This is a genomic window from Variovorax sp. GW821-FHT09A10, assembly GCF_059418385.1.
Window position 1 is genome coordinate 1 of record NZ_JBWKPT010000010.1, and the last position, 203,681, is coordinate 203,681.

General features: G+C 68.7%; 185 protein-coding genes and 1 other RNA gene. 79 read left to right on the forward strand and 107 right to left on the reverse strand.

Annotated features, from left to right (window positions below; translation table 11 throughout):
* The coding region (locus tag AC07Q9_RS26845; protein WP_495312400.1) for an Imm72 family immunity protein at positions 1-659 on the forward strand (659 nt) is incomplete at its 5' end.
* A gap of 131 nt (positions 660-790) precedes the next feature.
* On the opposite strand, the gene AC07Q9_RS26850 is transcribed toward AC07Q9_RS26845, so the two are convergent.
* On the reverse strand, positions 791-1,570 hold the full coding sequence (locus AC07Q9_RS26850) for an SDR family NAD(P)-dependent oxidoreductase (protein ID WP_495312401.1): 780 nt from the start codon (positions 1,568-1,570) through the stop codon (positions 791-793).
* 134 nt (positions 1,571-1,704) lie between these two features.
* Between AC07Q9_RS26850 and AC07Q9_RS26855 the strand changes: the two genes are divergently transcribed.
* Positions 1,705-2,649 (forward strand): SMP-30/gluconolactonase/LRE family protein, encoded by a 945-nt coding sequence (locus AC07Q9_RS26855; protein WP_495312402.1) that lies wholly within the window; start codon positions 1,705-1,707, stop codon positions 2,647-2,649.
* Here AC07Q9_RS26855 and AC07Q9_RS26860 read toward each other — a convergent pair.
* A complete protein-coding gene (locus AC07Q9_RS26860; RefSeq protein ID WP_139700859.1) occupies positions 2,646-3,551 on the reverse strand; it encodes a LysR family transcriptional regulator in 906 nt (301 codons plus the stop codon). The two genes, AC07Q9_RS26855 and AC07Q9_RS26860, sit on opposite strands and share 4 nt — an antisense overlap.
* 233 nt (positions 3,552-3,784) lie before the next feature.
* On the opposite strand from AC07Q9_RS26860, the gene AC07Q9_RS26865 reads away from it, so the two are divergent.
* On the forward strand, positions 3,785-4,030 hold the full coding sequence (locus tag AC07Q9_RS26865; RefSeq protein WP_070060049.1) for a DUF2798 domain-containing protein: 246 nt from the start codon (positions 3,785-3,787) through the stop codon (positions 4,028-4,030).
* A gap of 7 nt (positions 4,031-4,037) precedes the next feature.
* Here AC07Q9_RS26865 and AC07Q9_RS26870 read toward each other — a convergent pair whose 3' ends face one another.
* From AC07Q9_RS26870 to AC07Q9_RS26885, 4 genes are all read right to left on the reverse strand, one after another.
* Positions 4,038-5,084 (reverse strand): aldose epimerase family protein, encoded by a 1,047-nt coding sequence (locus AC07Q9_RS26870; RefSeq protein WP_495312403.1) that lies wholly within the window; start codon positions 5,082-5,084, stop codon positions 4,038-4,040.
* Complete coding sequence (locus AC07Q9_RS26875; protein WP_495312404.1) at positions 5,081-6,040, reverse strand: alpha/beta hydrolase family protein; 960 nt, start codon at positions 6,038-6,040, stop codon at positions 5,081-5,083. The genes AC07Q9_RS26870 and AC07Q9_RS26875 overlap by 4 nt, the downstream gene beginning before the upstream one ends.
* Positions 6,037-10,824, reverse strand: coding sequence for a CapA family protein (locus AC07Q9_RS26880; RefSeq protein ID WP_495312405.1), 4,788 nt, complete (start codon positions 10,822-10,824; stop codon positions 6,037-6,039). Before AC07Q9_RS26880 ends, AC07Q9_RS26875 begins: the two co-directional genes overlap by 4 nt.
* An 81-nt stretch (positions 10,825-10,905) precedes the next feature.
* A complete protein-coding gene (locus AC07Q9_RS26885) occupies positions 10,906-11,784 on the reverse strand; it encodes a LysR family transcriptional regulator (RefSeq protein ID WP_495312406.1) in 879 nt (292 codons plus the stop codon).
* A 143-nt stretch (positions 11,785-11,927) separates the two neighbouring features.
* Between AC07Q9_RS26885 and AC07Q9_RS26890 the strand changes: the two genes are divergently transcribed.
* Complete coding sequence (locus AC07Q9_RS26890; RefSeq protein WP_495312407.1) at positions 11,928-12,902, forward strand: DMT family transporter; 975 nt, start codon at positions 11,928-11,930, stop codon at positions 12,900-12,902.
* A 7-nt stretch (positions 12,903-12,909) separates the two neighbouring features.
* On the opposite strand, the gene AC07Q9_RS26895 is transcribed toward AC07Q9_RS26890, so the two are convergent.
* Genes AC07Q9_RS26895 through AC07Q9_RS26910 form a run of 4 tightly spaced genes read right to left on the reverse strand, consistent with a single transcriptional unit; the run spans position 12,910 to position 15,267 of the window.
* Positions 12,910-13,293 carry a PaaI family thioesterase gene (locus AC07Q9_RS26895; RefSeq protein WP_095743667.1) on the reverse strand — a complete coding sequence of 128 codons (384 nt, stop codon included), beginning with the start codon at positions 13,291-13,293 and terminating at the stop codon, positions 12,910-12,912.
* 44 nt (positions 13,294-13,337) lie between these two features.
* Positions 13,338-14,117: a class I SAM-dependent methyltransferase gene (locus AC07Q9_RS26900; RefSeq protein WP_495312408.1), complete on the reverse strand. Its 780-nt coding sequence runs from the start codon at positions 14,115-14,117 to the stop codon at positions 13,338-13,340.
* Positions 14,114-14,665 carry a GNAT family N-acetyltransferase gene (locus AC07Q9_RS26905; RefSeq protein ID WP_495312409.1) on the reverse strand — a complete coding sequence of 184 codons (552 nt, stop codon included), beginning with the start codon at positions 14,663-14,665 and terminating at the stop codon, positions 14,114-14,116. Before AC07Q9_RS26905 ends, AC07Q9_RS26900 begins: the two co-directional genes overlap by 4 nt.
* A complete protein-coding gene (locus tag AC07Q9_RS26910) occupies positions 14,662-15,267 on the reverse strand; it encodes a helix-turn-helix domain-containing protein (RefSeq protein WP_495312410.1) in 606 nt (201 codons plus the stop codon). Before AC07Q9_RS26910 ends, AC07Q9_RS26905 begins: the two co-directional genes overlap by 4 nt.
* Positions 15,268-15,426: 159 nt before the next feature.
* Between AC07Q9_RS26910 and putA the strand changes: the two genes are divergently transcribed.
* Complete coding sequence (putA, locus tag AC07Q9_RS26915) at positions 15,427-19,167, forward strand: trifunctional transcriptional regulator/proline dehydrogenase/L-glutamate gamma-semialdehyde dehydrogenase (protein WP_495312411.1); 3,741 nt, start codon at positions 15,427-15,429, stop codon at positions 19,165-19,167.
* Between the two features lie 6 nt (positions 19,168-19,173).
* On the opposite strand, the gene AC07Q9_RS26920 is transcribed toward putA, so the two are convergent.
* On the reverse strand, positions 19,174-19,566 hold the full coding sequence (locus AC07Q9_RS26920; RefSeq protein WP_062481171.1) for a carboxymuconolactone decarboxylase family protein: 393 nt from the start codon (positions 19,564-19,566) through the stop codon (positions 19,174-19,176).
* Positions 19,567-19,732: 166 nt separating this feature from the next.
* On the opposite strand from AC07Q9_RS26920, the gene AC07Q9_RS26925 reads away from it, so the two are divergent.
* From AC07Q9_RS26925 to AC07Q9_RS26940, 4 genes are all read left to right on the forward strand, one after another.
* Positions 19,733-21,202 (forward strand): YadA family autotransporter adhesin, encoded by a 1,470-nt coding sequence (locus AC07Q9_RS26925; protein WP_495312412.1) that lies wholly within the window; start codon positions 19,733-19,735, stop codon positions 21,200-21,202.
* Positions 21,203-21,255: 53 nt separating this feature from the next.
* The gene (locus AC07Q9_RS26930; protein WP_495312413.1) at positions 21,256-21,663 is read left to right on the forward strand and encodes an outer membrane protein assembly factor BamE; all 408 of its coding nucleotides are present in this window, start codon (positions 21,256-21,258) and stop codon (positions 21,661-21,663) included.
* Positions 21,664-21,880: 217 nt separating this feature from the next.
* Positions 21,881-23,020 carry a helix-turn-helix transcriptional regulator gene (locus AC07Q9_RS26935; RefSeq protein WP_495312414.1) on the forward strand — a complete coding sequence of 380 codons (1,140 nt, stop codon included), beginning with the start codon at positions 21,881-21,883 and terminating at the stop codon, positions 23,018-23,020.
* A gap of 8 nt (positions 23,021-23,028) precedes the next feature.
* A complete protein-coding gene (locus AC07Q9_RS26940) occupies positions 23,029-24,165 on the forward strand; it encodes a helix-turn-helix transcriptional regulator (protein ID WP_495312415.1) in 1,137 nt (378 codons plus the stop codon).
* A 23-nt stretch (positions 24,166-24,188) separates the two neighbouring features.
* Here AC07Q9_RS26940 and AC07Q9_RS26945 read toward each other — a convergent pair whose 3' ends face one another.
* Entirely contained in the window at positions 24,189-24,617 is a 429-nt protein-coding gene (locus tag AC07Q9_RS26945; protein ID WP_495312416.1) for a YbaN family protein, read from the reverse strand.
* A 118-nt stretch (positions 24,618-24,735) separates the two neighbouring features.
* On the opposite strand from AC07Q9_RS26945, the gene AC07Q9_RS26950 reads away from it, so the two are divergent.
* On the forward strand, positions 24,736-25,248 hold the full coding sequence (locus AC07Q9_RS26950) for a bacteriohemerythrin (protein ID WP_095743662.1): 513 nt from the start codon (positions 24,736-24,738) through the stop codon (positions 25,246-25,248).
* A gap of 9 nt (positions 25,249-25,257) precedes the next feature.
* Here AC07Q9_RS26950 and AC07Q9_RS26955 read toward each other — a convergent pair whose 3' ends face one another.
* The 4 genes from AC07Q9_RS26955 to AC07Q9_RS26970 all read right to left on the reverse strand — a co-directional run bounded on the left by AC07Q9_RS26955 (position 25,258) and on the right by AC07Q9_RS26970 (position 29,483).
* Positions 25,258-26,769 carry a tripartite tricarboxylate transporter permease gene (locus AC07Q9_RS26955; RefSeq protein WP_070060062.1) on the reverse strand — a complete coding sequence of 504 codons (1,512 nt, stop codon included), beginning with the start codon at positions 26,767-26,769 and terminating at the stop codon, positions 25,258-25,260.
* A 33-nt stretch (positions 26,770-26,802) separates the two neighbouring features.
* Complete coding sequence (locus AC07Q9_RS26960) at positions 26,803-27,291, reverse strand: tripartite tricarboxylate transporter TctB family protein (protein ID WP_139705330.1); 489 nt, start codon at positions 27,289-27,291, stop codon at positions 26,803-26,805.
* 138 nt (positions 27,292-27,429) lie between these two features.
* Entirely contained in the window at positions 27,430-28,803 is a 1,374-nt protein-coding gene (locus AC07Q9_RS26965) for a sensor histidine kinase (RefSeq protein WP_492679351.1), read from the reverse strand.
* Positions 28,800-29,483 carry a response regulator transcription factor gene (locus tag AC07Q9_RS26970; protein WP_495312511.1) on the reverse strand — a complete coding sequence of 228 codons (684 nt, stop codon included), beginning with the start codon at positions 29,481-29,483 and terminating at the stop codon, positions 28,800-28,802. The genes AC07Q9_RS26965 and AC07Q9_RS26970 overlap by 4 nt, the downstream gene beginning before the upstream one ends.
* A gap of 469 nt (positions 29,484-29,952) precedes the next feature.
* Between AC07Q9_RS26970 and AC07Q9_RS26975 the strand changes: the two genes are divergently transcribed.
* The 5 genes from AC07Q9_RS26975 to AC07Q9_RS26995 are packed head-to-tail and all read left to right on the forward strand — an operon-like array spanning position 29,953 to position 37,551.
* Positions 29,953-32,460 carry a type VI secretion system Vgr family protein gene (locus AC07Q9_RS26975; RefSeq protein WP_495312417.1) on the forward strand — a complete coding sequence of 836 codons (2,508 nt, stop codon included), beginning with the start codon at positions 29,953-29,955 and terminating at the stop codon, positions 32,458-32,460.
* A gap of 7 nt (positions 32,461-32,467) precedes the next feature.
* On the forward strand, positions 32,468-33,469 hold the full coding sequence (locus tag AC07Q9_RS26980; protein WP_495312418.1) for a DUF4123 domain-containing protein: 1,002 nt from the start codon (positions 32,468-32,470) through the stop codon (positions 33,467-33,469).
* A 6-nt stretch (positions 33,470-33,475) separates the two neighbouring features.
* A complete protein-coding gene (locus tag AC07Q9_RS26985; protein ID WP_495312419.1) occupies positions 33,476-36,262 on the forward strand; it encodes a T6SS effector BTH_I2691 family protein in 2,787 nt (928 codons plus the stop codon).
* A complete protein-coding gene (locus AC07Q9_RS26990; protein WP_489059219.1) occupies positions 36,259-36,996 on the forward strand; it encodes a putative type VI secretion system effector in 738 nt (245 codons plus the stop codon). Before AC07Q9_RS26985 ends, AC07Q9_RS26990 begins: the two co-directional genes overlap by 4 nt.
* Before the next feature lie 57 nt (positions 36,997-37,053).
* Positions 37,054-37,551: a pentapeptide repeat-containing protein gene (locus tag AC07Q9_RS26995; RefSeq protein WP_495312420.1), complete on the forward strand. Its 498-nt coding sequence runs from the start codon at positions 37,054-37,056 to the stop codon at positions 37,549-37,551.
* A 102-nt stretch (positions 37,552-37,653) separates the two neighbouring features.
* Here the strand turns inward: AC07Q9_RS26995 and AC07Q9_RS27000 are convergent, their stop codons facing one another.
* Positions 37,654-38,082 carry a hypothetical protein gene (locus AC07Q9_RS27000; protein ID WP_495312421.1) on the reverse strand — a complete coding sequence of 143 codons (429 nt, stop codon included), beginning with the start codon at positions 38,080-38,082 and terminating at the stop codon, positions 37,654-37,656.
* Positions 38,083-38,501: 419 nt separating this feature from the next.
* Here AC07Q9_RS27000 and AC07Q9_RS27005 point away from each other — a divergent pair, with 419 nt between their 5' ends.
* Both AC07Q9_RS27005 and AC07Q9_RS27010 read left to right on the forward strand, forming a co-directional pair.
* Positions 38,502-39,023: a hypothetical protein gene (locus AC07Q9_RS27005; RefSeq protein WP_489059222.1), complete on the forward strand. Its 522-nt coding sequence runs from the start codon at positions 38,502-38,504 to the stop codon at positions 39,021-39,023.
* Between the two features lie 3 nt (positions 39,024-39,026).
* On the forward strand, positions 39,027-39,833 hold the full coding sequence (locus AC07Q9_RS27010) for a DUF1266 domain-containing protein (RefSeq protein WP_495312422.1): 807 nt from the start codon (positions 39,027-39,029) through the stop codon (positions 39,831-39,833).
* Positions 39,834-40,078: 245 nt separating this feature from the next.
* Here AC07Q9_RS27010 and glmS read toward each other — a convergent pair whose 3' ends face one another.
* Positions 40,079-41,959 carry a glutamine--fructose-6-phosphate transaminase (isomerizing) gene (gene glmS, locus AC07Q9_RS27015; RefSeq protein ID WP_062481190.1) on the reverse strand — a complete coding sequence of 627 codons (1,881 nt, stop codon included), beginning with the start codon at positions 41,957-41,959 and terminating at the stop codon, positions 40,079-40,081.
* A 141-nt stretch (positions 41,960-42,100) separates the two neighbouring features.
* On the opposite strand from glmS, the gene AC07Q9_RS27020 reads away from it, so the two are divergent.
* Positions 42,101-42,583 (forward strand): Lrp/AsnC family transcriptional regulator, encoded by a 483-nt coding sequence (locus AC07Q9_RS27020; RefSeq protein ID WP_099795145.1) that lies wholly within the window; start codon positions 42,101-42,103, stop codon positions 42,581-42,583.
* Positions 42,584-42,601: 18 nt separating this feature from the next.
* Here the strand turns inward: AC07Q9_RS27020 and otsA are convergent, their stop codons facing one another.
* The 4 genes from otsA to AC07Q9_RS27040 all read right to left on the reverse strand — a co-directional run bounded on the left by otsA (position 42,602) and on the right by AC07Q9_RS27040 (position 48,037).
* Positions 42,602-43,987, reverse strand: a complete 1,386-nt coding sequence (gene otsA / locus AC07Q9_RS27025; RefSeq protein WP_489059228.1) for an alpha,alpha-trehalose-phosphate synthase (UDP-forming) — start codon at positions 43,985-43,987, stop codon at positions 42,602-42,604.
* Positions 43,984-45,906 carry a glycoside hydrolase family 15 protein gene (locus tag AC07Q9_RS27030; protein WP_495312423.1) on the reverse strand — a complete coding sequence of 641 codons (1,923 nt, stop codon included), beginning with the start codon at positions 45,904-45,906 and terminating at the stop codon, positions 43,984-43,986. The genes otsA and AC07Q9_RS27030 overlap by 4 nt, the downstream gene beginning before the upstream one ends.
* Positions 45,903-46,694: a trehalose-phosphatase gene (gene otsB / locus AC07Q9_RS27035; protein ID WP_495312424.1), complete on the reverse strand. Its 792-nt coding sequence runs from the start codon at positions 46,692-46,694 to the stop codon at positions 45,903-45,905. Before otsB ends, AC07Q9_RS27030 begins: the two co-directional genes overlap by 4 nt.
* Before the next feature lie 71 nt (positions 46,695-46,765).
* On the reverse strand, positions 46,766-48,037 hold the full coding sequence (locus AC07Q9_RS27040; RefSeq protein ID WP_495312425.1) for a multifunctional CCA addition/repair protein: 1,272 nt from the start codon (positions 48,035-48,037) through the stop codon (positions 46,766-46,768).
* A gap of 165 nt (positions 48,038-48,202) precedes the next feature.
* Between AC07Q9_RS27040 and AC07Q9_RS27045 the strand changes: the two genes are divergently transcribed.
* Positions 48,203-48,940, forward strand: a complete 738-nt coding sequence (locus tag AC07Q9_RS27045) for an OmpW/AlkL family protein (RefSeq protein WP_492679337.1) — start codon at positions 48,203-48,205, stop codon at positions 48,938-48,940.
* 16 nt (positions 48,941-48,956) lie between these two features.
* Here the strand turns inward: AC07Q9_RS27045 and AC07Q9_RS27050 are convergent, their stop codons facing one another.
* The 3 genes from AC07Q9_RS27050 to AC07Q9_RS27060 form a co-directional block, all read right to left on the reverse strand.
* Positions 48,957-49,643 carry a glutathione S-transferase family protein gene (locus tag AC07Q9_RS27050; RefSeq protein ID WP_495312426.1) on the reverse strand — a complete coding sequence of 229 codons (687 nt, stop codon included), beginning with the start codon at positions 49,641-49,643 and terminating at the stop codon, positions 48,957-48,959.
* Between the two features lie 109 nt (positions 49,644-49,752).
* Positions 49,753-50,310: an MgtC/SapB family protein gene (locus tag AC07Q9_RS27055; protein WP_495312427.1), complete on the reverse strand. Its 558-nt coding sequence runs from the start codon at positions 50,308-50,310 to the stop codon at positions 49,753-49,755.
* A 1-nt stretch (position 50,311) separates the two neighbouring features.
* Positions 50,312-52,342 carry a lytic transglycosylase domain-containing protein gene (locus tag AC07Q9_RS27060; protein ID WP_495312428.1) on the reverse strand — a complete coding sequence of 677 codons (2,031 nt, stop codon included), beginning with the start codon at positions 52,340-52,342 and terminating at the stop codon, positions 50,312-50,314.
* Positions 52,343-52,351: 9 nt separating this feature from the next.
* Here AC07Q9_RS27060 and AC07Q9_RS27065 point away from each other — a divergent pair, with 9 nt between their 5' ends.
* The gene (locus AC07Q9_RS27065; protein ID WP_095743648.1) at positions 52,352-52,969 is read left to right on the forward strand and encodes a 5-formyltetrahydrofolate cyclo-ligase; all 618 of its coding nucleotides are present in this window, start codon (positions 52,352-52,354) and stop codon (positions 52,967-52,969) included.
* Between the two features lie 6 nt (positions 52,970-52,975).
* On the opposite strand, the gene AC07Q9_RS27070 is transcribed toward AC07Q9_RS27065, so the two are convergent.
* Entirely contained in the window at positions 52,976-53,959 is a 984-nt protein-coding gene (locus AC07Q9_RS27070; RefSeq protein ID WP_062477933.1) for a LysR substrate-binding domain-containing protein, read from the reverse strand.
* A gap of 175 nt (positions 53,960-54,134) precedes the next feature.
* Here AC07Q9_RS27070 and AC07Q9_RS27075 point away from each other — a divergent pair, with 175 nt between their 5' ends.
* Positions 54,135-54,452, forward strand: coding sequence for a DUF2917 domain-containing protein (locus AC07Q9_RS27075; protein WP_495312429.1), 318 nt, complete (start codon positions 54,135-54,137; stop codon positions 54,450-54,452).
* Positions 54,453-54,550: 98 nt separating this feature from the next.
* Here the strand turns inward: AC07Q9_RS27075 and AC07Q9_RS27080 are convergent, their stop codons facing one another.
* Positions 54,551-54,967 (reverse strand): BLUF domain-containing protein, encoded by a 417-nt coding sequence (locus AC07Q9_RS27080; RefSeq protein WP_495312430.1) that lies wholly within the window; start codon positions 54,965-54,967, stop codon positions 54,551-54,553.
* 92 nt (positions 54,968-55,059) lie between these two features.
* Here AC07Q9_RS27080 and AC07Q9_RS27085 point away from each other — a divergent pair, with 92 nt between their 5' ends.
* On the forward strand, positions 55,060-55,830 hold the full coding sequence (locus tag AC07Q9_RS27085; RefSeq protein ID WP_492679327.1) for a Crp/Fnr family transcriptional regulator: 771 nt from the start codon (positions 55,060-55,062) through the stop codon (positions 55,828-55,830).
* A 12-nt stretch (positions 55,831-55,842) separates the two neighbouring features.
* Here the strand turns inward: AC07Q9_RS27085 and AC07Q9_RS27090 are convergent, their stop codons facing one another.
* Positions 55,843-56,691: a DUF6279 family lipoprotein gene (locus AC07Q9_RS27090; RefSeq protein ID WP_495312431.1), complete on the reverse strand. Its 849-nt coding sequence runs from the start codon at positions 56,689-56,691 to the stop codon at positions 55,843-55,845.
* Positions 56,692-56,740: 49 nt separating this feature from the next.
* Here AC07Q9_RS27090 and glmU point away from each other — a divergent pair, with 49 nt between their 5' ends.
* Entirely contained in the window at positions 56,741-58,171 is a 1,431-nt protein-coding gene (glmU, locus tag AC07Q9_RS27095) for a bifunctional UDP-N-acetylglucosamine diphosphorylase/glucosamine-1-phosphate N-acetyltransferase GlmU (RefSeq protein ID WP_139705299.1), read from the forward strand.
* A 46-nt stretch (positions 58,172-58,217) separates the two neighbouring features.
* Here glmU and AC07Q9_RS27100 read toward each other — a convergent pair whose 3' ends face one another.
* Complete coding sequence (locus AC07Q9_RS27100) at positions 58,218-58,556, reverse strand: hypothetical protein (RefSeq protein ID WP_495312432.1); 339 nt, start codon at positions 58,554-58,556, stop codon at positions 58,218-58,220.
* Between the two features lie 172 nt (positions 58,557-58,728).
* Between AC07Q9_RS27100 and AC07Q9_RS27105 the strand changes: the two genes are divergently transcribed.
* Positions 58,729-60,243 (forward strand): aminotransferase-like domain-containing protein, encoded by a 1,515-nt coding sequence (locus AC07Q9_RS27105; protein WP_495312433.1) that lies wholly within the window; start codon positions 58,729-58,731, stop codon positions 60,241-60,243.
* Here the strand turns inward: AC07Q9_RS27105 and AC07Q9_RS27110 are convergent.
* The 8 genes from AC07Q9_RS27110 to AC07Q9_RS27145 all read right to left on the reverse strand — a co-directional run bounded on the left by AC07Q9_RS27110 (position 60,216) and on the right by AC07Q9_RS27145 (position 67,553).
* A complete protein-coding gene (locus AC07Q9_RS27110; protein ID WP_062477915.1) occupies positions 60,216-61,142 on the reverse strand; it encodes an ROK family protein in 927 nt (308 codons plus the stop codon). The two genes, AC07Q9_RS27105 and AC07Q9_RS27110, sit on opposite strands and share 28 nt — an antisense overlap.
* A gap of 30 nt (positions 61,143-61,172) precedes the next feature.
* Entirely contained in the window at positions 61,173-61,367 is a 195-nt protein-coding gene (locus AC07Q9_RS27115; RefSeq protein WP_056575522.1) for a DUF2905 domain-containing protein, read from the reverse strand.
* Between the two features lie 9 nt (positions 61,368-61,376).
* A complete protein-coding gene (hisN, locus tag AC07Q9_RS27120) occupies positions 61,377-62,153 on the reverse strand; it encodes a histidinol-phosphatase (RefSeq protein ID WP_495312434.1) in 777 nt (258 codons plus the stop codon).
* A 99-nt stretch (positions 62,154-62,252) separates the two neighbouring features.
* Positions 62,253-63,122 (reverse strand): ABC transporter permease, encoded by an 870-nt coding sequence (locus AC07Q9_RS27125; RefSeq protein WP_495312435.1) that lies wholly within the window; start codon positions 63,120-63,122, stop codon positions 62,253-62,255.
* 121 nt (positions 63,123-63,243) lie between these two features.
* A complete protein-coding gene (locus AC07Q9_RS27130) occupies positions 63,244-64,143 on the reverse strand; it encodes an ABC transporter ATP-binding protein (RefSeq protein WP_495312436.1) in 900 nt (299 codons plus the stop codon).
* 4 nt (positions 64,144-64,147) lie between these two features.
* Positions 64,148-65,158, reverse strand: coding sequence for an ABC transporter substrate-binding protein (locus tag AC07Q9_RS27135; protein ID WP_070060080.1), 1,011 nt, complete (start codon positions 65,156-65,158; stop codon positions 64,148-64,150).
* A 26-nt stretch (positions 65,159-65,184) separates the two neighbouring features.
* A complete protein-coding gene (locus AC07Q9_RS27140; RefSeq protein WP_495312437.1) occupies positions 65,185-66,084 on the reverse strand; it encodes a TauD/TfdA dioxygenase family protein in 900 nt (299 codons plus the stop codon).
* A gap of 356 nt (positions 66,085-66,440) precedes the next feature.
* The gene (locus AC07Q9_RS27145) at positions 66,441-67,553 is read right to left on the reverse strand and encodes a class I SAM-dependent methyltransferase (protein WP_495312438.1); all 1,113 of its coding nucleotides are present in this window, start codon (positions 67,551-67,553) and stop codon (positions 66,441-66,443) included.
* Between the two features lie 42 nt (positions 67,554-67,595).
* Between AC07Q9_RS27145 and AC07Q9_RS27150 the strand changes: the two genes are divergently transcribed.
* The 6 genes from AC07Q9_RS27150 to AC07Q9_RS27175 all read left to right on the forward strand — a co-directional run bounded on the left by AC07Q9_RS27150 (position 67,596) and on the right by AC07Q9_RS27175 (position 71,833).
* Positions 67,596-68,378 carry an SDR family oxidoreductase gene (locus AC07Q9_RS27150; RefSeq protein ID WP_495312439.1) on the forward strand — a complete coding sequence of 261 codons (783 nt, stop codon included), beginning with the start codon at positions 67,596-67,598 and terminating at the stop codon, positions 68,376-68,378.
* Positions 68,379-68,392: 14 nt separating this feature from the next.
* On the forward strand, positions 68,393-68,770 hold the full coding sequence (locus AC07Q9_RS27155; protein WP_056576172.1) for a dihydroneopterin aldolase: 378 nt from the start codon (positions 68,393-68,395) through the stop codon (positions 68,768-68,770).
* Positions 68,771-68,822: 52 nt separating this feature from the next.
* Positions 68,823-69,752, forward strand: coding sequence for a tRNA 2-thiocytidine(32) synthetase TtcA (gene ttcA, locus AC07Q9_RS27160; RefSeq protein ID WP_062477895.1), 930 nt, complete (start codon positions 68,823-68,825; stop codon positions 69,750-69,752).
* Between the two features lie 73 nt (positions 69,753-69,825).
* The gene (locus tag AC07Q9_RS27165) at positions 69,826-70,422 is read left to right on the forward strand and encodes a DUF4136 domain-containing protein (protein ID WP_495312440.1); all 597 of its coding nucleotides are present in this window, start codon (positions 69,826-69,828) and stop codon (positions 70,420-70,422) included.
* A gap of 22 nt (positions 70,423-70,444) precedes the next feature.
* Positions 70,445-71,095, forward strand: a complete 651-nt coding sequence (locus AC07Q9_RS27170) for a histidine phosphatase family protein (protein WP_489059259.1) — start codon at positions 70,445-70,447, stop codon at positions 71,093-71,095.
* 45 nt (positions 71,096-71,140) lie between these two features.
* The gene (locus AC07Q9_RS27175) at positions 71,141-71,833 is read left to right on the forward strand and encodes a Crp/Fnr family transcriptional regulator (RefSeq protein WP_495312441.1); all 693 of its coding nucleotides are present in this window, start codon (positions 71,141-71,143) and stop codon (positions 71,831-71,833) included.
* A gap of 239 nt (positions 71,834-72,072) precedes the next feature.
* Here AC07Q9_RS27175 and AC07Q9_RS27180 read toward each other — a convergent pair whose 3' ends face one another.
* Both AC07Q9_RS27180 and AC07Q9_RS27185 read right to left on the reverse strand, forming a co-directional pair.
* A complete protein-coding gene (locus AC07Q9_RS27180; protein WP_495312442.1) occupies positions 72,073-75,240 on the reverse strand; it encodes an efflux RND transporter permease subunit in 3,168 nt (1,055 codons plus the stop codon).
* On the reverse strand, positions 75,237-76,391 hold the full coding sequence (locus tag AC07Q9_RS27185; RefSeq protein ID WP_495312512.1) for an efflux RND transporter periplasmic adaptor subunit: 1,155 nt from the start codon (positions 76,389-76,391) through the stop codon (positions 75,237-75,239). Before AC07Q9_RS27185 ends, AC07Q9_RS27180 begins: the two co-directional genes overlap by 4 nt.
* Before the next feature lie 252 nt (positions 76,392-76,643).
* Here AC07Q9_RS27185 and AC07Q9_RS27190 point away from each other — a divergent pair, with 252 nt between their 5' ends.
* From AC07Q9_RS27190 to AC07Q9_RS27225, 8 genes are all read left to right on the forward strand, one after another.
* Positions 76,644-77,102 (forward strand): hypothetical protein, encoded by a 459-nt coding sequence (locus AC07Q9_RS27190; protein WP_495312443.1) that lies wholly within the window; start codon positions 76,644-76,646, stop codon positions 77,100-77,102.
* An 89-nt stretch (positions 77,103-77,191) separates the two neighbouring features.
* Positions 77,192-78,553, forward strand: coding sequence for a tRNA (N6-isopentenyl adenosine(37)-C2)-methylthiotransferase MiaB (miaB, locus tag AC07Q9_RS27195; RefSeq protein WP_159273894.1), 1,362 nt, complete (start codon positions 77,192-77,194; stop codon positions 78,551-78,553).
* Positions 78,553-79,980, forward strand: coding sequence for a sensor histidine kinase (locus tag AC07Q9_RS27200; protein ID WP_489059267.1), 1,428 nt, complete (start codon positions 78,553-78,555; stop codon positions 79,978-79,980). Before miaB ends, AC07Q9_RS27200 begins: the two co-directional genes overlap by 1 nt.
* A gap of 85 nt (positions 79,981-80,065) precedes the next feature.
* Positions 80,066-80,674 (forward strand): hypothetical protein, encoded by a 609-nt coding sequence (locus AC07Q9_RS27205; RefSeq protein ID WP_495312444.1) that lies wholly within the window; start codon positions 80,066-80,068, stop codon positions 80,672-80,674.
* Entirely contained in the window at positions 80,671-82,059 is a 1,389-nt protein-coding gene (locus tag AC07Q9_RS27210; protein ID WP_070060101.1) for a sigma 54-interacting transcriptional regulator, read from the forward strand. Before AC07Q9_RS27205 ends, AC07Q9_RS27210 begins: the two co-directional genes overlap by 4 nt.
* Positions 82,060-82,461: 402 nt before the next feature.
* On the forward strand, positions 82,462-84,480 hold the full coding sequence (gene mdoH / locus AC07Q9_RS27215) for a glucans biosynthesis glucosyltransferase MdoH (protein ID WP_495312445.1): 2,019 nt from the start codon (positions 82,462-82,464) through the stop codon (positions 84,478-84,480).
* Positions 84,481-84,790: 310 nt separating this feature from the next.
* The gene (locus AC07Q9_RS27220; RefSeq protein ID WP_495312446.1) at positions 84,791-85,696 is read left to right on the forward strand and encodes an RNA ligase family protein; all 906 of its coding nucleotides are present in this window, start codon (positions 84,791-84,793) and stop codon (positions 85,694-85,696) included.
* Positions 85,693-86,832, forward strand: coding sequence for an AAA family ATPase (locus AC07Q9_RS27225; RefSeq protein ID WP_495312447.1), 1,140 nt, complete (start codon positions 85,693-85,695; stop codon positions 86,830-86,832). Before AC07Q9_RS27220 ends, AC07Q9_RS27225 begins: the two co-directional genes overlap by 4 nt.
* Positions 86,833-86,905: 73 nt before the next feature.
* On the opposite strand, the gene ffh is transcribed toward AC07Q9_RS27225, so the two are convergent.
* Complete coding sequence (gene ffh / locus AC07Q9_RS27230; protein ID WP_495312448.1) at positions 86,906-88,294, reverse strand: signal recognition particle protein; 1,389 nt, start codon at positions 88,292-88,294, stop codon at positions 86,906-86,908.
* A gap of 161 nt (positions 88,295-88,455) precedes the next feature.
* Between ffh and AC07Q9_RS27235 the strand changes: the two genes are divergently transcribed.
* The 8 genes from AC07Q9_RS27235 (at position 88,456) to AC07Q9_RS27270 (ending at position 98,800) form a co-directional block, all read left to right on the forward strand.
* On the forward strand, positions 88,456-89,268 hold the full coding sequence (locus tag AC07Q9_RS27235) for a cytochrome C assembly family protein (RefSeq protein ID WP_056575582.1): 813 nt from the start codon (positions 88,456-88,458) through the stop codon (positions 89,266-89,268).
* Complete coding sequence (locus tag AC07Q9_RS27240; protein WP_307695581.1) at positions 89,265-89,522, forward strand: PP0621 family protein; 258 nt, start codon at positions 89,265-89,267, stop codon at positions 89,520-89,522. The genes AC07Q9_RS27235 and AC07Q9_RS27240 overlap by 4 nt, the downstream gene beginning before the upstream one ends.
* A complete protein-coding gene (locus AC07Q9_RS27245; protein WP_495312449.1) occupies positions 89,519-91,216 on the forward strand; it encodes a two-component system sensor histidine kinase NtrB in 1,698 nt (565 codons plus the stop codon). Before AC07Q9_RS27240 ends, AC07Q9_RS27245 begins: the two co-directional genes overlap by 4 nt.
* Before the next feature lie 5 nt (positions 91,217-91,221).
* Entirely contained in the window at positions 91,222-92,772 is a 1,551-nt protein-coding gene (locus AC07Q9_RS27250) for a sigma-54-dependent transcriptional regulator (protein WP_495312450.1), read from the forward strand.
* Positions 92,759-93,376 (forward strand): 1,6-anhydro-N-acetylmuramyl-L-alanine amidase AmpD, encoded by a 618-nt coding sequence (gene ampD / locus AC07Q9_RS27255; RefSeq protein WP_495312451.1) that lies wholly within the window; start codon positions 92,759-92,761, stop codon positions 93,374-93,376. Before AC07Q9_RS27250 ends, ampD begins: the two co-directional genes overlap by 14 nt.
* Positions 93,377-93,724: 348 nt before the next feature.
* Complete coding sequence (locus AC07Q9_RS27260) at positions 93,725-96,637, forward strand: ribonucleoside-diphosphate reductase subunit alpha (protein WP_489059289.1); 2,913 nt, start codon at positions 93,725-93,727, stop codon at positions 96,635-96,637.
* A 212-nt stretch (positions 96,638-96,849) separates the two neighbouring features.
* Entirely contained in the window at positions 96,850-98,040 is a 1,191-nt protein-coding gene (locus AC07Q9_RS27265; protein WP_099795108.1) for a ribonucleotide-diphosphate reductase subunit beta, read from the forward strand.
* Between the two features lie 199 nt (positions 98,041-98,239).
* Positions 98,240-98,800, forward strand: a complete 561-nt coding sequence (locus tag AC07Q9_RS27270; RefSeq protein ID WP_492679275.1) for a histone H1-like DNA-binding protein — start codon at positions 98,240-98,242, stop codon at positions 98,798-98,800.
* Between the two features lie 114 nt (positions 98,801-98,914).
* Here AC07Q9_RS27270 and AC07Q9_RS27275 read toward each other — a convergent pair whose 3' ends face one another.
* From AC07Q9_RS27275 to AC07Q9_RS27305, 7 genes are all read right to left on the reverse strand, one after another.
* Positions 98,915-99,817: a carbohydrate kinase family protein gene (locus AC07Q9_RS27275; RefSeq protein ID WP_495312452.1), complete on the reverse strand. Its 903-nt coding sequence runs from the start codon at positions 99,815-99,817 to the stop codon at positions 98,915-98,917.
* Between the two features lie 58 nt (positions 99,818-99,875).
* Positions 99,876-101,261, reverse strand: a complete 1,386-nt coding sequence (locus AC07Q9_RS27280) for a zinc-ribbon and DUF3426 domain-containing protein (RefSeq protein ID WP_495312453.1) — start codon at positions 101,259-101,261, stop codon at positions 99,876-99,878.
* An 82-nt stretch (positions 101,262-101,343) separates the two neighbouring features.
* Positions 101,344-102,234 (reverse strand): 50S ribosomal protein L11 methyltransferase, encoded by an 891-nt coding sequence (prmA, locus tag AC07Q9_RS27285; RefSeq protein WP_495312454.1) that lies wholly within the window; start codon positions 102,232-102,234, stop codon positions 101,344-101,346.
* A gap of 20 nt (positions 102,235-102,254) precedes the next feature.
* Positions 102,255-103,604, reverse strand: a complete 1,350-nt coding sequence (gene accC, locus AC07Q9_RS27290; RefSeq protein ID WP_056575613.1) for an acetyl-CoA carboxylase biotin carboxylase subunit — start codon at positions 103,602-103,604, stop codon at positions 102,255-102,257.
* A 2-nt stretch (positions 103,605-103,606) separates the two neighbouring features.
* A complete protein-coding gene (accB, locus tag AC07Q9_RS27295; RefSeq protein WP_489059298.1) occupies positions 103,607-104,065 on the reverse strand; it encodes an acetyl-CoA carboxylase biotin carboxyl carrier protein in 459 nt (152 codons plus the stop codon).
* A 101-nt stretch (positions 104,066-104,166) separates the two neighbouring features.
* On the reverse strand, positions 104,167-104,727 hold the full coding sequence (locus AC07Q9_RS27300; protein WP_495312455.1) for a TlpA family protein disulfide reductase: 561 nt from the start codon (positions 104,725-104,727) through the stop codon (positions 104,167-104,169).
* Positions 104,728-105,324 (reverse strand): hypothetical protein, encoded by a 597-nt coding sequence (locus tag AC07Q9_RS27305; RefSeq protein WP_492733939.1) that lies wholly within the window; start codon positions 105,322-105,324, stop codon positions 104,728-104,730.
* Positions 105,325-105,425: 101 nt separating this feature from the next.
* On the opposite strand from AC07Q9_RS27305, the gene mpl reads away from it, so the two are divergent.
* Complete coding sequence (gene mpl, locus AC07Q9_RS27310; RefSeq protein ID WP_495312456.1) at positions 105,426-106,835, forward strand: UDP-N-acetylmuramate:L-alanyl-gamma-D-glutamyl-meso-diaminopimelate ligase; 1,410 nt, start codon at positions 105,426-105,428, stop codon at positions 106,833-106,835.
* On the forward strand, positions 106,835-107,344 hold the full coding sequence (locus AC07Q9_RS27315) for a cupin domain-containing protein (protein ID WP_495312457.1): 510 nt from the start codon (positions 106,835-106,837) through the stop codon (positions 107,342-107,344). Before mpl ends, AC07Q9_RS27315 begins: the two co-directional genes overlap by 1 nt.
* Before the next feature lie 22 nt (positions 107,345-107,366).
* Here AC07Q9_RS27315 and AC07Q9_RS27320 read toward each other — a convergent pair whose 3' ends face one another.
* From AC07Q9_RS27320 to AC07Q9_RS27345, 6 genes are all read right to left on the reverse strand, one after another.
* Positions 107,367-108,485: a 3-deoxy-7-phosphoheptulonate synthase gene (locus tag AC07Q9_RS27320; protein ID WP_495312458.1), complete on the reverse strand. Its 1,119-nt coding sequence runs from the start codon at positions 108,483-108,485 to the stop codon at positions 107,367-107,369.
* A gap of 235 nt (positions 108,486-108,720) precedes the next feature.
* Complete coding sequence (locus tag AC07Q9_RS27325; protein WP_159278550.1) at positions 108,721-109,260, reverse strand: hypothetical protein; 540 nt, start codon at positions 109,258-109,260, stop codon at positions 108,721-108,723.
* Between the two features lie 81 nt (positions 109,261-109,341).
* On the reverse strand, positions 109,342-110,802 hold the full coding sequence (gene tldD / locus AC07Q9_RS27330; protein WP_489059307.1) for a metalloprotease TldD: 1,461 nt from the start codon (positions 110,800-110,802) through the stop codon (positions 109,342-109,344).
* Between the two features lie 115 nt (positions 110,803-110,917).
* Positions 110,918-112,072 (reverse strand): rod shape-determining protein RodA, encoded by a 1,155-nt coding sequence (rodA, locus tag AC07Q9_RS27335; RefSeq protein ID WP_495312459.1) that lies wholly within the window; start codon positions 112,070-112,072, stop codon positions 110,918-110,920.
* Between the two features lie 35 nt (positions 112,073-112,107).
* Positions 112,108-113,943 carry a sensor histidine kinase gene (locus AC07Q9_RS27340; RefSeq protein WP_495312460.1) on the reverse strand — a complete coding sequence of 612 codons (1,836 nt, stop codon included), beginning with the start codon at positions 113,941-113,943 and terminating at the stop codon, positions 112,108-112,110.
* Positions 113,944-113,949: 6 nt separating this feature from the next.
* A complete protein-coding gene (locus tag AC07Q9_RS27345; protein WP_489059313.1) occupies positions 113,950-114,693 on the reverse strand; it encodes a response regulator in 744 nt (247 codons plus the stop codon).
* Positions 114,694-114,973: 280 nt separating this feature from the next.
* Here AC07Q9_RS27345 and AC07Q9_RS27350 point away from each other — a divergent pair, with 280 nt between their 5' ends.
* From AC07Q9_RS27350 to mtgA, 5 genes are read left to right on the forward strand one after another with little or no spacing between them, the layout of a single operon-like run.
* The gene (locus AC07Q9_RS27350; RefSeq protein WP_492679257.1) at positions 114,974-115,567 is read left to right on the forward strand and encodes a YqiA/YcfP family alpha/beta fold hydrolase; all 594 of its coding nucleotides are present in this window, start codon (positions 114,974-114,976) and stop codon (positions 115,565-115,567) included.
* 52 nt (positions 115,568-115,619) lie between these two features.
* Complete coding sequence (locus AC07Q9_RS27355) at positions 115,620-117,689, forward strand: ribonuclease catalytic domain-containing protein (RefSeq protein ID WP_495312461.1); 2,070 nt, start codon at positions 115,620-115,622, stop codon at positions 117,687-117,689.
* A 49-nt stretch (positions 117,690-117,738) separates the two neighbouring features.
* Positions 117,739-118,590 (forward strand): energy transducer TonB, encoded by an 852-nt coding sequence (locus AC07Q9_RS27360; RefSeq protein WP_495312462.1) that lies wholly within the window; start codon positions 117,739-117,741, stop codon positions 118,588-118,590.
* Between the two features lie 34 nt (positions 118,591-118,624).
* Positions 118,625-119,482 carry a shikimate dehydrogenase gene (gene aroE / locus AC07Q9_RS27365; RefSeq protein ID WP_495312463.1) on the forward strand — a complete coding sequence of 286 codons (858 nt, stop codon included), beginning with the start codon at positions 118,625-118,627 and terminating at the stop codon, positions 119,480-119,482.
* Entirely contained in the window at positions 119,479-120,222 is a 744-nt protein-coding gene (gene mtgA, locus AC07Q9_RS27370; protein WP_495312464.1) for a monofunctional biosynthetic peptidoglycan transglycosylase, read from the forward strand. Before aroE ends, mtgA begins: the two co-directional genes overlap by 4 nt.
* Here mtgA and AC07Q9_RS27375 read toward each other — a convergent pair.
* Entirely contained in the window at positions 120,167-120,604 is a 438-nt protein-coding gene (locus AC07Q9_RS27375) for a ribosomal maturation YjgA family protein (RefSeq protein WP_307583343.1), read from the reverse strand. The two genes, mtgA and AC07Q9_RS27375, sit on opposite strands and share 56 nt — an antisense overlap.
* A 9-nt stretch (positions 120,605-120,613) precedes the next feature.
* Between AC07Q9_RS27375 and AC07Q9_RS27380 the strand changes: the two genes are divergently transcribed.
* Together AC07Q9_RS27380 and AC07Q9_RS27385 are read left to right on the forward strand one after the other, a co-directional pair.
* Positions 120,614-121,483: a lysophospholipid acyltransferase family protein gene (locus AC07Q9_RS27380; protein ID WP_495312465.1), complete on the forward strand. Its 870-nt coding sequence runs from the start codon at positions 120,614-120,616 to the stop codon at positions 121,481-121,483.
* Between the two features lie 4 nt (positions 121,484-121,487).
* Positions 121,488-122,477 carry a phosphatidate cytidylyltransferase gene (locus AC07Q9_RS27385; RefSeq protein WP_492679247.1) on the forward strand — a complete coding sequence of 330 codons (990 nt, stop codon included), beginning with the start codon at positions 121,488-121,490 and terminating at the stop codon, positions 122,475-122,477.
* Positions 122,478-122,493: 16 nt separating this feature from the next.
* Here the strand turns inward: AC07Q9_RS27385 and AC07Q9_RS27390 are convergent, their stop codons facing one another.
* The gene (locus AC07Q9_RS27390) at positions 122,494-124,587 is read right to left on the reverse strand and encodes a tetratricopeptide repeat protein (RefSeq protein WP_495312466.1); all 2,094 of its coding nucleotides are present in this window, start codon (positions 124,585-124,587) and stop codon (positions 122,494-122,496) included.
* 148 nt (positions 124,588-124,735) lie between these two features.
* Between AC07Q9_RS27390 and ruvC the strand changes: the two genes are divergently transcribed.
* Entirely contained in the window at positions 124,736-125,284 is a 549-nt protein-coding gene (ruvC, locus tag AC07Q9_RS27395) for a crossover junction endodeoxyribonuclease RuvC (RefSeq protein WP_062474210.1), read from the forward strand.
* 7 nt (positions 125,285-125,291) lie between these two features.
* Here the strand turns inward: ruvC and AC07Q9_RS27400 are convergent, their stop codons facing one another.
* Positions 125,292-126,614 (reverse strand): alpha-methylserine aldolase, encoded by a 1,323-nt coding sequence (locus AC07Q9_RS27400; protein ID WP_495312467.1) that lies wholly within the window; start codon positions 126,612-126,614, stop codon positions 125,292-125,294.
* A gap of 114 nt (positions 126,615-126,728) precedes the next feature.
* Here AC07Q9_RS27400 and AC07Q9_RS27405 point away from each other — a divergent pair, with 114 nt between their 5' ends.
* Complete coding sequence (locus tag AC07Q9_RS27405; protein ID WP_495312468.1) at positions 126,729-127,676, forward strand: LysR family transcriptional regulator; 948 nt, start codon at positions 126,729-126,731, stop codon at positions 127,674-127,676.
* A gap of 10 nt (positions 127,677-127,686) precedes the next feature.
* Here the strand turns inward: AC07Q9_RS27405 and AC07Q9_RS27410 are convergent, their stop codons facing one another.
* The 21 genes from AC07Q9_RS27410 to dksA all read right to left on the reverse strand — a co-directional run bounded on the left by AC07Q9_RS27410 (position 127,687) and on the right by dksA (position 151,807).
* On the reverse strand, positions 127,687-127,863 hold the full coding sequence (locus AC07Q9_RS27410) for a hypothetical protein (protein WP_167394968.1): 177 nt from the start codon (positions 127,861-127,863) through the stop codon (positions 127,687-127,689).
* Positions 127,864-127,887: 24 nt separating this feature from the next.
* Complete coding sequence (lpxC, locus tag AC07Q9_RS27415; RefSeq protein WP_062474216.1) at positions 127,888-128,811, reverse strand: UDP-3-O-acyl-N-acetylglucosamine deacetylase; 924 nt, start codon at positions 128,809-128,811, stop codon at positions 127,888-127,890.
* A gap of 225 nt (positions 128,812-129,036) precedes the next feature.
* The gene (gene ftsZ / locus AC07Q9_RS27420) at positions 129,037-130,251 is read right to left on the reverse strand and encodes a cell division protein FtsZ (protein ID WP_099795080.1); all 1,215 of its coding nucleotides are present in this window, start codon (positions 130,249-130,251) and stop codon (positions 129,037-129,039) included.
* Positions 130,252-130,421: 170 nt separating this feature from the next.
* Positions 130,422-131,651 carry a cell division protein FtsA gene (ftsA, locus tag AC07Q9_RS27425; protein ID WP_056575685.1) on the reverse strand — a complete coding sequence of 410 codons (1,230 nt, stop codon included), beginning with the start codon at positions 131,649-131,651 and terminating at the stop codon, positions 130,422-130,424.
* A 20-nt stretch (positions 131,652-131,671) separates the two neighbouring features.
* Positions 131,672-132,460 (reverse strand): cell division protein FtsQ/DivIB, encoded by a 789-nt coding sequence (locus tag AC07Q9_RS27430; RefSeq protein ID WP_062474220.1) that lies wholly within the window; start codon positions 132,458-132,460, stop codon positions 131,672-131,674.
* A gap of 3 nt (positions 132,461-132,463) precedes the next feature.
* Positions 132,464-133,435, reverse strand: a complete 972-nt coding sequence (locus tag AC07Q9_RS27435) for a D-alanine--D-alanine ligase (protein WP_139703002.1) — start codon at positions 133,433-133,435, stop codon at positions 132,464-132,466.
* Complete coding sequence (gene murC / locus AC07Q9_RS27440; RefSeq protein WP_307695604.1) at positions 133,432-134,895, reverse strand: UDP-N-acetylmuramate--L-alanine ligase; 1,464 nt, start codon at positions 134,893-134,895, stop codon at positions 133,432-133,434. The genes AC07Q9_RS27435 and murC overlap by 4 nt, the downstream gene beginning before the upstream one ends.
* Entirely contained in the window at positions 134,892-135,953 is a 1,062-nt protein-coding gene (murG, locus tag AC07Q9_RS27445; protein ID WP_495312469.1) for an undecaprenyldiphospho-muramoylpentapeptide beta-N-acetylglucosaminyltransferase, read from the reverse strand. Before murG ends, murC begins: the two co-directional genes overlap by 4 nt.
* A complete protein-coding gene (gene ftsW / locus AC07Q9_RS27450) occupies positions 135,950-137,251 on the reverse strand; it encodes a putative lipid II flippase FtsW (RefSeq protein WP_495312470.1) in 1,302 nt (433 codons plus the stop codon). Before ftsW ends, murG begins: the two co-directional genes overlap by 4 nt.
* A complete protein-coding gene (murD, locus tag AC07Q9_RS27455) occupies positions 137,248-139,521 on the reverse strand; it encodes a UDP-N-acetylmuramoyl-L-alanine--D-glutamate ligase (RefSeq protein WP_495312471.1) in 2,274 nt (757 codons plus the stop codon). The genes ftsW and murD overlap by 4 nt, the downstream gene beginning before the upstream one ends.
* A gap of 10 nt (positions 139,522-139,531) precedes the next feature.
* The gene (gene mraY, locus AC07Q9_RS27460) at positions 139,532-140,710 is read right to left on the reverse strand and encodes a phospho-N-acetylmuramoyl-pentapeptide-transferase (protein WP_099795073.1); all 1,179 of its coding nucleotides are present in this window, start codon (positions 140,708-140,710) and stop codon (positions 139,532-139,534) included.
* A 15-nt stretch (positions 140,711-140,725) separates the two neighbouring features.
* Positions 140,726-142,177, reverse strand: coding sequence for a UDP-N-acetylmuramoyl-tripeptide--D-alanyl-D-alanine ligase (locus tag AC07Q9_RS27465; RefSeq protein WP_495312472.1), 1,452 nt, complete (start codon positions 142,175-142,177; stop codon positions 140,726-140,728).
* Positions 142,174-143,730, reverse strand: a complete 1,557-nt coding sequence (locus AC07Q9_RS27470; RefSeq protein WP_495312473.1) for a UDP-N-acetylmuramoyl-L-alanyl-D-glutamate--2,6-diaminopimelate ligase — start codon at positions 143,728-143,730, stop codon at positions 142,174-142,176. The genes AC07Q9_RS27465 and AC07Q9_RS27470 overlap by 4 nt, the downstream gene beginning before the upstream one ends.
* 1 nt (position 143,731) lies before the next feature.
* Positions 143,732-145,486 carry a peptidoglycan D,D-transpeptidase FtsI family protein gene (locus tag AC07Q9_RS27475; RefSeq protein WP_492679227.1) on the reverse strand — a complete coding sequence of 585 codons (1,755 nt, stop codon included), beginning with the start codon at positions 145,484-145,486 and terminating at the stop codon, positions 143,732-143,734.
* Positions 145,483-145,827 (reverse strand): cell division protein FtsL, encoded by a 345-nt coding sequence (ftsL, locus tag AC07Q9_RS27480; RefSeq protein ID WP_495312474.1) that lies wholly within the window; start codon positions 145,825-145,827, stop codon positions 145,483-145,485. Before ftsL ends, AC07Q9_RS27475 begins: the two co-directional genes overlap by 4 nt.
* Positions 145,828-145,829: 2 nt before the next feature.
* Positions 145,830-146,753, reverse strand: coding sequence for a 16S rRNA (cytosine(1402)-N(4))-methyltransferase RsmH (gene rsmH / locus AC07Q9_RS27485; protein ID WP_062474238.1), 924 nt, complete (start codon positions 146,751-146,753; stop codon positions 145,830-145,832).
* Positions 146,754-146,761: 8 nt separating this feature from the next.
* On the reverse strand, positions 146,762-147,190 hold the full coding sequence (gene mraZ, locus AC07Q9_RS27490) for a division/cell wall cluster transcriptional repressor MraZ (RefSeq protein ID WP_056576192.1): 429 nt from the start codon (positions 147,188-147,190) through the stop codon (positions 146,762-146,764).
* A gap of 273 nt (positions 147,191-147,463) precedes the next feature.
* Positions 147,464-148,792 carry an ATP-dependent protease ATPase subunit HslU gene (hslU, locus tag AC07Q9_RS27495; RefSeq protein WP_495312475.1) on the reverse strand — a complete coding sequence of 443 codons (1,329 nt, stop codon included), beginning with the start codon at positions 148,790-148,792 and terminating at the stop codon, positions 147,464-147,466.
* A gap of 2 nt (positions 148,793-148,794) precedes the next feature.
* Complete coding sequence (gene hslV / locus AC07Q9_RS27500) at positions 148,795-149,340, reverse strand: ATP-dependent protease subunit HslV (RefSeq protein WP_042578379.1); 546 nt, start codon at positions 149,338-149,340, stop codon at positions 148,795-148,797.
* Positions 149,341-149,444: 104 nt separating this feature from the next.
* The gene (locus AC07Q9_RS27505) at positions 149,445-151,094 is read right to left on the reverse strand and encodes an STAS domain-containing protein (RefSeq protein WP_495312476.1); all 1,650 of its coding nucleotides are present in this window, start codon (positions 151,092-151,094) and stop codon (positions 149,445-149,447) included.
* A 47-nt stretch (positions 151,095-151,141) separates the two neighbouring features.
* A complete protein-coding gene (dksA, locus tag AC07Q9_RS27510; protein ID WP_489059348.1) occupies positions 151,142-151,807 on the reverse strand; it encodes an RNA polymerase-binding protein DksA in 666 nt (221 codons plus the stop codon).
* Positions 151,808-152,479: 672 nt separating this feature from the next.
* Between dksA and AC07Q9_RS27515 the strand changes: the two genes are divergently transcribed.
* Entirely contained in the window at positions 152,480-154,009 is a 1,530-nt protein-coding gene (locus tag AC07Q9_RS27515; RefSeq protein WP_495312477.1) for a YdgA family protein, read from the forward strand.
* A gap of 72 nt (positions 154,010-154,081) precedes the next feature.
* On the opposite strand, the gene AC07Q9_RS27520 is transcribed toward AC07Q9_RS27515, so the two are convergent.
* The 12 genes from AC07Q9_RS27520 to AC07Q9_RS27575 all read right to left on the reverse strand — a co-directional run bounded on the left by AC07Q9_RS27520 (position 154,082) and on the right by AC07Q9_RS27575 (position 165,582).
* Positions 154,082-155,134: a CobW family GTP-binding protein gene (locus AC07Q9_RS27520; protein ID WP_070060136.1), complete on the reverse strand. Its 1,053-nt coding sequence runs from the start codon at positions 155,132-155,134 to the stop codon at positions 154,082-154,084.
* Between the two features lie 101 nt (positions 155,135-155,235).
* Positions 155,236-156,450: a class I SAM-dependent rRNA methyltransferase gene (locus AC07Q9_RS27525; RefSeq protein WP_495312478.1), complete on the reverse strand. Its 1,215-nt coding sequence runs from the start codon at positions 156,448-156,450 to the stop codon at positions 155,236-155,238.
* A gap of 61 nt (positions 156,451-156,511) precedes the next feature.
* Entirely contained in the window at positions 156,512-157,432 is a 921-nt protein-coding gene (locus tag AC07Q9_RS27530; protein WP_070060138.1) for a tyrosine recombinase XerC, read from the reverse strand.
* Between the two features lie 41 nt (positions 157,433-157,473).
* Entirely contained in the window at positions 157,474-158,118 is a 645-nt protein-coding gene (locus AC07Q9_RS27535) for a YdcF family protein (RefSeq protein WP_495312479.1), read from the reverse strand.
* Positions 158,115-158,810: a DUF484 family protein gene (locus tag AC07Q9_RS27540; protein WP_095948166.1), complete on the reverse strand. Its 696-nt coding sequence runs from the start codon at positions 158,808-158,810 to the stop codon at positions 158,115-158,117. The genes AC07Q9_RS27535 and AC07Q9_RS27540 overlap by 4 nt, the downstream gene beginning before the upstream one ends.
* Positions 158,807-159,691, reverse strand: a complete 885-nt coding sequence (gene dapF, locus AC07Q9_RS27545) for a diaminopimelate epimerase (RefSeq protein ID WP_495312480.1) — start codon at positions 159,689-159,691, stop codon at positions 158,807-158,809. The genes AC07Q9_RS27540 and dapF overlap by 4 nt, the downstream gene beginning before the upstream one ends.
* Before the next feature lie 76 nt (positions 159,692-159,767).
* Positions 159,768-160,589: an alpha/beta fold hydrolase gene (locus tag AC07Q9_RS27550; protein WP_095948164.1), complete on the reverse strand. Its 822-nt coding sequence runs from the start codon at positions 160,587-160,589 to the stop codon at positions 159,768-159,770.
* Between the two features lie 60 nt (positions 160,590-160,649).
* On the reverse strand, positions 160,650-162,233 hold the full coding sequence (locus AC07Q9_RS27555; RefSeq protein ID WP_495312481.1) for an MFS transporter: 1,584 nt from the start codon (positions 162,231-162,233) through the stop codon (positions 160,650-160,652).
* Positions 162,226-162,624 carry a DoxX family protein gene (locus AC07Q9_RS27560; protein WP_495312482.1) on the reverse strand — a complete coding sequence of 133 codons (399 nt, stop codon included), beginning with the start codon at positions 162,622-162,624 and terminating at the stop codon, positions 162,226-162,228. The genes AC07Q9_RS27555 and AC07Q9_RS27560 overlap by 8 nt, the downstream gene beginning before the upstream one ends.
* Before the next feature lie 8 nt (positions 162,625-162,632).
* A complete protein-coding gene (locus tag AC07Q9_RS27565; protein ID WP_495312513.1) occupies positions 162,633-164,525 on the reverse strand; it encodes an amidohydrolase in 1,893 nt (630 codons plus the stop codon).
* An 80-nt stretch (positions 164,526-164,605) separates the two neighbouring features.
* On the reverse strand, positions 164,606-164,899 hold the full coding sequence (locus AC07Q9_RS27570; protein WP_354345749.1) for a DUF1427 family protein: 294 nt from the start codon (positions 164,897-164,899) through the stop codon (positions 164,606-164,608).
* Between the two features lie 29 nt (positions 164,900-164,928).
* A complete protein-coding gene (locus tag AC07Q9_RS27575) occupies positions 164,929-165,582 on the reverse strand; it encodes a hydrolase (protein ID WP_062474264.1) in 654 nt (217 codons plus the stop codon).
* A gap of 180 nt (positions 165,583-165,762) precedes the next feature.
* Between AC07Q9_RS27575 and AC07Q9_RS27580 the strand changes: the two genes are divergently transcribed.
* Positions 165,763-166,674 (forward strand): LysR family transcriptional regulator, encoded by a 912-nt coding sequence (locus tag AC07Q9_RS27580; RefSeq protein WP_062474265.1) that lies wholly within the window; start codon positions 165,763-165,765, stop codon positions 166,672-166,674.
* Positions 166,675-166,694: 20 nt separating this feature from the next.
* Here AC07Q9_RS27580 and AC07Q9_RS27585 read toward each other — a convergent pair whose 3' ends face one another.
* Entirely contained in the window at positions 166,695-167,324 is a 630-nt protein-coding gene (locus AC07Q9_RS27585; RefSeq protein ID WP_495312483.1) for a 2-hydroxychromene-2-carboxylate isomerase, read from the reverse strand.
* Between the two features lie 164 nt (positions 167,325-167,488).
* On the opposite strand from AC07Q9_RS27585, the gene AC07Q9_RS27590 reads away from it, so the two are divergent.
* The 3 genes from AC07Q9_RS27590 (at position 167,489) to AC07Q9_RS27600 (ending at position 169,928) form a co-directional block, all read left to right on the forward strand.
* A complete protein-coding gene (locus AC07Q9_RS27590) occupies positions 167,489-168,334 on the forward strand; it encodes an alpha/beta hydrolase (RefSeq protein ID WP_495312484.1) in 846 nt (281 codons plus the stop codon).
* Positions 168,335-168,490: 156 nt separating this feature from the next.
* On the forward strand, positions 168,491-169,492 hold the full coding sequence (locus AC07Q9_RS27595) for a M35 family metalloendopeptidase (RefSeq protein ID WP_495312485.1): 1,002 nt from the start codon (positions 168,491-168,493) through the stop codon (positions 169,490-169,492).
* Positions 169,482-169,928, forward strand: a complete 447-nt coding sequence (locus tag AC07Q9_RS27600; protein ID WP_495312486.1) for a hypothetical protein — start codon at positions 169,482-169,484, stop codon at positions 169,926-169,928. The genes AC07Q9_RS27595 and AC07Q9_RS27600 overlap by 11 nt, the downstream gene beginning before the upstream one ends.
* Positions 169,929-170,315: 387 nt before the next feature.
* On the opposite strand, the gene AC07Q9_RS27605 is transcribed toward AC07Q9_RS27600, so the two are convergent.
* Positions 170,316-170,789, reverse strand: a complete 474-nt coding sequence (locus AC07Q9_RS27605; protein WP_495312487.1) for a hypothetical protein — start codon at positions 170,787-170,789, stop codon at positions 170,316-170,318.
* Between the two features lie 183 nt (positions 170,790-170,972).
* Positions 170,973-171,293, reverse strand: a complete 321-nt coding sequence (locus AC07Q9_RS27610; RefSeq protein WP_495312488.1) for a hypothetical protein — start codon at positions 171,291-171,293, stop codon at positions 170,973-170,975.
* 391 nt (positions 171,294-171,684) lie between these two features.
* Between AC07Q9_RS27610 and AC07Q9_RS27615 the strand changes: the two genes are divergently transcribed.
* From AC07Q9_RS27615 to AC07Q9_RS27635, 5 genes are all read left to right on the forward strand, one after another.
* Entirely contained in the window at positions 171,685-172,368 is a 684-nt protein-coding gene (locus AC07Q9_RS27615; RefSeq protein WP_495312489.1) for a DUF5343 domain-containing protein, read from the forward strand.
* Positions 172,365-172,931, forward strand: coding sequence for a Swt1 family HEPN domain-containing protein (locus tag AC07Q9_RS27620; protein ID WP_495312490.1), 567 nt, complete (start codon positions 172,365-172,367; stop codon positions 172,929-172,931). The genes AC07Q9_RS27615 and AC07Q9_RS27620 overlap by 4 nt, the downstream gene beginning before the upstream one ends.
* Before the next feature lie 116 nt (positions 172,932-173,047).
* Positions 173,048-174,250, forward strand: coding sequence for an MFS transporter (locus AC07Q9_RS27625; RefSeq protein ID WP_495312491.1), 1,203 nt, complete (start codon positions 173,048-173,050; stop codon positions 174,248-174,250).
* 57 nt (positions 174,251-174,307) lie between these two features.
* On the forward strand, positions 174,308-175,129 hold the full coding sequence (gene dkgB, locus AC07Q9_RS27630; RefSeq protein ID WP_495312492.1) for a 2,5-didehydrogluconate reductase DkgB: 822 nt from the start codon (positions 174,308-174,310) through the stop codon (positions 175,127-175,129).
* A gap of 100 nt (positions 175,130-175,229) precedes the next feature.
* Entirely contained in the window at positions 175,230-175,655 is a 426-nt protein-coding gene (locus AC07Q9_RS27635; protein ID WP_070060148.1) for a PaaI family thioesterase, read from the forward strand.
* Between the two features lie 25 nt (positions 175,656-175,680).
* Here AC07Q9_RS27635 and AC07Q9_RS27640 read toward each other — a convergent pair whose 3' ends face one another.
* Positions 175,681-176,064 carry a hypothetical protein gene (locus tag AC07Q9_RS27640; protein WP_495312493.1) on the reverse strand — a complete coding sequence of 128 codons (384 nt, stop codon included), beginning with the start codon at positions 176,062-176,064 and terminating at the stop codon, positions 175,681-175,683.
* Positions 176,065-176,195: 131 nt separating this feature from the next.
* On the opposite strand from AC07Q9_RS27640, the gene AC07Q9_RS27645 reads away from it, so the two are divergent.
* On the forward strand, positions 176,196-177,059 hold the full coding sequence (locus tag AC07Q9_RS27645; protein ID WP_495312494.1) for a DUF7822 domain-containing protein: 864 nt from the start codon (positions 176,196-176,198) through the stop codon (positions 177,057-177,059).
* Positions 177,060-177,063: 4 nt separating this feature from the next.
* Here AC07Q9_RS27645 and AC07Q9_RS27650 read toward each other — a convergent pair whose 3' ends face one another.
* From AC07Q9_RS27650 to AC07Q9_RS27670, 5 genes are read right to left on the reverse strand one after another with little or no spacing between them, the layout of a single operon-like run.
* On the reverse strand, positions 177,064-177,558 hold the full coding sequence (locus AC07Q9_RS27650; protein ID WP_062474282.1) for a nucleoside deaminase: 495 nt from the start codon (positions 177,556-177,558) through the stop codon (positions 177,064-177,066).
* A gap of 20 nt (positions 177,559-177,578) precedes the next feature.
* Positions 177,579-178,892, reverse strand: a complete 1,314-nt coding sequence (locus tag AC07Q9_RS27655; protein ID WP_495312495.1) for a cyanate transporter — start codon at positions 178,890-178,892, stop codon at positions 177,579-177,581.
* Complete coding sequence (locus tag AC07Q9_RS27660; protein WP_495312496.1) at positions 178,889-180,094, reverse strand: amidohydrolase family protein; 1,206 nt, start codon at positions 180,092-180,094, stop codon at positions 178,889-178,891. Before AC07Q9_RS27660 ends, AC07Q9_RS27655 begins: the two co-directional genes overlap by 4 nt.
* A gap of 41 nt (positions 180,095-180,135) precedes the next feature.
* Entirely contained in the window at positions 180,136-181,611 is a 1,476-nt protein-coding gene (locus AC07Q9_RS27665; RefSeq protein ID WP_062482049.1) for a sodium:solute symporter family protein, read from the reverse strand.
* Positions 181,608-181,826 (reverse strand): DUF3311 domain-containing protein, encoded by a 219-nt coding sequence (locus AC07Q9_RS27670; protein WP_095948148.1) that lies wholly within the window; start codon positions 181,824-181,826, stop codon positions 181,608-181,610. Before AC07Q9_RS27670 ends, AC07Q9_RS27665 begins: the two co-directional genes overlap by 4 nt.
* 167 nt (positions 181,827-181,993) lie before the next feature.
* On the opposite strand from AC07Q9_RS27670, the gene AC07Q9_RS27675 reads away from it, so the two are divergent.
* From AC07Q9_RS27675 to AC07Q9_RS27685, 3 genes are all read left to right on the forward strand, one after another.
* Positions 181,994-182,767 (forward strand): GntR family transcriptional regulator, encoded by a 774-nt coding sequence (locus AC07Q9_RS27675; RefSeq protein ID WP_495312497.1) that lies wholly within the window; start codon positions 181,994-181,996, stop codon positions 182,765-182,767.
* A 79-nt stretch (positions 182,768-182,846) separates the two neighbouring features.
* Complete coding sequence (locus AC07Q9_RS27680; RefSeq protein WP_495312498.1) at positions 182,847-183,794, forward strand: DMT family transporter; 948 nt, start codon at positions 182,847-182,849, stop codon at positions 183,792-183,794.
* Between the two features lie 50 nt (positions 183,795-183,844).
* The gene (locus tag AC07Q9_RS27685) at positions 183,845-184,675 is read left to right on the forward strand and encodes a TorF family putative porin (RefSeq protein ID WP_495312499.1); all 831 of its coding nucleotides are present in this window, start codon (positions 183,845-183,847) and stop codon (positions 184,673-184,675) included.
* Here the strand turns inward: AC07Q9_RS27685 and AC07Q9_RS27690 are convergent, their stop codons facing one another.
* Complete coding sequence (locus tag AC07Q9_RS27690; RefSeq protein WP_095743580.1) at positions 184,676-185,680, reverse strand: Bug family tripartite tricarboxylate transporter substrate binding protein; 1,005 nt, start codon at positions 185,678-185,680, stop codon at positions 184,676-184,678.
* A gap of 110 nt (positions 185,681-185,790) precedes the next feature.
* Here AC07Q9_RS27690 and AC07Q9_RS27695 point away from each other — a divergent pair, with 110 nt between their 5' ends.
* The 3 genes from AC07Q9_RS27695 (at position 185,791) to AC07Q9_RS27705 (ending at position 188,862) form a co-directional block, all read left to right on the forward strand.
* Positions 185,791-187,473 (forward strand): MBL fold metallo-hydrolase, encoded by a 1,683-nt coding sequence (locus AC07Q9_RS27695; protein ID WP_495312500.1) that lies wholly within the window; start codon positions 185,791-185,793, stop codon positions 187,471-187,473.
* Positions 187,470-188,198 (forward strand): RNA pseudouridine synthase, encoded by a 729-nt coding sequence (locus tag AC07Q9_RS27700; protein WP_495312501.1) that lies wholly within the window; start codon positions 187,470-187,472, stop codon positions 188,196-188,198. Before AC07Q9_RS27695 ends, AC07Q9_RS27700 begins: the two co-directional genes overlap by 4 nt.
* An 85-nt stretch (positions 188,199-188,283) precedes the next feature.
* On the forward strand, positions 188,284-188,862 hold the full coding sequence (locus AC07Q9_RS27705) for a hypothetical protein (protein WP_495301550.1): 579 nt from the start codon (positions 188,284-188,286) through the stop codon (positions 188,860-188,862).
* Here the strand turns inward: AC07Q9_RS27705 and AC07Q9_RS27710 are convergent.
* The 8 genes from AC07Q9_RS27710 to norR form a co-directional block, all read right to left on the reverse strand.
* Positions 188,852-190,066, reverse strand: a complete 1,215-nt coding sequence (locus AC07Q9_RS27710; protein WP_495312502.1) for a multidrug effflux MFS transporter — start codon at positions 190,064-190,066, stop codon at positions 188,852-188,854. The two genes, AC07Q9_RS27705 and AC07Q9_RS27710, sit on opposite strands and share 11 nt — an antisense overlap.
* Positions 190,063-191,553: an efflux transporter outer membrane subunit gene (locus tag AC07Q9_RS27715; protein ID WP_495312503.1), complete on the reverse strand. Its 1,491-nt coding sequence runs from the start codon at positions 191,551-191,553 to the stop codon at positions 190,063-190,065. The genes AC07Q9_RS27710 and AC07Q9_RS27715 overlap by 4 nt, the downstream gene beginning before the upstream one ends.
* Positions 191,550-192,473, reverse strand: coding sequence for an efflux RND transporter periplasmic adaptor subunit (locus AC07Q9_RS27720; RefSeq protein ID WP_495312504.1), 924 nt, complete (start codon positions 192,471-192,473; stop codon positions 191,550-191,552). The genes AC07Q9_RS27715 and AC07Q9_RS27720 overlap by 4 nt, the downstream gene beginning before the upstream one ends.
* 25 nt (positions 192,474-192,498) lie before the next feature.
* On the reverse strand, positions 192,499-192,705 hold the full coding sequence (locus AC07Q9_RS27725; RefSeq protein WP_099795029.1) for a DUF1656 domain-containing protein: 207 nt from the start codon (positions 192,703-192,705) through the stop codon (positions 192,499-192,501).
* Complete coding sequence (locus tag AC07Q9_RS27730; RefSeq protein WP_495312505.1) at positions 192,702-194,816, reverse strand: FUSC family protein; 2,115 nt, start codon at positions 194,814-194,816, stop codon at positions 192,702-192,704. Before AC07Q9_RS27730 ends, AC07Q9_RS27725 begins: the two co-directional genes overlap by 4 nt.
* Entirely contained in the window at positions 194,817-195,275 is a 459-nt protein-coding gene (locus AC07Q9_RS27735) for a MarR family winged helix-turn-helix transcriptional regulator (RefSeq protein ID WP_139701559.1), read from the reverse strand.
* Between the two features lie 159 nt (positions 195,276-195,434).
* Positions 195,435-195,803, reverse strand: an RNA gene (gene rnpB / locus AC07Q9_RS27740) — RNase P RNA component class A.
* A 59-nt stretch (positions 195,804-195,862) separates the two neighbouring features.
* Positions 195,863-197,449 carry a nitric oxide reductase transcriptional regulator NorR gene (norR, locus tag AC07Q9_RS27745; RefSeq protein WP_495312506.1) on the reverse strand — a complete coding sequence of 529 codons (1,587 nt, stop codon included), beginning with the start codon at positions 197,447-197,449 and terminating at the stop codon, positions 195,863-195,865.
* Between the two features lie 135 nt (positions 197,450-197,584).
* Here norR and hmpA point away from each other — a divergent pair, with 135 nt between their 5' ends.
* From hmpA to AC07Q9_RS27770, 5 genes are all read left to right on the forward strand, one after another.
* Positions 197,585-198,769, forward strand: a complete 1,185-nt coding sequence (gene hmpA / locus AC07Q9_RS27750) for an NO-inducible flavohemoprotein (RefSeq protein ID WP_495312507.1) — start codon at positions 197,585-197,587, stop codon at positions 198,767-198,769.
* 114 nt (positions 198,770-198,883) lie between these two features.
* Positions 198,884-199,804 (forward strand): cysteine synthase A, encoded by a 921-nt coding sequence (gene cysK, locus AC07Q9_RS27755; RefSeq protein ID WP_492741037.1) that lies wholly within the window; start codon positions 198,884-198,886, stop codon positions 199,802-199,804.
* Positions 199,805-199,956: 152 nt separating this feature from the next.
* Complete coding sequence (locus AC07Q9_RS27760; RefSeq protein ID WP_495312508.1) at positions 199,957-201,582, forward strand: NAD(P)/FAD-dependent oxidoreductase; 1,626 nt, start codon at positions 199,957-199,959, stop codon at positions 201,580-201,582.
* A gap of 2 nt (positions 201,583-201,584) precedes the next feature.
* Positions 201,585-202,133 carry a VUT family protein gene (locus tag AC07Q9_RS27765; RefSeq protein ID WP_495312509.1) on the forward strand — a complete coding sequence of 183 codons (549 nt, stop codon included), beginning with the start codon at positions 201,585-201,587 and terminating at the stop codon, positions 202,131-202,133.
* Between the two features lie 110 nt (positions 202,134-202,243).
* Positions 202,244-203,245: a ProQ/FinO family protein gene (locus tag AC07Q9_RS27770; RefSeq protein WP_495312510.1), complete on the forward strand. Its 1,002-nt coding sequence runs from the start codon at positions 202,244-202,246 to the stop codon at positions 203,243-203,245.
* The last annotated feature ends 436 nt before the right edge of the window (positions 203,246-203,681 follow it).

Genomic DNA, 203,681 nt, shown 5'->3' on the forward strand with positions numbered 1-203,681 from the left:
GAAGCCTTCAGGCTCACAAAGCGGGTGGGTCAGTATTCGACGGAAATCTAGGGTCAGAGATTGGCGGAATCCAACACAGACTGAATTTTGGGGTGCGTGCGGATGGAGGTGGTCGAGTCTTCACGCACTGGACCTACGAGTCTCTTTTTCAAGAATCACCTTCACCCGGCTGGTCCAACTGGCCTCTGGGCCGTTTCTTTCCAGCGGAATTGTCCCCTTGCCCACCCAAGAACGAGTCCAATGAAGGCCAGATCCTCAGTGGCATGGAAATCTTGTTGGATGGCATCTACGAACCCTGGTTCTTCACCGGCGGCGTCGGCTGCCCCAACTACTTCCTCAAAGGCCAAATGGCCCATCAATACCAGCCTGAAGGCACCAATGAACTCGTACCCGTCCGTTGGCGCCTAATATGGGAAGACCGTCGCTATCTCGACGGAACGGTGCCGGTAGAAGAAGCGCACTACACCATCGAGGCCTCTGCAGAGCAGCCCCCTGCTGCAGCGCTGGCAGCCTTCGCTAGTGACCCCTGCCCCCAAACGGGCAACTGGCAAGCCCCCCGCCTGAACAACCGCATCGAGCACGTCGAGCGCGGTCAGCCCATGCCCGGGCCGACGCGCACGGAGAGCGGCTCAGTGGTTTGGTATTTGCAGAAGGAGTGACGAGGCGGCCTACGGTAGGCAGGCACACACCTCATTCCCAAACACGCGATTCAGAGAAATGAACTTGGCATTCTTGGACCCCGAACAGCGGCATTCGAGGAATCAGGTACGCAGACAGTCCCGCACGCGAGTCACGTCCAACCCGCGTCGACGGTGAACTCCTGCGCGGTGCACATCTTCGCGTCGTCCGACGCGAGGAACAGCACCATGCGCGCGATGTCTTCCGGCATCAGCTTGTCGGGCAGGCACTGGTTGCGGTGCAGCGCCTTCTCGCCCTCCTCGTCGAGCCACAGCGCCACCTGCCGCTCGGTCATCACCCAGCCGGGCGACACGGTGTTGATGCGGATGCGATCCTTGCCCAGTTCCACCGCGAGCCCGCGCGTGAGGCCGTTCACCGACGACTTGGCGATCGCGTAGCAGGGGTAGCCCGAGCCCTTGGTCTGCCAGCCCGTGGAGCCGAGGTTGATCACCGAGCCGAAGCCCAGGCGCTTCATGCCCGGCACCACCGACTGGATCGCAAACAGCGCGGGCCGCTCGTTGATGGCCATGCGGTTGTCGTAGTAGTCGGGCGTGACCGATGCGAGCGTGTGGCGGTCGTCGCTGGCCACGTTGTTGACCAGCACCGCGAAGTCGCCGAGCTCTGAGGCCGCGTCGGCCATGGCCTGCTGCAGCGCGCCGATGTCGCGCACGTCGCAGGCGCGCCACCACGGCGCAGTATGGCCGGGGCCGGCCCCGGCGATCTGCGCGGCGAGCGCTGCGCTGGCGCCTTCCGCGATGTCGACAAAGGCCACGCGCGCGCCCTGCGCCGCGAACGCGGCGACGATGGCCGCGCCGATGCCGCTGCCGCCGCCGGTGACGAACACGGTGCGGCCCTTCAGGCTGGGATGGATGGAAAGCTGGGGGGAATTCAAGGACAAGGTCTCCAGGGGCATCTCATGACATTGCAAAATACATATCAATCGATGCAGCTATTTTCAATTTCTATTATCAATATGCCTTGATACGATCCGCCGCGTCAAGGCGACATGACATTCAGAAAGAACAAATGAACATGCAAGAGACAAGCGCCCCTTCTTCGCCGCTCGCAGCGCCCCGCGTGCTCGGCACGCCCGAATGCCTCTGGCCGGCCGCCGCCGACCTCGGCGAAGGCACGCTGTGGTCGGTGCGCGAGCAGGCGCTGTACTGGATCGACATCCTGCAGCCGCGCCTGTTCCGCTACGACCCGGCCACGGGCGCGCAGCGCACCTGGCACTTCGACGAAGAGATCACCGCCATCGCCGAGCGCGCGTCGGCGCCGGGCCTGTTCCTCACGCTGCGCCGCGGCTTCGCGCTGTTCGACACCACCGTGCCCGGCGACACCGCGAAGCCGCGCTACCTGCACCAGCCCGAACCCGAGCGCACCGGCAACCGCTTCAACGACGGCAAGTGCGACAGCCGCGGCCGCTTCTGGGCCGGCAGCATGGACTTCGACTGCAAGGCGCCCACCGGCGCGCTCTACCGCTTCGACGCCGACAGCCATTGCACCCGGCACGACGACGGCTTCGAGGTGACCAACGGGCCGACATGGTCGGGCGACGGCCGCACCATGTACTTCAACAACACGGTGATCAACAAGCTGTACGCCTACGACTTCGACAGGGACGCCGGCGCGGTGTCGAACAAGCGCGTGTGGCACCGCTTCCCGAAGGGCGACGGCCTGCCCGACGGCATGACCACCGACGCGGCCGGCCGCCTGTGGATCGCGCACTGGGACGGCGCCTGCGTCACCTGCCACGACCCGGTGAGCGCCACCGAGCTGTGCCGCATCGCGCTGCCCGCGAGCAACGTGACCGACTGCGCCTTCGGCGGTGCGGATATGCAGACGCTCTACATCACGACCGCGCGCAACGGCCGCACCGAAGATCAACTGAAGAGCGAGCCGCTGGCCGGTGGGCTCTTCTCGGTGCGCATCGACAGCCCGGGCGTGCCGGCGGCGCTGTTCGCCGGCTAGGCGCCCTCGCGCGGCTGCAGCGACGGCAGGTGCGCCGCCGCGAAATCGGCGAACAGCCGGGCCCGCGCAAAGCTGCCACGGGATGAGGGCCACACCGCGTGGACCGGAATCCTCGGCGACTCGAACTCGGTCAGCACCAGTTCGGCCTGCCCGCTGTCGAGCAGGTCGCGGATCTGCCACAGCGGCGTGAAGAACAGGCCCAGCCCGCTCAGCACGGCCGCATAGATCGCGGCCGTGTTGTCGGCCCGGAAGCGCCCAGCCACCTTGACGCGCTGCAGCGTGCCGTCGACCGTGAAGGGCCAGTGCGCGTCGCTGCCGTGCGTGGTGCGCACCACGCACTGGTGGTCGGCCAGGTCTTCGGGCCGCTGCGGCCGCCCGTGGCGCGCGAAGTACGCCGGCGAGCCGAACACCACCAGCCGCAGCTCGCCGAGCGGCTTGGCCGCCAGTTCGGAATCGGGCAGCTCCCCGATGCGGATGGCCAGGTCCAGCTCGCCTTCGATCAGGTCCACGAAACGGTCGGAGGCCGTGAGCTCGACCTCCATGTCCGGGTAGCGCTGCATGAACGCGCCGATCAGCGGCACCACGAAGGCCGGCGCGAACTGCACCGGCGCGGCCACGCGCAGCAGGCCCCGCGGCGAGGCGAGCTGGCTGCTGGCCTCGACGGCCGCCGCATCGAATTCCGCCAGCGCGGCCTGCACGCGGCGGTGGTAGGCCAGCCCCACTTCGGTGACCGACGACTGCCGCGTGGTGCGGCGAAGGAGCTGCACGCCGAGGCTGCGCTCGAGCACGCTCAGCGAGCGGCTGATCGACTGCACCGAGCGCCCCAGGTGCCGTGCCGCCGCGCTCTGGCTGCCGTGGTCGACGATGGCCACGAAGGCCCGGATGTCCTGAATCTGGTCCATGGATTCTCTCGGTCTGGATGAAGGTCTATGGCGGCGCGCGTGGCTTCCCGATGGCGCCTGCCATTCGTATCTTCGAGGCCTCGCGGTCGCAGGCCGCATGGCCACAAACGAAGGAATCATTCCATGAAACAACGACACAGACCCACCGAGCCGGTGATCGGCGCCGACGACTCAGAGGGGCTGCAACCCCGTCCGCGCACCTTGAACAACCACATCCAGGAGCTTGCCCAACCATGACCACAAGAAAACTGCCGGCCCGTTATGCGGGCATCGCCATGCCCTTCCTGCTGTCGATCTTCATGTCGTGCATCGTGGCGGGCATCTCCACGCTCAAGAGCGTGGGGCTGGCCTCGGGCCTCTTCCAGATGTGGATGGCCGCATGGGGTGTGTCGTGGCTGGCCGCGTTTCCCTCGCTGCTCGTGGTGCTGCCGGTCGTGCGCCGGATCGTCGCGGCGACGGTGCAGAGCCCGCAGCGCTGATCCGTGGTCAGCCGATGCCGAAGCGGTGCTCGGTCGTGCTGGCGAACACCTCGCCGGGGCGCAGCACGGTCGACGCAAATTCCTGCCGGTTCGGCGCATCGGGAAAGTGCTGCGTCTCCAGGCACAGGCCGTCGCCCTGGCGCAGGCTCGCGCCCGCGCTGCCGAGCAGGCTGCCGTCGAGGAAGTTGCCCGAATAGAACTGCACGCCGGGCTCGGTGGTGTGCACGTCCATCACGCGGCCCGAGGCTTCGTGGGCGAGGCGCGCCGCAAACGCCAGGCCCGTGCCGCTGCGGTCGAGCACCCAGTTGTGGTCGTAGCCGTGCGCGCGCAGCAGCTGCTCGTGGCCGTCGCGGATGCGCGCGCCGATGCGCGTCGGCGTGCGGAAATCGAAAGGCGTGCCGGCCACCTCGCCCAGCCCGAGCGGAATGAGCGTGGCATCGACCGGGCAGTAGCGGCTCGCGGGCAGCGTCAGCACATGGTCCATCACCGAACCGCTGCCGGCGAGGTTGAAGTAGTCGTGGTGGCTCAGGTTGAGCACCGTGGGGCGGTCGGTGGTGGCGCGGTAGTCGATGCGCCAGGTGTTGGCGGTGGCACTCAAGGTGTAGCGCACCGTCAGCTGCACCTCGCCGGGGTAGCCCTCTTCGCCGTCGGCGCTGGTGTAGCGCAGTTCGAGGGCGAGTTCATGAGGCACCGGCACGATCTCCCAGTAGCACTTGCCGAAGCCCGTGGCGCCGCCGTGCAGCGTGTTCACGCCGTCGTTCAGGCCCAGCTGGTGAGCGGTGCCATCGAGCGTGAAGCGGCCCGCCGCGATGCGGTTCGCGTAGCGGCCGACGATGGTGCCGAAGTGCGGGTGCGGCTTCAGGTAGTCGGCCAGCGACGGCAAGCCCAGCACCACATTCGCACTGCGCCCCTGCCGATCAGGCACGTGCAGCGCGGTGACGATGCCGCCGAGGTGGATGGCGCTCAGGCGCAGGCCGTGGCCATTGTCGAGCGTGTATTCGGTGACGGGCCGGCCGTCGGGCATGGCGCCAAAGGGGCGCGAGGTGAGGGTCATCGGGCTTCTTGCGACTGCAGCGCCTCGCGCGCGCACTGCGACGCGGTGCGCAGGCCGATGCGGTCTTTCAGGTCGTGGAAGGTCGGCGGCTCGGCCGCGTAGGTCATCACCTCGACGCGGTGGCCGGCCTTGCGCACCGCATCGGCAAAGCGCTGCTGCAGCGCGAACGGCGTGTTGCGGTCGTCGGGGTTGCCGATGAGCACGATGCGCCGCTGCGGGTCGCGCGGGATGCCGGCCACATGGTCCAGCGGGTCGTAGACCTGCGAACTGCCCGTGGTGTCGGTGCGCCCGTCCTTCGAGCGGCCGAGCAGCCGCGCGCGCTCCAGCAGGTCGAACGCGCCCGACGTGAGCACCGCGCAGGCCACGCGCGTGCGCCCGAGCGTGAGCAGCGCGGCGCCGGCCGTGGCGCCGCCGCTGTGGCCGAAGAGCACCACGCGCTGCAACCGGTGGCGCTGCATCAGCGCCTCCAGGGCCGCATCGAGCGCATGGAACTCCACCGCCTCGCGCCGCCGGCGGTGGTCGCCCGACGAACCGTAGGTGCCGGGGCGCGCCATGAAGATCCACGGCATGCCCGCGCGGTCGCCCGCGGCCTGCGCGTCGAGCGTGCGCAGCGGCTCGGTGTTGCCGGGAATGCGCGTGGGCGACTGGTTCATCACGCTGTCGCGGTCGCCCGAGAACTGCACGATGGCGATGCGCGCATCGTCGATGTCGCGGCTCGCGAAGTAGCGGATGCACGACGGCCCCTCGACCGCCTGCACCCAGAGGAAGCCCGGGCGGTCGGGGCAGTTGGCGCGCACGGCGGGCTGGTTCCAGTGCAGCAGCGCGCCCTCGGCCGACGCGGAGGCTGCCGGCTCGCGGGGTGTTGAAGTTCTTGGCGCATCGGCGCGCTGCGCGCAGGCCGTCTGCACGAGCGCGATCACGAGCAACAGGCAGGCCAGGCGCGTGCGCGGCTTCATAGCTTCTGCAGCAGTTCGGAAATGAGGCCGAAGTCCGACTGCTGGCGGTCGCCCTTCACCAGCACCAGGTCGCCGTCGCGCAGGAAGTCGACGAGGTAGCCGGTGAGCTGCGCCGCGTCCTCGAAGTGCGGGCCGAGCAGCTCGGCCGGCACCTCCTCGCGCAGCCAGCGCATCTCGGCACCGTGCGTCACGAGGTGCTGGATGCCCGAGGCCAGCAGCGGCGCAGCGAGGCTGCGGTGCATCGCTTCGGCTTCCTTGTCGAGGTTGATGATGCGCCCGAGCACGCCGATCTTGCGCGTCACCGGCCCGTACACCGCGCGCTGGTAGGTTCGCACGAACTCCATCGCGTTGCGCATCGACATGACCTCGGCGTTCCAGCTGTCGTCGATCAGCGTGGCCTGCACGCCGCCCGGCGTGCGCAGCGGGCGCACCTGCATCACCGAGGCCGGCAGGCGCACGAAAGGCATGCGCGCGCACGCGGCCTCAGCGTCGAAACCCATGGCCAGCAGCGCGGCGAAGGCCAGCGACGAATTGCGCACCAGCCCGGCGCTCGCGATCGGGAACAGGTACTCCACGGTGCGTCCCGGCAGCGCGATGCGCACGCGGCAGCCGCCGTCGGGCTCGGGCCGGGTGTCGACGATGCGGATGTTGGCGTCGGGCCCGCTGCCCACCACCCAGATCGCACCCGCCGTGCGCGCCGCGGCCCGCACCACCTGCGCCAGGCAGGCAATGTGGTCGGGCACGATGGCCACGCCGCCGGGCTCCAGCCCGAGGAAGATGCGCGACTTGAACTCGGCCGTCTGTTCGAGCGTGGCGGTCTGGCGGGTCTGCGACAGGCCGATCTCGGTGAGGATGGCCACGTGCGGGCGCGCCAGCAGCGAGATCGGGCCGCGGTCCATCCACAGCGAACTCTGCGCCATCTCGAGCACGCACACGTCGGCATCGGCCGCGAGGTTGGCCAGCATCGCCGGCACACCGACGCGCGAGTTGTAGTTGTCGATGGTGGTGTGCACGCGCGCCGCCTCGGGCAGCAGGTCGCGCACCATGGCGATGGTGGACGACTTGCCGACCGTGCCGGTCACGCCCACCACGCGGCCCTGGAAGCGCGCACGCGCGGCGATGCCCAGGTCGATCATGGCGCGGATCGGGTCGTCGACCTGCAGCAGCGGGAGCGACGGGTCGAGCCCGGCCACCGGGTGCGCGACGACGGCGCCCGCCAGCGCCTGCTGCAGCGCGGGCAGGTCGTCGTGGCGATCGGGGTTGTCGCTGCGCGGCTTGCTGTAGTTCTCGTGTTTGGCGAGCGTGCGGTAGTCCGACGCGATGAACAGCGCCGGCTTCGGCAGCCGCGCCATGTGCGCCGGTCCGCGCACCACCGCGTTGACGAACCAGCCCGGCGGCGGCGGCACCAGCCACTGCCCGCCGACCACGCGCTGCAGCTCGTCGGCGGTCCACACGGGCGACGCCTGCGGCGTTGCACCGGGGCGCAGCGCCGCGAGCACGGGCGCGGGGCGCTGGGGCAGCGGCGTCGGAAATTTCGGCACGCGCAGGCCGCACCACACGGGCAGCCGGCGCGCACCCGGCAGGTCGGACATGCTGCCGCGCACGCGCACCTCGATCTGCAGCACGTCGTTCTCGAGCAGGCCCAGGCGCGGCGCGCGCAGGCCGTAGCGGTCGCGGTAGATGCGTCCCGGCGTCCAGCGGCTGGTGGGCCACATCCAGTCGCAGGGGTCGTGGTCCATGGCCTCGCCCCAGGGCGGCATGGTGCTGCTGCGCATCGGCATCGCGCGGAACTGCACGCGCAGGTCGGCGCTCACAGGCGCATCGACGGTCCAGAACGACTCGACCCACAGCAACCGGCGCCCCACGATCTGCGTCGGCGCGCAGCGGATGCCCACGAGGCGCAGCGGGCCGATCTGGAGCGGGCGCATCTGCGCGTCGGCCGGCACCGCATCGACCGACCACTCGGGCCGGGGCGCGAGCACGGGGCCGACCAGTGCGGGCGGGCGCGAGGCCGACAGCGGCGCCAGCGGCGGGCGCCCCGCCGGCGCGGTGCGTTCGGGCGGCGACAGCTGCAGCGCGCAGCGCCCGTCGGGTCGCGCCGTCATCTCGGTGCCGAGCGCGCGGCACAGCTCAGCAAAGCGCGCACTTGCGGCCTGCGCCGCTTCGCCCGCGAGTTGCTGCGAGAAGCCGAAGCCCACGCCCACCGGCGTGAACATCACCTCTTCGACGCCATGCGGGCCCAGGCGCAGCGAGAACACCCCGGAGTCCGCGAGGTCGTTGCGGATGGCGTCGAACAGCAGGTCGCCCGCGTCGTGCAGGATCGGCCGGCCCTGGTAGACCTCGATGCCCTGCAGCACATGCGCCGAGGTGCCGAGCACCGCGTCGGCGCCGGCTTCGACGATGGCATGGCCGACGGCGATCTCGGCGCGCGAGGGCGCGGTCTCGAGGTTTTCGCCCCAGTGCACGGCCACCAGCACCACGTCGGCTTCATGGCGCGCGGCGGCGATGCGCGGCGCGAGCGTGGCGCGCCAGGCCGCGGGGTCGTCGAGCGACAGCCAGGCGGCGCCAGGAAGCTTCGCGGTGGCCGCAAAGCGCGGCTGCGTGGCGTCGAGCGAGAACAGCGCCACACGCAGCTCGCCAGCCTGGCGGAAGGCGGGGCTCAGCGCGGAATCGAGGTCGGGCCCGGTGCCGGCGAACGCGATGGCGGCGGCGTTCAGCAGCCCGTGCTGCTCCAGCAGCGCCTCGGGGCCGTAATCGCCGCTGTGGTTGTTGGCGGTGGCGACCATGTCGATGCCGGCTTCGGTCAGCACCGACAGCATCTCGGGCCGTGCACGGTAGTAATAAGGGCCGCCTTCATCCTTCTCGACGCCCTGCGCGCCCGTGGTGGCGACCACGCATTCGAGGTTCACGATGCGCAGGTCCGCCTCGCGCAGCGCGGGGATGTCGCCGAGCATGCGGGCGGGGCCGCCCAGCTCGTGCATGCGGTAGTGCTGGCGCCGGCCCAGGTTGACGTCGCCGCCCCACAGCACGGTGCCTTCGAGCCCGCGCGGTTCGGCCGGTTCGGCGGCGGCTTGCGAGAGCTGCGCGCTCTGTTGCTGCGCCTCGCGCGCTTCGAGCAGGCGGTGGTAGGCCACATAGCCCGACAGGTAGTGCTCCACGTCGTCGATGCGCACGCGGAAGCTGTGGTGCTTGATGAAGAACGCGCCCGCGATGCGGTCGGGGTGGCGGAAGAACATCGCCAGCTCGGGCCAGAAGTGGCCGTTGGCGAGGTAGCGCGCGCGGTGCTCCAGCGCGCGGTCGAACTTGTGGCGATCGAGCCCCGCGAGCAGCGGGCACAGGGCCGGGTCGGCTTCGAGCCGCAGCACCATCTCGCGCGCGGCCATCATCAGCTCGAGCAGCGTGGGGAAGGTGGTGATGCGCTCGAGCACGAAGTCCAGGTGGCCCGCCATGTTCTGCAGGCCGAACTGGTAGTAGCGCGTCTCGGGCTTGAAGCGCGTGAGTTCGTTGACGCAGTAGCTCAGCCAGTGGTCGTGCGCGCGCCAGTGGCCCGCCGCGATGAAATGCTCGAAGGCCTTCTCGACCACCGCGAGCCAGCGCGCGTCGCGCGTGAGGCCGTACAGCCGCATCAGCCCGAAGGCCGCCTCGCCGTCGTAATAGATGATGCGGTAGGGCTCCTTCACATCAAGCCCCGGGTGGTTGAGCACGTGCACGAAGCGGCCGGTCTCGGGGTCCTGCATGGAGCGGATGCCCAGCGCCAGCTGCTCCATCAGCGGCTGGTACTGCGCATCGCCGGTGAGCTCGGTGTACTTCACCAGCGCCAGCAGGCACACGGCGTTGCCGCCGAGCTTGATCTCGTTGCCGATGTCGACCAGGAACGCGGCCTGCGTGCCATCGGCCAGCGTGGCGCGGCGGATCAGCCGCTGGCTCAGGAAGGCCAGCGCGCGGTCGATCGCGGCTTTCTGCACGTCGCTGCGCGTGAGCTCCCAGCCTTCGAGCATGGCGTAGGTGGAGCTGGCGTGGCGCAGCGTGTTGTAGGTGGGAATCGCGCGGTCGAAGCAGGGGAACCAGCCGTAGTGGAACTCGCCCGTGGGCTTGACCTGCTCGGCCAGGTAGTCGCTCGCCGAATCGACCAGCGCGCGCACCTGCTTTGCGTTCCAGTCGGTGAGCGTGCGAAAGCCCGCGGCCTGCCCTTGCGCGGTGAGCGGCCAGGCGCCGTCGGCATCGACGTACACGGCGCGCGTGGTGAAGCACCACACGGGCGCGGCGTCGTCGGTGGGAAAGTCGCGCTCGTCGCCGAAGCGGCGCCTGGTGTGTGTGCGCAGGTTGCCGCTGTTGGGGTCGGCATGGTCCAGCGTGCCGTTGTAGAGCACGGCGCTGCCGTGCATCTCCTGCGCGAGCAACGCGGTCTCGAAGTGCGCGTCGAGTGCGATGCCTTCGTTGAAGTAGTTGCGCTTGGTCTGCGCCAGCCGCGCCTTGAGTTCGCCCCAGGTCATGGGCGTGGCGCGCTCGACGATCTCCGCGCGCAGCCGCTGCGCGGGCCGCTCGGCGCGCTGGGCCTTCACGGCCAGCGCCTCGGCGGCGGCCTGCCACGCAGCTTCGGTGTCGGGGCCGCGGCCCATGACGACGCGGGCGCGGCTTTCGCCCTCGCCCATCGCGAGGAACACCACACAGCCGGCCTCGTCGGTGGCGGGCGGGGCCGGGGGCAGCGCCCCGTCTGGGGTGGCCAGGGCCTGCCTGGCGCGGTTCAACAGATCGGCGAGGGGGACGGGAGCTTGGTGAGTCATGCGCCGCGAATGATGACAGGCCACGGCGCAGCCTGCCACTGCGGAAATCCGGGGCGGCGTCAGACCCGGGTCAGGCCCGGGTCACGCCCAGGCGTCGAACACCGCGCCGCGCACGGCCTCGACCGCCGCCGATCGCTGGCCGCCGGCCGGCGCGACCCAGCACAGCCACGTGTGTGAGCGCCAACCGTTCCAGACCACGAGCTCGCCCTGACGCTCGCCCTGCTCGGCCTGGTCCAGCCGCATCAGGCCCGCGCCCATGCCGCTGGCGACCATGCTGCGGATGGCGCTCTCGCCGTCGGCGGTGACGCCCTGGCGGTAGTCGCGCCCGGCCGAGGCGAACAGCTTTTCGAGGTGCGCGCGCAGGATGCACGAGGGCGGCGTGCCGACCCAGGTCAGGTCGGTGAGCTGCGCGAGCGTGAGCTCGGGGTGCGCCTGCGCCACGGCCAGCGGCAGGCCCACGGCCAGGTCGACCACGCCCAGGCGCCGCAGCTCGAAGCCTTCGAGCCGCTCGGCATCGCTGAGCACGTAGGCGCAGTCGAGTTCGCCGCGCTGCACGGCCGCCAGGGTTTCGTACGACAGCCCCTGCTTGAGCTGCAGCGTGACCTGCGGATGCTGCTGCGCCAGCGTGACCAGCACGCTGCCCAGGCGCAGCGCCACCGGATCGACCACCGTGCCGAAGCGCACCACGCCCTGCGCCGCGCCGCGCAGCTGGTCGGCGGCCGACTGCATGCGCATGGCCGAGGCCAGCGTGCGCTCGGCCTCCTCGAGCAGGCGACGGCCGGCCGCGGTGGGCGACATGCCGCGCGGCGTGCGCTCGAACAGGCGCACGCCGAGTTCGTCTTCGAGCGCCTTGAGCTGCGCGCTGGCGGCCGGGGCGCTGGTGAACACGCGTTCGGCCGCGCGGGTCAGGTTGCCCTCCTTCGCGATGGCGACGAAGGTCTTCAGTTGGTACAGCTCCATGACCGCGGATTGTGAGCGCGTGCGACGCCGTCGTCCGTTCGCTTTTTCGGAAGCCCCGGTCCAAAGAAACGAATGGCCTTCGCGGCGGCCCGTCCCCATCCTTCAGGCCACGCGCTCCCTCGTTTTTCTTGAAAGGCCTTCCCGTGTCCTCCCCTTCCTCACGCCTGCCGGGCATTGCGGCCCTGCTCTTCGCCACCGCCAGCTGGGGCAGCCTGTTCCTCGTCGGCAAGGGCGTGCTGCAGCACGTGGCGCCGGTGTGGCTCACGCTCATCCGCTACACGCTGTCGGCGCTGGTGTTCGCCGCGCTGCTGGGCCTGCGCGGCAGCGGCGGCTGGCACAAGCTGCGCCAGCACGCGGTGCCGCTGGCGCTGCACGGCTTTGCGGGCTTCGGCGTGTTCAGCATCCTGCTGTTCGTCGGGCTCTCGCACTCGGTGCCCTCGCACGGCGCGGTGCTGATCGCGACCACGCCGATCACCACGCAGCTGCTGCGCTGGTGGCTCGACGGCGTGCGCCCGACGCGCACGACGCTGCTGACCGCCGCGCTGGCGCTGGCCGGCGTGGCGACGGTGGCCGGGCTGCTGTCGCCCGGCGGTGCAGGCCTGTCGCACGACACGCTGCTGGGCGACGCCATCGCCTTCGTCGGCACGCTGGGCTGGGTCGTCTACACGCGCGGCGCCGCGCGCTTCCCGACGCTGGACACGGTGGACTACACCGCGCTCACGGTGCTGGCCTCATGGCCACTGCTGCTGGCCGTGGCGGTGGGCATGACCGTGCTGGGCGCATCGCCCGCGCCCGACGCGCAGGGGCTGCGCCTGTCGTGGCAGGTGCTGCTGTACGTGGGGCTGGTGCCGTCGGCGCTCGCGGTGCTGGCCTTCAACCACGGCGTGCGCGCGCTCGGCGCGGTCACGGGCACGGCCTTCCTGAACTTCGTGCCGGTGTCAGCGTTGCTGATGGGGGTGGCGCTGGGCAAGCCGCCCGCGACACACGAGATCGTCGGCGTGGCGATGGTGGTGGTGGCGCTGCTGCTGCATGTGGCGGCAGCGAAGCGGGCGGCAACGCCGGTGGCGCCGGTTCGCGTGTCGGCGCCAGGTCAGCGCACCTGCGGCGTCACGCCCTGAACAGCGGTCAGCCCTCGGCGCGGCTGCGCCGGAAGATCGCGTAGTTGCCGTTCGCCATCCCCACGAGCACCTCGCCCACGTACAGCCGCGACTCCAGGTTGGCGACGGTGCGCCCGCGGTTGAGCAGCGTGGTCCTGCAGACGACCTGGCCTTCGAACACGGGCTTGAAGTAGTTCATCTTGATCTCGATGGTGGCGCAGATCTCGCCCGCCTCGAGCGTGGGGTACAGCGCCGTGCCCATGCCCGTGTCGGCCAGCGCATACAGCACGGCGCCGTGCACCACCTCGTGCGGGTTCAGGTGCTGCGGCGCGACCACCAGCGTCATGGTGCTGGCGCCCGCGGTGGCTTGCTCGCAGTGCAGGTCGATCAGTTCGGCGAAGGGATGTTTCATGGCGACGGGAAATGAAAGGACCCGCCGACTGTAGACCGCACGGCTCAGGGCCGCACGGCCGTGAGCCAGAACAGCGTCTGCCGCACCTCGAGTGCCTCGCCCTGCGCGATGCGCGCATGCAGCCGTTGCAGCGCCGCGCGGCAGGCGTCGATGCGAAAGCCGGGGCACACATACGGCACCTGCAGCAGGTACCAGGCGAAGGCGCCGATGTCGGCAAAGCGCAGGCGCTCCGCGCCCTCCTCGCCGTGCACCATGCGCAGCCCGGCCCGCGTCAGTTGCGCGGTGGCGGTGTCGAGCTGCCAGCGCGGCGGCGCGGACCACGGCAGGTCGAGCAGCGCGTGGAAGCCCGCGTTGAAGTCCGACGCGACCTGCTGCGTGAGGAAGTGCCCGTCCGGCGCGAGGATGCGTTGCACTTCGCGCGCCGCGAAGGACTCGTGGCGGTTGACGACGAGGTGGAACGACGCATCGGCGAACGGCAGTGGCGCTGGCACGTCGTCGTCCGCCTGCAGCGCGTTGTCCTCGGCGCCCTCGACCTCGACCACCTCGATGCCCAGCGGCGCCAGCCGCTCGCGTGCGATGCCGACGTTCGGCGCCCAGCCCTCGGTGGCGACGGTGCGCGCGGGCCGGTGCGGCAGGCGGCTCAGCCACTCGCCGCCGCCGGTGCCCATGTCGAGCAGGTCGGGCGAGCGGCGGGCCAGCCGATCGACGGCCTCCTCGAAGTGCCAGGGCGCGGGCGTGGTGACGATGCGGCCGTCGCACGACAGGTCCCAGCCGGTCAGCGGGCGCTGCGCGGCGTCGTGCAGCAGCTCTTCGAATGCGCTCATGCCGCGGTGGCGTCGTCGAGTGCGCGGTAGAAGTAGGTGGTGCCGCACGGCGTGCCGTCAGGCAGCAGCGCGTAGCCGGGGATGGTGCCCACGCGCAGCCAGCCGCAGCGGGTGTACAGCCGCTCGGCCTCGGGGCTGGAGGTGTCGAGCACGAGCAGGGTCTTGCCGTGGTCCCGTGCGCGCTGTTCGGCGCCCTTCATCAGCAGCGCGCCGAGGCCGAGCCGGCGTGCGCGGCGGTGCACCAGCATCTTCGCGACCTCGCCGCGGTGCGGCTGGTTCTCGGGCTGCGCCAGCACCAGCTGCACGGTGCCGACGATGCCCGCGTCGTCCTCGGCCACGAGCAGCTCGCGCTCGCCGCGCGCCACGCCGTCGGCCACGTGGCGCCAGAAGGCCCGCGCGCGCTCGGGCGTGAGCGGCTGCATGAAGCTCACCGAGGCGCCGCCCTCGACGCAGTCGATGAGCACGTCGGCCAGCGCGTTCAGCTCGGCCTCGGTCACGGAAGAAAGGGCGCGCAGGCGCGGGGCGGTGATGGCAGCAGTCATGGTCATTTCCGGTTGGATGCGTGAGAAGGCGCGCTGGTGATGACGACCGCGTAGCGCGCCGTCTCGCGGGTGGGGTTGAAGTAGCTCGTCGGCTGGTCGAGCACGAGCGCGAGGCAGTCGCCGGCCTCGAGCCGGTGCTGGGCGTCGCCGACCGCGAGTTCGATGCAGCCCTCGAGCACCCACACCTGCTGGTGGATGCGCGGCTCGCGCGCGCCGGTTTCGTAGGCCACGCGCGCGCCGGGCGGAAACAGCACCTCGACGATCTGGATCGGCGAGGCGTCGCCGACGGCCGAGACGTTGCGGCGCAGGTAGCCCGAATGCGGATCGCGCCATTCGAGCTGGTCGGCGCGGCGCGACACCGGGCTGGCGGTGGGCGCGTCGGACTCGAACAGCGAGGCCAGCGGCACGCCCAGGCCGGTCGCGAGTTTTTCGAGCAGCACGGCCGTCGGGCTGCTCTCGCCGCGCTCGATCAGAGAGATCATGGAGCGGCTGACGCCGCAGTGCGTGGCCAGGGCGTCGAGCGAGAGATCGCGCGCGGCGCGCAGGGCGCGCACGCGCTGGGCGATGCGGTCGTTGAGGCTGGGGGATGACGCTGACTCTTCTTTCATATTGGATGAAATATCCAATGAAATAGAAATTCAGTCAACCCCGGGCTGGAAGCGGGCCGTCTAGTCCGCAGAGACTTGCTCGTCGAAGTGACTGTTCTTTGGAGAAATATTCATGCCGTTCGCTGAAATCATCCAACACATCACCACCACCGACGCACCATGAGCGCCAACGATCCCGCCCCTCTGCCCTCGACCTTCGTCACCTTCGCCGACGGCCCGGCCGCGCCGTCCGCGCTGCGCACCCGCATCACGGCCGCCTGCCGGCCGCCCGAATCCGAGGCGCTTCAGCCGCTGCTCGCGCAAGCCCGGCTGCCGGCCGACCAGGCCGCCGAAGCCCACGCCCTGGCCCATCGCATCGCCCACCAGCTGCGCCAGCGCAAAAACGGCGGCGGTCGCTCCGGCCTGGTGCAGGGCCTGCTGCAGGAGTACGCGCTGTCGTCGCAGGAAGGCGTGGCGCTGATGTGCCTGGCCGAGGCGCTGCTGCGCATCCCCGACGCCGACACGCGCGACGCGCTCATCCGCGACAAGATCGCGCAGGGCCAGTGGCAGGCGCACGCGGGGCACAGCCCCTCGGTGTTCGTCAACGCCGCGACCTGGGGCCTGCTGCTCACGGGCAGGCTGGTGGCCACGCACAGCGAGACGGGCCTGTCGGCCACGCTCACGCGGCTGATCGGCAAGGGCGGCGAGCCGCTGATCCGCAAGGGCGTGGACATGGCGATGCGCATGATGGGCGAGCAGTTCGTCACCGGCGAAACCATCGCCCAGGCGCTGGCGCATGCGCGCACGCGCGAGGCGCAGGGCTTTCGCTATTCGTACGACATGCTCGGCGAGGCCGCGCTCACGGCCGACGACGCGCGCCGCTACCGCGCGGCCTACGAAGACGCGATCCACGCCATCGGCCGCGCCTCGAACGGGCGCGGCGTGTACGGCGGGCCGGGCATCTCGATCAAGCTGTCGGCGCTGCACCCGCGCTACAGCCGCGCGCAGTACACGCGCGTGATGGCCGAGCTGTACCCGGTGCTGCGCGACCTGGCGCTGCTGGCGCTGCACTACGACATCGGCCTGAACATCGACGCCGAAGAAGCCGACCGGCTCGAGCTCTCGCTCGACCTGCTGGAGCGCCTGTGCTTCGAGCCCGCGCTGGCGGGCTGGCAGGGCATCGGCTTCGTGGTGCAGGGCTACCAGAAGCGCTGCCCCTTCGTGATCGACTGGGTGATCGACCTCGCGCGCCGCAGCGGCCACCGGCTCATGGTGCGCCTCGTGAAGGGCGCCTACTGGGACAGCGAGATCAAACGCGCGCAGCTCGACGGGCTCGCGGGCTACCCGGTCTACACGCGCAAGGCCTACACCGACGTGTCGTACCTCGCGTGCGCGCGCCGCCTGCTCGATGCGCCCGACGCGGTGTACCCGCAGTTCGCCACGCACAACGCCCACACGTTGGCCGCGATCTACACGATGGCCGACCCGTCGCGCTACACGCCGGGCCAGTACGAATTCCAGTGCCTGCACGGCATGGGCGAGCCGCTGTACGAGCAGGTGGTGGGCCCGCTCGGGCGGCCCTGCCGCATCTACGCGCCGGTGGGCACGCACGAGACGCTGCTGGCCTACCTGGTGAGGCGGCTGCTGGAGAACGGCGCCAACACCTCGTTCGTGAACCGCATCGCCGATGCGTCGATTCCGCTCGACACGCTGGTGGAAGACCCGGTCGCGACCGTCGAGCGCATGGCCGCGCAGGAAGGCGCGATGGGCCTGCCGCACGCGGCCATTCCGCTGCCGGCCGCGCTCTACGGCGCGCAGCGCACCAACTCGCAGGGCCTGGACCTCGCGAGCGAAGCCACGCTGCATGCGCTCGCCGCCACGCTGCAGGCCAGCGCGAGCGAGCCCTGGCGCGCGACGCCGATGCTCGCCGCGCCACGCGCCGAAGACGAAGCCCGTCGCACCTGGGCCGAGGTGCGCAACCCCGCCGACCGCCGCGACCTCGTCGGCCAGGTGCAGGACGCGGTGCCGGGCGACGTGGCCTCGGCCATTGCGCAGGCCGAAGCCGTCGCCACCGCGTGGGCCGCCACGCCGCCCGCCGAACGCGCCGCCGCGCTCGAGCGCGCTGCCGCATCGCTCGAAGCGCAGCAGCCGCGCCTGCTCGGCCTCTTGATGCGCGAGGCCGGCAAGAGCGGCGCCAACGCCATCGCCGAGGTGCGCGAGGCGGTCGACTTCCTGCGCTACTACGCGGCGCAGGCGCGCACCGACTTCACCAACGCCACGCACCGCCCGCTCGGGCCGGTGGTGTGCATCAGCCCATGGAACTTTCCGCTCGCGATCTTCACCGGCCAGGTGGCCGCCGCGCTCGCGGCCGGCAACCCCGTGCTGGCCAAGCCGGCCGAGCAGACGCCTCTGGTCGCCGCCGAAGCGGTGCGCGTGCTGTGGGAGGCCGGCGTACCGCGCGCGGCGGTGCAGCTGCTGCCGGGGCGCGGCGAGACCGTCGGCGCCGCGCTGGTCGGCGACGCGCGCGTGCAGGGCGTGATGTTCACGGGTTCGACCGAGGTCGCGCGCCTGCTGCAGAAGACGCTGTCGACGCGCCTCGGTGCGCACGGCGCGCCGGTGCCGCTGATCGCCGAGACCGGCGGGCAGAACGCGATGATCGTCGACTCGTCCGCGCTCGTGGAGCAGGTGGTGGCCGACGTGATGGCCTCGGCCTTCGACAGCGCGGGCCAGCGCTGCTCGGCGCTGCGCGTGCTGTGCGTGCAGGAAGAAGCGGCCGACCGCCTCGTGGCGATGCTGCAGGGCGCGATGGCCGAGAGCTGCATCGGCAACCCCGCGCGGCTCGCGGTGGACGTGGGCCCCGTCATCGACGACGAGGCGCGCGACGGCATCGAGCGCCACATCGCCGGCATGCGCGGGCGCGGCCGGCGCGTGTTCCGCCAGGGCCGCGAGTTCGGCCACGACACGCGCCACGGCACCTTCGTGCTGCCCACGCTGGTCGAACTGGAACACCTGGGCGAGCTGCAGCGCGAGGTGTTCGGCCCCGTGCTGCACCTGCTGCGCTACCGCCGCCGCGACCTGGGCGCGCTCATCGGCCAGATCAACGGCAGCGGCTACGGCCTCACGCTGGGCGTGCACACGCGCATCGACGAGACCATTGCGCAGGTGGTGGCGCAGGCGCAGGCCGGCAACGTCTACGTGAACCGCAACATGGTCGGCGCCGTGGTGGGCGTGCAGCCCTTCGGCGGCGAAGGGCTGTCGGGCACCGGGCCGAAGGCCGGCGGGCCGCTGTACATGGCGCGCCTGCTGTCGGCGCGGCCCGACGACGTGCTGGCGCGCGCCGTGGCGGACGACGCACCCGTCTCACCATCGGCCGGCCTCGCGGCGCTCGAAGGCTGGGCGCGCGACACGGGCCGCGACGCCCTGGCCGCGCAATGCCGCCGCTTCGCCGGCCTCGCGCACGTCGGCCGCGCGCGCACGCTGGCCGGCCCGACCGGCGAGCGCAACGTCTACACGCTGCAGCCGCGCGAGGCCGTGCTGTGCCTCGCCGACGCGGAAGCCGACCGGCTCGTGCAGCTGGCGGCTGTGCTGTCGGTCGGCAGCACCGCCATCTGGCCGGCCGATGCGCCCGGCGCGCACGCGCTGCTGGCCGCGCTGCCCGACGAGGCACGCCACGCGGTCGTACTCGCCAACGACTGGCGCGCGCCCACCGTGGTCTTCGATGCCGTGCTGCACCACGGCGACGCCGGCCACCTCGCCGGCGTGCTGCAGCAGGTGGCGGCGCGGCCCGGCCCCCTCGTCGGCGTGCGCGGCTTCGCGCCCGGCGACGCCGGCATTCCGCTCGAAAGCCTGGTGCTGGAGCGCGCGCTGAGCGTCAACACCGCCGCGGCCGGCGGCAATGCGAGCCTGATGACGATCGGGTGAGCAGGCTTACTTATCGAACGCGGGATCGATCGGCACGCGGTAGCCGTTGACCAGCCGGTTCGTCTCGTTCGCCATGCCGACCACGGCCATCAGCTCGGCGAACATGGCCGGCGTCATGCCGGCCTTTTCCGCGCCCGCGTGGTGGCTCGCGATGCAATAGCCGCAGTTGTTGGTGACGCTCACCGCGAGGTAGATCATTTCCTTGACCACCGGGTCGAGCGCGCCCGGCGCCATCACCTCCTTGAGGCTGGCCCAGGTGCGCTTGAGCGTGGCCGGGTCGTTGGCCAGGTACTTCCAGAAGTTGTTGACGTCGGGCACGTTGCGCGACGCCTTGATGTCGTCGAACACCGCGCGGACCTCGTCGGAGGCGGCGGCGTGCTCGATGGGCTGGGGTTTCATGCGGGCTCCTGAAGTGTGAATGCGCGATGGAAAGCAACAATTGCTTTCGGGTCGTTCACATTTATTGTGAATTAGGTCCTAGGTTCACGCGCCCTGCGGTTCATACAGTCGAAGCGTCACACATCAAGCGCGCCATCAGGCGCCATCTCAGGGAGCAGAGAGAACCATGGAACACGTCATCCAGCACGTGGGAGGCGGTGCGCGCGTCGCATTCGTCCACAAGAAGAAAACCAGAGGCATCGCGGGCGCCGTGCTCGCACTGGCCGCCGGCCTTGCCGGCCCGTCGGCCTGGGCCGACGTGAACCTGGGCGGCGCCAGCTACACCACCGGCTCGGGCGCGGTCTGCAGCTCGGGCGGCGCCGGTCCCACGTGGGCCTGCCAGGTGCCCAACGGCAGCGGCGGCTTCGCGCTCATCACCGGTGTGCCGACCGACCCCGTGAACGGCGGCCCCGATGCCGCGGCCTTGCAAGGGATGGTGAGCGGCAACCTCGGCGGCGACGCATTGCTGCTCGGCGGCACGGCTGCCAAGGCCACCGGCTTCGGCAGCGTGGCGGCGGGCTCCGACGCACGCGCCACCGAAACCTACGCCACCGCCATCGGCTCCACCACCGTGGCCGCGGGCGTCAGCAGCACGGCCGTGGGCAACGTGGCCCAGGCCTTCGGCACCAACGCCACGGCCATCGGCGCCAACAGCACGGCCGTGGCCACCAGCAGCGTCGCAGTGGGCGACCGCGCCACCGCGAGCGACATCAATTCGACCGCGCTCGGCGCCAACACGCAGGCGCGCAAGAAGAGCAGCCTGGCGGCCGGCGACAAGGCGATTGCCGACGGCATCAACGCCGCCGCGCTGGGCGCGAACACGCAGGCGCTGGCCGACAGCGCCGTGGCCGTGGGCGACCGCGCCACCGCGGGCGCCGAGTCGGCCGTGGCCGTGGGCCGCCAGAGCACCGCATCGGCCGCCTCGGCCGTCGCCATCGGCACGGGCGCGACAGCGAGCGCCGTCAACGGTGTGGCGTTGGGGGCCGGCGCCACCGCCGACCGCGCGGGCATGGGCGGCCAGCAGGAGCGCTTCTCGAACGTCGCCGTGGGCTCCACGCAGGGCGCGGTCTCGGTCGGCAGCGCGGGCGGCGAACGGCAGATCACCAACGTGGCGGGCGGCACGCAGGCCACCGACGCGGTCAACGTGCGCCAGCTGCAGGCCGTGCAGGCCGGCGCGGTCAACTACGTGACCAACGTGGACGGCAGCGTGAACCACAACCAGATCGTGCTGGGCAACGGACAGGCGCCCAACGGCACCACGGTGTCCAACGTGGCGCCCGGCGTGGCCGGCACGGATGCGGTCAACGTCAACCAGCTCAACGCCCAGGGCGCGCAGTGGCGCGACGCCATCCGCCTGAACCAGCGCGACGCCAACGCCGGCACCGCCGGTGCGATGGCCATGGCCGGCATGCCGCAGGCCTACATGCCGGGCAAGAACATGATCGCGGCCGGCATCGCCGGCTACGAGGGCCAGAGCGCGCTCGCGGTCGGCTTCTCGAGCATCTCGGACAACGGCAAGTGGGTGATGAAGTTCACCGGCTCGGCCAACTCGCGCGGCAACGTCGGCGTCTCGGCCGGTGCGGGCTTCCAGTGGTGAGCCGCATGAATCACCGCACTGCCATCGCTCCAGGCCACAGGGATTCTTCTTTCATGACACGCACCTTTTTTCTGCCCATCGCCGCGCTGCTGGCATTGCTCTCGATCACCGGCTGCACCTCCTACGTGAGCCGCGGCATCGACAGCGACGGCAAGGCCGCCGAACTCGTCTGGCCCGGCGCCGACCAGCAGCAGACCTGGCAGACCGAAGGCAGCTTTCCGAACCGCGAGAACCTGCGCGCCATCGGCCCCGGCGCCACCAAGGACCAGCTGTACGCGCTGATCGGCCGCCCCCACTTCGACGAAGGCATGGCGGCCGTGCGCGAGTGGGACTACGTCTTTCACTTCCGCTCGGGTGGCGGCGCCACGAGCTGCCGCTACAAGGTAATCTTCGACACCGACTACAAGGCACGCAGCTTCCACTGGAACCCGGCGGTCTGCGCGGAGCTGGCGAAGGGCTGAGCCCCCGGCGGCGCAAGCCCTAGCGGAGACCGCATCCCAGGCGCATCATTCGTTTGCATGATGCGCGGCGCGCCAGGCGCGCCGACCATGCCGCTGGCACTGCGCGACGCAGGCGCCCCGGAACGATCCGACGCAGATCGCACGTCCCGGGTTCATGGGATGACGGACCCGCGCCTTTCGGATTCCATCCCTTGCAGGCTTGCACAGGGAGGATGACGTGATCGATGCGCTGGTTTCCGAGATCTATGCCGCCGCGAGCGGACGGGCCCACTGGTCGACCACCCTGGCCCATGTGGCGCGCTACCTCGACCTGTGGACCATCCAGATCATGGGCGTGGACAAGCGGCAGGGCCACCTGATGTTCAGCGTGCACGGCGGCTGTTCCACGCCGCAGACCGCGCTGGACTACTTCCGGCAGTACAACGCCCTCGATCCGCGCGTCGGCATGGCGCTGGCCACGCCCCCCGGCCAATGGCTGCACTGCCACGAGCACTTCGACGACCGCTACGTGGCGCACGACCCGTTCTACCAGGACTTCCTCATTCCCCACGGCGGCCGGTACGCCTCGGGCACGGTGCTCATCGACAACGACGAGGTCGTGTTCCTGCTGGCCATGATGCGCGGCCACGGCAGCCACCCGCTGCACAGCGGCGAGATGAAGGTCTTCGAGCAGTTCCGCTTCCACTTCGCCGAGGCCATGCACAACCTCGTGCATGTGCGCGAGGCCTACGCCGAGCTCGGCATGGCGCGCGAGCTGTTGAACCAGTTCGGCTACCCCATGCTGCTGGTCGACGAAACGCGCGGCATCCGCCATCGCAACAGCGCGGCGGCCAAGCTGTTGCGCGAAGGCCGGGTGGTCGCGGAGCGCGGCGGCTTCCTGGCGGGCCTGGGCAAGGGGGAGAACGAGGCGCTGACCGAAGCGATCTACGCGCTGCAGCTGTCCGAAGCCGAAACACCGCCCTCGCTGCGGCGCGGCGTGGTGCCGTTGAAAGGCGCCTCGGGCGAACCGTGGCTGGCCTTCGTGAGCGCCGTGCGGCCCGACCAGGCGATGGGCGCCTTCGGCCTCGGCGCCCGCGCGCTGGTCATCCTGCACGGCCCCGCGCAACGCGCGCAGGGGCTCGACCCGTTCATCCTCGCGGAGTGCTTCAAGCTCACGCCCGCCGAATCGCGCGTGGCGGCGCAGCTCGCGGGCGGCAGCAACATCAAGGAGATCGCGCAGCGCAGCGGCAAGGCGCTGGCCACGGTGCGCACCCAGGTCGCGCAGGTGATGCTCAAGGCCGACGTGAACCGCCAGTCGGACCTGGTGCGCGTGCTGCTGTCGCTGCCGGCGCGCACCTTCGCGCACGGGTCGCCCTGAGGCGCCGCATGCTCTCCGACCCGCTCATCTCCGACCTGTATGCTGCGGCGGCCGGCCGGCTCGACTGGCAGCAGCCGCTGTCCAGCCTCGCCGCGCAGCTGGACCTGTGGGCGGTCCAGGTCATCGGCGTGGACAAGCGCAGCGGCGCGCTGATCTTCAGCGGCGAAGGCGGCCCCGCGACGCCGCAGGCGGCGCTGGACTACATCCGCTTCTTCCATTCGATCAACCCGCGCATGGCACCCACCCTGGCCACCCCGGTCGGCCGGTGGATGCACTGCCACGAGCACTTCGATGCGCGGTACGTGGCCGCGAGCCCCTTCTATCAGGACTTCCTGATCCCGCACGGCGGTCGCTACCTGTCGGCCACGAAGATCCTCGACAGCGACGATGCGCTCTACCTGCTGGGCATCATGCGCGGCCACGGCAGCGCGCCCATCGGGCCCGCCGACCTGCCGGTGATCGACCAGGTCCGGCATCACCTGGGCGAGGCGCTGCGGAACGTGCAGCACATCCGCGCGGCCTTCGTCGAGCTGGGCGTGGCGCGGCACCTGCTCGACCAGTTCGCGCACCCGATGCTCCTGGTGGACGAGGCCCGGCGCATCCGGCACGTCAACCCGTTGGCACAGGCCTGGCTGAACAGCCAGGATGTGGTGAGCGAGCGCCACGGCTTCCTGCATTGCCATCACCCCGAGAACCAGGAGCGGCTCGCGCACGGCATCGACGCGATGCAGCTCGGCGGCAACGGCGGTGAAGCCAGGCGAGAGGCGGTGGTCCTGCGCCGCAGGGACGGCGCCCGCATCCTGGCCTTCGTCACGCGCATGGACGCCACGCAGACGATGGGCATGTTCGGCCAGCAGTCGTGCGCGCTGATCCTGCTGCACGCCCCGCAGGCCTCGAAGGCGCCGCTGGACGCCTTCATCGTCGCCGAGTGCTTCGGCCTGACGCCGGCCGAGGCCAAGGTCGCGGTGCAGATCGCCTCGGGGTTCGCGCTCAAGGAAATCGCGCAGCGCAGCCGCATCGCGCTGCCGACCGTGCGATCGCACCTGCAACGGGCAATGGAGAAGACGGGCACCACGCGGCAGGCCGAACTGGTGAGTGCGCTGCTGACGTTGCCGCTGGCGCGCAGCGCCCCCGTCGGCCGATAGCGGCGCGCCGGATCAGCCCCGGATCAGCCCTGCGGCTCCGGCCGCCGCCACAGCCACGCCAGCACGACCGCCATCGAGCCGATGGCCACGCCCGCGAGCCACGGCTTGTGCGCGGTGAACCCGATGACGACCGCGCAGAACGCCATCGCCGCGGTGGCGCTCCACTTGGCGCGGCGGCTCACGGTGCGGCCGTTTTCCCAGTTGCGCAGCAGTGGACCGAAGAGCCGGTGGTTGAGCAGCCAGCGGTGCAGCCGCGGCGAGCTGCGCGCCGCAGCCCAGGCGGCCATCAGCACGAAGACCGTGGTCGGCATGCCCGGCGCGACCACACCGATGGCGGCCAGCACCAGGCACAGCACGGCAAAGACCATCAGCAGCCAGCGCACGACCACCGGCAACGGCCGGGGCTCCACGGCAGCGGGCGGGTTCTGTGGGGGATCTTCGGCGGGCGTCACGGGCCGATTGTCTTTCTTTCTCTTTCACCGCACCGACGCGCTTGATTCAGATCAACCGCGCGCCGCTTTCGGCTGCCGATACTGGACTTTTACATCCACCTGCAAAGTTCTGAAGACCATGGCCCACCTTGTATGGAAGACCGAGCTCAATACGGGGATCCATGAGATCGACACGCAGCACCAGCGCATCGTGCAGTACATCAATGCGCTGGACGACGCCCGGCGCACCAACGACCGCCAGGTCGTGGGCCGGATCATCGAGGAGACCATCGACTACACCGCCTCGCACTTCGCGTTCGAGGAGGCCATGATCGAGGACGCGGGCTACCCCTTCACCGGCCCGCACCGGAAGGTGCACGAGATCTTCGTGCGCCGCGTCACCGAATTCCGCACGCGCTTCGAGCACGGCGAAGAGGTGCTGGCCGAACTGCACGACATGCTCTCGCGCTGGCTGTTCAACCACATCCGCCATGAAGACGGCGCGTACGTGCCGACTGTGAAGGCGCACCTGCACACCACCGATTCATCGGCCGAAGTCCTCGTGCATGCGCAGGTGCGCAAGGCGGTGCAGCAAGGCGGCGCCGCGGGGCAGGTCAAGATGGGATGGATGCGGCGCCTGTTCGGCGGGTGACGCGCCGCGTCACTCCTCGACGAAAGCCTCTTCGCGCTTGGCCTTCACCGAAGGCAGCAGCACCACGATGAGCAGCAGCGCCGCGGCAGCCAGCAGCCCCGCCGACAGCGGGCGCATGACGAACACGCTCCAGTCGCCGCGCGACAGCAGCAGGGCGCGGCGCAGGTTCTCTTCCATCATCGGCCCGAGGATGAAGCCCAGCAGCAGCGGCGCGGGCTCGCACTTGAGCTTGAGGAACAGGTAGCCCACGATGCCGAAGATGGCGACCATCCACACGTCGAAGGTGTTGTTGTTCTCCGAGTACACGCCCACCGCGCAGAACAGCACGATCGACGGAAAGAGCCACTTGTAGGGAATGGTCAGCAGCTTGATCCAGATGCCGATCATCGGCAGGTTCAGCACGATGAGCATCAGGTTGCCGATCCACATCGAGGCGATCAGGCCCCAGAAGAGTTCGGGGTTGCTGGTCATCACCTGCGGACCCGGCTGGATGTTGTGGATGGTCATCGCGCCCACCATCAGCGCCATCACGGCGTTGGGCGGGATGCCCAGCGTCAGCAGCGGAATGAACGAGGTCTGCGCGCCGGCGTTGTTGGCCGACTCCGGTCCCGCCACGCCGCGGATGTTGCCCTTGCCGAAGGGCACCTCGCCCTGCTTGAGCTTGATGCGCTTCTCGATCGTGTAGGCCGCGAAGGCCGACAGCAGCGCGCCGCCGCCCGGCAGGATGCCCAGCGCCGAGCCCAGCGCCGTGCCGCGCAGCACGGCGGGCGTCATGCGCCGGAAGTCTTCCTTGGTGGGCCACAGGCCCTTGACCTTGGCGGTGAACACCTCGCGCTCATGTTCGGGCACGGCCAGGTTGGCGATGATCTCGCCGTAGCCGAACACGCCCATCGCGATCGCGATGAAGCCGATGCCGTCGGTGAGTTCAGGGATGTCGAAGCTGTAGCGCGCCACGCCCGAGTTGACGTCGGTGCCCACGAGGCCCAGCGCCAGACCGAGCAGGATCATCGTGATGGCCTTGAGCAGCGAGCCCGAGGCCAGCACCACGGCGCCGATCAGGCCCAGGATCATCAGCGAGAAGTATTCGGCCGGGCCGAACTTGAAGGCCAGCTCCGTCAGCGGCGGCGCGAAGGCCGCAAGGATCAGCGTGCCGACGCAGCCTGCGAAGAACGAGCCCAAGCCCGCCGCAGCGAGCGCTGGTCCGGCCCTCCCCTTGCGCGCCATCTGGTAGCCATCGATCACGGTCACCACCGACGACGATTCACCTGGCAGGTTGACCAGAATGGCGGTGGTCGAGCCGCCGTACTGCGCGCCGTAGTAGATGCCGGCCAGCATGATGAGCGCCGACACGGGCGGCAGCGCGTAGGTGGCGGGCAGCAGCATCGCGATGGTGGCGACGGGGCCGATGCCCGGCAGCACGCCGATCAGCGTGCCCAGCAGGCAGCCGACGAAGGCATAGACAAGGTTCTGCGCGGTGAAGGCCACGCCGAAGCCGATCGAGAGGTTGGTAATCAGGTCCATTGTTCTCTTGGATTTCTTGTTGTTCTGCGCGGGTCAGCCGGCGATGAAGGTGGGCCACACCTGGAACTGCAGCTTCAGCGCCACCACGAAGGCCAGGTAGCTGCCGAGCGCGAGCACGGTCGCCAGCAGGGTCACGCCCTTCCAGCCGAAGCTGTCGCCCGCCAGGCTCGCGATGAAGGTCAGCGCATAGATCGCGACGATGAGCCCCATCGACGGCAGGCCGATGCTCGGCAGGCCCCCGAGCAGCACGCCGAAGATCAGGTTGGCGCCGATGATGAACAGCAGCGGCTTCCATGCGATGCGGCCCACGGGCTCGCCGTCGTCGGTCTCGACCGTGAGGGCCTTGAACGTGATCAGCACGCCCATGAAGGCGATGAGGATGCCCACGATGAGCGGAAAGTAGCCGGGGCCCATGCGGGCGCCGGTGCCCACGTTGTAGGTCGTGGCGCCCCATGCGAAGGCCACGCCGAAGGCGCTGAAAAGCACGCCCGAGCAGAAGTCTCTCTGACTCTTGATTCTCACCGTTGATGTCTCCTGGAACTGCGTTGATCGGCACACGATGTGCGTCAGCGATCCTAGGAATTCAGCGCGGCGGTGTGTATGAACAAAGCATTGCCATTCGGCAATGTTCGAGGCGCGAGGAGACGAAGAAGGCGCCGCTCAGGCGTCCGCCGTCGGCAGGTCGATGCAGGCGCGCAGGCCCGGTCGGGCATCGCCGAACTGCAGGCGCCCGCCGTGCAGCGCCACCACCGCCTGCACGCTCGCGAGCCCCAGGCCGTGACCCGGCGTGCTGTGGTCCAGCCGATGGAAGCGCACGCCCAGTCGCTCGTACTCGGCGCTCGGAATGCCAGGACCGTCGTCCTGCACGAACAGCTGCGCACGCCCGTCGACCGTGTGCGTGCCGATGCGCACCGTGGCGCCGGCCCCGCCGTACTTCAGCGCGTTGTCGAGCAGGTTGGCCGCCGCGCCCGCGAGCAGGTCGCGGTCGCCCAGCGCGATGGCGCGGTCGGCCGGCTCGCGCAGCAGCGCGATGCCCCGCACCTCGGCCACCGCCTCGTACAGCTCCGCCACGTCGTCGGCGATGACGTGCAGCGCCACCGGCGCGAACTGCTGGCGCCGCGCACCGGCCTCGACCTCGGCGATCTGCAGCAGCTTCTCGAACATCACCGCCAGCTCCTCGAGTTCGCGGATGGCCGTGGCCACGGGCTCGCGCTGCGGATGGTGGGCGTCGCCGAGCCCCGCCTCCACCGCGCGCAGGCGCACCAGCACGCGCGTGAGCGGCGTGCGCAGGTCGTGCGCGATGGTGTTGGACACATGGCGCACGCCGTCCATCAGCGACTGGATGCGGTCGAGCATCGCGTTGATGTCGCCCTCCAGCAGCGCGAACTCGTCCTCCTGGCCCGAAGGCGCCACGCGCTCCTGCAGCTCGCCCGCCGCGATGCGCGCGGCCGTGCGCCGCACCGCGCCCACGCTGCGCTCCAGCTCCTGGCGGAAGACGAAGGTGCCGCCGATGAGCAGCAGCACCGCCACGATGCCCGCCGCCGCGCTGGCGCTCGCCACCAATGATTCGATCGACTCCTGGTCGCGCAGGTCGTGCCCCACCACGAGCATGCCGCCGTCGGGCAGCGGGCGCATCACGAGGTAGGCGATGACGGTCTGGCCCGCGCGCACCACGCGGCGGTGCACGCCGTCGCCCGCGTCGGGCGCCAGCGAGGGCATCTGGTCGAGGTTGCCCGCGCGCTTGTTTCCGTCGCGGTCGGTGAGCAGGTAGATCTCGTTGTCGGAGTTGCGGCCGTCGGAAAGCGCATGGGCGATCTCGCCCGCCACGCCCTCGGCGCCGCGCGCTTCGTAGCGCACCACCAGTTGCTGCACGCTGGCGGCCACCTGCCGCACCATGCGTTGCTGCAGCACGCCGACGGTCTGCATGTAGACGATGGCCAGCGCGGCCAGCATCGTGATGGCCACGAGCAGGCCGTAGTAGAAGGCGAGCCGGAAGCCGACCGAGCGCCACAGCTGGCGCAGGGCCCGGGTCATTGCGGCGCGGCCAGCGTGTAGCCCACGCCGCGCACGGTGTGGATCAGCGTCGGCGCGCCGCCCGCATCGAGCTTGCCGCGCAGGCGGCTCACCTGCACGTCGATCACGTTGGTCTGCGGGTCGAACTGGTAGTCCCACACGGCCTCGAGCAGCATGGTGCGCGTGACCACCTGGCCCGGATGCATCATGAGGTAGGCCAGCAGCCTGAACTCGCGCGGCTGCAGCGCGATGGGCCGGCCGCCGCGCTCCACGTGGCGGCGCGCCAGGTCGAGCGTGAGGTCGGCCAGCTGCAGCGTGCGGATCTCGGGCCCGCTGCGCGAGCGGCGCACCAGCGCTTCGGCGCGCGCCGCGAGTTCGGAGAAGGCAAAGGGCTTGGCCAGGTAGTCGTCGCCGCCGGCCTTGAGCCCGCGCACGCGCTCGTCGAGCGCGTTCAATGCGCTGAGCACCAGCACCGGCGTCTTCTTGCCGAGCGCGCGCATCGTGGTGAGGATCGACAGGCCGTCCACGTCGTTGGGCAGCATGCGGTCGAGGATGACGAGGTCCCACGTCTCGCCCGTGGCGCGCGCGAACGCATCCGCACCGTCGCGGCTGATCACCGCCACATGGCCGAGCGAGCGGAAGCCTTCGGCGATGTAGCGCGCGTTGTCGGCATCGTCCTCGACGATGAGGCAGTGCCAGATGACGGTGGGGCCGAGCACGTCAGTCGGTGCGGCCACGGCAAGAAATACCCATGGATGGCGGTGCGGTTGTGCTCACGTTGCGCCCCCTGGGATGCGGGGGCCTGCAACGCAAATGCTAGCCCAGGTGGAAGCGGGAAAGGCTTGCGCTTCATTACCGTTTGTCCATGAAGCGGCGCGTTGCGATGCAGCCCGGCACACCTTGCAATCTCGCGAAATCTTGCAGGCGATCAACACTTTTTCATTAGAAAAAGAAGCGCCATTGCAATGCCGGGAAATGTTTCGATACGACAGGTACACATCGCTTCAACAAGCGGCAATTGTGACCAATGTGCACGTGTACGATTGCATTTGTGCACGCAGATCCTGCGGCACGGGGAGGACATCACAAAGCCGCACGCCATTGCCTGGCAGGGCGGGAGCCTGATCGGGCCGAGGTTGTCCATGAACGTGATCAACGCCGGACAACACCATGGGCAGCGTCGCCAATGTCTTCTCGTCTCCGTACAGCCAGGGGCAACGTCTACTCAGGCTGAGCTTCCCCCACGACGATGTGCCGGGCGCCACCGATGCCTACGGCCGCAGCAGCACCCCCACGATCGTCATCGAGCGCCTGGAAGCCGAAGAGGGCCTGTCCCGCGACTTCAAGTACACGCTGACCCTTCTGGCCGACAGCGCGGGCATCGCCCTCAAGGACATGCTGGGCAAGCTGCTGGCCGTGTCGCTGGTGCGCCCCGATGGCTCGCTGCGCTGGTTCACCGGCCATGTCTTCGAGTTCGAACTGGCCGGCTCGGACGCCGGCGTTGCCACCTACCGGGCCGTGCTGCGCCCCTGGCTGTGGTTCACCACGCTGCGCATCAACAACCGGGTGTTTCGTGACCACAGCCTGCGGCAGATCACGGCCACGGTGCTCGAGGACCACAGCCCCCTGCCCCGCTGGGAATGGTGCGTGCGCGGCGACGATCCGCTCGTCACCATGGCCGTGCAAGGCGCCGGCTGGGGCGAGAGCGACCACAGTTACCTTCATCGCCGCTGGGAGCAGGCCGGCTACAGCTACCACTGGGAGCACGCCCGGGACGGCCACACCCTGGTCCTCACCGACGACACCACCACGCAGTGCAAGCCTGTCGACGCAAGCTCTCCCCGCGTGCGCTTCCAGGCGAAGGGCGGGCCGGCCGAGGAAGAAGGCATCCAGGCCTTCTCCCCCGTGCGCGAGATCGCCTCCGGCACGTTTTCGGCCAGCGCCTTCAACTTCAAGAGTCCCACGCCTCGCCACGCCCAGGTGCCCACGCTCAACCGCCAGGGAGAGGTCCCCAGCCTGGACGTGCACGCCTACGCCGGGGCCTACGGCTTCCGCAAGGAAAACACGGGTGGCGATGCCTTCGTGCGCCTGCGCATGGAAGAGATCGAGGCCGGGGCCAAGCGCCAGGAGGCCGAAGGCAACCACCACGGCATCCAGTCCGGGCGCTGGTTCGAGCTCACCGACCACTTCAGCTGCGAGGGCAGCCCGGTCGAAGACAACCAGTACCTGGTCGTCGAAGCCCGGCATGTGGCCGCCAACAACTACCTCCAGACGGACAGCAAGTCCGAGTACCGCAACAGCTTCGTGGCCAGCCGGCGCGCGGTCCCCTGGCGGCCCGGCCTGGGCTTGAACAGCCAGCCGCTGCGCGTGCTGGCCCCGCAGACCGCCACCGTGGTGGGCGACGGCGGCATGGGCGCGCTGGACATCGACGAGTACGGCCGCATCCTGATCCAGTACCACTGGGACCGCGAAGCCAGGTACAGCGCCCGGGTGCGGGTGTCCAGCGGTTGGGCCGGGGGCGAGACGGGCATGGTCTCCTGGCCCCGGGTGGGCTCGGAGGTCATCGTGCAGTGCCTGGACGGCAACGCGGACCATCCCCTGGTCACCGGCGTGGTCTACAACGAGGCCCACATGCCGCCGTGGACCGTGCCCAGCCAGAAGAGCCTGACGGGCATCCGCAGCCGCGAGCTGCAGGGCGACGGGGGCAATCAGCCGGGAGGCAGAAGCAATCACCTGATCCTGGACGACACCGACAAGCAGATCCAGGCCAAGCTGCGCAGCGACGAGCAAGCCAGCGAACTGAGCCTGGGGCATATCGTGCGCATCGACAGCACCCTGGGGCGCAAGCACCAGGGGGGACAAGGGGCGGAGCTGAGAACGGACGGACATGGCGCCATCCGGGCCGCCAGCGGTCTGCTCCTCACGACGGAGGCCCGGCCCAACGCGGACGCCCACCTGACGGACATGGGCGAGACCGTGGCCCGGCTCACGGCCGCCAGGGACCTGCACGAGGGCCTGAGCGAGGCGGCGATGCAGGCCAAGGCGCACGAGGGCGGGGACTCGGACGCGGTCACCAAGGAACTGAAGAAGCAGAACGACGAGGTCAAGGGCACCGGCCCGGGCAACAAGGCGCAAGGCCAGTTCCCGGAGTTCCAGGCTCCGCATCTGACGATCGCCAGCCCGGCGGGCATCGAGGCCACCACGGCGGGCTCCACGCACATCGCGGCCACCGAACACATCGCCACCACGAGCGCAGGCCACACGAGCGTCGCGGCAGGCAAGAGCCTGCTGGTGAGCGCCAAGGAGGCGGTACGCATCGCGGCCGTCGAACAGGGGATGCGGCTGATCGCCGCCAACGCGGACATCGACCTCCAGGCGCTGAAGGACAGCATCAACGTGCTGGCCAGGCTGAACATCAAGATGGAGGCCCAACGCATCACGATCACCGCCAAGGAAGAGATCGTGATCAATGGCGGGACCAGCTATACGCGTTGGAACGCCTCGGGCATCGTGAGCGGGACCAGCGGCGTGTGGCGTGAACATGCGGCAAGCCACTCGCTTGTCGGCCCCCACAGCGTGAATGCCGAGGGCCATCTTCCCGAGTCCAGGTACAAGGGGTGCGCCGTTGCAGCGCAAGGTGCGTCGGCCTCGCAGGCGGCCACCGTGATCCTGGGTTGAGGTGCCGATGACATCCAAGACGGCGACCTCGCCTGCCCACGCCGATGCCCTGGACCGGGCGTCGGTTCTGTCGACCCTGGGCGCGCAGGGATGCATGGTCCTGCTGGACCCCGCGCTGCGCCCCCCCGCCGAAGACCCATCCTGGCCGGCGGACGATGCGCAGGCGCCTGTCTCCATTGCCATGGCGCATCCGCGGATCGATCCCAGTGTCGTGCCGCAACTGCTGACGCTGCGCCCGAACGACGAATCGCATGCCCGGATGCTGGCGTACACGCTGGATGAGGCGCAGGCCGATTGCGACCGCGAGTCGCTGAGCCACGGCCGCGGACGACGGATCGGCGCCTGGCTGGTCACCCCGGCCCCTGCGTCGGAAGTGGGTGCCCATCTGGGGCGGGCCATGCTCCAGCGACACGCGCTCACCCACGCGCAGGTCTGGCTTCGGCTGCACGACCCTGCCGTGCTGTGGCTGCTCTGGCCCGAACTGTCCGCACAGCAGCAGACGGCGTTGCTGGGGCCGATCGAGGCGGCATACCTGCTGGACCCGCTCGGCCAGATCGAGATGATTCGCCGCCCTGCCGCGGCAGCCTCGGCCCACGGGCTCGAACTGACGCCGCAGCAATGGACCACCGTCGACGCGACCAGCGCGGCCAATCAGGCGTTGAGGGACTGGTCGTCCATGCCTGCCGACACCTCGATCCGCCTGCATGCGCAGGTGGCCGTGGCGGCGGTGAAGCGCGCCGCACTGCGGGGTTTCGACGACACGAACGACCAGGCGCTCTTTGCACGGCTCGCCTTGACGGTTCACCCCCGCTTCGACCGCCACCCGTGGGTGACCCAGCGGCTCGACGAGCGAGCGCCGGAAGACTATTTCAGCGGCCTGGTGGCCGACCTCGACGAAGCGCAGTGGCAGCAGATCGCGACCGATCTCCGCGTGAACGCGGTACCGGTCGGCGACGAGCCTGAACATCTGGCCGCAACGCCATGGCGGGCCCCCACTTCAACCCATTGATCACCCATGTCAGAAGTTGTCCCCGGCACCTGTGCCCAATGCAAGCCCTCCGGGCTGCCCATCCTGCCGGTGCGCTACACCGTCGTGCCCAAAGGCAAGGGCATCCAGCCCACCCTGCCCGGTTGGGCGGGAGGCGACCGAATCAAAAGCGTCGCCCTGGGCGATGACTTCGAGTACGCCTTGCGCACGGTGCGCAGCGGCTACATCTATCTCTTCTACGACCACCATGCGCGCGGGCGGAACTACTGGGAGTGCTACATGGTGCACGCCGATGGCGGCCTGTCGCTGCAGCCCAGCCCCAAGGCGGCACACACGCCGCCGCCCGAGCGCAAGGAGTGCAACCTCCAGAGCAACCCCGCCCACAAGCACTACTTCGTCATCGAGCAGACCCACAAGTGCGGCACGGCATGGATCGCTTTCAGCGAGCACAAGTGGAGCGACGAGACGCTCGAGGACTACACCGCCAGCAAGAAGCTGCGCGACAAGCGCATGCAGACGCTGCATCCCGCGGCGATGGTCGAAGGGGCCAAGCACAGCCACGGCGCCATCGCCACCCGGGCCTCGCTGGAGGACGTGCTGGAGTACTCCGGCCGCTTCAACACCGCCAGGCTGCCCTACAACACGGCCATCGAAAGCTTCACCAGGGAGGACGGCACTTTCGAGACGGCTTCGCTGGAGCAGATGAGCACGCGCTATCCGTGGGCGCTGCGCATGCAGATGGCGGACTCCACGGTCCAGCACATGCAGGGGCGCGCCAAGCTCGAGGGGGGCAAGCCCGGGCAGCCCCATGTCCTGGCGCTGTGGGACGCCATGGGCATCGCACACGAGCTCAGCGGCTACCGCAACGACGCGGCAGGCTGGATCAAGCGGTACGAAGCCGAACGGGCCCAGCAGATCTCGCTCACCTTCATCTACGCGGGGTTGCAGAAGTCCCTGGAAACCCGGGCGCAGACACAGGCCGAGGAACAGGTGCGCCGCGGGGTCGAGGGCGACAACGAAATCAAGGAGCAGATCCGGGCGCTGGAGAAGCGGCAGGAGCGCCTGCCTCCCACCTGGAGCGACGATGGCTCCATCTACGACAGCGAGCGCCAGAGCATCCAGAACCAGCTGGACTTCCTGCGCTCGGTGGACAAGCAGATCACGGCCGCGGCGCCCGCCGTGGGCCAGGCCCTGGGCAGGCGTGCCGCCGCAGAAGCCTGGCCGAAGTACGCTGAACGCATCGACTATCCGGCGCTCAACGCCTTCACGAAGAATCTCCAGAAATTCCAGAACGACTCGGTCGCACTGTGCGAAAGGCGGACCCGCCCACTCGTGCAATGGCTGGAGGCACCGCTCCTGGTCGACATGCTGAACGACTTCAGCTGCCAGAACATCGAGGACGGGCTCCTGTTCGATGCCGCCGTCAGCGAGGCGATCTTCGGCATGGGCGCTTGCCAGACGGGTGCCGACAAGATCAACGCGTGGATCAACGAAGGCAAGGCGACCACCGAGGAGAACCTGCTGTGGCGTGCCCTGGCGTTGAACCAGGAGGACGTTCGCAAGGAACTCGACGAGGTCCTTGTCGAGGTCAGGAAGCACAAGGACGAACAAACCCTGGCCTCGGCCCTGGCGTGGACCAACTACACCGCCAAGAGCCTCAAGGCCTTCGCGGACACCTACAAGAAGGCGCAGGGTGTCTTCGATGCCAACACGAAGGCCGGCGCGGCGCCGACCCCGACGAACCCCAAGGGGGGAAACCACGCCTTCGGCACCCGACTCCAGCCCGTCAGGATGCGGGGAACGGACCGGCTGGCCATCAGCGTCGGCGATGCCGTCTTCAAGGCCTTCCGGATCGACAAGCTGGCGGACTTCGTCTCCGAAAAGATCATCCAGCACATCTTCAGCATCCGGGCCTTCGTCAATCCGGCCGATTCGACCAACCTGATCATCAGCCAGGCGAAGAATGAGGCGCTCTTGCGAGGGCAGTTGCTCCAGCGTGTGCGAACGGCCCGCGCTTTCATGGCCGCAGGCACGCCCGAGATACGCAGCGCCCAGGCCGAGCACCTGAGGGCCGAATGGGGGCGATTCAGGGGCAGCGGCAGCGCGGAAAGCGTGAGTGCGATCAAGGATGCGCGGCTCGCGCTGGTGGTCGCGCTGATCGAGGGGGTCAACTTCGCCAAGCTGCTGGCGGAGTGCCAGACCAAAGGCGACACCAAGACCTACTGCACCCTGCTGGCGTCGGGCATGTCGATCACCAGCGCCATGTTCGACATCGCAGCGACAGTGGCCAAGAACCTGCCGAGCATGGGGAGCAGCAGCTGGAGCTACCAGCACCTGAAGCTGTGGGGCGGCGTGCTCAGCAGCGCCGCCGGCATCGTCACCGGCGCCTTCGATCTTGTCGATGGCAAGAAGAATGCGGATCGCGGGTATCGGATGCTTGCGTTCCTGTACCTGACCAAGGGCACCGCGGGCATTGCCTCGGGGGTTCTCACGCTCGCCGTGGCGTTCACGTACTCGGCGCCGCTGGTGAGCCGGCTGGCGGGCGAGGCTGCCGTGGGCGCGGCCGTGCGTGCAGTGGGCGCGCGCGCTGCGGCGTTCGTGGGCCTGCGCATCGTCGGCATGGCGCTGGGCGGCTGGATCACTGTGGGACTGTTCGCCATTCAGTTGGTAATCTGGTGGGTCACGCCCGATGCGCTGCAGGTGTGGCTCGACCATTCGGCGTTTGGAAAAGAGCGCCGGAACGAAGGCTACAAGAGCGCGGACGAGCAGGACAAGAAATTGCAAGAGGCCCTGGTGGAGATGGGATTCCAATGAGCGAAAGTACGGCGACACCGGTAGCCTCCGGCCTGGTGACACTGAACGGTGTCATTCGCAACTACCGCAGCACGCGGGCGGGCGCGAGCTTTGTCTTCGACGACAGCGACAAGTCCAAGCTGGGCGTGGTGGCCGTCGCGGCCGCGGCGGTCGGGCTCAGCGGTCAGGCGGTCTCCACGGCGGCGAGCGCAACAAGCCTGGAAGAGGACGCGGACCATGTCGAGTTCGAGCTCGACGGCCAGCAAGTCACAGGGTGGCTGTGGCGCAGCCCCTTCAAGGAAGGCGACGAGGTGCGGGTGGCGGCGCAGTGGACAGGTCAGCACTACGAGGCCATGGGGATGGCACGTCCATCGGACCGCACCATTGCGCTGTATCCGCACTGTTCCAGGAGCCGGCGCACGCACATCCGCAATGCGGCCAAGTGGTGGTTCATCGGCGTGACGCTGTGGCTTGCCGTCCTTGCGGGCGTGTGCCTCGCGGTCCTCGGACTGACCAGCGGCCTGGACATGATCGCTTTCGGGTTTCCCTACGGCGCACCGATTTCCTACGCCTTCTTCGGCTTGATGACCTTCAGCCTCACGCGCAAGTGGATGCCGTTCGCGCGCCTGACCGAGAAGGTCGGCCAGGCCCTGGGACTGCCGAACCCCGCGAACATCGACTTCGTGCGGTCGGCCAAGGCGCAGCGAAAGCCGGAGGATCCGGGTGAATATGGGACCTTCTATTTCCGGTACTGACCGGCAGGCCAGCCGGCCGGCAACGACGATGGTCGCTCGGCTTGCGCCTGCCTCCTCATGAGTTCACAACAGATCATCACCGACCACGACCTCTGGCGCCAAGGTGCCGGCGGCGCCCCTGCGGGGCTGGTCGGCCAGGCCGACAGCCTGGCCTATGCGGGCCTGGACCTGAACCTGGCCCAGTTCGCGAGCAGCAGTTTTTCCGGCACGCGCTTCTCGGACACCACCTTCCGGCAGGCCGGATGGACCGGCTGCACCTTCGTCGGATGCACCTTCACGCGCTGCGATTTCCAGTCCATCGCGATCAGCGGCTGCACCTTCTCCCACTGCAGCTTCAGCGCCAGCCGATTCGATCAGAGCAGCTTCATCGACACCCGGTTCACGCACTGCACGTGGGACGACCTGACCTTCCATGGCAGTCGCTGGGACAACGTGCAGGTGCTCGATGGCACGGGCACCTCCCTGCGCGGCGACGCGCTGACCGGCGAGCGCGTGGACTTCACCGGCAGCTGCTTCGAGCAGCTCGAGTTCACCAACGCCAGGATCAACAGCTGACACGATCGCCATCCACGCCAGCGAACTACCGCAACGCCGGATCGCACGGCCATCCAGTCAGACCCGGCAGCTCAGATCACGCGCGAATGAACGCGACGGGGCTCACTCTCCGTTCACCATAGACACCCCGTCCACTGGCTTGCGCATCCATGTCGCAATGTCCACGCCCAACCCGTGAATCACGGCGTCCATGGCGCTGCATTCGGTCGCCTCCGCCGTGATATCCGCGTAGGGGGTGTGCACCTGGCGCAGGGCCTTGAATTGCGCAGGGGGCAATCCCGGTCGTTCAAGCACCGCATGGATGACCACGATCGTGGGGCCGCCGGCGCTGATGGTCACGATGTCCATGATGTCGATCTTCAGCACAAGGGCGGCCACCCTGCCGGGACCCGGCACGGGGCGCACAACCTCATACCGCGCCTTCAACTGGTCTTGCACGGCCTGACGCAGCGGGCCCGGCACGCCGCACGCGTCATCGGCTTCAGACATCTGGCGGCCCTGGTCATGCCCGTACGCGATGGGCGGCAGCATCACTGTGGCGGGGGCAGCAGGCGCCGGTGGCATTCGCCCGGGCGGCTGGGAATCGTGTGAACCGCACGCAGCCAGAAGTGCGCTCACCGCCATCGCGATGCACGCAGTGCGCACGGATCGTCCCGCTGTCATCGATCAACCGAGGGGGCGTGAAGACTTCGACCACGGTCCAGCGCTGCGCGGACACGCGTTCTGGCAAAGGCCATGCGGCCAATGGATGGCTTTCTCATCGTGGGCGTTCCTGTCTCGCGTTCGACATGGGTGGGATGCGAAGCCTGTGCAGGCGCATTGAAGGTACAGCAGGCTGTCGGCGCCAAGACGCGATTTGTTACATTAGTCCGGGGGTTGGAGGAATTTTGCAGGACCGACTACCTATCGGGCGATCGCCCGGCCAAATCAACTATAAGGAAAAATGCTACATGCACACCATCAATTACAAGATGGAATACTCGATTCTCGAGTACGTTTTCGGCCTGATTGGCCCGGCAATCATCATTGCCGCCATTTTCTATCCGATTGCCGATCTGAAAATAGGAACCCTTCGGCTTCACCTGCCGACCGGTGTGGCCAATGGCATTCTCATGTTGATCGGGGCGTATGTCACGTACCTTACGGTGGGAACTCTTTTCAAGAAGCGCGCAGCCAACAGCCAGGGCGCCAGCATTGTTCTTGATGAAAAGGGCATGTCTTTCACGACCGTCAAGAAATTCTCGGGCGTACTGACCACCGTGGGCTATGACGCCATCAAGCAAGTCACCATCACGGACATTCCGGAAACCTCCACATCGAGTGCGGAGAAAACAATAGAAATCAGCACGCCGTCGATGGCACCCAAGAAGCACGAGTTCGATGCCATTCACATGGTGAAGGATTCAGATTTTGAAGTTCTCGTGAATGCGCTCAAGCACCGCGCCGTCAATGCCACCTTCAAGCAAATCTGACCCATGGGTTTCTTGAAGAAGTTATTCCAGATAGTTTCTGGCAAGAAATACAGAAATTGCCCCGATGGGGCGGCAGTGGGTCCGGTCGCGCAGCGCGCACTTCAAGCGGGGCTCATCAACTCCGAACAGATCATGGCGTATTGCGACAGCTACGCAACGGGGCTGTCTGACGAAACTCTCTCCGAGGGACTTGGCTCGCACTGGGGCATACGCTCGCCCCAGGAGGCTGCTGAAACCCTGGCGTCACTCGGTCGCCATGGCCATCGCTTTTTTTACGACATTGTTTTTCGTATTTACAGCGATGGTGCTTCAGGAGACGAGCGCCAGGAGGTTCTCGAGGCCTTGATCGCCAGTGGGCGGTACGGCTCCCCGGAAACGGTGCGCGAGCAGATTGCCGCGCAGGGGTCGAGCAAGGAAAAAGATCTCGTTTTCTCGGCTTTGGCGCAGGCGATGGAGATGCTGGAGAACCTGCGATCCGTTTTTCGTCTTCTCGAAGACAAAGTCAATGGCTCGTACCTTCCCAAGGATTACGGCGCCGGCATCCTTGCCTGGGATCTGGGTCGCCTCGTCACGGTTGCAAGAATGTCATTGGACTGCAAATACATCGAGCAGGCCGAATTCGATCACATTCTTTCGCATGCAGACAAAGAATTGCGCTCGAATTTTTCGTCCTGGCCGCAATTTGCAAAGAGCTACATCATTGGCCGGGCCAGCTGGGCAGGTCAGAATATGACGCTGGGCGGAATCATCGGTATTGCCGAAGATCTCATGACCGATGAGCGCAGCCCTTGGGTGCTTTCGCCTCTGTGAGTTGCATTCGACGACAGCGCTGGAAAAGATCCAGCTCGTCGGATCGCTCCCTATTGATTTCCGTGGACGTTTGATCCACCTGTCCGTCGCGAACTGACCGGCCGCAATTTTTTGCGGCCGTTGTTCGCATGGAGGAGTGGATTACTCGTAAACGGAAATCAACAAATTCAAAGTATTTACGACGCCATTTGCGCGTTCAAGACTTTATTTGGCGCGATCATCAGGATCGCGCCACCCACGCACGCTCACTCCACCGTCACGCTTTTCGCGAGGTTCCGCGGCTTGTCCACGTCGGTCCCGCGCGCGCACGCCGTGTGATACGCCAGCAGCTGCAGCGGCACCACATGCAGCAGCGGCGACAGCGCGCCGTAGTGCTCGGGCATGCGGATCACATGCAGGCCTTCGCCGCTGGCGATCTGCGTGTCGCCGTCGGCCAGCACGTAGAGCACGCCGCCGCGCGCGCGCACTTCCTGCAGGTTGCTTTTGAGCTTTTCGAGCAGGGCGTCGTTCGGCGCCACGGCCACCACGGGCATCTCGCTCGTGACGAGCGCGAGCGGGCCGTGCTTGAGTTCGCCGGCGGCGTAGGCCTCGGCGTGGATGTAGGTCACTTCCTTGAGCTTGAGCGCGCCTTCGAGCGCGATCGGGTAGTGCAGGCCGCGGCCCAGGAACAGGGCGTTGTCCTTGCGCGCGAAGTCTTCGGCCCAGCCGATGATCTGCGGCTCGAGCGCGAGCACCGACTGCAGCGCGACCGGCAGGTGGCGCATTTCCTTCAGGTAGCGCGCCTCGTCGAGCGCGCTCAGGCGGTTCTTGGACTGCGCGATGGCCAGCGTGAGCAGGAACAGGCCCGCGAGCTGGGTGGTGAAGGCCTTGGTCGAGGCCACGCCGATTTCGACGCCGGCGCGCGTGATGTAGGCCAGCTTGCACTCGCGCACCATGGCGCTGGTGGCGACGTTGCAGATGGTCAGGGTCTGCTCCATGCCCAGCGAGCGTGCGTGCTTGAGCGCGGCCAGCGTGTCGGCGGTTTCGCCCGACTGGCTGATGGTGACGACCAGCGTCTTGGGGTCGGGCACGGAGTCGCGGTAGCGGTACTCGCTGGCGATTTCGACCTGGGTGGAGATCTTCGCGATGCTCTCGAGCCAGTATTTGGCGGTGCAGCCGCTGTAGTAGCTGGTGCCGCAGGCCAGGATGAGGATCTTGTCGATGTCCTGGAACACGCGGTGCGCGCTCGCGCCGGTGGCGCCGTCCTGGCCGATGCCGTCGAACAGCTCGGGCACGATGCCCTCGACGCCTTCGAGCGTGTCGCCGATGGCGCGCGGCTGCTCGAAGATTTCCTTCTGCATGTAGTGGCGGTACGGGCCCAGCTCGGCCGCGCCGCTGTGGGCGTGCACGGTGCGCACGGTGCGCGTGACGGGCTTGTGGTTCTTGTCGACGATCCAGTACTTGCCGGGCTGCAGGTCGACCACGTCGCCTTCTTCGAGGTACACGATCTGGTCGGTCACGCCGGCCAGCGCCATCGCGTCGCTGGCCAGGAAGTTCTCGGTGCCGTCCTTGCCAGCGCCCAGGATCAGCGGCGAGCCGGCGCGCGCGCCGATCACGCGCTGCGGTTCGTCGCGGCAGATGACGGCGATGGCGTAGGCGCCGTGCAGCTGCAGCACGGCGGCCTTGACGGCCTCGAACAGGTCGCCGTTGTAGAGGCTGTCGACGAGGTGGGCGATGACCTCGGTGTCGGTCTGGCTCTCGAACACGTAGCCCTTGGCCTCGAGCGCGGCGCGCAGCGGCTCGTGGTTCTCGATGATGCCGTTGTGCACGAGCGCGATGCGGCCCGGGCGCGCGGCGGGCGCGTCGGCGCCGACGCCGTGGCTGAAGTGGGGGTGGGCGTTGTGCACGGCCGGTGCGCCGTGGGTGGCCCAGCGGGTGTGGGCGATGCCGGTGAGGCCTTCGACCTTGTCGTCGCGCACCTGCGTCAGCAGGTCGGCCACGCGCGAGGTGGTGCGTGCGCGGCTCAGGCCGCCGGCATGCACCGCGACGCCGCAGGAGTCATAGCCGCGGTATTCGAGCCGCTGAAGGCCCTGGACCAGGACCGGAACGATGTCGCGATGGGAGGCTGCGCCGACGATGCCGCACATGGGATGTACCTTGTCTTGAAGAACAGAAGGGTTCGATGGTAGGGAGACGGCCAAGAAATATGGCGTCTATATTTCCTCGATTTCGGACTTTTATTTCACCGAAACCCATAGATGGAGTTTTATTCCATAATTTCAACCGATATGGAATCAATCTCCCTCGACGCCATCGACCTCAAGCTGCTCGACGCGCTCCAGCACGACGCCTCGCAGACCAACCAGCGCCTGGCGGCCGAAGTGGGCATCTCGCCGCCCACCTGCTTGCGCCGCGTGCAGCGGCTGCGGCAGGAGGGGCTCATCGAGCGCCAGGTCGCCCTGCTCTCGCCCGACCGGCTCGCCACGGTGCTGGGTCACGGCCTGCAGGCGGTGGTGGAGATTTCGCTCGACCGGCAGGACGCCGCCGCGCTCGATGCCTTCGAGGCCCGCGTGATCGCGGACGACGCCGTGCAGCAGTGCTGGCGTGTGTCGCCGGGGCCCGATTTCGTGCTGGTGGTGGTCGCGCGCGACATGCCCGGCTACGGCGCGCTGACGCAGCGGCTGTTCACGGCCGACGCCAACGTTCGCAACGTGAAGGCGTTCTTCAGCCTGAAGCGCGCGAAGTTCGGGGCCCGCATTCCGCTGGGCTGACGCGGGCTCCCGACCCGATCAGCGCTCGCTCGCCGCCTCGCGCAGCGCTTCGAGGAAGGTGCGCCGCCACCAGTGGATGTCGTGCTCGCGAATGCGCGACAGCAGTTTCTGGTGCCGCTCGCGCCGCTCTTCCAGCGGCATCTGCAGCGCCTGCTGCACCGTCTCCGCGGTGCCGTGCGTGTCATACGGATTCACCAGCAGCGCTTCCTTCAGCTGCTCGGCCGCACCGGCAAAACGCGACAGCACCAGCACGCCCGGGTCGGCCGGGTCCTGCGCTGCGATGTACTCCTTGGCCACGAGGTTCATGCCGTCACGCAGCGGTGTCACCAGCCCCACGGCCGCCGCGCGGCACAGGCCGGGCACGCGGCGGCGCGCCACCATGCGGTGGATGTAGCGCACCGGCATCCAGTCGAGCTCGCCGTAGTCGCCGTTGATGGCGCCGCACAGCGATTCGAGTTCGCGGCGGATGTCGGCGTAGGCATCGACCGTCTCGCGCGTGGGCGAGGCGATCTGGATCAGCGTGGCGCTGCGGCGGTTCTCGGGGTAGTTGGCCAGCAGCTCGCGGAACGAGCGCACGCGCTGCGGGATGCCCTTCGAGTAGTCGAGCCGGTCGATGCCCAAGAGCAGCCGGCGGCTCGAGTACTCGCGCTTCATGGTCTCGTACATGTCGCGCGATTCCTTGGCGTGCGTGAGCGCCGCGAACTCGTCCACGTCGATGCCGATGGGGAAGGCGTTGCAGCGCACCGTCTGCCCGTAGGCGCGGTACATGTCGTTGCCCAGGTACTCGCCGTGGGCCTCGTTGCGCACGTAGTGCTCGAAGTGCTGCACGTCCTGCTGCGCCTGGAAGCCGATCAGGTCGTACGAGAACAGCGAGCGCATCAGCCATTCATGCTGCGGAATGGCCGCGATGATGATCTGCGGCGGCAGCGGAATGTGCAGGAAGAAGCCGATGCGCTGCCTGCATCCCATGGCGCGCAGCTCGGCGGCCAGCGGCATCAGGTGGTAGTCGTGGATCCAGATGATGTCGTCGTCCTTCAGCAGCGGCATCAGCTTGCGCGCGAACAGCTGGTTCACGCGCCGGTAGCCGCCGATGAAGCCGGCATCGAAATGCGCCAGGTCCAGGCGGTTGTGAAACACCGGCCACAGCACGTCGTTGCTGTAGCCCAGGTAGTAGCTGTCGTGGTCGTCGCGGCTCAGGTCGAGCGTGGCGAGCGTCACCTTGCCGGCCTGCTGCTTGTGCATCTCGCCTTCGCCCGTGGGCCCGCCCTCCACGATCTGCCCGCTCCAGCCGAACCACAGGCCGCCGCTTTGCTGCAGGCTTTCTCCGAGCGCCACGGCGAGGCCGCCGGCTGCCGGCTTGCGTGGGTCGGCCACTCGATTGGAAACAACGACAAGTCGACTCATATGCACGAATCCCAGGGGGCGGACAGGCGCACGGCCGCGTTGATGATGCCGACCATCGAATAGGTCTGCGGAAAGTTGCCCCACATCTCACCCGTGACCGGGTGCGTGTCTTCCGACAGCAGGCCCAGCGGATTGCGCGCGGCGAGCATGGTCTCGAAGATCTGTCGCGCCTCGGCCTTGCGGCCGATCTTGGCGAGCGCGTCGATGCGCCAGAAGGTGCAGATGTTGAAGGCGGTCTCGGGCTTTCCGAAGTCGTCGGCGGCTTCGTAGCGGCGCATGTAGGGGCCGTCGCACAGCGACTTTTCCATGGCGTCGACGGTGGAGATGAAGCGCGGGTCGCGCGCGTCGATGAGGCCCACCTCGACCATCAGCAGGATGCTCGCGTCGAGCTCGTTGCCGCCGAAGCTCTCGGCAAAGGCCTGGCGCTCTTCGCTCCACGACTTGGCCAGGATTTCTTCCTTCATGCGCGCCGCATGGCCGTGCCAGTAGGCCGCGCGTTCGGGCAGCTCCAGCGTGCGCGCGATCTTGGCGAGCCGGTCGCAAGCGGCCCAGCTCATCAGCGCCGAACTGGTGTGCACGCGGGCGCGCGTGCGCAGTTCCCACATGCCGGCGTCGGGCGTGCCATACACGCGCACCGCCTGTTCGCCCACGGCCTCCAGGTGCGGAAACTCCGCCACGCCCGCGCGGCTGAGCAGCCGGTGGTCATGAAACGCCTGCGCCGCGCCGAGCACGATGTTGCCGTACACGTCGTGCTGGAAGTGCTCCTGCGCCTGGTTGCCCACGCGCACCGGGCCCATGCCGCGGTAGCCGGGCAGGCCGTCGACAAAAGACTCGGGCAGCTCGCGCTCCAGCCCGATGCCGTACAGCGGCTGGATGTGCTCGCCGTGCGAGCCGATCACCACGTTGGCCAGCCAGCGCAGGTAGTCTTCCATCGTGCCCACCTCGCTCAGCGAGTTGAGCGCGCGCACCACGAAGAAGGCGTCGCGCAGCCAGCAGTAACGGTAGTCCCAGTTGCGCTGGCTGCCCGGCGCCTCGGGGATGCTGGTGGTCATGGCGGCGACGATGGCGCCGGTGTCCTCGTACAGCGAGAGCTTGAGCGTGATGGCCGCGCGGATCACCGCGTCCTGGTACTCGAAGGGAATGGCCAGGCGCTTGCTCCAGGTGCGCCAGTAGGCGATGGTTTCCTGCTCGAACTTGCGCGCGGTGTCGGCGATGCCTTCGAGCAGCGTCTCGTCCACGCCGAACATGAAGTTGTATTCGCGCGAGATCACGAAGGGCTGGCGCGACAGGATGTGCGAGATCGACGCATCGGTGTTCAACCGCAGGGTCACGTCGGGCCCGACGTAGCGGATGTGGTTGCTGCCGCGCGTGACCTCGATGGGTTCCGAGGCGCCCCACTGGAAGCGCGGGTCGAGCGCCACGCGGATGCGCGGCGTGCCGGCAATGGGGCGCACGCGGCGCACCATCATCAGCGGACGGAAATAGCGCGAGCGGCTGTGAAAGCGCGGCGCGAAATCGGTGATCTCGATGCCCTGCCCTGCGCTGTCGAACAGCTGCGTGCGCAGCACGGCGGTGTTGGGCTCGTACCACTGCTTGCTGGACGCGAAGTCCTCGATCTCGATGGCCCAGGCACCGGCTTCGTCGCCTGGGTGCAGCAGCGCGTTGAAGACCGGGTCGCCGTCGAAGCGCGGCAGGCAGCACCAGACGGCGCGGGCGCGCGCATCGATGAGCGCGCTGTAGGCACAGTTGCCGATCACGCCGACATTGAGCGACGGCTCGGCCGGCGGCGCAAAGCCGCGCGGCAAGGCTGCCGCCACTTTCGCGGCGTCGACGGGCGCCTGGTCGTCGGGGCCCGCCGCGCCGGCCAGGGCGTTGCCCGCGCGGTCCTCGGGGGCCACCGGCAGTTGTTGTTCGCTCATGCGGGGCTCCTCGGTGATGCTTTGTGGTGATCGGGGGCGGCCAGCAGGTCGCGTGCCTGCACCAGCCATTCGTAGACCGCGCGCGGCGATTCGAGCCGGTGCAGCGCCAGGCTCGGCCCGGTGCCGACCTTGATCGCGACGCCGCCGCGCGGCTGCACGACGGCGAAGCCGCTCTCGTCGGTGGTGTCGTCGCCCGCAAAAATCGGTGTGCGGCCCGCGAAGGGTGCCTCGTTCATGAAGGCTTCGATCGCGAGGCCCTTGTTCACGCCCGCGGGCTTGACCTCGAACACGAACTTGCCGTGCAGCAGCTCCAGCTGCGGATGGCCTTCGATGGCGCGCGTCATCGCGTCACGGCAGACGGCTTCGAGCTGCGGCGCGAGCCGGTAGTGCAGCGCGATGGCGGCGTGCTTGCGCTCCACCAGCAGGCCTTCGTGGATGCGCGCGAGTTCGTTGGCAATGCCGAGGATGGGCACGAGGTCGGGCGCGCGCTGCTCCTGCATGCCGCCCTTCGCGTCGCGCCGCTGCACGCCATGTTCACCGGCCGCGGGCAGCCGCAGCGGCGCGAGGAAGCGGTCGATGGCATCGATCTGGCGGCCCGACACCACGGCGAGCGCGCCACCGAGCAGGTCGCGCAGGTCGCTCAACAGAGGCACGAGGGCGGGCGGCACCTCGATGGCTTCCGGCGTGGCCGCGAGGCCGACCAGCGTGCCGTCGAAGTCGAGAAAAAGGGCGGCGTCCCGGCCCGGCGGAGGTGGCAACTGGGCGTTGCTGCTGGAGGACTTTGGCATTGCGAAAACCATAGCACGGCTCGCACGCGGCGCGTGTCGGCCAAAGTCCCGGCGTGCGCCGATGACCGGATTCAGTCGGCCGTGGCGGGCAAGGAGGCCTTCACCGCCGCGATGCGCGCACGGTGGATCGCCTCGCCGATGCGCGGCCCCGTGGCGCCGGCCTGCTGGGCCTCGCGCGCCACCACGTCGGTGGCCACGGCCTGGGCCGCCGCGAGCACCGCGAGCAGGCGCGGGCGCTGCGGGTAGGCCGTCTCCTCGAAGCCGAGCCGGCCGCGCGCGTCGCATTCGCAGGCCAGCAGCGCCTCGGCGAAGCGCGCCGGCTTGCGGAAGGCGTCGCAGCGCTCCAGCAGACGCACCAACGGCGTCGCGTCGAGCGCGCCGCTGCGGTGGATGTTGCCGTGCTCGCGCGCCACCACCTCGGCCAGCTCGCGCAGTTCCACCGGCACGCGCCAGCGTTCGCACACGGCCTGCAGCAGATCGACGCTGCGCAGCTCGTGGTTGATGTGGCGCGGCAGCATGTCGGCGGGCGTGGTGCCCTTGCCGAGGTCGTGCATGAGGCAGGCGAAGCGCACGGGCAGCGTGGCGCCCAGCCGCGCGCTGGTGTCGAGCACCATCATCAGGTGCGCGCCGGTGTCGATCTCGGGATGGTGCTGCGCCGGCTGCGGCACGCCCCACAGCCGGTCGACCTCGGGCAGCAGCACGGCGAGCGCGCCGCAGTCGCGCAGCACCTCGAACATGCGCGAGGGCCGCGTTTCCATCAGGCCGCGCGCGAGCTCCTGCCACACGCGCTCGGGCACCAGCGCATCGACCTCGCCGGCCGCGACCATCTCGCGCATGAGCGCCATGGTTTCGGGCGCGACCGTGAAGTCGTCGAAGCGCGCGGCAAAGCGCGCCACGCGCAGGATGCGCACCGGGTCTTCGCGGAAGGCGTCGGTCACATGGCGCAGCACCTTGTCGCGCAGGTCGCGCTGGCCGTGGAAGGGGTCGGCCAGCGTCTCGGGGCGCGCCTCGAAGCTGCCGTCGGCGCCCACGTGCTCGGCGGGCAGCGCGATGGCGTTGACGGTCAGGTCGCGCCGGGCCAGATCCTGCTCCAGCGTGACGTCGGGCGCCGCATGCACCACGAAGCCGCGGTAGCCCGGCGCGCTCTTGCGCTCGGTGCGGGCCAGCGCGTACTCCTCGCGCGTGCGCGGGTGCAGGAACACGGGGAAATCGCGCCCCACGGGCAGGTAGCCGCGCGCCACCATGGCCTCGGGCGTGGCGCCCACCACCAGCCAGTCATGGTCGGAGACGGGGCGGCCCAGCAACCGGTCGCGCAGTGCACCGCCGACGAGAAAAATGTTCATGAGTGCAGTGTAGGGATACTCGCTAGGCACAAAAAGAACGGTCGTTCGATAATCGACGAGCGATGCGAACGGTCGTTCGTAAATCCGCGTCGCGCGAAGCACCGGTCGCTGGCCGGCGCCCCCGTGCGCGGGGCTGTTTTCAATACCCAAGGAGCATTCACAGCTATGAAGAAACTCACAACAACAGCATCGTTGGCATTGGCGGCACTCGGGGTCCTGGCATCGGGCAGCGCCCTGGCGCAGAACGCGGGCGACTGGGTCGTCGGCACGGGCTGGTTCCATCTGTCGCCGCAGGATTCGAGCAAGCCGCTGACCGTGACCTCGCCCGTGCACAGCGTGCTGGCCGGCTCGGGCGCGAGCGTCACCGACTCGGACACGCTGGGCATGAACGTCGCCTATTTCATCGACCCCCACTGGGCCGTCGAGGGCGTGCTCGGCGTGCCGCCCAAGTTCAAGCTCAACGGCAGCGGCACACTGGCGCGCGTGGGCGAACTCGGCCAGGCCCGCCAGTGGAGCCCGACCGTGCTGGCCAAGTACTACTTCAACGAAGGCAACGACGCCTTCCGTCCGTTCGTGGGCCTGGGCGCTACCTACGTCTGGTACAGCGACGTGAAGCTCACGTCGAACCTGCAGGGCGCGCTGGCCAGCCAGTTCCACGTGTCACCGTATTCGGTGAACACCACCGCCAAGCTCGACAGCTCGTTCGCGCCCGTGCTCAACGCCGGCGTGGCCTACCAGTTCGACAAGCACTGGGGCGTGTCGTTCTCGGTGTCCTACATCCCGCTGAAGACCAAGGCCAAGCTCACCACGACCAGCATCACCGGCCTGCCGGTGGCGCGCAGCGAAGCGAGCCTGAAGCTGAACCCGATCGTCACCTACCTGGCGGCGACGTACCGGTTCTGACGAGGCCCGGCGGGCCTCAGTCGCGTGAAGTGCGATAGGGCTCGTCGAAAGCCACGAAGGTCTTCTCGGCCAGGGCGCCCGCGATCCACGCGGCGACGCCCGGCAGGGCCGCCACGCGCGCGATGTACGCGTCGATGGCCGGCGGCACCGGCAGGCCGTAGCCGCGGATGCGCATGCCCACCGGCGCGAAGAAGGCGTCGGCGATGGTGAAGGCGCCGAACAGCATCGGGCCGCCGTGCGTCTTGAGCAGCTCGCTCCACATCTGCACGATGCGGTCGAGGTCTTCCTGCACGCCGGGCTGCTCGGCCAAAAGCCGCGCCCCCACCTCGGGCAGCGAGGCCTCGATGTTCATCGGGCAGTTGCCGCGCAGCTCGGTGAAGCCCGAGTGCATCTCGGCGCAGATGCTGCGCGCGCGGGCCCGCTCGGCCACGCCCTGGGGCCACAGCTGCTTCTCGGGGAAGCGCTCGGCCAGGTACTCGGCGATGGCGAGGGTGTCCCAGACGGCCAGGTCGCCGTCGACCAGCACCGGCACCTTGGCCACCGGGTTGATGGCGCCGATCACGTGCTTGAACTGCGAGGTGGCGTCGAACGAGTCGAAGCGCACCATCACCTCCTCGAAGGGAATGCCGGCCTGGGTCATGAGCACCCAAGGGCGCATGGACCACGACGAGTAATTCTTGTTGCCGATGTAGAGCTTGGACATCTGTCAGGGTCTCCGGGTCAGTGCGGGAATGCGGGGCAAAGCCGTCGATGCTAGCCGGGCAGCGCGCTGCGATTGATGACGAAGGCGGCGCGAATTGATGCGGGCCGCTTCAACGTTCGCCGTCGCGACGAGATTCGGGCGGGACGATCACGCGCGGGCCGGCGGCGTCCGTGGATGGTTTCACGACGCGCTCGATCAGGCCCACGAGGCGCGGCACCAGCGACAGCACCGCGAGCGCCAGCAACGCGCTGAACACGGCCGTGACCTCGCGGCCGAGCCCGCAGGCCATGCCGATGGCGGCCGTCATCCACAGCCCGGCGGCGGTGGTGAGGCCCTGCACGTGGGATTCGTCCTTGCCCTGCTTGAGGATGGTGCCGGCGCACAGGAAACCGACGCCGGCCACCAGCCCCTGGATCACGCGGCTCATGTCGGCCGGCACAATGCCGGTCTGCTGCGGGATCAGCACGAAGAGCGCCGAGCCGATGGCCACCAGCATGTGCGTGCGCACGCCGGCCGCCTTGCCCTGCTGCTCGCGCTCGAAGCCCAGAAAAAAGCCCAGCACGGCCGCCAGCAGCAGCCGCACCGAGATGCGCGTGAGTTGCGCGACGTCGCCCACGTCCGAGAATTCGGACGCGACGGTGTCGAGCACCTCGTCGCGCCAGCTCATGTCAGGGGAGGTCCTTGTTCGGCTCGGGCTCGGCGGCGTTGCGCGGGCCCACGCGGCCCAGGCGCTCCTTCAGCGACTGCGGCCTGCCGCTGATGATGGCGGCGTAGTGGGTGGTGTTGGCCAGCACCTTCTTCACGTAGTCGCGCGTCTCGCTGAAGGGCACGTTCTCGGCCCAGATGGCGGCGTCGATCACCGGACCGTTGCGCCAGTTGCGCGGGCGGCCCGGGCCGGCGTTGTAGGCTGCGGCAGCCAGCGCCATCGAACCGTCGAAGTCGTCGAGTGCGAGCTTCAGGTAGTTGGTGCCGATGGTGATGTTGGTTTCGCGGTCGTTGATCTGGCCGGGCGTGAAGTCGGTCAGGCCGATCTTGCGGGCGGTCCAGCGCGCGGTGGCGGGCATGACCTGCATCAGGCCCGAGGCGCCGACGCCCGAGCGCGCGTCCATGATGAAGCGGCTTTCCTGGCGGATCAGGCCATACACGTAGGCGGGGTCCAGGCCGATGTCCTGGCTCTTGCGCAGCACCGTGTCGTGGAAGGGCATGGGGAAGCGCTGCTCGACGTCGATCACGCCCTTGGTGCGCTCGCTGGTGTTGATGCAGCGGTCCCACACCTCGCGCTGGCAGGCCAGGTCGGCGGCGGCCAGCAGGGCGCGGTCGTCCATGCCGCCCTTGTCGTGCAGGTTGGTGGCGTAGTTCCACTCGCGCGTGCCTTCGGAGCGCAGGCCCATGCCGATGGCCTGCAGGCCGCGCTGCAAGCCCGGGTTGGTGCGCGCGGCGTTCTTTTCTTCGGGCGTGAGCGGCGCGGGCCGCGTGGCGGCCACGACGCGCTGGCCCAGCTCTTCGAGCGCCAGCATTTCGTAGAAGCCGCGCGTGCCGGCGATGCTGGTGTACAGCTCGCGGGCCTGGGCGCGGCGCTCGTCGCCGCCGGCGCTGCTGAGTGCGCGGGCCTTCCAGTAGACCCAGGTCGGGTCCTGTTGGGCGGCGTCGCTCATGGCGTTGATGGCGGGTGCGACGTCTTTCCACTGGCTGGCGCGCAGTGCGGCGCGCACGCGCCAGCCGAGCATGTCGTCGGACAGGTCGCTGTTCTTCGTGACGTTGCCGAAGTAGCTCACGGCCATCGGCGAGAGCTTGTTCGCGGCTGCGCGGCCGATGGTGCCCCAGACCCAGTTGCGCTCTTCGGCGGAGAGCATCGGGCCCCACTTGCCGTCGAGCTGCGCAGCGCCCTGGTCGGGGTCGGCGACCGCGATCTTGATGAGCGCGAGCACCACCAGTTCCTTGCGCGACTTGGCGGCGACGAAGGCGCGGCCGGTAAGGAACTTGGCGGCGCTGGCGTTGACCTCTTCGAACAGCGGCAGCGCATCGGGGGCGGCGATGGTGACGGCGCCGCGTGCGGCGGCAGGCCGGTTGGCCTCGATGGCCAGGCGCGCCTTCTTCCAGGCGTCGTTGGTCGTCATCAGGCGGGCCGCGACCATGCGGTCGGCGGCGGTGAGGCAGCCGTCGTCGCTGTCCTTCTGCGCGAACCAGTTGCGGCGCACCTCGTCGGCCTGCGCCTGCGTGGCCGTGCCGGTGCGCAGCGTGTCGACCAGCACCGCGTAGCAGCGCACCTGGGCGTCGTCGCCCATGCGGAAGCCGGCGATGTTGGCGGCGAATCCGTCCCAGTCGCGGCGCTGGCCGAGCAGCAGCAGCCAGTCGTTGCGCAGGCGGTCTTCCTGGTAGGTGTTGGGGTAGCGCGCGTAGAAGTCCTGCACCTCGTTGGGCGCGGCTTCCTGCAGGCGGGCCTTGAGCTCCCAGTAGGCGGCCCAGGGTTCGAGCGCGTGGCCGCGGGCCTGCGGCAGCAAGGCCGTGAGGCGGGCCTTGTCGCCGCGCTGGAAGGCCTGCTTCATCTGGACCAGCACGTCGTCGTTGGTGTTGTTCTGCGCGGCGGCGGGCTGTTGCGACAGCAGCGCGGCGAGTGCGAGAACGGCGGAAAAAACCAGGGCGGGCGCGCCGCGGCGCTGACGAGCGCGCGCGGATGCCAAAATGCTTGGGAACTGCATCGGGGGATTATGGACAAGTCAAAGGATGCCGACACCTCGGCCACGGCGAGTTTTCTGAAGGGTCAACTGCGAAAGGCACTCATCGAGCAACGCCTGGCGCTGCCCGACCGCCTCGCGCGGGCCGACCTGTTGCAGCGGGTGATGCGGATCTGGCTGGTCGGCCGGCCCGACACCGTGATCGGCGCCTACTGGCCGATCAAGGGCGAGTTCGACCCGCTGCCCGCACTGCATCGCTGGAAGGAAGACGGCGAACTCATGGAAGAAACGCAGCGCCGCCGCATCGGACTGCCGGTGATCGACAAAGTTCACAAGACGCTCACCTTCCATGCCTGGTACCCGGGCTGCCAGATGGAAGAAGACGCCTACGGCATTCCCAAGCCCAAGGACACCGAGCTGATCGTGCCGACCCTGCTGTTCGTGCCCTGCGTGGGCTACAGCGCCGGCGGCTACCGGCTGGGCTACGGCGGCGGTTTCTACGACCGCACGCTGGCGGCGCTCGAGCCCCGGCCGTTCACGGTGGGGCTGGGCTTCACGAACGGCTTCCTGGAAGATTTCGAGCCCGAGGCGCACGACCTGCCCCTGGACGCCATCCTCAACGACAACGGCGTCGTCTGGCCGACCTCTTGAGCCGGCTCAGTCGAGGTTGTCGACGGTGTCCGGGTCGGGCACCTCGCCGATGGTCTGGCGCGTGGTCACGGCCTGCGCCTCGAGCCAGTCGGAAAAGGCCTTGATCTCCGGCCGCAGTGCATTGCGCGGCCCCGAGATGAGCCAGTAGGCCATCGGTGAATCCAGCCGGTGCTGCGGCAGCACCTCGATCAGGTCGCCGTTGGCCAGGCTTTCGGCAATGAGCGAGCTGCGCGCCAGCACCAGGCCCTGGCCCGTGAGCGCGGCCTGCACCATCTGGTACGCATAGTTGAAATAGAGCCAGCGCTTGGGCTGCGCGCGCTCCAGCCCGTTCACTTCGAACCAGCGCCGCCACGTGAGCCATTCCAGGTGCGTGCGGTGCGCGTCGCCCGCCTCGATCAGCGTGAAGCGGGCGATGTCGGCCGGCGTCTTGATCGGCGGGTTGCTTTTGATGAGCCACGGGCTCGCCACCGGCGTCAGCGTTTCGCCGAACAGACGCACGGCGCCGGGCGGCATGCCTTCGGGCGGGCCGTAGCGCAGCGCGATGTCCACGTCGGCCACGTCGAGGTCGACCGCGATGTCGCTGGCGTCGATGCGGATGTCGATCTCGGGGTTGTCGCGCTGGAAGGCCTCCAGCCGCGGAATCAGCCACATCGAGGCGAACGAGGCAAAGGTGGTGAGCGCCACGCTCTTGCGCCCCGCGCTCTGGCGGATCTGCCGCACGGCCATGTCGATGCGCGGCAGCGCCTGCTGCACCGACAGCAGCAGCTGCGCCCCGGCGCTGGTCAGCTCCACGGCCCGCGTGTGGCGCAGGAACAGCGACACGCCCACCTCTTCCTCGAGCGACTGGATCTGCCGACTCACGGCCGACTGGGTGAGCGCCATTTCCTCGGCCGCGGCGCGGAAATTGAGGTGCCGCGCGACCGCCTCGAAGGCCCGCAGGTGCCCCGCCGAAATGGGGCGGGAGCGCAGGTGGGTTTGCGAATGTTGCATGGGTATGACTTTGGTGTGCGTTCCCGGCGGCCGGCCGATTGATGCGGGAATCGCATCAGTAGGCTACCTCGTTTTCATTGGACCTCCAAGGCCGCAAAAACGATCATTCATTCCCGAACTGCGCCAACCTCTCTGTCTGTCAAAGGCGCTTCGGATCAGCCAAGGAGTCCTCATCATGTCCACCGCCGTCTGCACCAACGAATCGCTCGCTTCCCTGTCCCGTTCCACCCGCACCGCGGCCATTCCGCCGGCCGTGCGCCGTGGCGCCTGGCAGATTGCGCCCGGCGAGGCGGTGAGCCTGAAGGCGCGGTCGGCGAGCGTGCTGCGCGTCAAGCAGGGCCGCGTGTGGGTCACGCCCGACGCCACCGCCCACGGCCCCAGCGAAGACATCGTGCTGGCCCCGGGCGAATCGCTCACCGTGGCCGCCGGCCAGCGCATCGTCATGGAAGCCTGGGATGGCTACGGTGCCACCTACGTGTGGGACCCGGTCTGACCGACCGCCTGCACTCCCGGCTCTTCTGAACAAAGGCGGCTTCGGCCGCCTTTTTCTTTGCCCGGCGTTTTGGTGCCCCGCCGCCGGGGCCCCGGGGTTCAGCCGCTGATGTCGAAGCTGGCGCGCAGTGCCAGGAAGTGCGCCAGCGCGGCCTCTCCGCGCAGGGTCTGCAGCGCGGAGATCGGGTCGGGCCCCTCGCATTCAGCCAGGCCCATGGCGAAGCCCGTGTAGCGCCGCTCGGCCAGCGGGCCTTCGTGGACCACCACGAGCGCCATGTGGCGCGGATCACGCTGCAGCCGCGCCATCAGCCCCTGTACCGCCTCGCGCGGCCCCTCGAAATGCTGGCAGAAGCACTGGCCGTCGAACACCAGCAGGCCGGAAATGCCGTCCTCGGCGTTGCGCGCACGGGCCTGGGTGACGATCGCGCCCACGGTGGCGGGCGGCAGGTCGGGGGCGAGCAGGCTGCAATAGAGGAATTCGTGCAGCAGTTCTGCGGGTGCTTGTTCTTGTGTCATTCGGTGCGAAAGGGGAAGTCGCTTCGAGTCTAGAGGCCCGCCGCACGCCCCGAAATGTCAAAAGACATAGCAACGCGGGCCTATAGTGCGGCGTGAAATTCGAGGACTACCCCGTCGCCGCCTCCCCCCCGCAAGGCACGAACCCCTGCGAAAACTGCGCGCTGCGGCGCCTGGAGGCCTTCTTGCCCGTCACGGCGCAGCAGCTGCAGGCGATCCAGTCCTTTCGCACCGGCACCCGGCGCGTCGAGGCGGGCGGCACCATCGTCGACGAGCACCGCGCCAGCCCGCAGCTGTTCACGCTCTACGCGGGCTGGGCCTTCCGCTACAAGACCCTGAGCGACGGCCGGCGGCAGATCCTGGGTTTTCTGCTGCCCGGCGATTTCGTCGGCCTGCAGGACGAGTTTGCCGACGGCCAGACCCACGGCGTCGAGGCCGTGACCGACGCCACGCTCTGCGCCTTCGCGCGCGAGCGGCTGTGGGCGCTGTTCCAGACCCAGCCCCGGCTCGGCTACGACATCACCTGGCTGGCCGCGCGCGAGGAAAAACTGGTGGACGACCACCTCGTCAGCGCCGGGCGCCGCAATGCGGGCGAGCGCGTGGCCATGCTGCTCATGCACCTGTACCGCCGCGCCCAGCGCGTGGGCATGGTGCGCGACGGCTGGGTGGAGTTTCCGTTCAACCAGCAGCACATCGCCGACGCGCTGGGGCTGTCGCTGGTGCACACCAACAAGACGATGCGGCGCTTGCAGCGCCTGGGCCTGTACAAGCTCGACGGCGGCTGGCTGCGCATCCTGGAGCCGCATGCGCTCGAGACGCTGGGCGACTACTTCGAGCGCCCCCTGCGGCCGGTGCCGATGATCTGAGGGGTGGTCGCCTCAGCGCGCGGTCACCAGCTGCCGCAGGTCGCTCTGGTAGGCCTGCAGCCGCCGCACCGCCTGTTCGCGCTGCGTGGCGCTGGTGGTTTTGTGCAGCGCCGCCAGGTTGCGGCAACCTTCCTGCAACAGCGCCTGCTGCTGGTCGCGCCACGGGCCGGGCGGCGGATCGGCGATGCGCAGGATATAGGCATGCAGTGCGGCGCGGGCCTCGGCCGACGAGGTACGCGGGGCACCATTGGCGCCGAGAAAGCCCCGCAGCAGCACCAGCGCCTCCTGCTGGCGCAGGCGCCGTTCTTCATACGCCAGCCGCGGGCTGAACACCGACTGCGCCACCTGCTGGCGCAGCAGCGCGCGCTGCTCGGTCGTGAGACGGCCGTAGAAGTCTTCCTGGCGCTCGAGGAACTGGTCGTAGCGCTTGTCCTGCACCTGCGCGGGGCTGCGGTCGAGCCAGTCCTTGCGGTACTCGGTGTTGTTCTTCGCGTACTTGCGCTCGAGCTGCTGCAGCTGCGCGTCGCTCAGGCTCAGCACGAATTCGGCGCCGGCGGCCTCGGCACGCTCGGTGACAGCCAGCAGCCGCTCCCGGACCTGGTCGGCCAGCTGGCAGGCCTGGGCCGGCGTCACCTCGGCCGACGCCAGGCCCTGGGCCTCCTGCAGCAGGCCGATGATGCGTGGCAGCTCGTTCTGGCGGTGCCAGGCCAGCAGCTGGGTGAGTTCGTCGCGCACCTTGGGGGTCTGGGCGCCGTCGAAGTCGAAGTAGCCGTCGAGCCACCAGTAGCTCAGCTCGGGCAGGTTGTTGTAGGCCAGCTTGACCGCGCTGCAAGCCCCCAGGGCAGCGGCCAGCAGCAGCACACCGATAATTCGGGCCAGTCCAGCACAACGAATCCGGGAAGAAAAGCGCATGAATCAGACTCCGCAGCAGAGCAACCAGGGACCGGTCGACGTCGTCATCATGGCGGCCGGCAAGGGCACGCGCATGAAGAGCAAGCTGCCCAAAGTGTTGCATCGTTTGGCCGGCCGCGCCTTGCTGGCCCATGTGACCGACACCGCCGCGCGCATCGGCGCGCGCCATGTCGTGGTCGTGACGGGCCACGGCGCCGAGCAGGTCGAGACCGCGATCAAGGCCACGGCCGTGAACGCCGCCGCGCTCGGCTTCGCGCGCCAGGAGCCCCAGCTGGGCACCGGCCACGCCGTGCAGCAGGCCACGCCGCAGCTGCCGGACGACGGCACCGTGGTGATCCTGTCGGGCGACGTGCCGCTGATCGCCGAAGACACGCTGCGCACCCTCATCGCCGCCAGCGGCGGCGAACGGCTCGCGCTGCTGACCATCGAACTCGACGACCCCACCGGCTACGGCCGCATCATCCGCACCACGGCGGGCGGTGAAGTGACGGCCATCGTCGAGCACAAGGACGCCACCGAGGCGCAGCGCGCCGTGCGCGAGATCAACAGCGGCGTGATGGCCGCGCCCGCGCGGCTGCTCAAGGGCTGGCTGGCGCGGCTGGACAACAAGAACACCCAGGGCGAGTACTACCTGACCGACATCGTGAAGTTCGCGGCCGACGACCGCGTGCCGGTGGTGGCGCATGTCACGACCGACGCGCTGCAGGTGGCGGGCATCAACAGCCCGGCCCAGCTCGCAGCCCTGGAACGCGCCTGGCAGCTGCGCCAGGCCAACGCGCTGATGGAACAGGGCGTGCGCCTGGCCGACCCGGCGCGCTTCGACCTGCGCGGCACGCTGAGCTGCGGCGCCGACGTCGACATCGACGTCAACTGCGTGTTCGAAGGCACGGTGTCGCTGGGCGAAGGCGTGCGCATCGGTGCGAACTGCGTCATCGCCAACGTGCGCATCGAAGCGGGCGCGGTGATCCATCCCTTCACCCATATCGACGGCGAGAAGGCCGGCGTGACGGTGGGCGCGGGCGCGCTGGTCGGGCCGTTTGCGCGGCTGCGGCCCGGTGCCCAGCTGGGCGCCGAGGTGCACATCGGCAACTTCGTCGAGGTCAAGAACTCCACGCTGGCGGCCGGCGCCAAGGCCAACCACCTGGCCTACCTGGGCGACGCCACGGTGGGCGAGCGCGTGAACTACGGCGCAGGCAGCATCACGGCCAACTACGACGGCGCCAACAAGCACCGCACCGTGATCGAGGCCGACGTGCACGTGGGCAGCAACTGCGTGCTCGTGGCGCCCGTGACCATCGGCGCGGGCGGCACCATCGGCGGCGGCTCGACGGTGAACAAGTCGACCGAGCCCGGCGCGCTGACCGTGGCGCGCGGCAAGCAGGTCAGCTTCGCGAACTGGAAGCGGCCGCAGAAGTTGCCGAAGAACTGACGGCGGCTTCGGGCTCTGGTTCGGGGCAGGCGCCCTGCCCCGGACCTCACCAGCCCGTCAGCAGGCGCACGAAGCGCATCACCGGCCGCGCCTCTTCGACAGGCGCCGTGGCCCGAACCGCCCGCACCGGCGCATGCACCTGCAGGTGCACCGCCGTCACCGCCGACACCTCGATCCAGCCGCCCTGCGGCACGCAGTGCACGTCGCCTTCGCCGAGCAGCGTCTCGGTCATGAACACCCGCTCGCCCAGCCAGCCTGGCGGCGACACCACGCGGGCGCGGCCTTCGGCCAGTTGAAGCCAGGCGCCCGCGTCGACGGCGGTGCGCAGCGACTGGCCGGGTTCGAGGACGATGGAATCGGGGGCTTCGGACAGGGTGGTGATCATGGCGGACCTCGGGTGGATGTGGGCTTCATCGTAGGAATTCCGCCGCCCGAAAAACAGGCACACCCGATGGCTATTGCGACCGGAACAGCCGGGCCGCCACGCCATCTGTTATGGTCTTTTTCCCAGTCAACTGCATCTGTTTTCGGATGCCAGATGCGGGGAACATCGACCCATGGACTCGCTACCGCTCTACCGCCAGCTCGCGGCGCACTACGTCGACGCGATCCACGCCGGTTCGCTCAAGGCCGGCGACAAGCTCCCCTCGCTGCGCAGCCTGATGCGGCTGCACGACATCAGCCTCTCGACCGCGCTGCAGGTGTGCCGCGCCATGGAAAGCGAAGGCTGGGTCGAGGCGCGCGACCGCTCCGGCTACTTCGTGCGCCGCCCGCAGCGCCTGGCCATCGCGGCCATGGAAGAGCCCGTGTCCGGCCTGCCACCCGACCCGGCGCAGTTCGTCAACATGCGCACGCGCATGGCCAACTTCATGGCGCGCGGGCGGCTCAACGACGTGAGGCTCAACTTCGCGATCTCGCGCGCCGCCCCCGAGCTCTACCCGGCCGAGGCGCTGCGCAACGCCATGACGCGCGCGCTGCGCCAGCGCCCGGAGCTGCTGACCACCGCCTCCTCGCAAAAAGGCCACGAGCAGTTCCGCCAGGTGGTGGCCCAGCGCAACCTGCGCGTGGGCATGACGGTGGCGCCCGACGACGTGCTGGTCACCAACGGCTGCATCGAGGCGCTGAACCTCGCGCTGCGCGCCATCGCCAAGCCCGGCGACACCGTGGCCGTCGAATCGCCCACCTTCTACGGCCTGCTGCAGGTGCTCGAAAGCCTGGGCCTGCGCGGGCTGGAGATTCCGACCAGCCCGCAGACCGGCATCTCGCTGGAAGCGCTCGACCTGGCCATCCACACCTACGACGACATCAAGGCCGTGGTGGTGGTGCCGCACCTGCAGAACCCCATCGGCAGCGTGATGCCCGACGCCCACAAGCAGCGGCTGGTGCAGCTGTGCGAAAGCCACGGCATCGCGCTGGTCGAGGACGACACCTACAGCGACCTGGTGGAAACCGAGGTGCCGCCGCGCGCCATCAAGTCCTGGGACCGCACGGGCAACGTGGTGTATTGCGCCTCGCTGCACAAGGTGCTGGCGCCGGGCCTGCGGCTGGGCTGGATCACGGCCGGGCGCTGGCATGCGCAGGTCGAGATGCTCAAGTACGCGCAGACGCGCAACAACGAGGCGCTGGCGCAGATCGCCGCGGGCGAGATCATTGCCAGCGGCGGCTACGACCGCCACCTGCGCCGCCTGCGCGAACGCCTGCACACGCAGCGCGACCAGACGGCGGACGCCATCGCCCGCTACTTCCCGGCCGGCACGCGGCTGAACCTGCCGCGCGGCGGTTTCCAGCTGTGGGTGGAGCTGCCCGAGCGGCTGTCGTCGGTGGCCGTGTTCGAGGCGGCCCTGCGCGAGCACATGCTGGTGGCGCCGGGCGCGCAGTTCTCGAACGCCTCGCGCTTCGACCACTACCTGCGCATCAACTGCGGCTGGCCCTTCAGCGAGGCGGTCGATGCGGGGCTGCGGCGGCTCGGGCGGATCGTCGAGGAAGGCTGCGCCGCGCAGAAGAACCAGCCAGCCACACTGGTCCGGTCGCCGCGCGCTGCAACTCAGTCGAGCAGCGCCAGGGCCGCGTAGTCGCCCACCTTGTCGCCGAGACCGGCGGGCACCAGCAGCACGCCGCGCGTGAGCGGCGGCAGCTTGCCGTCGACCTGCGCCTGCAGCCGCGGCAGCACGAAGTCGCGGTGGTGCCAGAACACGCTGCCGCCCAGGCTGATGCGCTGCAGGTCGAGCGTGATGACGAGGTTGTAGAGCATGCGGCCGATCACACGGCACAGCGCGTCGGCCTTCTCGAGTGCAGCAGCGTCACCGGCCGCGGCGGCCGTGAACAGATCGGCCGCGGGCTGGCCGAAGCGGTGCGCGATCGAATTGCCGCCCGCCAGCGCTTCCACGTCGCCCAGGTTGCCGCAGCCGCACAGCGCGCCGCTGTCGTCGTCGACCACGAAGCTGTGGCCCGCATGGCCGGCGTTGCCGTTCTTGCCGCGCAGCGCCTTGCCGTCGACGCACAGGCCCACGCCCACGCCCGTGCTCCAGGTGGCGTAGGCGCAGTTGTCGAGCCCCTTCAGCGCGCCCCAGTGGCGCTCGGCCTCGAGCGCGGCCACGGCGTCGTTCTCGACGCGCACGCGGGCGAAGCGGCGCGCCAGCGGCGCCTCGACGATGGCCGTCATCCAGTTGTTGGGCAGCCCGCGCGAGGGGCCGGCGATGCCGCCGCAGATGTTGGGCGTGGCCAGCTCGACCATGCCGTCGTGCAGCTCGAAGGGCCCGGTCGACGACACACCCACGCGGTCGATGCTCGCCGGGTCGATGCCCTGCTCGGCGCACACCTCGTCGATGAGCCGCAGGATCTGCACCGCCACGGCGTCGTTGCTGCCGGTCTTGGCGGTGGGCTCGCTGCGGCGGCCGATCAGCGGCGCGTCGCTCGAAGCGGAAAGGCTCACGGCGACCTTGGTGCCGCCGATGTCTACGCAGGCTCTCATTGCGGGGTTCTCTTCTTTCTCAGGCGTTTCTCAGAGCAGCCGCGCGACCAGCGCCGCGATCATGCTGAGCACCACCGTGCTCGCGATCGGCAGCTGCCAGTCGCGGCCGAAGGCGCGAAACTCGAAATCGCCGGGCAGCCGTCCGAAGCCGAAGCGGCGCAGCCAGGCGGTCAGGCCGCTCATGAGCACCAGCGCCAGGACGACGACGATCAGCCAGCGGAACATGCAGACAGTCTAGGCCGCGAGCACGGCCAGGGCTTGTCGGTGAAGTTCGGGTGTGGCGGCAGCGATCACGCGCTGGTCGGCGTTCAGCCCCAGCGGCCGGCCCTCCCAGTCGGTGACGACGCCGCCCGCGGCCTCGATCAGGCCCGCCGGGCCCAGGAAGTCGTAGGGCTGCAGGCCGGTCTCGACCACGAGGTCGATGGTGCCGCCCGCGAGCTGCGCGTAGCCGTAGCAGTCGCCGCCGAAGCGGCGCATCGCGCACTGGCGGCTCAGGCGGTCGAAGGCGCTCCAGTCGGCCGGCGAGAAGATGTCGGGCGAGGTGGTGACGATGCGGGCCTTGGCGATCTCGGTGCAGCCGCTCACGCGCACGGGCTGGCCGTCGCGCGTGGCGCCCTTGCCGGCCTCGCCGATCCATCGCTCTTTCAGCACCGGCATGTCGACCATGCCGAGCACCACGCGCCCGCCCTGCAGCACGCCGATGAGCGTGCCCCACAGCGGCGAGCCGGTGATGAAGCTGCGCGTGCCGTCGATCGGGTCGAGCACCCAGATGCGGTCGGCGTCGAGCCGCTCGGGGCCGTGCTCCTCGCCGAAGATGCCGTCGGCGGGCACGCGCGCGCCGAGGATCTCGCGCATCGCCGTCTCGGCGGCGCGGTCGGCCAGCGTGACCGGGCTTTCGTCGGCCTTGGTGATGATGTCCAGCGGCGTGCGGAAGTAGCGCATCGACTGGGCGGCGGCGGCATCGGCCAGCGCACCGGCGATCGCGGAAAGGTCGGGGGCGGAAGAGCTCATGGGAAGGAGAACGCGTGCCAAAAGCTGCGATTAGACCCGAGCCCGCGCCCGTTTCGCCATCGCCGGGGCATTCGTCCGCCCGGCCCCTTCACCCGGGGGCTAGCGCTGCTGGCCCCAGCGCCGCACCGTGAGCCGCTCCAGCGTGCGAAAGCCCAGGCTTTCCACCAGCAGGCCGATCAGCACCACCAGCGCGAGGCCGGCGAACACGCGGTCGGTGTACAGCTCGTTGCGGTTCTGGAAGATGTACCAGCCCAGCCCGCCCTTGCCCGACGAGGCGCCGAACACCAGCTCCGCCGCGATCAGCGTGCGCCACGCAAAGGCCCAGCCGATCTTCAGCCCCGACAAAATCGACGGCAGCGCGGCCGGCACCAGGATCTGCAGCACGTAGCGCAGCCCCTTCAGCCCGTAGTTGCGCCCCGCCATGCGCAGCGTCTCAGGCACGCCCTGGAAGCCCGCGTAGGTGTTGAGCGCCAGCGGCCACAGCACCGAATGGATCAGCACGAACACCAGGCTGCCCCGGCCCAGCCCGAACCACAGCAGCGCCAGCGGCAGCAGCGCGATCGCGGGCAGCGGGTTGAACATCGAGGTCAGCGTGTCCAGCAGGTCGCGTCCGATGCGCGTGGACACCGCCAGCGTGGTGAGCCCGAAGGCCAGCAGCACGCCCGCGAGGTAGCCCTGCAGCAGCACGGCCAGCGAGATGCGCACCTTCTCGACCAGCTCGCCGCTGGCCAGCCCCTCGACCAGCGCGCGGGCGGTGGCGGTGAAGGTGGGCAGCAGCAGGTCGTTGTCCTGCCAGCGCGCTGCCAGTTCCCACAGCACGGCGATGACGGCGAGGATCAGGCCCTTGCGCAGCCAGGTGTGCGAAGCGAGGCGCGTGGCCAGCGGCAGCGCGCGCTCCACCGGCACTTCGGTGAAGGGTTCGAGCGTGCGTTCGTATTCAGGGCGGATGGGGGGCGTCAGGGTGCTCATCGTGTATTGCTCCTTCCCCCTCTGGGGGAAGGTTGGGATGGGGGCAGGCAGAGCGCCCGACAGGAACGCCGCATGCCCCCACCCCTGCCCTCCCCCGGAAGGGGAGGGAGAAAAGCCGGTGTCATGGTGTGGCCTGCTCTTCCTCGAACAGCATGTCGTGGATGCGCCGCGCCGTCGCCTGGAAGTCCGCACCGCCCAGGCTGTCCAGCGAGTAGCCGTGACTGTTGAGTTCGGCCCGCATGCGCCCCGGGTGCGGCGACAGCAGCGCCACGCGGTTGCCCACCACCAGCGCCTCCTCGATCGAGTGCGTGACGAACAGCAGCGTGAAGCGCACCTCGTCCCACAGTTCGAGCAGCTCCTGCTGCATGCGGCGGCGCGTGAGCGCGTCCAGCGCGGCAAAGGGCTCGTCCATCAGCAGCACGCGCGGCTGCATCGCCAGCGCACGCGCGATCGCCACGCGCTGCTTCATGCCGCCCGAGAGCTGGTGCGGGTGCACGTCGGCGAATTTCGAGAGGCCCACCTTGTCCAGGTAGTGCAGCGCGCGCTCGGCCGCTTCCTTGCGCCCCAGCGTGCGCGAGGCGAGCAGCGGGAACATCACGTTCTGCTTCACCGTCTTCCACGGCGGCAGCTGGTCGAACTCCTGGAACACGACGATGCGGTCGGGGCCCGGCTGCGTCACGCGCCGGCCGTCGAGGCGGATCTCGCCTTCGACCGGCGGGATGAACCCGGCCACGGCCTTGAGCAGCGTGGACTTGCCGCAGCCCGAGGGCCCGAGCAGCACGAAGCGGTCGGCGGCATGCACGTCGAAGCTCACGCGGTGCGTGGCGCGCACCACGCGCTCGGGCGTGCGGTACTCGAGGCTGACGCCGTCGACCTGCAGCAGCGCCTCGTGCACGTACGGCGGTGCCGCGTCGCCCGTGGCCACCACGCCGCGCCGCCGGGCCGGCCGCTGTGGCGCCACGCTGCCGCCGAGGAAGGCCGCGGCGGGCGGCCCTGCCAGGCGCTCGAGCCGGGACAGCATCGCGTCAGTTCCCCGAGGCCGTGTGCGCGTCGTCGAAGAAATAGTCCTTCACCGATGCCGGCTTGTTCTTGATCGCCCCCACGCGGTGCATGAACTCCGCGAACACGTAGGTGTTCTGCGGCGCGGTCTTGAACTGCACCTCGGGGTTCTTGATGATCTTCAGCAGCAGCTCGCGGTCGAGCTTGGCGTTGCTCACCTTCAGGTAGATGTCGGCCGCCTTCTCGGGGTTGGCCGTGACGAACTTCGCCGCCTCGTCGAGCGCGTCGACGAACGCCTTGTAGGTCTTGGGGTTCTCGTTGCGGAATTTCTCGGTCGCGTACAGCACCGTGGCCGACGACGGCCCGCCCAGCACCTGGTACGAGTTCAGCACGATGCGCGCGTTCGGATTGCCCGCCAGTTCCTGCTCCTGGAACGGCGGATTACCGAAGTGCCCCGTGATCTCCGTGCCGCCCTTGATGATCGCCGCCGCCGCGTCGGGGTGCGGCAGCGCCACGCTGATCTTGTCGAGCTTGTTGAACTCCTTGTCGCCCCACAGCTTGGCCGACGCGATCTGCAGCACCCGCGACTGCACCGACACGCCCACGGCAGGCAGCGCGATGCGGTCCTTGTCCGTGAAGTCGGCGATCGACTTCACGTTCGGGTTGTTGCTCACCAGGTAGTACGGGAAGTTGCCCAGCGAGGCCACGCCCTTCACGTTCTGCTTGCCCTTGGTGCGGTCCCACAGCGTGAGCAGCGGCCCCACGCCGGCGCCCGCGATCTCGATGTTGCCCGACAGCAGCGCGTCGTTCACCGCCGAGCCGCCCGAGAGCTTGACCCACTCCACCTTCGCATCGACCCCCGCGGCCTTCGCGTGCTTCTCGATCAGCTTCTGCTCCTGCGCCACGTTGAGCAGCAGGTAGACGATGCCGAACTGCTCGGCGATGCGGATCTGCCCTTCGGCGTGCGCGGCCAGGCTGCCGGCGAGAAGGCCGAGGCCGGTGACGAGCGCGGCGGCGCGGCGAGTGAAGCGGTTCATTGGAAAGTCCGGAAGATAAAAAGAAATCAGAACGGCGTGTCGCCCACGATGGTGGTGCGGTTGAGCCGGCGGCGCAGGTGGTCGGGTGTGCCTGCCGCGAGGTGCATCAGCGAGCGGTTGTCCCAGAACACCAGGTCGTGCGGCGCCCACGCGTGGCGGTACACGAACTCCGGCCGCGTGCTGTGCGCGAACAGCTCGGCCAGCAGCGCATCGCTCTCGCCTGGCGGCAGGCCGACGATGCGCGTCGTGAAGTGCTCGCTGACGAACAGCGCCTTGCGCCCCGTCTCCGGGTGCGTGCGCACCACGGGTTGCACGGCGGGTGCGACCTGGTCGATCTGTGCTTGTGAAAGCTTCGGCCGCCACGGGTTCTTCGCACGCAGCTCCTCGTACTTCGCGAGGTAGCTGTGCTCCGCCTTCAGCGGCAAGATGCGCTGCTGCAGCTCGGCAGGCAGCGCCTCCCATGCCAGGTGCTGGTCGGCAAACAGCGTGTCGCCGCCTTCGCTCGGCAGCTCCTGCGCGTGCAGCAGCGAGCCCAGGCTGGGCGTGGGCTTGTACGAAATGTCGGAGTGCCAGTACACGCCCGCGTCGCCGAGACCGATCGGCTCGCCGTTTTCCTTGACGTTCGAGACGATCAGGATCTCGGGGTGGTTCTTCAGCTGGAACTGGTGCAGCACGTGGATCTCCAGCGGCCCGAAGCGGCGGCTGAAGTCGATGTGCTGCGCGGGCGTGATGCGCTGGTCGCGAAAGACCAGCACGTGGTGGTCCAGGTGCGCGCGGTGGATGCGTTGGAAGTCGGCGGCGTTGATCGGCTCAGCGATGTCGAGCCCGACGATCTCCGCACCCACCGGCGCATCGAAAGGCCGCACCTCGAAGGGCTGCGCCGGGGCCTCGGCAGTGGAGGTTGCACGGGAAAGAACGGCAGTCATGCCGCGAATGTAGAAGCGCGCCCCCCATTCCCCAACGAAGTCTTTGTTGCTTGCTTATGACCAACTCTTTCCATTGAAAGCACAAGCCGCGGGCCGAGCGCAGCGACGGCCCGCCCGGCATCCACGCCCCTCTGGCTGCGCCGAGGAGCGCAGCGTTTCGCGGATCAGGGCTCGCCCTTGTTTGAGCGAAGCGAGTTTGGGCGAGACCCCGCGAAACGCGAGCACCGCAGGTTGCCCGCAGCGAAGCGGAGGGACGCAGACAGTGGGGTCGCCTTTTCTTTGCTTACTTTCTTTTGGCGAAGCAAAAGAAAGTGAGTCGCCCGCCGGGGCGAGACCCGGCCTCGGGAAGCAAACCCTCAGAGGGTGTGACTCCGATCCCCTTCAGAGAACCCCACAGCGTCCCAGGGTTCACCGACAGCAAACCCCACCACCTTGAACAACTCCCCCATCTCATGCTCATGAATCAACCGAGCCGCCATCCCCCGCTGCGCCACGGTCCCTCGTTCCATCAACCCCAACATCCCGCAGTTCAAAAGAAACCGCGCCTGGCTCGTGTAGCCAAGAACAGAAAGCCCCGCCTCCTGCCCCGCCACGGCAATCCCCGTGAAGTCCACATGCGCCGTGATGTCCTTGTACCCGACCTCCGAAAGAGGATCGCCATCCGCCTGATGCCCCCGATGGCACATCACCGTCCCCATGTGCCGCTGCGGGTGGTAGTACTCGCCCTCGGGAAACCCATAGTCGATGAGAAACGCCGCCCCCTTCTCAAGCCGGTCCGCGAGCGTCGCAATAAAAGCCTGCGCCTGCGGATGCACCTCGGTGAGGTAGTCATGCACCCCCGACACCTCCACCGGCGGCCGCAACTCGGTAGCCCGGTCCGCCCACGTCCACCCATCCCCCGCCGGATTCCGCACCACCCCCCGCTCGAACCAGACCCCCTTCACCCGCGCCAGCAACTGCACCGGCATCGCATCGAGCACCTCATTGCCGACCACCACGCCCGCCATGGACTCAGGCAACTCCCCGAGCCATTCAACCCGCTCCGCATGCCCCGCCAGCGCCTGCTGCTGCCGCTCCCGCAAGGTGCCCGACAGATCGACGATGCGATAGCGCACATCGCTGCGCCCCATCTCGCCCAGCGCATGCAGCAGCTGCACCGCCAGCGCCCCCGAGCCCGCGCCGAACTCCCACACGGTGTCGGTGCCGGTTTTCTCCAGCGCTTCGAGCACCTGCACCGCGAGCGTGTGGCCGAACATCGGCGTCAGCTCGGGCGCGGTCACGAAGTCGCTGCCGGACGAGGGCATGTGGCCGAACTTGGCCGAGGTGTTGGCGTAATAGCCGAGCCCCGGCGCGTACAGGGCCAGGGCCATGAAGCGGTCGAAGCCGATCCATCCGCCGGCGCGCTCGACGGAGCGGGCAATCAGATGGTCGAGGGCGATGGGTAAACTGTTTGTCGTTGGCGTCGTCACGGCGCCATTGTCCTCTTCCTGTCTTCTGTCTTCCTCCTCCGAATGAGCGCCATCCCCCCCTCCTCCCCCGATCGCCGCCGCACCGTCCTCGTCACGGGCGCGGGCCGCCGGCTGGGCCGCGAGATCGCGCTGGCGCTCGCCGCGGGCGGCTGGCAGGTGGCGGTGCACTACCGCAGCTCGCGCGCCGAAGCCGAGCAGACCGTGGCCGATTGCGCCGCGCGCTCGGGCGACTCGGCCCTGTTCGAGGCCGACCTGGCCGACGAGCAGGCCACCCGCGCCCTGCTGCCGCGCGTGGCGGCGCGCTTTCGCGCTGTCGATGCCGTGGTGCACAGCGCCGCCCTCTTCGAGCACGACGACGCCGCCAGCTTCAGCTACGCGCTCATGGAGCGCCACGCGCGCAGCAACACCGGCGCGGCCATCCTGCTGGCGCAGGCGCTGCACGACCACCTGGCCCGGCGCGATGCGCAGGGCGCCGTGGTGCACCTGCTCGACCAGAAGCTGTGGAACCCGAACCCCGACTTCCTGAGCTACACGCTCTCCAAGGCCGCACTCGAAGCCGCCACCCCCATGCTGGCGCTGGCGCTGGCGCCGCGCGTGCGCGTGGTGGGCGTGGCGCCCGGCCTCACGCTGGCGAGCCACATGCTCGACGATGACAAGTTCGCGCAGCTGCACAAGCTGTCGCCGCTGGGCCGCTCGTCCACATCGGAAGACGTGACCGCCACCGTGAAGTTCGCGCTGGAGAACAGCTCGATCACCGGCACCACGCTGCTCGTCGACGGCGGCCAGCACCTCATGAAATTCGAGCGCGACTTCTCGCTCATGTGACGAGCACCACCACCATGTCCACGAACACACCGCACGGCCACCAGACACTCACCCTCCAGGGCCTGCGCTTCGACGCCAACCTAGGCATCCTCGAGCAGGAAAAGACCGCGCCGCAGCCGATCCTGGTGGACGCCGAGCTCAACCTCGGTCCGCAGCCGCTGCTGCCGCAGGACGACGACATCTTTCACGTGCTGGACTACCGCAAGGTGCGCCGCATCATCATCGACGAGTGCACCGCCGAGCACGTCAACCTGCTCGAAAGCCTGATCGGCAAGCTCGCGCAGCGCCTGCTGCAACTGCCCGGCGTGCGGGGCGTGCGCGTGAAGATCGCCAAGCTCGAAATCTTCGACGACTGCGAAGTCGCCATCCGCATCGAAGCCGGGGAATGGTGATCCAAGGCAAAATCGGGGGTCTTTCCCCTGATTTGCCCGAAGTAGCCCCCCAATGAACGCCGTCTGGATCGACGATACGCCCGAAGCCGGTGCGCCCTCCAACTCGCTGAAGATCGAACGCGAGACGCACAAGCTCGAAAAGCGCCTGTGCCGCCAGGTCGGCCAGGCCATCGTCGACTACAACATGATCGAAGAAGGCGACAAGGTCATGGTGTGCGTTTCGGGCGGAAAAGACAGCTACGCGCTGCTCGACATCCTGCTCAAGATGAAGGCGCGCGCGCCCATCCACTTCGACATCGTCGCGGTCAACCTCGACCAGAAGCAGCCCGGCTTCCCCGAAGAGGTGCTGCCCAAGTACCTGAGCGAACTCGGCGTGGCCTTCCACATCGAGAACCAGGACACCTACAGCATCGTCAAGCGCGTCATCCCCGAGGGCAAGACCACCTGCGGCCTGTGCAGCCGGCTGCGCCGCGGCATCCTGTACCGCGTGGCCGACGAGCTGGGCGCCACCAAGGTCGCGCTGGGCCACCACCGCGACGACATGCTGCAGACCTTCTTCCTCAACATGTTCTTCGGCGGCAAGCTCAAGAGCATGCCGCCCAAGCTGGTGAGCGACGACGGCAAGCACATCGTGATCCGCCCGCTGGCCTACGTGGCCGAAAAGGACACGGTGCGCTGGGCGCAGCACCGCGAGTTCCCGATCATTCCCTGCACGCTGTGCGGCAGCCAGGAGAACCTGCAGCGCAAGCAGGTCGGCGAGATGCTGCGCGAGTGGGACAAGAAGTACCCCGGCCGCGTGGAAAACATGTTCACCGCGCTGCAGAACGTCGTGCCTTCGCACCTGCTGGACGGAACGCTGCACGACTTCCAGGGTCTGAAGGCGACGGGCGTGGCCGACGAGAACGGCGACAAGGCCTTCGACACGCCCGCTTTCGACCTGCTCTCCCAGGCACCCTCGGCCCTGCGCATCGTCCAGGGCTGACTCGGGCAACCCAGGGGAATTTAGGGCACTTGGCCCGGAGACCCTTATGTATCGTGCGTTTTCAGCTCTATTTTTGGTAGCAACCCTGAGCGGCTGCGCCACCTCCTGGGTGGTCGACAGCAACGTCAAGAGCTTTGCCACGCCGGGCACGACCGTGCCGCCCGGCGCCACCTACCGCTTCGAGCGCCTGCCTTCGCAGCAGGCCGACACGGCGCGCCAGGAAGGCCTGGAGGCCATGGCCGCGGCCGCGCTCGACAAGGTCGGCCTGCGCCGCGACGACGCAAGGCCGCAGTACACGGCGCAGATCGGCGCGCGTGTCACGGCGGCGCTGTCGCCCTGGGCCGATCCATGGCTGTACGGGCCCGGCCCCTGGGGCTACGGCTACGGCGGCTACTACGGCCACCGCTGGTATGGCAGCGGCTGGTACGGCGGCCCGATGTTCACGCCGCCGGCCAACCCCTGGTACCAGCGCGAGGTGAGCCTCGTGCTGCGCGAGGCGGGCGGCAGCCACCGCGTGGTGTACGAGACCCGCGCGCGCAACGACGGCCCCTACAGCTCCAGCGCGGCGATCCTGCCGGTGATGTTCGAGGCCGCGCTGCAGGGCTTTCCGAACCCGCAGCCGGGCGAGCGCCGTGTGAACATCGAGCTCACGCCAGCCGCCAGGAAATGACGCACTTCTAGAATTCGGACGGATGGAAGCCAATCTCACCCGCCTGATCGCCGTGCGCCACGGCGAAACCGCCTGGAACGTCGACACCCGCATCCAGGGCCACCTCGACATCGGCCTCAATGCCACCGGCCTCTGGCAGGCGCAACGCGCCGGACAGGCGCTGGCCGACGAACCGATCGCGGCGGTCTATGCCAGCGACCTCTCGCGCGCCTGGCAGACCGCCCAGGCCATCGCCGAGCCCCACGGCCTCGCCGTGCAGCCCGACCTGGGCCTGCGCGAGCGCGCCTTCGGCCGCTTCGAGGGCATGAGCTTCGCCGAGATCGAGGCCACGCTGCCCGAGGACGCGCGCCGCTGGCGCGAGCGCGATCCCGAGTTCGAACCCGAAGGCGGCGGCGAGAGCCTGCTGACCTTTCGCGACCGCGTGACCGGCACCGCCTCGGCCATCGCCGCGCGCCACCCGGGCCAGCTGGTGGTGCTGGTGGCCCACGGCGGCGTGATGGACGTGCTCTACCGCGCCGCCACGCGCCAGGAGCTGCAGGCGCCGCGCACCTGGCAGCTCGGCAACGCGGCCATCAACCGCATGCTGTGGACGCCCGAGGGCTTCAGCCTCGTCGGCTGGAGCGACATCGCCCACCTGGCGACGGACACGCCGCTGGACGAGCCCACGACCTAGCACGATGGGCCGCTTGCCTTTCTTCGCCCCGGGCAAGACGCTCCCATGAAAAGAACGAATTCCACGCCCTCGGCCTACGCCAGCTGGGACGCCTCCCAGTCGCTGTCCGCGCCGTGGATCGACGCCACGCACCTGGGAAGCTTCGTCACCCTGGAAGCCGGCGACACCATTGCGCGCGAAGGCGAACGGCACGACTACTTCTATCTCTTGCGATCGGGCTTCGTGCATTCCACGGTCCACCGAAGCAACGGCGCGGAGTTCCTGCTCGAAATCTTCGGGCCCGGTGCGATCTTTGGCGAAGGCCCGGCGTTTGCCGACAGCCCCCGGCCCACGACGACCCGCGCGGTCGCGCCGGCCATGCTCAGCCGCTACCGCCCGGCGGATGTCGCGCAGCAGTTCTCGGCGCTGCCCGAGCTCGCGACCTCGTTGATCCAGCTGCTCGGATTCAAGAACCACATGATCGTCGCCAAGCTGGCCGGGGTGGCCTCGGCGGCGCCCAAGGAGCGGGTCATCGATCTGCTGCTGCGTGTGGCGCGCCCGCCGTCGACGCAGGCATCGCACACGCTCACCGTCGATCTGACGCACGAGCAGATCGGCGCCATGACGGCCTTGAGCCGCGTCACCGTCACGCGCGCGCTGAATGCGCTGGCGGGACAGGGGCTCATCGAAACGCGAGCCCGGCAGGTCACCATTCCAGATGCGGCGGCCTTGCGTTGTTTCCGCGACGCGACACCGTAAGAAAAAAGCCCACCTCCTGTATCGCTGGATACCGTCGACACCCTCACCCCCTCGCCATCATTCACCCCGTCACACACATGGGAAGAGCGGCGGCGGAGGGAATGAGGGAGCCGTTGAGGAGAGAGGCCGGAGCGCCTTCAATGGGCGATGGTCCGGGTGTGGCTTAGCGCTGGACTGCACAAGTCCTTCCTGGCCGGGTGGCCCACGCTCATGGCCATCCGGCATCTTTTGAATCGCCGTCAGGCGTGCGAGGCGGCGTGGCCGCCAGCAGCTGCAGCCTCGGCCTTCGCCTCGCCCGGCAACTCCACCATCGGCCCGCTGCCGCTGTAGCGGTCGAGCGCCAGGTAGATCGCGGGCGTGATGTACAGCGTGATCACCTGCGAGAAGATCAGCCCGCCCACCACCGCCACGCCCAACGGCTGGCGCAGTTCGGCGCCGGCACCCAGGCCCAGCGCGAGCGGCAGCGCGCCCATCAGCGCGGCCAGCGTGGTCATCAGGATCGGGCGGAAGCGCAGCCGGCAGGCCTCGCGGATCGCGTCGACCGGCTTCATGCCCTCGGTGCGCTGCGCGTCGAGGGCGAAGTCGATCATCATGATCGCGTTCTTCTTCACGATGCCGATCAGCAGCAGGATGCCGATGGTCGCGATCAGCGTGAGGTCGAAGCCGAAGATCTTCAGCGAGAGCAACGCCCCCACCGCCGCCGAGGGCAGGCCCGCCAGGATGGTGATCGGGTGGATGTAGCTCTCGTACAGCACGCCCAGCAGCACGTAGATGACCAGCACCGCGAGCACCAGCAGCACCGCCTGGCTCGACTGCGAACTCTGGAACACCGCCGCGTCGCCGCCGTAGGTCGTGATGATCGACTGCGGCATCTTCAGCTCGTCCTTGAAGCGGTCGATCTTCGCGGTCGCGTTGCCCAGCGGCACGTCGGGGCCGAGGTTGAACGACACCGTCACCGCCTGCAGCTGCCCCTGGTGGTTGACCGAGGTCGGCCCCACGGTGCGCTTGACGGTCGAGAAGGCCGACAGCGGCACCAGCTTGCCGGTGGTGCTGCGCACCGACAGGCGCGCCACGTCTTCCTCGAACTGGCGGTCGCTGTCGGCCGCCGACAGGATGACCTGGTAGGTGTTGCTGGCGCCGTAGATGCTGCCGATCTGGCGGTCGCCGTAGGCGTTGTACAGCGCGGTGCGCAGGTCGCCCACGGCCACGCCGAGCACGCCGGCCTTGTCGCGATCGATCTCCAGCGTGGCCTGCAGGCCGCGGTTCTGCGAATCGCTGGTCACGTCGCGAAAGTCGGGGTCGGCGCGCATGCGCTCCATGAGCCGGGTCGACCACGGCACCATCTCACCGGCGTTCACGCTCTGCAGCGTGTACTGGAAGCGCGCCTTGCTCTGGCGCCCGCCCAGGCGCAGGTTCTGCACCGGCTGCATGTACACGGCAATGCCCGGGATCTCGCGGAAGCGCTGGCGCAGCGACTCGAGCACCTTGGCCATCTTGGGGCGTTCGCTGCGCGGCTTGAGCACCGCGAACAGCCGGCCCGAGTTCTGCGTGGCGGTCGGGCCGCCCACGCCGACGAAGGAACTCACGTAGTCCACGCTCGGGTCGGCCTTGAGCGCGGCGGCCACACGGTCCTGCAGCGCCTTCATGGCGGTGAACGAAATGTCTTCGGCCGCCTCGGTGGTGATCTGGATCTGGCCGATGTCTTCCTCGGGGAAGAAACCCTTGGGAATGCTGACGAAGAGCCAGGCCGTGACGACGAAGGTCAGGCCCGCCATGGCCAGCATCAGCGCGCGGTGCCCGAGCGTCCAGTCGAGCGTGCGCATGTAGCCGCCGTGCACCGCGCGGTAGCCGCGCTCGAAGGCACGGCCGATCGCCGTGCCGGGCTCCGGGTGCTCTTCTTCGTGATCGAGTGCGCCTTCCTTGCGCGGCACGTGCTTGAGCAGCCGGCTCGCGAGCATGGGCACGAGCGTGAGCGACACCACGGCCGACACCAGCACCGCCAGCGCCACGACCACGGCGAACTCGTGGAACAAGAGGCCGATCACGCCGGGCATGAAGAAGATCGGGATGAACACGGCCACCAGCGAGATCGAGATCGACACGATGGTGAAGCCCACCTCGCGCGCGCCGCGCAGCGCGGCGGCCATCGGCTCCATGCCCTTCTCGACGTAGCGCATGATGTTTTCGAGCACCACGATGGCGTCGTCCACCACCAGTCCCACGGCCAGCGTGATGCCCAGCAACGAGACGTTGTCCAGGCTGTAGCCGAAGGCGTACAGCAGCGCCACCGCGCCGATCAGCGAGATCGGAATGGTGGCCGCCGGGATCAGCGTGGCCACCAGCCGGTGCAGGAACAGGAAGATCACCAGCACCACCAGCGCGATGGTGCCCAGCAGCGTGAGCTGCACGTCGTGCACCGCCTCGCGGATGGAGATCGAGCGGTCGTTGACCATCTGGATCTCGACCGACTGCGGCAGCTCGGCCTTGAAGCGCGGGATGAGCGCGCGCACCGCGTCCACCACCTGCACGGTGTTGGCATTGGGCTGGCGCTGCACGGCCAGCGAAATCGAGTCTTGCCCGTTGAAGCTGCTGCCGGTCTTGACCGACTCGAAGCTGTCCTCGAGCGTGGCCACTTCGTCCAGCCGCACCGGCGCGCCGTTGCGCTGCGCGATGATGAGCTTGGCGAAGTCGGCCGCCCTCATGAGCTGGCGGTTGGCCTGGATGGTGAGCGTCTGGCGCGGGCCGTCGAGCGTGCCGACCGGCGTGTTGGCGTTGGCCGAGTTCACGGCCTTGGCCAGCTCGTCGAGCGTGATGTTGCGCGCGTTGAGCAGGTCGGCGTTGGCCTTGATGCGCACCGCGAAGGCCTTGCGCCCGTACACGCCCACCTGCGCCACGCCGTCGATGGTCGAGAGCGTGGGCGAAATGAGGTTCTCGGCGTAGTCGTTGAGCTCCGACGGGTTCATCGACGGCGAGATCAGCGCAATGAACAGCACCGGCGCGTCGGCCGGATTCACCTTGCGGTACGAGGGCAGCTGCGTCAGCTCTTGCGGCAGCTGGCGCTGGGCGCGCAGCAGCGCGGCCTGCACGTCGACCGCGGCGGCGTCGATGTCGCGGCTGCTGACGAATTCGAGCGTGAGCGAGGTCACGCCCTGCGTGTTCACCGAACTGATGGTCTGCAGGCCGGGGATGGTCGAGAACTGCTTTTCTAGCGGCAACGCGACCGAACTCGCCATGGTGTCGGGGCTGGCGCCCGGCAGCTGCGCGTTGACGTTGATGACCGGCGTGTTGTAGCTCGGCAGCGCCGCGACCGGGATGCTGAAGTACGCAAAGATGCCGATGACCACGACGGCCGCCGACAGCAGCACCGTCATCGCCGGACGGCGGATGCAGAGCTCTGAAATGTTCATGCCCGTTCCCGCACCGGCTTGATGTCCGACGACGCCGCGCTGCCGGGCGTGACGCCCGTGGTGCCGTTGGCGGGCGCGCCGCCGGGTCCGGCCGGCGCCTTGACGTCGACGCGCACCTTGCCGCCCGGGCGCACGTTCTGGCTGCCTTCGATCACCACCTGCTCGCCGGGCGTCACGCCGCTCACCGCGACCTTGGTGCCGAAGGTGTGCAGCACCTTGACCTGGCGACGCGCCGCGTTGCGTTCGGCATCGACCACGTACAGCGAGGTGCCGTCGGACAGCATCATGAGCGCCGCAGCCGGCACCACGGTGACGCCGTCGAGCATCCGCACCGTGATGCGCGTGTTGACGAACTGGCCGGGCCACAGGCTCTGGTCGGCGTTGGCGAACACCGCCTTGGCGCGGACGGTGCCGATCTGCGGATCGACCGTGTTGTCGACGAAGTCGAGCGTGCCGAACAGCGGCTCGCGCCGGCCCGTGACCAGCGCCTCCACCTTGGCGCGCGTGCGCGACGCGGCCAGCAGGTCCTGCAGGTTGCCTTCGGGCACGGGGAAGCTCACGGCGATGGGGTCGAGCTGGGTGATGGTGACCAGCGACAGCGTGGGCTGCACCAGCGTGCCCGGGTAGATGTTCACGGCGCCGATGCGCCCGGCGATGGGTGCGCGCAGCGTGGCGTAGCCCAACGCCACCTGCGCCGACTGCACGGCGGCGCGGTCGGCCGCGACGGCGGCGCGCTGCGCCTGGAGCTGCGACAGCGTGGCGTCGGCCGCGCTCTTGGCAATGAAGTTCTGTGCCACCAGGTCCTGGCTGCGCTTGTACTGGCGCTCCAGGTCGGCCATGGTGGCCTCGTCCTTCTGCTGCTGGGCCCGGGCGCGCGCGAGGTTGGCCTGGTCGTTGCGGTCGTCGAGCGTGAAGAGCAGCTGCCCTGCCTTCACGAACTGGCCTTCCTTGACGTGCACCGCGCTCACGGTGTTGGTGACCTGCGGGCGCAGGTCGACGCTGTTGAGCGAGACCACGCTGCCGTTGACCTGCACCGTGACCGGCACGTCCTGCTTCTCGGCCGTGGCCAGCGTGACCAGCGCGGCGGGAGGCCCGGCATTCGCGGACTTGGCGTCTTTCGTGTCTTTCGTGACGGGCCGATCGCCCGACATGCGCCACCAGCCGCCCGCGACGGCTACGATCAACACGCCCGCGAGGGCGAAGGCGGCAGTTTTCTTCATGGGTTCTTGTGCACTTTGGGCTGACAGCAGCTATTGGAGCAGTGGCCGGCGCACAGTGTTCACGGGCGCCGTAAAGAAATGTAAAGCAGGCCGACGCAAAGCCCCCGCACCACCCGCTGCACCCGGTATGAGGGAAAACACCCCTCGCTAAAATCGCCGGTCCACAGCCTCTGGATATACCCCATGAACCGCTGCAAGACACCCACGAAAACGCTCACTTCCCTCGCTATCTGCGCCGCCCTTGCTAGCGCCGCCGGTCTTTTCTCGCTCCAGGCCAGCGCCCAGGACGAGGTGCCCCGTCCGCAGACCCAGAACGAGTCGCTCAACGGCGGGCGCAACTTCCCCATCGGCACGCTGCGCGGCAAGTTCATGGTGACCAGCGCCCCCGACGTCGAGCTCGACGGCCGGGCCGACCGCCTGGGCGCCGGCGCGCGCATCCGCAGCCCGCAGAACATGCTGGTGATGCCCGGCGCCATCATTGGCCAGAAGTACCTCGTGAACTACACGCGCGACGCCGCCGGGCTGCTGCGCGAGGTCTGGATCCTGACGCCCGACGAGGCCCTGGCCAGCCGCGAATCGCTGAACAAGCCGTTCCTGAACATCTGGCCGTTCACCTCGAACGACACGCTGAACACGCAGTAACGCGGCCACCCCGCACGCAAGCAAAAATCCGCGGGCGCCACGCGCGCCCCGCAGCCCTTCCTCCTTTCGAAGGGCACAGAGAGCTCCCCATGAAAAAAGTATTCATCAAGACCTTCGGCTGCCAGATGAACGAGTACGACTCGGACAAGATGGCCGACGTGCTCCACGCCGCGCAGGGCTACGAGCCCACGCAGAACGTGGACGAGGCCGACCTCATCCTGTTCAACACCTGCTCGGTGCGCGAGAAGGCACAGGAAAAAGTGTTCTCCGACCTCGGCCGCGTGAAGCACCTGAAGGCCAAGGGCGTGAAGATCGGCGTGGGCGGCTGCGTGGCGAGCCAGGAAGGCCAGGCCATCATCGCGCGCGCACCGTACGTCGACATCGTGTTCGGCCCGCAGACGCTGCACCGCCTGCCCGAGATGCTGAACGACCGCGAGCGCCTGGACCGCCCGCAGGTGGACATCAGCTTCCCCGAGATCGAGAAGTTCGACCACCTGCCGCCCGCCCGCGTCGAAGGCGCCACGGCCTTCGTGTCGATCATGGAAGGCTGCTCCAAGTACTGCAGCTACTGCGTGGTGCCCTACACCCGCGGCGAGGAAGTGAACCGCCCGCTGGACGACGTGCTGGTCGAGATCGCCGGCCTGGCCGACCAGGGCGTGCGCGAGATCACGCTGCTGGGCCAGAACGTGAACGCCTACCGCGGCAAGATGGGCGACACCGCCGAAATCGCCGACTTCGCGCTGCTCATCGAATACGTCGCCGAGATCCCCGGCATCGAGCGCATCCGCTACACCACCAGCCACCCGAACGAGTTCACGCCCCGGCTCATCGAGGCCTACGCCAAGGTGCCGCAGCTCGTCTCGCACCTGCACCTGCCGGTGCAGCACGGCAGCGACCGCATCCTCATGGCGATGAAGCGCGGCTACACCGCCATGGAATACAAGAGCACGGTGCGAAAGCTGCGCGCCATCCGCCCCGACCTGGCCCTGTCCAGCGACTTCATCGTCGGCTTCCCCGGCGAGACGGATGCCGACTTCGACAAGATGATGAAGCTCATCGACGACTGCCAGTTCGACAACAGCTTCAGCTTCATCTTCAGCCCGCGCCCCGGCACGCCCGCCGCCGCGCTGCAGGACGACACGCCGCACGAGGTGAAGCTGGCGCGCCTGCAGACGCTGCAGCGCGTGATCGACGGCAACGTGCGCCGCTTCGGCGATGCGCTGGTAGGCAGCACGCAGCGCGTGCTGGTCGAGGGTGCCTCGCGCAAGGACGCGAACGAACTCATGGGCCGCACCGCCTGCAACCGCGTCGTCAACTTCGAGGGCGACGCCCGCCTCGTGGGCCAGATGGCCGACCTGCGCATCACCCGCTCGCTGGCGTACACGCTGCGCGGCGAAGTGGTCACGCGCGAATCGGCCCTGGCTGCTGCCGCCACGGCGCTCGCCCACTGATGGCGAAACGTCCATCCGTCCGGGGCTCGTTCCAGCAGCTCCTGCTGTTTGCCTTTTTGCTGATCACCGCCCTGCTGGTGGGCGTGGCGCTGCGCTCGGTGCTGCAGTACGACGCGCTCGTCACCCAAAGCCGCGACGCCGCCGCGCGCGCGCTGCGCCTGTCGGGCGCCTCGCAGTCGCTGGCCGAACGCAGCGCGGCCATGGAACGCGCGGGACGCCAGTCGCTGGTGCTCAATGACGCCGTGCTGCGCCGCCGCTTCGACGAGGCGGCGCGTGAAGCCCACCAGGTGCTGGAGCGCCTGGAACGCAACGGCCTGCCGGCCGCCGGCATCGACATGTGGCGCAGCCAGCTCGGCGTGATCGAAGGGCTGCTCGGCGGCAGCCCCGACAGCGCCCTGGCGCGCGAGAGCACGATGGCGATGCAGTTTCGCGAACTCGACGCCCTGAACACCAACATCGCCCAGCAGGCGCAGTTCCTGATCGAAACGCAGAACGACGCGCTGGCCAAGCGCATCGAGAACGCACGCCGCCGGCTGATGCGCGAGGTGGTGGCTGCCAGCGTGCTGGCCGTGCTGCTGGCGCTGGCCTTCGGCATCTGGCTGGCGCGCCCCTTCAAGCGGCTCGAGAACGCCATCGTCGGCCTGGGCCAGAACCGGCTCGACGAACCCATCGACATCCGCGGCCCGGCCGACGTGCGGCGCGTGTCGCAGCAGCTCGAATGGCTGCGCCTGCGCCTGACCGAGCTCGACGCCGACAAGGCGCGCTTCCTGCGCCACGTGTCGCACGAGCTGAAGACGCCGCTGGCGGCGCTGCGCGAAGGCGTGTCGCTGCTCGAGGACGGCGTGACCGGCCCGCTGAACCCGGCGCAGCTCGAAGTCGCGCAGATCCTGCAGCAGAACACCGTGTCGCTGCAGAACCAGATCGAGGCGCTGCTGCGCTTCAACGCCGCCGCCTTCGAGGCGCGCGAGCTTCGCCGCGAGCGCACCGAGCTGCTGCCGCTGATCGAAGAACAGATCGAGGCCCAGCGCCTGCAGTGGCAGGCGCACGGCCTGCGCGTGCGCGCCGAGGGCGAGCCGATCACGCTCACGGTCGACCGCACCAAGCTCGGCACCGCCATCGCCAACCTGCTGTCGAACGCGATCCGTTTCTCGGCCGCGGGCGGCGTGATCACGCTGGCCGTGTCGGGCACGCCGGAGGCGGTGCACATCGACGTGTGCGACGCCGGCCCCGGCATTGCCGTGGGTGACCGCGACCGCATCTTCGAACCCTTCTTCCGCGGCGAGCGCCAGCCCGAGCACACGGTGAAAGGCACCGGCATCGGACTTTCCATCGTGCAGGAGTACATTGCAGCCCATGGGGGCCGCATCGCCCTGCTGCCGGACGGCCCCGGTGCACGCTTTCGCATCGAACTGCCGCGCACGACCTGACCCCGGACACCCCCTCCAACACCGCCCCGCGCTTTTTCGACCCATGTTCCTTTCGTTCGTCCGCAGATCCACCTTCGCCGGGGCCATGGCCGTGCCATGCGCCCTGTTGCTGGCAGCCTGCGCCTCCCAGCCCAAGCCACCGGCCGAAGCCGACGCGCTGCCGCCGCCCGTGGCCGCGCCGCGCGTGGTGCCGGTCGAGGCCGAGCCCCGCGCGCCGGCCACGCAGCCGGCCTCGCTCTTCACGCAGCTCACGCAGGGGCCCCTCGCGACCATGCTGGCCTATGCCGACAAGGTGCGCCCGCTGGGCGGCGCCGACCTGAGCGCCGAAATTGCGCGCGTCAGCGAACAGGGCGAGACGCCTGCGGCGCAGATGCAGCTCGCGCTCCTGCTCGCGCAGACCCGCGTGCCGGCCGACCTGGCGCGCGCGCTGGGCCTGCTGCAGCGCGTGATCGCCAACCCGGCGCCCGAGGCGCAGCCGCTGCATCCGCTCGCACGGGCGCTGGCCGCGCGCTATGTCGAGCAGCGCCGCGTCGAGGACGACCGCGACAAACAGGTGCAGCAGCTGCGCGACAGCCAGCGCCGCATCGACCAGCTCAACGACCGCATCGAGGCGCTGCGCGCCATCGAGCGCAGCTTCGCCCGGCCGAACACGCCGGCACCCACGCCATCCAACGGAAGCAGATCCAACCCATGAGTACAGCTGGTGCCCGCCTCCTCGTGGTCGACGACGACCCGGACATGCTGCGGCTGCTCTCGATGCGGCTGGTGTCGGCGGGCTACCAGGTCACGGCCGTCACCTCGGCCGAGACCGCGCTCACGCAGCTCGAGATCGAGCACCCGCAGCTGGTACTCAGCGACGTGCGCCTGCCCGGGCGCGACGGCCTGCAACTGTTCGACGAGATCCGCAAGCGCCACCCGACGCTGCCGGTGATCCTGCTGACCGCGCACGGCACCATTCCCGACGCGGTCGAGGCCACGGCGCGCGGCGTGTTCACCTACCTCACCAAGCCCTACGACGCGCGCGAGCTGCTCGAGAAGATCGCGCAGGCATTGGCGCTCGGCGCGCCGACCACCACGCCGAGCAAGACCGGCGACGACAGCTGGCGCTCGGAAATCGTGAGCCGCAGCAACCGCATGGCCGAGTTGCTGGCCGAGGCGCGCATGGTCGCCAAGTCGGACGCCTCCGTGCTGCTGCGCGGCGACTCCGGCGCCGGCAAGGAACTGCTGGCGCGCGCCATCCACAAGGCCAGCGCGCGCGCCGACAAGCCCTTCGTGGCGGTCAATTGCGGCGCCATTCCCGAGGCACTGCTCGAATCCGAGCTGTTCGGCCACATGAAAGGCGCCTTCACCGACGCCCACGCCAACCACAAGGGCCTGTTCCAGCAGGCCGACGGCGGCACGCTGCTGCTCGACGAAATCGGGGACATGCCGCCCGCGCTGCAGGTCAAGCTGCTGCGCGTGCTGCAGGAGCGCGCGGTGCGCCCGCTGGGCGCGAGCCAGTCGATCGAGGTCGACGTGCGCATCGTCTCGGCCACCCACCGCGACCTGGACGCCGCGATGGAAGCCGGCCAGTTCCGCGAAGACCTCTATTACCGCCTGAACGTGGTGACGCTCACGCTGCCGCCGCTGTCGGCGCGGCGCGAGGACATCCCGCTCCTGGCCAACCACTTCCTGCAGAAGCTGTCGACCAAGTACGGCAAGCGGCTGTCGGGCTTCGCGCCCGAGGCGCTGAAGGCACTGACCACCGCCGCGTGGCCGGGCAACGTGCGCCAGCTCTACAACGTGGTGGAGCAGGTCTGCGCGCTGTCGGGCTCGCCGCTGATCCCGCTTGCGCTGGTGCAGCGCGCGCTGCGCGTGCCGAGCGTGGAGGTGCTCACCTACGCCGAGGCCAAGCAGCGTTTCGAGCGCGACTACCTCGTCGGCCTGCTCAAGCTGACCGACGGCAACGTGGCCGACGCCGCCCGCCTGGCCGACCGCAACCGCACCGAGTTCTACCGCCTGTTGCAGAAGCACGAGCTCACGCCGGGCAACTTCAAGGCCGACGTTGTCGCTCCCGGTGGCGACCCTGTCGCCGAGTAGCGACAGGCCTAAGTCGTTGATTTGAAAGGCTGTTTCCCGAGGGCCTCCCCGGCTTGTCGGGATTCGGCGACAAAAACGGGGGTTTCGGGGGCCCGACAGGCTCCTCCCCCACGGAAAACGGTTCCGATTCGCGCCAAGTCGTTGATTTGAAAGCGTTTTTCCAGGCTGGCACAGGGTTTGCCCCTGTACTGGCATGACAGCACTTACCAGCCCATCTTTCGCACTGCGTCCGCAGCGCGACGGCCTGCGTCAAAAGCAGTTTTCCTCCTCGCGGCCCCGTGCCGCGGGCCATTCGCTGACCGCGCTCTCCGGCGTCGGCGGCGCCGCCACGGACTGCGTCTTCAAGCGCCTTCCGGCCATTGGCGACACCCCCCTGGACAAGCAACGTTGGTGAATGAAACGATGAAGCCGAACGACTTCTCCCACCTCAACGTCCTCGCCGAATCCGATTTCGCGCACCGCAGCGCGCTGCGCGAAGAACGCCACCCCAACGCCGTCACCGCACCGCCGCTGAACCGCGGTTCCATGGCACCGCGCCCCTGGCGTGGTTTCTGGAACAGCCTGGGCACCGCCATGCTCGTGCGCCTGGGCGCCGGCCGCAACGCCGACAGCGCCCCCGCCGCCAAGCAGGCCGCCCCGGCCCCGCAGGCTTGGGAACGCGCCGCCGGCCAGCGCCGCCTCGCCTTCATGCTGCTCACGCTGCTGAGCACCGTGATCGCGTCGTCGCTGTTCGCCAGCGTGCAACCCGACTACGACAACGTCTGGCTCGAATACGGCCAGATCGGCCTGTACGGCCTGCTCTCGGGCTGGGTCGTCACCGGTTTCGTGACCGCGCTCATGGGCTTCTACGTTTCCGTGCGCGGTGACAAGCACGCCCTCTCGGCGAAACAGGTGGCCCACCACCCGATGAACCCCGAGGCACGCACCGCGATCATCATGCCGATCTGCAACGAGGACGTGGCCACGGTGTTCGCCGGCCTGCGCGCCACCTGCGAATCGGTCGCCTCCACGGGCCACGCCAAGCAGTTCGACGTGTTCGTGCTGTCCGACAGCTACAACCCCGAGACCGCCGCCGCCGAGCGCGCCGCCTGGGAAGACCTGCGCGCCGCGCTGGCCGAGAGCCCGAACCAGCCGCAGGTCGAGGTGTACTACCGCCTGCGCACCCGCCGCAAGCACCGCAAGGCCGGCAACGTGGCCGACTTCTGCCGCCGCTGGGGCAAGGACTACCGCTACATGGTCGTGCTCGACGCCGACTCCGTGATGAGCGGCGACTGCCTGGCCTCGATGGTCAAGCTGATGGAAGCCAACCCCACCGCCGGCATCATCCAGACCGCGACGCAGGCCATCGGCCACGTCACGCTGCACGCCCGCGCCCAGCAGTTCGCTTCGCGCGTGACGGGTCGCCTGTTCACGCTGGGCATGCAGTTCTGGCAGCTCGGCGAGTCGCACTACTGGGGCCACAACGCGATCATCCGCGTCGAAGCCTTCATGAAGCACTGCGCGCTGGCCCCGATCAAGGGCACCGGCGGCATGTCGGGCGGCATCATGTCGCACGACTTCGTCGAAGCCGCGCTGATGCGCCGCGCCGGCTACCACGTGTGGCTGGTGTCCGACCTGGTCGGCAGCTACGAGCAGCAACCGCCGGACCTGCTGGCCGAGCTGCAACGCGACCGCCGCTGGTGCCAGGGCAACCTGCAGAACGCCCGCCTGATGGCCGAGCCCGGCATCCACCCGGTGCACCGCGCGATGTTCGTGACCGGCACCATGGCGTATGTCTCGGCCCCGCTGTGGCTCGCGTTCCTGACGCTGGGCACCGCCCTGTGGCTGAGCGGCTCGAGCCTCGTGTCGAGCTGGAACGTACTGCCCGCCGAACTGGCCGGCCTGTGGGTCTGGACCCTGTGCCTGCTGTTCCTGCCGCGCGTGCTGGGCATCGCCGCCGTGCTGATGCGCGGCGAGCAACGCCAGTACGGCGGTGTGTGGGGCCTGGTGAAGAGCTCGGTGCTCGAAGCCGGCCTGGCCATCGTGCAGGCTCCGGTGCGCATGCTGGCCCACTCGCTGTTCGTGCTCGTCGCCCTCACCGGCATCAAGCTCGACTGGAAGTCGCCTCCGCGTGAAGCCAACGCCGTGCCGTGGAAGGTGGCAGCCTCGCAGTTGGCCCCCATGTCGCTGGTGATCGCCATGCTCGCCATCGGCGTCGCCATGATCGACCCGAGCGCGCTGATCTGGCTCATGCCCGTCGGCCTGCCGCTGCTGCTGGCGATCCCGCTGACCGTGCTGACCAGCCAGATCGCGCTGGGCACCACGCTGCGCGACCGTGGCTTCCTGCTGATTCCCGAGGAATCGCGTTCGCCCGCCGTGCTGCGCCGCGCCTGGATGCATGCACTGCGCCTGGCGCGCCCGGCGGCACTGGCCACGGCCTGATGCGCTGAAGACACAGCCCTCCAAAAAGCCGGCCTCAGGGTCGGCTTTTTTCATGGCGCATCGCTAGAATCTCGCCTTCGTTTTTTCATCCACCCACGGATCCCTTCGATCCCCTGGAGCGCCAAGTGCCCCGATTCGCCGTCATCACCCTCTGACGCCGACAACACCACTCGCTGGTCATGTCGGGCGCCAAGCTGCGTTCCCACACTGACCAGGCACGGCCGCCCGCTGCGGCCGCCGAGTCGATCTCTCTTCCAGCTTCGCTCCCGCACGTTGTCGGTCTTTCCTGATTTGCATCTGGAGAACCAACGTGTTTCCCCTTTCCTCTCTTTCGCTTTCGTCGATCCCGCTGCTCAAGTACCCACGTACAGCGCACCTGGAGGGCTCGCGGCTGCAGGCCGGCGATACCGACGACGGCCAGACGCCGTTGTCCGCGCTACAGGGCCTGCATGTGGTCATCGAGGAAAAACTCGATGGCGCGAATGCGGCCGTGTCGTTCACCTCGGCAGGCGAATTGCTGCTGCAGTCGCGCGGCCACTACCTGGCCGGCGGCGCGGGCGAGCGGCAGTTCAACCTGTTCAAGCACTGGGCCGCCGCCCATGAAACGGCGCTGCTCGAACGGCTCGAAGACCGCTACGTGATGTACGGCGAGTGGTGCTTTGCCAAGCACAGCTGCTGGTACGACCGGCTGCCGGCCTTCTTCCTGGAGTTCGACCTCTACGACCGGCAGGCGCAGAGCTTCCTGTCGACCGCCGCGCGGCATGCGCTGCTGGCCGAGGGGCCGGTGCTGTCGGTGCCCGTGCTGTACGAGGGCGAGATGCCGCGCAGCGCGAAGGCATTGCGCGCGCTGGTGCAGCCGTCGCTCGCGCGCAGTGCCGACTGGAAGCCGGCCTTCGAGCAGGCCGTGCAGCACGAAGGCCAGCCGCTCGACCTGGTGCGCCAGCAGACCGACCTGTCCGACCTCGCCGAGGGCCTGTACCTCAAGACCGAATCGGGCGGCCAGGTGACGGGCCGCTACAAGTGGGTGCGACCGGACTTCGTGCAGACCATCCTCGACTCGGGCTCGCACCACAGCCGCCGGCCGGTGCTGCCCAACCAGCTGGCGCCGGGCGTGGACCTCTACGCGCCGACACCGCAAGTGAACTGGCAAGACCTGGGGCTGCGCACGATGCGCGACCCCGCCGAGCTGGCAACAACCACAAGGAGGCCGCGATGACCTATGACGATCTGCGCGCGCTGGTGCCGAAGCTCTCGCAGAGCTACGACTGGGCGCAGTGCTGCGACCTGCTGCCGGCCCTGCTGCGCCTCGAAGAAACGCCGCAGGACCCGTACTACCACGCCGAAGGCAACGTCGGCCTCCACACGCGCATGGTGCTCGACGCGCTCCTGGCCGACGCGCACTACCAGCGCGCCGACGCCGACGGCCGCTTCGTGCTGTTCATGGCCTGCCTGCTGCACGACATCGCCAAGCCCGACACCACCGTGATCGACGAAGCCAGCGGCCGCATCGGCCAGCCCGGCCATTCGCGCCGCGGGTCGGTCGACGTGCGCGTGCTGATGTGGAAGGCCCGCGTGCCCTTCGCGTTGCGCGAGGCCGTGTGCCGGATCATCGCGGTGCACCAGGTGCCGTTCCACGCCTTCGCCTCGCGCAAGGGCGTGCGGCCCGAGTGGCTGGCCCACAAGCTCTCGTGGGAACTGAGCCTGCCCGACCTGTGCTGCGTGGCGCGCTGCGACATGGTGGGGCGCCACTACGAGAAGCGCGCCGACAGCCTGGCCGACATCGCGCTCTTCGAGCAACTCGCGCAGGAAGAAGGCTGCTGGGAAGGCCCGCGACAGATGGCCGATGCGCACACGCGCCTGGCCTACTTCCGCGGCGCCGACACCAGCCCCGACTACCCGCTGTTCCAGACGCCGGGATCGCAGGTCACGGTGATGTGCGGGCTGCCCGCCAGCGGCAAGAACCACTGGGTGGCGCAGCACCGCAAGGGCTGGCCGGTCGTGTCCTTCGACGATGCGCGCGCCGAGCTGGGCCTCAGGCACGGCGAGAACGATGGGCTCGCCGCGCACCACGCGGTCGACCAGGCCAAGGCGCTGCTGCGCAAGCAGGAGCGTTTCGTCTGGAACGCCACGCACCTGAGCCAGCAGATGCGCACCAAGACGCTGGACCTGCTCTGGGCGTACCACGCGCAGACCGAGCTGGTGTACCTGGAAGTGCCGCATGCCGAGCTGATGCGCCGCAACCGCGCGCGCGACACGACGCTGTCGAACGCGGGCATCGAGCGCATGCTGCATCGCTGGGAGCTGCCGGCGCCCGTCGAAGCGCACGACACGGTCTACGACGTGCAGACCTGAAAACGACGAAGCCCGCCGGGGCATCCCCCGGCGGGCTTCTGTCCATGTGTCTATATATATGTGTGTGTGCGGCTCAGAACGGCAGCTTCGGCCCGCCGGCCCCGCCCATTCCGCCCATGCCCTTCATGCCGCCCATCTTCTTCATCATCTTCATCAGGCCGCCGCCCTTCATCTTCTTCATCATGCCCTGCATCTGCTCGAACTCGTTGAGCAGGCGGTTCACTTCCTGAACCTGCACGCCCGCACCGGCCGCGATGCGGCGCTTGCGCGTGGCCTTGAGCAGCTCGGGCTTGCGGCGCTCCAGCGGGGTCATGCTCTGGATGATCCCTTCCTTGCGGCGGATGTCGCGCTCGGCGCGGGTCATGTCGGCCTCGGTGGCCTTGGCGGCCATCTGCTGGGGCAGCTTGTCCATCAGGCTGGAGAGGCCGCCCATCTGTTTCATCTGCTGCAGCTGGCCGAGAAAGTCGTTGAGGTCGAAGCCCGCGCCGCTCTTGACCTTGGCCGCGAGCTTCTGCGCCGCTTCGACGTCGACGCCGGCCGTGACCTGCTCGACCAGCGCGACGATGTCGCCCATGCCCAGGATGCGGCCGGCGTGGCGCTCGGCGTCGAACACTTCGAGGCCGTCGATCTTCTCGCTCGTGCCGGCGAACTTGATCGGCACACCGGTGACCTGGCGCACCGACAGTGCCGCACCGCCGCGCGAATCGCCGTCGGTCTTGGTCAGGATGATGCCGGTGAGGGGCAGCGCCTCCTTGAAGGCCTTGGCGGTGTTGATCGCGTCCTGGCCCTGCATGGCATCGACCACGAACAGGGTTTCGACCGGGTTCAGCTCGGCGTGCAGCTGCTTGATTTCGGTCATCAGCACTTCGTCGATCGCGAGGCGGCCGGCCGTGTCGACCAGCAGCACGTCGAAGTAGTGGCGCTTGGCGTGGTCGAGCGCGGCGCGCGCGATGTCCAGCGGCTTCTGGTCGGGCGTGCTCGGGAACCACTCGGCGCCGGCCTGCTTGGTGACCGTCTTGAGCTGCTCGATGGCGGCGGGGCGGTACACGTCGCCCGACACGGTGAGCACCTTCTTCTTGCGCTTCTCGATCAGGTGCTTGGCCAGCTTGGCGGTGGTGGTGGTCTTGCCGGCGCCCTGCAGGCCGGCCATGAGGATCACCGCGGGCGGCTGGGCCGCGAGGTTGATGTCGGACACGCCCTCGCCCATGGTGGCGGCGAGTTCGCGGTTGACGATGCCGACCAGCGCCTGGCCCGGCTTGAGCGAGCCCAGCACTTCCTGGCCAAGCGCCTTCTCCTTCACGCGGGCGACGAAGTCGCGCACCACGGGCAGCGCCACGTCGGCCTCCAGCAGCGCCATGCGCACCTCGCGCAGCATGTCCTGCACGTTGCTTTCGGTGATGCGCGCCTGGCCGCTCATCGTCTTGACGAGGCGGGAGAACTTTTCGGTGAGGGCGGTGGCCATGAAGGAAATACCTTGTTGTCCGCGGCAGCGGACCGATGGAAAGTCGTGAAAACCTGGAAGCGGTACGTGGGCCCGCTCTCTCGCGGGGGTGGCCCCCGGCGGGGGTGGGCGAAGCGACGCGACGTGCGCGAAGCCGGGGGGCGAGCCTATACACTCCAGCGATGATTTTAGCGATCCCCTCCCCACTCGGCGTGGCGCTGGGCATCGCCACCGCGGCAGCCTACGGTTTTGCCGCTGCCGCCGGTGCGCGGCTCAGCCGCCAGACCACCCAATGGGCGCTCGGCATCGCATGGCTGCTGCACGCTGCGGTGCTGGGCCACGGGCTGATCGGCGGCGACCCTCGCTTCGGTTTCGCGCCGGCGCTGTCGGTCACGGCGTGGCTGGTGCTCACGGTCTACGCGGTCGAAAGCCGCCTGTACCCGCAACTGAAGGCACGCCGTGCGCTGGCCTGGCTGGGCGCGGCTGCCGTGCTGCTGGCGCTGCTGTTCCCCGGCACGCCGCTGCATGTCAGCGCCTCGCCCTGGCTACCGCTGCACCTGGCGCTGGGCATCGCCTCGTACGGCCTGTTCGGCGCCGCCGTGGTGCACGCCTGGCTGATCACGCGGGCCGAAAAGCAGATCCGCCTGGCCAGTGCCGACGCACAGGCCGGCGTGCCGCTGCTCACGCTGGAACGGCTCACCTTCCGCTTCGTCACGGCGGGCTTCGTGCTGCTGTCGGCCACGCTGCTGGCCGGCCTGCTGTTCAGCGAACAGCTCTACGGCGCCGCCGGCCGCGCCTGGAAGTGGGACCACAAGACCATCTTCTCGGTGCTCGCGTGGCTCAGCTTCGCGGTCCTGCTGACCGGCCGCGCGCGCTTCGGCTGGCGCGGACGCACCGCGCGGCGCGTGCTCTACGCGGGCGCGGCGCTGCTGCTGCTGGCCTACGTGGGCTCGCGCTTCGTGCTCGAAGTCGTGCTGACGCGCTTGCCCGCATGAAGTACCTGCTCGTCCTCGCGGTGGTGTGGGTCGCGATCTGGCTCTGGCGCAAGAACCGGCGCGAAGAGATGCGCGACGCGCAACAGGAACGCGCCAGGAAAGCACAACAGCGCACGCCGGCCGTCGGCCCGCCGCAGGCGATGGTGCGCTGCGCCCATTGCGGACTGCACCTGCCCGCGGCCGACGCACTCCCCGGGCCGGACGGCGCGGTGTTCTGCAGCGCCGCCCATCGCCAGGCCGGCACCTCCGCATGAGTTCGTTGCGCCGGTCGCGCGGCGAGCCGGCCACCGACTGGGACGTGCTCGACCTGGGCGCCGGCGACAGCACCGCGCTGCTGCGGCTGTGGCGCGGCTTCATGGCAGCGCGCTGTTTCGTGGCGCTGGTGCTGGTGCTGCTGCAGGGCGTGGCCTTCGCCATCGGGCAGACGGTGCAGCCGCTGCCGATCGTGCTGTCGGGCGGCTACCTCGTGCTGGCCTGGCTGGAGATGCGCTATGCGCACTTCGCGCCGCCGATCCGCGGCTTTTCCACCCTCTGGCTGCTGACCATCGGGGTCGACCTGGGCATCTTCAGCGCCCTGCAGGTGCTGCAGGGCGGCAGCGTCAACTACACGCCGCTGTTCGCGCTGCCGGTGCTGATGAGCGCGGTGCTCGGCACGTTGCTCGTGGGCCTGGGCACCACGGCCACCGTGACGCTGCTGCTGCTGGCCGACGCCGGCTGGCACTGGCTGCAGCAACCCGGCGATCCTTCGGCGCGCTTCGTGCAGGCCGCCCTCACCGGCACCGGCCTGTTCGTGGTGGCGCTGCTCGCGCACGAGCTGGCGCGCCGGCTGGCACGCGAAGAGGCGGTGGCGCAACGCAGCCGCACCCATGCGCAGATGCAGGCACAGGTCAACGACCTGGTGATCGAAACGCTCACCGAAGGCGTGCTGGTGATCGACGCCGAGGGCCTGGTGCACACCGCCAACCCGGCGGCCGACGCGATCCTCGGCCAGGGCCTGGCGCAGTTGCCAATGCCGTTCCCGCTGCACACCCAGCCGGCCTGGCATGCGCTGGCCGCGCTCGCACGCCAGACCTTCGCGCGGCGCGCGCCGCAGACCGAAGAGATCCCGGTGGCGCAGGCCCGCGGCGCGGCGCGCGAGGTGCGCGTGCGCACCCGGCTCACGCCCACCGACGACCGCCGCGCCGACAGCCTCTGCGTGATGTTCCTGCAGGACCTGCGCGAGCTCGAAGCCCGCATCCGCACCGAAAAGCTCGCCGCGATGGGCCGCATGTCGGCCGCGGTGGCGCATGAAATCCGCAACCCGCTGGCCGCCATCGCGCAGGCCAGCGCGCTGCTCAGCGAAGACCTGACCGACCCGGCGCACCGCAAGTTGACCGACATGGTGCAGCACAACGCGCAGCGCCTGGCGCGCATCGTGGACGACGTGCTCGACGTCTCGCGCGCGCGCCAGCAGCGCGTGCTGTCGCTGGGCGAACAGCTGGTGCTCGACCCGGCCGCGCAGATCCTGGCCGAGGAATGGGTGCGCCAGACGCAGCGCAAGGGCGTGCGCGTGGCGCTCGATGCGCCGGGCAGCGAGGTGCGCTTCGAGGCCGAGCACCTGCGCCGCCTGCTGGTGAACCTGCTGGACAACGCGGCGCGCTACGCCAGCCAGCGCGACGGCGCGATCCAGGTCATCACCACCTTGCAGCGGGCCGGCGTGCAGCGCGCCGCGTTGCTGGTGTGGAGCGACGGCGCGCCGCTGGAGCCGGCGGTGCAGCGCCACCTGTTCGAACCCTTCTTCTCGTCCGAGAGCCGCTCCAGCGGCCTGGGCCTGTTCCTGTGCCGCGAGCTGTGCCGGCGCCACGGCGCCACCATCGGCTACGAACGGCGCGCGCTGGTGCCGGGCGGGCCCGAGGGCAATGAATTCTTCGTCAGCTTCGCACCGAGCGAAAACCGGCTGACACAATAGCGGCCGTGAGCTCCCTCCCGCCTTCCGCCGCCGCCCCGCGCCCCGCGCAGATCCTCGTCATCGACGACGAACCCGACCTGCGCACGCTCTACGAACTCACGCTGCTGCGCGAAGGCTACCGGGTGGAAGCGGCAGGCAGCGTGTCCGAAGCCTGGCAGCACCTGGAAGCCGGCCGCTTCGACGCCGTGATCACCGACATGCGGCTGCCCGACGGCGAAGGCATGGAGATCATCCACCGCATCCAGAAAGACCAGCGCAGCGAGCGCTGCGTGGTCATGACCGCCTACGGCTCGGCCGAGAACGCGGTCGAGGCACTGAAGGCCGGCGCCTTCGACTACCTCACGAAGCCGGTCGACCTGAAGCAGTTCCGCGCCGTGGTGGCGTCGGCCGTGCAGGCCAACCGCGCGGCGGTGGTCGTGCCCCAGAAGCCGGCGCCGCAGGCCGCGGGCCACGGCGGCGAACGCCCCGATGCGCTGTCCGTGACGCGCAGCGGCGCCACCGCGCTCGACCGGCTGGTCGGCGACTCCGATCCGATGCGCCTCGTGAAGTCGCGCATCGCCAAGGTGGCGCGCGGCATGGCGCCGGTGCTGGTGCGCGGCGAATCGGGCACCGGCAAGGAGCTGGTCGCGCGCGCCGTGCACGGCTGCAGCCAGCGCAGCGAAGGTCCCTTCGTCGCGGTGAACTGCGGCGCGATCCCCGAGAACCTGCTCGAGGCCGAGTTCTTCGGTGCCAAGAAGGGCTCGTACACCGGCTCCTCGCAAGACCGCGACGGCTACTTCCAGGCGGCGCGCGACGGCACGCTGTTCCTCGACGAAATCGGCGACCTGCCGCTGGCCATGCAGTCGAAGCTGCTGCGCGCCATCCAGGAACGCAGCGTGCGCGCCATCGGCTCGACGCAGGAAGACGCGGTCGACGTGCGCATCGTGAGCGCCACCCATAAAGATCTGCACGCCGAGGTGCTGGCCGGCCGTTTCCGGCAAGACCTGTTCTACCGCCTCAATGTGATCGAGATCGCGGTGCCCGCATTGCGCGAGCGCCGCGAAGACCTGCCCGCGCTGTGCACCGCGCTGCTCGCGCGCATCGCGCAGGACGGCGGCCTGCCCGTGCCGCGCCTGTCCGACGCGCTGCTGCAGCGCCTGGCCCAGCACCCGCTCGACGGCAACGTGCGCGAGCTCGAGAACCTGCTGCATCGCGCCGTCGCGCTGAACGACGGCGACGAGCTGCACATCGACCTGATGGGCGCGATGACGCCGATGCCGGCCGTGCCGCGCGGCGAATCCGCTGAAGCGCCAGCCGCCGTTGCGGTGGCTCCCGTCGCCGCGCCCGCCGTCGAGCCAAAACCCGCGCCGCCGCCGCTGCCCTCCGACCTGCAAGCCTGGCTCGACCAGCAGGAGCGCGAGATCCTCGTGCGCGCGCTGCACGAAAGCGGCTTCAACCGCACCGCCGCCGCCGCGCGGCTGGGCATGAGCCTGCGCCAGATCCGCTACCGCATCGCGCGCCTGGGCATCTCCACGCCCAACGGCGACGACGGCGCCACCACGCATGCCGACGACTGACGTCCCCGTCACCCCACCGGCCGGCGACGACGGACTCTGGCGCGCCGGCTGGTACCGCTTCGCCAAGGCCCTGCCCTCGCCCAACTTCGGCCCGCGCCCCGTCGGCGCGCAGACCGACCTGATCGTGCTGCACTCGATCAGCCTGCCACCGGGCGAATACGGCGGCAACGCCGTGCAGCAGCTCTTCACCAACCGGCTCGACTGGGACGCGCACCCGTACTTCCAGTCGATCCGCGGGCTTGAGGTGTCCTCGCATTTCTATGTGCGACGCAACGGCGAACTCTGGCAGTTCGTGAGCTGCGAGGACCGCGCCTGGCATGCCGGCGTGTCGTCGTGGCGCGGGCGCAGCAACTGCAACGACGACTCGGTCGGCATCGAGCTCGAAGGCCTCGAGGGCGAGCGCTTCGAAGAGGCGCAGTACGAGACGCTGGCCAGCCTCTGCGCCGCGCTCGCGCAGCACTACGCCATCGCCCACATCGCCGGCCACGAGCACATCGCGCCCGGCCGCAAGCAGGACCCCGGCGCCGGTTTCGACTGGCGCCTGCTGCGCGAACAGCTCGGCTGGAATCCACAGATGTTTCCCGAGCAGGTGGTGGCGCGCTAATTTTTTCAATCGCGCGGCGCCTCGTGATGCGGCGCTCTCGCGGCGCAGCAATTCGATGAGCGCAAGCGCGCAGCGCAGCAACCATGCGGCCTGCAGGCCCAAATCGCCTTGCAAGCCGCGCCACGCGTGGGTTGCGCCACCATGGGCCAGTATTCACGCGGCATCGCTGGCGATGTGCTGAGTCCGATGCAATTTCTGTAGGGGTTGTATCCAGAGGCAAACACTACATCTAGTGGTTGTAGCCCTCCCAGACCCTAGATATAGTGTCCTCCCGTTCGGCAACAACGCCGACGCAAGGTCCGCGAGGCCTTGCCATCCAACAAGAATTGCACAACCGAGAGGAAGCGAATGCAAACTGCACTGAACACCCCGTCGACCCCCCGCGCCGTCCCCGCGACGCCGCAGCAGCAACAAGACACTGCGGGCTCGCCCACCGGTCAGAACCTCGCCCACTACCAGATCATTCGCCGCAACGGCGCCGTCGTTCCCTTCGAACCGAACAAGATCGCCATCGCCATGATGAAGGCCTTCCTGGCCGTGCATGGCACCCAGGGCGCGGCTTCGGCCAGCGTGCGCGAAACGGTCGACGTGCTCACGCAAGGCGTGATCCGCGCCATGGTGCGCTCGCGTCCGGGCGGCGGCACCTTCCACATCGAAGACGTGCAGGACCAGGTCGAGCTCGGCCTGATGCGCGGCGGCCACCATGAAATCGCACGTGCCTACGTGCTGTACCGCGAACGCCGCACCCAGGAACGCTCGAAGCAAGGCGAGCAGGACGTGCCCGCCGCACCGGCGCTGCATGTGCTCGACAACGGCGAGCGCGTGGCGCTCGACCTGAACGAGCTCAAGGGCCTGATCGAATCGGCCTGCCAGGGCCTGGGCGACAGCATCACCGCCGCCCCCATCGTCGCCGAGACGATGCGCAACCTGTACGACGGCGTGCCGCTGGACGAGGTCTACAAGGCTTCCATCCTCGCTGCCCGCACGCTGATCGAGAAGGACCCCGACTACACCTTCGCCACCGCGCGCCTGCTGCTGCACACGATCTTCAAGGAGATCATCGGCCGCGAAGTGATGCCGGTCGACCGTGCCACCGCCTACGCCGACTACTTCCCGCAATTCATCAAGAAGGGCGTGGACAACGAGCTGCTCGACGAAAAGCTGCTGCAGTACGACCTGCCCCGCCTGGGCGCCGCCCTGAAGGCCGAGCGCGACAACCAGTTCGACTACCTGGGCCTGCAGACCCTGTACGACCGCTACTTCCTGCACGTGCGCAAGTCGCGCATCGAGCTGCCACAGGCGTTCTTCATGCGCGTGGCCATGGGCCTGTCGCTGAACGAAATCGACCGCGAAGCCCGCGCCATCGAGTTCTACGAAGTGCTGTCGTCGTTCGACTTCATGTCGAGCACGCCCACCCTGTTCAACGCCGGCACGCTGCGCTCGCAGCTGTCCAGCTGCTACCTGACCACCGTGCCCGACGACCTGGACGGCATCTACGAGTCGATCAAGGAAAACGCGCTGCTGTCGAAGTTCGCCGGCGGCCTGGGCAACGACTGGACCCGCGTGCGCGCACTGGGCAGCCACATCAAGGGCACCAACGGCGAATCGCAAGGCGTCGTGCCGTTCCTGAAGGTGGTGAACGACACGGCCGTGGCCGTGAACCAGGGCGGCAAGCGCAAGGGCGCCGTCTGCACGTACCTGGAAACCTGGCACCTCGACATCGAGGAGTTCCTGGAGCTGCGCAAGAACACCGGCGACGACCGCCGCCGCACGCACGACATGAACACCGCCAACTGGATCCCCGACCTGTTCATGCGCCGCGTGATGGAAAAGGGCACCTGGACGCTGTTCTCGCCCTCCAACGTGCCTGACCTGCACGACCTGTTCGGCGCCGACTTCGAGAAGGCCTACGTCGCCTACGAAGAGAAGGCCGCCCGCGGCGAGATCAAGCCCGCGCGCACCATCCAGGCGTCGGACCTGTGGCGCAAGATGCTCACGATGCTGTTCGAGACCGGCCATCCCTGGATCACGTTCAAGGACGCCTGCAACGTGCGCTCGCCGCAGCAGCACGCCGGCGTGGTGCACTCGTCGAACCTGTGCACCGAGATCACGCTGAACACCAGCGACACCGAAACCGCGGTGTGCAACCTGGGTTCCGTGAACCTGCTGCAGCATCTGAAGGACGGCAAGGTCGACCAGGAAAAGCTCCAGAAGACGATCTCCACGGCGATGCGCATGCTCGACAACGTGATCGACATCAACTACTACGCCGTGAAGAAGGCGCGCGACTCCAACCTGCGCCACCGTCCGGTCGGCCTGGGCCTGATGGGCTTCCAGGACGCGCTGTACGAACTGCGCATTCCCTACGCCTCGCAAGAAGCCGTGCAGTTCGCCGACGAGTCGATGGAAGCCATCTGCTACCACGCCTACTCGGCATCGGCCGACCTGGCGCGCGAACGCGGCAAGTACTCGAGCTACAAGGGCTCGCTGTGGGACAAGGGCATCCTGCCGATCGACACGCTCGACCTGCTCGAGAAGGCCCGCGGCGGCTACGTCGAGGTGGACCGCTCGTCCACGCTCGACTGGGACGCACTGCGCCAGAAGATCAAGAGCCAGGGCATGCGCAATTCGAACTGCGTGGCCATCGCTCCGACCGCGACCATCTCGAACATCATCGGCGTCGACGCCTCGATCGAACCCTGCTTCGGCAACCTGTCGGTCAAGTCGAACCTGTCGGGCGAGTTCACCGTGATCAACCACTACCTGGTGCGCGACCTGAAGCGCCTGGGCCTGTGGGACGACGTGATGGTCATGGACCTGAAGCACTTCGACGGTTCGCTGCGCCCCATCGACCGCGTGCCGCAAGACGTGAAGGCGCTGTACGCCACCGCGTTCGAAGTGGAAACCACGTGGCTGGTGGAAGCCGCCTCGCGTCGCCAGAAGTGGATCGACCAGGCACAGTCGCTGAACATCTACATGGCCGGCGCCTCGGGCAAGAAGCTCGACGACACCTACAAGCTCGCCTGGCTGCGCGGCCTGAAGACCACGTACTACCTGCGCACGCAGAGCGCAACGCACGCTGAAAAGTCGACGGTGCAATCGGGCCGTCTCAACGCGGTGTCGTCGGGCAACGACGCACCCTCGGGCATGAGCGCACTCGAAGCCGCCGCTGCTGCAGCGCAGGCACAGATGAGCGCGATGCCCGCCACCGACATCGCGTTCTGCGGTGTCGACGATCCGACCTGCGAAGCCTGCCAGTGATGTGCAAGTGAAGCGTCAACACACCAGACGCTTCGATCGATCAGCGAGGTGCTCGCACACGTAAAAAGCGCGCGACGTTCAATCAATCAAGGCATTGACTGACGTCGCGCGATGCATGTGAGCAACATAACAACCCCATAAATGGCGCACGATGTGAACGAGCACTTTGCAACTCACATCGTTGCTCCGATAATTGCGCATTGGATTTTTCTATGTTGACCTGGGACGAAGAAGTCAAGCCCTCCTTACCAAAGGATATGCAACAAGGATTGCAGCAGCACCACGCATCGACCAGCGGTTCTTCCGCAGGTCGCGCGGTCGCCGCTCCGACTTCGTCGCTTGCACAACCCGCCACTGCCACCGCACCGGTGGCCGCCGCTGCAGGCCAGCGCGTCAAGGCTTCCGACAAGCGGATCATCAACGGCCAGACCGACGTCAACCAGCTGGTGCCGTTCAAGTACAAGTGGGCCTGGGAAAAGTACCTCGCCACCTGCGCCAACCACTGGATGCCGCAGGAAGTGAACATGACGCGTGACATCGCGTTGTGGAAGGACCCGAACGGCCTGACCGAAGACGAGCGTCGCATCGTCAAGCGCAACCTCGGCTTCTTCGTGACCGCCGATTCGCTGGCCGCCAACAACATTGTGCTGGGCACCTACCGCCACATCACGGCTCCCGAGTGCCGCCAGTTCCTGCTGCGCCAGGCCTTCGAGGAAGCGATACACACGCACGCGTACCAGTACATCGTCGAGTCGCTCGGCCTGGACGAGAGCGAGATCTTCAACGCCTACAACGAAGTGCAATCGATCCGCGAGAAGGACCAGTTCCTGCTCCCGTTCATCGACGCCATCAGCGACCCGCTCTTCAAGACCGGCACGCACGAGACCGACCAGACGCTGCTCAAGTCGCTGATCGTGTTCGCCTGCCTGATGGAAGGCCTCTTCTTCTACGTCGGCTTCACGCAGATCCTTGCGCTGGGCCGCCAGAACAAGATGACCGGCGCCGCCGAGCAGTACCAGTACATCCTGCGCGACGAGTCGATGCACTGCAATTTCGGCATCGACCTGATCAACCAGCTCAAGCTCGAGAATCCTGGCCTGTGGACCGCAGAGTTCAAGGCCGAGATCAAGGACCTCTTCATGAAGGCCGTCGAGCTCGAATACAAATACGCCGAAGACACCATGCCGCGCGGCGTGCTCGGCATGAACGCCTCCATGTTCAAGGGCTACCTGCGCTATATCGCCAACCGGCGCGCGCAGCAGATCGGCCTCGAAACGCTCTTCCCGAACGAGGAAAACCCGTTCCCCTGGATGAGCGAAATGATTGACCTGAAGAAAGAGCGCAACTTTTTCGAAACCCGCGTGATCGAGTACCAGTCGGGTGGTGCGCTCTCCTGGGATTGAATTTTTCGATACACAACAATTCATGAATTCAAGAATTGCCCTTGCCACCGATCGCGCCACAGAGCGCGGCATGGACGAGGGCTCAGGTGTTCATGGTGCTGGGGCTCAGATTCCAACGCCATGAATCGCTTCACGCTCCCAACGCGCGTGGAGTGCTTCAATAGGTTGATTTTTTCAACTTGATCAAGGAGAAATAGAAATGGCAACTGCAAAGAAAGCGCCGGCCAAGAAGGTCGCTGCAAAGAAGGCTCCGGCTAAGAAGGCTGTCGCCGCGAAGAAGGCTCCGGCAAAGAAGGTCGCTGCCAAGAAGGCTCCGGCCAAGAAGGTCGTAGCGAAGAAGGCTCCGGCAAAGAAGGTCGCTGCCAAGAAGGTCGCTGCCAAGAAGGTTGCAGCCAAGAAGGTCGTAGCGAAGAAGGCAGCACCGGCGAAGAAGGCCGCTGCCAAGAAGGCTCCGGCAAAGAAGGCCGCCGCCAAGAAGGCGCCTGCCAAGAAGGCCGTAGCGAAGAAGGCGCCTGCCAAGAAGGCTGCTGCCAAGAAGGCGCCTGCGAAGAAGGCTGCCGCCAAGAAGGCTCCTGCCAAGAAGGCCGCGGCCAAGAAAGCCGCGAAAAAGCCCGCTGCCAAGCCTGCCGCTGCTGCCAAGAAGCCTGCTGCCAAGAAGGCCGCCGCGCCTGCGAAGGCTGCCGTAGCGCCTGCCCCTGCGGCGCAAACGACGCTGAATCCCCAGGCAGCCTGGCCGTTTCCGACGGCCAGCAAGCCCTGAGTGAATTCTCAGCGGCCCTGAAAGGCATGAAGCCCGGCACCGCAAGGTGCCGGGCTTTTTTCATGGGCGCCCGCTGTGGCCGCATCGCCGAAGCGATGCGGGCCAATCAGCGAATCACAGGTCGAGCGTGGCGCGATCGATCTGGTAGTTCTGCGGTCCGCGTTGCGCGATCTTGAGCGCGCCGATGCGGTTGCCGAGCGCTGCGCAGCGCGCCAGCGGCCATTCCTTTTCCAGACCGTACAGCAGGCCACCGCGCCATGCGTCGCCGCAACCCGTGGGCTCGATCACCGCCGTCGGCGTCACGCCGGGCACGTGCTCGCGTTCACCCTTCGTCCACACCTCGCAGCCTTCGGCGGCCAGCGTGACCACGAGGCCGCGCACGCGTTGCGAGATCTCGGCCAGGCTCCAGCCGGTGCGCTGCGACAGCATCTTGCCTTCGTAGTCGTTGACCACGACCCAGCTCGCGAGTTCGATGAAGTGGCGCAGCGCGTCGCCATCGAACATCGGCAGGCCCTGGCCCGGATCGAACACGAAGGGAATGCCGGCGGCGGCGAACTGTTCGGCGTGCTGCAGCATCGCGTCACGGCCGTCGGGCGCGATGATGCCGAGCTTGATGTCCTCGCGCGCCACCACCTTCGTGAGGTGCGCCTGCTGCATCGCGCCGGGATGGAACGCCGTGATCTGGTTGTTGTCCGTGTCGTTCATGATCATCGCCTGCGCGGTGAAGGTGTCGTCGAGCTGACGCACGAACTCCGTGCTGATGCCCAGCGTGCGCATGCGCTCGGCGTAGTCGGCGCCGTCGCTGCCCAGCGTGGCCATCGGCAGCGCCGTGCCGCCCAGGGCGTTGAGGCTGTAGGCGATGTTGCCGGCGCAGCCGCCGAAGTCACGACGCAGGCCTGGCACCAGAAACGACACATTCAGGATGTGCAGCTGGTCCGGCAGGATCTGGTCGGCGAACCGGCCTTCGAAAGTCATGATGGTGTCGAACGCGAGGGAACCGCAAATCACTGCTGCCATGGGTGGACCGTAGGTTGGATGAGAAAGGGAACGAACGGCGCGCGTGTCGGCGCTCCGCTCAGGGATAGAAAGCTTCGACGCGGTAGCCCGCGATCGGCGGCAGTGCCGCTGCTTCGCTGGCCGACAAGGTCAGCGGCAGCGAGGCCGCACGGTCGGCTCGCGCCGCCAGCACACCCGGCGCGCCGTAGTCGGTTGGCGTCAGCACGCGGCGCACGACGGCTTGTTCTTGCGTGTCGAGCAGCGACAGCTCGATGGCCGGCATCGCGAGCGGCACGGTCGCCGCGTTGCGCAAGGTGAAGCTCAGACGGTAGTCGTTGCCGCCGCTCTTCTCGCGCGCGAAGGCCGCGCCTTCGATCACGATGTCGCCGATCTGGCGCAGCGCCGCGAGCTCGCAGCCGGTGTACTGGCACAGCGCCGACAGGGCCGGCCGCAGGTTCGGCTGGCGCGCAACGATGCCGTCGCGCTCATGGCGAACGATCTGCACGATGAGGACCAAGGCCGCGAGCACAGCGAGCACCACGAGCAGGCGGCGCACGCCCTTGCGCTGCCAGAAGCCAGGAGGCTTGTCAGCCGGCTCGTCTTCTTCGGCGAAGGGATGGTCCTCGGGCGCCTCGAAGGTCGCGGAGAGCGAGAAGTCCGGCTCACCTTCGGCACGGATGCCGGGGCCCGGCAGCGGCGCAGCAGCCTCTTCGCGGGGTTGCGCATCGCGGGCCTTGGCGTTCGCGATCTTGGCCGACTTGGCGCGCGCGCGGCGCAGCGCCTTCTGGATCTGGAGCTGGTCGTGGTCTTTTTCTTCCTGCTCACGCTCTCCAGCCGCGCCATCGTCGTTCTCACCGGTCGCCGCGACCAGCCCGCGCAGCGCACTGCTGCGCGGCAGATTGGGCAATGGCGGTGCAGGTGACGGCGACGCAGGCGGCGGTGCACCGAGGTTCAGGTCGATGTTCGGAAACGGCGGCAGCGAAGTCGCGGGCGGGCGCCATGCGGGTTCGGTGGCGTCGAGGTCGGACCAGGGCTCGTCTGCGGCGAGGCCGTGCGCGGGCAGCGTCAGCGAGAAAGGCAGTGGCGGCGCAGCCGGCGCGACGGTGGTGGCGGCGGTCGACAGTCCGGCCTCTTCTTGAGGGGCGGGTGATGGCGCCTGGGACTCGGGTTCATCGTCGAGAAAGTCCGCCTCCTCGACCGCCGGCTGTACTGCCGTCAGGTCGATGCGCGCGTCGTCGAAAGACGCCACCAGTGCAGCCATCGAAGCCATCGGCGAAGGGGCCGGCGCGGGTGCCGGTGCGGCAGGCGCGGACACCGCGCCATCGGGCGCCTCCTGCAGGTCGAGCGTCGCATCGAACACATGGCTGCAGCGGCCGCAGCGCACCCAGCCGTCCGAGATGCGAAGCTGGTCGCGCACCACCTTGAAGGTGGTGGTGCAGGCGGGGCAACGCGTGACGAGGCTCATGACCGGGCGATTGTAGGGTTGGGCCCTCGCCGTGCAGGCAGGCGCCCGGGGCACCCGCAGCGCGAGCGCCCGGCCACACGCTTCAGCAGCGTGCGGTCATGAGGATCCAGCCGTCCTCGGTGTCGCTGACTTCGAGCGCGGCGTACGGCGCATAGGCTGCCTTCAGCTCGTCGGCCTGGCGCTCGAGGATGCCGGCCAGCACCAGCGAACCGCCGGCGGCCACGTGGCTGCGCAGCAGCGGCGCCAGCACCTTGAGCGGCGTCGCGAGGATGTTGGCGAGCACCGTCTGGTACTCACCCTTGGCCGCTTCGGGCAGGCCGGCGTTCAGTTGCACGCCGTTGGCCTCGGCGTTGAGTCGGGTCGAGGAGACCGCGGCCTCGTCGATGTCGACGGCGTCGATGGTGCGCGCGCCGAACTTGGCGGCGCCGATGGCCAGGATGCCGGAGCCGCAGCCGTAGTCGAGCACGCGCTGGTCGGCAAAGGCGCCCTCGCCTTGCGTCGCGATCCAGCGCAGGCACATGCGCGTGGTCGGGTGCGTGCCGGTGCCGAAGGCCAGGCCCGGATCGAGCCGGATCACCTGCTTCGCCTGCGCGGGCGGCTCGTGCCAGGTCGGCACGATCCAGAACTCGGGCGTGATCTCGACCGGTGCGAACTGCGATTGCGTGAGCCGCACCCAGTCCTGATCAGGCACCGGCGCCACGCCGAGCACCGCGCAGCCGTCGAAGAAGTCCTGCAGCGCGAGCACCGAGGCGGCCTCGTTGGCGGCATCTTCATCGGGGAACAGCGCAATCACGCGCGAACGCTGCCAACCCTCCTTGGGCGGCGGCATGCCGGGCTCGCCGAACAAGGCCTGCTCGGCATCGGTCTGCGCGTCGGCGTCTTCGACCGACACGCTCAGCGCATCGAGTGCGTCGAGCGCATCGCCGAGCATTTCGACCCGGTCTTCGGGCGCCATCAGGCGGAGTTCAAACATACAGGGCGCTGCGCGTGGACTCAGCGCTTGTGCGCCGCGAGCCACTCTTCGAGGTAATGAATGTTCGTGCCGCCGCTCATGAACTTGGCGTCGACCATCAGCTCGCGGTGCAGCGGCATGTTGGTCTGGATGCCTTCGATCACCGTCTCGTTCAGGGCCGTGCGCATGCGCGCCATGGCCTGTTCGCGGGTGTCGCCGTACACGATGATCTTGCCGATCATCGAGTCGTAGTTCGGGGGCACGAAGTAGTTGGTGTACACGTGCGAGTCGACGCGCACGCCAGGGCCGCCCGGCGGGTGCCACATGGTGATGCGACCCGGCGACGGCGTGAACTTCCACGGATCTTCGGCGTTGATGCGCACTTCGATGGCGTGGCCGCGCATCTCGATCTGGCGCTGCGTGAACGGCAGCTTCTCGCCGGCGGCGACCATGATCTGCGTCTTCACGATGTCGATGCCGGTGGTGAACTCCGTGACCGGATGCTCCACCTGCACGCGCGTGTTCATCTCGATGAAGTAGAACTCGCCGTTCTCATACAGGAACTCGAAAGTGCCGGCGCCGCGGTAGCCGATCTTCTTGCAGGCCGCTGCGCAGCGCTCGCCGATCTTCTCGATCAGCTTGCGCGGAATGCCGGGGGCCGGCGATTCCTCGATCACCTTCTGGTGGCGGCGCTGCATGGAGCAGTCGCGCTCGCCCAGGTAGACGGCGTTCTTGTGCTTGTCCGCGAGGATCTGGATTTCGATGTGGCGCGGGTTCTGGAGAAACTTCTCCATGTACACGGCCGGATTGTTGAAGGCCGCGCCGGCTTCCGCCTTGGTCATCTGGATCGCGTTGACCAGTGCCGCTTCGGTGTGCACCACGCGCATGCCGCGACCACCGCCGCCGCCCGCCGCCTTGATGATGACCGGGTAACCGATCGCACGGGCGATGCGCTTGTTGGTGGCGGCGTCGTCGGACAGTTCGCCTTCCGAGCCGGGCACGCAAGGCACGCCAGCCTTGATCATGGCCTGCTTGGCCGAGACCTTGTCACCCATCGTGCGGATGTTGTCAGGCGTCGGGCCGATGAACTGGAAGCCGCTTTGCTCCACGCGTTCGGCGAAATTGGCGTTCTCGCTCAGGAAACCGTAGCCGGGGTGGATGGCTTCGGCATCGGTCACCTCGGCGGCCGAGATGATGGCCGGCATGTTGAGGTAGCTCAGGCCCGAAGGCGCCGGGCCGATGCACACGGCTTCCTGCGCCAGCTTGACGTACTTGGCTTCGCGATCGGCTTCGGAATAGACCATCACGGCCTTGATGCCCATTTCGCTGCAAGCGCGCTGGATCCGAAGGGCGATCTCCCCCCGGTTTGCAACCAGAATCTTCTTGAACATGCTTACTCGATGATGAACAGCGGCTGGCCGTATTCGACCGCCTGGCCGTTTTCGCCGAGGATCTGGGTGACCGTGCCGGACTTGTCGGCCTCGATTTCGTTGAGGATCTTCATCGCCTCGATGATGCAGAGCGTGTCGCCCTCGTTCACCTTGCTGCCGACTTCGACGAAAGCCGCGGCGCCCGGGCTGGACGAACGGTAGAAGGTGCCGACCATCGGCGACTTCACGGCATGGCCGGTCGGGGCAGCCTCGACGGCGGGGGCAGCGGCGGCCACAGCGGCACCAGCGACGGCGGGCGCTGCCACGGCGGGCGCGGCGGCCAGGGTCTGCACGTACTGCACGGGGGCGGCACCGCCACCCTTGACGATGCGGACCTTGCCTTCGGTCTCGGTGATTTCCAGTTCGGAAATATTCGATTCGGACACCAGATCGATCAGTGTCTTGAGTTTGCGCAGATCCATGGGACTCCAGTGCCAGCTTTGCCGGTCTTTAGGAAAGAACTTGACCGAAAACCGTCGATTTTCGGCGTTTGGCGTCTAACGCCAGCTTGTGTATTTAAATTCTAACCGTGAACAAGTTGGCGTCGCCACGCGTCCAGGTCGGTCGTTTCAAGCTTGCCCATTTTACGAGCCAGCACCGAACCGTCGGCATGGAGCACCAGGGTGAACGGCAGGCCGCCCCCAGTGTTACCCAGATTCTTGACCAGTTCCATGCCCTGCAACCCGGCCAATGCGGTCGGATAGGTGACCGGCGTGCGCTGCAGGAACTTGCGCACGGCGCTGGGTTGATCGATGGCCAATCCCACCACTTGCCAGCCGTTGGCACCGTGTTCGCGGAAAAAGGCGTCGATCATCGGCATTTCTTCGACGCAGGGCGGACACCACGTGGCCCAGAAGTTGAGCAGCACGGGCTTGCCGCGCAGGCTCGTCAGCGCCAGCTCGCCGCCCTCGGGGCGCTCGAAGCGCTGGTCCCAGAACATGGCTGCATCGAGCTTTTCGCCGCCGGTGGCCGCGACGCCGCTGTCATTGCGCTCCCGCCACCAGGCGCCGGCCACGCCGGCCGCGGCAGCGACTGCCGCCAGGCCGGCATACAGCATGCCGCGTCGTGTGGGCGTTGAAGTCATTCACTGGTCCTTTACTTGTTCAATGCGTCGGCGCAGCGCGTTCAGGTCGCCGCGCGGCGCGCGCCCCTGGGCGTCGGGCTTGAGGGCGCCGCGCAGGTCGTCGAGGTCGTACACCAGCAGGTGCACCCCGATTTCCTCGCCCAACGCCCGGCTCGGCGCGTGGACGCTGAGGGCTTCGACCTGCTCGCCATGGAAGCCGGTCACCATGCGCGGCTCGTAGTCCACGTGGTGATCGATCAGGGCGATTTCGGCCGACTTGGAATCATCGCAGAACAATTGAATATAAATGTCTGACAAACGTGTGGCCGTGCCGTGCCAGACGGCGCCCCCCACATGCGGCCGGAACACGGCCATGCGCTCCATCCACTCGAGCGCGAGCAGGCGCAGCGCGTGCAGTTCCTGGGGCTGGGTGTCGGCGCAGAAGACCGCGATGTAGTCGCGCACCTCGGCCTCGACCTCGTCGTTGTTGGGCAGCGCGGTGCGCGTCGGGAGGCCGAGTTCGCGCAGCGCCCGGCGCTTGGCCGGGCCGTACTCGAGCCCCTCCTCGACCACGAGTCGGGCGGCAACGGCGGCGATCTCACGCTTGGACGTGTCCATCGGGGCATTTTGCCCGCTGCGAGCGTCCCTCACATGAACATCAGTACGGCGCCCGGGGCGAAGCGGCCGAAGCACCCGCAGCGCCTCCCTAGAATTGGCCGATGCACATTCATATTCTGGGTATCTGCGGCACGTTCATGGGCGGTGTGGCCGCCCTCGCACGCGAAGCAGGCCACCGGGTCACGGGCTGCGACGCCGGCGTGTACCCCCCGATGAGCGACCAGCTGCGCGCGCTCGGCATCGACCTGATCGAAGGCTTCGGCGCCGACCAGCTGGACCTCGCCCCCGACATGTTCGTGGTCGGCAACGTGGTCTCGCGGGCCCGACTGCCCGACGGCAGCCCCAAGTTCCCGCTGATGGAAGCGATCCTGGACGCCGGCAAGCCCTACACCAGCGGCCCGCAGTGGCTGGCCGAGCACGTGCTGCAGGGCCGGCACGTGCTGGCCGTGGCCGGCACGCACGGCAAGACGACCACCACCTCGATGCTGGCCTGGGTGCTCGAACAGGGCGGCAAGGCGCCCGGCTTCCTGGTCGGCGGCGTGCCGCTGGACTTCGGCGTGTCGGCCCGGTTGGGCGACGGCCCGGCCTTCGTGATCGAGGCCGATGAATACGACACCGCCTTCTTCGACAAGCGCAGCAAATTCGTTCACTACCGGCCACGCACCGCGGTGCTGAACAACCTGGAGTTCGATCACGCCGACATCTTTGACGATCTGGCCGCCATCGAGCGCCAGTTCCATCACCTCGTGCGCACGGTGCCCGGTACCGGGCGCCTGGTGGTGAACGCCACCGAAGAGAGCCTGCAGCGCGTGCTGGCCCAGGGCTGCTGGAGCGAACTCGCCCGCTTCGGCGATGGCGGTCCGGCCACGGAATGGCAGGCGCGCGGCACGCACGACGCCTTCGACGTGCTGCACCGCGGCGAGGTGGTCGGCCGGGTCGAGTGGGCGCTCTCGGGCCTGCACAACCAGATGAACGCGCTGGCCGCCATCGCGGCGGCCGACCATGTGGGCGTGCCGCCGGCCGACGCAGCCCGTGCGCTCGGGCGCTTTCGCAACGTGCGTCGCCGCATGGAGCTGCGCGGCACGGTCGAGGGCCAGGGCGGCGCGATCACCGTCTACGACGACTTCGCCCACCACCCCACCGCGATCCGCACCACGCTCGACGGGCTGCGCAAGAAACTCGACGACGCCGGCAAGCAAAGTGAGCGCATCCTCGCGGCCTTCGAACCGCGCAGCAACACGATGAAGCTGGGCGTGATGGCCGCGCAACTGCCGTGGAGCCTGGAATCGGCCGACCTGTCGTTCTGCCACACGGCCGGCCTCGACTGGGACGCGGCCGCCGCGCTGGCACCGATGGGCGCACGCGCCCAGGTCGCCGGCGCCATCGAACCGCTGGTGCAGCAGGTCGTGGCCGCGGCGCGGCCCGGCGATCACATCGTCTGCATGAGCAACGGCGGCTTCGGCGGCGTGCACGAGAAACTGCTGGACGCCCTGCGCGCCGCCCACGGATGATGAGTGGCATGCGCGCGCGTGAGCTGATCGACACCCTGAAGCTCCAGCCCCACCCCGAGGGCGGCTGGTATGCCGAGGTGTTCCGGTCGGCCGCGAGCGTGACGCCCGCCGACGGCCGCGCGCCGCGCAGCGCGCTGACCAGCATCTATTTCCTGCTCGAAGTCCACCAGCATTCGCGCTGGCACCGGGTGCTGTCCGACGAAGTCTGGGTGCACCTGGAAGGCGTACCGCTGGCGCTGTGGACCTGCGACGCCGCGATGCGGACCGCGCCGGCCCACGTGAAGCTGGGCCCGGTCGATGTGCACGGCACCCGGCCGCAGCACGTGGTGCCCGCCGGCCAGTGGCAGGCCGCGCGCCCGATCCAGGGCCACGCGAGCGGCGACTACACGCTGGTCGCCTGCATGGTCGGGCCGGGCTTCGACTTCGCGGATTTCTCGCTGGTGCCGCAGGGCAGCGACGAGGCGGCGTCGATGCGGCACCACTGGCCCGACCTGGCCAGCATGCTCTAACTAACTAATAGCTAATAGCGCCTCAGCCCCGGCGCTGCTTGACGGCTTGAGACAAGGTCTCGAGCACCTGCACCGAATCGTCCCAACCGATGCACGCATCGGTGATGCTCTTGCCGTACTCGAGGCCCGACAGCTGGTCCTTGCCCGGCGTGAACTTCTGGGCGCCCGGCTGCAGGTGGCTTTCGATCATCACGCCGAACACGCGCTTGGAGCCGCCGGCGATCTGGCCGGCGATGTCCTTGGCCACGTCGATCTGCTTCTGGTGCTGCTTGGAGCTGTTGGCGTGGCTGCAGTCGACCATGAGCGTGGGCGGCAGCTTGGCGGCTTCGAGGTCCTTGCAGGCCGCCTCGACGCTGGCGGCGTCGTAGTTCGGCGTCTTGCCGCCGCGCAGGATCACGTGGCAGTCGCGGTTGCCGTTGGTCTGCACGATCGCGACCTGGCCGTTCTTGTGCACCGAGAGGAAGTGGTGGCCGCGCGCCGCCGCCTGGATGGCGTCGGTGGCGATGCGGATGTTGCCGTCGGTGCCGTTCTTGAAGCCGATGGGCGCCGACAGGCCCGAGGCCAGTTCGCGGTGCACCTGACTTTCGGTGGTGCGCGCGCCGATGGCGCCCCAGGCGATCAGGTCGCCGATGTACTGCGGCGAGATCACGTCGAGGAACTCGCTGCCCGCCGGCAGGCCCAGGCGGTTGATGTCGATCAGCAGCTGGCGCGCGATGCGCAGGCCTTCGTCGATGCGGTAGCTCTCGTCCAGGTACGGGTCATTGATGAGCCCCTTCCAGCCGACCGTGGTGCGCGGCTTCTCGAAGTACACGCGCATCACGATTTCCAGCGTGCCGGCGTACTTGTCGCGCTCGGCCTTGAGGCGGCGGGCGTACTCGAGGGCCGCGGCCGGGTCGTGGATCGAACACGGGCCCATGACCACCAGCAGCCGATCGTCCTTGCCGGCCATGATGTTGTGGATGCCGCGGCGGGTGCCGGTGATCAGCGTTTCGATCGGCGTGCCGCGGATCGGGAAGAAGCGGATCAGATGTTCGGGAGGGGGGAGCACGTTGATGTCCTTGATGCGTTCGTCGTCGGTCTTGCTGGTTTTTTCGACGCTCGCATACCAGCTGTCGCCGGTGGGAGGGGTGTTCGTGCTCATGGTTCTCTTCCTTGTTGGTGTGAATGAAAAATCGTCAGGGCATAAAAAAACCGCCGGGGGCTGGAAGCCACCGGCGGTTCTGGGAGGGTGTTCGTTTGCTTTACGCGCTCGCCTCTCGTCCGCCGGAAACCGGGAACCAAAAGTAGGCAAAAAAGTAAGCGCGGAGGGCGGACATGTGGGCGGAATGTAGCACGGAAAACGAAAACCCGGCCAGGCGGCCGGGTCGGTGTTGTTTTTACCTGTAGCCGGATTCGTTGGCGTTGTGAATGATCCAGATCAGGTTGCCGCTGCTGAAATCGCCCATGCCGCCGCCCGCGAAAATCAGGCGGCCCTGGCCCTTGTAGGTCATCTCGAAGCGGTGGCGGTCGCTGCCGAAGTAGAAGGGAATCCAGGCCTTGCCGGTGATGTAGGCACCCTGGTCGGTGGGCTGGCCAGCGAGGTCGGTGACCTGCTTGGTGCTCATGCCGATCTGCAGGCGCGTGAACTTGCTGTTGCGCGCCGGGTTGCCGGTGATCTCGCCCTCGAAACCGTTCAGACCCTTGACCGTGCGGCCGCTGCCGGCCTCGACCTTGGAGGAATCGACCACGTTGCCGCGAGCGTCCATGCCGGCCTTCGAACCGCTGGGCGCCGCAGGCGCGGCGGCGGCCGGGGCGGGTGCCGGTGCGGCGGCGGGCTGGCTGCCCGAACCGCCGCGCGATGCGCAACCGGCTGTGGCCAGCGCGACCACGGCGGTCACGGCCCACAGCACGGCGGGCGAGTTGATCCTGTTCCCCATTGAAATGCTCCTTGATTCGTCGTTCGCAAAAAGGAGCGCAGCTTAGCAACCGAAGGAAACAGCCGGCAAGTGCCGAAAGTCCTAAGCCGTTCCACCTACCGTCAGGCCGTCGATGCGAAGGGTCGGCTGGCCGACGCCGACAGGGACGCTCTGGCCCTCCTTGCCGCAGGTGCCGACGCCCGAATCGAGCGCCATGTCGTTGCCGATCATGGTCACGCGGGTGAGCGCGTCGGGGCCGTTGCCCACGATGGTCGCGCCCTTCACCGGGTACTGGATCTTGCCGTTCTCGACCCAGAAGGCCTCGCTGGCCGAGAACACGAACTTGCCGCTCGTGATGTCGACCTGCCCGCCGCCGAAGTTGGTGGCGTACAGGCCCTTCTTGATGCTGGCGACGATTTCCTGCGGGTCCTTGTCGCCGCCGAGCATGTAGGTGTTGGTCATGCGCGGCATCGGCACGTGGGCGTAGCTCTCGCGGCGGCCGTTGCCCGTGGGCTTGACCTTCATGAGGCGGGCGTTCATCGAATCCTGGATGTAGCCCTTGAGGATGCCGTCCTCGATCAGCACGTTGCGCTGGCTGGCGTGGCCTTCGTCGTCCACGTTGAGCGAGCCGCGGCGGTCGGCGATGGTGCCGTCGTCGAGCACCGTGACGCCCTTGGCCGCCACGCGCTGGCCGATGCGGCCCGAGAACGCGCTCGAGCCCTTGCGGTTGAAGTCGCCCTCCAGGCCGTGGCCGATGGCTTCGTGCAGCAGGATGCCGGGCCAGCCCGAGCCGAGCACCACGGTCATCTCGCCGGCCGGGGCCGGGCGGGCGTCGAGGTTGGTCAGCGCGGCCTTCACGGCGTGGTCGACGTACTCGGCGATCTGTTCGTCGGTGAAGTAGGCCAAGCCGAAGCGCCCGCCGCCGCCGCCCGAGCCGACCTCGCGTCGGCCGTTCTGCTCGGCGATCACGGTGACCGACAGGCGCACCAGCGGGCGCACGTCGGCCGCCAGCGTGCCGTCGGCGCGCGCCACCAGGATCACGTCGTACTCGCTCGCCAGGCCCGCCATGACCTGCGCCACGCGCGGATCGCGCGAACGGGCGAGCTTCTCGACCCGTTCGAGCAACTTGACCTTGGCGGTGCTGTCGAGCGTGGAAATGGGATCGACGCCGTTGTAAAGCGAGCGGCTCGCGGCGATCTTGCGGGCGGGCGTCTTCACGCGCGCGGTGCGACCGGCGGAGGAAATGGAGCGCACCGTGCGCGCCGCGTCGAGCAGCGAGGCCTCAGAGATGTCGTCCGAATAGGCAAAGGCGGTTTTCTCGCCGCTCACGGCGCGCACGCCAACGCCCTGGTCGATGCTGAAGCTGCCGGTCTTGACGATGCCCTCCTCGAGGCTCCAGCCCTCGCTGCGGGTGTACTGGAAGTACAGGTCGGCATCGTCCACGCGGTGCGCGGTGATCTCGGCCAGGGCCTTGCTCAGGTGCGATTCGTCCAGGCCGAACGGCGTGAGCAGGAGCTGTTGCGCCGTGGCGAGGCGCTCGATGGTGGGTTCGCGGGAGATCATGGTGGATTATTGCTCGCCCCCAGGCTACGCGCACTTCGTGTCGCTTCTCCAACCCCCTACCGGGGGCAACACCTGAGGCCCGGCAAAGCCGGTTCCTCGGTGTTTCTGGCCTGATTCAGTTCTGGGCGAGTTTGCGGGCCCGCGCGATCGACATCAGGATGCCCAGCCCCAGCCCCAGCGTGACCATGGCGGTGCCGCCGTAGCTGATGAACGGCAGCGGCACGCCCACCACCGGCAGGATGCCGCTGACCATGCTCATGTTCACGAAGGCGTAGGTGAAGAAGATCATGGTCACCGCCCCGGCCAACAGGCGCGAGAACAGCGTGGGCGCGTTCAGCGCAATGGTCAGCCCGCGGAAGATCAGCAGGATGAAGGCCGCGATCAGCGTCAGGTTGCCGATCAGGCCGAATTCCTCGGAGTACGCCGCGAAGATGAAGTCGGTGGTGCGCTCGGGAATGAATTCGAGGTGCGTCTGCGTGCCCTGCATGAAGCCCTTGCCGCCGACGCCGCCCGAACCGATGGCGATCATCCCCTGAATGATGTGGAAGCCCTTGCCCAGCGGGTCCTTGCTGGGGTCGAGCAGCGTGCACACGCGCTGCTTCTGGTAGTCGTGCAGCACGCGCCAGTCGACGCCGTCGACGCACAGCTGCGACTCGAAACCCACGATGAGCGTGATCGCCACCGCGCCGAGCACCACCGGCGGCACGATCAGCTTCCACGGCAGCCCGGCAAAGAAGATCACCGCGAGCCCGGCCGCCAGCACCAGCAGCGAGGTGCCCAGGTCGGGCTGTTTCATGATGAGCCCGACCGGCACCGCCAGCAGCAGCGTCGCCACCACGAAGTCGAGCGGGCGCAGCTGCCCCTCGCGGCGCTGGAACCACCAGGCCAGCATCAGCGGCATCGCGATCTTGAGGATTTCACTGGGCTGGATCACCACGCCCACGTTGATCCAGCGCTGGGCGCCCTTCTTGGTGATGCCGAAGAGCGCCACCGCGATCAGCAGCGCCACTCCGGCCGCATACAGCGGCACGGCGAACGCCATGAGGCGCTGCGGCGGCACCTGCGCCACCACGAACATGATGCCGCCGGCCAGCAGCATGTTGCGGCCATGGTCGAGAAAGCGCGTGCCATGGTCGTAGCCGGAGGAATACATGGTGAGCAGCCCGGCAAAGGCGAGCAGCATCACGGCAAAGGCCAGGAAGCCGTCGAAGCCCTGGAAGATGGGCGCGATGCGACGCGCCAGGGAGGGCTGATTGAACACGGCAGACATGATGGGGGCGGATTATCCCCGCCCCGCCCGCCCCTTCAGTCGAAACCGAGCTGAACGACCGTGCGCCCCGGTCGGCTTTCGAGCGCCAGCCGGGCCCCGATGGCAGCGGCGCGCTTCGACAGCGCCTTCGGCACCTCGGCGGCGTCGAAGCCCACGCCGTTGTCGATCACGCGCAGGTGCACGGCGCCGGCGCGTGCGTCGGCCTCGATGCGCAACGCGCTGGCGTGGGCATGCTGCAGCACGTTCGAGATGGCCTCGAACAGCAGGAACTGCAGCTGCCGCGTGGCGTGGGCGTCGAGCTGCGTGACCGTGGGCAGTTCGTCCACGCCCCATTCGAAGGCGATGTCGGCGGCGGCCAGCCGGGGTTCCAGCCGGTAGCGCAGCGCCGCCAGCAGCGCGCCGATGTCGCCGGGCGGCAGGTGGATGGAGTCGATCGACAGCTTGAGCTGGTCGAGCGAATCGCGCAGGGTGCGCAGCAGTTCCTCCGGGCTGGTCTGGCCCGACTGCAGCTGCCGGATCGCCGAGCTGATGTGCGAGCCCACGCCGTCGTGCATGTCGCGCAGGATGCGCTCGCGCTCATGGGTGCGCGCCTGGTCGCGGGCCACCTCCTCCAGCTCGGCGTAGGTGGAGGCCAGTTCGCGTTCGCGCTGCGCCACCCGGTCGGCCAGCGTCTTGACCCAGCCGCGCGCCTGCACGCTGGCAAAGTGAAAGCGCCGCAGCACGATGAGCAGCAGCGCCACGCCGAACATCACCGAGGAATAGCGCACCCAGGTGGTTTCGCCGTAGGCATCGCTCAGACGGATCACCAGCCAGTCGCGCGTGCCGAAGGCCACCGTGACCAGCGCGGCGCCGGCCACCAGCAGCCGCTCGACGCTGGGCCGGCGCACCGTGGCCACCGCAAAAGCGATCACGAAGCCGACGACGATCGTGATCTCGACCGCCAGCCAGCCCGTGAGCCAGCGCGGCTCCTCGCGGTTCAGCGCCAGCCAGGTGAACACCACGGTGCCGGCCACCACGGCCGCCATCGGCCAGCGTATCCAGCGCATGCGCGGGTTCTGCGCCCAGTCGGCGAGGTGGTAGCAGAACATCATGGCGGAGGCAGCCCAGCCCGCGTAGCAGCCGGCCATCAGCACGCCCCACAGCTGCCACGGCAGCGGCGGCTCGGGAATCATGGCGTCGGCCACGCGCACGGCCCAGCAGAACTCGGCCAGCGCGGCCCAGAAATAGAGGGCGTCGCGCTGGCGGCGGCCCGTCGCGCCGGTGTCGACCTGCGTGAACCACAGCGCCAGCGCGATGCTGCCGACGATGAGGCTGAACGCCGTCAGCAGCACCGACCCCGTGAAGCGCCAGGCGTAGGCGCGCTCGAACAGCGCGGTGCGCACCGGCGTCGCCGGCCCGACGGTGACGCGCGACAGTCCGGCGCGCCGTTCGCTGTCGGCCCGGATGCGGATCTGCAGCAGGTTCTCGCCCTCTTTCAGCAGCCGCCCGGGCACCGGCACGTAGACGGGGGCCTTGGCGTAGTCGGCGCGGTTGCCCTGGCCCAGGTCACCGTAGGCCTGCAGCAGCGTGCCGTTGAGCTGCACCTCGAAGACGCTGCCGGCGCGGGGAATGAAGATGCCCCAGGGCACCTCGGGCAGGGTCTCGACCCGGAACGGCAGCTCGAAGCTCGCGAAGCCGGTGCGGCCGTGGTGCCGGCGGTCCCAGTGGTAGGACAGGTCGACCGCTTCGGTCTGCACGACGCCGTCGATGGTGGTGGTCACCATGGCGTGACGCAGCTCGATCGGGCCTTGCGCCCCGGCCGCTGCGGCACTCCCCGCAGCGAACAGCACCGCCAGTCCCAGCAGGCACAGGAACGCCAGCCGCCGCAGCATCCGCCCTCAGCCCGGGTGGGACAGCAGGCCGAGGCGCGTGGCCTCGAACACCGCTTCGCTCTTGGAATGCACCGCGAGCTTGCCGTAGAGGTTCTTGATGTGGGTCTGCACCGTGTGCACGCTCAGGCCCTTGAGGCGCGCGATCTCGGCGTACGAGAAGCCGCGCGCGATCAACGTCAGCACCTCGTGCTCGCGCGCCGAGAGCAGGCCGCGGTCGGCCTCGTCGAGCGCCGTCTCTGCCGGCGCCGCGCCGGCTGTGCCCGGCACGGCCGCCTGCAGGCTGCGGTACTTGGCGAGCACGCGGCGCGCGATCATGGGCGAGATCGGCGAGGCGCCGGCCTTCATCTCGACGATGGTCTGCGCGATGTCCTCGGGCGCCGCGTCCTTGTGGATGTAGCCGACGGCGCCGGCCTCGATGCTGGCCAGCACGTTCTCCTCGTCGCCGAAGACCGACACCACCAGCGGCTCGCAGCCGGGAAAGCGGGCGACAGCGTCGCGGATCACGTCGAGCCCGGTGCCGTCGGGCATGCCCAGGTCGACCAGCAGCACGTCGGGGATGGTCGCGGTGCCGGCCAGCCAGGTGCGCGCCTCCTGCACCGTGCCGGCACTGCCCAGCCAGAACAGGCGCGGGCTGCGCTGCACGCTGGCCTCGAAGAAGGCGCGTGCGCGGCTGTCGTCCTCGACCACGAGCACGCCCCAGCGGCGTGGCATCCCGTCATCCTGTGCCTCGGTATTCATGGGATGGAGCATAAGCCTCGGCACCTGCGGCCATGCCGGCCCGGCCTCCCGCGTTCATGGGATGCCCCCTGCCAGATGCGTCACGAAACTTGTCTCATTCTTCTCCCCCTTCGCTGCACTGCGCGCGCCACGCGAGGCGCACCGTGAGTACTTTCGAATTCCAGACACGTGCTTGTCGCCTGTTTCGCAGGGATTTGTGGGGTCACCGCACCTTTGGCGCTGCGGACCTCATGCAAAATTGTCCGAATCCGGCCACGGGGCGCGACCTGCGCACCGCCAGTCACCTTCTCCCATGGACCCGCAAACCACCCATCTGTTGTACCTGCACGGCTTCCGTTCGTCGCCCCGCTCCACCAAGGCGCGGCTGGTGGCGAAGCACGTGGCGCGCGAGCACCCGAACCTGGAGTGGTGGTGCCCGCAACTGCCGCCGTCGCCGCACGATGCCATCGACATGGTGATGAAGGGCATCGCGGACTGGCCGCGCAAGTCGATGGCGGTGATCGGTTCGTCGCTCGGCGGTTTCTACGCCACCTATGTCGCGGGCATGACCCGCTGCCGCGCCGTGCTGCTCAACCCCGCGGTGCACCCGGCGCGCGACCTCACGCGCTACATCGGCAGCCAGACCGCCTGGCACGATCCGGCCGAGCACTTCTACTTCCAGCCGGAGTTCATCCAGGAGCTGCGCGCGATGGAAATCGGCGCGCTCACGCGGCCCGAGCGCCTGTTCGCGATCATCGCCAAGGGCGACGAGGCGCTCGACTGGCACGAGATGTCGGCGCGCTACCCCGACAGCCGCATCAAGCTGCTCGAGGGCGGCGACCATGCGCTGTCCGATTTCGAAAAAGCGCACCTCGACGACGTGATGGCCTTCATCAACCCCGTCTAGCGTTCGCCCCGGGCCTGGAAGCGCGCCCGATCCCGCGTGGGAGAATCGCCGGATGTTTGTATTGTTTGAAGAAGCCGGCAAGTACCTCGGCGGCCGCGTCCTGTCGGAAGCCGAAGCCTCGGCACAGGTCGAGCTCGAGACCGGCAAGCGCGTCAAGGTCAAGGGCGCCAACATCGTTCTGCGTTTCGAGAAACCGTCCCCGGCCGAGCTGATGGCCGAGGCGCGCACGCTCGCCGCCGCCATGGACCTCGACCTCGCCTGGGAATTCGCAGCCGAAGGCGAGTTCGGCTTTGCCGACCTGGCGGCCGACTATTTCAGCGAGAAGCCCACGCTCGGGCAGCAGGCCGCCGCGCTGTTCGCGCTGTTCGAGGCGCCGCACTACTTCCGCCGCGCGGGCAAGGGGCGCTTCAAGAAGGCGCCCGCCGAGATCGTGCAGCAGGCGCTGGCCGCCATCGAGAAGAAGAAGGCCATCCAGGCGCAGATCGTCGAATGGGCGGGCCAGCTGGCCGAGGGCGTGTGCCCGCCGCCGATCCGCGAGCAGCTCTACAAGATCCTGTTCAAGCCCGACAAGAACGCCCCCGAATACAAGGCCGTGGTCGACGCCGCGCGCGCCACGCAGCGCCCGCCGCTCGACCTGCTGGAGCGCGCCGGCGCCATCGATTCGCCCTACCAGTTCCACTGGCGGCGCTTCCTGTTCGAGAACTTCCCCAAGGGCACCGGCTTTCCCGCGCTCGCGGCGCCGGCCGTCGCCGACGACCTGCCGCTGGCCGAAGGCGTGCGGGCCTTCTCGATCGACGACTCGCAGACCACCGAAATCGACGACGCGCTGTCCGTGCAAGGCATGGGCAGCGGCACCATCACGGTCGGCATCCACATCGCCGCGCCGGGCCTGGCGCTCACGCCGGGCAGCGCCATCGACGCCGTGGCGCGTGCGCGCATGTCCACCGTGTACATGCCGGGCTACAAGATCACCATGCTGCCCGACGAGGTGGTCGACACCTACACGCTGCTCGAAGGCGGCGACCGCCCGGCCGTGTCGCTCTATGCGCGCTTTGACGAAGCCACGCTGGAGCTGCAGGCCACCGAGACGAAACTCGAGCGCGTGCCGATCGTCGCCAACCTGCGCCACGACCAGCTCGACGCCGTCGTCACGCAGCCCTGGCTCGAAGACGCCACCTTCAATTCGGACAACACCCCCGACGCCGCCGCGAAGCTGCGCGCGCCGCTGTCCTTCCTGTTCCGCCTGGCCAAGCACCTGAAGGCGCAGCGCGAAGTGGTGCGCGGCAAGCCCGAGAACTTCAGCCGGCCCGACTACAACTTCCGCCTCGTCGGCAACGACGGCGCCGAGCCCACCGGCAACGAGCAGGTGCAGATCAGCACGCGCCAGCGCGGCGCGCCGCTCGACCTGATCGTGTCCGAGGCCATGATCCTGGCCAACAGCAGCTGGGGCGGCTGGCTCGGCGAGCTCGGCGTGCCGGGCCTGTACCGCAGCCAGGCCAGCCTGGCGCCCGGCATCAAGGTGCGCATGGGCACGCGCGCGCTGCCGCACGCGGGCCTGGGCGTGAAGAGCTACGCCTGGAGCACCTCGCCGCTGCGCCGCTACACCGACCTCGTGAACCAGTGGCAGATCATCGCGGCCGCGCGCCACGGCAAGACCGCCGCGCTGGCCGCGCCGTTCAAGCCGAAGGACGCCGACCTGTTCTCCATCCTCTCGGGCTTCGACGCGGCCTACGCCACGTACAACGCCTACCAGGGCGGCATGGAGCGCTTCTGGACGCTGAAGTACCTGCAGCAGCAGGGCATCACCGAGCTCGAGGCCACGGTCATCAAGGACATTCCCAACGGCGCGCTGGTGCGTGCCGACACGCTGCCGCTGGTGTTCCCGGTGGCCGGCCAGCAGGAGCGCGGCGCGCGCGTGCGCGTGAAGCTCGGCGAGATCGACGAGATCGCGCTCGACGTGAGCGGCACCGTGCTCGAACGCTTCGACGTGCCGCAGGCCGATGCCGCAGCCGCTGACGGCGGCGAGGACGACGAGGAAGAAGTCGCCGGCCCGATCGCCATCGCGGTCGACCTGAGCGACACCGAGGCCGCACCCGACCCGACGACGACCACGCCTGCATGACCCCCGGTCGAACGACCGGAGACACGCGACCCCTGGAGGAGTTTCGAGAATGAATCTCAAGGACCTCAGCACGCTGCAGATCGCTCTGGGCGTGTCGGTCATCGCGCATGCCGCGTTGCTCGCGGTGCGCTTCGTCGATCCCGAATCGTTCAACCGGGTCTTCAGCGAAACCCCGCTCGAAGTGATCCTGGTCAACAGCAAGACCAACGACAAGGCCGACCCCGCGGCCCGCGTGATGGCGCAGACCACGCTCGCGGGCGGCGGCGACCTCGACAAGGGCCGCGCCACCAGCCCGCTGCCGCCGTCGAGCTTCACCACCATGGGCGACTCGTTCGAAGAATCGCGCCGCCAGGTCGAGGCCATGCAGGCCCAGCAGATGCAGATGCTGGCGCAGCTCAAGCGCGAGCTGGCCGCCATGCCCGTGCCCGATCCGCGCCAGGCCGGCGACCCGACCGAGGCCGCCGCGCGCGAGGAAAAGCGCCGCCAGATGGTCGCGCTGCTCGCCGAGATCGAGCGCCGCGTGAACGAGGAAAACGCGCGCCCCAAGAAGCGCTACCTGAGCCCCGCCACGCGCGAGGCGGCCTACGCGCTGTACGTCGACACGCTGCGCCGCCGCATCGAGGTCAAGGGCACCGAGAACTTCCCGACCGCGGCCGGCAAGAAGCTCTACGGCGAACTCAAGATGACCGTCACCATCAACCACGACGGGCGCGTGCTCGACACCGTGGTCGACGAAAGCTCGGGCAACACCACGCTCGACCGCCGTGCCCAGGCCATCGTGCGCAGCGTCGGAAACTTCGGCACCTTCACCGACGCGATGCGCAAGCAGACCGACCAGATCGTGCTGCAGTCGCGCTTCAAGTTCACGCGCGACGAGACCATCGAGCTGTCGTCCCAATAGCAACAGCACCCCAGCAGAACACGGAGCATCGGCCATGGATCAGTACTGCGTCATGGGCAACCCCGTCGAGCACAGCCGCTCGCCCCGCATCCACGCGCGCTTTGCCGAACTCTGCGGCCAGCCCATGGCCTACGGCCGGCGCCTGGTGCCGCTCGGCGCCTTTGCCGAAGGCATTGCCGCCTTCCGCAGCGAGGCCGCCGCGCAGGGCGACACCGCGCGCGGCTGCAACGTCACCGTGCCCTTCAAGTTCGATGCCGCCGCGCTCGCGCAGCACACCAGCGAGCGCGCCACGCTGGCGCAGGCCGTGAACACGCTGCGCTTCGAGGCCGACGGCAGCATCCATGCCGACAACACCGACGGCATCGGCCTGGTCAACGACATCGTGCGCAACGCCGGCGTGCCGCTGGCGGGCCGGTCGCTGCTGCTGATCGGCGCCGGCGGCGCGGCGGCGGGCGTGCTCGGGCCGCTGCTCGACGCGGGCGCCGCGCACGTCGTGGTGGCCAACCGCACGCTCGACAAGGCCATCGCGCTGGTGCAGCGCCATGCCGCGCTTGCGCTGCGCCACGGCGCCACGCTCGAAGCCTGGGCGCTCGACGACGTGCCGGGCGACTTCGACGTGGTGGTCAACGCCACCGCCTCCAGCCTCGCGGGCGACGCGGTGCCCGTGCGCGCGCAGGTGCTGCGCCCCGGCGCGCTGGCCGTCGACATGATGTACGGCCCCGCCGCCGCAGGCTTCATGGCCTGGGCCGAGGCGCACGGCGCCGTCGCGCGCGACGGCCTCGGCATGCTGGTGGAACAGGCCGCCGAAGCCTTCGAATTCTGGCGCGGCGTGCGCCCGCCGTCGGCGCAGGTGCTGGCCGAGCTGCGCGCCTCGCTCGCCGCCGGCGCATGAAGGGCCTGCTGCGCCTGATCGCCTGCCTCGTGGTGGCGGGCCTGGCGCTCGAACTGTTCTTCGTGGTGCGCATCGCGGCCATGGCGGTGATCGATCCGCAGAGCACGGCCTTCCAGCGCTCCGAGGCCTGGCGCGTCGCCCTCTCGCAGGGCCGCGACGGCGGCTGGCGCCAGGACTGGGTGCCCTACACGCAGATCAACGACACCCTCAAGCGCGCCGTGATCGCCAGCGAAGACGCCGGCTTCGTCGACCACAACGGCGTGGAGTGGGAAGCCATCGAGCGTGCGCGCCAGCGCAACGCCCGCGCCGAACAGCTGGCCGCCAAGCGCATGGCGCGCGCGGCGGCACGCGGCAAGCCGGTGCAGCCGGCCCCGCTGCGCGGCGGCTCCACCATCACGCAGCAGCTCGCGAAGAACCTGCTGCTGTCGGGCGAACGCACGATGCTGCGCAAGGGCCAGGAGCTGGTGCTCGCCACGCTGCTTGAGGTGCTGCTCGACAAGCAGCGCATCCTCGAGATCTACCTGAACAACGTCGAATGGGGCGAAGGCGTGTTCGGCGCCGAGGCCGCGGCGCAGTACTACTTCAGGAAGCCGGCCGCGCGCCTGAGTTCGTACGAGGCCGCGCGCCTGGCCGTGATGCTGCCGAGCCCGAAGTTCTTCGAGCGGCGGCCCAATTCGTCGTACATCAACGGACGGGCATCGACGATCGTGGCGCGGATGCCGGCGGTCGACCTGCCCTGAGCTTGCGCACCGCGCCTTCCACCGCCAGCACGGCGACGAAGCCGATCGCGTAGGCCAGCACGTCCCACCAGTCGGCGGTGGCACCGAGCACGATGCGCAGCGCGCGGTTCGGAATGTGCAGGTGCCACGTCGACGCAAGGAACTGCCCGAGCTCCACCAGCAGCCCCACACCGAAGGCCGCCAGTGCGAGCGGCAGCACGCGCGCGGCGACGAAGGTCTTGAACACCACGTACACCCACGCCACGGCCAGCACGTCGCCGAAGAAGCTTCGCACCCAGCCCCAGCGCGCGCCGACGGTGGCCAGCAGCACGAGCAACACGAAGAGGGCCACCGCCCACGCCAGGGAAAGAAGATCGAATCGCCATCGCATGGCCCGTATCATCGCCTCCATATGCTGGCAAAGCTCACAGGTTGGTTGCTGCTGGGAATCGTCCGATTGCTCACCGGCGCGCAGGCGCGCTGGTACGGCTGTCCGCCGAAGGCCGAGCAGCGCATCTACTTCGCGAATCACCAGAGCCACGCGGACCTCGTGATGATCTGGGCCGCGCTGCCCGAGGAGCTGCGCAGCATCACGCGGCCCATCGCGGCGCGCGACTACTGGGCCAACACGCCGGTCAAGCGCTGGATCACGACGGAGGTGTTCAACGCGGTGTATGTGGAGCGGGCGGCCACGGGGGGTGCACCGGTTGCGCCGCCGTCGGTAGCACCGCCTCAGGCACCGCCACCCGCGGCGCCCATCGCCCCGGCCGAGCGCATCGAGCCGTCGATGGAGCCGCTGCTGCCGATCGAAACTGTGGTTCACGCACCGGCCGCCGAGGGCCCACAGGAGATCCAGGGACAGCTCGACCTTCCCGCGCCCCCGCCGCCCCCGCCACCGGTCGCACCGCCGCCGGTCATCGACCCCGAAGTACCAGTCGCCACGCCCGAGGCACCAGTCGCCGACCCGCTTGCCCCACTCATCGACGCGCTGCGCAGCGGCGACTCGATCATCATCTTTCCCGAAGGCACGCGTGGCCACACCGGCGAGCCGCAGAAATTCAAGTCGGGCCTGTACGCGCTGGCGACGATGTTCCCCGACGTGGTGCTCGTGCCGGCCTGGATCGACAACGTGCAGCGCGTGATGCCCAAGGGCGAGATCGTGCCCGTGCCCATCCTGTGCTCCGTCACCTTCGGCGCGCCGATCCGCGTCGAGGACGGCGAAGAGCGCCGCCCATTCCTCGACCGCGCCCGCGCCGCCGTGATCGCCTTGCGCGACGTCTGAAGGTATGAACCAGTTCCTGCGCAGCCTCAGCCCGACCCAGCAGGTCGCGGCCCTTTTCCTGATCGTCTTCGGCCTGCTCGTCATCGTGAGCACCGCCGTCTTCTTCCTGAGCTTCAAGGAGCGGCGCAACCCGGTGCACGACGAATCGTGGCAGGCCGAGCTGGCGCATTTCCGCGCGCTGCTGGGCACCACCTGGTTCATGGTGATCGTGTTCTGGATCGGCTGGGCGCTGGGCGAAACGGTGGCCACCGTGCTGTTCGCGCTGATCGCGTTCTTTGCGCTGCGCGAGTTCATCACGCTCTCGCCGACGCGCCGCGGCGACCACCGCAGCCTGATCCTCGCGTTCTTCGTGGTGCTGCCGATCCAGTTCTGGCTGGTGGCCACGGCGCGCTTCGACCTGTTCACGGTGTTCATCCCGGTCTACGTGTTCCTCGCCATTCCGGTGGCGAGCGCGCTGGCCAACGACCCCAGCCATTTCCTCGAGCGCAACGCCAAGCTGCAGTGGGGCATCATGGTCTGCGTCTACGGCATGAGCCACGTGCCCGCGCTGCTGCTGCTGACCTTCCCGGGCTACGAAGGCAAGAGCGCGTTCCTCGTGTTCTTCCTGGTGTTCGTGGTGCAGACCTCGGTGCTGGTGCAGCACCTGATCTCGCGGCGCATGCAGCGCACGCCGTTCGCGCCGAACGTGAGCCGCAGCTTCAACTGGACCAGCTGGGGCATCGGCATCGTCGTGGCCAGCCTGGTGGGCGCGCTGTTCTCGTTCATCACGCCGTTCAAGTTCGGGCAGGCGCTCGCGGTGTCGATCATTGCCTGCGTCGCGGGCTCGATGGGCCACCTCGTGATGAAGGCACTCAAGCGCGACCGCGGCATTCCGAACTGGGGCCAGAAGGGCGTGGGCGTGACCGGCGCCAACGGCCTGCTCGACCGCGTGGACGCGCTGTGCTTCGCGGCGCCGATCTTCTTCCACTCGATCCGCTGGTACTTCAACGTCTGAAGCACCGAGCGGGCGATCAGGCCTTGCGCAGCACCACCCGGTCGAAGGCCTGCTTTGCGCGCCGTCCTAGAGCCTTCGTCTTCAGTGCCTGCAGCTCGCGCTTGAGCCGCGTGCGCTGCTCGGTCGACAGCGCGGTGCCGAAACGCCCGAGTGCCAGTTCCAGCGCCTCGCGCTGTGCCGCCACCCGCCCCTGCCGCCCTTCGGCCTCGGCCAGCCATTCACAGGCATTGGCCACACGCTCGCGCAAGGCCGCGTCGCCCGACTCGCCAAAGCGTGCGATGAGCAGGCGGTAGGCCTTGGCCTGGCCGGCCAGGTCGTCCATCTTGTCGAAGGCCTTGGCCTTGTTGATCAGCGACTTGGCGGCCCACAGCTGCAGGGCGCTGTCCCGCGCCATCGCCGTGCGCGCGATCACCTCGTCGTAGCTGGCCACGGCCTCGGCGAAGCGGCCCGCGCGGCGCAGCACGGCGCCCTTGCGGAACAGCGCACCGGCCACGCGCGCACGCAGGTCGGGCAGCTCGGAATTGCCCCAGCGCGCGACGATCTCGTCGTGCACGCGCATCTCGTCCGCGGGTCGCGCGAGGCGGTCGAGCGCAGTGCTCTTGTATTGCAGGCACAGCGCCACCTGCGACTGCATCTCGGTGGAGGCATCGGCGCCGTAGCGCGCGTCCATCGCGTCGGCCGCCTCGACGACCTCGGTGAAATGCTCCAGCGCCAGCAGGCAGAAGGTCTTGTGCGACAGGGCGCGCGCGCACTGGCGGCGCATCAGCGGGTGCGGCGAGGCGGCATGTGCCGAGAGCACCTCGTCGAACAGCGCGATGGCCTCGCGCGATGCGCCCGCGTCGCCGAGCTTGCGGCCTTCGCGGACGGTGTCACATGCCGCGTCGAAGAGCTCGGTCGGCAACTCGCCGGCGTCGAGCCCACCCGTCTTTCGCAGGCGCTTCAGGCAGGCCTCGCGCCCGGCCGTCGCCTTCACGCGCAGCTCGCGCAGTTCGCGCAGTTCGGGCGTGGCGGCGTCGCGCGACGCTGCCACGAGCGGCTCGTACACCGCAAGCGCCGCCTCGGGCCGACCCAGCAGGTCGAGCAGCACGAAGCCCTTGTGCAGCAAGGTGGTGGCCACGGTGCGCTGCACCACGGCGTCGGCGTCGTGCGCGAACGTGCCGAGCAGGCGCTCGCAGGCGGCCAGCGCGGCCTCGCCATCGCCCTGGTCGCGCAGCCCCACGGCCCATTCGTGGGCGCGCACGGCCGCGAGGCGGCGCACCTGCGCGGAGGCGTCGTGGCCGTAGCGGTCGAGCAGCCAGCCGACCAGCTCGGCGCGGCGCGCGACCTCGTCGAGCCCGAGGCCGTCGAAGAACAAGGCCAGCGCGCGCACGCCTTCGAGCCGCAGCTCGGGCGCGGCCTCGGCCAGCCCGGTTTCGATCGGGTCGGCCACCTGCAGGCACAGCACCTGCGCCTGCGTGTGCTGCGCCAGCTCGCGCAGGTTGAGCACCGCAGCCAGCCGCGCCCGCGCCACGCGCAGCACCACGCCGGCATCGGTGCCGCCCTCAAAGCGTTCGATGGCCGCTTCGAGCGTGGCCAATGCGTCCTGCGGCAGGCCGCGGTGGTGTTCGATCTCGGCCTTCAGCAGGCGCGCGTCGAGCCGCCATGCATCGAGCGCGGCATCGGCCTGCGCATCGAGCTGCTCGCTCATGAAGTCGCAGGCCTCGCAGCGTGCCGCCGCGTCGTCGATGAGCCAGGTGCGCTGGTACAGCGCGTGGGCGATGTGCGCGCGGATCTCGGGCTCGCTGCGCCCGCCGTGCGCGGCCACGAGGCGGTCGAGCGTGGCCAGCGCGTCGGCCGGGCGATGCAGCTGGCGCAGCACGTGCGCGAGCAGCCGCAGCGCCTGGCAACAGGGCACGACCACGGCGGCGTCGGGCAGCGCGCCGAACTCGGCGATCAGCCGGCTGCAGGCGCCGATCGCCTCGCGGCGGCGGCCGAGGTCGCTGAGCAGCTCCGCCTGGCGAAAGCTCGCGGCGGCGCGTTCGGCAGGAGATTGCTGCGGGTGCGCGGGCAAGGCCGGGGCGTCGTTCAATGGCTTCGGTTGCTGCTGCGCGGAGGACTCGACTACATTCACCTTCGCTTCCTTGTGTGGCGCGCCCCGCGCGGAGCGGGGCGGAATGCAAGAACGGCGGATTCTGCCCGCGATCCCCCACGCATCGCGCGCGAATTCGCACCTTCTTCAACCTTCCTCACCCAGGCTTAGGCCTTTACGCTTCCTTTTCATGCGGATCCTCGGCATCGACCCCGGTTTGCAGACCACCGGCTTCGGCGTGGTCGATGCGGACGGCCATGCGCTGCGCTACGTGGCCAGCGGCACCATCAGCACCCGGCACCTGGGCAGCGGCAACCTGCCGGCGCGCCTGAAGGTGCTGTTCGACGGCATCGGCGAGATCACGGCGCGCTACCAGCCCGAGGCGTCGGCGGTCGAAATCATCTTCGTCAACGTCAACCCGCAGTCGACGCTGCTGCTGGGCCAGGCGCGCGGCGCCTGCGTGACGGCGCTGGTGAGCCACAACCTCTCGGTGGCCGAGTACACGGCGCTGCAGATGAAGAAGGCCGTGGCGGGCCACGGCCAGGCCGCGAAGGCGCAGGTGCAGGAGATGGTGAAGCGCCTGCTCGACCTGCCCGGCCTGCCGGGCGCCGACGCGGCGGACGCGCTGGGCATCGCGATCACGCACGCGCAGGTCGGCCGCTCGATGGCGCGGCTCGCGGAGGCGGCCGAGCTGTCGAAGACCCACGCCGGCACCTACCGGCAAGGGCGTTCGCGCTGAGGACGATTCAGCGCACGATGTAGCGCAGGTCGCCCAGGCGCCGGCGGCGTTCGCGCACCTCGGCGGCCACGGCGGGCGCATCGCCTGCCAGCGCTCGCGCGATCCAGTCGGCCAGCTGCGGCATGTCTTCGGGCGTGAAGCCCAGCCGCACGATCTCGGGCACGCCCAGGCGCAGGCCGTTGATGTCGCTGTCGACAGGCGCACTCGGCAGGCCGATGCCGCAGGCCAGCAGGCCGCCTTGGGCCAGCTGCTTCGCGGCGCGCTGCCCGCCGCCCCAGCGCGCGGCCTCGAGGGCGAACTGGTGCGACTGCGTGAAGCCTCGCGCCTTGGCGAACACCGGCAGGCCTTGCGCATCGAGCGCGCGCGCCAGCGCCTGCGCGGTGTCGCGCATCGCCGCCGCATAGGCCGCGCCGTGCACCTTCCAGTCGAGCAGGCCGCGCGCCAGCGCCGCGGTGCGGCCCGCGTCCGAGTTGGCCGTGAGGCCGGGGTAGGCGATGGCGTCGATGCGCTCCATCAGCGCCGCGTCGTTCGCCACGATCAGCCCGCCGGCCGGGCCGCCCAGGCTCTTGTATGTGCTCATGGTGATCGCGTGCGCGCCGTCTTCGAGCGGCTGCGGCCAGGCCTTGCCGGCCACCATGCCCGAGAGGTGCGCGGCATCGAACAGCACCTTGGCGCCCACGCTGTCGGCCACCTCGCGGATCGCGGGCACCGGGTGCGGGAACAGGTTGAGGCTGCCGCCGATGGTGATGAGCTTGGGCTTCACCTCGCGCGCGAGCTTGGCCAGCGCCACCACGTCGACCGAGTAGCCGTCGGCATCGACCGGCGCCGGCACGGTCTTCAGGCCGTAGAGCCCGGCCGCGCCCGCCGCGTGGTGCGTCACATGGCCGCCGATGGCGGGCGGCGGCGCGATGATCGTGTCGCCGGGCCGGCAGGTCGCCATGAACACGTAGAGGTTCGACAGCGCGCCCGAGCTCACGCGCACCTCGGCGAAGCGCGCGCCGAACACCTCGGCCGCCAGCTCGGCGGCGACGACCTCGATGCGCTCGATGGCGTCCAGCCCCATCTCGTACTTGTCGCCCGGGTAGCCCAGCGACGGGCGCGAGCCCAGCCCGCGCGACAGCAGCGCCTCGGCGGCGGGGTTCATCACGTTGGTGGCGGGGTTGAGGTTCAGGCCGTCGACGTCGTGGATGCGGTGGCTGTCGGCCACGAGGCGTTCGATCTCGGCGGCCACGCCCGCCGCGTCGCGCGCGGCGGCGTCGGCAGCAATGGCGAGCACGTGGTCCTCGCTGGCGGCGGGAACCCAGGAACGGCGGTGAAGGGCTGCGGGCATGCGGTGTCTCGCTGGGAGTGGTGGAAGGGAATGACCGCATGGTCGCGCCCCGTACGCCAACGGGCAACATGGATAAACTGGGCCTGAGCCCTAGAAAAACTGGGCCTCCATCGCATGTCCCTCGCCCCACCCCGCCCTCGCCTGCCGCCGCACACGGCCGTGCGCGCCTTCGAGGCCGCGGCGCGCCACGGCAGCTTTGCTCGGGCGGCCGAGGAACTGTTCGTGACGCCCGCCGCCGTCGCGCAGCAGATCAAGGCGCTCGAGACCTGGGCCGGCGGTGCGCTGTTCGAGCGGCACAGCCAGGGCATCCGGCTCAGCGCGCACGGCCGGCGCGCGTTGCCGGCGCTCAGCACGGCGGTCGACCAGCTCGGCCTCGCGGTGCAGGCGCTGCGCCAGGAGACGCAGACCGCCGCGCGCCGCAGCACGCTGCAGGTGGCGGCCCTGCCGGCGATGGCGCAGCTGTGGCTGTCGCCGCGGCTCTCGCGGCTGAAGGCCGCGCTGCCCGGCGTGCAGGTGTCGGTGACGGCGCTGGAGCAGCCGCCGAACTTCCGGCGCGAGCCTTTCGATCTCGGGCTGTTCTACGCGCGAGGCGCCGAAGCCGCCGTCGGTGCCACGTGCATCCCGCTCGCACGCGACCGTCTCGTGCCCGTGTGCAGCCCGCGCGTGCGCGCATCGCTGGAGAGCGCACGCCCGCGCCCGCTCGACGACCTCCTCGACGTGCTCGCGCGCTGCGGCGGCCTGCACGACACGGTGTGGCGCGACGACTGGTCGCGCTGGCTGCAGGCCGTGCGCCCCGGTACCACGGCGGCCGAGGCCGATGCGCTGGCCGCCGGCCCGGATTTCTCGCTCTACAGCCTCGCGCTGCAGGCCGCGCTCGACGGCGAAGGGGTGCTGATGGGGCGCGAGCGGCTGGTGGCCCCGCTGCTGGAGAAAGGCCGGCTGCACGCGCCCTGGGGGCGGCCGAAGGCGCTGGGAGACACGTTGATGCTGCTGGTGCCCGCGCATCGCAAGGGGCCGCTGCTTGCGCAGCAGGTGCAGGCGCTGCAGGCCCTGGTCGATTGAACGGCTCGCGCTACGCGACGCGCTCGGCGATCAGCACGGCGAAGAAGCCGAGCGCCGCCAGCACCGTCCACTTGAACACGATCCAGCCGAAGCGGCGGTACTTGACCTGCCCCGTGCCCGCATAGAACGCGAAGGACACGCCTGCCACCAGCAGAAGCAGCAGGATGGCCCAGCGAAAGAGAAGCATCGGAAAGAAAAGCGCGCGCCGGGCTTACCAGGCCCGCGCCACTTCGCCGAAGCCGCGCGGTGCGCGCTTCTCGTCCTCGAAGGTCACGACCTCGTAGGCGTCGCTGTGCGAGAGCAACTCGCGCAGCAGCTTGTTGTTGAGCGCATGGCCCGAGCGGAACGCGGTGTACGCGGCCAGCAGCGGCTTGCCGATGATGTACAGGTCGCCCATGGCGTCGAGGATCTTGTGCTTCACGAACTCGTCGTCGTAGCGCAGGCCGCCGGCATTGAGCACCTTGGTGTCGTCCATGACGATGGCGTTGTCCAGGCCGCCTCCGCGTGCCAGGCCCTTGCTGAGCATGTACTCGAGTTCCTTGGTGAAACCGAAGGTGCGCGCGCGTGCGATGTCGCGGCTGTACGAGTCGGCGCCCAAATCGAAATCCACGCGCTGGCCGGTGGAGTTGACGACGCGGTGGTCGAAGTCGATCTCGAAGCTCAGCTTGAAGCCGTGGTACGGCTCCAGGCTCGCCCACTTCTCGTTGGCGCCCTCGCCTTCGCGCACCTCGACCTTGCGCAGCACGCGGATGAAGCGGCGCGGCGCCTTCTGCAGTTCGATGCCCGCGCTTTGCAGCAGGAACACGAAGGACGAGGCCGACCCGTCGAGGATCGGCACTTCGTCGGCCGTGATGTCGATGTAGAGGTTGTCGATGCCCAGGCCCGCGCAGGCGGACATGATGTGTTCGACGGTCTGCACCTTGGCGCCGCCCGTGGAGACGGTGGACGCCAGGCGCGTGTCGGTGACCGCTTCGGCGGTCATGCGGATCTCGACCGGCTCGGGCAGGTCGACGCGACGGAACACGATGCCCGTGTCGGCGGGGGCCGGTCGCAGGGTCAGCTCCACGCGTTGGCCGCTGTGAAGCCCCACGCCCACGGCGCGGCTGATCGACTTGAGGGTTCGTTGTTGCAGCACGCCCGAGATTTTAGGCGGGCGGCGACCGTGACGCCCTATTCCCTTCGCTATGGCCGCGATAGACATGGACCGGTCAGATAAGAAAGAACAAAAAGCCGGGGAGCCCCGGCGGTGGACGCAAGGGGCACGAGGTGGACGCAGCGCCTAGAGCCGGGGGGCAGTCCCTTTCAGGTCTTCCCCGTCCCCTTGCGAACCCTCGTGCCCTCTGCGTTCGGTGGCCTGCGGTCAGTCGGCCTGACGGCGCAGGAATGCGGGGATCTCGAAGTCGTCCATGCCACCCGACGACAGCGCGTCGACCTTGGCGGCGGCCATCGTGCGGTTGGTGCGCCACACGCTGGGCACGGCCATGCCGTCGTAGTTGGGCTGGCTGCCCGAACCACCACCCGCGTGGCCCATGCCGCCGAGCGTCGGCACGGTGAACGGGATGTTGTCGGTGCCGGTGCGGATCACTTCGAGCGTCGGGGCCTGGCGGCGTGCGTCGGCGCGCGACAGACCCGTGGCCACCACCGTGACGCGCATCTGGTCGCCCAGGCTTTCGTCGTAGGCGGCGCCGTAGATCACGTGCGCGTCCGGCGAGGCGTAGGCGCGGATGGTGTTCATCGCGAGCTTCGACTCGTTCAGCTTCAGCGAACCCTTCGATGCCGTCACCAGCACCAGCACGCCCTTGGCGCCCGAGAGGTCGATGCCTTCGAGCAGCGGGCAGGCCACGGCCTGTTCGGCGGCGATGCGCGCGCGGTCCGGGCCTGCGGCCGCGGCCGTGCCCATCATGGCCTTGCCGGGTTCGCCCATCACGGTGCGCACGTCTTCGAAGTCGACGTTCACGCCGCCGTACTCGTTGATGATTTCCGAGATGCCGCCCACGGCGTTCTTCAGCACGTCGTTGGCGTGCGCGAAGGCTTCGTCTTGCGTGATGTCTTCACCGAGCACGTCCAGCAGCTTCTCGTTGAGCACGACGATCAGCGAGTCGACGTTGGCTTCGAGCTCGGCCAGGCCGGCGTCGGCGTTGGTCATGCGACGGCCGCCTTCCCAGTCGAAGGGCTTGGTCACCACGCCCACCGTCAGGATGCCCATTTCCTTGGCCACGCGCGCGATCACGGGTGCGGCGCCGGTGCCGGTGCCGCCGCCCATGCCGGCCGTGATGAACAGCATGTGCGCGCCGTCGATGGCGGCGCGGATGTCGTCCACTGCGGCTTCGGCCGCGTCACGGCCCTTCTCGGGCTTGCTGCCGGCGCCCAGGCCGCTGATGCCCAGCTGGATGTTCTTGTGCGCGTTGCTGCGTTGCAGGGCTTGCGCGTCGGTGTTGGCGCAAACGAACTGCACGCCTTGCACACCACGCTCCATCATGTGGGCGACCGCATTGCCACCGCCGCCGCCGACACCGATCACCTTGATCTGCGTGCCCTGGTTGAATTCTTCGACTTCGATCATTTCGATGGTCATTTCTAACTCCTTGAATATTGCAGTTGCCGTTATGTGTCTATGAATATTTCTTCTGCCGTGACGTGATCAACGGGATCGCCGTCGCGATGGTGGACCGGTGCGTCGCCATCGCTCGTTGAAATGCAGCGGAGGACCCGCGCGTGCGAGCCAGAGTGGGGAATGGTTCATGGTCAGAAGTTCCCCACGATGAAGTCCTTGAAACGTCCGAACGCAGTCTTTACGGACCCGTTCTTCTGTGCGACCTTGAAGCCACGCATGCGTGCAAAACGTGCTTCCTCGAGCAGGCCCATCACGGTGGCCGCGCGCGGCTGCGCCACCATGTCCGAGAGCGCGCTCGAGTACTTCGGAATGCCGCGGCGCACGGGCTTGAGGAAGATGTCTTCACCGAGCTCGACCATGCCGGGCATGACGGCACTGCCGCCCGTGAGCACCACGCCCGACGACAGCACTTCCTCGTAGCCCGACTCGCGCACCACCTGCTGCACCAGCGAGAAGATTTCTTCGATGCGCGGCTCGATCACGCCGGCAAGCGCCTGCTTGCTCAACATGCGCGGGCCGCGATCGCCAAGGCCGGGGACTTCGACCTGCGATTCAGGGTCGGCCAGCAGCTGCTTGGCATAGCCGTGCTCGACCTTGATGTCCTCCGCGTCCTTGGTGGGCGTGCGCAGGGCCATCGCGATGTCGCTCGTGATGAGGTCGCCCGCGATCGGGATCACGGCCGTGTGGCGGATCGCGCCGTTGGTGAAGATCGCCACGTCGGTCGTGCCCGCGCCGATGTCGACCAGCACCACGCCCAGTTCGCGCTCGTCTTCGGTGAGCACCGCCTGGCTCGAGGCCAGCGGGTTCAGCATCAGCTGGTCGACCTCCAGGCCGCAGCGGCGCACGCACTTGATGATGTTCTCGGCCGCGCTCTGCGCGCCGGTCACGATGTGCACCTTGGCCTCCAGACGCATGCCGCTCATGCCGATCGGCTCCTTCACGTCCTGGCCGTCGATCACGAACTCCTGCGGCTCCACCAGCAACAGGCGCTGGTCGCTCGAGATGTTGATGGCGCGCGCCGTCTCGACCACGCGGGCCACGTCGGCGGGCGTGACTTCCTTGTCCTTCACCGCCACCATGCCGCTCGAGTTGATGCCGCGGATGTGGCTGCCGGTGATGCCGGTGTAGACGCGGCTGATCTTGCAGTCGGCCATCAGCTCGGCTTCTTTCAGCGCCTGCTGGATGCTCTGCACGGTGGCGTCGATGTTCACCACGACGCCGCGCTTGAGGCCGTTGCTGGGCGCGATGCCCAGGCCGGCCAGCTTGAGCTCGCCGCCTTGCAGCACCTCGGCCACGACCACCATCACCTTGGCGGTTCCGATGTCCAGGCCTACGACCAGGTCTTTGTATTCTTTGGGCATGTAGATGTCCTCGGTATTCGCTACTTGATTTTTCTTGGGGCCTCGGGCGAGACCGTGGTGACGCCGCGCAGCCGCAGGGCATACGCGTCGTTGTGGCGCAGATCGGCGCGTTCGACGTCGGCCACCGTGCGGCGGTACTGGCCCGCGACCTGCGTCACGGTCTTCAGGAACCGCTGCAGGCGCGCCGACACCTCGTCGCTCTGGCCGCGGCCGAGCTCGATCTCGGCCCCGCTGTCCAGCAGCACCTTCCAGCTGCCGCGGCTGGACAGCCGCAGCTCGGCGATGTCGAAGTCGTAGGGCTCGAACATCGGCGCAAGCACGCGGTACATGCCCAGCACCTGCCCGGCCTGCTCGATCGGGCCGTCCAGCCGCGGCAGGTCGGCATCGACCTCGGCCACGTTGGCCTCGAACACGTCGCCGAAGCCGTTGATCAGCTTGGAGCCGGCCTCGTCGCCCCACACCGCCACCGGCACCTGCTCGGTCAGCGTCACGCGCAGCTTGTTCGGAAACTCGCGCCGCACCACCGCGCTGCGCACCCACGGCACCGTCTCGAAGGCGGTGCGCGCACGCGCCAGGTCGATGGTGAAGAAGTTGCCCTTGAGCTGCGGCGCCACGTTGGCGCGCAGCGTGACCGCGTTGTTGTGCGTGACCTCGCCGTCCACCTTGATGCCCGAGATCGGGAAGAAAGGCTGGCGCAGCACCCACCACGCGCTCGCCGCCAGCAGCATGAGCGCCACCAGCACGAACGCAACGTTCGCGACGATGTTCATCAGCTTGACGTCGAAGGGAGCGGGGATGCTGTCGGCCATGGCTTAGTTCGCGCCTCCCTTGGCATCGAGTGCGGCCGAAGCCAGCACGCGCACGCACAGCTCTTCGTAGGGAATGCCCGCCGCGCGCGCCGACATCGGCACCAGCGAATGGCTGGTCATGCCGGGCGAGGTGTTCATCTCGAGCAGGAAGGGCTTGCGGTCGCTGGCGCGGATCATCACGTCGGCGCGGCCCCAGCCGCGGCAGCCGAGCGTGTGGTACGCGGCCAGCGTGATGCGCTGGATCTCGCGTTCCTCGGCCTCGGGCAGGCCGCTCGGGCACTGGTACTTCACGTCGTCGGTGAAGTACTTGTTCTGGTAGTCGTAGGCGCCCTCGGGCGCGGCGATGCGTACCACCGGCAGCGCGCGTGCGTCCAGGCCCTGGCCGAGCACGGCGCAGGTGACTTCCTCGCCGTCGATGAACTCTTCGCACAGCACGTCGGCGTCGAACTTCGCCGACAGCGCCACGGCGTCCTGCATCTGCGAGTAGCCCTCGACCTTGGTCACGCCGATGGACGAACCCTCGCGCGGCGGCTTCACGATCAGCGGCAGGCCGAGCACGTCGGGCACGACCATGATCTGCTCGCGGCTTTGCTGGTCGAAGGCCAGGCGCACGTACTTGGGCGTGGGCAGGCCGTCGGCCTGCCAGATGCGCTTGGTCATGACCTTGTCCATGGCCACGCTCGAGGCCATCACGCCCGAGCCGGTGTAGGGAATGCCGAGCAGCTCGAGCGCGCCCTGCACCGTGCCGTCTTCGCCATGGCGACCATGCAGCGCGACGAAGCAGCGCGCGAAGCCTTCGCGCTTCAGGTCGGTCAGCTCGCGCTCCGACGGGTCGAAGGCATGCGCGTCGACGCCGCGCGAACGCAGGGCCTGCAGCACGCCGGCACCGGACATCAGCGACACCTCGCGTTCGGCGGAACTGCCGCCGAACAGCACGGCGACCTTGCCGAAAAGTTGTGGATCCTGAAGGCTCACGCGGCCCTCCCCTTGCGCGCAGTGCGCTCTGAAGTTGTTGATGAGGGTGCGGGCGGCGTGCCGAGTTCGACCACCTTGCCCGGCACCGCGCCGATGGAGCCCGCGCCCATGCACAGCACCACGTCGCCCGCGCGGGCGTTGTCCAGGATGGCCTGCGGCATGGCGACGATGTCGTCCACGAACACCGGCTCGACCTTGCCGGCCACGCGCAGCGCGCGCGCCAGCGTGCGGCCGTCGGCGGCCACGATGGGCGCCTCGCCCGCGGCATAGACCTCGCCGAGCAAGACCGAGTCGGCCGTGCCGATGACCTTCACGAAGTCCTCGAAGCAGTCGCGCGTGCGGGTGTAGCGGTGCGGCTGGAAGGCCAGCACCAGCCGGCGGCCCGGGAAGGCGCCGCGCGCGGCAGCGATGGTGGCCGCCATCTCGACCGGGTGGTGGCCGTAGTCGTCGATGACGGTGAAGCGCCCGCCTGCCGTGTCGTTCGGCACGGCCACGTCGCCGTAGCTCTGGAAGCGGCGGCCCACGCCCTTGAAGCCGGCCAGGCCGCGCTGCACCGCTTCGTCGGCAATGCCGAGCTCGACCGCCATGGCGATCACCGACAGCGCGTTGCGCACGTTGTGCTCGCCCGGCAGGTTCAGCACGATGGGCAGGTCGGGCAGCGTCACGCCGTTGCGGCGCTGGGCGGTGAAATGCATCTGGCCGCCGACGGCGCGCACGTCGATGGCGCGCACCTGGGCGTCCTCGCCGAAGCCGTAGCTGGTGACCGGGCAGGTCACGTCGGCCACGATCTCGCGCACCGCCGGATCGTCGGTGCACAGGATGGCCACGCCGTAGAACGGCATGCGGTGCAGGAAATCGACGAAGGCCTTCTTCAGCTTCGCGAAGTCGTGCCCGTAGGTCTCCATGTGGTCGGCGTCGATGTTCGTGACCACCGCCATCACGGGCAGCAGGTTCAGGAACGAAGCGTCCGACTCGTCGGCCTCGACCACGATGTAGTCGCCGCTGCCCAGCTGCGCGTTGGCGCCGGCGCTGTTCAGGCGCCCGCCGATCACGAAGGTCGGGTCCAGCCCGGCGGCCTCGAGCACGCTGGCGGCCAGGCTGGTGGTGGTGGTCTTGCCGTGCGTGCCGGCAATGGCGATGCCCTGCTTCAGGCGCATCAGCTCCGCGAGCATCAGCGCGCGCGGCACGACCGGAATGCGCTTTTCGCGCGCGGCCAGCACCTCGGGGTTGTCCGACTGCACGGCGGTGGAGGTGACGACCGCGTCGGCGCCGTCGATGTGCGCGGCGGCATGGCCCACGAAGGTCCCGATGCCCAGGCCCGCGAGCCGGCGCAGCGTGGCACTGTCGGACAGGTCGGAGCCGGTGATCCGGTAGCCCAGGTTCAGCAGCACCTCGGCGATGCCGCTCATGCCGGAGCCGCCGACGCCGACGAAGTGGATGTGACGGATCGCGTGCTTCATTTCGCAAGCTCCTCGCAGGCGCGGACGACCGCGTCCACTGCTTCGGTCTTCTGCAGGGTCTTGGCCTTGGTGGCCCGGTCGATCAAGGTCGCGCGTTCGGTTTTCTGTAGCAAATCAGCCAGCAATTCAGGGGTGAGGTCGGTCTGTTGCACCAGCCAGCCGCCGCCCGCGTCCACGAGGAAGCGCGCGTTGGCGGTCTGGTGGTCGTCGACCGCCGAGGGGAAAGGCACGAACAGCGCTGCTGCGCCGACGGCCGCGATTTCGGTGACGGTGCTGGCGCCCGCGCGCGCGACGATGAGGTCGGCTTCGGCGTACGCCTGCGCGGTGTCGTCGATGAAGGGCGTGAGTTCGCCCTCGACGCCGGCCGCCGCATAGTTGGCGCGCAACTCGTCGATCTGCTTGGCGCCGCTCTGGTGCAGCACCTGCGGGCGTTCGGCGGGCGCGATGCGCGCCAGCGCCTGCGGCACGACGGTGTTGAGCGCCCGCGCGCCCAGGCTGCCGCCGACCACCAGCAATTTGAGCGGTCCCGTGCGGCCCGCGAAGCGCGTGGCTGGATCGGGCTGCGACGTGAACGCCGCGCGCAGCGGATTGCCCACCCACTGCGCCTTCTTCAGCACGTTCGGGAAGGCCGTGAACACGCGGTCGGCCACGCCCGCCAGCACCTTGTTGGCGAGGCCGGCCACCGAGTTCTGCTCGTGCAGCACCAACGGCTTGCCCATCAGCACGCCCATCATTCCGCCCGGGAAGGTGATGTAGCCGCCCAGGCCCACGAGCACGTCGGGCTTCACGCGGCGCACCACGGCCAGGCTCTGCCAGAAGGCGCGCAGCAGCTTCAGCGGCAGCAGGAACAAGGTGAGCGGACCCTTGCCACGCACGCCGCCGAACTGCACGGGCTCGAAGGCGAAGCCGCGCGGGGGCACGAGTTTTTCTTCCATGCTGCCGGGCGCGCCCAGCCAGTGCACGCGCCAGCCGCGCTCGCGCAGGGCCTCGGCCACCGCGAGACCCGGGAAGATGTGGCCGCCCGTGCCGCCCGCCATGACCAGCGCAGTGCGCGTCATACGCGACCTCCCCGCATCAGCACGCGGTTCTCGTAGTCGATGCGCAGCACGACCGCCAGCGCCACGAGGTTCATCAGGATCGCCGAGCCGCCGAAGCTCATCAGCGGCAAGGTCAGGCCCTTGGTCGGCAGTGCGCCGAGGTTCACGCCCATGTTGATGAAGGCCTGGAAGCCCATCCACACGCCCACGCCCTGCGCCACGAGGCCCGAGAACACGCGGTCGAGCGCGATCGCCTGGCGGCCGATGTGCATGATGCGGCGCGTGAGCCAAAGGAACAGGCCGATGATCAGCAGCACGCCGACCAGGCCGAACTCTTCGCCGATCACGGCCAGCAAAAAGTCGGTGTGCGCTTCGGGCAGCCAGTGCAGCTTCTCGACGCTGCCGCCCAGGCCCACGCCGAAGACCTCGCCGCGCCCGATGGCGATCAGCGAGTGCGACAGCTGGTAGCCCTTGCCCAGCGCGTGCTCTTCGCTCCACGGATCGAGGTACGCAAAGATGCGTTCGCGGCGCCACGGGCTGCTCGCCACGATGGAGCCGAAGGCCACCACCACCAGCGTCGCGATCACGAAGAACATGCGCGCGTTCACGCCGCCCAGGAACAGGATGCCCATGGCGATCACGGCGATCACCATGAAGGCGCCCATGTCGGGCTCGGCCATCACCAGCATGCCGACCACCACCACCGCGATGCCCATCGGCAGCACGGCGCGGAAGAAGCGTTCCTTGATCTCCATCTTGCGCACCATGTAGCTGGCGGCATAGAGCACCATCGCGAACTTGGCCAGCTCCGACGGCTGGAAGCGCATGAAGCCCATCGGCAGCCAGCGGCGCGCGCCGTTCACGTTGATGCCGATGTGCGGAATGAGCACCGCCACCAGCAGCAGCAGCGAAGCCACGAAGAGCCAGGGCGCGACGCGCTCCCAGGTCTTCATGGGGACCTGGAAGGTCAGCAACGCGGCGATGAAGGCGATGACCAGCGAAGCCGCGTGCCGCGTGAGGAAGTACGAGGCGCTGTAGCCGGCGCGTGCGAAGCGCGGGTTGTCGGGCAGCGCGATCGAGGCCGAATACACCATGATCAGGCCCCAGGTCATCAGCGCGACCGTGACCCAGACCAGCGCCTGGTCGAAGCCCAGCACGCGCATCGGCGTGGCCTTGGTCTGCGCAATGCCGGCGCCGCCCAGCCGCACGGGCAGGTGCACGGGCAGCGCGTCCATGCCGCTGCGGGCGCGCCGGAACCAGCCGCCGAAACGGCTGCCGGTGCGGGTTTCCTGCGTGGCGCCCGGGGCTGCGGAGTTCAAATCGGGTCCTCCATCGATCCGGCAGTAGAGAGCGAAGCTTGCGGGGCGTACGACACCACCGCGTCGTCGCCACCCACGGCCTCGCGCGGGCTGTCGGCGTAAGCCTCCACGGCCTCGCAGAACACCTCGGCGCGGTGCGCGTAGTCCTTGAACATGTCGAAGCTCGCACAGGCCGGTGACAGCAGCACGGCATCGCCGGGGTGGGCGCGCGCGGCGGCGAGCTTCACGGCTTCTTCCATCGAGCCCGCATGCTTCAGCGAGACGCCCGTGGAAGCCAGCGCGGCCTCGATCAACGGGGCGTCGCGGCCGATGAGCACGACGGCGCGCGCGTACTGGCGCACGGGGTCGGCCAGCGGCTCGAAGTCCTGGCCCTTGCCTTCGCCGCCGAGGATCACGACCACGCGTCGCTCCTCGCCGAGGCCGCTCAGTGCAGCCACGGTGGCGCCGACGTTGGTGCCCTTGCTGTCGTCGAAGAACTCGACCTCGTCCACGATGGCGATCGGCTCGACACGGTGCGGCTCGCCGCGGTACTCGCGCAGGCCGTAGAGCATCGGGCCCAGCGGGCAGTCGGCGGCGCTGGCGAGCGCGAGCGCGGCCAGGGCGTTCATGGCGTTGTGTCGGCCGCGGATGCGCAGCGCGTCGGCGGGCATGAGGCGCTGGAAGAAGATTTCTTCTTCGACCACCGCGCCGCGCTTGCGCTTCTGCGTTTCGTCGGCCTCCAGTGCGCGCACGAGCCAGGCCACGCCGTTGATGCGCTCGATGCCGTAGTCGCCGGGACGCAGCGGCATCTCACCGCCGAAGGTGACGTGGGCGCGGATCTGCGGACGCTGCAGCTTCACGCGGACGGGCGGCGGCAGCATGGCCATCACGCCGGCGTCATCGCGGTTCAGGATCAACAGACCCTTGGCGCCGAAGATGCGCGCCTTGGCAGCCGCATACGCCGGCATGTCGCCATGCCAGTCGAGGTGATCCTGCGTGAGGTTGAGCACGGTCGCGGCCGTGGGCTCGAAGCCCTGCACGCCGTCGAGCTGGAAGCTCGAGAGTTCGAGCACCCACACCTCGGGCAGCGTGTCGGCGTCGATGTGCGCGGCCAGCGTGTCGAGCAGTGTCGGGCCGATGTTGCCGGCCACGGCCACGGTCTTGCCCGCGCGCTCGACCAGCTGGCCGGTGAGCGAGGTGACGGTGGTCTTGCCGTTGGTGCCGGTGATGGCGAGCACAGCGGGCGTGTAGCCCTTGGGCGCTTCGGGTTCGGGCTCGGGCACGAGCACCATCTGGGGCGTGTCTTCCTCGACCGCGGCCGACGCCGGGTTGGTGGCCGACAGCTCGGCGATCGTGGCGACGAACGCGGCGGCTTCGCGCGCCGCGGTGGGCACGTAGGGCTTGCCGGGGGGCGGGAGCCGGGAGAGGCTGGCGGCGGACGCGGGTGCGGGCGGCGCATCGGGTGCGTCGGCGGTGGCGGCCGGTGCTGCGCCGTCTTCCGTGGCGGCGTCTTCGGCGACGACGTCTTCGGTGGGTGGCGTCACCGGGACGCTCAGCGACGCGTCGCGCGGCATGGCTTCGGCCATGGCGGGCGGTGTGGGTTCGGCGGCTTCGGTCGGTTCGACGGAAGCGACGGGTTCGGCTTCTGCGGCAGTCGCATCGACTGGCAGTGCGGCTTCGGTCGACTCGGCGACCACGGCCTCCGTGTGTGCAGCCGCCTCGGTCGCCTCAACAGCGTCGACAGGTGCAGCCGCTTCGGGCTCGCCTTCGACAACCGCAGCCGTCTCCGGCGCAGGCACTTCCGGCGTCTCGACCACCGCAGCATCCACCACAGGGGCTTCTTCGCTCAAGGCCAGTTCGGCCTGGACCGGCGTTTCAACGACAGGTTCGGCCACGGCGGTTTCAACCGGCACGTCAGCTTCGGCCTCCACCACCGGCACCTCGACCGTCCGCAGGTCGAGCAGCGCACGCGCGAACAGGTCCAGCTCACCGCCGACCACGAGGCCCACGGCCTTGGCGGCATCGACGACCGGCGCCAGCGTCGCGGGCGACAGGCCCGGCGAGCGGTACACCGCGCGGATCGGCGTGCCTTCGACCAGCGCGGCCGTGAACGGCCCGCCGATGAAGGTGGCATCTGGCAGCTCGGCCTGCAGCGTCGCCAGCGAAGCCGGTGCCTCGCGCGTGTCGGCCACGGTCACGACCGCGCCGTGGCGCGCGCACCAGCGCGCCATCGCCAGCCCGGACGCGCCGAGGCCGAGGATGAGAACGGGGAGGTCTTTCAGGTGCCGCATGGTTGTGTGGTTACCGCAGCTTCAGCGTCGACAGGCCGATGAGGCACAGCAGCATCGTGATGATCCAGAAGCGCACGACGACCTGCGTCTCGCGCCAACCGCTCTTCTCGAAGTGGTGGTGCAGCGGTGCCATCTTGAGCACGCGGCGGCCTTCGCCGTAGCGCTTCTTCGTGTACTTGAAGTACATGACCTGCGCCATCACCGAGATCGCCTCGACCACGAAGATGCCGCCCATGATGAAGAACACGATCTCCTGGCGCACGATGACCGCGATGGTGCCCAGCGCGCCGCCCAGCGCCAGCGCGCCCACGTCGCCCATGAAGACCTGCGCCGGATGGGTGTTGAACCAGAGGAACGCGAGGCCCGCGCCGGCCATGGCCGAGCAGAACACCAGCAGCTCGCCCGAACCCGGGATGTTGGGGAACAGCAGGTACTTGGAGTACACCGCGCTGCCCGTGACATAGGCGAACACGCCCAGCGCCGAGCCCACCATCACCACCGGCATGATCGCCAGGCCGTCGAGGCCGTCGGTGAGGTTCACCGCGTTGCTCGCGCCCACGATCACGAGGTAGGTGAGGATCACGAAGCCGATGCCGCCCAGCGGGTAGCTCACTTCCTTGAAGAAGGGCACCAGCAGGTTGATCTTGGGCGGAAAGTCGAGGTCGAAGCCCGAGCGCACCCAGGCGTAGAACAGCTCGAGCACGCGCCAGTTGGAACTCTCGGAAATGCTGAACAGCAGGTAGAAGCCCGCGAGCAGGCCGACCAGCGATTGCCAGAAGTACTTCTCGCGCGAGCGCATGCCTTCGGGGTCCTTGCGCACCACCTTGCGCCAGTCGTCGACCCAGCCGATGGCGCCGAAGCCCATCGTGACCCACAGCACGATCCACACGAAGCGGTTCGAGATGTCGAACCACAGCAAGGTGGCGAAGGCGATGGCGAACAGCACCAGCACGCCGCCCATGGTCGGCGTGCCGCTCTTGGTCAGGTGCGTTTCCATGCCGTAGCCGCGGATCGGCTGGCCGATCTTGAGCGCGGCGAGGCGGCGAATGACATACGGGCCGGCCACCAAGCCGACCACGAGCGCGGTCAGCGCGGCCATGAGCGCGCGGAACGTGAGGTAGTTGAAAACGCGCAAGAACCCGAACTCGGGCGACAGCGTCTGCAGCCATTGGGCCAGGGACATCAGCATGGTGTGTTGCGCGGCTCATGCGTCATGACCGGCCTCCTTTTGTTGTTGTGCTTCGATCGCCTGCACCACGCGCTCCATCTTCATGAAGCGCGACCCCTTGACCAGCACGCTGCCCAGCTGCGGCAGGCGGGCGAGCACGGCCGCGCGGAGCGTGTCGAAATCGTCGAAATGGCGTCCATCGACACCATCGTTGTTGTTGTTGAAAGCCGTCGCCGCATGCACGGTCTCGCCGCCCAGCGTGTAGACGGCGTCGAGGCCGCGCTGGCGCGCCCAGGCACCGACCTCGGCGTGGAATTCCGGCGAACGGTCGCCGACCTCGCCCATTTCGCCGAGCACCAGCAGGCGCGGCGCGGGCAGGCCGGTGAGCACGTCGATGGCGGCAATCACGGAATCGGGGTTGGCGTTGTAGCTGTCGTCGACCAGCGTGAGCGCGTGCCCGCCGGGCAGCACGACCTCGCTGGCGCGCGAACGGCCCTTGACCGGCTCGAAGGCCGACAGGCCCGCGGCGATGGTGTCGAGCGACACGCCCGCGGCCAGCGCGCAGGCGGTGGCGGCGAGCGCGTTGCCCACGTTGTGGCGGCCCGCGATGTGCAGGCGCGCGTCGAAGGCGCCCAGCGGCGTGCGCACGCGCACGGTCCAGGCGCCCTGCTGCCATTCGGCGCTGTCGAGCGAGATGTCGGCGTCGGCGTGCTCGCCGAAGGTCAGGCAGCGGCGCGAACCGCTCTGGCGCGCCAGGTCGGTCCACAGCGAGGTGAAGGTGTCGCCGTACGGGAACACGGCCGTGCCGTCGTCGGGCAGTTCGGCAAACACGGCGGCGTTCTCGATGGCGACCGCCTCGACGCTGGCCATGAACTCCTGGTGCTCGCGCTGCGCGTTGTTGACCAGCGCGATGGTCGGTTGCGACATGACAGCCAGCCGCGCGATCTCGCCCGGGTGGTTCATGCCCAGTTCGAGCACCGCCAGCTGGTGCTGCGCGCGCAGGCGCATCAGCGTGAGCGGCACGCCGATCTCGTTGTTGAAGTTGCCGGCCGTGGCCAGCGCGCGGTCGGCGCGGAAGGCGGCGAGCACGGCCGCGATCATCTGCGTGACCGTGGTCTTGCCGTTGCTGCCGGTGACGGCGATCAGCGGCAGCTGGAACTGCGCGCGCCAGCCGGCGCCCAGCGCACCGAGCGCGATGAGCGAGTCGGGCACCTCGAGGCCGGCGAGCCCTGCGGCTTCGAGGCCGCCGTGCGCGATGGCGGCCACGGCGCCCTGCTTCTTCGCGTCCGCCAGGAAATCGTTCGCGTCGAAACGCTCGCCCTTGAGCGCGACGAACAGGTCGCCGGCGGCCAGGGTGCGGGTGTCGGTGTGGACACGGGCGATCACGGTGGACGGGTCGCCCACGAGGCGCGCACCCGGCACCCATTGCTGCGCCTGCGCCAGCGTGAGGTTGAGCGGTGTCGAGATGGGCGTGGCCATGGCGGTCATGCGGCACCCCGCTTCGCGAGCGCGTCGAGCGCGTGGGTCTTGTCGGAGAACGGCAGGCGCTGGCCCGCGATCTCCTGCCACTCCTCGTGGCCCTTGCCGGCGATCAGCACCACGTCTTGCGGCGCGGCCTGGGCAATGGTTTCGGCGATGGCGCGCGCACGGTCGACCTGCACGCGCGCCGCCTCGACGCGCGTGAAGCCGCGCAGCGCCTGGCTAATGATGGCGTCGGGGTTCTCGTTGCGCGGGTTGTCGCTGGTGAGCACGACGTGGTCGGCCTGCCGCTCGGCGACGGCCGCCATCAGCGGGCGCTTGATCGGGTCGCGGTTGCCGCCGCAGCCGAACACGCACCAGAGCGCGCCGCCGCGTTGTTTGGCCAACGGGCGCAGGCCGGCGAGGGCCTTGTCGAGCGCGTCGGGCGTGTGGGCGTAGTCGACCACGGCCAGCGGTGCACCCTCGGTCGGCTGCACGCGGTCCATGCGGCCCGGCACGCTGCTGAGGTGGGCGCAGGCGGTCACGGCCTGTGCGAGCGTGAGGCCCAGCGCGCGCAGCGTGCCGAGCACGCCGAGCAGGTTGGCGACGTTGTACTGGCCGATCAGCCCGGTGGCGAGCCGCTCGGCCGGCGCCGTGCTGCCGTGCTCGGCCACGGTGAACTGCAGGCCTTGCGCGTCGTAGCCGATGTCGCGCGCCATGAGCCGCGCGGGCTTGCCGGCGGCCGAGACGGTCCAGACGTCGAGCGCGCCGATGCCGGCGTCGAGCAGGTTGGCGCACAGGCTGGCACCGTGCATGTCGTCGATGTTGATCACCGCCGCGCGCAGGCCGGGCCAGCGGAACAGCTCGGCCTTGGCCTGCCAGTAGGCGTCCATGCTGCCGTGGTAGTCGAGGTGGTCCTGCGTGAAATTGGTGAACACGGCGACCGCGATGCGGCAGCCGTCGAGCCGGCGCTCGGCGATGCCGATCGACGAGGCCTCGATCGCGCAGGCGCCGAAGCCTTCCGTGACGAAGTCGCGCAGCGCGCGCTGCAGCATCACGGGGTCGGGCGTGGTCAGGCCGGTGTAGGTGAGTTCGGGCGGCACGCCGATGCCCAGGGTGCCGACCACGGCGCAGGGCGACGGGGCGCCGCGCTCGGTGGTGCCGTCGGGGCGCATGGCGCGCACGCCGCCGGCCGCGCGCAGCGTGGACAGCGATTCGGCCAGCCACCACGCGGTGGAAGTCTTGCCGTTGGTGCCGGTCACGGCCAGCAGGTCGAGCTGCGCCGAGGGGTTGTCGTAGAAGGCCGCGGCGATCGGGCCGGTGGCGGCCTTGAGGCCGGGGTAGCTCACGATGCGCTCATCGCCGTCGAAGCCGAAGGCGTCCACGCCCTCGTGCTCGACGAGGCAGGCCACAGCGCCCTGCGCCAGCGCGGCCGCCACGTGCTGGCGGCCATCGGTCGCGGCACCGGGCCAGGCGATGAAGGCATCGCCCGGGCCGACCGCGCGGCTGTCGGCGAGCAGCGCGCCCTGCACGCGCTCCTTGAGCCAGAACGCGGCGGTGGTGGGGGAAGTGAGTGTCAGCATGTCAGAAGCTCTCGGGGACGTCTTGCGTCTGCACGAGGGGTTTGACCGCCAGATCGGGCGGGACGTTCATCATGCGCAGGGTCTGCTGCACGACTTCGCTGAACACCGGCGCCGCGGCGAGGCCGCCGAAATACTGGCCGTCGGTCGGCTCGTCGATCATCACCGCGACGATGATGCGCGGCTTCTCGATGGGCGCCATGCCGGTGAACCAGGCGCGGTACTTGTTGCTGGCGTAGCCCTTGCCGACCTGCTTGTGGGCCGTGCCCGACTTGCCGCCGACCGAGTAGCCCACCGTCTGCGCGCGCGTGCCGGTGCCGCCCGGGCCGGCGGCCATCTGCAGCATCTTGCGCACGGCGAGCGCGTTGGACGGCGAGAACACGCGCACGCCGACCGGCGGCTCGGCGTTCTTCAGGATGGTGACCGGAATGAGCGAGCCGTCGTGCGCGAACGAGGTGTACGAATGCGCCATCTGGAACAGCGACGCCGACAGGCCGTAGCCGTAGGCCATGGTGGCCTGCTCGACCGGCTTCCAGGTCTTCCACGGGCGCAGCCGGCCCGTCACGGCGCCGGGGAACTGGATCTGCGGCTTCTGGCCGTAGCCCAGCGCGGTGTAGGTGTCCCACATCTCGTGGGGCGTCATCTTCTGGGCGATCTTGAGCGCGCCCACATTGCTCGACTTCTGGATCACGCCCTCGACCGTCAGCGAGCCGTAGTTGTGGGTGTCGCTGATGGTGAAGCCGCCCAGCTGGTAGCGCCCGGGCGCGGTGTCGATGATGGTCGAAGGCTTCACGCGGCCGGCCTCCAGCGCCATCGCCACGGTGATCGGCTTCATGGTCGAGCCGGGCTCGAAGGTGTCGGTGAGCGCGCGGTTGCGCAGCTGCTCGCCGGTGAGGTTCTGGCGCTTGTCGGGCACGTAGCTCGGGTAGTTGGCCAGCGCCAGCACCTCGCCGGTGGTGCTGTCGAGCACCACCACGCTGCCGGCCTTGGCACGGCGCGCCGTCACGGCGTCGCGCAGCTTCTGGTAGGCGAAGAACTGCACCTTGCTGTCGATGCTCAGCTGGATGTCGCGGCCTTCGACCGGCGGCACCTGCTCGCCCACGCCCTCGACCACACGGCCCAGCCGGTCCTTGATGACGCGGCGCGAGCCGGCCTTGCCGGCCAGCTCCTTGTTGAACCCCAGCTCGATGCCTTCCTGGCCGTTGTCTTCCACGTTGGTGAAGCCCACCACGTGCGCCGCGGCCTCGCCCTCGGGGTACTGGCGCTTGTATTCCTTGCGCTGGTAGATGCCCTTGAGGTTGAGCGCGGCGATCTGCTTGGCGATGGGCTCGTCGACCTGGCGCTTGATCCAGACGAAGGTCTTGTCTTCGTCCTCGAGCTTCTTGTCGAAGTCCTTCTGCGGCATGCCGAGCAGCTTGGCCACCTGCTTGAGCTTGGCGCGCACCTCGGGGTCGTCGCGCTCCACGTCTTCGGGAATGGCCCAGATGCTGGGCGCCACCACGCTGGAGGCGAGGATGAGCCCGTTGCGGTCGAGGATGCGGCCGCGGTTGGCCGGCAGCTCCAGCGTGCGCGCAAAGCGCACTTCGCCCTGGCGCTGGAAGAAGCTGTTGTTGAAGACCTGCACATACGCGGCCCGCCCCGCCAGCATGACGAAGCCGAAGGCGATGCCGGCGACGATGAACTTGCTGCGCCACACCGGCGTCTTGCTCGCGAGCAAGGGGCTGGTGGTGTAGCGCACGCTGCGGTTGCCGCGGCTCATCGGGCGGGCCTCGCGGTGGCGGCGCCGGGCTTGGGCGGCGTGGTGGACGGCAGCGGTGCGATGGCCGGGATCACCGAGCCGTCGGGGCGCACGTACTGCGTGATGGCCGGCGAGGCCGTGCGCATCTGCAGCTGTTCCTTGGCGAGCTTCTCCACGCGCAGTGGCGTGGCCTGTGCGCGCTTTTCCACCTGCAGGCGGTCATGCTCGGTTTCGAGCTTGCGCGTCTCCTGCTGGGCGCGGTCGAACTCCGTGTAGAGCTGGCGCGACTGGTACTGCGTGTGCACAAGGTACAAAGCCGTCGCAATGACGGCCAGCAGAAGGAGCAGGTTGATCCGCGCCATGGCTACCCGGCCTCCGTGCGTTCGGCCACCCGAAGGATGGCGCTGCGCGAGCGCGGGTTGCCGCGCACTTCTTCTTCGGACGGCTTGATGCGCTCGAGCGCGTGCAGCTTCATCACCTTGGGCGCGGCGAAGGGCGCGCGGCGGTCGTAGACCTCCTTCGAGTGCTTGGCGATGAACTGCTTGACGATGCGGTCTTCGAGCGAATGGAAGCTGATCACCGCGAGCCGGCCGCCGGGCGCGAGCACCGACAGGCTGGCTTCTAGCGCTTGTTGCAGCTCCTCAAGCTCGGCGTTGATGAAAATCCGAAAAGCCTGAAATGTGCGCGTTGCAGGGTTCTGGCCCTGCTCGCGGGTTTTGACCGTGCCAGCCACGAGCTCGGCCAGTTCGGTGGTGGTTGAAATTGCGCCCCGTTCTTGTCTGCGAGCAACAATCGCCTTTGCAATCTGAACAGCAAACCGTTCTTCGCCATAGTCACGGATCACCTCTGCAATTTGTTGAAGTTCGGCCGTTGCCAGCCACTCGGCCACGCTCTCGCCGCGCGTGGTGTCCATGCGCATGTCGAGCGGACCGTCGAAACGGAAACTGAAGCCGCGCACCGGGTTGTCGATCTGCGGCGAACTCACGCCCAGGTCCATCAGCAAGCCGTTGACGCTGGCGTCGGGCAATTCGCCCAGCGAGCGGAATCCCTGGTGGCGGATAGAAAAACGCGCATCCGAGATGCGCGCTGCTTCGGCCACCGCTTCTGCATCCTTGTCGAATGCGATGAGCCTGCCTTCCGGCGCCAGCCGCGCGAGGATGGCGCGCGCATGTCCTCCGCGGCCGAAGGTGGCGTCCACGTACGTGCCCGTGGCTGCCGCGCTGCCGGAAAGAAGGGCTTCCACCGCCTCGTTCAACAAGACGGTCGTGTGGGTCAGGGGGGTGTTCACGGGGCTCCTCAGAACGCGAAGTCCTGAAACACATCCGGCATCTCGCCCTGGGTGGCCTCGGCCTCCTTGGCCTCGTACGTGGCCTTGTCCCAGAGTTCGAAGTGGTTGCCCATGCCCAGCAGCAGCGTCTCGCGGTTGATGCCGGTGGCGGCGCGCAGCTCGGGCGACACCAGCACGCGGCCGGTGCCGTCCATCTCGACGTCCATTGCGTTACCGAGGAAGACGCGCTTCCACCACTGCGCCGACATCGGCAGCGCAGCAATGCGTTCGCGGAATTTTTCCCATTCGGGACGGGGGAACACCATCAGGCATCCGTGCGGATGCTTGGTGATCGTGAGCTGGCCGCCTGCCGTGGCGCTCAGGACGTCGCGATGCCGGGTCGGCACGGAGAGCCGCCCCTTGGCATCCAGACTGAGCGATGAAGCGCCTTGAAACACGACCACGAAACCCCTGTGGTGGGAGGTGCCGCGACACCCGGAAGGGGCGCTGCCCGCACTTTTTCCCACTTAACTGCACTTTTTTCCACTGTAGCAGGAAACACTTGCGACGCAACTGGGGCCCGGGGGTATTTTTTGTAATGGAATCAACGACTTAGCGCCGATTTCCAAAGCTGGAAATCGGCGAATTGTGTTGAAAATGAAGTACTTAGCTCACGCAGTGAAAGTGATGCGTGAAGGACGACCCCGTTACAGGGGCCGAGGGAGGCGGCTTCAGAGGATGAAGCGCGAAAGGTCTTCGTCGTGACTTAGTGCCGCGAGGCGCTCGTCGACATAAGCGGCATCGATGCGGACCGTCTGGCCCTCGATGCGGGTGGCATCGAAGCTTACCTCATCGAGCAGGCGCTCCATCACGGTCGACAAACGGCGCGCGCCGATGTTCTCGGTGCGCTCGTTCACCTCGAAGGCGATGGCCGCCAGCCGCGTGATGCCGTCGGGCGCGAAGTCGAGCGTCACGCCTTCGGTGGCCAGCAGCGCCTGGTACTGCTTCACGAGCGACGCGCGGGTCTGCGTGAGGATGCTCTCGAAGTCCGACACCGAGAGCGACTGCAGCTCGACGCGGATCGGAAAGCGCCCCTGCAGCTCGGGAATGAGGTCGCTCGGCTTGCTCAGGTGGAAGGCGCCGCTCGCGATGAACAGCATGTGGTCGGTGCGCACCACGCCGTACTTGGTCGACACGGCCGTGCCTTCCACGAGCGGCAGCAGGTCGCGCTGCACGCCCTGGCGCGAGACGTCGGAGCCTTGCGCGTCGCTGCGCGTGGCGACCTTGTCGATCTCGTCGATGAACACGATGCCGTTCTGCTCGGCATTGGCGATCGCCTGCGTGCGGATCTCGTCCTCGTTGACCAGCTTGGCGGCCTCTTCGTCGATCAGCAGGCGCATCGCCTCGGCGATCTTGAGCTTGCGCGTCTTGCGCTTGCCGCCGCCGAGCTGGCCGAACATGCCGCGCAGTTGCTCGGTCATTTCCTCCATGCCGGCCGGACCCATGATCTCCAGCGGCGCGCGGGTTTCGGCGAGGTCGAGCTCGATCTCCTTGTCGTCGAGCTGGTGCTCGCGCAGCTTCTTGCGGAAGGCCTGGCGCGTCGGGTTGGGGCTGTCGAGTGCGGGGGCAGCGCCATCGACGCCACGCGCCGGGGGCAGCAGCGCGTCGAGGATGCGCTCCTCGGCCGCGTCTTCGGCGCGGGCGCGCACCTTCACGCTTTCGGATTCGCGCGTCTGCTTGACGGCGATCTCGGCGAGGTCGCGAATGATCGAGTCGACGTCCTTGCCCACGTAGCCCACCTCGGTGAACTTGGTGGCCTCGACCTTGATGAACGGCGCGTCGGCCAGGCGGGCCAGGCGGCGGGCGATTTCGGTCTTGCCGACGCCCGTCGGGCCGATCATGAGGATGTTCTTCGGCGTGATCTCGTGGCGCAGCGCGTCGTCGACCTTCTGGCGGCGCCAGCGGTTGCGCAGCGCAATGGCCACGGCGCGCTTGGCGGCGGGCTGGCCGACGATGTGGTTGTCCAGCTCGGAGACGATTTCCTGGGGGGTCATGGACATGGTCAGAGCGCTTCCACCGTGTGGTTCATGTTCGTGTAAATGCAGATTTCTCCGGCGATCGCCAGCGATTTGCGCACGATCTGCTCGGCCGAGAGGTCGGTGTTGTCGATCAGCGCCTTGGCCGCCGACTGGGCGTAGGCACCACCCGAACCGATGGCGATCACGCCGTCTTCAGGCTCCAACACGTCGCCATTGCCGGTGATGATGAGCGAAGTCGTGGCGTCGGCCACGGCCAGCATGGCTTCGAGCTTGCGCAGCACGCGGTCGGTGCGCCAGTCCTTGGTGAGCTCGACCGCCGCGCGGGTCAGGTGGCCCTGGTGCTTCTCGAGCTTGGCCTCGAAGCGCTCGAAGAGCGTGAAGGCATCGGCCGTGGCGCCGGCGAACCCCGCCAGGACCTTGCCGTGATAGAGCCGGCGCACCTTGCGCGCCGTGCCCTTGATGACGATGTTGCCGAGAGTGACCTGCCCGTCCCCGCCGATGGCGACCTGATCGCCTTGGGGGGTCTTGCGGCGCACGCTCACGATGGTGGTGCCGTGAAACTGTTCCATCGCAGCCATCTGGGGGTGGGCCAAGGCAATGCAACCCCTGCGGTCGGACAAGCTGCTGGCGGAAAACACGGCCCCGCAGGGGCCGCGGAACCCCTGTGACGGGGTCAGTTCTTGCGGACCGCGACCGTGGCGTGGTCCGTGATGCCGATCAGCCCGAACAGCGCGGCGATCAGCCGGTGGGCGTCGACGAACTGCACCCGCTCGCCATTCGCGTCGCGCTCGCGGACCCAGCTCAGCAGCGTGCCGGCCGCCGTCAGGTCCATGCGCAGCAGGGCCGCGCACGAGATGACCGGCGCCGTCGTGTGGCGCAGGTCGTGGTCCAGGCGCTGCCAGCACGACAGCGAGTCGCCGCGCAGGTCGCCCGCCAGCGCGGCAAAGCCGCTGTCGGTGGACGGGAAGCTCTCGGAATCGCCCCCGACCGACAGCAGCGACCAGACCGAGCTCGGCCGGCTCGCCGGCGGCGCGGCCAGCGAGGTGCACTCGCCCTTCGGGTCCTGCCAGGACGGCGGCGACACCTCGTAAGTGATGCAGTAGTTGAGCGCCACCAGCTCGAAGTCGTCGGGCAGGTGCATCATGCGCAGCGCCGCGAGGCGCAGCTGCCACCAGGCATCGTCGGGATGGCGCTCGTTGTTGGGCGTGGCCGCGGCCAGCACGGCCATGAGCTGCGAAGCGCCGAAGAAGCGCAGCTGCACCGGCGAATCGGACCAGTGCGCGAACAGGATGCGCAGCGGCGCGGCGGCCGGCGGATCGATCTCGGTGAGCGCGCGCCAGTCGAGCGTCCAGACCATGCCGGCCTGCGAGAGCGCGCGCGTGAGCGCCATGAGCCCTTCGCGCGTCAGGTGCGCGGGACTGGCCCAGTCGGCGGCGCCGGTGGTGTCGGAGGCCGCCTCGGCGTCCTCGCTGGCGGTGACGGCCTTCACGCTGCGGGCGAGCTCGTCGAGCGAGACCCAGTCGGGCCCCATGCGCTTCATGCGCTGCGCATAGCGCATGCGGGCGGCCGCGAACTTAGCGGCGTCGCCGGTGGCACGGTACAGGTCGAACAGCGCGCGCCAGCGGGCGTCGTCGCGCTCCAGCGTGGCGGCTGCGGCGCCGTCTTCGGTGGCCGGGACGCCTTCGGCAGCCAGCGCCTGCAGCAGGATGGCTTCAGCGCCGGTGTCGTCACCGTGCGCAAAGCGGATCACCGCTTCTTCGAGCGCGCCGTCGTGTGCGAGCCGGGACGGCTGCGGCGCGGGAGCGGCTGCCGCAGCGCCAACCGCCGGCGCTGCGGCCACGGGTGCAGAAGCAACCGGCTCGGCCGGCAACTGGTCGCCGCCACTGTCGACCGGCGGCAGCGTTTCAGCGCCTGCGTCCGGCGGCGGATTGACCAGCGTCTCGCCGTTCGGCCCGCGGCCCTTCCACCACTGCTGCGACATCTGCTCTTCGATCTCGTCGATCTTCTTGAGCGTGAGTGCGCGGCCCTCGGGCTTTTCGGAGGTGCTGTTGAGGTTGAACGACGACGGCGTGACCGTCGCCTCGAAGGCATGGGCCGCCGCTTCGCGTTGGCGCAGCTTGCGCAGCATGTCGAACTCGCGGCGGCGCACGAAGTCGTTGCGCTGGCGCCGCTCGATCATTTCCTTCAGCATCTCGCGGCTGTAGGTCTGCTCGGGCAGCGACGAGTCGGAGGACGGGGTGTCCAGCTCCGACCAGTCTTTCAGGGGATTTCGAACGAACTTGGCCACCTTCGAAAAAAGGCGGCCTGACTCTTCCTTTGGCATTCAGAGAAGGTTATCGAAAGCGCGAATTTCGCTCTACCTTGCTGCCGTCAATCCCCGAACATTTTCTGCTTCAGCTCGCGGCGCTGCTGCGCTTCGAGCGAGAGCGTGGCGGTCGGGCGGGCCAGCAGGCGGCCGACGCCGATGGGCTCGCCGGTCTCGTCGCAGTAGCCGTAGTCGCCGGCGTCGATGCGCTGGATCGACTGCTCGATCTTCTTGAGCAGCTTGCGTTCGCGGTCGCGCGTGCGCAGTTCGAGCGCGTGCTCTTCCTCGATGGTGGCGCGGTCGGCCGGGTCGGGCACGACCACGGTGTCTTCGCGCAGGTGCTCGGTGGTTTCACCGGCGTTCTCGAGGATGCCGCGCTTGAGTTCTTCGAGCTTCAGACGGAAGAACGCCATCTGCTTGTCGTTCATGTACTCGTCGTCGGGCATCGCGATGACCTCGGCGTCGCTCATCTCGGCGGGCGTCTTGGTCTTCCAGTTGTTGGCCAGCTTCGGGTCCTTCTTGACGGCCAGGGGCGGCGGCGGCACCAGCGCGGTGGAAGGTGCCTGCGAGAAGCTGGATTTGGCGGCGGTCGAGGCCACGGATTGCGGCATCGAGGGCACGGTGAGTTGCGACAGCCGGGACACGCGGCCACCACGCGCGGCGGGAGCGGGCGTAGCGGGGATCGAGGGTGTCGCCGGGGCGGAAGAAGAGGCGGCAGCCGTTTTTTTCATGGGGGTCGGGGGAGCAGAAAGGGTGGCCGCAGGACGGCCGACCGGTTGGGATGACGTAGGCGCCGCGCCCGCGGACTTGGTTGCGGGCTTGGCGGACTTCTTGGCAGCCGCGGTCCCGGTCTTGGCCGGGGTTGCCGCAGGCTTCTTGGCAGCGCTTTTCTCTTTCGCGGCAGGTGCAGCAGCAGCGGTGGCGGAAACCTTCTTCGCCGCGGGTACAGCCTTCGCAGCCGGCGCCTTCTTTGCGGCGGGCTTGGTGGCTGGCGTGGCCTTGACGGCGGGTTTCTTCACGGTGACTGGCTCCTTGTACGAACTGGAACGCGCTTTCACTGGGTGTCTCCTCCCAAGGGAGTCGTTGCGGGTGTCAGGCCGCGCGGGCTCCACGTGTCGGGGGGCGTCCGCAGGTGGGCGAACCCCGGGGTTATACCCCCGAAAGCCCGCCAAAAACCCTTGGCGCCCCGTGCCGTAAGTCATATCTCGCCCCTGTGGACGAAGCATGGCTCCCGGAACAGGCGCGCGATTGTATAGAGAACTCGAAACGCAGCGCCATGGGGTACCGCACTGCCCTGCTCCGGTAGCATCGCGCGGCGCCACCGGAGGAGGCGGCGCAGGCACGGTGTGCGCGCCGGGAGGCGCCGCACCCGCCATTCAAATACAACTGATCGGAAAGAAATCTTGAGCAAAAAAGCAGTATTGGGAGTCCTGGCCGCGGCCATCGCCGTCGCCTACGGCGGCAGCACCTGGTGGGCCGGCACGCAAATCAAATCGAGCTACGACGTCGCGCTCGGCGAACTGCCGAAGCAGACCGCGCTGGTGCGCGTGATCGAGCGCAGCTACGAGCGCAACTTCTTCGGCGCCGTGAGCACGGTGACGCTCGAGCTGGGCTGCCCGGCCAACGCCGCCACCGCCCCTGCCGCATCGGCACCCGCCGCCGCGCCGGCCGCAGCCACGGCCGACGTCGCCCAGGCCACGACCGAAGGCGAGGAAGAAGAGCCGAGCGAAGACGACAGCGACGCCGTGGCCACCCCGCCCAAGCCCGTGCGCATCACCTTCCGCGACACCATCCGCCACGGCCCGATCGCCGGCGCCACGCTGGCCGCGGCCGTCATCGACAGCGAGCTGGTGCTCGACGCCAAGGCGCAGGCCGAGGCCGAAAAGCTGTTCGGCAAGGCCAAGCCGCTGACCGCGCACACCAAGGTCGGCTTCGGCGGCGGCTTCACCAGCGACCTCACGGTCGCGCCCGCGAAGCTGGCCGAAGAAGGCAAGGGCGAGTTCGCCTGGCAAGGCGCACAGGCCCGCCTGGACATGAACGCGGCCCGCACCCACCTGCGCTACGACATGACGATGCCCGGCCTGGACGTCAACACCGCCTCCAAGGGCGTGCAGGTGAAGATGGGCAAGTTCACCGCCAAGGCCGACATGGACGGCAGCGCCGGCTGGCTCCTGGCCACCGGCAAGTCCGAAGGCCGGCTCGACAGCTTCGAGCTGAACGCGCCCAAGGGCCTGGTCCCCGGCGGCGAGGGCTCCACCCCTGCCAAGGCGATCAAGGTGCTGCTGCAAAGCATCGACCTGACCGGCGCAGCCACCATCAAGGACGGCCTGTACGCCTCCGAAGGTGCCTTCAAGGGCAAGGGCAAGGTCAACGAGACCGCCATCGACAAGTTCGAGATCGCCAGCAGCGCGCGCCGCATCCAGGCGGCCGGCTACAAGAAGCTGGCCGACGCCTGGCTGCAGTCGACCGACGGTGCCGGTTGCGGCCAGCGCAGCAAGGGCCAGAAGGACGCGATGCAGGCGCTGATCAAGCAGCTCGCGCCCGACCTCAAGGCCATGGCCAAGCACAGCCCCGAAGCAGGCCTGGACCGCATGCTGATCGAAATCGGCGGCCAGAGCGCCGAGCTCAGCTACTCGGTGGCCCTCGCCGGCGTGACCGACGAAGACCTGAAGCTGCCCGGCAACGCGCTGGTGCTCCAGCGCGGCGTGCTCAAGGCCAACGCGCGCGTGCCCGTGAAGTGGATCGAGAAGCTGGCCGAAACCGGCGCCGAGAGCGGCCAGATGCCACCGCCTGAAATGGTCGCGGGCCTGATTGAACAGGCCGAGCAGAACGGCTACGTGAAGCGCGCAGGCGACGACGTGGTCAGCCAGGTCGAGTTCAGCGAAGGCCAGCTCAAGCTCCTGGGCAAGCCGATGGGGAATTTCGGCAAGTAGCCGTTGCCTGCCCCATGAAAAACGGCGCTGACCTCGCGGTCAGCGCCGTTTTTTCATTTCAAGCGGGCGTGCTCAGACCAGGCACTGCTCCAGCCCCTGCTCCAGGATCTCGCGCGGCAGCTCGATGCCGATGAACACCATGCGGCTCTGGCGGTTTTCGTCCTTGCCCCACTCCGGGCCCAGGTCGCTGCCCATCAGCTGGTGCACGCCCTGGAAGATCACCTTGCGCTCGGTGCCCTTCATGTTCAGCACGCCCTTGTAGCGCAGCATGCGCGGGCCGTAGATGTTCACGATGGCGCCCAGGAAGTCTTCGAGCTTGGCCGGGTCGAAAGGCCGGTCGGCCTTGTAGACGAAGCTCTTCACGTCGTCGTCGGTGTGGTGATGGTGACCGTGGCCCTCGTGCTTGTGCGAGGGGTGGTCGCACGCCTCGCCATGCGCGTGGTCATGGTCGTGATGGTCGTGGTCGTCTTCCTTCAGGAAGTCGGGGTCGATGTCCAGCTTGGCGTTCAGGTTGAAGCCGCGCAGGTCGAAGATGTCCTTCAGCGGCACGTCGCCGAAGTGCGCCTTCTGCTGCGGCGCGCGCGGGTTCATGTGCTTCAGGCGATGGATGAGCGCGTCGGTCTCTTCGGCCGACACCAGCTCGCTCTTGCTGATGAAGATCTGGTCGGCAAAGCCCACCTGGCGGCGCGCTTCCTGGCGGTCGTTCAGCTGCTGGGGCGCGTGCTTGGCGTCGACCAGCGTGAGGATCGAGTCGAGCAGGTAGCTCTCGGCGATCTCGTCGTCCATGAAGAAGGTCTGCGCCACGGGTCCGGGGTCGGCCAGGCCGGTGGTCTCGATCACCACGCGGTCGAAGTCGAGCAGGCCCTGGCGCTTCTTGGCGGCCAGCAGCTGCAGCGCCTCGCGCAGGTCTTCGCGGATGGTGCAGCAGACGCAGCCGTTGCTCATCTGCACGATCTGCTCCTTCGACTCGGTCACGAGGATGTCGCTGTCGATGTTCTCCTCGCCGAACTCGTTCTCGATGACCGCGATCTTCTGGCCATGGGCCTCGGTCAGGATGCGCTTGAGCAGCGTGGTTTTGCCCGAGCCGAGAAAGCCGGTCAGGATGGTCGCGGGAATGAGGGCCATGGAAAAGTGCTCCGGAAACGGAAAACAGAAAAAGGCGGGGGATTGGCGGGCAGTTTAGCCAATGCCACTGAGTTGCGTTGCCGACGGGGTCAAGCCCTCGTTCACAGGGGCTTTCTCACCACGACCAGCCCCTTCAGGTACTCCCCTTCCGGGAATTCGATGGTCATCGGGTGGTCGGGCGAGGCGCCCAGGCGCTCGGCGATGTAGCCGTCCACGCCGGCATCGAGCCCGGCCGAGGCCACGATCTTGTGGAACAGGTCGGCGCTGATACCGCCCGAGCAGGAAAAGGTGAGCAGCACGCCGCCCGGCTCCAGCAGCTTGAGCGCCAGGCGGTTGATGTCCTTGTAGGCACGCGCGGCGCGCTCGGCGTGCGCCACCGTGGGCGCGAATTTCGGCGGGTCGAGCACGATGGCGTCGAAGGTGCGGCCCTGGTCGATGAACTCGCGCAGCACCGTGTTCACGTTGGCGTCGAGAAACTCCGCGGCAATGCCCTGCCCTTCGAAGCCGTTGAGCGCCAGGTGCGCGCGCGCCCGCTCGAGCGCGGGCTGCGACGAATCGACCGACACCAGCGAAGCCCCCTCGAGCGCCCCGGCCGCCTTCAGGCCCGCGAGCGCCGCGACGGTGAAGCCGCCCGTGTAGCAAAAGCAGTTGAGCACGCGCCGGAAGCGCCGGTGCTGCGCCAGCTCGGCAAAGCGCTGGCGGCTGTCGCGCTGGTCGAGGTAGAAGCCGGTCTTGTGGCCGGTCGCGATGTCCAGCGACAGCTGCCAGCCGTGCTCGCGGATGGTGATCTGGGTGGGGCCCTCGCCGCGCAGCCAGCCCGTGACGGGCTTCAGACCCTCGCGCTCGCGGCCGCTGGCGTCGGAGCGTTCATACAGTTTGGTGAGCCCCGTGGCCTTGAGCAGCGCATCGGCCAGCACGTCTTTCCAGCGCTCCACGCCGGCCGACAAAAACTGCGCCACCAGCGTGTCGCCATAGCGGTCGACGATCAGCCCCGGCAGGCCGTCGGCCTCGCCGTGCACCAGCCGCACGCCGTCGCTCTGCAGGTCGAACAGGCCGCGCGCATGCACCGCGCGCGCACAGACCGTGGAAAAAAAAGCAGCGTCGATGCGCTGCTTCTCGTCAAAGCTCCAGGCCCGCGCCCGGATCTTGGAGGTGGGGCCGAAGGCCGCCCACGCGAGAAAGTGGCCGTCGTGCGACTCCACGCGCACCGTTTCCCCCGAGTCCGCGCCGCCGCGCGCAATGGCGGATTCGAAGACCCAGGGATGGCGGCGTTGGAGCGAGCGCTCCTTGCCCGGCTTGAGGCGGAGGGTTTTCATGGGAGATGAATGAAAGAAGAAATGAAAAACGAAAGAAAACGATGCAGGCGACGGGCCGTGGCTACTTGCCGTCCTTGTCCGGCCGGGCCTTGGCGCGCGGATGCGCCGCGTCGTAGACTTTGGCCAGGTGCTGGAAGTCCAGCCGCGTGTAGACCTGCGTGGTCGCGATGTTGGCATGGCCCAGCAGCTCCTGCACCGCGCGCAGGTCGCTGCTCGACTGCAGCACGTGGCTCGCGAACGAGTGGCGCAGCATGTGCGGATGCACCGGCGCGGCCAGGCCCGCCTTCAGGCTGCGCTCGCGCAGCAGCTTCCACACCGCCTGCGACGACATGCGCGCGCCGCGCGCGCTGACGAACAGCGCCGGCTCCTGGCGCTCGCCGCGCACCGCGAGCCAGTCGCGCAGCGCCTCGGCCGCCTTGCTGCCCACGGGCACGCTGCGCCGCTTGCTGCCCTTGCCGAGCACGTGGGCTTCCATGGCGTCGAGGTCGACCCAGCCGAGCGCCGTGGCGCTGGCCTGGGCGTCGAGCCCCGTGAGCTCGCTCACGCGCAGGCCGCAGCCGTACAGCATTTCGACGATGGCGCCGTCGCGCGCTTCGGTCCAGGGATCGGCCTCGGGGTCGTACAGCTCGGCCAGGCGCACCGCGTCGTCCACGCCCAGCGCCTTCGGCAGCGGCCGGCCCGCCTTGGGCGCGTGCACGTCCTGCACCGGGTTGAAGCCGATCAGCCCTTCATGGCCGAGCCAGCGGTAGAAGCTGCGCCAGCACGACAGCACCAGCGCAATGCCGCGCGGCTCGCGCCCGGCGCTGTGCAGCTGTGCCATCCAGCGGCGGATGTGGGCGGTCTGCACGCGGTCCAGCGGCAGGTTGGCCTCGGCGGCATGGTCGGTCAACGCGCGCAGGTGGAAGGCATACAGCTCGACCGTGCGCGGCGCGAGCCGGCGCTCCACGCGCACGTGTTCGAGGTATTTGTCGATCCATTCCATGGTGTGGTCGTGCTCCGTGCGCCACGCGGCGCCCGCGCTAGCTAGAACAGATAACCGAGCGATGCATTGTTCACGATGGCGGCGGGCTCACGCAATGCGCCCTTGAACAGCATGCCCCAGCGGCGCCAGCACGAGGTGGGCGCGGCGGCGTACTGCACGTCGAAGGCCTGGTCGAAGCCGCTGGCACGCACCAGGCGTTCGATGCGCCACAGGTGATACGGCTCCGACACGATGATCACGCTGCGCACGCCGTTCGCTTCGAGCAGCGTGCGCGACAGCGACAGGTTGGCGCGCGTGGACGAAGACACCGATTCCAGCACCATCGGCCCCGTGTAGCCCTCGGCCGTGGCGTGGTCGCGCATCACCTCGGCCTCGATGCGGCCGTCTTCCACGTCGACACCGCCCGAGAACACCAGCGTCTGCGCGCGACCGGCGCGCGCCAGCACGATGCCCTGGTCGACGCGGCCCGTGAGGCAGGGGTTCGGCTTGCCGTCGAGGTAGGCGCGGTTGCCCAGCACCAGCGCCACGTCGGCCGCCCGCGGCATCGGGCCGGCCAGTGCGGCCTCGGCACGCTGCCAGATCACGCCCGCGATGGCGGCATACGTCAGCACGCCGGCCAGCAAGACCACGCACAGGCCGGTCAGCCAGGGCCGGCGGCGCCACCCGCTTCGCGCGGAACGGCTCAAGGGCGCAGCCGCGACAGCGCGCCCGACGACAGCTCGGCGATGCGCTCGAGAAAGTCCGTGCCCATTTCGGCGTTGAAGCGCTGCGCGTCCGGCGAGGCCAGCACCAGCAGGCCGAAGGCCGGCGACTCGGCGTCGGGGCGCAGCGGAATCAGCGCGATCGACGCGGCACCCTGCGGCTCGGGCAGCCAGTTGGCCGCCTCGAAGCCCGCGTTGAGCCCGCAGTACGGCGAGGTGAGCGAGGTGGCCAGCGCCTTCACGTCGTCGCTCACCCACTGGGCATAGGCTTCGTTCAGGTACTCGGTGCCGCAGTCCCACACCTTGATGGCCGTTTGCGGCACCAGGAACAGCGACTGCAGGTCGACCGCGATGCGGTACGGCAGGCTGCGCGGGTCGCGCGTGGTCAGCAGGCCCTTGGTCCAGCGCTGCAGGCGGTCGGCGATGACCACGTTTTCGGTGCCGTGGCGCACCATGTCCATCAGGCGGTGCTCCAGCGCCTTGATCTTCTCGCGCAGCATCTCGGCCTGGCGCTCCTGCAGGCTCACGGCGCGGTTGCCGTGCGGGCTGGTGAGCTGCACCTGCGCCAGCAGCTGGGCGTGGCGCTCGAAGAAGTCGGGGGTGTTCGACAGGTAGTTCGCGATGTCGTCTTCGGTGATCGGGTTCATGGCGTTGTTGTCGTGGGTGAATGGGGTCATGGCTGTTCCGAAATGTCGGGCACGTCGATCTCGCCCTCGAACACCGTCGTGGCCGGTCCTGTCATGAGCACCGGCCGGCCGTCGCCCTGCCACTCGATCGTGAGAATGCCGCCGTGCGTCTGCACGTCGACGCGGGTGTCCAGCAGCCCCAGGCGGATGCCCGCCACCACCGCCGCGCAGGCGCCCGTGCCGCAGGCCAGCGTTTCGCCGGCGCCGCGCTCGAACACCCGCAGCTTGATGTTCGTGCGGTCGACCACCTGCATGAAGCCCGCGTTCACGCGCTGCGGAAAACGCGGGTGGTGCTCGATCTGCGGGCCCTGCTCGGCCACCGGCGCGGTGTCGACGTTGTCGACCACCTGCACCGCGTGCGGGTTGCCCATGGACAGCACCGCTACCGAAACGATAGCGCTGCCGGCCCGGGTGCCCAGCGCCAGGTGCCAGGTCTGCCACGCGCCTTCGTGCTGCGGGTCGAGCCCGGCGGTGTCGAAGGGCACGCGCGCCGGCTCGAAGACCGGGGCGCCCATGTCGACCGTCACGCGGCCGTCGTCGCCCATGCGGGGTTCGATCACGCCGGCCAGCGTCTGCACGCGCACGTCTTTCTTCTCGGTCAGGCCGTGCTCGCTCACGAAGCGCATGAAGCAGCGCGCCCCGTTGCCGCACTGCTCCACCTCGCCGCCGTCGGCGTTGTGGATCACGTACTGGAAGTCGATGCCTGCGGCGGGCGACGGGCGCACCGTGAGGATCTGGTCGGCGCCGACGCCGAAATGGCGGTCGGCCAGGAAGCGGTACTGCGCGGCGCTGAGGCCCAGCGTGCCGCGCGTTTCGTCCAGCACGACGAAATCGTTGCCGGCTCCCTGCATCTTGGTAAAGCGGATTCGCATCGCCGGATTATCGCCACCGGCGCCGCCCTTCGCGCCGGAAGGGCCGCCGGACGCGGCCCTTTCGACACACCCGGCCTCAGCCCTGGATGAACGCCAGCAGGTCGGCGTTCACCTGCGCCGCGTGCGTGGTGCAGGTGGCGTGCGGCGCGCCGGCGTACAGCTTGAGCTGGCTGCCCTGGATCATTTCGGCCGCCAGCTTGCCCGTGGCCTCGAAGGGAACGACCTGGTCGTCGTCGCCGTGGATCACCAGCGTAGGCACGTCGATCTTCGCCATGTCGGGGCGGAAGTCGGTCTCCGAGAACGCCGTCACGCAGTCGATGGTGGCCTTGATCGAGGCCTGCAGCGCGATCTGCAGCGTCTGCTTGAACACGCCCTGCGACACCTTCGCGCCCGGGCGGTTGGTGCCGTAGAACAGCGTGCTGAAGTCGTCGATGAACTGCGCCCGGTCGGCGGCCAGCCCGGCGCGGATGCCCGCAAAGAGCGACGCCTCGGGGCCCACGGGATGGTCGGGCGTCTTCATGAAGAGCGGCGTCACCGCACTGATGAGCGCCAGCTTCGCCACGCGCGCGCTGCCCTTGCGGGCGATGTAGCGCGTGACGTCGCCGCCGCCCATCGAGAAGCCCGCCAGGATCACGTTTTTCAGGTCGAGCGTTTCGATCAGCTCGGCGATGTCGTCGGCGAAGGTGTCGTAGTCGTAGCCGGTCCAGGGCTGGCTGGAGCGGCCGAAACCGCGGCGGTCGAACGCGATGACGCGGTAGCCGCGCTCGGCGAAGAACAGCATCTGGGCGTCCCACATGTCGGCGCTCAGCGGCCAGCCGTGGCTGAAGACGATGGGCTGGCCGCTGCCCCAGTCCTTGTAATAGAGCTCGGTGCCGTCGCGAAGGGTCAGTGTGGTCATGGTTTTTCCTTGAGATGGGCGAAAGGGTGAAAGGGAAAGAGAAAGAAGAATCCGCGCCGCTCAGAGCGCCAGGAAGTGATGCACCTCGGGCTTGCCCGGGCCGATGTGAAAGCGCAGCGCCTCGGCCTGCAGGTCGGCGTCGGCGTGCGACACGCGGTGGTGCTGGCGCAGGTGCTCGGCCCACGACTCCACGAGGAACCACTCCATCACGCGCTCGGCGTTGGCCGTGTGCTCGTGCACGCCCCAGGCGTAGGCGCCGTCGCGGCGGCGCTCGAGCGACAGGCGCTTCATCGCATCGAGGAACGCCGGCCGGTCTTCCTTGCGGATGCGGTACTCGACCTGGATCATCACGGGCCCGCGGTCGTGCGCCACCGGCTCGGCCAGCAGCGGCTCGGGCCAGTGGTTCGAGGCCTGCAGGTCGGCCTCGCCGGCGGGCAGCCGCACGCGGTGGAACACCAGCCCCATCACCACCAGCCCCACGGCGCCCGCCACCAGCGTGGCCGGCACGCCGATCTGCTGCGCCACCAGGCCCCAGCCCAGGCTGCCGGCGGCCATGGCGCCGTTGAACACCGTGAGGTACACGGCCAGCCCGCGCCCGCGCACCCAGTTCGGCAGGATCGACTGCGCCACCCCGTTGAGCGTGGTCAGCGCAATGATCCAGCCCAGCCCGAGCACGCCCAGCATCGGCACCGCCAGCCATTGCGGCGGCGCGAACACCAGCGCGCCCATCACCGCGGCCGTGAGCAGCGAGGCCAGCAGCAGCATGCCGTCGGCATCGAGCCGCGCACGCAGCCGCGGCATCACCAGCGCGCCGCCGATGGCGCCCGCGCCCACGGCGCCCAGCAGGATGCCGTAGAAGCTCGCCGTGCCGCCCAGCATCTGGCGCGCCACCAGCGGCAGCAGCGCCCACACCGAGCTGGCGAACAGGAAGAACACCGCCGCACGCAGCAGCACCACATGCAGCTCCTTGCTGGCCCGCGTGTAGCGCAGGCCCGCGCGGAAGGCGCCGAAGAAGTTCTCGGACAGCCCGCTGTCCACCGCCGCCGGGCGCTTCCACCACAACAGCGCCGCGATCACGAACACATAGCTCAGCACGTCCAGCCCGTAGGTGGCGGCTGCGCCGAAGCTCGCCAGGATCAGCCCGCCCGCCGCCGGCCCGATGGAGCGCGCGATGTTGATGCCCAGCGAGTTCAGCGCCACCGCGCCCTTGAGCTCGCTGCGCGGCACCAGCTCCGGCACGATCGACTGCCAGGTCGGCCCCATGAGCGCCGCGCCGATGCCACCCACGAAAGTCAGCGCAATCAGGTACTCGACCGTGAGCGTGCCCGTGTGCGACAGCACCAGCAGCGTGCCGCTCACCGCGGCCAGCAGCACCTGCACGAAGATCAGGAAGCGCCGGCGGTCGAGGATGTCCGACAGCACCCCCGCCGGAATCGCCAGCAAAAAGATCGGCAGCGTGGCCGCCGTCTGGATCAGCGCCACCGCCGTCGGGCTGGCGGACAGGTCGGTCACCAGCCACGAGCTGGCCACGTCGCGCATGAAGCTGCCGATGTTGCCCAGCACCGTGGCGGCCCACAGCACGGCGAAGACCGGCTGGCGCAGCGGTGCGAACGCGCCGGCGGCTTTGGCTTGGGGCTCAGTCATCGTGGCGCTCCCTGAGGTCGAGCCAGGCGACGAGCAGGAAGCCGCCGACCAGGCCCAGGTGTTCGAAGAAGGAGTTGGCCGCCATGAAGCGTTCCTGCCCCAGCGGCATCTCCCAGAAACGCAGCGCGACGAAGGTCGCCATGAGCGTGAAGCCGCCCAGCGCGAGCGCGCCGAGCCAGCGCCAGAAGCCGGTGAGGATGAGCGCCGCGGCGCCCAGCTCCAGCACGATCACCGCCACGGCCAGCGGGCCGGCCGGCGACAGGTCGAAGTGGTTCATCTCGGCGATGGCGGCGTTGAAGTCCAGCGCCTTGTTCAGGCCGCCCTGCAGGTAGGCCGCGCACAGCAGCAGCAAGGCGATCCAGCGCACGGCGGGCGACAGGGTCCAGTGCATGGCCTTCATCACACCGCCCAGCAGGCGCAACCCAGCGCGCCCCAGAAGCTCTTCAGGTCGGCAATGGGCAGCTTGCTGCTCCAGGCCGTCGCGTGGCTGTGGCCGTGCACGTTGCAGTCGTTGGCGCAGGCGCACGACATCGCGGCGTTGCGCATCACCTTCTGCAGCGGCGCGCCCTCGGCGGTGTCGGCCCAGCCTGCATAACCGCCGAAGGTGCGCGCGGGCGACCAGTCGGGCATGGCGGGCGGCAGGCCGCCTTCGTCGTGCGCGGCGAACGGGCCGGCGCCGTAGACCACCTTGCCGCCCACCATCGTCAGCAGCGCCGTGGTGTCGGCAATCTCCGATTCGGCGCAGGCGAAGAAGTCGCGGTCGGGCACCACCAGGTCGGCCAGCTGGCCTTCCTGGATGCGGCCCTTCTTGCCCTCTTCGTTCGAGAACCAGGTGACGTTCTCGGTCCACATGCGCAGTGCAGCCTCGCGGTCCAGGCAGTTGCGCTGCGGGTACAGCTGCATGCCGCCCACCGTCTTGCCCGTGACCAGCCACGACAGCGACACCCACGGGTTGTACGAAGCCACGCGCGTCGCGTCGGTGCCGGCCGACACCTTCAGGCCGCGCTCGAGCATCTTCTTGACCGGCGGCGTGGCCTCGGCCGCGCCGGGGCCGTAGCGCTCGACGAAATACTCGCCCTGGTAGGCCATGCGGTGCTGCACCGCCACGCCGCCGCCCAGCGCGGCGATGCGATCCATCGACTTCTCGGAAATCGTCTCGGCATGGTCGAAAAACCAGTTCAGACCGGCCAGCGGCGTGTCCTTGTCGACCTTCTCGAACACGTCGAGCGAACGGCTGATGGTTTCGTCGTAGGTCGCGTGCATGCGCCAGGGCCAGCGGTTCTGCGCCAGGATGCGCACCACGCCTTCGAGGTCGCCTTCCATCTCGGGCGCCATGTCGGGGCGCGGCTGGCGGAAGTCCTCGAAGTCGGCCGCCGAGAACACCAGCATCTCGCCCGCGCCGTTGTGGCGGAAGTAGTCGTCGCCCTGCTTGAATCTGGAGTTCGCGGTCCAGTTCAGGAAGTCGTCCTTCTCGGCCTTGGGCTTCTGCGTGAAGAGGTTGTAGGCCAGGCGGATCGTGAGCTGCCCGTCGTCGTGCAGCTTCTGGATCACTTCATAGTCGTCGGGGTAGTTCTGGTTGCCGCCGCCCGCGTCGATGGCGCCCGTCACGCCCAGGCGGTTGAGCTCGCGCATGAAGTGGCGCGTGGAATTGAGCTGGTAGTCGAAGGGCAGCTTCGGCCCCTTGGCCAGCGTGGCGTACAGGATGGCCGCGTTCGGCTTGGCCAGCAGCAGGCCGGTGGGGTTGCCGGCGCTGTCGCGCGCGATCTCGCCGCCGGGCGGCGCGGGCGTGTCCTTGGTGTAGCCCACGGCGCGCAGCGCGGCGCCGTTGAGCAGCGCGCGGTCGTACAGGTGCAGGATGAACACCGGCGTGTCGGGCGCCACCGCGTTCAGCTCGGCCAGGGTCGGCAGGCGCTTCTCGACGAACTGGTGCTCGGTGAAACCGCCCACCACGCGCACCCACTGCGGCGCGGGCGTGATCGCCACCTGGCGCTTGAGCATGCCCATGGCATCGGCCAGGCTCTTCACGCCGTCCCAGCGCAGCTCCATGTTGTAGTTCAGGCCGCCGCGAATGATGTGCAGGTGGTTGTCGATGAGGCCCGGCAGCACGCGCTGGCCTTGCAGGTCGATCACGCGGGTCTGGCTGCCGGCCAGCGGCAGCACGTCTTCGGCGCGGCCCACGCGGGTGAAGCGGCCGTCCTTGATGGCCACCGCGTCGGCCGTGGGGTTGGCACGGTCCAGCGTGGTGAAGCGGCCGTTGCGCAGGATGAGGTCGGGGGTCTGGGTGGTGGCCATGGTGGATGCGGGTGCGAGGGAGGTGGCTGCAAAGGCGCCGAGGGCGCCCAGGAAGTGGCGGCGTTGCGGGTCGGGGGCGTTCATGCGTCGCTCCGCTCGGACGGGCGGCCGGCGGCGGCGGTCTTCACCGCCCCGGGCTGCGCGCAGGTCGGCAGCTCGCCGAACACGTGCGGCTTGACCTGGTCATGCAGCCACGAGGTGGCGGCCGGCCGGTCGAACACCTGCCGCACCAGCGGCGGGATCTGCTCGCCGAGCAGGATGCCCAAGAGGCCCACCAGGGCGATCACCGGCGGCGCCGGCGAGCGCACCTGGAAGAGCGCGTAGATCACGCCGACCAGCAGGCCGAGCGCGAGGGAAACGACATAGGTCTTCATGGTCGGTCGGCCTTGCGGGTGCGCTGCGCTCAACCCTCGTGGGCGCCGAACATCGTCTTGGCGTACGTCACGCCCAGACCGTAGGCGCCGCCCACCTTCTTCGCAATACCGGTCGTCAACTCGTAGGTGTCGCCACGCGCCCAGTCGCGCTGCAGCTCGAGCAGGTACTGCAGCGAGGTCATCGGCTGCGCGCCGGCCTGCACCATGCGCTCCATCGCGCGGTTGTGCGCCTCGGTGGACACGTCGCCGCAGGCGTCGGCAATCACGTACACCTCGAAGCCCTGGTCCAGCGCCGACAGTGCCGGGCCCACGATGCACACGCTGGTCCACAGGCCGGCCAGCACGATGCGCGGCTTGCCGATGGCGTTCACGCGCTCGATCACGGCGGCGTCTTCCCAGGTGTTCATCGAGGTGCGGTCCAGCATCTTCTGGCCGGGGAAGGCGTCGGTGATCTCGCTGAACATCGGGCCCGAAAAACTCTTCTCGGCCACCGTCGTGAGGATGGTCGACACCTTGAAGCCGGCCGCCGCCTGCGCCACCAGCGCGGCGTTGTTGCGCAGGTTCACGGCGTCGATCGAGTGCGTGGCAAAGGCCATCTGCGACTGGAAGTCGATCATCACCAGCGTGTGGTCGGTGGGGGTGAGCAGCTTGGCGCCGGCGGTGGGGGTGGCTTGGACGGTCATGAAAGGCTCCTTCGGCAAAGTTGGGTGCGTGGATATTCGATTCGGTTCACAATCGCTTTCGGAGGGAATCTCCTTGGCGTGGGCTGAATCATCCGGTGCACGCAGGGCCCCATCGACGAAACTTTTCACCATCAATGATCGAAGTTTTCGATCATTCCTTTTTGCTGCGAGGAACGCTCCGTGCTCAAGCTCACCCTGGAAGCCATCGAGGTCGTCGACGCCATCGCGCGCCACGGCTCCTTTGCCGCCGCCGCCGCGCGGCTGAACAAGGTGCCCTCCACCATCTCCTACGCCGTGGGCAAGCTCGAAGAACAACTCGGCATGCTGCTGTTCGAGCGCAACGGCCCGCGCGTGACCCTCACCGCCGCCGGCGAAGAAATGCTCAAGGAAGGCCGCTGGCTGCTCGGCGCCGCGAGCGACCTCGAATCGCGCATGCGGCAGATTGCCACCGGCTACGAATCAGAGCTGCGGCTGGTGCACGACTCGCTCATTCCCACGCAGGCCTTCATGGACGACATCCGCGCCTTCGAAGACCTGCGCTGCGGCACGCGGCTGCGCATCGGCTGCGAGGCGCTCACCGGCAGCTGGGAGGCGCTGCGCGAGGGCCGCGCCGACATCGTGGTGGCCGCGGGCGAAGGCCCGGCCGGCGGCGGCCACCAGGCCGTGGCCGTGGGCAGCCTCGAGTTCGCCTTCTGCGTCGCGCCCACCCACCCGCTCACGCGGCTGAAGCGCCCCGTGCAGCGCGGCGACCTCATCGACTGCAACGCCATCGTGGTCGGCGACACCGCGCGCACCCTGTCGGACCGCACCGTGGGCCTCATGGCCGGCCAGCCGCGCATCACCGTGCCGTCGATGGCCGCCAAGGTCGCCTGCCAGGTCGCCGGGCTGGGCCACGGCTTTCTGCCACGCGCCTGCATCACCGACGAGCTGGCGCGCGGCACGCTGGTCGAATTGCCGACCGAGGAACCGCGCGCGCCCGAGGCCTTCTGGCTCGCGTGGAAGACCGGCGCGCAGGGCCAGGCGCTGCGCTGGTGGCGCGAGCGGCTGCACCGCACGCTCGTGCCCGCGCTGCTGCCGCGCTCGTTCCTCTGAAGAAAAAGAGAGGTTGTCGCTCAGCCGCCGGCGCGCAGCTTGTCGAGCGCCCGGTCGAGAAACGCCAACCGGTCTTGTCCCCAGAAGCGCTCGCCGTTCAGGATGAACGTGGGCGCGCCGAACACGCCCGCCTCCACCGCGTCGGCGCTGTTGGCGCGGTACACCGCCAGCACCTCGGCCGACTGCTCCAGCGCCTGCAGCGCCGCGCCGTCGTAGCCGTTTTCATCAGCGACGGCGATGCGCACCGCGGCCTGCGCCGTGTCGCGCTCCTCGGCCCACAGTGCGCGCAGCAGCGCGTGCGACAGCGGCTGCGCGTCCAGGCCCTGCAGCTGGGCGGCAATCACCATCCAGCCCGGGTACTTGTTCCAGTTCGGGTCGGCCGGCGCGCCCTTCGGGTAGTGCGCGGGCTCCAGGTTCATCGGCATGCCGAGGTAATCGCGCCAGCGCGACAGCTCCAGCGCGTGGTACGTGCGGCGCGGCTCCGGGCGCGTCTTCAGCGGAATGCCGCCAGTCTGCGGCACCACCGCCTGGAAGTCGTAGGGCTTGAGCGTGAGCTGCACATGGTGGCGGCGCACGATGTCTTGCAGTTGCGGGCCGCCGAGGTAGGCCCAGGGCGAGGAAAGGCTGTAGTAGCAGTCGATGGCGATCATGCGGGGATTATCTTCAGCCCCCGGCCGGCGCGCCGCGCGCCACGGCCATACACCTCGCAACGCACCGCCTCGCGAACGCGGTGAAACTACGCCCCTTGCGCGTTGCGCATCGGCCGGGCCCTGCCCTTGCGATGCCACGCCGCCACTTTCTCGGGAGCCCTGATTTGCAGAAGAACACCCAAGCCAAGATTGCCCGCATTGCCCTGTCGGCCTCGGCCGCCGCCATTGGCAGCCTGGCCGCCTACTGGACCCTGCTCGCCACGCGCCAGGGCCACATTCTTTTCAACGCCCGCAAGCTGCCCGTGGTGCATCTGTCGGAAGATTTTTCGACCTACTCGCACCCCGTGCCCGGCGGCATGGTGCGCGGCTACGTCTACCACCCGCAGGGCGAAGACGCGCTGCAGGACCTGTTCATCTACTTCGCCGGCCGCGGCGAAGACGTGCGCGCCACCGCGCAGATGCTGCACTGGCTGCCCGAGGGCTTCGGCTTTGCGGCCCTCAACTACCGGGGCGTGGCCGACTCGCAGGGCGCGCCGTCCGAGATCGCTTCCGTGGCCGACGCCACCCAGTTCGCCAGCCACCTGCGCCGCGCCTTTCCGCAGGCGCGCCTGCACGTGGTGGGCCGCAGCCTGGGCACCGGCGTGGCCATCCAGCTCGTGGCGCGGCAGGAGTTTGCGAGCCTGCAGCTCATCACCCCCTACGACTCGCTGCTCGAAGTCGCCAAGAAGCGCTTTCCGCTCGTCCCGCTGTCGCTGTTGCTGCGGCACCGCTTCAACTCCATCGAGCACAGCAAGGAAGTCGCCGCCAAGACCCAGGTGCTGCTCGCCGCGAAGGACGACGTGGTGCCGCACGAACGCTCCGAAAAACTCATCGCCGCCTGGCCCACGCCCGTGAGCGTGCAGACCGTGTCGAACTCCGACCACCACAACATCACCGGGCTCGAAGAGACCTGGCTGATGCTGGTGGACTTTGCGTTGACGGCGGTGTTGCCGGAGACGAAGGCGGCGTAAGGAGCGCAAGCGCCCAGGAATTTTTCGGTCGTACTCGCCGCCCAAGGACCGGAAACCTGCGGGCAGCGTGACGAAATCGGAAGCCGGTTGACACTGGGCCACAGTGTCGAGGACCGCATCCTCCTACAACTCCCAGACACAACTGGGAGGTTCAGGATGATGCGAAGAATTCTTGTGGTCGGCGACCCGCCGGTGCCCGGCGGACGTGTGCTGCCTTACGACGGTCCGATGTTCGATCTGTACGGCCATCGCGTGGCGTTGATCGGCGGCCGGGCTTACTGCGAGGGGTGCAACAGCGTCGGTGTCATCGCCAAGGCGGGAGGGCCGCGCCGTCCGCAGTTCGTCACCGAGGCGGCGCTCGAAGGCGACGTGGTGATCTGCCACTGCCCCGTGCCGCAGCCTCTGCTTTCCGTGCTGCAGCAATCGGCAACGTTCGAGGACATGGACACGCGTGCGACGGGCGTCGTGTCGAGCGCGGCAGCGTTGACCCCGACGGCGGCCACAACCTCTGGCTTGGAGATGGCTGCGTTCAAGCAGGCAGTGGACGATGCCGTCACGCATCCGCCCGAGGCCGAACAGACCGAGAACATCTGTCCGAACATGACGAACAAGGAGTTCTCCGACCAGATCCTGAGAATTCGAGACCGGGCCGTCGAACTCATTGCAACGAAGCGTCTCATCGAGCTTCAACGCTGGAACAACGCCGACCGAGCCCGTGTCGCCCAATGGTTCGGTACCGATGACCCGTCCATCAGGGAATACTTGCGCAATGGCCTCTCCGCTTGCGAACGGGTACTGCGCGGCCTGGAGGGGAAGAACTTCGTGCGTTACTCGCTCACGGCGCTGAAGCATGTAGGCTGCACCATCGAGCCGCCACGGGGTGTCGTCGCAGCCGCCTGCAAACCCGACACTCAGTCGCACACCATCGCCATCCACATCGACTTCTGCAGTTTGCGCCGGACGTCTGCCACTTTCGCTTCGCAGCTGTCCACGCTCGTGCATGAGGTGACGCATTTCAACGACACCTTTGGCAGCTTCGACACCATCAACCACCTCAGCGATGCTCTGGCGGCGGTAAAAACCAACCCCAAAGGCGTGAAGACCAACGCCGACAGCATCACTGGCTACGTCGTTTGGGAGGAGCCCTATGAAGGCTAGATTCATCGCCCTGCTGTCACTGACTCTGGCTGTCGGACAAGCCGAGGCGTGCAGCTACATCGTGCAAACCCAAGTGAGTTTTGAACCCGGCTCGGCAGAGCTGGATCGCTCGCAGGTCATCAAGCTCTCGGAATGGCTGACCCGTTCCTACGCAGCTTTCCCCATGTACACGAGCGGGGCGGTGGAAGCCGGTGCTTCCGGGACGATACCCAGCGAGGCAAAAGCCTTGGCTGGGCTGCGCGCGGCCAGCACCGTGAGAGCGCTGCGCATGTTGCTGCGCACCGACCTTTCGGTGGCGACGGCCTTCCAGGCCTACCGCTCACCAAAGAACAGCTTTGGCGAGAGCAATGACTTCGCGGCCATCCAGCTCTATCCCGATGTTGAAGGACTGAAGCTGCCGACCTGCCACCCCGCGCCTCAAAGCTCCCTGCAATAGCAGCTGACAGGCTCCCGCGCCAACTCCCCCGCCAACGCATCCCAACCCCCGACGCCACCGCGCCCGCAATGTGCGCCTGGTGGTGCGCCTGCGACGCCCACGATTCAACCAGCGCGAAAACACAGTCGTTGTCGCTGCGCCCGAACAGCCGAACGCCCCGGCACCCATCCGCCGACGCCTTCGACGGCAACGGGCGCAGCTGGCATCGGCTTTGTCGTGAAGAAGAGAGAAAGCAAGAAAGCGAACGGGATACGCAGCGTCGCCGGTCAGCGCGCGCCCGTTGCAGTGCTTGCCAGGAATGCCGCAAAACAGTTCGGGCCGAAGATGGCCGCTTTCAAACACGCACCGTACTGACGATGCGCTTCGCTGAAAACGCCTCGACGATCTCTATTTGGCCTTTTGGGAATCGAGGTACTTCTTGACCAAGGCATCAAGCTCAGCCTTTCTGGTTCTCTGAAGCTCTGTACATCGACCAATTTCAGCCAACAGCGCATCGCCCTGCGTTGAGCGAAGCACAGAAGCAGCCATCGAGGGCTGGTAGGCGGGCCACCTCCGGTTGTAGTCCTCTCGCACCGAACTGAGTTGAGCGTCAAAGCCTCTTTCCGACAGTATCCCAATCGCTGCAGCCCTGAAGTATCCCGTGAGCGTATAGGCAGCGTTGGGGACCTGCGAGCCGCTATCGGTCATCAGAATGGTGTACCTCGTATTGATGAAGGCGCAGTTTGTCAGATCATTTCCGAGCCCCTTCTGTGCGGGCGTGATGGGCGGCGCACTGCTACAGGCCGAAAGTGCGACAAGCAATACCAGCGAAAAAGACTTACGCAAGGTGTCCCCCTTAGTTGCAGCAATGTCGTAACTCATTCGACGGATTTTTCCTGATTGAGAGGGCGACTCTAGCCGCGGTGAATGACGGAGGGCAACCTGCCTTCCAGCGCTAGGCAGACGTCGCCAGCCGCTACGTTGACGGCGGTGTTGCCGAACCGAAGGCGGCGTAGGGGTTGCAGGCCGGCAGTGATGCAGAGGCTTCATGCCGGCCACTGCGGGCTAGGCCGGCTTGAGCGAGGATTGCGCTTGCAGCGCATCGCGTACGGCGCCGGCTGTTGCGTTGACGGTGGCGATGCGGGTCATCAACGCTTCGTTGAGCAGGCGCAGCAAGGCGCTCAGTTCGGTGCGGGTGGGGGCGAGTTCTTCGCTGTCGTTCAGGGCGCTGGTGTCTACGAGCTTTTCTAGGGCGGTGTAGGCGCGCATTACGGAGTTGAGGTTGTCGGCGTCGTCGCAGGCTTGGACCGCAAGGTCGTCGAGGTCTGATGACGAGGAAGTGGGACGGGCGCTCGGTTGCGCGGGGACGGATGCAGATTCAGCCATGTGCGGCCTCCGAAGGGATTTTGGTTTGCCACAACCGACGCCCCCGCTTCCAAACGATGGCGGCAGCTCGAACGGGTTGGAAGACCGGAAAACCCCTTGTAGAGAAACCGGCAGGGCTCGCGCCCTCCCGTCCGAGCCGCCTAAAAAAGCAGCACGAACGAAAAAGCCGCAGACCATGTGCGGGTCCTGCGGCTTTCGTCGCAGGGGTTTTTGCGGGCTTCCAAACCCGATCGCGTTTTTTGCGCGACGAGCAAGTATATCTACAGCATCGCCCTGAAAGGGCTCGGAAGTTCGCAACAGAAGAAGCGTTCACAAAGACAAATTTGCGAACGCTCTCGACATCCATTCAATCAAGTTTTTCGCAATGGATAGGGGAAACGGAGCAATGGACATGATCGATCAGCCATGTAACCATGTACTACCTTTCACTAGTCGGGTTTTGAAAATGGCGACCTCGCTGCCCTATCTCGCGTCCAACAAGAACATCGAGACGCTTTTCGCGGCGATTCTTTCCGCCAAAGTTCCCGACAAGTTCACTCAAGAATTTTTACAAAACACCATTGGCTTGAAAGGTTCAAACGACAGGCAAGTCATACCCTTGCTCCGGAATTTGAAGTTTCTAGATCAATCCGGGAGTCCAACTCAAAACTACCGACTTTTGAAAAGCCGGGACACCGCAAAACCGGCAATTGCCGAAGGAATTCGATCGGCCTATGCACCGCTTTTCGCCGCAAATGAAGAAGCTCATGCGCTGTCTTCAGAAAAACTAAGAGGACTCGTTGCGCAGGTTGCGGGAACAGATGACGACATGACCAGCCGCATAGTTTCAACCCTCTCCTCGCTAATTAAACAGGCCGATTTTTCTAGTCGCCCTATAGCGCAGGCTTCAAAGAAGAAAGAGGACGAGGTTTTGGAAGAAACCCTTGATGATCAATCCTCCACATCAGGAAAGATCAACTCAGCCAAGCCAATGCGACCTGAGTTTCACTACAACATTCAAGTTCACTTGCCAAATAATGGATCAGAAGAGGTCTACTTGAACATATTCAACGCACTCAGAAAGTCATTTGCATGAGCATTGATTCCAAGGCCGCGTTGTTTCTCATGCTTGGCCAAGCAGTAGAGCGGTCGGTTTCGAACATGGAAGAACTAGTCCCCGAAGACACTTTGCTGCTCGCCCCTTCTTACGACCTTGCTCCATTGCTTCCTGCTAGCGTTAAGCGGGCAACCATGGCCGCAGAGACATATCGATTGATATTTGTCTTCGAGAATTTTCTAAGAGGTTTTGTCGTTGACGTGCTCTCGAAGGACGCAAGTCGACCTTGGTGGGACAAGGTGCCAAAGGATGTACAAGACGAAGTCATTAAGGTCGAGGAGACGGACGAAGTAAAGAGTTGGATGGCTCTTGGCTCACGTGATCGTTCCGCTCTTATGACCTTTCCTCAACTCTTGCGCGTTATCGATCACGCGTGGAAAGATGGGTTTGATGATTTGGTGCGGGACAAGGGATTGATTCAAGGCGCGCGTCTTATCGTTCACTTGCGCAATACGATTTGCCACATGACTGAAATCCCAGAAGAGGAAACTGATCGTGTCCGTCAAACTATGCGCGACTGGTTTCGAGTTATCTCCCCGTAAGCGATCAAGAGGCTTGATAGCTCTTGCTTCTACAGCAACTATCTTCTGCCCCAACCCCCATTTATCCGCAAAGGTAACCGCAAGACACTCCTCCTCATCCCAGAAGGAGTGCTCTCATGCCAATCGCCTTACTCGCGCTGACCCTCAGCGCCTTCGCCATCGGAACGACCGAGTTCGTCATCGTTGGCCTCATTCCCACCGTCGCTGCCGACCTCGGCATCGGCCTTCCCTCCGCCGGCCTGCTGGTCAGCCTCTATGCGCTGGGCGTTGCCATTGGCGCGCCGGTGCTCACGGCCCTCACGGGCAAGCTGCCGCGCAAGGCGCTGCTGCTCGGGCTGATGGCGCTGTTCACGGTCGGCAACCTGCTGGCGTGGCAGGCGCCCAGCTATGAATCGCTGATTGCCGCCCGCGTGCTCACGGGGCTGGCGCACGGGGTGTTCTTCTCGATCGGCTCGACGATTGCCACCGGCCTGGTGTCGAAGGAAAAGGCGGCGAGCGCCATCGCGATCATGTTCACGGGCCTCACGGTGGCGCTGGTCACGGGCGTGCCGCTGGGCACGTTCATCGGGCAGCACTTCGGCTGGCGCGAGACTTTCCTGGCGGTGTCGGCGCTGGGCGTGGTCGCCTTCGTGGGCAGCTGGATCTTCGTGCCGGGCAACATCCGCCACACGCCGCCGGCCTCGCTGGCGCAACAGGCCAAGGTGCTGGCCGAGCCGCGCCTGCTGCTGGTGTATGCCAAGACGGCCATCGGCTATGGCGGCTCGTTCATTCCGTTCACGTTCCTGGCGCCGATCCTCACGGAGGTGTCGGGCTTCAGCGCCGGCGCGGTGGGCTGGGTGATGCTGGTGTACGGCATCTCGGTGGCGGTGGGCAACATCTGGGGCGGCAAGCTGGCCGACCGCATGGGGCCGATTCCGGCGCTGAAGATCATCTTTGCGCTGCTGGCGGCCGTGCTGCTGGTCTTCAACTTCGCGGCGCCGCACAAGTGGCTGGCGCTGGTGGCGGTGCTGATGTGGGGCGCGGTGGCGTTCGGCAACGTGCCGGGGCTGCAGGTGTACGTGGTGAAGCAGGCCGAACGCTTCACGCCGCAGGCGGTGGACGTGGCCTCGGGCCTGAACATCGCGGCCTTCAACCTGGGCATTGCAGGCGCGGCCTGGGCCGGCGGCCTGATCGTGACGCACCTCGGGCTGATGCACACGCCCTGGATCGGCGCACTCGTCGTGCTGGTCTCTCTGGCCCTCACGCAGTGGAGCGGCTCGCTCGACCGCCGTGCCGGCATTCCGGTGCGCGCCTCGGGGCCGGTGCCGGTCGGGCACTGAGCTTTCCTCTTCTCTTCTCTTCCTTTTCTTTCTTTGAACACAAGGCACACACACGCCATGACCACGAACATCCACACCCCCATTCCCGCTTTCGGCCTCGGCACCTTCCGCCTGCAGGGCCAGGTGGTGATCGATTCGGTGCAGAACGGCCTCGACCTGGGCTACCGCACGATCGACACGGCGCAGATCTACGGCAACGAAGCCGAGGTGGGCCAGGCGATTGCCGAAAGCGGCGTGGCCCGCAGCGAGCTCTTCATCACCACCAAGATCTGGACCGACCACTACGCGAAAGACAAGCTGGTGCCGAGCCTGAAAGACAGCCTGGCCAAACTGCGCACAGACCATGTCGACCTGACGCTGATCCACTGGCCCTCGCCCGCCAACGCGGTGCCGGTGGCGGAGTTCATGGGCGCGCTGGCCGAGGCCAAGGCGCTGGGGCTCACGAAGCAGATCGGCGTGTCGAACTTCAACATCGCGCTGATGCAGGAAGCCATTGCCGCCGTGGGCGCGCCGGCCATCGCCACCAACCAGATCGAGCTGCACCCCTACCTGCAGAACCGCAAGGTGGCGGCCTTCGCGCAGAGCCAGGGCATCCGCATCACCTCGTACATGACGCTGGCCTACGGCAAGGTGCTGAACGACCCGGTGATCGGCGCGATTGCCACGGCGCACGGCGCCACGCCCGCGCAGGTGGTGCTGGCCTGGGCGATGCAGCTGGGCTACGCGGTAATTCCGTCGTCGACGAAGCGCGCGAACCTCGAAAGCAACCGGAAGGCACAGCAACTGACGCTGACCGAGGCCGAGATGGCGCAGATCGCCGCGCTCGACCGCGGCGAGCGGCTGACCGATCCGCAAGGGCTGTCGCCGGCGTGGGACTGAGGCGCTGGCACGGGGCGTAGCGCCGCGCGGCAGAATGCAGTGACCCCTCGGGGCGCCCTATGGGCGCCCTTTTTCTTCTGCTTCTTTTCGCTTGCCAGCCATGACCGACCTTCACACCCGCATCTCCGACAGCTTCAACGCACAGGGCCTGATGGCCACGCTCGGCGCGCGGCTGGTGCATGTGGGCGACGGCGAGGTGCACATCGAGATGCCGTTTTCAAAAGCGCTGTCGCAGCAGCGCGGCTATGTGCATGCGGGCGCGGTGACGAGCATCGTCGACAGCGCCTGCGGCTACGCGGGGCTCACGAAGGCGCCGCAGGGCTGCGACGTGGTGACGGCGGAGTTCAAGATCAACTTCATGCGGCCCGCGCTGGGCGAGCGCTTCCTGGCGGTGGGCCGGGTGCAGAGCTCGGGCAAGCTGCTCGCGGTGTGCACGGGCGAAGTGCGTGCCTTCGCGAAGGCGGGCGACACGGACTACAAGGTGGTGGCGATGATGCAGGCGACCATCGTGAACGTGCCGCAGTGAGCGAACGGCACCCCGCTTCGCGCGGCTAGCAGCGCGGCGTGGCGGCGATTTCGCTGGGCTGTTCCTGTTGCTGCTGTGGCGGCTTCTGCTGCTCGGCGATCACCGCGCGGCACAGGGCCTGCAATTCGGCCGCGACGATGTCGGGCGCCTTGCGCAGCTCGGCAATGTCGCGCTCGCCGACGCAGTGGCCTTCGAGGCGCACGTAGATGCGAGTGAAGTTGCCCCCGAGCGCGCGCGCAATGTCGCGCAGGCAATCGGCCACGCTAGCAAAGCCGGTGTGGCTGTACGAGCTGGGCGGGATCACGCCCTTGGAGCGCGGCGCGCGCACGGAATACAGGTACGACGCGCCTTCAGACCGCAGCTCCACCACGGGCTGCAGGCCGCGCTGAACGTCGTTGCTTCCTTGCATGGGGCGGAGTGTAAATCTGGCGAAGGCAGAATCTGCCGACCAGGCCGAAGGCCGCTTCGCGAGAGGCGGCTCTTCTTCATTCTTGTCACGGCGACGCGCTCGAACTGCAGCCGCCATTCACACTTTGATCCATGGCCAATCGCTCCTACCTCTACAGCCTCACCAACCGACCCACGGCGTACACGGACCGACCCGAAACGATCTCGGGCCTGTCCGAATGGAACTACGACATTCCGTTCATGTACCGGCTGCTGATGTCGGGCGATCCGCAGCTGTGCGCGTCGCTGATCTCCGATGGCCTCGACAGCGACGAAGGGGATGAGAAGGTCAGGCTGTACGCGATCAGTGGCTGCTTCGAGCCGGGCTTTGCGCGGGTGAAGCGCTTGAGTGACATCGTGCGGTACCTGGCGGCGCAGGCGCCGGTGCCTGCGCCCGCACCCGCTGCCCCACCCGTCGTGGCCGCGCCGAAGGCCACGTCGTTCGTCGATCGACTCAAGGGCTGGTTCTCGCCGCCCGCCGCACCGAAGGCACCGCCTGCGGCTGCCGCGCCCGCAGCGGCCACGCCCGCGACGGGCTCGACGCAGCTGCCGGGCTGGCTGGACGAGACCCTGGCCTTTCTCGAAGCCCACCGCAACGAGCACCTGCTGCTGGAGACGGTCGAGCTCGACACGATGTACGAATCGGAAGAAGCCCCGCTGCGGGCCTGCGTCGAGAAGGAGCTTGCCCGCTGCCAGCAGGCCGGCGCCGCGCTCGATGCGCTGCCGCAAGACATCGCGGCGGCGGCGCAGTTGCTGCGCGAAGCCGGTGCAAAAAAACAGGCGGCCCCGCTCGATGCGTTCTTCGGGCTGCGCTTCGACGACGACTGCGACAGCACGCGCAGCCGCGCCACGGAATATCCGCTGGGGCTGCAGTGGTACGACGTGCTGTACTTCGGCCTGCTCAACCGCGCCGAGTTCGAAGCGGCCACGCGCGGCGACGCTGCGGCTGCCGCATAGCGCTTCAGTCGCCGCGTCGCGGCTCGGCCCACGCCGAGAGGATGCGCACCGCCTCGGCGTCCATCTTCTGTTCGGCCGGTTGCGCACGCGCGGCCAGCGGTGCGCCGGCTTCGGTGCGCAGCACGTCGACGTCGATCGGGTGGCGCGCCGCCACGGTCACGCCTTGGAAGGCTTCACCCGACTGCGCGAGCGTGGCCGCGTAGTACAGCTGGCCGATGCCCGCGATGTGCATGGCCGCCACGCACATGGCGCAGGGCTCGCACGAGGTGTAGAGCTCGCAGCCCGACAGGTCGACGGTGCCCAGCCGGCGGCAGGCATCGCGAATGGCCTCGACCTCGCCGTGCGAGGTGGGGTCGTGGTGCGCGACGGAGTGGTTGAAGCCCTCGCCCACCACTTCGCCGTTCTTGACGACGACCGCGCCGAAAGGCTCGGTGCCGGGCTCCTGGAGTGCACGGGCCGAAAGGGCCAGGGCGCGCTGCATGAAGTGTTCGTTGTACATGGGTCGGATCTCCTTGGGTCTCAGGCCTTGCGGGCCTGCTCGATGGGGGACGGCGCGGATGCAGTCTGCGCGCCGAACAGGCCGGCAGTGGCGCTCGCGTAGCGGCGCGGATCGAAGCGCAGCACGGCGGGCAGCAGCAGCACGGTGACGGCGGCCAGGTAGGCCCAGGCCATGGTGAAGCCACCGGTCTGCTCGCGCACCCAGCCGGTGACGAAGGGCGCGAGCGCCGCGATCATGAAGCCCACGCCCTGCATGAAGCCCGCGAGCGCGCCGGCCTGCGCGGGGTCGGGCCGGTGGTCGAGCGCGAGCACCATGCACAGCGAGAACGCGCCGCCCAGGCCGGCGCCGAGCACGACGGCGATGACGGCCGCCGGCACGGGCAGCGCGAGCCCGAGCGCCGCAAAGCCCGCGAGCTGCGCCAGCAGCGCACCGACCAGCCAGCGCCGCAGGTCGCGCTGGCCGCCGCGTCGCGCGAGCGCCGGCAGCGTGAGCGCGCCGACGACCTGCGCCAGCGTCATGAGCGCGAGCACGGCGCCGCCCTGCTGCGCCGTCCAGCCGCGCTCGGCATGGAAGTAATGCGGCAGCCACGCGACGAGGCTGGTGTAGCCGCCGTTGATGAGGCCGAAGCACAGCGCCAGCAGCCACGCGCGGCGGTGGCCGAAGCAGCGCAGCCAGGCGCGGTCGAGCGAGGGGTCGGCGGCGCGCACGGATGACGACGCAGACGGCAGCTGCCGCGCACCGCGCAGCCACGCCACCAGCGCCACCACCGCGAGCACCGCCCACATCGCGAGGCCGGCGTGCCAGTCGAGTTGCGCCTCGCCGCCCACGGCGCGCGCAAGCCACGGGCTGGCCATGGCACCGAGCCCGCCGCCGCCCATGATGGCGGCCGAGTAGAGCCCGGTCATGAGGCCCAGCCGCGCGGGGTAGGCCTGCTTGACCACGCCGGGCATGAGCGCCTGCACCAGCCCCACGCCCGCGCCCGCGAGCGCGGCGCTCCACAGCAGCGCCGCGGCGCCGCCCGCCACGTAGCGGCCGGCGCAGGCCAGCGCGATGGCACAGAGCCCGAGCGCAATGCCGCCGCGCGCGCCCAGCCGCTGGCCCACGGCCGCGCCCGACAGCGACACGGCGCCCATCGCGAACATCGGCAGCACGGTGAGCAACGCGACGGCGTGAAAGCCGATGCCGGTCGCGGCGCGGATCGGTTCGAGCAAGGGGCTGCTCGACGTGAGAAAGGCGCGCAGGTTGAGCGCCACCAGCACGACCACGCAGGCGAAGAAGACCGGGCCCGCGCCGGTGCGCGAGCTGTCGGTTGCAGGGCGTGCGGCGCGGCTCACGCGGGCACGGCGCCGGGCACGAGCGTGCCGTGGCGCGCGACCACGCGGCCGCCCGACACCACGAGCTTGCGCACGGGGCGGCCCACCACGGCCTGCGCGGGCGTTTGCGCGTCGACCAGCACGAGGTCGGCGCGGCAGCCCACGTCGAGCCCGTAGGCCGCAAAGCCGCAGCCGCGCGCGCCGGAATGGGTGACGGTGTCGAGTGCCACCTCGAGCTCGTCGTCGCGGCGCAGGTTGTAGCGCAGGCCGATGAGCATGGCGCGCTCGAGCATGTCGGGGTTGCCGTAGGGCGACCAGGTGTCACGGATGCCGTCGTTGCCGCCGAGCACGGTGACGCCGGCCGCGCGGCACGCCATGAGCGGCGGCACGTTGCGCGAAGCCGGCGCGCTGGTGATGAGCACCACGCCGAGCTTGGCCATGCGCGCGAGCAGCGCGTCGCGCTCGCGTTCGCTCACGTCGCCCAGGCAGAAGCCGTGGCTGATCGCGACCTGGCCCTGCATGCCGAGCGCCTCGGTGCGCTGCAGGATCAGCTCGAGCGAGAAGGCGCCCATGGCGCCGGGCTCGTGCAGGTGGATGTCGACGGGGCGCTGGTGCTTGTGGGCGATGCCGAAGAGCACGTCGAGCGACTTCACGGGGTCGCCGTCGATGGCGCAGGGGTCGAGGCCGCCGAGCACGTCGGCGCCCAGGGCCAGCGACTGGTCGAGCAGCTCGGCGGTGCCGGCGCGCCCGAGCAGGCCCGACTGCGGAAAGGCGATGACCTGGATCTGCTGCACCTCGCGCAGCGTCTCGCGCGTGCGCAGCGTGCCTTCGAGGTGGCGCAGGCCGGCCTGGGTGTCGACGTCGACGTGCGTGCGCAGGCGCGTGGTGCCGAGCGCGAGAAAAGCCTTGGCCAGCACCAGCGACTGCGCGGCGGCGTCGTGCCCGCTGGCGTGGCGGAAGGCGCGCTCGTTCTCGATCTTGTCGGTGAGGTTGGTGCCGACCTCGTTGCGGTACCAGTCCATGCCCCACATGGTCTTGTCGAGGTGGGTGTGGCCTTCGACGAGGCCGGGCAGCAGCAAGGCGCCCTCGCCATCTTCGACGGTGGCGCCGGCCGGTGCGGCCAGCGCCGCGCCGATCTCGGCAAGGCGGCCGTCGTGCACGCGCACATCGACAGGAGACGCACCCAGGGGGCGCACGTTGCGGATCAGGAGCTGCGAGGTCATTCGATTTCGTTCGTGGGGTAACAAGGGCAAAAGAAGACCGGTCAGGCGGGTTGCGCCGCCACGGTGCGCGGCAGCACGCGCGGCGTGACGAGCGCCACCGCCACGAAGACCAGCGCGTTGACCGCCAGCGCCACCAGCCCGGTGTTGAGCGACTTGAAGACCACGGGCGCCGCCGGGAACAGCGTGCCCAGGTTCGCGCCGGTGGTCATCGTGAAGGCCAGCACCGCACCGCCCGCGAGGATGCCCGCAAAGGCCGCGTGCTTGCTGCCGAAGGGTTTCTTCATGAGGCTGAACAGCAGCGAGGGAAGCAGTTGCGTGAGCAGGCTCGACGCGAAGATGGCCACGGCCACGATGGTGGTGCCGCCGCGCAGCACGAAGTACACGGCCACCAGCGCGAACAGGGGCAGCACGCCGCGCGCCACGCGCGAGACCTGCTTGTCGGTGGCATGGGGCGCGAAGCCTTCCTTGTAGACGTTCTTGCCGATCACGGTGGAGGCCGTGAGCAGGATCATCGAGCCCGGCACCAGCGCGGTGAGCACGCCCGTGCCGCCGATCACGCCCACGAACCACGGGTCGAAGGTGTGCTTCACGAGGCCGAACAGGGCCAAGTCGACCTCGGAGCCCTTGAGCCCCGGCACCTGCAGGATGGCCGCGAAGCCCACCAGGAACAGGAAGGCGATGACCACCTGGTACAGCGGCATCAGGATGGTGTTGCGGCGCACCGCGCTCGCGCTGCGCGCGGCGTACACCGAGGTGAGGTTGAACGGGTACAGGTAGTAGCCCAGCGCCGTGAGCAGGATGGTCGAGTTGTACCAGGTGAGGTTCAGGCCCTCTTTCGGAAACTCGAAGAAGCTGGGGTTGGCCGCGTGGATGGCGCTGAACATCGGCGTGACGCCGCCGTAGTAGTGCCACGGCAGGTACACGCCCAGGAACACGGCGAGCACGAGGATCAGGATGTCCTTCACGATGGCGATGCTGGCCGAGCCGTGGATGCCCGAGAACAGGATGTAGCTGACCATCACGACGGTGCCGATCCAGATCGCCACCTGCGGCGCGATGGAGCCGTACGAGGCCTCCGACACGATGATGCCCAGCCCGCGCAGCTGGATGGTGAGCAGCGCCACCATGCCCATGAGCGCGACCACCGACACCAGCACGCCGAGCGGTCGGCTGTCGTACTTGTGGGCGAAGAAGTCGGAGAACGACACCAGCTTGTGCGCGGTGGCGTAGCGCCAGATGGCGGGCAGCATCCAGAAGGCCATGAGGTAGGCCAGGCCGCCGTAGGCCAGGATGTAGAAGGCCGGCGAGCCCTTGCTGTACGACCAGCCGCTGGCGCCCAGGAAGGTGAAGGTCGAGAACGACTCGCCCGCCATGAGCAGGAACACCATGATCGTGCCCAGCCCGCGCCCGCCCAGCGCCCATTGCTCCAGGCTCATGGTGCGCCCGCGCCGCGCGAGCACGGCCAGGCCGAGGGCGCCGGCCACGAAGAGCGCGATCACGCCGAGTGCGGCGTTCATCGCGCGTCTCCTGCGGCCTGCGCGTCTTGCGCATCGAGGTCGCCCTCGGCGCGGTCGATGACCACCATGATGAGCGAGGTCAGCACCAGCCAGCTCACGTTCCAGACCATCAGGAAGGGCATGCCGAGCACGAAGGTGGGCGCGACGGACGACAGCCATCCCCCGCTGAAGAAGGCGGCGACCGGCAGCAGGGCCAGCCATTTGGCGAGTTTCATGGGATGTCTCTGTGTGTTCGGGTGGTTGGAAATTTGATCTTCTTTTGGTCAACCATTTTATATATTTTGGTTAACCAAACGGCGCGAATGGTACGGAGCCGGGCGGGCCGCGTCAATCCGGGGGCTTTCCCGGAGGTGGCGGGGTGCAGGCAATAATCCGCAGGCCCATGCCTGCCGCCACCCGCCGATCCGCCGCGCCCGCCCCTTCCGCTGAACCAGCCGAACCCGCTTCCGTCGATGACGCGAACGTGGACGAGCGCGTCTACGCCGCCGTGTCCAAGGCACTGCTCAGCGGCAAGCTGCGCCCCGGCACGCCGCTGCGCGAGCGCGCGCTGGCCGAGGCGCTGGGCTGCACGCGCGGCGCGGTGCGCAAGGTGCTGGCGCGGCTGGGCTCCGAAAAGCGGCTGGTGCTGGAGCACAACCGCGGCGCCTTCGTGCCCAACCCGTCGATCGACGACATGCGCGGCATCTACCGCGCGCGCCGCATCGTGGAGGCCGGGCTGGTCGCCACGCTGTTCGGCCGGCTGGCGCGCGAGCAGGTGGCCACGCTGCGCAAGCACGTGCAGGCGGAGCAGAAGGCGTTCAAGGAAGGCCGGCGCGAGGACGCGATCCGCCTGGCCGGCGACTTCCACCTGCTGCTGGCGCAGATGGCCGGCAGCGACGAGCTGCTGTCGTACATCCGGCGGCTGATTGCGAACACCGAGCTGTACAAGGCGCTGTACGACTCGGCCGAAGCCGCGAGCTGCGCGCCGCGCGAGCACGAACAGATCATCGAAGCGCTCATGGGCGACTCGCTCGACGCCGCGCTGGCCGTGGCGCTGGAGCACCTGGACGAGCTGGAGCAGCGCGTGATCGCGGGGGCGGCAGCGGAGCAGGAAGTCGACCTGGCGGCGCTGCTGAACGGCGCTGCGCCGGCGCGAAGCCACGGGCACGATCACTGAGGCTTCGCGCCCACGTTTCGCCCACATTTCGTCCACCAGCGAAGTGTCGAGGGGCCGGTCTCGCGAAGATCGGCGCACCATGCCAACGACCCCGCTCGCCGCTTCAGTCCAACCCCACACCCCTGCCCTTGAATGGGCGCTGCTCGCGGTGCTCGCGACCTGCTGGGGCGCCTCGTACACCTTCATCAAGATCGGCGTGGCGACGATCCCGCCGGTCACGCTGATCGCGGCACGCACCCTGATCGCGGGGTTGCTGCTGCTCGCGGTGCTGCGCGTGCGCGGCGTGCGCTTGCCCAAAGACGGCGCGACATGGCGGCGCTTCGCGCTGCAGGCTGGCCTGAACAGCGTGCTGCCGTTCACGCTGATCGCCTGGGCCGAGCGCAGCGTGGATGCGGGGCTGGCGACCATCCTCAACTCGACCTCACCGATCTTCATCTTCCTGCTGGGCTGGGGCCTGGGCGGCGCGGGCAAGCCCACGCTGCAGCGGCTCTTCGGCGTGGGCGCGGGGCTGGCGGGCATCTGCCTGATCGTGGGTTTCGAGGCGCTGCAGGGGCTGGGGCATTCGCTGCTGGCGCAGCTGGCGCTGGTGGTGGCCGCCGTCTGCTACGGCTGCGCCGCGATGTTCGGCCGCGTGTTCAAGGGCCTGGACCCGATGGTGCCCGCGGCCGGCTCGCTGTTGAGCGGCGCGGCCCTGCTCGTGCCCGCGAGCCTGGCGATCGACAGGCCCTGGACGCTCGCCCCCTCCACCGCCTCGATGCTCGCCGTGCTGGCGCTGGCGGTGCTCTCCACGGCGCTGGCCTTCACGATCTACTTCCGGCTCATCAAGACGCTGGGGCCGATGTCGACCTCGGCGCAGGCCTACCTGCGCGTGCCCATCGGCGTGACGATCGGCGTGGTGTACCTGGGCGAGACGCTGGCGGCCACCGCGTGGGTCGGGCTGGCCTGCGTGGTGGTGGGCGTGGTCGCGATGACGATGCCCGACACACAACTTTTGCGCCGGGGCCTTCGTTTTTTACGCGGCTTTTAGACCCGCGCTTCTACGCTGCCGGCTCCTCCATCCGTTAGCGAATTCTTTCGATGAAACACCTCCTTCGCACCGCCTTGCCGGTGCTCGTTCTTCCCACCCTGTTCGCCCTGCCGATGCTCGCCAACGCGCAGCTCACGGGCAACGTGGCGCTGACCACGAACTACAAGTTCCGCGGCCAGGACCAGGACATGCTCGGCAAGAACGACTACGCCAAGACCAAGGGCTTCAAGCCCGCCATCCAGGGCGGCTTCGACTACGCCTTCGGCGACAGCGGCTTCTACATCGGCAACTGGAACTCCAGCGTCAACTGGCTCAAGGGCAACAGCCTGGAGAGCGACCTGTACGGTGGCTACAAGTTCAAGGCCGGCCCGCTCGACATGGACGTGGGCGCCCTCACCTACCTGTACCCGGGCAATTCGACGGGCAACACGACGGAGCTGTACGCCAGCGCGAGCTACACCGACGCCACGCTCGGCTCGTTCACGCTGAAGTACTCGCACACGGTGTCGAAGGACTACTTCGGTTATGCCGGTGCCAAGACCGGCTCGGGCCGCACGGGCCGCAACACCGGCTACCTGAACTTGGCCTACAGCAAGGAGATCGTGCCCAAGGTCACGCTGAAGGCGGCCGTGGGCTACACGAACATGTCGAGCGACATCCGCAGCCTGGGCTACCGGAGCTACGTGGACTACAACGTCGGCGCGACCTACGACTTCGGCAGCGGCCTCACGCTGACCGGCTCGGTGCAGGGCGCGAACAAGAAGAGTTCGTACGTTTCAGTGGCCAATCCGGGCATCGACTACGGTTTCGGCACCGTCGGCCAGACGACCTACTCGCCGAACAAGGCGCGCTTCATCCTGACGCTGACGAAGACCTTGTGATCAGTCGATGCTGATGTTCGCCGCCTTGGCGACCTCGGCCCACTTCACGCGGTTGGCGTGCACGGTCTTCTTGAACTGGGCGGGCGACTCGATGCGCACCGTGTTGCCCTGGCTCTCGAAGCGCTCGCGGATCTCGGGCTGCTCGAGCACGGTCTTCACGGCGGCGTTGAGCTTGTCGACGATGTGCGCGTCGGTGCCCTTGGGCGCGAAGATGCCGAACCAGATGGCGCTGTCGAAGCCCTTGGTGCCCGGCAGGCCGCTGGAGGCGATGGTCGGCACCTCCTTCACGGCCGGCACCGCCGTGGCGGTGGTCACGCCCAGCAGGCGCACCTTGCCGGCCTTGTAGTGCGGCAGCACGGTCTGCACCTGGTTCATGATGCAGCAGGTCTCGCCGCGCACCACCGAGGTGATGGCCTCGGGGCCGCCCTTGTAGGGCACGTGGACCATGTTCAGGCCCAGGCGCGAGTTGAACTCGGCAAAGGCCATGTGCGTGCCCGCGCCGTTGCCGGTGGAGGCGTAGTTGTACTTGCCGGGGTTGGCCTTCACCAGCTCGACGAACTCCTTGAGCGTGCGCACGTTGATCACGTCGGGGTTGATGGTGAGCACGTTCGACACGTCGAGCACGGGCGCCACGGGCACGAAGTCGGCCTCGACGTCAAAGGGCAGCTTCTTGTACAGCGCCGCGTTGCTGCCGTGCGTGGCGGCGGTGCCGAACGAGAGCGTGTAGCCGTCGGGCTTGGCATGGGCGACGTACTCGCTGGCGATGTTGCCGGCGGCGCCCGACTTGTAGTCGATGATCACGGGCTTGCCGAGCTGGCGCGACAGCGGCTCCTGGATGGCGCGGGCCACCACGTCGACGCCCGAGCCGGCCGGGAAGCCCATGATCAGTGTGACGGGTTGTTGCGGCCAGTCGGGCTGGGCCAGCGCCAGGGTCGATGCGGCAGCGGTGCAGAGCAAGGCGCCAGCGGCCAGCAGGGCGCGACGCGGGAAGGGAGAATGGGCCATGTCGGTCTTTCTTCGAGGCGGACGGTGCAGGCGCCGATTGTGGCGCGCGGCTGATATCTGTTTGCACATGTGCTTATGCACCGCGCCCCTTGCCTCTCCATAATCGCTCCATGGTCCGCCCCACACAACAACTCCACACCCATCGCGAACCGGTGCCCGTGCGCGCCGCCGCCACCGTCCTGCTGCTGCGCGACACCGACGCCGGCCTGGAGGTCCTCATGACCCGCCGCTCGGCCACCGCGAGCTTCGCGCCCGGTGCCTACGTCTTTCCGGGGGGCCACATCGACGCGGCCGACGCCGCTGCCGCGCGCATCGCGGCACGCCGCGCCACGCAGAGCGACACGCAGCACACGCAGGCCATCGCCGCGATCCGCGAGGCTTTCGAAGAACTCGGCATCCTGCTGGCCCGCCACGCCGACGGCCGCGCGGTGAGCGCCGGCGAGGTCGCCGCCATGGACCGCAACGCCACCGCCGGCACTGCCTTCGCCGACCAGTGCGCCGCACGCGGCCTGGTGCTGTCGGCCGACGAGGTCTTCACCTTCGCGCACTGGATCACCGACCGCGACCTGCCCAAGCGCTTCGACGTGCCCTTCCTGGTGGCGCGCATGCCCGAGGGCCAGGAGCCCACGGCCGACGAGAGCGAGCAGTTCGAGCCCTGCTGGGTGCGCCCGGCCGACGCGCTGGCGCGCCACGAGGCCGGCAGCTTCTTCATGATCTTCCCGACCATCCGCACGCTGCAGCGCATGGCGGCCTACGCGACGGTCGATGCGGTGCTCGCGGCCTGCGCGCCCGGGGCCGACGGCCAGGAGAAGCCGCTGTGGACCAGCTGCCCGCGCGCCGGCCTGCTCAAGGGCGAGGACGCGCGCTACATGGAACACGAGTCGCCCTTCGGCGAGCTCGCGCTGGTGTGCCCCGACGGCCAGATCGCGCACGCGCTCGACTGGCAGAGCACGCAGCCCGTGGCGCTGCTGAAGAACGTGCAGCGCCTCACCGCGCCGAACCCCAGCGCCATGACCGGCCCGGGCACCAACACGTACCTCGTGGGCGACGCGGCCACCGGCTACCTCGTGATCGACCCGGGCCCCAACGACGCCACGCACCTGGCGCGGCTCGTGGAGGCCACGCAGGGCGACATCCGCCTGATCGTCTGCACGCACTCGCACGCCGACCACTCACCGGGCGCCGCGCCGCTGCAGGCGCTGTGCGCCGCCGAGCGCAAGCCGCCGATCCTCGGCCTGTCGTCCGCGCCCACGGCGCGCGCCACCGCGCGCTTCAGCGCCGAGCGCGAGCTGGCCGACGGCGAACGGCTGGTGCTCTCGGGCACCGCGCCCGACGGCACGCCGCTCGTGCACACGCTGCGCGCCATCCACACGCCCGGCCATGCGGCCAACCACCTGTGCCTGGTGCTCGAAGAAGACGGCTTGCTGTTCTCGGGCGACCACATCCTCAACGGCAGCACGACGGTGGTCGATCCGCCGGACGGCGACATGACGGCCTACCTCGATTCGCTCGACAAGCTCGACGCGGCCTGCGCGGCCGGCGGCATCGACTTCATCCTGCCGGCGCACGGCTACGTGATCGGCTTTGCGCGCACGGCCATCGCGCACCTGAAGGCGCACCGCCTCAAGCGCGAGGCCAAGATCGCCGCCGCGATGCAGCGGCTGCCCGACGGCACGCCCGAGCAGTGGCTGCCGCTTGCCTACGACGACGTGCCCGAGCGCATGTGGCCGGTGGCGGCGCGTTCGCTGGCGGCGCACGTGGCGCGCATCCGTCAACTGGCCGACGCGCGATGAACCGCTCGAACCGCCCCTCTGCACCCGACGACGAAGGCGTGCGCCTGGCCAAGCGCGTGGCCGCGCTGGCCCAGGTGTCGCGCCGCGAGGCCGAGCTGCTGATCGAAAACGGCGCCGTGAGTGTCGACGGCGTACCCGCCCTGCTGCCGCAGTCGCGTGTGCAGGCGCACCAGCAGGTCGAGATCGCCGCCGGTGCGCGGCCCGAGCCGATCGTGCCGGTGACGATGGTGCTCTACAAGCCCGCCGGCATGCCGACCGACAACGCCCACCAGCTGCTGGTGGCCGCCAACCACCACGAGCCCGAGCGCGAGGGCCAGCGTTTCCTGCCGGCGCATGCGCGCGGGCAGCGCTGCATGACGCCGCTCGAAACCGGCGCCAGCGGCCTCGTGGCCTACACGCAGGAATGGCGCATCGAGCGCAAACTGCAGGAAGACGCGGGCATCCTCGAACACGAAGTGATGGTCGACGTGGCCGGCCCGGTGAGCCCCGAGGTGCTGGCGCGGCTGGAGCGTTCGCCCGCGCGCGTGAGCATCGGCCGGCAGTCGCCCGACCAGACCGGCCTGCGCTTTGCCCTGAAGGGCGCGCGGCCCGGGCAGATCGCGCACATCTGCGACGGCGTGAACCTGCGCATCGTCGCCATGCGGCGCCTGCGCGTGGGCCGCGTCTCGCTGGCCGGGCTGCAGCCGGGCCAGTGGCGCTACCTGGCGCCGCACGAGCGTTTTTGAAAGCGGCTTGAGGACGACGAGGCAGCACCGCAAACTGCCACCTGAAGACAGCGGCCCCGCGCCGCACACGGGAGATACCAGCACCATGAAGTTCGGCACACCGATCCGCACCCTGGCCTGCACCCTGCCCCTGACGCTGCTGGCGGGCTGCAGCTACCTCACGGCCCTGCTGTTCCCCGACGCGCCGGTCGGTTCGCCGACCGCCGCGACGGCCACCCCGCCTGCATCGCCGCCCACGGTGGTCTCGAAGGACGGCCTCGCGCCGATCACCGCGGTGCAGGTGGACCGCATCCGCGAAGCCGTCGGCGGCAAGCCCCCGAGCCCCGCGGTGGGCAAGGTGGTGGAGAGCGCGTCGTCAACCATCGAATCCTTCCTGCGCACCGAAGGCTGCATCACGGCGCGCAACGGCGCGGTGCTCAACCCCTTCGCGGCGCCCGGCCGGCTGTTCGACGGCACGGGCTTCCAGGGCGGGCCGATGGCCGAGATGCAGTACCACGACAAGACCGCCTGCGTGACGGTGCAGCGCATCCAGAACTGGAAGCTGGTGTCGCCCCGGCTGCTGCGCTTCGACGTGGTCTATGTGGGCGACGACGGCGAGGAGCGCGCCATCAAGCGCCACGAACTCATGCGCCAGCCCAAGGGCGGCTGGCTGTTCACGCGCTGAGCGTGGTGGCCGCCGCGGCCTGCGCGCGCAGGCCGACGCCGAACGACAGCTGGGCCACGATGCCCGCCCCGGCCAGCACGGCCGCCGCCGCGAGCGCGGGGTTGGCATGGCCCAGGCCCGCGAGCGCGGTGCACAGCGCACCGATTGCCATCTGCGTGGCGCCGTACAGCCCCGAGGCCGAACCGATGACCTTCGGATTGACGCCGATCGCCAGCGTCAGCGCGGCCGGCGAGGCCATGCCGGCGCCCACCGTGAAGAGGAACATGCTCGCGACGATCAGCGGCACCGAGAGCTGCCCCGCGAGCGCCGCGCCCAGCAGCACGAAGGCGGCGACCACGCTCAGCGCGTTGGAACGCACCATGAGCCGGTCGAGCCGCACGCGCGAGATCAGCCGGCTCGTGAGAAAGCTGCCGAGCCACACGCCCGACACGAGGATCGCCAGGTAGATGCCCGCCTCGTGCGCGGGCCGGTGCAGCTGGTCCACGAAGATGAAGGGCGCCGAGGCGATGAAGGCGTACATCGACGTGGTGGCGCAACCGCCGCCGACCGAGAAGCCGACAAACGCGCGCGAGCCCACGAGCTGCCGGTAGTTGCGTGCGAGCGCGGCACCGTCGAGCGCCGCGCCCGGTGAGCCGGTCTCGGGCAGCAGGCGCCAGGCGAAGAGAAAGCCGACAACGCCGAGCGTGAAGAGCGCGTAGAAGATCGAGCGCCAGCCCAGCGCGGTGGCCAGCGCGCCGCCGACGAGCGGCGCCACGCTCGGGCCCACGGCCACCATGAGGTTCATGAGTGCGAGGCGGCGCGTGGCCTCCTGCGGCTCGGCCGTGTCGCGCACGATGCTGCGGCCCAGCACGAGCCCCGCGCAGCCGCCCACGGCCTGGAACAGGCGCGCGGCGATCAGCGCATGCACATCGGGCGCCACGGCCGCGGCCAGGCCCGACACGGCATAGATCGCGAGCCCCGCCAGCAGCACCGGCCGCCGACCGAAGCGGTCGGCCAGCGGTCCGTACACCAGCTGCCCGGCGGCCAGGCCGAGGATGTACAGGCTCACCGTCATCTGCATCGCGCCCATGCCGGCGCCGAGGTTCTTCGCGGCGATGGGCAGCGCGGGCACGAAGACGTGCATCGCCAACGTGCCGCTGAAGGTGACGAGCGCGAGCAGCCAGAGCGGCGCGTGCCGCGGGCGTGGCGGCAAGGATTCGGTCATCGGACCGTCGGGGTGGGCTTGCTTTGCTGGCCCTGATTGACTTGAGCGAGCGCGTCGTCCGCCGGTTCCCAGCCGCCGCCGAGCGCCATGAACAGCACGACCTGGTCGTCGGCCAGTTGCGCGTCGCTGGCGGCCAAGGCGGCGTCGGCACCGGCCAGTGCGCGTTCGGCGTCGAGCGCGTCGAGGTAGGCGGTGCGGCCGTTGCGGTACAGCTGGCGCGCCTGCGCGGCGACCTTGGCGCTTTCGTCGCGCGAGGCCTGCAGGGCGGCGCGGCGGTCGAGCTCGCGGGCGTAGGTGCCGAGCGCGGTCTCGGTCTCGCGCAACGCCGTCAGCACGGTGCCGTCGAACTTGGCGAGCGCGGCGCGCGTGCCGGCCTCGGCCTGCGCGATGCGGGCCTGCGCGGCGCCGGTGTTGGGCACGGTCCACGAGATCAGCGGGCCCACGCTCCAAGCCAGCGTGTCCTGGCGGCCGAAGCCGGTGGCATGGCCGGCCGACGAGCCCGACAGGCCCAGCGTGACCTTCGGATAGAGGTCGGCCGTGGCCACGCCGACGCGCGCGGTGGAGGCAGCGAGGCTGCGCTCGGCCTGGCGGATGTCGGGCCGGCGGCGCAGCAGCGCGGCGCCGTCGCCCACCGGCAGGGCACCGGCCACGCGCGGCGGCGTGGTGCAGTCGGCCACCTCGCGCGGAAAGTCTTGCGGCAGTGCGCCGGTGAGCGTGGCCAGGCGGTAGAGCGCGCCCTGGCGCTGGGCCTTCAGCGGCGGCAGCGCGGCGTCGAGCTGCGCGAGCTGGGCGCGCGCGCGGCCGGCGTCGATGGCGCCGGCGCGGCCCGCGCGTTGCAGGCGCTCGGTGACGTTCACGGCGTCTTGTTGCAGCGCGACCGACTTCTGCGCGATCTGCAGCCGCAGGCCGGCCGAGCAGGCTTCGGCGTAGGCGCGCGCGGTGCCGGCCGCGACGTTCACGCGCACGAGGTCGAGCGCGGCTTCGGCGGCCTGGCTGCTGGCGGCCGAGGCCTCGATGGCGCGGCGGATCTGGCCGAACAGGTCGACCTGGTACGACAGCGACGCGCCCGCGCTGTAGTTGAAGGTGTTCGGCGGCTCGTAGCCCTTTTGCAGCAGCGACAGGCCCGAGACGTGGCCGAACGAGGGCCCGGCGTTCACGCCGATCGTGGGGTACTTGGCGCCGGCCACTTCGGTTTCGATGGCGCGTTCGCGCTCGAGGTTGGCGACGGCCTGGCGCAGGTCGGTGTTGTGCGCGAGGGCCTGGGTGACGAGCCGGTCGAGCAGCGGGTCGTGGTACAGGCGCCACCAGTGCGCGGGCAGCGGCGCGGCGTTGGCCGGTGCTTCGGCGAACGGCTTCGCGGCAGCGGGCTGGCTGGCCAGCGCCTCGGGCGGCTGCCGGTAGTCGGGGCCGACCGCCGCGCAGGCCGCGAGCCCGGCCGCGACCGCGAGCGAAGCCATGCGAAAGGCGAAGCGGGTCATGGCGGTCATCCCTTCTTCGGTGCGGCGGCAGCGTGGGCCGCGTCGTGTTCGAGGACCTGCACGGTGACCGTCTGGCCGGCCACGAGGCGCGCGCCCTCGGGCAATGGGTCGAGCTTCACGCGCACCGGGATGCGCTGCGCCAGCCGCACCCAGTTGAAGGTCGGGTTCACGCTGGGCAGCAGGTTGGCGCTGGTGGAGCGGTCGCGGTCGGCGATGCCGGCGGCCACGCTGTCGACCGCGCCTTCGAGCACCGCGCCGCCGCCCATCGGCGTCACGCGCACGCGGTCGCCCAGGTGGATGCGCGGCAGCTTGGTTTCTTCGAAGTAGCCCTCGACGTAGAACGACTGCGCATCGACCAGCGCGAGCACCGGCCGGCCGGCGGCGGCGTAGCTGCCCTGGCGCAGGTCGAGGTTGGTGACGAGGCCGTCGGCCGGCGCGCGCACTTCGGCGCGCTGCAGGTTCAGGCGCGCCGAATCGAGCGCCACCTCGGCCTGCGCGACGGCGGCCTGGGCCTGCTCGACGCGGGCGCGGGTCTGTTCGCGCGACTCCTTCGACACCAGCTCGTCGAGCCCCGTGTTGCGCGCGTTCTCGCGCTGGGCCTGGGCGCTCACGGCGCGCTGCGCGGCGAGCGCGGCCTGCGCCTGGCGCACGGCGAGGTCGTAGCGCGCACGGTCCACCTCGAACAGCAGCGTGCCAGCGGCGACCGATTGGTTGTCGCGGATCGGCACGGCGGTGACGAGGCCCGACACGTCGGGCGCGATCTGGACCACGTTGGCGCGCACGCGGCCGTCGCGCGTCCACGGCGCGAGCTCGTAGTGGTCCCACAGGCGAAAGCCCGCCCAGACGGCGGCGGCCACCACGGCCACGGTGAGGAGAACGCGCAGCAGGCTCTGGGCCCGGGGGTTGTCTGCGAAGGGGTTGGCTTTCATGGGAATCTCTGTGTGGTTTGCGTTGTCATTGCAGGTGCGCCGTGAGGCGGCTCAGGCCGTACAGCAGCAGCAGGTACAGCGCCATGTCGAACAGCGCCGGGTGCCACACCCAGCGGTACAGGCCGGTGGCGGCGAGCAGCCGGCGCACGCCCCACAGGGCGAGCAGCGCGGCGGCGGCCAGCAGCATGAGCCAGGGCACGTAGAGCCCGTAGAAACTGGCTTCGCCGATCATGCGGAAGCTCCTTGCGGTGAAGAGGACACGGACACAGCCGCGAGCGAAGGCGGCGCGTCGGGGAACAGGTTGCGGCGCAGGCCGACCAGCGCGGTGACGGCGGCGCGCGACGCGGTGGAGCTGTCGCGCGCAGCGAGCACCGCCGCCAGCGCTTCATCGATCTGCGGCAGCAGCGCCGTCGGTCGCGGCGCCATGCGGCCTTCGCCGCGCTGGCGGAAGAAGCGCGCGATGCCGCCGAGCAGCGCGGCCGAGGTGGCCATCGGCAACTGGGCGCGCACGCGCTGCAGCACGGCGATGTCGGCGCCCATGCGCAGGTCGCGCAGCGCGTCGTTGGCGGCCACGCCCTCGACGGTGCCGCCGGCCTGCGCGATGCGCGGCGCCAGCAGGCCGATGCGGTCGAGCATGCGCACGGCATAAGCGTCGCTCTGTGCGTACTGCGGCTGGGAGGAAGCGGCCATGTCGCCGAGCTCGCGCCAGGTGGCGCGCTGGATGCGGCGCGCGCTCCAGTCGGCGCCCACCGAGCGCACCAGCCGCGTGACGCGCGCTGCGACCAGCACGCCGACGACCTGGCCGATCATGCTGTTGATGAAGCTCACGAGGTCGGCGCTGGCGGTGTCGTGCATCGCGAGCGTGCCCGACACGCCGAAGACCAGCGCCATCGCGGCCATGAAGTGCGTCGGGCGCGGCAGGTACAGGCCCAGCAGCAGGAAGAGCGGCGCGCAGATCACGACCAGCATGCCGAAGTCCTGCACCGTGGGCATGAGCACGAGCACGTAGACGGCCGAGATGGGAATGGACCACAGCGTCCACTTCAGGAAGCCGTGGATCGCCGGCACCGGGTCGTCCATGGTCGCGAAGAAGCAGCAGAAGACCGCAGCCATCATGGTGGCGGCCGAGCCCGTGGGCCAGCCCGTGAGGATCCAGAACGCGCCGCACAGGCAGATGGCGATGACGGCCGCGAGCGCGGAGAGCAGCGCCATGCCGTGGTCGCGGTGCATCGCGCGCTGGCCGAGCGCGGCCGTGCGGCGCAGCGGCGCGCCGCCCTTCAGGCCTTCGTCGATGTCGCGGCGCAGCTGGGCGCAGGCGGTCCAGCCGTCGACCAGTTCTTCGAGCCGCCCCGCGAGGCCGATGCGCAGCGCGCGGGCCCAGGGCGTGAGCCCCGTGTCCTGCGCGCTGCCCAGCGCGGCGATCGCCTGGCGCAGCGCCTGCAGGCGGGCCGACGCGTCGACGGCCGGATCGCGTTCGTCGCGCAGCCACTGCGCGGCCAGCGCGAGCACGGTGGTGACGTCCGGCGCGAGGCGGCCTTCGGCCTGCGCCAGCGCCTGCAGCCGGTCTTCGACGGCCGACAGCGCGGGCGTGAGCGCCGCCACGCGGTCCTGCATGGCGCGGATCGCGCCGGCGGTCCAGCGCAGGTGCGTGGTGTCGAAGGGCACGTGGGTCGAGAGCAGGCGCAGCTGCGTGATGTCGCCCGCGAGGCGGCGGCGGTCGTCGTCCAGGCGCTTCGGGTCGGCGTCCTTGGGGGTGCTGCGGTCGCCGGGCTGGAACAGGTCGCCGAGCCACTGGCGCGCGTCTTTCAGCGTGCGGTCGAGCAGGCCCAGCACGGTGGGCGCGAGCCCCGCGGGCAGCACGAGGCTGTGGACCAGCGTGGCGCAGAAGATGCCCAGGCCGATCTCTTCCACGCGCGCCACGGCGGTGTCGAACAGCACGAGCGGCGTCTGCACCGACGGAAAACCGATCAGCGCCGCCGTGTAGCCCGCGAGCATGAAGACGTACGAGCGCGGCGTGCGGTCGAGCAGCGAGATGTACAGGCACAGCCCGACCCACAGCGCGAGCACCAGCGTGAGCAGCTCGGGCGCGTTGGACAGCGCGGGCACCATGAGCACGGTGGCGACGCTGCCGATGAGCGTGCCGCAGAAGCGGAACATCGCCTTGGAGCGCACGGCGCCGGCCAGCGGATGGGCGACGACGTAGGTGGTCATGAGCGCCCAGAACGGGCGCGGCAGGCCGGCGCGGCTGGCCAGGTACATCGCCAGCATCGCGGCGGCGAAGCTCTTGACGGAAAAGAGAACTTCCGCGCGGGTGAAGCGCGGCAGGGCCATCGACAGTGCCATTTACTGGCCGCGCCCTTCCTGCTGCAGGCTCTGCATGCCGGCGGCACTGCGGCCGAGCTTGGCCTCGAGCGCGCCGAAGACGCGCAGGGTGGCGGCGATGTCCTCGTCGGGAATGCCTTCGAACAGCGCGGCGCGCATCTGGCGCAGCGCCGCCTCGATGGGCTCGCAGACGGCCCGGCCGGCGGGCGTGAGGTGCAGCGTCTTGGCGCGGCGGTCGGCCGGGTCTTCGCGGCGCTCGACAAAACCGGCCTCGACCAGCTGGTCGAGCGAGCGCACCAGCGAGGGCCCTTCGATGCCCAGCGCCTCGGCCACCGTGCCCTGGCGCACGCCGTCTTCCATGCGCCCGAGCACCACGACCGGCCAGGCCAGCGTCTGCGACAGGCCCACATGCGCCACCGCCTTGTCGGCCGCCGCGCGGTAGCCGCGCTGGAGCACCGACAGCGAGGTGCCGAGCCGCATCAGCGCGTGCTCGCGCAACGGGGAGATGGGTTCGGTATCGGCCACGGCGTTATCAATTAGTTAGCTTGCTAACAATTGTACGGGTTTCTACCGAGTCTTGCACGCGACGGCGCACGTCACCGGCACGCGACCCAAGGAAAAAGGGGGAGAGAAAGAAAAGTGTGAAGCTCGCCGATAAGCCGGATTCTGTGCACCGGAGCCCTCTTGCGAAGACCCCGGCGTGACCGCCATTACTCTGGGCCGTTTGTCGCCAAACGGCTCGATGCCACCTACCCGCCAGCTCAGCGGAACCACCTCGATACTGGCCTACTTGGTGTTGCTGCGCGCAGAGATTGCCCGTTTCACCCGAACTGAATCGGCTCGTCTCTGTTGCTCTGATCCTCACCTCACGGTGGAGAGTCGTTAACTCCTGCGCTGTCCTGTGCAGTCCGGACGTTCCTCCAGTGCGATCTTTCGACCCGATGCTGTTGCCCGAAGGCAGAGCATCGTCCCTTTCGGGCTTGCACCAGCGGCGGTCTGGCGTGCTTCACCGCTCGATTATCGCCCGCCCCGTCAATGACCCTTCAAGCGACGCCGCGCGCCGGTCGTCAGCCGGGCGTTTCGCTGTCGCCGGCCTGCATCAGGCCCAGCTTGCGCAGCGTTCGATGGAAGTTGCTGCGGTCGATGCCGGCCTCGCGCGCGGCGCTGGCCACGCGACCGCCGTGGCGGGCGAGCAGTTCCGAGAGCCAGGCCCGCTGGAAGGCTTCGGTCGCCTCGCGCAGCGTGCCGCCCGCGATGGCAGGCCCCGCATGTTCATTCGCCGGGGCCTGCGCGGGCGCTGCCATGGCGCTTCCCACGACGGCAGCGCTGTCCAGCGCCAGGTGATGCGGTTCGATGGCCGTCCAGCGCGAGCCGCGCGGCTGCTCCCTGAACGCCCGCAGCGAGGCGCGGCTGATCACATGCTCGAGCTCGCGCACATTGCCCGGCCAGCCGTGCGCCAGCATGGCGGCCTTCGACGCCGGCGAGAGCCGCAGGTTGCGCGCGCCCAGCCGGTGCTGGTTCTCCTCGAGAAAGCTGCCGGCCAGCACGAGCACGTCGCGCCCCCGTTCGCGCAGCGGCGCGACGACGAGCGGATAGACCGACAGCCGGTGGTACAGGTCGGCGCGAAAACGCCCCTGCGCGATCGCCGCGGGCAGGTCGCGGTTGGTGGCCGCGATCACGCGCACGTCGACCTTGCGCATGCGGTCGCTGCCGGGGCGCTGCACCTCGCCGCTTTGCAGCACGCGCAGCAGCTTGGCCTGCACGCTCAGCGGCAGCTCGCCGACCTCGTCGAGAAAGAGCGTGCCGCCGTCGGCGATCTCGAACTTGCCGTCGCGGTCCTGCACGGCGCCGGTGAACGCGCCGCGCTTGTGGCCGAAGAGCTCGCTGTCGGCCAGCGACTCGGGCAGCGCCGCGCAGTTGACCTGCACGAGCGGCTGCTCGCTGCGGCGCGAGCGCGCGTGCAGGCGCTGCGCGACCAGGTCCTTGCCGACGCCGGTTTCGCCGAGCAGCAGCACCGTGAGGTCGGACACGGCGACGGTGTCGATCTCGTGGCACAGCTGCTTCATCGCCGGGCTGCTGCCCAGCAGCTCGCGCGGGGCGCCACGCCCTGCGCGCAGGGCCTGCGCGACGGCCTGCTCGCGCATCGCGCGCGCCTGCATCTCGCGGATCGTGTGGGCGGCCTCGATGCCGGTTTCGACGAGCGCGACCAGTGCCTCCATCTGCGCCGGGCCCACGGCGTCGAAGGCGTGTGGCTCCAGCGCATCCAGCGTGAGCAGCCCCCAGACGGCGCCGCGCAGGCGCAGCGGCGCGCCCATGCAGTCGTGCACCGGCAGGATGCCCGGCTGGCCGGCAACGAGGCCGTCGTACGGGTCGGGCAGGTTGCTGTCGTGGGCGAAACGCAGGCCCCGTTCGCTGGCGAGCAGGCGCGCAAAACGCGGATGGGCGGCGACGGGAAACTGGCGCCCGAGGGTCTCATCGCTCAGGCCGTCGACCGCGACGGGCTTCAGCACGTCGACGTCGAGCTGCAGCAGCGCGGCGGCATCGCAGCGGACCAGTCCGCGCGCGGCGGCGAGCAGCGACCGGTAGCGGGCAGCCTCGGCTTCGGGCTCGGGCGGCGGGGCCTCGGTGGTCGAATCGACACGCAATGTGGTCATAAATACAACCTTGAATTTGTTGTGAATTTGACCACGCCTGATAAATCCCCAATGGCGTCAAGCACTTGCAGCGGCCTTCCGGCTGGCACGGATCGTGAGAAGACAAAGGCATCTCAACAGAAGAAGCGTCAGACCATGAACCCGCAAACCATCGCCATCGTCAAGTCCACCGTGCCCGCGCTTCAGGCCCACGGCGAGGCCATCACCAGCCACTTCTACAAGATCATGTTCGAGGGCCATCCGCAGGTGAAGGCCTTCTTCAACGAAGCGCACCAAGCCGCCGGCACGCAGGCGCGCGCGCTGGCGGGCGCGGTCATCGCGTACGGCGCACACATCGACCGACTCGAAGCGATCGCCGGCGCCCTGCCCCGCATCATCCAGAAGCACGCCGCGCTGGGCGTGCTGCCGGAGCACTACCCGATCGTCGGCCACTACCTGCTGCGCGCCGTGAAGGAGGTGCTCGGCGATGCCGCGACCGACGAGGTGATCGCCGCCTGGGGCGAAGCCTACGAATCGCTGGCGGGCCTGCTCATCGCCGCGGAAGAAGCCGTCTACAGCGCCAACGCGGCGCAACCCGGTGGATGGCGCGGCACGCGCGAATTCCGCGTGGCCCGGCGCGAGGACGAAAGCGAGGTCATCACCTCGTTCTACCTGGAGCCCGTGGACGGCGGCGCGCTGCTGGCGTTCTCGCCGGGGCAATACCTCACGCTGGTGCTGGAGATCGACGGCCAGCCGGTGCGGCGCAACTACTCGCTGTCCGACGCGCCGGGCAAGCCGTGGTACCGCATCAGCGTGAAGAAGGAAGAAGGCGGTCGCGCCTCGAACTGGCTGCACGAGGCCGCCGCGGTCGGCACGCGGCTGCAGGCGCAGGCACCGTGCGGCGACTTCGTGCTGCAGCCCGCGGGCGAGCAGACCCGTCCGCTGGTGCTGGTGACGGGCGGCGTGGGCATCACGCCCGCCATGAGCATGCTCGAGTCGATGGCCCACACGGGCCGGCCGGTGCACTTCGTCCATGCGGCGCGGCACGGCGGCGCGCATGCCTTCCGCGCCCGCGTGGACGCGCTGGCGCAGCGGCATGCGAACGTGAAGCCGCTGTATGTCTACGACGCGCCGCGCGAGAGCGACACGCCGCATGCGACCGGCTTCGTCACCCGCGAGCTGCTGGCCGGGCTGTTGCCGGAAGACCGCGATGTCGACCTGTACTTTCTCGGGCCGAAGCCCTTCATGCAGGCGGTGTATGCGAACGGGCTGGCGCTCGGCGTGCCGAAGCAGCAGCTTCGCTACGAGTTCTTCGGGCCGTTGGAAGCCCTGGAGGCCTGAACCGCAACGGCCTGCCATCCCTCGGGCTGAAACGGTCGCGGGCCGGGTGCAACCCGGCCCAGGGGGCGCCACAATGCGCGCTGACCATCCGACCCTCGCACCCAAGGAGATTCCATGAAGGCCCAGAACATCCTCCAGACCATCGGCAACACGCCGCACATCCGCATCAACCGCCTGTTCGGCCATGCGAAGCAGCAGGTCTGGATCAAGTCGGAGCGCGCCAACCCCGGCGGCTCGATCAAGGACCGCATCGCGCTCGCGATGGTGGAAGACGCCGAGAAGAGCGGCGCGCTCAAGCCCGGCGGCACCATCGTCGAGCCCACCTCGGGCAACACCGGCATCGGCCTGGCGATGGTCGCGGCCGTCAAGGGCTACAAGCTGATCCTGGTGATGCCCGACAGCATGTCGGTGGAGCGCCGCCGCCTCATGCTGGCCTACGGCGCCACCTTCGACCTCACGCCGCGCGCCAACGGCATGAAGGGCTCCATCGCCCGCGCCGAGGAAATCGTGGCCGGCACGCCGGGCGCGTGGATGCCGCAGCAGTTCAACAACCCCGCCAACGTCGACGTGCACGTGCGCACCACGGCCGAAGAGATCGCGGCCGACTTTCCCGAGGGCATCGACGTGCTCATCACCGGCGTGGGCACGGGCGGCCACATCACCGGCGTGGCGAAGGTGCTCAAGAAGAAGTGGCCCAAGCTGCAGGTGTTCGCGGTGGAGCCCGTGGCCTCGCCCGTGATCTCGGGCGGCGCGCCGGCGCCCCACCCCATCCAGGGCATCGGCGCGGGCTTCATTCCGAAGAACCTGGACACCTCGCTGCTCGACGGCGTGCTGCAGGTCGACGCCGAACCCGCGCGCGAAATGGCGCGCCGCTGCGCGGTCGAGGAAGGCATCCTGGTCGGCATCTCGTCGGGCGCGACGCTCGCGGCCATCGCGCAGAAGCTGCCCTCGCTGGCACCCGATGCGGTGGTGCTGGGCTTCAACTACGACACCGGCGAGCGCTACCTCTCGGTCGAGGGCTTCCTGCCCGCGTAATCTGGCTCGCCCCCAGGCTACGCGCACTTCGTGTCGCTTCTCCAACCCCCTACCGGGGGCAACACCAGCGGCCCGGCAAAGCCGGTTCCGCGGTGTTCCACGCATGGCGACGTTAAAATGCCCGGCTGCTTGATAACCACAAGCCCCACGACATGCTGCGAATCTCCGAACTCAAACTCCCGCTCGACCACGCCCCAGAGGCGCTGGTCACCCTGATCGCCCGAACGCTCGACGTTCCGACCGAAGCGATCGCCTCCCACACCGTCTACAAGCGCAGCTTCGACGCCCGCAAGGTCGACCTGCTCACGGTCTACATCTGCGACGTGCAGCTGGCCGACGCCGCGCTCGAATCCGCGCTGCTGGCCAAGCACGCCAGCCACCCGCACATCCAGCCCGCGCCCGACATGCGCTACACGCCGCCGGGCCAGGCACCTGGGGACGCCACGCGCCCGGTGGTGATCGGCTTCGGCCCCTGCGGCATCTTCGCGGCGCTGATGCTCGCGAAGATGGGCTTCAAGCCCATCGTGCTCGAACGCGGCAAGACCGTGCGCCAGCGCACCCGCGACACCTGGGGCCTGTGGCGCAAGAGCGTGCTCAACCCCGAGTCGAACGTGCAGTTCGGCGAAGGCGGTGCCGGCACCTTCTCGGACGGCAAGCTCTACAGCCAGATCAAGGACCCGCGCTTCCTCGGCCGCAAGGTGATGGAAGAGTTCGTGAAGGCCGGCGCGCCACCCGAAATTTTGTACGTCGCGCATCCGCACATCGGCACCTTCAAGCTGGTGAAGGTGGTGGAGAACATCCGCGAGCAGATCGTCGCGCTCGGCGGCGAGATCCGCTTCGAGCAGCGCGTGACCGACGTGCACATCGAAGACGGTCACCTGCGTGGTCTCACGGTGCTGGACCAGACCACCGGCACCAGCAGCGAGCTGCGCGCCGACCACGTCGTGATGGCGCTGGGCCACAGCTCGCGCGACACCTTCGAGATGCTGCACGCCCGCGGCGTGCACATCGAGGCCAAGCCCTTCTCCATCGGCTTCCGCGTGGAGCACCCGCAGGGCCTCATCGACCGCGCCCGCTGGGGCCGCCACGCGGGCCACCCGCTGCTCGGCGCGGCCGACTACAAGCTGGTGCACCACGCCAGCAACGGCCGCTCGGTCTACAGCTTCTGCATGTGCCCCGGCGGCACCGTGGTCGCGGCCACCAGCGAGCCGGGCCGCGTGGTCACCAACGGCATGAGCCAGTACTCGCGCAACGAGCGCAACGCCAACGCGGGCATCGTGGTGGGCATCGACCCAAAGGACTTCCCCGGCGATGCGCTGGCTGGCATCGCGCTGCAGCGCCAGCTCGAAAGCAACGCCTACGTGCTCGGCGGCAGCAACTACCACGCACCCGGCCAGCTGGTGGGCGACTTCATCGCCGGCAAGCCGTCGACCGCGCTCGGCAGCATCATCCCGTCGTACAAGCCCGGCGTGACACCGACCGACCTGCACCAGGCCCTGCCCGCCTACGCCATCGAGGCGATGCGCGAAGCCTTCCCGGCCTTCGGTCGCAAGATCAAGGGCTTCGACACGCACGACGCCGTGCTCACCGGCGTGGAAACGCGCACCTCGTCGCCCATCCGCATCACGCGCGGCGACGACTTCCAGAGCCTCAACGTGCGCGGCCTCTACCCGGCCGGCGAAGGCGCGAGCTACGCGGGCGGCATCCTGTCGGCCGGCGTGGACGGCATCAAGGTGGCCGAGGCCGTGGCGCGCAGCGTGCTCGGCAGCGCGGTTTGACGATGCACTTCCACCGTCCCACCGCCGGCCAGCTGGCCGTCGCCACGCTGGCGATGGCCGCCGTGGTGCTCGCGTCCAACATCCTGGTGCAGTTCGCCATCAACGACTGGCTCACCTGGGGCGCCTTCACCTACCCGGTGGCCTACCTCGTGAGCGACCTCGTCAACCGGCGCTTCGGCCCCGGCATGGCGCGTCGCGTGGCCTGGGTCGGCTTCGCGGTCGCCGTGGCGGTGTCGCTGCTGCTCGCACCGGCGCGCATCGCCGCCGCCTCGGGCCTGGCCTTCATCGCCTCGCAGCTGCTCGACATCCGCGTGTTCGACCGCCTGCGCCGGGGCCTGTGGTGGCGCGCGCCGCTGGTGGCCACGGTGATCGCGGCCGTGCTCGACAGCATCGTCTTCTGGGGCATCGCCTTTGCGGGCACCGACGGCCCCTGGCTCACCTGGGCGCTCGGCGACCTGGGCGTGAAGCTCGGTGTCGGCGTGCTGATGCTGCTGCCGTTCCGGCTGCTGATCGGGCGACAGGTCCCCGACCGAGGCGCTGCACGCGCATGACGATCCGCCCTGACAATACCCGCAGGATGTTCCGGCCGCGCTGACCGCGCGGGACCGGTTGTTCTTTTTCTTCCCTTTCCATCCCTCGCGCCCATCGCCGAGCCTTCCGTATGACCGACGCATCCACCGCCGCCCCGAACACGAACTCGCGCAACGCACGGCGCCAGCGCCCGGACATGGCCGAGCAGCTGCAGCAGCTGAAGGCCGGCGCGGGCAGCACCGACGCAGGCGCTGACGCGTCGGCGTCGCAGCCCGCCCCCGCACAACAGCAGCAGCAACAACGCCCGCCGCGCGCGAAGCAACAGCGCCCGCATGGGCAGCAGCAGCCGCAGCAAGGGCGCAAGCCGCGCGGACAGCAGCCGCAACAACAGCAGCCCGAAGCCCAACGCGCACCGCGCAAGGTCAACCCCCTGCTCGAGCGCCTGTTCGCGCTGTATCCGCAGCTCTTCGGCGCACGCTTCGTGCCGCTGAAGCTCGGCGTGTACGAAGAGCTGATCGCACGCCATCCCGAAGACTTCAAGGCCGAAGACCTGAAGATCGCGATGGGCCAGCATGCGCGCTCCACGCGCTACCTCGAGAGCGTGGCCGCCGGCCATGCGCGCCATGACCTCGACGGCAACGCGCTCGACCCGGTTGCGCCCGAGCACGTGCACCACGCCATCCTCGAGCTGCACCGCCGCCGCTCGCACCGCAACCCCGGCGAAGACCTGCGTCCGCAGCTGGTGACGCGCATCGCCAAGGCCATCGAAGCCTCGGGCCTCGACCACGAGGCGTATGCCGTGCTGGTGCGCTCGCGCGACGCCAACAACAACGCCGTCGTCGACGAAGCCCTGGCCGAACTCGCCCAGCAGGCCGCCAAGCGCGAAGCCCTGCTGCGCGCCTTCGAAGCCAGCGGCCGCAGCGAACAGGAATTCGCCGACATGTACGGCATGAAGCCCGGCGACGTGACGCGCACGCTGCAGCGCGTGCGGGACGACAAGAAGCGGGCCGAGGCCGCAGCCGCTGCCGCAGCGGTGGCCGCTGAAGCGGCAGCAGCCACAGCGCCCGAAGTGCAGGCGGCGCCCGACGCAGAAGCCGCCCCGGCCGCTCCCGAAGCACCCGCCGCGGACTGACGCAAAACGTCCGCCCCAACCGGCCTTATCTAGCTGATGCAAAAATCCAATTAAATCAACAGCTTAAAGGATCTGGCAATGTTGATTCGACGCAACGTGGAGAGGCTTAAGCCATCCGCGTTGGTCTGCTGCTGGCTTGCTCGAAGCGCCCTCGTAGGCGTCGCTAATTCAAGCCTGACGCTTGGCATAAGGTTCGATCCCCATCCCGACTAAATTAGCTGAACATTGATCCACGTTTTTCATTTCAATTGATCCATCCAATGCCTTCATTCGTGGGGCGAAAAGCTCGAATGCAGGGTCAAGCGATCATGAAAAATTGGACACTTTTTGGCTCAAAATTGGATGAAAAACACGCCCCGTGTTGATTGCCGCCGAAAATTGACCCAGCTAACGCAGTAATTTCCGTCTAAGACTGACCCACGTAAAACCCTACCCT

Coding starts and splice junctions, on each gene's coding strand:
- mpl (WP_495312456.1), top strand. CDS start 105,426: ATGCACATTCATATTCTGGGTATCTGCGGCACGTTCATGGGCGGTGTG.
- murG (WP_495312469.1), bottom strand. CDS start 135,953: ATGACGCGCACTGCGCTGGTCATGGCGGGCGGCACGGGCGGCCACATC.
- AC07Q9_RS26985 (WP_495312419.1), top strand. CDS start 33,476: ATGTCAGAAGTTGTCCCCGGCACCTGTGCCCAATGCAAGCCCTCCGGG.
- AC07Q9_RS26860 (WP_139700859.1), bottom strand. CDS start 3,551: ATGGACCAGATTCAGGACATCCGGGCCTTCGTGGCCATCGTCGACCAC.
- AC07Q9_RS27135 (WP_070060080.1), bottom strand. CDS start 65,158: ATGAACCGCTTCACTCGCCGCGCCGCCGCGCTCGTCACCGGCCTCGGC.
- AC07Q9_RS27720 (WP_495312504.1), bottom strand. CDS start 192,473: ATGAAAGCCAACCCCTTCGCAGACAACCCCCGGGCCCAGAGCCTGCTG.
- miaB (WP_159273894.1), top strand. CDS start 77,192: ATGAAAAAAGTATTCATCAAGACCTTCGGCTGCCAGATGAACGAGTAC.
- ftsZ (WP_099795080.1), bottom strand. CDS start 130,251: ATGACCATCGAAATGATCGAAGTCGAAGAATTCAACCAGGGCACGCAG.
- dksA (WP_489059348.1), bottom strand. CDS start 151,807: ATGAAAAAAACGGCTGCCGCCTCTTCTTCCGCCCCGGCGACACCCTCG.
- AC07Q9_RS26855 (WP_495312402.1), top strand. CDS start 1,705: ATGAACATGCAAGAGACAAGCGCCCCTTCTTCGCCGCTCGCAGCGCCC.
- AC07Q9_RS26980 (WP_495312418.1), top strand. CDS start 32,468: ATGACATCCAAGACGGCGACCTCGCCTGCCCACGCCGATGCCCTGGAC.
- AC07Q9_RS27710 (WP_495312502.1), bottom strand. CDS start 190,066: ATGACCGAATCCTTGCCGCCACGCCCGCGGCACGCGCCGCTCTGGCTG.
- AC07Q9_RS27675 (WP_495312497.1), top strand. CDS start 181,994: ATGCCTGCCGCCACCCGCCGATCCGCCGCGCCCGCCCCTTCCGCTGAA.
- AC07Q9_RS27125 (WP_495312435.1), bottom strand. CDS start 63,122: ATGAGCACCCTGACGCCCCCCATCCGCCCTGAATACGAACGCACGCTC.
- AC07Q9_RS26910 (WP_495312410.1), bottom strand. CDS start 15,267: ATGAAAGAAGAGTCAGCGTCATCCCCCAGCCTCAACGACCGCATCGCC.
- AC07Q9_RS27765 (WP_495312509.1), top strand. CDS start 201,585: ATGCACTTCCACCGTCCCACCGCCGGCCAGCTGGCCGTCGCCACGCTG.
- AC07Q9_RS27690 (WP_095743580.1), bottom strand. CDS start 185,680: ATGGCCCATTCTCCCTTCCCGCGTCGCGCCCTGCTGGCCGCTGGCGCC.
- AC07Q9_RS26930 (WP_495312413.1), top strand. CDS start 21,256: ATGACACGCACCTTTTTTCTGCCCATCGCCGCGCTGCTGGCATTGCTC.
- murC (WP_307695604.1), bottom strand. CDS start 134,895: ATGAAGCACGCGATCCGTCACATCCACTTCGTCGGCGTCGGCGGCTCC.
- ttcA (WP_062477895.1), top strand. CDS start 68,823: ATGAACGCCGTCTGGATCGACGATACGCCCGAAGCCGGTGCGCCCTCC.
- putA (WP_495312411.1), top strand. CDS start 15,427: ATGAGCGCCAACGATCCCGCCCCTCTGCCCTCGACCTTCGTCACCTTC.
- AC07Q9_RS27130 (WP_495312436.1), bottom strand. CDS start 64,143: ATGCTGTCCCGGCTCGAGCGCCTGGCAGGGCCGCCCGCCGCGGCCTTC.
- glmS (WP_062481190.1), bottom strand. CDS start 41,959: ATGTGCGGCATCGTCGGCGCAGCCTCCCATCGCGACATCGTTCCGGTC.
- AC07Q9_RS27040 (WP_495312425.1), bottom strand. CDS start 48,037: ATGAACATTTTTCTCGTCGGCGGTGCACTGCGCGACCGGTTGCTGGGC.
- prmA (WP_495312454.1), bottom strand. CDS start 102,234: ATGTTTGAACTCCGCCTGATGGCGCCCGAAGACCGGGTCGAAATGCTC.
- AC07Q9_RS27540 (WP_095948166.1), bottom strand. CDS start 158,810: ATGACCCCATTCACCCACGACAACAACGCCATGAACCCGATCACCGAA.
- AC07Q9_RS27380 (WP_495312465.1), top strand. CDS start 120,614: ATGCTGGCAAAGCTCACAGGTTGGTTGCTGCTGGGAATCGTCCGATTG.
- AC07Q9_RS27475 (WP_492679227.1), bottom strand. CDS start 145,486: ATGAGCCGCGGCAACCGCAGCGTGCGCTACACCACCAGCCCCTTGCTC.
- AC07Q9_RS27010 (WP_495312422.1), top strand. CDS start 39,027: ATGGGTTTCTTGAAGAAGTTATTCCAGATAGTTTCTGGCAAGAAATAC.
- AC07Q9_RS27020 (WP_099795145.1), top strand. CDS start 42,101: ATGGAATCAATCTCCCTCGACGCCATCGACCTCAAGCTGCTCGACGCG.
- tldD (WP_489059307.1), bottom strand. CDS start 110,802: ATGATCTCCCGCGAACCCACCATCGAGCGCCTCGCCACGGCGCAACAG.
- AC07Q9_RS27190 (WP_495312443.1), top strand. CDS start 76,644: ATGAACCGCTGCAAGACACCCACGAAAACGCTCACTTCCCTCGCTATC.
- AC07Q9_RS27715 (WP_495312503.1), bottom strand. CDS start 191,553: ATGACCGCCATGACCCGCTTCGCCTTTCGCATGGCTTCGCTCGCGGTC.
- rodA (WP_495312459.1), bottom strand. CDS start 112,072: ATGTCTGCCGTGTTCAATCAGCCCTCCCTGGCGCGTCGCATCGCGCCC.
- ffh (WP_495312448.1), bottom strand. CDS start 88,294: ATGGCCACCGCCCTCACCGAAAAGTTCTCCCGCCTCGTCAAGACGATG.
- AC07Q9_RS27560 (WP_495312482.1), bottom strand. CDS start 162,624: ATGCACTGGACCCTGTCGCCCGCCGTGCGCTGGATCGCCTTGCTGCTG.
- AC07Q9_RS27235 (WP_056575582.1), top strand. CDS start 88,456: ATGATTTTAGCGATCCCCTCCCCACTCGGCGTGGCGCTGGGCATCGCC.
- AC07Q9_RS27150 (WP_495312439.1), top strand. CDS start 67,596: ATGAGCGCCATCCCCCCCTCCTCCCCCGATCGCCGCCGCACCGTCCTC.
- AC07Q9_RS27050 (WP_495312426.1), bottom strand. CDS start 49,643: ATGTCCAAGCTCTACATCGGCAACAAGAATTACTCGTCGTGGTCCATG.
- AC07Q9_RS27055 (WP_495312427.1), bottom strand. CDS start 50,310: ATGAGCTGGCGCGACGAGGTGCTCGACACCGTCGCGTCCGAATTCTCG.
- AC07Q9_RS27550 (WP_095948164.1), bottom strand. CDS start 160,589: ATGACCACACTGACCCTTCGCGACGGCACCGAGCTCTATTACAAGGAC.
- AC07Q9_RS27625 (WP_495312491.1), top strand. CDS start 173,048: ATGCCAATCGCCTTACTCGCGCTGACCCTCAGCGCCTTCGCCATCGGA.
- AC07Q9_RS27400 (WP_495312467.1), bottom strand. CDS start 126,614: ATGCCCGCAGCCCTTCACCGCCGTTCCTGGGTTCCCGCCGCCAGCGAG.
- AC07Q9_RS26870 (WP_495312403.1), bottom strand. CDS start 5,084: ATGACCCTCACCTCGCGCCCCTTTGGCGCCATGCCCGACGGCCGGCCC.
- AC07Q9_RS27300 (WP_495312455.1), bottom strand. CDS start 104,727: ATGACTTCAACGCCCACACGACGCGGCATGCTGTATGCCGGCCTGGCG.
- AC07Q9_RS27340 (WP_495312460.1), bottom strand. CDS start 113,943: ATGCTGCGGCGGCTGGCGTTCCTGTGCCTGCTGGGACTGGCGGTGCTG.
- accB (WP_489059298.1), bottom strand. CDS start 104,065: ATGGATCTGCGCAAACTCAAGACACTGATCGATCTGGTGTCCGAATCG.
- AC07Q9_RS27350 (WP_492679257.1), top strand. CDS start 114,974: ATGGACCCGCAAACCACCCATCTGTTGTACCTGCACGGCTTCCGTTCG.
- dapF (WP_495312480.1), bottom strand. CDS start 159,691: ATGCGAATCCGCTTTACCAAGATGCAGGGAGCCGGCAACGATTTCGTC.
- AC07Q9_RS27610 (WP_495312488.1), bottom strand. CDS start 171,293: ATGGCTGAATCTGCATCCGTCCCCGCGCAACCGAGCGCCCGTCCCACT.
- AC07Q9_RS27600 (WP_495312486.1), top strand. CDS start 169,482: ATGAAGGCTAGATTCATCGCCCTGCTGTCACTGACTCTGGCTGTCGGA.
- AC07Q9_RS27205 (WP_495312444.1), top strand. CDS start 80,066: ATGGCCGTGCCATGCGCCCTGTTGCTGGCAGCCTGCGCCTCCCAGCCC.
- AC07Q9_RS27100 (WP_495312432.1), bottom strand. CDS start 58,556: ATGATCACCACCCTGTCCGAAGCCCCCGATTCCATCGTCCTCGAACCC.
- ftsL (WP_495312474.1), bottom strand. CDS start 145,827: ATGGCGCGGATCAACCTGCTCCTTCTGCTGGCCGTCATTGCGACGGCT.
- AC07Q9_RS27465 (WP_495312472.1), bottom strand. CDS start 142,177: ATGACCGCCATGGCCACGCCCATCTCGACACCGCTCAACCTCACGCTG.
- AC07Q9_RS27115 (WP_056575522.1), bottom strand. CDS start 61,367: ATGTTCCGCTGGCTGATCGTCGTCGTCCTGGCGCTGGTGCTCATGAGC.
- AC07Q9_RS26920 (WP_062481171.1), bottom strand. CDS start 19,566: ATGAAACCCCAGCCCATCGAGCACGCCGCCGCCTCCGACGAGGTCCGC.
- AC07Q9_RS27240 (WP_307695581.1), top strand. CDS start 89,265: ATGAAGTACCTGCTCGTCCTCGCGGTGGTGTGGGTCGCGATCTGGCTC.
- AC07Q9_RS27660 (WP_495312496.1), bottom strand. CDS start 180,094: ATGACCTCGCAGCTCCTGATCCGCAACGTGCGCCCCCTGGGTGCGTCT.
- AC07Q9_RS27180 (WP_495312442.1), bottom strand. CDS start 75,240: ATGAACATTTCAGAGCTCTGCATCCGCCGTCCGGCGATGACGGTGCTG.
- AC07Q9_RS26865 (WP_070060049.1), top strand. CDS start 3,785: ATGACCACAAGAAAACTGCCGGCCCGTTATGCGGGCATCGCCATGCCC.
- AC07Q9_RS27575 (WP_062474264.1), bottom strand. CDS start 165,582: ATGACCGTCCAAGCCACCCCCACCGCCGGCGCCAAGCTGCTCACCCCC.
- AC07Q9_RS27685 (WP_495312499.1), top strand. CDS start 183,845: ATGAAACACCTCCTTCGCACCGCCTTGCCGGTGCTCGTTCTTCCCACC.
- AC07Q9_RS27170 (WP_489059259.1), top strand. CDS start 70,445: ATGGAAGCCAATCTCACCCGCCTGATCGCCGTGCGCCACGGCGAAACC.
- AC07Q9_RS26995 (WP_495312420.1), top strand. CDS start 37,054: ATGAGTTCACAACAGATCATCACCGACCACGACCTCTGGCGCCAAGGT.
- AC07Q9_RS27725 (WP_099795029.1), bottom strand. CDS start 192,705: ATGATCGGCGAAGCCAGTTTCTACGGGCTCTACGTGCCCTGGCTCATG.
- AC07Q9_RS26925 (WP_495312412.1), top strand. CDS start 19,733: ATGGAACACGTCATCCAGCACGTGGGAGGCGGTGCGCGCGTCGCATTC.
- AC07Q9_RS27650 (WP_062474282.1), bottom strand. CDS start 177,558: ATGTACAACGAACACTTCATGCAGCGCGCCCTGGCCCTTTCGGCCCGT.
- AC07Q9_RS27700 (WP_495312501.1), top strand. CDS start 187,470: ATGAACCGCTCGAACCGCCCCTCTGCACCCGACGACGAAGGCGTGCGC.
- AC07Q9_RS27105 (WP_495312433.1), top strand. CDS start 58,729: ATGGACTCGCTACCGCTCTACCGCCAGCTCGCGGCGCACTACGTCGAC.
- AC07Q9_RS27375 (WP_307583343.1), bottom strand. CDS start 120,604: ATGATACGGGCCATGCGATGGCGATTCGATCTTCTTTCCCTGGCGTGG.
- AC07Q9_RS26990 (WP_489059219.1), top strand. CDS start 36,259: ATGAGCGAAAGTACGGCGACACCGGTAGCCTCCGGCCTGGTGACACTG.
- mdoH (WP_495312445.1), top strand. CDS start 82,462: ATGAAGCCGAACGACTTCTCCCACCTCAACGTCCTCGCCGAATCCGAT.
- AC07Q9_RS26895 (WP_095743667.1), bottom strand. CDS start 13,293: ATGAAACATCCCTTCGCCGAACTGATCGACCTGCACTGCGAGCAAGCC.
- AC07Q9_RS27065 (WP_095743648.1), top strand. CDS start 52,352: ATGGACAAGTCAAAGGATGCCGACACCTCGGCCACGGCGAGTTTTCTG.
- AC07Q9_RS27060 (WP_495312428.1), bottom strand. CDS start 52,342: ATGCAGTTCCCAAGCATTTTGGCATCCGCGCGCGCTCGTCAGCGCCGC.
- AC07Q9_RS27070 (WP_062477933.1), bottom strand. CDS start 53,959: ATGCAACATTCGCAAACCCACCTGCGCTCCCGCCCCATTTCGGCGGGG.
- AC07Q9_RS26875 (WP_495312404.1), bottom strand. CDS start 6,040: ATGAAGCCGCGCACGCGCCTGGCCTGCCTGTTGCTCGTGATCGCGCTC.
- AC07Q9_RS27355 (WP_495312461.1), top strand. CDS start 115,620: ATGTTTGTATTGTTTGAAGAAGCCGGCAAGTACCTCGGCGGCCGCGTC.
- AC07Q9_RS27045 (WP_492679337.1), top strand. CDS start 48,203: ATGAAGAAACTCACAACAACAGCATCGTTGGCATTGGCGGCACTCGGG.
- AC07Q9_RS27110 (WP_062477915.1), bottom strand. CDS start 61,142: ATGAGAGCCTGCGTAGACATCGGCGGCACCAAGGTCGCCGTGAGCCTT.
- AC07Q9_RS27565 (WP_495312513.1), bottom strand. CDS start 164,525: ATGGCCACCACCCAGACCCCCGACCTCATCCTGCGCAACGGCCGCTTC.
- AC07Q9_RS27670 (WP_095948148.1), bottom strand. CDS start 181,826: ATGAAACTCGCCAAATGGCTGGCCCTGCTGCCGGTCGCCGCCTTCTTC.
- hslU (WP_495312475.1), bottom strand. CDS start 148,792: ATGTCCATGACCCCCCAGGAAATCGTCTCCGAGCTGGACAACCACATC.
- AC07Q9_RS27260 (WP_489059289.1), top strand. CDS start 93,725: ATGCAAACTGCACTGAACACCCCGTCGACCCCCCGCGCCGTCCCCGCG.
- AC07Q9_RS27175 (WP_495312441.1), top strand. CDS start 71,141: ATGAAAAGAACGAATTCCACGCCCTCGGCCTACGCCAGCTGGGACGCC.
- AC07Q9_RS27635 (WP_070060148.1), top strand. CDS start 175,230: ATGACCGACCTTCACACCCGCATCTCCGACAGCTTCAACGCACAGGGC.
- AC07Q9_RS27525 (WP_495312478.1), bottom strand. CDS start 156,450: ATGAAAACCCTCCGCCTCAAGCCGGGCAAGGAGCGCTCGCTCCAACGC.
- AC07Q9_RS26965 (WP_492679351.1), bottom strand. CDS start 28,803: ATGACCCGGGCCCTGCGCCAGCTGTGGCGCTCGGTCGGCTTCCGGCTC.
- AC07Q9_RS27530 (WP_070060138.1), bottom strand. CDS start 157,432: ATGGAATGGATCGACAAATACCTCGAACACGTGCGCGTGGAGCGCCGG.
- AC07Q9_RS27770 (WP_495312510.1), top strand. CDS start 202,244: ATGACCGACGCATCCACCGCCGCCCCGAACACGAACTCGCGCAACGCA.
- AC07Q9_RS27615 (WP_495312489.1), top strand. CDS start 171,685: ATGATCGATCAGCCATGTAACCATGTACTACCTTTCACTAGTCGGGTT.
- AC07Q9_RS27030 (WP_495312423.1), bottom strand. CDS start 45,906: ATGAGCGAACAACAACTGCCGGTGGCCCCCGAGGACCGCGCGGGCAAC.
- AC07Q9_RS26900 (WP_495312408.1), bottom strand. CDS start 14,117: ATGAGCGCATTCGAAGAGCTGCTGCACGACGCCGCGCAGCGCCCGCTG.
- AC07Q9_RS27185 (WP_495312512.1), bottom strand. CDS start 76,391: ATGTCGGGCGATCGGCCCGTCACGAAAGACACGAAAGACGCCAAGTCC.
- AC07Q9_RS27585 (WP_495312483.1), bottom strand. CDS start 167,324: ATGATCGCCATCGACTGCTACTACAGCCTTTCCTCGCCCTGGGCCTAC.
- ruvC (WP_062474210.1), top strand. CDS start 124,736: ATGCGGATCCTCGGCATCGACCCCGGTTTGCAGACCACCGGCTTCGGC.
- AC07Q9_RS27665 (WP_062482049.1), bottom strand. CDS start 181,611: ATGAACGCCGCACTCGGCGTGATCGCGCTCTTCGTGGCCGGCGCCCTC.
- AC07Q9_RS26885 (WP_495312406.1), bottom strand. CDS start 11,784: ATGGAGCTGTACCAACTGAAGACCTTCGTCGCCATCGCGAAGGAGGGC.
- AC07Q9_RS27735 (WP_139701559.1), bottom strand. CDS start 195,275: ATGCGGCTCGGCACCTCGCTGTCGGTGCTCCAGCGCGGCTACCGCGCG.
- hisN (WP_495312434.1), bottom strand. CDS start 62,153: ATGAGCTCTTCCGCCCCCGACCTTTCCGCGATCGCCGGTGCGCTGGCC.
- AC07Q9_RS27640 (WP_495312493.1), bottom strand. CDS start 176,064: ATGCAAGGAAGCAACGACGTTCAGCGCGGCCTGCAGCCCGTGGTGGAG.
- AC07Q9_RS27605 (WP_495312487.1), bottom strand. CDS start 170,789: ATGAGTTACGACATTGCTGCAACTAAGGGGGACACCTTGCGTAAGTCT.
- otsB (WP_495312424.1), bottom strand. CDS start 46,694: ATGCCAAAGTCCTCCAGCAGCAACGCCCAGTTGCCACCTCCGCCGGGC.
- AC07Q9_RS26940 (WP_495312415.1), top strand. CDS start 23,029: ATGCTCTCCGACCCGCTCATCTCCGACCTGTATGCTGCGGCGGCCGGC.
- AC07Q9_RS27275 (WP_495312452.1), bottom strand. CDS start 99,817: ATGGCAGCAGTGATTTGCGGTTCCCTCGCGTTCGACACCATCATGACT.
- AC07Q9_RS27555 (WP_495312481.1), bottom strand. CDS start 162,233: ATGACTGAGCCCCAAGCCAAAGCCGCCGGCGCGTTCGCACCGCTGCGC.
- AC07Q9_RS27695 (WP_495312500.1), top strand. CDS start 185,791: ATGGTCCGCCCCACACAACAACTCCACACCCATCGCGAACCGGTGCCC.
- AC07Q9_RS27680 (WP_495312498.1), top strand. CDS start 182,847: ATGCCAACGACCCCGCTCGCCGCTTCAGTCCAACCCCACACCCCTGCC.
- hmpA (WP_495312507.1), top strand. CDS start 197,585: ATGAACCCGCAAACCATCGCCATCGTCAAGTCCACCGTGCCCGCGCTT.
- AC07Q9_RS26950 (WP_095743662.1), top strand. CDS start 24,736: ATGGCCCACCTTGTATGGAAGACCGAGCTCAATACGGGGATCCATGAG.
- mraY (WP_099795073.1), bottom strand. CDS start 140,710: ATGCTGATGTCCCTGGCCCAATGGCTGCAGACGCTGTCGCCCGAGTTC.
- AC07Q9_RS27200 (WP_489059267.1), top strand. CDS start 78,553: ATGGCGAAACGTCCATCCGTCCGGGGCTCGTTCCAGCAGCTCCTGCTG.
- AC07Q9_RS27760 (WP_495312508.1), top strand. CDS start 199,957: ATGCTGCGAATCTCCGAACTCAAACTCCCGCTCGACCACGCCCCAGAG.
- murD (WP_495312471.1), bottom strand. CDS start 139,521: ATGCGGCACCTGAAAGACCTCCCCGTTCTCATCCTCGGCCTCGGCGCG.
- AC07Q9_RS27000 (WP_495312421.1), bottom strand. CDS start 38,082: ATGCTGCCGCCCATCGCGTACGGGCATGACCAGGGCCGCCAGATGTCT.
- AC07Q9_RS27570 (WP_354345749.1), bottom strand. CDS start 164,899: ATGAAGACCTATGTCGTTTCCCTCGCGCTCGGCCTGCTGGTCGGCGTG.
- AC07Q9_RS27320 (WP_495312458.1), bottom strand. CDS start 108,485: ATGAGCACGAACACCCCTCCCACCGGCGACAGCTGGTATGCGAGCGTC.
- hslV (WP_042578379.1), bottom strand. CDS start 149,340: ATGGAACAGTTTCACGGCACCACCATCGTGAGCGTGCGCCGCAAGACC.
- AC07Q9_RS27595 (WP_495312485.1), top strand. CDS start 168,491: ATGATGCGAAGAATTCTTGTGGTCGGCGACCCGCCGGTGCCCGGCGGA.
- AC07Q9_RS27405 (WP_495312468.1), top strand. CDS start 126,729: ATGTCCCTCGCCCCACCCCGCCCTCGCCTGCCGCCGCACACGGCCGTG.
- norR (WP_495312506.1), bottom strand. CDS start 197,449: ATGACCACATTGCGTGTCGATTCGACCACCGAGGCCCCGCCGCCCGAG.
- cysK (WP_492741037.1), top strand. CDS start 198,884: ATGAAGGCCCAGAACATCCTCCAGACCATCGGCAACACGCCGCACATC.
- AC07Q9_RS26880 (WP_495312405.1), bottom strand. CDS start 10,824: ATGACTCACCAAGCTCCCGTCCCCCTCGCCGATCTGTTGAACCGCGCC.
- AC07Q9_RS27505 (WP_495312476.1), bottom strand. CDS start 151,094: ATGCCAAAGGAAGAGTCAGGCCGCCTTTTTTCGAAGGTGGCCAAGTTC.
- AC07Q9_RS27075 (WP_495312429.1), top strand. CDS start 54,135: ATGTCCACCGCCGTCTGCACCAACGAATCGCTCGCTTCCCTGTCCCGT.
- dkgB (WP_495312492.1), top strand. CDS start 174,308: ATGACCACGAACATCCACACCCCCATTCCCGCTTTCGGCCTCGGCACC.
- AC07Q9_RS27325 (WP_159278550.1), bottom strand. CDS start 109,260: ATGGGGAACAGGATCAACTCGCCCGCCGTGCTGTGGGCCGTGACCGCC.
- mtgA (WP_495312464.1), top strand. CDS start 119,479: ATGAAGGGCCTGCTGCGCCTGATCGCCTGCCTCGTGGTGGCGGGCCTG.
- ampD (WP_495312451.1), top strand. CDS start 92,759: ATGCCGACGACTGACGTCCCCGTCACCCCACCGGCCGGCGACGACGGA.
- AC07Q9_RS27430 (WP_062474220.1), bottom strand. CDS start 132,460: ATGGCCGACAGCATCCCCGCTCCCTTCGACGTCAAGCTGATGAACATC.
- AC07Q9_RS27520 (WP_070060136.1), bottom strand. CDS start 155,134: ATGGCCCTCATTCCCGCGACCATCCTGACCGGCTTTCTCGGCTCGGGC.
- AC07Q9_RS27385 (WP_492679247.1), top strand. CDS start 121,488: ATGAACCAGTTCCTGCGCAGCCTCAGCCCGACCCAGCAGGTCGCGGCC.
- AC07Q9_RS26975 (WP_495312417.1), top strand. CDS start 29,953: ATGGGCAGCGTCGCCAATGTCTTCTCGTCTCCGTACAGCCAGGGGCAA.
- AC07Q9_RS27280 (WP_495312453.1), bottom strand. CDS start 101,261: ATGAGCCTCGTCACGCGTTGCCCCGCCTGCACCACCACCTTCAAGGTG.
- AC07Q9_RS27705 (WP_495301550.1), top strand. CDS start 188,284: ATGAAGTTCGGCACACCGATCCGCACCCTGGCCTGCACCCTGCCCCTG.
- AC07Q9_RS27345 (WP_489059313.1), bottom strand. CDS start 114,693: ATGCTCCATCCCATGAATACCGAGGCACAGGATGACGGGATGCCACGC.
- AC07Q9_RS27360 (WP_495312462.1), top strand. CDS start 117,739: ATGAATCTCAAGGACCTCAGCACGCTGCAGATCGCTCTGGGCGTGTCG.
- AC07Q9_RS26905 (WP_495312409.1), bottom strand. CDS start 14,665: ATGACCATGACTGCTGCCATCACCGCCCCGCGCCTGCGCGCCCTTTCT.
- AC07Q9_RS27315 (WP_495312457.1), top strand. CDS start 106,835: ATGAGTGGCATGCGCGCGCGTGAGCTGATCGACACCCTGAAGCTCCAG.
- AC07Q9_RS27305 (WP_492733939.1), bottom strand. CDS start 105,324: ATGGACACGTCCAAGCGTGAGATCGCCGCCGTTGCCGCCCGACTCGTG.
- accC (WP_056575613.1), bottom strand. CDS start 103,604: ATGTTCAAGAAGATTCTGGTTGCAAACCGGGGGGAGATCGCCCTTCGG.
- AC07Q9_RS27620 (WP_495312490.1), top strand. CDS start 172,365: ATGAGCATTGATTCCAAGGCCGCGTTGTTTCTCATGCTTGGCCAAGCA.
- AC07Q9_RS27470 (WP_495312473.1), bottom strand. CDS start 143,730: ATGCTGACACTCACTTCCCCCACCACCGCCGCGTTCTGGCTCAAGGAG.
- AC07Q9_RS27730 (WP_495312505.1), bottom strand. CDS start 194,816: ATGGCACTGTCGATGGCCCTGCCGCGCTTCACCCGCGCGGAAGTTCTC.
- otsA (WP_489059228.1), bottom strand. CDS start 43,987: ATGAGTCGACTTGTCGTTGTTTCCAATCGAGTGGCCGACCCACGCAAG.
- AC07Q9_RS27245 (WP_495312449.1), top strand. CDS start 89,519: ATGAGTTCGTTGCGCCGGTCGCGCGGCGAGCCGGCCACCGACTGGGAC.
- ftsA (WP_056575685.1), bottom strand. CDS start 131,651: ATGCCCAAAGAATACAAAGACCTGGTCGTAGGCCTGGACATCGGAACC.
- AC07Q9_RS27270 (WP_492679275.1), top strand. CDS start 98,240: ATGGCAACTGCAAAGAAAGCGCCGGCCAAGAAGGTCGCTGCAAAGAAG.
- AC07Q9_RS27210 (WP_070060101.1), top strand. CDS start 80,671: ATGAGTACAGCTGGTGCCCGCCTCCTCGTGGTCGACGACGACCCGGAC.
- AC07Q9_RS26955 (WP_070060062.1), bottom strand. CDS start 26,769: ATGGACCTGATTACCAACCTCTCGATCGGCTTCGGCGTGGCCTTCACC.
- AC07Q9_RS27080 (WP_495312430.1), bottom strand. CDS start 54,967: ATGACACAAGAACAAGCACCCGCAGAACTGCTGCACGAATTCCTCTAT.
- aroE (WP_495312463.1), top strand. CDS start 118,625: ATGGATCAGTACTGCGTCATGGGCAACCCCGTCGAGCACAGCCGCTCG.
- AC07Q9_RS27645 (WP_495312494.1), top strand. CDS start 176,196: ATGGCCAATCGCTCCTACCTCTACAGCCTCACCAACCGACCCACGGCG.
- AC07Q9_RS27005 (WP_489059222.1), top strand. CDS start 38,502: ATGCACACCATCAATTACAAGATGGAATACTCGATTCTCGAGTACGTT.
- AC07Q9_RS27140 (WP_495312437.1), bottom strand. CDS start 66,084: ATGACTGCCGTTCTTTCCCGTGCAACCTCCACTGCCGAGGCCCCGGCG.
- glmU (WP_139705299.1), top strand. CDS start 56,741: ATGAATCAGACTCCGCAGCAGAGCAACCAGGGACCGGTCGACGTCGTC.
- AC07Q9_RS27410 (WP_167394968.1), bottom strand. CDS start 127,863: ATGCTTCTCTTTCGCTGGGCCATCCTGCTGCTTCTGCTGGTGGCAGGC.
- AC07Q9_RS27225 (WP_495312447.1), top strand. CDS start 85,693: ATGACCTATGACGATCTGCGCGCGCTGGTGCCGAAGCTCTCGCAGAGC.
- AC07Q9_RS27155 (WP_056576172.1), top strand. CDS start 68,393: ATGTCCACGAACACACCGCACGGCCACCAGACACTCACCCTCCAGGGC.
- AC07Q9_RS27265 (WP_099795108.1), top strand. CDS start 96,850: ATGTTGACCTGGGACGAAGAAGTCAAGCCCTCCTTACCAAAGGATATG.